A 230,023-nucleotide genomic window follows, 5' to 3' on the forward strand; every position below is an offset into this window, starting at 1 on the left:
CGGAGTGCTGCTCGGTCACGCGATCGGTGCGAAGCCGCTGGGGTTCCTGCTCTCGGGTGGGGCCGGTGGGTGGCTGCTGATGCTCGGCGCGGTGTTCGTCTGCGCCGGCCTGCTGTGGTCGGACCGGATCACCGCGCAGGTGCTGGCATGACCTGGGCGGCGCTGCTTCTCGCAACGGCGTTGCTCGTCGCGCCGGTGGGGCCTCGGGCACGGGGGCGGCGCGATGGCCGCACGGCCGGCGAGGGGTACCCGGCGGGTGACGCCGACGACCCGCTCACCGTGGCCGCCGACCTCGACCTGCTCGCCGCGTGCCTGAGATCCGGGATGGCGGTCTCGACTGCGGCGGCGGCGGTCGCGGTGACGGCTCCGGCGCAGATGTCCGCGCTGCTGCGCCGCGCCGCCGACCTGCTCGCGCTCGGCGCGGATCCGGCTCGGGCGTGGGCGAGGCCGGACGCGCCGGTGGACAGCCATGTGGACAGCTTCCTGCGGATGGCTCGCCGGTCGGCGGCTTCGGGGGCGGCGCTGGCGCACGGTGTCGAGGAACTCGCGGTGCAGCTGCGTGCCGACGCCGCCGACGCGGCGAGCGCCAAGGCCGAACGCGCGGGCGTGTTGATGGCCGGGCCGCTGGGCCTGTGTTACCTCCCGGCGTTCCTGTGCCTCGGGATCGTTCCCGTCGTCGCGGGGCTGGCCGGTGAAGTCCTGCAGTCGGGAGTGCTGTGACAGGGAGCAAAGGAGAAAAAGGTGATGACGCAACGTTTTCGAGAAATCCGGGCGCGGCTGATCGTTTTCGCGGTCGCCGACGACGGCATGTCGACCGTCGAGTACGCGATCGGCACGATCGCCGCGGCGGCGTTCGGTGCGATCCTCTACACCGTCGTGACAGGGGATTCGATCGTCAGTGCGCTGACCAACATCATCACCAGAGCGCTGAACACGAAGGCGTAGCCGATGACGCCGGAATCGCCACCGCCGAGGCGGCTTTCGCGACGCTGGCGCTGGTGTCCGTGCTGGCGGTCTGTCTGGGGGGTCTCACCGCGGTGTCGATGCAGGTGCGCTGCATCGACGCCGCGCGGGAGGCGGCGCGGCTGGCGGCGCGCGGTGACACCGCATCGGCCGCGCGGACGGCCGAACGGATCGCCCCGGCCGGCGCCCGCATCGAGATACGCCGTGACGGGACGTTCTACCTCGCCAGGGTCACCGCGCAATCGCGACTGTTGCCGACAATCGCGATCAGCGCCGACGCGGTCTCCGCCGCGGAGCCTGACGGCGGATGACCGAGGGTCGGCCACCCTGGTCGCCGCCGCGATGTGCGCGGCACTGCTGGCCGTCACCTCCGGCGGCGCGGTGCTGGGCGCCGCGGTGGTGGCCCGGCACCGCGCCCAGGCGGTGGCCGACCTGGCCGCGCTGGCGGCCGCGGCCCGGTTGCCGGAGGGGCAGGCCGCCGCATGCGGAACCGCCGGCCGGCTCGCGCTGACGATGCACACCACGCTGGCGGACTGCGCCGTCGACGGGCTCGACGTGGTGGTGCGCACCGAAGCCGAGGTGGCCCTGGGCGGGGACTGGGTCGGGCCGGCGTCGGCCTCGGCCCGGGCGGGACCCAGCGGCCCGGACGGGTAGCGTCGGGGGCCGGCGTGATCCGTCCGCACGGGTTTACGCACGCGCAAGGAGGGATACGCAAGCCGCATGACCGCCGAGGTGCTCGCCGGCCGCTACGAACTGCGAGGTCTGCTCGGACGCGGCGGGATGGCCGAGGTCCGGGACGCGTGGGATACCCGGCTGCACCGCAACGTCGCCGTGAAACTGCTCTATCCCGCCCAGTCCGGTGATGCGGCAGCGCGGGCCCGGTTCGAGGACGAGGCCCGTTCGGCGGCGAGGCTGTCGCATCCGAACATCGTCGCGATCCACGATTTCGGTGAGCACGAGGACGCCCCGTTCATCGTGATGGAGCGGCTGCCCGGTCGCACGCTCGCGGACCTGATCGAGCAGGGACCGCTTCCTGCCGTGCGGGTCCGGAGAATGCTCGACGAGGTGCTGGCGGCGCTGGCCGTCGCCCACTCCGCGGGCGTCCTGCACCGCGACATCAAACCCGCCAACATCCTGCTCAGCGCCGAGGGCAACTCGGTCAAGGTCGCCGACTTCGGCATCGCCAAGAGCGGCGGGTCCGCCCACACCGCCACCGGAACCATCGTCGGCACCATGAGTTACCTGAGCCCGCAGCGCGTCACCGGCGCCCCGGCATCGGTGTCCGACGATCTCTACGCCGTTGGCGTCATGGGTTACGAGGCGCTCCTCGGCCGCCGCGCCTTCCCGCAGGACAACCCGGCCGCGCTGGCACGAGCGATCCTCGACGTCCCGCCGCCGCCGCTGCGGGTGCTCGGCACCGACGCCGACCCGGCACTGTGCACCGTCATCGACCGCGCGATGAGCCGCGACCCTCGGCTGCGCTTCGGCAGCGCCGCGCAGATGCGTGCCGCACTGGCCGGGGACCCGGCCGCCCTCGGTGTCGAGCCGGTCACGGTCCTCACCGGGCCACCACAGCCGCCGTCGACGAGAGTGATGGCTCAGCCGTTCTCGGGGCCGTTCTCGGGGCCGTTCCCGCCGCCGGCCCGCTACCCGACTGCGCCGCCGACCGCGCCACCCACGCGGGCCCGCAAGTATCTGCTGGCCGTCGCCGCCGTGCTCGCATTCGCCGTCGCCGCGCTGGCCCTTGCGCTGGAGCCGTTCTCGTCGCCCGCACCGCTGGAGACCGTCAGCACCAGCACGCCGGTGCCGCCGCGCACCACCACCGCACCGCCGACGACACCGACGCCGCTCAGTACCGCGCCGGCAGCCGTCGTGCCCGCCGTCGAACCACCTGCGCCGCGCGAAGGCCCGAAGAAGGGGCCCCCCGACAAGAAGGGCGGCCCAGGCAACAACGGGCACGGAAACGGCAAACCGAACTGAACGCAGGTCAGGTTCGGGACTCTGTGCCCTTGGAGGAGAACAGCTTCCGCGAATTCCTGCGTGCGGGCGCGGGCTGGTCGAAGTCGGCGGCCGCGATCTCGGCCTCGGTCGGCAGCCGCAGCGACGCAAGCCCCGCATAGATTCCGTTGCCCAACGACACCCGATTCACCGTGACGTGCACCGGAACCCAGCCGCCGTCGTGCCCGGCGAGCCGCAGCACCCCGGCCGTCGCGCCGGAGACGAACTCGGCGGCCATCGTGTCGATCCTGTGCAGGTCGTCCGGATGCACCACGTCCTCGCGCAATCCGCCTGCGCGCCAGTTGAAGAACGGGGCGGGATCGTCGAGCCATTTGAGCAGCGCCCAGTGCTTCGGGTCGACCAGCGCCCGGTGAACGCCCGGCACCGCAAGGCCGTCCAGAATCCGCTGCGCCAGCAGGTCGTGCTGGATGCCGGTGCCCTCGCGGACGCTGCGCCAGTTCATCGCCCGGCAGATCAACCGCTCGCTGCCGTCCTCCTGGATCTCCGGCAGGGACCGAGCCACGAAACCGACCGTGATCGCCTCGCCGCGGTAGTCGGTCACGTCCCAGGTGTTGCAGATCGTCACGCCGGGCTCCGGGCTGATGACCATGCTGATCACCTTGGCCTCGTTCGGATTCAGGTCGCGCCGGGGTAGGTCTTCGGCGAACGCGCGGCCGTGTGTGGACTGCTTGGCCGGATCCCAGCCACCGATCTGCAGCGATTCCGGGGTGTCGGTCGCGGTGCCCGCGGCCAGATCCCACAGCAGCGGACCGACCAGGGGACGTTCGGGCGGTGTCTCGTCGGGTGTGCCGAGCCAGAGCTGGACGCCGTGAATGCGGCCGTCGGTCATCTGCACGACCTCGGTGCGGATCACCCGGTCGTTCTTCGGGGTGATGCTGCTCAGGCCCGTCGCGGCCCGTACGGTTTCGGCGATCGCCGTCTGGATCGCCATCAGGTGGGGGTTGCGCCGCAGAAACGTCCCGATCGGAACGAGGTCTTTGGTGTGGGCGCCATGGGCGACGACGACAGGCTCGGAACCGAGCGTTTCCACGAGCATCCAGTCGTGGGTCATGCGGCGATCTTACCGAGGCTCCGCCCGAGATTTGGAAATGTCGCGACACCCACGGTCAATGGGTACTTTCTGGCCAGGTTATCCGGAGCTCACCGGGGTCCGCGGCCCAACGCGTCGATGACCAACCGCAACACTCGCACCGCCCCCTGTTTGTCCAACGGGTCGTTGGCGTTGCCGCATTTCGGCGACTGCACGCACGACGGACAGCCGGTCGGGCATTCGCAGGCCTCGATCGCCGACGCGGTGGCGCCCCACCAGCGACTCATCGTGTGAAATCCCCGGGCCGCGAAGCCCGCCCCGCCCGGGTACCCGTCGTAGACGAAGATCGTGGGCAGCCCGTCGACCGGACCCACCGCGGTGGACACCCCGCCGATGTCGCCGCGGTCGCAGCTGGCCAGCAACGGCAGCAAGCCGATTGCGGCGTGTTCGGCCGCGTGCAACGACCCCGGCACCTGCACCGGATCGATTCCGTTGTGCAGCAGGGCTTCCGGGGTGATCGTGCACATCACTGCCATCGTGTCCAGTGTCCGGGTCGGCATGTCGAGTTCGACGAAGTCGATCACCTCGCCGTCGAGTCGCCGGCGCAGGTAGCCGGTGACCGTGTTGCTGACCGACACCGGCACCAGCCCGACGGTGACGGCGCCGAGGCTGCGGCGTTCCCCGTCCCCGGTGACGTCGATGTCGGTGATCTCCCGCGCGAACGTCGTGTACCCGGGGTCCTCGGCGTGCACGAACGCGATGCCGTCCTCGAAATCGAGTGAGTCGACGACATAACTCTCACCCTGATGCAGATAGACCGCGCCGGGATGGACCGCGGCCGGCGCCTGCCCCGCACCCGCGCTGCCGAGCATCCTGCCGGTCCCGACCTCCAGGATCGCGATCTGCCCGCCGGCGGCGCCGCGGATGTCCACGGCCGGATGCGGATCGATGCCGGGCGCCGGGAAGAAGCCGCTCGGGCGGCGTCGCAACAGACCGTCGTCGACCAGGTCGTCGGCCACCGATTCGGCCCCCCACATTCGCACCTCCGCCTCGGTCAGCGGTAACTCCGTTGCCGCGCACAACAACTGCGGGCCGAGTACGTACGGGTTGGCGGGGTCGATGACGACGCGCTCGATGGGCCGGTCGAGCAGCGCGGCGGGATGATGCACGAGGTAGGTGTCGAGCGGGTCGTCACGGGCGATCAGCACGATCAGCGCACCCTGGCCGCGCCGGCCCGCCCGGCCGGCCTGCTGCCAGAACGATGCGACCGTGCCCGGGAATCCGGCCAGCACAACGGCATCGAGTCCGGCGATGTCCACACCGAGTTCCAGCGCGTTGGTGGTGGCCATTCCGCGCAGCGTGCCGTCGGCCAGCGCCCGCTCCAGCTCACGCCTGTCCTCGGCCAGATAGCCGGCCCGGTACGACGCCACCAGCTCGGCCAATTCGGGTGCGGTGTCGGCCAATCGGGCCCGCGCGCCGAGCGCGGCGAGTTCGGCGCCGCGTCGCGACCGCACGAACGTCAGCGTGCGGGCACCCTCGGCGATCAGATCGGCCATCACCCGCGACGCCTCGGCGCCCGCGGAACGTCGTACCGGAGCCCCGTTCTCGCCGCGGAGATCGGGGATCAGCGCCGGCTCCCACAACGCGATCGTGCGACCGCCCTGCGGCGAACCGTCCTCGGTGACCTCGGCGACCGTCTGCCCGATCAACTCCGAGGCCGTCACCGCCGGCTCCGCGGTGGTGGCGCTGGCGAAGATCACCGTCGGCCCGGAGAAGTCGGCCGTACTGCTCGAATAGCGCGCGCACAGCCGCAACAGCCTGCGCAGCACCATCGCCACGTTCGACCCGAAAACGCCGCGGTAGTAGTGGCATTCGTCCACCACCAGATAGCGAAGGTTGCGCAGGAACACCGCCCAGCGGGCATGGTTGCGCAGCATCGACAGGTGGATCATGTCCGGGTTGGAGAAGATCCACCGGGACCGCTCCCGTGCGAAGCGGCGCACCTCGGTCGGGCTGTCCCCGTCGTAGGCGCTCGGCGCGACGTCGTCGAGACCCGGCACGGCGGCGGTCAGCGAAGCGGCGGCACGCAATTGGTCGTGTCCGAGTGCTTTCGTCGGGGACAGGTACAGAACCCGGGCGCGCCGATCCTGTTTGAGTGCGGTCAGGATCGGCAGCTGATAGGCCAGTGACTTGCCCGACGCGGTACCCGTGCTCAGCACGACGTGGCGGCCGTCGCGCGCCAACTCGGCCGCGGCCAGCTGATGCGACCACAGCGCCTCGATACCCCGATCATGGAACGCCCGCACCACATCTGGGTCCGCCCAGAGCGGGAAAGGATGGGTTCGGGCGCGGCGGGGCGGCAGGTCCGCGACATGGCGCAGCGGGTACTCGTCTGCCGCGGTGCCCTCCACCGCACATGCGAGCAGCTCGCGGCCGAAATCCGGCGCCGGATCGCTCACCTGGGACCCTCCCGGTCAAGGACCGGGGCCACCTGATCTCCGGCCCCGTGCTTCATCTACGTGAATTGTTCACTACGGGATCCCCGCGAGACTGTCGCAGTCGCCGATCTCATGGTTGACTGATCGCGGTCGCAGCTTCTGTGTTCGTGTGTCAGCACTCGCAGGAACGTCGTTGCGATCGCGGTTCCTGCGAGGGTTGTAGGTCGGGTCGAGTTCCGAGCACTCCACGAAGGTATGGCGGTCGGAACGGGCCCGGTCTGCCGAAAGACGGCGGACCGCACCCGGTTGAATACAGAGAAGGAAAGTACGAAAGATGCCACAGGGAACTGTGAAGTGGTTCAACGCGGAAAAGGGTTTCGGGTTCATCGCTCCCGAGGACGGCTCCGCTGACGTCTTTGTCCACTACACGGAAATCCAGGGAAGCGGCTTCCGCACCCTGGAAGAGAACCAGAAGGTCGAGTTCGAGGTCGGCCAGAGCCCCAAGGGCCCGCAGGCCACCGGCGTTCGCGCCGTCTGAGCGGAACCACCCAAGACCTATCGACACCCCCGCGTCGTCCCACCGGACACGCGGGGGTGTCCTTGTTCGTGCGGCCCCGATCCGCGCGGCCTGGCTTAATGTCGACAGTGTGAGCCAGTTGTCCTTCTTTTCTGCGGAGTCGGTGCCCCCGGCGATCGCCGATCTGACGGGCATTCTGGCCGGCCCCGGGCAGGCCGTGTTGCTGAGCGGGCCGCAGGGCCAGGCCGCGCGGCTGTCGGTGGTCGTCGAGCAGCGGTGGCGGGCCGACGCGCTGGCGGAGATGATCGCCGACGCCGGGTTGGAGCCCGAAATCGTCCGCACCGATGAGAACAACCCGCTGGTGCGTACCAACGCCGACGTCCGGCTGGTGCCCATCGCGGTGTCGTGGACCAGGGGAGCGGTCAAGACGGTCCCGCCGCAGTGGCTGCCCGGTCCCCGTGAACTGCGTGCCTGGACGCTGGCGGCGGGGACTCCGGAATCCGACCGTTACCTGCTCGGGTTGGACCCGCACGCGCCCGACACGCATTCCGCGCTCGCATCGGCAATGATGAGAATCGGGATCGCGCCGACTCTGATCGGCACCAGGGGATCGCATCCGGCGTTGCGGATCAGCGGCCGACGACGGCTATCGCGCCTGGTAGAGAACGTGGGGGAACCTCCGGAGGCTGCCGAGGCGTTGTCGCATTGGCCGCGGATCTAGCTGCTCTGAGAGGGTCCGCGGGGAGGGGGACGGTTTGCGTCGGCAAGCCCGGGGTGTCAAATTGTCAGTTGCCGGGGCGGGTCGCGTGAATAAATGCACCGCAGGGCAGCAGAAAGAATGGTGGAGCTAGATCGTGAATGGGTCACGTGGCTGACGGGGACCGCGGCAACGGCAAGAACGGGTCCGTGCGGCGACTCGTCATCGTCGAGTCGCCCACAAAGGCGCGCAAAATCGCCGGTTACCTGGGGTCGAACTACATCGTCGAGTCCTCCAGGGGGCACATCCGCGACCTGCCGCGCGCCGCAGCCGACGTGCCCGCGAAGTACAAATCGGAGCCGTGGGCGCGCCTCGGGGTCAACGTCGACGCCGACTTCGAGCCGCTCTACATCATCAGCCCCGACAAGAAGGCCACCGTCGCCGATCTGAAGGACAAGCTCAAGAACGTCGACGAGCTCTACCTCGCCACCGACGGTGACCGCGAGGGTGAGGCCATCGCCTGGCACCTGCTGGAGACGCTGAAGCCGCGCATCCCGGTCAAGCGGATGGTGTTCCACGAGATCACCGAGCCCGCGATCCGCGCCGCCGCCGAGGACCCCCGCGACCTGGACAACGACCTGGTCGACGCGCAGGAGACCCGCCGCATCCTCGACCGCCTCTACGGCTACGAGGTCAGCCCCGTGCTGTGGAAGAAGGTCGCGCCGAAGCTGTCGGCCGGCCGCGTGCAGTCCGTCGCGACCCGCATCATCGTCCAGCGTGAACGCGAGCGGATGGCATTCCGCTCCGCCGGGTACTGGGACGTCACCGCCGAACTCGACGCCAGCGTCTCCGATGCCCAGGCCAGCCCCCCGACGTTCGTCGCGAAGCTGAACACGGTCGACGGCCGCCGCGTGGCCACCGGCCGCGATTTCGACTCCCTCGGGGCGGTCCGCAAGCCCGACGAGGTGCTCGTGCTCGACGAGGCGGCGGCGACCGGGCTGGCCTCGGGCCTTCGTGGGGCCCAGCTGGCCGTGTCGTCGGTGGAGCAGAAGCCCTACACCCGCAGGCCCTACGCGCCGTTCATGACCTCGACGCTGCAGCAGGAGGCGGGCCGCAAGCTGCGGTTCACGTCAGAGCGCACGATGAGCATCGCGCAGCGGCTCTACGAGAACGGCTACATCACCTACATGCGTACCGACTCGACGACACTGTCGCAGTCGGCCATCGACGCGGCCCGTAACCAGGCCCGTCAGCTCTACGGCGACGAGTACGTGCATCCGACGCCGCGCCAGTACACCCGCAAGGTCAAGAACGCGCAGGAGGCCCACGAGGCCATCCGACCCGCGGGTGACGTCTTCCAGACGCCGGGCCAGCTGCACAGCCAGCTCGACACCGACGAGTTCCGGCTCTACGAGCTGATCTGGCAGCGCACCGTGGCCTCGCAGATGGCCGATGCCCGCGGCACCACGTTGAGCCTGCGGATCGCCGGCCAGGCTGCCGGTGGCGAGCAGGTGGTGTTCAACGCCTCCGGCCGCACCATCACGTTCCCGGGCTTCCTGAAGGCCTACGTGGAGAGCCTCGACGACCAGGCCGGCGGTGAGGCCGACGACGCCGAGAGCCGGTTGCCGAACCTGACCCAGGGGCAGCGGGTCGACGCCAAGGACCTGACCGCCGACGGCCACACCACCTCGCCGCCCGCGCGCTACACCGAGGCGTCGCTGATCAAGGCACTCGAGGATCTCGGCATCGGCCGGCCGTCGACGTACAGCTCGATCATCAAGACGATCCAGGACCGCGGCTACGTCCACAAGAAGGGCAGCGCGCTGGTGCCGTCCTGGGTCGCGTTCGCGGTGATCGGACTGCTCGAGCAGCATTTCGGCCGGCTGGTCGACTACGACTTCACCGCCGCGATGGAAGACGAACTCGACGCGATCGCCGCGGGTAACGAGCGACGTACCAACTGGCTCAACAACTTCTACTTCGGTGGCGAGCACGGTGTCGAGGGTTCGATCGCCCGCGAAGGCGGTCTGAAGAAGCTCGTCGGCGGCAATCTCGAAGAGATCGACGCCCGAGAAGTCAACTCCATCAAGCTCTTCGACGACTCCGAGGGTCGTGCGGTCAACGTCCGGGTCGGCCGCAACGGGCCGTACCTGGAGCGGATGATCGCCGATCCCGATAATCCGGGTGAGCTCAAGCCGCAACGCGCCAACCTCAAAGACGAGCTGACTCCCGACGAGCTGACCCTCGAACTGGCCGAAAAGCTTTTCGCCACACCGCAAGAGGGCCGCTCGCTGGGCATCGATCCGGCCACCGGACACGAGATCGTCGCCAAGGACGGCCGGTACGGCCCGTACGTGACCGAGGTGCTGCCGGAACCCGAGTCGGGGAATCCCGACGATGGCACAGCGGGGGTGGCGGCGAAGAAGGGCAAGAAGCCGACCGGGCCCAAGCCGCGCACCGGATCACTGTTGCGCACAATGGATCTGGAGACGGTGACGCTCGACGACGCGCTGAAGCTGCTGTCGCTGCCGCGGGTGGTCGGCGTGGATCCCGAGAACGGTGAGGAGATCACCGCCCAGAACGGCCGCTACGGCCCGTACCTCAAGCGCGGCACCGACTCCCGGTCGCTGGCCACCGAAGAGCAGATGTTCACCATCACGCTCGACGAGGCGCTCAAGATCTACGCGGAACCGAAACGGCGTGGCCGCCAAGGCGCCGCGACGCCGCCGCTGCGCGAACTGGGTGTCGACCCGGTCTCGGAGAAGCCGATGGTGATCAAGGACGGCCGGTTCGGTCCGTACGTCACCGACGGCGAGACGAACGCAAGCCTGCGCAAGGGTGACGACGTGCTGTCGATCACCGACGAACGCGCCTCCGAACTGCTCGCCGACCGGCGCGCCCGCGGTCCGGTGAAGAAGAAGGCCGCCGCGAAGAAGACGGTGAAAAAGGCCGCCAAGAAGGCGCCCGCCAAGAAGGCGCCCGCGAAGAAGGCCGCGAAAAAGGCCTAGGCGCAGCGCGAACAGTGCCCGCCCGCGGTCACTCCGGTGTGGTGGACGCGCGGTCGGGAATGCCGGCCCAGGGTGCGCCATTCACCGGTGACGCGTCGTCAGCGGCGCTCGGGGCCGCCTCGCTGTAGGCCTCATCCGGGGAAGCCAGCTTCACGGGGCGAGCCAGCTGTGTCGGCGCCGTGCGGCCGCGCAGTTCGACGATCTCGCCGACGTTCCAGCACAGTGCCTCGGCGTCCAGCGCGTCGGACACCGCGATCGAGGACGCCAGCACGTGCCCGGGCTCGTGCTTGGCGAGCTCGGTCAGCCGGGCCGCCTCGTTGACCGGGTCGCCGATCACCGTGTATTCGAAGCGCGCCTGCGCGCCGATGTGGCCGGCGATGGCCCGGCCCGCGGAGACGCCGATGCCGAACTCGGTCTCGCCGAGCACCCGGATCAGCTCGTCGTGCAGTTCTCGCGACGCCGCCAGCGCCGCGCCGGACGCGTCCGGATGTTCGATCGGCGCGCCGAAGATCGCCAGCGCCGCGTCGCCCTGGAATTTGTTGACGAATCCGCCGTGCCGGTTCACGGTGTCGACGACGACACGGAAGAACTCGTTGAGCAGGTTGACGACCTCGGAGGCCGGCACGGTCGCGGCCAGGTGCGTGGAACCGACCAGGTCGACGAACAGCACCGCGACGTCGCGTTCCTGGCCGCCGAGCTCGGTGCCGCGCTCCAGCGCACGGCGCGCGACGTCCTCACCGACGTACCGGCCGAACAGATCGCGCAGGCGTTGTCGTTCGGCCAGGTCGCGCACCATGTCGTTGAAGCCGGCCTGCAGCAGCCCCAGCTCGCTGGCGTCGTAGATCTGCATGTGCGCGTTGTAGTTGCCGCGCTGTACCTCGCCGAGGGCCCAGCGCAGCTGCCGCAACGGGTCGGCGATCGACATCGCCACCAGTACGGTGCTGGACAACCCGATGACCAGCGCGACGATCGCCAACAGCAGGATCGTGGTGACCAGCCGGTCGGCGGGCGCGGTCAGCACCTCGAACTTGCTGGCCACCAGCGCGAGCACGATGGCCAGCACCGGCACGCCCGTGGACAGCACCCAGGTCAGCACCTGGCGCAGGATCACCCCGGGCGCCCGGAAGTTCTCCGGTACGCCGCCGCGCAGCGCCGCCACGGCGACGGGCCGCAGCACACGCTCGGATTGCAGGTAGCCGATGATCGCGGTGGCCGTCGCGCCCAGACCCGTCGCCACGGCCACCACCGGGGCCGATTTGGAGGCCACCGGCCAGCTCGCCACGATGAACACCACCGAGCCGAGCAGCCAGTTCGTCGCGCTGATCAGCGAGCGGTAGAACGGCATCTTCAGCGCCCGCATCCGCGCGACCTCGGTCTCGGCGGGGTCCCGATCGCCCAGCAGCGTCTCCCGGCGCTGCCAGCGCATCACCGGGATCAGCATGCGCAGCGTCAGATAGGACGCGACCGTGAACGAGACGAACAGGTAGCCGAGGAAGATGGCCAGGTTGTAGGCGGGCAGGTCCTGCAGCTGGATGCGGTCCTCGGGCGGTAGCCCGAAGCGCAGGAAGCCCAGCACCAGCAGGGCGCCGATGATGTCGGCCTGCAGCATGCCCAGCGTGAACACCGGCCAGGGCGTGCGCGCGACCCAGCGGACGAACGCGCTGATGCGTCCCATCTCGATCGGTTCGGCGGCCACCCGATTACCGTATCGGGCCGGCCTGACGCAGAAGGGGCCTCTGGGGCGGACGTGTCGGTTCGCAGCACTACTGTTATCGGCGATGGCCGGAGTTTTCTCGCGCCTGGTGGGCCAGGACGCAGTCGAGAAGGAGCTGATCGCCGCGGCAAGAGCCGCGCGCGGTGATTCCTCTCACAGCGAGGCTGTGACAGGCACCATGACGCACGCGTGGCTGATCACCGGCCCGCCCGGATCGGGACGGTCGGTGGCCGCGCTGTGTTTCGCCGCCGCGCTGCAGTGCACGGCCGAGGGCACGCCGGGCTGCGGAGAATGCCGGGCCTGTACGACCGCGATGGCCGGCACCCACGCCGACGTGCGCCGCATCATCCCGGAGGGGTTGTCCATCGGCGTCGGTGAGATGCGGGCCATCGTGCAGATCGCGTCCCGGCGCCCGGGCACCGGCCGCTGGCAGGTCGTCGTGATCGAGGATGCCGACCGGCTCACCGAGGGCGCGGCGAACGCGCTGCTGAAGGTCGTGGAGGAGCCGCCCCCGTCGACGGTGTTCCTGTTGTGCGCCCCGTCGGTGGACCCGGAGGACATCGCGATCACGCTGCGCTCGCGGTGCCGCCACGTCGCGTTGGTGACGCCGCCGGCCGATGCGATCGCCCGGGTGCTGATCGACAGCGACGCGCTGGACCGGGAGACGGCCGAATGGGCGGCGTCGGTCAGCGGCGGCCACGTCGGGCGGGCCCGCAGGCTGGCCACCGACGAACAGGCCAGGGAGCGGCGCAAGCGGGCGCTCGGATTGGCCCGCGACGCCGCCACACCGGCGCGCGCGTATGCGGCCGCCGAGGAACTCGTGGCGACCGCCGAGGCGGAGGCCAAGGCCCTGACCGGAGACCGCAACGAGGCCGAGGCCGAGGAGCTGCGCACCGCGCTGGGCGCGGGTGGGACGGGCAAGGGCACCGCGGGGGCGGTACGCGGCGCCGCGGGGGCGCTCAAGGACCTGGAGAAGCGGCAGAAATCGCGGCAGACCCGGGCGTCGCGCGATGCGATGGACCGGGCGCTGATCGACCTCGCCACCTATTTCCGGGACGCGCTGCTGGTGTCCTCGGGCGCGACCGGCGTCGCGGCGAACCATCCCGACATGGCCGACAAGGTCGCCGCGCTGGCCGCTCACGCGTCCCCGGACAAGCTGCTGCGCTGCATCGAGGCGGTGCTCGAATGCCGCGAGGCGCTGGCGGTCAACGTCAAGCCCAAGTTCGCCGTCGATGCGATGGTCGCCACGGTCGGACAGGCGTTGCGCAGCTGAGTTCGGCGGGCAGGAGCGCAGCACCGGGGCTCAAGTTGGGTCGCGGGCAGGCCCTATCGTAGACTCATGCCGCTGTTCGTCAGCGCCGCCTTAGCTCAGTCGGTAGAGCGATTCACTCGTAATGAATAGGTCGGGGGTTCGATTCCCCCAGGCGGCTCCACCACTTCTCGTCCGCGTCATGACATCAGTGACCGGCGTCGCCGTCGTTCCGGACCAAGGGCGACGGTATGGCCATCGCAGCGATCCATCCACAGCGCGATCGTCAGCGACGTCGACCACAGCACCGTCCGGTCGCCTTCGGACACGATCAGCGCGCTGCGCGCGCCGACCTCCGGCGGGATGTCCGGTGGACTGCCGCGGGCGGTGACGCGCCGAAAACCGCGAACGCCTGCACACCGGCACAGCTGCCCCACGTCGAGATGGTCTGCGCGTGCCGGGCTGGATCCGGATACCGGCGTTGAGCACGCGTGTGCAGCGGTGGTGGGTCGATCCGGTAGACCCGCGACGGCGCGGTCTCGGCCCGAATTACGGCTTCCGGCTTCTCGATTCGCATCTACGGGCATCCGCCCGGCGTTGCCGAAGCGTGATGAACGCTTGATGGAATCGAAGGCGTGCGGGTGACTTCCGCGCATTAGGGTGAGACCCCGGCGTCAATTCTGCTGATGCTGCGAACTCGAGTGATACGGAGGCCATGCGCGTGGCTGTGCGAAGTGCCTTCGCTGTGTGCGTAGTGACGGCGGGCGTCATTGCCGGTCCGTTGGAGATCGACGAAATGGCTAGGTGGACACCACAACTGGCGATCGCCTCGCTGCTGCCCGCGGAGGGTGCGGTCGTGGGCGTGGCACACCCTGTGGTCGTCACCTTCGACGGGTCGGTGGTCGATCGGCACGCCGCCGAGCAGGCCGTGCGCATCACCTCAGAGCCAGCCATGACCGGCACGTTCGAATGGGTCGAACCCAATGTCGCACACTGGGTCCCGGACAGTTTCTGGCCCGCGCACAGCACGGTGAAACTCACGCTGGGTGACCTGCCCACCAGAACATTCGAGATCGGTCCTGCAGTCATCGGGGTCGCCAACATCGCTGACCACACCTTCACCGTGACGGTCGACGGGAAGGCGCCTTCTGAGCTGCCGGCGCCGCACCACAGGCCCTACTGGGGGCAGGGCGGGGTGTTCCCGGCCTCGATGGGCCGCCCGCAATACCCCACGCCCGTGGGTATCTATTCCGTTCTGGCCAAAGAGCGTGATGTGACCATGGATTCGAGCAGCGTGGGTATTCCTGTCGATGCTCCCGACGGCTACCTGCTGGACGTGGAGTACGCCGTGCGGTTCACGAAGCGAGGCCTCTTCGTGCATTCGGCTCCGTGGGCTCTCAACCAGATGGGCCACGAGAACGGTAGCCATGGCTGCATCGGACTCAGTACCGAAGACGCCGAGTGGTACTTCAACGCAGTCAACGTTGGTGACCCGATCATCGTGCGGGAGAACGGTGTCGAGGTGCCACAGACGGTGACCGGGTAGGGATCGGTCCTCAGTCGGGTCGAACTGCGATGCGCCATGGAGGCGCTGATCGCCAGGTGCTGACAACCCGAGTCCGGTCAACCATTGTGGGGAAGGTGCGATGCCCGCGAAACCTCGTGCCTGAGACGTAGTGGTGGCCCGCCCCGCGCGGGACGGGCCACCGGCGATGTCCTCAGTTCGTGGTTGTGGGACCCGGTGAGATCGGCTGACCAGGCACCGGGGCTCCGATCGGCGCGGGACCGCTCAGGTCGCCCTTGCCGCCGAGACCGCCCATGGTCGCCACCGGAAGCCCGCCCGCGGCGGCAGCGGCCGGCGGTACCACTGGTGGTGGGGCCAGCGGCGGAACAACCGGTGGCGGCGCCAGCGGCGGGATAGCCGGAGAAATCGGTGGCGGCGCCAAGGGCGGTGGGACCACCGGCGGGACAACGGGCGGCGCCATGGGCGGTGGTATCGGCCCGGGGAGCGCCATCGGGACCCCGGACATCTCAGACACCGCCGCGCACGGCGCAGCCGCCGCCGGAACCTCTCCGGCAGAGGTCTGGAAGCAGTCGGACCCGCCCGCGTGCGCGACGGCGGGACTGAACCCCATGGTGATTCCGCACAGCCCGGCGCCGACGGCAGCCACTCTGATACCCAGTCGATCAAAGACTGCCATCAACCACCAACTCTTTCTTGACAATGATGTTCTGCTCAGAAGCGGTAGAGCAGAACCTCTGCTGAACCAAGCCTGAGGCCGGCCGCTGGAGAACGACAGCGTCAATTTATCGGGACGAGTGCAGGTCCGGAATACACCGTTCCCGAATGGTGACGTTCGTTCCCAGTTGGTATCCGTCTGTGTCGAAACAGGTTGGAAAAGAGATGATTTCGATATGAACGCGTTCGGCTTCCGGAAGATGCCTGTGATCGCCCCGCGGGTTACGGAGTCGCGAAGTCGCCGACGGCAGTCGTCATATTGCCGTTCGACGCGGTAGCGAATCCAGCTGCGGCGAATGTGCAGTTCAAGATGATCGCCCGGTGCCCCGGACTGCCCATCCAGAAGGCAAGCGCGGCCTCCGCGGTCGCAGAGGACCCGGTGGCCCAGAAGACGATCTCTCCTGAGGCGGCGACCTGGTAGCCCGCATCCGCCATACGCGCCTTCGGCGACGAGCCGTCCGAGCCCACGTGGCTGAAGTTGCTGTTCGTCAGCATGTCGTTGGCGTGCCGCTGCGCCGCCGCGGCCAGACGGGCATCCTGTCGGATCGGTCCGCATGATTGGCGAAGCTGGTTGACACCGACGTACAACCCGGTAGCCACGTCGGCCTGGGCCGTGACACCGTCGGTTGCGCCGAGCGCCGTGACGACGACAGCGCTGATCGCGAAGGCGCCGGCGAACTTCGTCTTCATCACCTGTACGTCGCGGGACCGCGGAACTTCGTTACCGAATCGAGATGATGTCCTGTGCCGACCCGCGCGCACGGTCTGTGTGCACTCCGACGCTCTAGGAGCGCCTAGGCCGGCGCGACGAAGCCGACCGGTCCCGCGGCGACGCAGACCGACAGCGCGGCGGTGTTCGCGCTCACGGTGATCGCGTCCCCGGCGCCGGGCAGTCGGACGAACACCCGGTTGAGGCCGGGGTGCACCGGCACCTTCACCTCGTCGCCTTCTGACAGCGACAGCGTGATGGACCCCTCGCTGTTGCCGAGGTAGTTGATCTCCGCGGTCCAGTCCGCGGGCAGCAGCGGACCGTCCAACGGCATCCGCACCGGGAAGTCGGGCTGAACCAGATAGCCGCACCGCTCGTCGGGTCCGGGCCGGATACTGCGCACCCAGGTCACCTGCGCGTCGGTCAGCCGGCCCGCGGAGTCGAGCATGCGTAGTTCCGGCGTCGCCGAGGAGAATTCGGGCCGGTCACGCAGCAGCGCGAACATGTGGGAGGCGAGGTTCTCCGGCCACGCGACCCGCTGCAGCACCAACGGGTCGACCTCCTGGTCCAGCATCGGCGCATCCGAGTCGGTATGCGCCTGCGCGAGGGCGGCCCGCGCGTTCTGCAGGTATGGCTGCGCCGGGTTGTCCTGCCAGCTGGTCAGGAACGTCGCCGTCGAGTACAGGCTGCTGATCGCGAATAGCCCTGCGCAGCAGACTGTTACCAGGGTCCGCCGGGGGGATGCATCCAACCATCCCGAGCCGGGCCGGTTCGGGGCGCACAACCCGACGGCGGCCAGCAGCGCCAACACCAGCACCAGATCGGGCAGGTAGCGCAGGGTCTGCGCCAACTCCAGTGCGGTGAACCGTGACGAGCGCATCAGATAGATCGGCACCTGGCAGGCCACCGCATAACCCAGCGCGGCCAACCACACCGGTCCGAGCCGATACTTGCGCCGTAGCGAGACCGCCACCACCGCACCCAACGCCAGCCAGCCGAGCACCATCACGACCACGGGCGGGGTGGCCCACGGCGACGCCGGCGCCCACCGCTGCCAGTCCCACGGGCCGCCGACCAGACCCGGGACGATGCCGTGGGTGAACGAGCGGCGCAACAGATCCCACGTCATCGCCAGGTCGAAACTCCACCGCTGCTGGTCGACGACGAGCAGGTACACCCCGATCCAGGTGGCCGTCACCGCCAGCGAGGCCACCCACAGCCGCCGCCCTCGCTGCCACACCTCGCGCACCCCGGCCGTGCCGGTGACATACCCGTACAGCGCGGTGACCGTGAACGCGACGAACGGGATGATGGCCGCCTTCTCGAAGAACAACAGCCCGCCGAGGAACACCAGCGCCCCGGACCAGGCGTGCCGCATGACACCGGTGCGCACCAACAGGATCGCCTCCGCGCACACCCACGCCATCGCCGCCAGCATCGGCAGCGAGTTCAGCGCGGCGGCCCACCATGCGAAAGACGGCACCGCCAGCGGGGTGAACAGCGCAAAAGTCAACGGCACCAGCAACACCGGCCGCCACCCGAGGATCACGTACAGCGCGCGAAGCAGAGCCAGCGCCGCGACGAGCGCCAGCACCACCATGCTGACCGCCGGGCCGATCCAGTTCAGCGGCGCCGCCCGGGTGATCGCGCCCGCGACCAGGAATGCCCCGGGCATCACGTGACCGTCGTGGTCGTCGAACAGATATCCCGGCGACAGCAGCGGCTGGGTACCGGCTCGGCCGACGAGAATCAGGTCGTCCCAATAGAAGTAGCCGCCGAAGGCCAGCACCGCGCGGACCACCAGGTGCACGGCGATCAGCGCCGCGGCGACACGGGGGACGGTGAATCTCACAGAACTACCGGGGATATGCGTCTCCGGCGTGCCGGCGGGCGCGCCACGCGGACGCGACCATCTCCTGCACCGAATGCCGGTTGTGCCAGCCCAGGTCGCGCGCCGCGAGCTCACCCGCCGCGACGATGCGTGCCGGGTCGCCCGGTCGCCGCGGCATGACCTCGGGCTCGAAATCGATTCCGGTCACGTCCCGCATCGCCGTCATGATCTCGCGCACCGAGGTGCCCGCCCCGCTGCCGAGGTTGTACACCGGTTCGACGGGCAGCCCGTCGGCGAGCCGGCGCGCGGCCGCCACATGGGCCAGGGCCAGATCGCTGACGTGGATGTAGTCGCGCACGCAGGTGCCGTCCGGCGTCGGATAGTCATCGCCATTGATCCGGGGGGTCTGACCGCGCATCAGCATGTCGAACACCAGTGGGAACAGGTTGTGCGGACTGGCGTCGAACAGTTCCACGTCCCCGGATCCGACGACATTGAAGTAGCGCAGGCTGGTGTGTCGCAGCCCGGTGGCCCTTCCGGCGTCGCGCAGCAACCACTCGCCGATCAGCTTGGTCTCGCCGTACGGCGACTCCGGTGTGGTCGGCGTGGATTCGTCGACGATGTCCACGTCCGGTGTGCCGAATGTCGCGGCGCTGGAGGAGAACACGATCTGGCCGACGCCGCGGGCCTCCATCGCCTGCAGCAGGACCACCGTCGCCGACACGTTCTGCTCGTAGGTGTGCAGCGGCCGCTTCACCGATTCGCCGGCGTACTTGTAGCCGGCGATGTGGATGACGCCGTCGACGCCGAACCTCGTCAAGGTGTCGTCGACCAGCGCCCCGTCGAGCAGGGTGCCCTTGACGAATTGGGCGCCCGCGGGCACGAAACTCTCGAAACCGGTGGACAGATCGTCGATGACGACCACGTCCAGATCGGCGTCGAGCATGGCCCGGGCCACGTGCGAACCGATGTATCCGGCCCCGCCGGTCACCAGCCAGCTCATGTTGCCTCCTCAGTCATCGATCGCAGCATAGGTGGGTGCGGCCTCGCGGCGTCGTCCGGCAAGCGCGCTCAGGTGTACCCCGATACCGATCAGCGGCCCGCACAGCAGCGCCACCACGGTACGGACCTCCAGGTCCAGCGGCAGCAGCAACAGCAGCGTCGCGGCCACCGTCGCGATCACCCAACCCGCCGCGTACGCGCGGTGCAGGGCGGCGGCGACGGTCGCGGCTCCGGTCAGCGTCAGCAGCGCGATGGCCAGCGCGGCGACGGTCAGCCACGCCAGCAGGATCCCGTCGGCGCGGTACTGGGCGCCGAACGCCTCGCGCAGCAGCCACGGCCCGAACACGCCCGCGAGCACGACGCCGACTGCGCCGAGCGCACCGACGAGCGCCGCGGGCCCCAGCAGCGCCTTGAGCCGGTGCGCACGCTGGTCGACGAAGTGCGCGATCAGGTTGCCCTGCATCGCGGTCAGCGGAACCAGCAGCGGAGCCCGGGTCAGCGTCACCGCGAGGATCACCACACCACCGGTCGCACCCAGGTCCCGCGAGGTGGCCTGCAGCAGCACCGGGAAACCCATCACCAGTACGGCGCTGGCGCCCGCCGCGGCGATCGAATGCCCGGCGCCGCGCAGGAACGTCGCGGTGCCGCCCGACGTCCGGATCTGGGCCGCGGCCCGGGTCGCCGGTGAGACCAGCATCAACAGCAGCCAGCTGAATGCCCCGGCGACCGACGCCCACAGATAGCCACCCAGCCCCCAGCCGGCCGCGAACGCCGCGACCGCGACCACCACGCGCAGTGCGGCGTCGGTGACCATCAGCGCGCCGTACTCCGACCAGCGGCCCATCCCGGCCAACCCGCCGAGCAGCGTGGTGTGGATGCAGAATCCGGCCAGCCCGCCGCACAGCAGCGCGACGCTCAACACGCGCAGGTCGACGAACACGTGCGCCGACCACAGCGGCGACGTCGCTGCGAGGATCGCGGCGGCGGCAATCCCGACGCCGGCGGCCACCCGCGCCGGGTGGGTCTGGGCGGGATCGGTTCCGGGGTGGCGCACCTCACGCGTGGTCTCCTGCAACAGCCCGAACGCCGCTCCGCTGACCAGACCGAACGCGCCCCAGAACACCCCGAAGACGGAGAATCCGGCGGGCTCCAGATCCCGGGCGGCGAGGTAGAGCACCGCGTAACCGCACAGCGCGGACATCGCCGTGGCCACGGCGACCCGTACCACGCTGGCACGGTTCACCGCCCCCGCGGGGCCCGCGGTCGCGTCGGTCACGACCCGGTGTCCAGGGGCGGAACCTCCGGCGCGTACAGCCACGCCGCCCACAGCGATCGCAGTGACTCGTCGGAGTACTGCGAAGCGAGGCCGACGAAATCGTCGGTCACCGCGCTGGAGTGCCGGTACCGCGTCGTCCAATCCTTGAGCAGCGCGAAGAAGTTCGTGTCCCCGATGCGGGAGCGCAGCGTGTGCAGGGTCAGCGCGCCGCGCTTGTAGACCCGGTCGTCGAACATGTCGCGCGGGCCGGGGTCAGCCAGGACGAGGTCCTGCGGGGAATGCCTGAGCCGGTGATGATAGTGCTGCGCCCACTCCTGTGCGCTGCGCTCACCGCAGTGTTCCGACCACAACCACTCGGCGTAGCAGGCGAATCCCTCGTGCAGCCAGATGTGGCGCCACCGCTGCACGGTGACAGAGTTGCCGAACCACTGGTGGGCGAGCTCGTGGGCGATCAACCGCTCCGCGCGGCGGCTGCCGTCGCAGTGGTTGGCGCCGAAGATGGAGATCCCTTGGGCCTCAAGCGGAATCTCCAGGTCGTCGTCGGTCACCACGACGGTGTAGCCGTTGGCCAGCGGGTACGGGCCGAACAGTTTGGTGAACAGCTTCATCATCTGCGGTTGGCGGCCGAAGTCGTGGTCGAAATCGTCGCGCAGCCGGGACGGCAACACCGCGAACATCTCGACGCCGTTCTTGGCCATCCGGTGCCGGTCGTACATGCCGATCTGCAGTGTCATCAGATACGTCGACGTCGGCTCGGGTTGCTCGTAGACCCAGGTGGTCATGCCCGCCCGAGGGCGCCGGGACAGCAGCTTGCCGTTGGCCAAGGCGAAATACGGGCTCTCGGTGGTGATCTGCACCCGGAAGCTGGCCTTCGCGGCGGGGTGGTCGTCGCACGGGAACCACGACGATGCGCCGTTGGGCTGTCCGGCGACCAGCGCCCCCTCGGTGAGCTCCTCGAAACCGACCTCGCCCCACAGCGACCGGATGGGTCGTGGGGTGCCGCTGTAGCGGATCGCGATCGTCATCGCCGCGCCGGCGGGCAGCCGGTCCGACAGCGTGATGTGCAGTTTCCCTGCCGCCGCGCGGAACTGGGCGGGCCTTTTGCCGTTGACGGTCACCTTGGCCACCGCCAGCGCGGCCGACAGGTCGAGGCTGAACGTCTTGAGTTCGGCCAGCGTCACCGCGGTGATGCCGGCCGAACCGCTGAGCCGGTTGATCGCGACCTTGTACCCGAGCTCGAGCTCGTAGCGAGACACCCGGTAGCCGAAGTTGCCGGCCTCGGGCAGATACGGGTCGATGACGGGTGCGGATTTCTTCGCCGTCCGCTTTCGGGTCGTCACGCCGCCGCAGACTTCTTGGGCTTGGTGTCGGAGGACTCCCGCTTCTTGCGTCCGGGATCCCACGGCGCGATCGGGTTGCCCTGCCACCGGGTCGACGGCGGCACCACGTCGCCGCGCATCACCAGCGACGCGGGCCCGACCGTCGCCGCGGCGCCGATGCGGGCTGCGGGCAACGCGACGCAGTGCGGCCCCAGGGTGGCGCCGCTCTCCAGCACGACCGTGTCCATGCGCATGATGCGGTCGTGGAACAGGTGGGTCTGCACGACGCAGCCCCGGTTGACGGTCGCCCCGTCCTCCAGCGTCACCAGGTCGGCTTCGGGAAGCCAGTATGTCTCACACCACACGCCGCGTCCGATCTTCGCGCCCAGGCCCCGCAGCCACAGGTTCATCACCGGCGTACCCGATGCGGCGCGCGCGAACCACGGTGCGGCGACGGTTTCGACGAAGGTGTCCGCCACCTCGTTGCGCCAGACGAACGACGACCACAGCGGGTGTTCGATCGCGGTGATCCGCCCGACGACAAGCCATTTGGCGGCCACCGCGATCGCGCCCGCGATCGCGCCCGCGGCCAGCAGGACCGGTCCGGCGGCCAGGCCGGCCCAGAGCCAGCCGAACCGCGCGGCCAGTTCCTGGATCGCGAACAGCACCGTGACCCCGACGGCGAAGCTCGCCACGACGGGCACGAAGCGGAACGTCTCCACGGTGGCGCGCAACGCTTTCAGACGCGCGGACGGGTGGAAGGTGCGCAGCGCGTCGGCGGCGGTGGGCTTGCGCCGGAGCCGCACCGGCGGGCTGCCCAGCCATGACGACCCGGCCTTCGCCTTGTGCGGGGTCGCCGACAGCACCGCGACCAGCCCGTCGTCGGGAACCCGCCGGCCGGGCTGGGTGATGCCGGAGTTGCCCAGGAACGCGCGCTTGCCGATCGTGGCCCGCGCCACGTGGATCCAGCCGCCGCCGAGTTCATAGGACGCCACCATCGTGTCGTCGGCCAGGAATGCGCCGTCCTCGACCACGGTGAACTTCGGGATCAGCAGCACGGTCGAGATCTCGGTGTTCTTGCCGACTTTCGCGCCGAGCAGGCGCAGCCACCACGGGGTCAGCAGGCTCGCGTAGATCGGGAACAGGTAGGTGCGGGCGGCGTCCATCAGACGTTCGGTGGCCCACAACTGCCAGCCCTGCCTGCTGCGCACCGGGTGGTAGCCCTCGTGCAGGCCGGCGCCGAGCATCCGCACCCCGGCGACGGTGAGCGCCGCGTACACCAGCATCGCCGCCGCGGTGGCCGGCACGAGCCACAGCAGCGCGGGCACGATCGCGTCCTGCACCGACGCGGTGCCGCGCACACCCCACCCGATCACGGCCAGGCCGACGGCCAGCGCCGCCAACGGCAGCGCCCCGAGCGTCATCGACGTGATGCCGTACATCGCCACCCACAGCGGTGCGCGCGGGGGCCGGTGGTCGGGCCACGGATGTTTGGCCTTACCGGACTTCACCGCCGGTGAACCCTTCCAGTACTGGCCGTTCTTGACCTTGCCGACCACCCCGGAGCCCGGGGCCACGTCGGCGTTCTTCCCGATCACCGCGCCGGGGAACAAGGTGGTCCGGGCACCGACGGTGGCGTCGTTGCCGACGGCGATCGGGCCGACGTGGAACAGGTCTCCGTCGATCCAATGTCCGCTCAGATCGACCTCGGGTTCGATCGAACAGCGGTGCCCCAACGTCAGCATCCCGGTCACCGGCGGCGCCGAATGCAGATCCACCCCGGTGCCGACACGGTTGCCGAGGGCGCGGGCGTAGTACACCAGCCACGGTGCGCCCGAGAGGTTCTCGGCGCCGCTGGCCGCGGCCAGCCGCTCGGCCAGCCAGACCCGCAGATGCACCCACCCGCCTCGGCGGTAGGTGCCCGGCTGCAACTCACCGATCAGCACCCGGGCCCCGAACACCGCGATACTCATCCGCCCCGGCGGGGTCACGAACAGCAGGAATCCGGCCAGCACCCACCACCAGCCGATCGGCGACACCCAGTCGACCAGGGACAGTTCGGCCGCGACGTTGTTGGCGATCGCCAGCCACACCACCCACTGCATCCCGGTGAGCATGGCCAGCGGCACCGTCAGCGCGACCTGCGCGGCCTGCGTCAGCCGTGAGACCGGTTTGACGACACGGGTTTCCGTCGCGGGTGGCGGCTCGAGCTCGTCGAGGTAACCGGCCAGCGATCCCAGCCGGGGATGGTCGTACAGATCGGCGACGGTGACCTGCGGGTAGCGCTGCCGCAGCGCGGCGACCAGTTGCGCGGCCGCCAGCGAGCCCCCGCCGAGGGCATGGAAGTCGGCTTCGGGCCCGTCGACCGGGGCGGCGAGCACCTCGCGCCACAGACCGGCCAGCCAGCCGAGGGTGCCACCCAGATCGGTGTCTCCGTCGTCGCCGGCCCCGTCCGCTCCGGACACCGGCCACGGCAACGCATCCCGGTCGACCTTGCCCGACGTACGGGTCGGCAGTTCGTCGACGACGACGAGCCGGGGGACCAGCGCGGCGGGCAGTTCCGCGGCCAGCCGGGCCCGTGCCTCGCCGACGTCGAAGGTGCGCTCCAGCCCCGGCGCCACCGCGATGTAGCCCACCAGGAGCGGGGTCCCGCCGGCGGTCCGGCGCACCGCGGTGGCCCCGCCGGTGACGCCGGGCAGGCTCACCAGCGCGGCGTCCACCTCGCCGAGTTCGATACGTCGGCCACCCACCTTGACCTGATCGTCGGCGCGGCCCACGAAGTACAGGCCGTCGGTCTCCAGCCGGACCAGATCGCCGCTGCGGTACGCGCGGCTCCAGGCCAGCGTCGGGAACGGGGCGTACTTCTCGGAGTCCTTGTCCTGGTCGAGGTATCGGGCCAGCCCGACGCCGCCGATGACGAGCTCGCCGACCTGGCCGGTGCCCACGGGGCGGCCGTCCTGGTCGACGACGGCAAGATCCCAGCCGGGCAGCGGCAGCCCGATGCTGACCGTCGATTTACCGTCCAGCCGTGCCGCGCACGCCACCACGGTGGCCTCGGTCGGGCCGTAGGTGTTCCACACCTCCCGGCCGCCCGAGTCGGGCCCGGCCGCGAGGCGTTCGGCCAGTTCCGGCGGGCACGCCTCGCCACCGAAGATCAGCAGCCGCACCGACTCCAGTGCCTCGGCGGGCCACAGCGCGGCCAGCGTCGGCACCGTCGACACGACGGTGATGTCTCGGGAGACCAGCCACGGTCCCAGGTCCATGCCGCTGCGTACCAGCGACCGCGGCGCGGGCACCAGGCAGGCGCCGTGCCGCCAGGCCAGCCACATCTCCTCGCAGGAGGCGTCGAACGCGACCGAGAGCCCGGCCAGCACGCGGTCGCCCGGCCCGAGCGGATTGTTCTGCAGGAACATCTTGGCCTCGGCGTCGACGAAGGCCGCCGCGTTGCGGTGGGTGACCGCGACACCCTTCGGGGTGCCGGTGGAGCCGGACGTGAAGATGATCCACGCGTCGTCGCGGCTCAGCGGTGCCGTCGCGCGCCAGCCGCGCGAGGATCCGGGGCCGCGGACCATCCCGCGTTCGGTGATGATCGCGACGACCTCGGCCTCGGTGAACACCAGCTCGGCGCGTTCCGGTGGATCGTCGGCGTCGACCGGGACGTAGGCGGCGCCCGCGGCCAGCACCGACAGGATCGCCACGTAGAGCGCGTAGCTGCCCGACGGCATCCGGATCCCGATCCGGTCCCCGCGGCCGATACCGCGCGCCCCCAGCCACGCGACGCTGTCCTCGATGTCGGACAACAGTTCGGCGTAGGTGAGCTGCACCGTTCCGTCGTCGATGGCGGGTGCGTCGGGGAACCGCCGCGCCGTCTCGTGCAGGATGTCGATCAGCGTCCGGGGCGCCGACGCGTACGCCGACAGCAGGTACTGACTGGGGATCTCAGGGGTTCGATCCGCGGCCGTCACGGGTACAAAGCTACTAAGCGTCAGGGGCGTGCTCTTGCCGCCAGGCTCCCCTTTCGCGTGTCGTTTGTGCGACTGGCACAATGGGCGGCTTGGAGGGGAGTATTCCTTCGCCGCAGCGTCGTCATCACGTCATCCGTCATCGGTTGACCGGTGCTGTGGGCCTACCGCCTCGGCGGGCGGTGGAAGAGACCTCCGGCGTTGAACGACGACCGGAGGTTAGATGAACGTCAGTGGGCTCGAATGGGGCATCACGCTCGCCGTGACGATCGGCATCCTGCTCTTCGATGTCCTGGTGATCGGGCGGCGGCCGCACGAACCCTCGCGCCGGGAAACCGGGACGGCGTTGACGATCTACATCGCGCTGGCCGTCGCGTTCGGCTTGTGGACGTGGTTCTTCCACGGTAGCCAGTTCGGTGTCGAGTTCTTCGCGGGCTGGCTCACCGAATACAGCCTGTCGGTGGACAACCTGTTCATCTTCCTGATCATCATGGCCAGCTTCAACGTGCCGAGGATCTATCAGCAGCAGGCATTGCTGGTCGGCATCATCCTGGCGTTGATCTTCCGCGGAATCTTCATCGCGCTCGGCGCGGTCGCGATCGAGCAGTTCTCGTGGGTCTTCTACATCTTCGGCGCGTTCCTGCTCTACACCGCGATCAAGTTGGTCAAGGACACCGACCACGACGACGACGGCGACAACGCGGTGGTGCGATTCGCGCAGAAGCGGATGAAGTTCACCGACACCTGGGACGGCCTGCGGCTGTGGGTGCACGAGAACGGCCAGCGGTTGATGACGCCGATGTTCCTGGTGATCGTCGCGCTCGGCACCACCGACCTGATCTTTGCGCTCGACTCCATTCCTGCCATCTATGGGCTCACGCGCGAGCCGTACCTGGTCTTCACCGCGAACGTGTTCGCGCTGATGGGTCTGCGCCAGCTGTACTTCCTGCTCGGCGACATGCTCAAGCGGCTGGTGTACCTGTCGCAGGGGCTGGCGTTCATCCTGTTCTTCATCGGCGTGAAGCTGGTGCTGCACGCGCTGCACGAGAACGAGGTGCCGTTCATCAACGGCGGTGAGAACGTGCCGGTGCCCGAGATCCCGACGCTGCTGTCCCTCGGCGTCATCATCGTCACCCTGCTGATCACCACCGCCGCCAGCCTGTACAAGACCCGGGTGCACGATGTGCGCAAGAACGAAGGAGACTCCGGAGATTCCGGTGCTCCCGCGGATCCGCAGAACGACCACTCCCGCTGAGCGGACGTTTTGCACTCGCGCTGATCGCAACACTTCACCGCACCCCGGCCGGCTGGCTAGCTTGGCCGGGTGCGGCTCTTTCTGGCTGATCCCGATGATCCCGATGCGGTGAGTGAGCTCACCGATCCCGACCAGCGCAACGACCAGCGCATCGTCCGGGTCGCGGCGCACGACCTGCAGCACGCCCGCAAGGTCCGGGCGAGGATCCGGGCCGGCGCCGACGACGTCGCGGTGATCCTCGACGTCACCGTCGCGGTGGCGGGCGACTTCCGCTCGGCGCAGCAGGTCCTCGGCCCGGCCGAGACGGACACCGTGCACTACGCGGGCACCGTCGACGGTCTGGCGGGGCTGATCTCCGACATCGCCTCGGCCGAGGTGGCCGACGGCGTGACCCTGATCGCGGCCTCCCCGCGCCAGGACATCGGGACCGTCGGGCGCGATGTGCTCGGAGCGCTGCGCGAGCCGCCCCGGGCGTCGTGACTGTGGGCCTTGTGCACGCAATCGGCGAGCTACGCGTGCACAAGACCCACAGACGCTAGGCGCTGGCCTGCCAACGCTCGTTCACCACGCGCAGTCCGTCGGCGGTCAACCGGCCGAACAGCCGCAACCGCGCGAGCCCGCCGTCGGGATAGATGTCCAGCCGCGCCTCGGTGACCGGCCGGTCGGAATTCAGCAGCACCCGGTGCCGGGTGTCGGGTCGCAGTTCGGTGGTCTCGAGCAGGTCGAACCATTCGCCGTCACCGTCGCGGCCGCGCAGCCTTGCCGCGCCGGGTGCGTTACCGACGAAGTAGGACGTGTCGATCTCGGCGGCCGCGACGACGCCCTGCCCCGCGAGGTGCACCTGCACCCAGTCGTTGCCCGAATCGCGGCGTCTCGAGGTCTCCCAGCCCTCGCCCATGGTCCGGGCCGAGCCGGGAAGCAGCAGATTGTTCGGTGAGCTGTAGAACATGTTGGAGCACGCGGTGATCCGGCCGCCGTTCTCCAGGGCCGCCAGATCCAACGGGATCTCGGTGAAACGGGGATCCAGCAGCCCTTCGCCGTGGACCCGCAACCGCGCCACCCCGCCGTCGGGATAGATCGACAGCTTGACGTGCGTCCAGCGCCGCGGCGAGTCCACCTCGAACGGATTCCTGGTGTCGCCGTTGACATCCCGGCGGTCGACGATCCTGGTCCACTCGGTCGTGTCGGCGAGCTCCTCGGCGGACGGGTAGCCCTGGACGAACGCGGCGTCGACGGCGATCTGAGGCGGGTAGTTCCCGGTGAACCACGCCGTGTCGACGACGACGCCGCGGACGACCGCGGGAGCCGCCAGCCGCACGATCGCGAAGTCGTGCGAGTCGGCCGTCGCGCCGCGGCGCCTGCGGGTCTCCCAGCCGTCGTACACCTGGCCCTTGTGGCCGAAGGTGGCGGGCCGGTGTTCGGCGGGCCCCGGCTTGATCAGGTTCTCCTTCTCGGCGAACAGATCGTCGTTGGCCCACAGCACGGCCCCACCCGCGGAGCGGGCGGCGAGATCGGGTAGCGAGAGGAAGTGGGTCTGGGCGGGCGCGGTACTCACCCGGGCGAGCCTATTGCCGGACGGGCCGGTTGTCCGTTCCAGGTCGGCTCATCAGTTGTCGGTCACCAGTTGTCGTAACCGCCCTCGGGTCCGAGCATGCGCTCCAGCCGGGTCCGGTTGATCCGCGCGAGCTCGTTGCGCACCACCTTGCGTTCGGTCTCGAACTCGTTGTGCATGCGGTCGCGCATGGTGGCCAGCACGTCGTCGGCGCAGTAACCGTTGATGTACATGACGAAGCCGAACCCGAATCGGTCCAGATAGTCCTTCGACGCCGAGGCCAGTTCGGCCATGATCTCGGGCCGCTTGTCGGCGATCGCGCACTGTTCGGCCTGCGACTTCTCACTGCCGGGGCGGCGGCCGACATCCGGATAGGCCTGCAGGATCGAGTCGATCGACTCCTCGGAAAGTCCGAAGAGTAGCTCGTCGGCGCACCGGAACAGGTCCTCGTGGCTGGCGAACGGGCGGGCCCGGCACAGGTCGGCGGCCAGCGGCACGCTGTAGCAGCACTCGAACACCGCGTGTACCGCGCGCCGCGTGGGCAGCGCGTTGAACGCCTCCAACCCGATCCCCTGATGCAGCAGCACATCGCCATGATCGAGTCGTCACGCGGCACCCGGGTTACACCGTGTTACAGCGACGCAAAATAATGCGCGACAACGTCGGGACAACGCGTCGAGCAGGGGCCATCGCCGGGGGAGAGCTAGTGGCCCTCGGCCTTGAAGCGCTCGATCGAGCGGTTGATCTCGGCCTCGGCGTCCTCGCGGCCCACCCAGTCGGCCGCCTTGACGAACTTGCCGGGCTCGAGGTCCTTGTAGTGCACGAAGAAGTGCTTGATCGCGTCGAGCTCGAACTGGTTCACATCGCCGATGTCCTGGATGTGGTCCCAGCGCGGGTCGGCGAGCACACACAGCACCTTGTCGTCGCCGCCCTTCTCGTCCTCCATCCGGAACATGCCGACCGGGCGCGCCTCGACGATGCAGCCGGGGAACACCGGCTCGGGCAGCAGCACCAGCGCATCCAGCGGATCGCCGTCCTCGCCGAGGGTGTCCTCGATGTAGCCGTAGTCCGTCGGGTAGCCGAACGACGTGAACAGGTAGCGGTCCAGCTTGACCTTGCCGCTCTCGTGGTCCACCTCGTACTTGTTACGGGAACCCTTCTGGATCTCGATCAGGACGTCGAACTGCACGCGTGGCTCCTAGTGCGCTGGGACAGGGGGCGTCGGCTGACGACGCGGGTCAACATTAAACGAGGGATACGCTGCACTACAGGGGTGGCTCTGGCCAGTCGTTCGAGAGCAGGAGATTTATGCGGCCCACCAGGTGGCGGCGGTCGACGTATGTCGCGGTGGGGGCGGCCGTTCTACTGCTGGTGGTGCTCGTCGTGGCCGCGGCCGCACTGGTGGCGAACCGGCAGTCCGGCGAGCAGATCGCGATTCCGGCGCTTCCGGCTCCGGCCACCGCCGACCCCGGGGTGGTCCCGGTGTCCGATTCCGCCGACATGCCCACCCGCACGGGTCTGGCCGACGCGCTGCGCGCGGTCGCAGCCGACCCCAACCTCGGCACGTTCACCGGCCGCATCACCGACGCGCTGACCGGGGAGCAGCTGTGGGCCCAGGGCGCCGACGTGCCGATGCAGCCCGCGTCGACGAACAAGGTGCTCACCGCCGCGGCCGCGCTGCTGACGCTGGACCGCGACGCCCGGCTGACGACGCGGGTGGTGTCTACGTCGCCGGGGGTCGTCGTGCTGGTCGGCGGCGGTGACCAGACGCTGTCGGCGGCGCGCCGCGGGGAGCAGACCTGGTACCGCGACGCGGCGCGGATCTCGGATCTGGCCGACCAGGTGCGGCGCAGCGGGGTGGACGTGAAATCCGTCCAGGTCGACGTCAGCGCCTACTCCGGGCCGACGATGGCGCCGGGCTGGGATCCCCTCGACATCGACGGCGGCGACATCGCCCCGATGGAGGCGGTCATGCTCGACGCCGGGCGCACCCAGCCGGTCAGCGTGGAATCGCGCCGGTCACGCACCCCGGCGCTGGACGCGGGCCGCGCACTCGCCGTGGCCCTGCGCGTCGATCCCGACAAGGTGACGGTGCTGCCGCCGGGCCGTGCCACGGTCACCGGTACCGAGATCGCGTCGGTGCAGTCGGCACCGCTGATGGAGCGGCTGCGCCAGATGATGCACTCCTCGGACAACGTGATGGCCGAATCCATCGGCCGCGAGGTCGCCGAGGCGCTGGGGCGGCCCAGGAGTTTCGCCGGCGCCGCCGACGCGGTGCTGCAGAGCCTGCGCGACGCGGGCATCGACACCACCGGCGCGCGCCTGTTCGACAACAGCGGACTGTCCGTGGACGACCGGATCACCGCCGAGACGCTCGACGAGATCGTGCAGGCCGCGGCGGGGGAGGGCACGCCGAAGCTGCGGCCCCTGGTCGACCTGCTGGCCATCGCCGGCGGCAGCGGCACGATGTCGAACCGGTACCACGACACCGAACCGGGTAAGGCGGCGCTCGGATATCTGCGGGCCAAGACCGGGTCACTGACCGGAACCAACACCCTTGCCGGCATCGTCACCGACCGCAGCGGACGGGTCCTGACCTTCGCGCTGATGTCCAACAACGCCGGCCCGACGGGGCGGACGTCGCTGGACGCGTTCGCCGCCACCCTTCGATCCTGCGGATGCCGATGATGACGACCACCTCCACGCCAGGGTTCAGCGTCGGCAACGCCGTCGATTGGGACCTCGCCGCCACCGTCGGCGGCAAACTGGCCCGCCAGGAGCCGAAGACCACCGATTACACCCGCAGGCAGGCGATCGACCAGCTCGCCGAATCGGCGCGGGCGTCCGAGGTGCCGGTCCGGGAGGTGACCGGGCTGATCGAGGGCGGTGAGATTCCCGAGGCCCGAATCGTCAACCGCCCAGACTGGATCCGGGCGGCCGCGCAGTCGATGCGGGCGATGACCGGCGGCGGCGACGCCGCACGGGGCAAGGTGCCGGTGGTCGCGGGCCGGGTCGCCGGGCTGCAGACCGGGGCGGTGCTGGCGTTCGTGTCGTCCGGGATCCTCGGCCAGTACGACCCGTTCTCCGCCGGCGGCGGCGAGCTGTTGCTGGTGTACCCGAACGTGATCGCCGTCGAGCGCCAACTCCGGGTGGTGCCCAAGGACTTCCGGATGTGGGTGTGCCTGCACGAGGTCACCCACCGGGTGCAGTTCCGGGCCAATCCCTGGCTGGCAGAACACATGTCGAGCGCACTGGCGGTGCTGACCGAGGATGCCGGGGACGACCTGCCGAAGATGGTGGGCCGGCTTGCCGACTATGTGCGCGACCGCCAGGTGGTGGTGAAAAACGGTGAACCCGAGATGGGTTCGACGGGCGTGCTCGGTCTGCTGCGCGCGGTGCAGTCCGAACCGCAGCGTGCCGCACTCGACCGGCTGCTGGTGCTCGGCACCCTGTTGGAAGGCCACGCCGAGCACGTGATGGACGCCGTCGGCCCGGCGGTGGTGCCGTCGGTCGCGACGATCCGGAACCGTTTCGATCAGCGCAGGCAGCGCAAACAGCCTCCGCTGCAACGGTTGTTGCGGGCGCTGCTCGGAGTCGACGCGAAGATGAGTCAGTACACCAAGGGCAAGGCGTTCGTCGACGAGGTGGTCGGCAAGGTCGGCATGGAACGCTTCAACACGATCTGGACCGACGCCACGACCCTGCCCCAGCCGAGGGAAATCGACGAGCCGCAGCAATGGATCGACCGGGTGCTGTAGCCGAGCTGCGTGCCGCGTTGACGGCCTTCGCGCGCAGTCACCTCCCCGAGGCGCCGTGGTGTGTGGCGTTGTCGGGAGGTCCCGACTCGCTGGCGCTGACCGCCGTGGCCGCCGCGCTGCGCCCGACCAGGGCACTGATCGTCGACCACGGTCTGCAACCCGGCTCGGCCGACGTCGCAGCCGCCGCGCACGATCAGGCGCTGAAACTGGGATGTGAAGCCGCACAGGTCATCTCGGTGACCGTGGGTTCGCGGGGTGGTCCTGAGGCCGCGGCCCGCGCCGCACGGTATGACGCCCTCGACACGGCGCGCGACGGCGCGCCGGTGCTGCTCGCCCACACCCTCGACGACCAGGCGGAGACGGTGCTGCTCGGGCTGGGCCGAGGCTCGGGGCCGCGCTCGATCGCCGGCATGCGCGCCCACGACCCGCCGTGGTGCCGGCCGCTGCTCGGCGTGCGCCGTGCCACCACCCACCGCGCATGTGCCGAGTTGGGGCTCGCTCCGTGGCAGGACCCGCACAACGCGAACCCGCGCTACACCCGGGTCCGGTTGCGCACCGAGGTGCTGCCGCTGCTCGAAGACGTCCTCGGCGGCGGGGTCGCCGAGGCGCTGGCCCGCACGGCGACCGCGCTCCGGGAGGACACCGACGCGCTCGACGCGCTCGCGGCGCACGCCGTCCCCGCCCCCGGCGCGGATTTCGACGTTGCCGCGGCGGCCGTGCTGCCCGACGCGCTGCGGCGCCGCGCGATCCGGGCCTGGCTGCTCGCCGGCGGTGCGCAGGACCTGACCGACAAGCAGATTCGCGCGGTCGACGCGCTGATCACCGACTGGCGCGGGCAGGGTGGCGTCGCGGTCGCGGGCGGGCTGGCCCGCGAACGACTCTTCGCCGGCCGTGCCGCGGGGGCGCTGACGCTGTACCGCGAACCGGTCGCGCCGAGGCAACGCTAGGCTGTCGGTGTGCCTGCGCATACCGCCGACCTGTATTCCGGGGACATCAAGTCGGTTCTGCTGTCGGAAGACCAGATCAAGGCCAAGACCGCGGAACTGGCGGCGCAGATCGCCGACGACTACCGCGACCGCGAATCCGGTCAGGACCTACTGCTGATCACCGTGCTCAAGGGTGCGGTCATGTTCGTCACCGACCTGGCGCGGGCGATCCCGTTGCCCACCCAACTCGAGTTCATGGCCGTCAGCTCCTACGGCTCGTCGACCTCGTCGTCCGGGGTGGTGCGCATCCTCAAGGACCTCGACCGCGACATCAGCGGACGCGATGTGCTGATCGTCGAGGACATCATCGACTCGGGGCTGACCCTGTCGTGGTTGCTGCGCAACCTGGCCACCCGCGGACCGCGCTCGCTGAAGGTGTGCACGCTGCTGCGCAAACCCGAGGCCGTCCGCGCGGACCTCGACGTCGAATACATCGGCTTCGACATCCCGAACGAATTCGTGGTCGGCTACGGGCTCGACTACGCCGAGCGCTACCGCGACCTGCCCTACATCGGCACGCTCGAACCAAAGGTGTACGCGCAGTAGAAACCGGCGCATGATGCAGGCATGGCCGAAACCGCCCTGCGCATCTGCCCGTTCTGCGAAGCAACCTGCGGTCTGACCCTGACCATCGACGACGGACGTGTCGTCGGTGCCCGCGGGGACCGCGACGACGTGTTCTCGGCGGGCTTCATCTGTCCGAAGGGCGCGAGCTTCGCCGAACTCGACAACGACCCCGACCGGCTGAGTGCGCCGCTGGTCCGGCGTGACGGTGTGCTGGGGCAAGCATCCTGGGACGAGGCGTTCGCCGCGATGGCCCAGGGTTTGTCGGCCGCGATAGGTGAGCACGGCGGGCCCGCCGTCGGGGTCTACCTCGGCAACCCGAACGCGCACACCGTCGCGGGTGCGCTGTACCCGCCGCTGATCATCCGTGGCCTCGGCACCCGGCAGGTGTTCTCGGCCAGCACGTTGGACCAGATGCCCAAACACGTATCGCTGGGCCTGATGTTCGGCAGTCCCGCCGCGTTCACGGTGCCCGACCTGGACCGCACCGACTATCTGGTGGTCATCGGCGCCAACCCGATGGTGTCCAACGGCAGCCTCGCCACCGCCGCGGACTTCCCCGGGAAGCTGCGCAGGCTGCGGGAGCGCGGTGGGCGGCTGGTCGTCGTCGACCCGGCCCGCACCCGCACCGCGCAACTGGCCGACCGCCATCTCGCGCCGCGGCCCGGTACCGACGCGGCGCTGCTGCTGGCCGTCGTGCACGTGCTGTTCGACGAGGGCCTCGTCGACCTCGGCGCGGTGGGCGAGTTCGTCACCGGGGTCGACGACGTGCGTGGGCTGGCCGCGGACTTCGGGCCCGACGCCGTCGCGGCGTTCTGCGGACTCGACGCCGACGAGATCCGGACTCTGGCAAGGGAATTGGCCGCAGCTCCGACCGCCGCGGTCTACGGCCGGATCGGCACGTCGACGGTCGAGTTCGGCACGCTGGGCAGTTGGTTGGTCGACGTCGTCAACGTGCTGACCGGAAACCTGGACCGGCCGGGCGGGGCGATGTTCCCGCTGTCGCCGGTCGCGCCCGCGCCGCGCGGGCACCGCCCCGGCCGCGGATTCAGCACCGGGCGCTGGCGCAGCCGGGTCTCCGGGCGTCCCGAGGTGCTGTCCGAACTGCCGACCGCGGTGATGGCGGAGGAGATCGAGACGCCGGGGGAGGGCCAGATCCGCGCGATGATCACCGTCGCGGGCAATCCCGTCCTGTCCGCGCCGGACGGCGACCGGCTGGACCGCGCGCTGGACCAGGTCGAGTTCATGGTGAGCGTCGACCCGTATCTGAACGAGACCACCCGGCACGCCGACGTGATCCTGCCGCCTCCGCCGCCGTCGCGCGCCCCACATTTCGATGTCGCGCTCAACGCGCTGGCCGTGCGCAACAACGCCCGTTACTCACCGCCGGCGCTGCCGCTCGACGGCCGCCCCGACGAGGCCGAGATCCTGTCGCGGATCGCGTTGGTGCTGTACGGGCTCGGCCACGACGCCGACCCCGCGCTGGTGGACGAACAGGTCATCGCGACCACGCTGGCCAAGGAGACCGCCGACGCGTCGTCCCCCGTGGCGGGTCGGCCCGTCGACGAGTTGACCGCGATGCTGCCTGCCGGCCCCGGTTACGAGCGGCGCCTCGACATGATGCTGCGCCTCGGCGCCTACGGTGACGCGTTCGGTTCCCGGCCTGACGGGCTGACGTTGCGCAGGCTCAAGGACGCGCCGCACGGGATCGATCTCGGACCGCTGCAGCCCAGGCTGCCCGACCTGCTGCGCACGCCGTCGGGTCTTGTCGAACTTGCTCCGCCGCAACTGATCTCGGATGCCGGGCGGCTGCGCGACGCGCTGCACCGGCACACCGACGGTTTCGTGCTGATCGGGCGCAGGCACCTGCGGTCGAACAACAGCTGGATGCACAACCTGCCTGCGCTGGCCGGCGGCACCAACCGGTGCACGCTGCGAATCCACCCCGACGACGCCGCCGACCTCGGACTGACCGACTCCGCGGTGGTCAAGGGCCCCGGTGGGGAGCTCGTGGTGCCGGTCGAGGTGACCGAGGACATCCGCCGTGGCGTGCTGTCCCTACCGCACGGCTGGGGACACGACCGGCCCGGCACCGGCCAGAGGCTGGCCGCGAGCCGGCCCGGCGTCAACGCCAATCAGCTCAACGACGGATCCATGCTGGACCCGCTGTCGGGCACGGCGGTGCTCAACGGGATCCCGGTGGTGGTGGCGCCGGCCGGGTAGGCCGCAGCCCTCAGGTCAGCTCCCACACCACGGTCACCGAGAACCCGACCGTCTGCTGGCCCGGCTCCATCGGTACCGCGGCCTCCATCGCGCGCGGTGCCTGGATCGGTACCGGCGGGCTGGAGCCGCCCTGCTCGGAGATCGAGATGACCTTGCCCAGGCTCAGTCCGGACAGCTCGGCGTACTGCGCGGCCCGGTCCTTGGCGTCCTCGAAGGCCCGCGCCCTGGCGTCGCGGACGAGTTCGGAGTCGTCCTCGATCGAGTACGCGATCGAGTTGATCCGGGTCGCGTTGCCGCCGGTGGAGACGATCAACCCGATCGTGTCGGAGGCTTTGGCCAGATCGCGGATCGTGACGTTGACGGTGTTGGTGGCCCGGTAGGCCGAGATCGCGGTGCCGTCCGACCCGTACTGCGGTTGCAGGTCGGCGGCGGTGGTGGCGATGTCCGAGCGGTCGATGCCGAGGTCGACCAGACCGTCGATCACCGACTGCTGACGCTCGTTGGTCTGGTTCATCGCCGCGGTGGCGTCCGGGCCGAGGAACTCCATCGACGCGTTCACGGTCAGGGTGTCCGGGGTGCCCTGCACCTGCCCGGCCCCGACGACGGTGACCTGGCGGGCGTCGGCGCCGGATGCGGACAGGCCCTTCTGCGCATCGCACGCGGACACTCCGGCCGCCGCCAAACCCGCGGCGGCAAGCGCGATGAGGGTGTTCCTGACGGTCTTCGCACACGCTGAGATCGGCATGCCTGGCACAGTAGCGTCCGGTCAGCGGGCCGAGTCCAGGAAGTCGACAAGCACGCGCGACACCTGTGCGGGCCGCTCCTCGGTCAGCCAGTGCCCGGCGCCGTCGAGCATCACCTCGCGGTAGTCACCGGTCACGATCTCGCGGGCGCGGTCGGTCGGTGTGTAGGCCAGCGTCGGGTCGGCGCTGCCACCGACGAACAGGGCGGGCACGTCGATCGTGGCCGTCGGTGGGGCGGCGGTCAGCTCCCAGTTCAGGTCGAAACACCGGTACCAGTTCAGCGGGCCGGTGAAGCCGGTGCGGGTGAACTCGTCGACGTAGACGGCGAAGTCGGCGGGGGCGAGCCAGTCCGGCAGCGCGCCCGGGTCGGGGATGCGGTCGAGGAAGCCGCCGCCGTCGGGGTCCCCGGTCAGCGCGGCGCCGCCGCCGGCGCCCATCGAGAACAGCCGCCGGAACGTCGCCGCGGGGTCGCGCGCGAGTTCCGCGTCGGCCGGACCTCGCTCCTGGAAGTACAGGATGTAGACGAATCGGTTCGCGAAGATCCGGCGGAACGCCTGCGTCGTCGGCACCTGCGGGCGGGGCACCGGTGGCAGGCTCAGCCCGCCGACCGCCCAGAACCGTTCCGCCGCGAACAGCGGCGCACCCCAGGCGACGACGGACCCGAAGTCATGCCCGATCAGTGCGGCTCTGTCGGCGCCGACGTCATCGATCAGCCCGACGATGTCGGCGCTGAGCTCGCGCACGTTGTAGGCGTCGACATCCTCGGGACGGTCGGAGCCGCCGTAGCCGCGCTGGTCGGGGGCCAGGACGTGATAGCCGGCCTCGGCGAGCGCGGCGACCTGATGGCGCCAGGAAAATGCCAGCTCAGGGAAGCCGTGGCACAACACAACCAGCGGGGCGCCGGGGTCGCCGGCCTCCATCACCCGCAGCGTGACACCGTTCGTGTGGACCATCCGCGACCGCATGGCACCTACTTTCCCTGAGAGCCAGGTCACGGTCAGTCGTAACCGGGAACTGCCGAACGTTGGTCTAGCGGTAGCCTTGAGGTTTCCAGCTGCGCGTATTGGAAGGATTTGGCCGGCGCACCGCAATGCCGGCTGCACATATTTGATGAACCGGAATCACAACATGGACCGACGCCCCGGCATGGACCGGACTTCCTTATGAACAGAAAAAATGTGATCCGCACCCTCACGGTGATCGCCGTGGTGCTGCTGCTGGGTTGGTCATTCTTCTATTTCAGCGACGACACGCGCGGCTACAAGCCCGTCGACACGTCGGTCGCGATGGCGCAGATCACCGCCGACAACGTCGACAGCGCGCAGATCGACGACCGCGAACAGCAGTTGCGTCTCGAGCTGAAGAACGGCAACGGCGACACCGAGGACAGCAAGCAGGTCATCACCAAGTACCCGACCGGGTACGGGGTGACGTTGTTCGAGGCGCTGCAGGACAAGAACGTCAAGACCAACACCGTGGTCAACCAGAGCAGCATCTTCGGCACGCTGCTGATCTACATGCTGCCGCTGCTGCTGCTCGTCGCGCTGTTCGTGATGTTCTCCCGGATGCAGTCCGGCGGCCGGATGGGCTTCGGCTTCGGCAAGTCCAAGGCCAAGATGCTGTCCAAGGACATGCCCAAGACCACCTTCGCCGATGTCGCGGGCGTCGACGAGGCGGTCGAGGAGCTCTACGAGATCAAGGACTTCCTGCAGAACCCGAGCCGCTACCAGGCTCTCGGCGCCAAGATCCCCAAGGGTGTGCTGCTCTACGGCCCGCCCGGCACGGGCAAGACCCTGCTGGCGCGCGCGGTGGCCGGTGAGGCCGGTGTCCCGTTCTTCACGATCTCCGGTTCGGACTTCGTCGAGATGTTCGTCGGCGTCGGCGCCTCGCGCGTGCGTGACCTGTTCGAGCAGGCCAAGCAGAACAGCCCGTGCATCATCTTCGTCGACGAGATCGACGCCGTCGGACGCCAGCGTGGCGCCGGTCTGGGCGGCGGTCACGACGAACGCGAACAGACACTGAACCAGCTGCTGGTCGAGATGGACGGCTTCGGCGACCGTCAGGGCGTCATCCTGATCGCGGCGACCAACCGGCCCGACATCCTCGACCCGGCCCTGCTGCGGCCCGGCCGCTTCGACCGCCAGATCCCGGTGTCGAGCCCGGATCTGGCCGGCCGGCGTGCGGTGCTCAAGGTGCATTCGGCGGGTAAGCCGATCGCCGAGGACGCCGACCTGGAAGGTCTGGCCAAGCGCACCGTCGGCATGTCCGGCGCCGACCTGGCCAACGTGATCAACGAGGCGGCCCTGCTGACCGCCCGCGAGAACGGCACCATCATCACCGGTGCCGCGCTCGAAGAGGCCGTCGACCGGGTCGTCGGCGGTCCGCGCCGCAAGAGCCGCATCATCAGCGAGCACGAGAAGAAGATCACCGCCTACCACGAGGGCGGGCACACCCTGGCCGCGTGGGCGATGCCCGACATCGAACCGATCTACAAGGTGACGATCCTGGCGCGCGGCCGCACCGGCGGTCATGCGATGGCGGTGCCCGAGGACGACAAGGGTCTGATGACCCGCTCCGAGATGATCGCCCGCCTGGTGTTCGCGATGGGTGGGCGCGCGGCCGAGGAGCTGGTGTTCCGCGAGCCGACCACCGGCGCGTCGTCCGACATCGACCAGGCCACCAAGATCGCCCGCGCGATGGTCACCGAGTACGGCATGAGCTCCAAGCTCGGCGCCGTCAGGTACGGCACCGAACACGGCGACCCGTTCCTGGGCCGCACGATGGGCAACCAGGCCGACTACAGCCACGAGGTCGCGCGCGACATCGACGACGAGATCCGCAAGTTGATCGAGGCCGCCCACACCGAGGCGTGGGAGATCCTCACCGAGTACCGCGACGTGCTCGACACGCTGGCGCTGCAGCTGCTGGAGAAGGAGACCCTGCACCGGGTCGAGCTCGAAGCCATCTTCGCCGACGTGAAGAAGCGCCCGCGACTGACCATGTTCGACGACTTCGGCGGCCGGGTGCCGTCGGACAAGCCGCCGATCAAGACGCCGGGCGAGTTGGCGATGGAGCGCGGCGAGCCATGGCCCAAACCGGTTCCGGAACCCGCGTTCAAGATCGCGATCGCGCAGGCGTCGAAGGCCGCCGCCGAAGCCGCCCACAAGAACGGCGGCAACGGGTCCAACGGCGCCCCGGCCGGCGGCCCCACCCAGCCCGACTACGGCGCCCCGGCAGGCTGGCATGCGCCCGGCTGGCCGCCGCCCGCCGGCACGCCGCATCAGCCGCAGGGGCACTGGTATCCGGGCCCGCAGCAACAGCAGGGCTGGCAGGGGCAGCCCCCGACGCCGGCCTATCCCGGCTATCCGCCGTATCAGCCCTACCCGCCGCCGCCCGGGCAGCAGGCCCACGGTGGCGCACCCGCGTACAACCCGGCCGAAGAGCCCAGCCACGACGGTGGCCGGGACAACGGGCGTACCGGCCCGCCGGACCAGGATCGCTGACACCCCCGAACGGAGATCTCGATGACGCGGTCGAACAACCACACGGCCACGCTCACCACCCGCGATTTCGATCAGGCGCGTGCGGAGGCCGCGGTGCGGGAACTACTCATCGCTGTCGGTGAGGATCCGGACCGGGAAGGGCTGCTGGACACCCCTGCGCGGGTGGCGCGGTCCTACCGTGAGATCTTCGCGGGGCTCTACACCGACCCCGACGACGTGCTCACCACGATGTTCGACGAGCAGCATGACGAACTCGTGCTGGTCAAGGACATCCCGATGTATTCGACGTGCGAGCACCACCTGGTGTCGTTCCACGGGGTGGCCCACGTCGGTTACATCCCGGGGGTGGACGGCCGGGTCACCGGGTTGTCGAAGCTGGCGCGGGTGGTCGACCTGTACGCCAAGCGGCCCCAGGTGCAGGAGCGGCTGACCGCGCAGATCGCCGACGCGCTGATGCGCAAGCTCAGTCCGCGCGGCGCCATCGTCGTGATCGAGGCCGAGCATCTGTGCATGGCGATGCGCGGCATCCGTAAGCCCGGTGCGGTGACGACGACGTCCGCGGTGCGCGGACAGTTCAAGACCGACAAGGCATCCCGTGCCGAGGCCCTGGACCTGATCCTGCGGAAGTGACGTCCGTGCGGGGCGAGCGGAGCGACGGGGGATGTACAGCGTGCAGGTGATGGGGGTTGTCAACGTCACCGACGATTCGTTCTCCGACGGTGGTCTTTTCCTGGACCGCGACCGGGCCGTCGCCCACGGTGTCGAGCTCGTCGCCCAGGGCGCGGCCATCGTCGACGTCGGCGGTGAGTCGACCCGGCCCGGCGCGACCCGTGTCGACCCGCAGGTCGAGATCTCCAGGGTGCTGCCCGTCGTCAAAGAGCTTTCCCAGCAGGGGATCACCGTCAGTATCGACACGATGCACGCCTCGGTCGCGCGGGCCGCGCTGGAGAACGGCGCCGCGATCGTCAACGACGTCTCCGGCGGCCGCGCCGACCCCGACATGGTGCGCGTCGTCGCCGAGGCCGGCGCTCCGTGGATCCTGATGCACTGGCGCTCGGTGGACGCCGACCGACCACACAGCGTCCCGCCGTACCGCGACGTGGTCGCAGAGGTGCGCGACGAGTTGCTCGCCGGGGTGGACGCGGCGGTCGCGGCAGGGGTGAGCCCGGACAAGCTGATCATCGATCCCGGACTGGGATTCGCCAAGACCGCACAACACAACTGGGCGCTGCTCAACGCGCTGCCGGACCTCGTCGCAACCGGGATCCCGGTGCTCGTCGGCGCATCCCGCAAGCGTTTCCTCGGCACCCTGCTGGCCGGCGCCGACGGCGAGCCGCGCCCGCCTGCCGGGCGGGAGACCGCCACCGCGGTGATCTCCGCGCTGGCGGGATGGCACGGCGTCTGGGGGGTGCGGGTGCATGACGTGCGGGCGTCGGTGGATGCCCTCGCGGTGGCGACGGCATGGCGGGCGGGAGCACATGACTGATCGGATCGAGTTGCGTGGCTTGAGGGTTCGCGGCAACCACGGTGTGTTCGACCACGAGCGCCGCGACGGTCAGGATTTCGTCGTCGACATCACGGTGTGGATCGACCTGGCCGCCGCGGCGGCCAGCGACGACCTCGCCGACACGCTGGACTACGGCGTGCTCGCGCAGCGGGCCGCCGACATCGTCGCCGGCCCGCCGCGGCAGTTGATCGAGACCGTCGCCGGTGAGATCGCCGACGACGTGATGCGCGACGAACGCGCCCACGCCGTCGAGGTGGTGGTGCACAAACCTTCGGCGCCGATTCCGTTGCAGTTCAACGATGTCGCGGTCACCGCGCGCCGGTCACGCCGCGGTGGGCGGGGCCGATGACGGTGATCGTGCTGTCCATCGGGTCCAATGTGGGCGACCGGTTGGCGCATCTGCAGTCCGTGCTCGACGGCCTCGGCAGCACGGTCACGGCGGTGTCGCCGGTGTACGAGACCGACGCCTGGGGCGGTGTCGAGCAGGGCCCGTTCCTCAACGCCGTCGTGCTCGCCGACGACCCGGAACTCGATCCCTGTGGTTGGCTGCGGCGGGCCCACGAGCTCGAAGACGCCGCGGGCCGCACCCGGGAACAGCACTGGGGCCCACGGACCCTCGACGTCGACCTGGTGGCGTGCCGCGACGGTGAGGCCGATGTGGTGCTGGCCGACCCGGACCTGACGCTGCCGCATCCGTACGCGCACGTCCGCGCGTTCGTGCTGATCCCATGGCTCGCCGTGGATCCGGCCGCGCAGCTGACCGTCGACGGTCGGAGGGCCGCGGCGACCGAACTGCTCGCCGGCGTCGACCCGGGCGAACGCGCCGGGGTCCGCCAAACCCACCTGTCGCTGCGGATCGGGACGCCCGGCTGATGGGCGTGACCCGCAAGCGTGACCTCGCCGGGGCCGTCGCGGCCACGGCGGTCGCGGGCTATCTGCTCATGTTCGTGCTCTACCGGGTGTTCCCGCCGATCACCTTGTGGACGGGCATGTCACTGCTGGGTGTCGCAGTGGCGCTGGCAGGTTGGGCGTTCTTCGTGCGGTCCAGGATTCGCGACGGTCAGATCGGCCTGGGCGTGGGCCGGCTGCATCCCGTGGCGGTGGCCCGCTCGGTCGTCATCGCGAAGGCCGCGGCGTGGATGGGCAGCGTCGTGCTCGGGTGGTGGCTTGCGGTGGTGATCTATCTGCTGCCGCGGCGCGGAAGTCTGCGGGTGGCCGCCGAGGACACCCCGGGCGCGGTGGTGGCCGCGCTGTGCGCGTTGGCCCTGGTGATCGCCGCGATGTGGCTGCAGCATTGCTGCACCTCCCCGGACGACCAGTCGCAGAACGCCGACCCCGCGCCCGGCTGAGGTGATTGTGCGCGACCCGGGCAGAATCGCCGTCAAGGTCGACACGCGAGATGACCTGTGCCAGGTACAGTCGCCCCATGACCGATCCGACCCGCGGCGGCCGCCTCAGACGTGGCACCCGAAGGCCGGGTTGGATCCTGATGACGGTGTTGCTGGTGCTCGCCATCGTCGCGAGTTCGGCTCTGGTTTTCACCAACCGCGTCGAGTTGCTCAAGCTCGCAGTGATTCTCGCGCTGTGGGCCGCGGTGGTCGCCGCGTTCGTGTCCGTGATCTATCGCAGGCAGAGTGACAGCGACCAGGCCAAGGTGCGCGATCTGAAGCTGGTCTACGACCTGCAACTGGAGCGGGAGATCTCGGCTCGGCGGGAGTACGAACTCACCGTCGAATCGCATCTGCGCCGCGAGCTGGCGGCCGAGCTCAGCGCACAGTCCGCTGACGAGGTGGCCTCACTGCGCGCGGAGCTCGCCGCGCTGCGCGCCAACCTGGAGTATCTGTTCGACGCAGACCTGTCGCACCGCCCGGCGATCGAGACCGAGCGCACCGCGGGCCGGGTCAGCAGCAGCCGCATCGACACCGAGGACGACTTCGTCACCGTCGCGCCGGAGCCGGAAGCCCCGGAGACCGACGAGAGCCCGATCATCGACGTGCCCGCCGAACCGCATCCGCCGGAGCACGAGTGGGCCGCGTTCGTCGCCGAACACGGAGGGGCGCACCGCAGGGCGGGCGAGCAGGAGGCGGCCGGACGGCGTCGCCGCGCCGAGGACGCCGCGCCCCCGCAGTGGGCGCCACCGCCTCCGCAGCAGGCACCCCAGCAGCCGGCACCGGAACCACCACCGCCGCCGGCCCCGCAAGCTGCGCCGGTCGCGCCGGAACCTCAGTTCCCGTGGCTTCCGCCGCCACCCCAACAGCCCGCGCCGCAGCCACCGCAGCGTCCCGAGCCCGCTCCGGCGGGCGGGTGGCAGCCCGTGCCCGCCGAGGGCCAGTACATCCCGGCCGGGCACCCGGGAAGTAACTGGGTGTCTCCCAACGGGACCGAGGACGAGTACGTCGGGCGGCGCCGTGCCCCCGAACAGCCCGCCCCCGAGCAGCCGCAGGAGACACCCCGCGGCAAGCATTACGCGCCGGGCGAGCAGTCGGCGCCGGAACCGCAGCCCGCACCGCAGCCCCGGGACGAGGAAGCACCCGAACCCGAGGACGAGGGCGGCGGTGCGCACACCGGCGGGCAGTCCGTCGCCGAACTGCTGGCCCGGCTGCAGGCGACCCCGTCCGGCGGCAGCCGGCGAAGGCGCCGGGAGGACTGAGCTAGGCTCGGGGCGACCGTCCGGTACCCGCAGCGCGGGACCGGAACGACGTGGACGAGAACAGCGAGGTCGACTGCGATGGTGCAGCCCTCCGGCGGCGGTGCAACCCCGCACGACGGACTCCGGCCGGCCCGGCTGACGGTCGGCGTGATCTCCGCGGGCCGGGTCGGTACCGCACTGGGTGTGGCGCTCGAACGCGCCGAACACGTCGTCGTCGGATGCAGCGCCGTGTCGAACGCCTCCCGCACCCGCGCGCAGCGCTGGCTTCCCGACACCCCGGTGCTCGCCGTCGACGAGGTGGCGCGCCGCTGCGAACTCCTGCTGCTCGCCGTGCCCGACGCCGAACTGCCCGGCCTGGTCAGCGGTCTGGCCTCAACCGGCGCGGTGCGGCCCAACACCATCGTGATGCACACCTCCGGCGCCAACGGCATCGGTGTGCTCGCGCCGCTGGCCGAGATCGGTTGCATCACCCTGGCCGTCCATCCCGCGATGACGTTCGCCGGCACCGACGAGGACGTCGACCGGCTGCGCGAGACCTGCTTCGGTATCACCGCCGGGGACGAAATCGGCTACGCCATCGCGCAATCGCTGGTGCTCGAGATCGGTGGCGAACCGTTCCGGGTCCGCGAGGATGCCCGCACGCTCTACCATGCGGCTCTCGCACACTCCAGCAATCACGTCGTCACCGTGCTGCTCGACGCGGTCGAGGCGCTGCGCGCGGCGTTGTGGGGCCAGGAACTTCTCGGCCAGGAGACCGTCGGCGACGAACCGGGCGGCATCGCCGAGCGGATCATCGCCCCGCTGGCACGCGCGGCGCTGGACAACGCGCTGCAGCGCGGGCAGACGGCGCTCACCGGGCCGGTCGCGCGCGGCGACGCCGAGGCGGTGGCGGGCCATCTGCAGGCCCTGGCCGAAGTGAATCCCGATGTGGCGCAGGCTTACCGGGCCAACTCGTGGCGCACCGCGCAACGTGCGCACGCTCCGCGGGCCGTGTTCGACGTGTTGACAGAATCAGGACAGTGATGAACCCACGTAACGCACCGAAGTTCGCCGCAGGACAGCTCAACGTCTACCACCGTCCCGGTGACGTGTCCGCCGTGACCCGGGCGGTGCGCGGCACCGGGCGACGGGTCATCCTGGTTCCGACGATGGGTGCGCTGCACGACGGTCATCTGGCACTGGTGCGTGCCGCCAAGCGGGCACCGGGTGCGGTCGTCGTCGTCTCGATCTTCGTGAACCCGTTGCAGTTCGGGGCGGGGGAGGACCTCGACGCGTATCCGCGAACCCTGGACGACGACCTCGCGCTGCTGCGTGCCGAAGGGGTCGAGATCGCGTTCACCCCGACAGCCGACGATATGTACCCCGACGGGATGCGCACCACGGTGCACCCCGGTGCTATCGGCGCGGAACTCGAAGGCGCGGTTCGGCCAACGCATTTCGCCGGAATGCTGACCGTGGTACTCAAGCTGTTCAACATCGTGCGCCCAGACCGTGCCTACTTCGGTGAGAAGGACTATCAGCAACTGGCTTTGATCCGGCAGATGGTCACCGACCTCAACCTCGACATCCAGATCCAGGGTGTGCCGACGGTGCGCGAGAACGACGGACTGGCGATGTCCTCGCGCAACCGCTATCTGGACGCCGACGAACGCGAGCAGGCCGGCGCGCTGTCGGCGGCACTGCTGGCCGGCATGTACGCCGCGTCGGCGGGGGCGGCCGCGGCGCTGGACGCGGCCCGCGCGGTGCTCGACGAGGTGCCCGCCCTGACACTGGACTATCTGGAGGTACGCGATCCGATGCTGGGTCCCGCGCCGGTGGAGGGGCCTGGGCGCATCCTCGTGGCCGCGCGGCTCGGACGGACCCGGTTGATCGACAACATCGCCATCGACATCGGCGCCAGCGCCGGCATCGACGGCCATCCCCGCTCCGCGAACGGGCAGAGCCACGAATTGCCTTGGAGGAACTGATGTCACGGGTCATGGTGACGTCCACGACGGACGCAGGGGTGATGTCGTGCTGCTGGCGATAGACGTCCGCAACACCCACACCGTCGTCGGTTTGGTGTCCGGTTCCGGTCAGCACGCCAAGGTCGTGCACCACTGGCGTATCCGCACCGAATCCGAGGTCACCGCAGACGAACTCGCGCTGACGATCGACGGGCTGATCGGTGACGACGCCGAGCGCCTCACTGGCGCCGCGGGACTGTCGACGGTGCCGTCGGTGATGCACGAGGTCAGGGTGATGCTCGAGCAGTACTGGCCGTCGGTGCCGCACGTGCTGATCGAGCCCGGGGTGCGCACCGGGATACCGCTGCTGGTCGACAACCCGAAAGAGGTCGGCGCGGACCGCATCGTGAACTGTCTTGCGGCGTACCATAAGTACGGCACCGCGGCCATCGTCGTCGACTTCGGTTCGTCGATCTGCGTGGACGTGGTGTCGGCCAAGGGTGAGTTTCTCGGCGGTGCGATCGCCCCGGGCGTGCAGGTGTCCTCCGACGCCGCCGCGGCCCGCTCGGCGGCGCTGCGGCGCGTCGAGCTGACCCGGCCGCGGTCGGTCATCGGCAAGAACACCGTCGAGTGCATGCAGGCCGGTGCGGTGTTCGGATTCGCCGGTCTGGTCGACGGTCTGGTCACCCGGATCCGGGAGGACGTCGACGGTTTCGGCGGTGACGACGTCAACGTGGTCGCCACCGGGCACGGGGCGCCGCTGGTGCTCGACGACCTGAGCACCGTGCAGCACTACGACCGCCACCTGACCCTCGACGGGCTGCGCCTGGTCTACGAACGCAACCGCGACAACCAGCGCAAGCTCAAACAGGCCCGCTGACTCAGAAGTACGTGCGGATCAGGTCGACCACCCGGCCCCGGTCGTCGAGTTCGGGGATCAGCCGCCATTTGTCGAACACGGTGCACGGGTGCGAGATCCCGAACCGCAGCCAGTCGCCGACGTGAGCTGAGTCGGGGCCGTCGAGCTGAAGGAACGCGTGCTGGTCGTTGAGTTTGGTCACCGAGGACCCGGCCGGCTCCAGCGGCGTCGGCATCCCCTGGTCGAAGGACACGTCACGCCGGCCCATCGCCACGATCGCCAGCTCGGGTTCCGGACGCGACGTGACCTGCGCGTGGATCTCCAGCGCCGGACGCAGCCCGGCTCCGCCGTGCCGGGTCAACGGCGAGGTGCGCGCGTACAGCCCGTGGTCGTGGGTCAGGTAGCAGCCGCTGCGCAGCACCGTGCGCACCGTCAGTGCGGCAGGCCAGCCGGTCAACACGTCGGCGACGTCGTCGAAGTAGGTGCTGCCGCCCGCGGTGACGACGACCTCGTCGGTCTCGAACAGCGCGGCGAGGCGCAGCACGGCCGCCCGCACGTCGCGCAGGTGCGCCGCGACCGCGGCCATCGACTCCGGAGCCAGCGACTGCGCGATCGCGGCCTCGTAGCCGGCCACCCCGACCAGCTCCAGCCGGGGCGACGCGACCACGGCGCGGGCCACGTCGTCGACCTCGTCGGCCGTCCGGCAGCCGGACCGCCCGCCGGGCAACCCGATCTCGACGCACACCGGCACGGGCCGCCGGGCACCGGCCAGCGCCGCGGTCATCAGCTCGACACCGCGCACCGAGTCGGCCCAGCACACGAAACGCATCGTCGGGTCGCGGTCCAGCTCGGCCGCCACCCAGCGCAACCCCGCGGCGTCGACCAGCTCGTTGGCCAGCACCAGGCTGCGGACCCCGAATGCGCGGAACACCGCCGCCTGGCTCACCGTCGCCACCGTGATCGCGCAGGCGCCGGCGTCCAGCTGGCGCGCCGCCAGTTGCGGTGCCATGTGCGTCTTGCCGTGCGGGGCCAGCTCGACACCGCGGGCGCGGCACCATTGCGCCATCGTCGCGAGGTTGTGGGCCACCGCATCGGCGCGCAGCACGCACACCGGGCCGGGGGCGCCGCCCTCGGGAGCGTCGGGGTCGAACACGGGCGCCTCGGCGGCGATCTGTGCCGGCGTCCGCCCCCACCACCGGGGCGGCACCCCTTTGAACCGCCAGTCCAGCGGACGCTCGGACTCCCGGCGCACCGCGGCGCGGTAGACGGCGTCGTCGATCGGCGCGATTCCGGGACCGGTCATCTGTTCATTTAAGCTGGCACGTCGTGACGTCCCCAGATTCTCCTGACGACATCCCTGAGCAGTTCCGCATCCGTCAGGCCAAGCGCGAGAGGCTGCTCGCCGAGGGGCGCGACCCGTACCCGGTGCACGTCGACCGCACCCACACCCTCGCCGAACTGCGCGCGGCGTACCCCGATCTGGAAGCCGACACCAAGACCGGTCAGTTCGTCGGCGTCGCCGGCCGGGTGATCTTCGCCCGCAACTCTGGCAAGTTGTGCTTCGCCACCCTGCAGGACGGCGACGGGACCCAGCTTCAGGTGATGATCAGCTTCGCCGAGGTGGGCCAGGATTCCCTCGACGCCTGGAAGGCCGACGTCGACCTCGGCGACATCGTCTTCGTGCACGGCGAGGTCATCAGCTCCCGCCGCGGCGAGCTGTCCGTGCTCGCCGACTCGTGGCAGATCGCGTCGAAGTCGCTGCGGCCGCTGCCCGTTGCGCACAAGGAATTGAACGAGGAGACCCGGGTCAGGCAGCGCTACGTCGACCTGATCGTGCGCCCGGAGGCTCGGGCCATCGCACGGCAGCGCGTCGCGGTGGTGCGCGCGGTGCGCAATGCGCTGGAACGGCGTGGATTCCTCGAAGTCGAGACGCCGATGTTGCAGACGCTGGCCGGCGGCGCGGCGGCCCGTCCGTTCGTCACCCATTCCAATGCCCTCGACACCGATCTGTACCTGCGCATCGCGCCGGAACTTTTCCTCAAGCGGTGTGTGGTCGGCGGATTCGACCGCGTCTTCGAGTTGAATCGCAACTTCCGAAACGAAGGCGCCGATTCCACGCATTCGCCGGAATTCGCGATGCTGGAGACTTATCAGGCGTGGGGCACCTACGATGATTCGGCGATCGTCACTCGCGAACTAATTCAAGAGGTTGCCGACGAAGCGATCGGCACCCGGCAGGTCACTTTGGCCGATGGCAGCGAGTACGACCTCGACGGGGAATGGCAGAGCATTCAAATGTATCCGTCATTGTCCGAGGCTTTGGGTGAAGAGATCACCCCACAGACCTCCGCCGAACGGCTTTGGCAGATCGCCGACCGGCTCGGTGTCGAGATTCCGCGGGACCGCGGCTACGGGCACGGGAAATTGGTCGAGGAACTCTGGGAGCACACCGTCGGCGACAAACTGTGGGCCCCGACGTTCGTCCGGGACTTCCCGGTCGAGACCACACCGCTGACGCGCCCGCATCGCAGCATCGACGGCGTCACCGAGAAATGGGATCTCTACGTGCGCAACTTCGAATTGGCCACCGGCTACTCGGAGTTGATCGACCCGATCATCCAGCGCCAGAGATTCGAGGCGCAGGCACGTGCGGCAGCCGCCGGAGACGACGAGGCAATGGCGCTGGACGAGGATTTCCTGGCCGCATTGGAGTACGGGATGCCGCCCACGACGGGAACCGGAATGGGTATCGATCGGCTGCTGATGGCGCTGACCGGACTGAACATTAGAGAGACTGTTTTATTTCCGATTGTTCGCCGACACGCAAACTGATCTGCGCCCAATCGGGCGTTGTTGAATGGCCCGCCTGAATATGGCACATTGGTGCCGTAGTTGAGCGGCATTCCGCTCTTCTGGTACTTGGGAAGGGCAGTGAGAAATGGCGAAGAAAGTGACCGTCACCTTGGTCGACGATTTCGACGGTGAGGGTGCCGCTGACGAGACCGTTGAATTTGGTCTCGACGGCGTGAGCTACGAGATCGACCTCTCTGCCAAGAACGCCGCAAAGCTTCGTAATGATTTGAAGCAGTGGGTCGAGGCGGGCCGCCGGGTCGGTGGCCGCCGCCGCGGTCGCGCCGCGGCCACCGGTCGGGGGCGTGCCGCCATCGACCGCGAGCAGAGCGCCGCGATCCGGGAATGGGCCCGCCGCAACGGTCACAACGTGTCGACCCGCGGCCGGATCCCCGCCGACGTGATCGACGCGTTCCACGCCGCCACCTAGCGATTCGCGGCGGTTCCGGGCCCGGCCCGGGCCGCCGGGCTCGTTCGCTGGCGGCGAACCTTTTTCGTGCCCGGGCGGGAAACGTTTTCGGCATCTGCGGCGTTGCTCTAGCAGCGTCGGGCAGATGTCATCCGTCTTGCCATCTGTAGCTCTTCTGTCACCCCTTTAGGGACCGCCAGGCGGGGCACCCGAAGCTGTCGCCCATTAGAGTGGACGACGTAGGTGTACGGCACTGGGTATGACCGCGGTTGTTGCGGCCGTCGAGACTGCCGGTGCGGGCACTTACCAATGCGATGGAGAGCAGGTAACCACGGATGTTCGAAAGATTCACCGACCGTGCGCGTCGGGTTGTCGTCCTGGCCCAAGAAGAGGCCCGGATGCTCAATCACAACTACATCGGCACCGAGCACATCCTGCTGGGACTCATTCACGAGGGTGAGGGCGTAGCCGCCAAGTCGCTCGAGTCGCTCGGCATCTCCCTGGAGGGAGTCCGCAGCCAGGTCGAGGAGATCATCGGCCAGGGCCAGCAGGCGCCGTCCGGGCACATTCCCTTCACCCCGCGGGCCAAGAAGGTGCTCGAGCTGAGCCTGCGCGAGGCGCTGCAGCTCGGCCACAACTACATCGGCACCGAGCACATCCTGCTCGGCCTCATCCGCGAGGGTGAGGGTGTCGCCGCCCAGGTTCTCGTGAAGCTCGGCGCCGAACTGACCCGGGTGCGCCAGCAGGTCATCCAGCTGCTGAGCGGCTACCAGGGCAAGGAGACCGCGGAAGCGGGCACCGGAGGCCGCGGCGGTGAGGCGGGCAACCCGTCTACGTCGCTGGTCCTCGACCAGTTCGGCCGCAACCTGACCGCCGCGGCGATGGAGGGCAAGCTCGACCCCGTCATCGGCCGCGAGAAGGAAATCGAGCGGGTCATGCAGGTGCTGAGCCGCCGCACCAAGAACAACCCGGTGCTGATCGGTGAGCCCGGCGTCGGTAAGACCGCCGTCGTCGAGGGCCTCGCGCAGGCGATCGTGCACGGTGACGTCCCCGAGACGCTGAAGGACAAGCAGCTCTACACCCTCGACCTCGGTTCGCTGGTCGCGGGCAGCCGCTACCGCGGTGATTTCGAGGAGCGCCTCAAGAAGGTGCTCAAGGAGATCAACACCCGCGGCGACATCATCCTGTTCATCGACGAGCTGCACACGCTCGTCGGTGCGGGAGCCGCCGAGGGCGCGATCGACGCGGCCAGCATCCTGAAGCCGAAGCTGGCCCGCGGTGAGCTGCAGACCATCGGTGCGACCACCCTCGACGAGTACCGCAAGTACATCGAGAAGGACGCCGCGCTCGAGCGCCGGTTCCAGCCGGTCCAGGTCGGCGAGCCGACGGTCGCGCACACCATCGAGATCCTCAAGGGTCTGCGCGACCGGTACGAGGCGCACCACCGCGTCTCGATCACCGACGGCGCCATCGCGGCCGCGGCGACGCTGGCCGACCGCTACATCAACGACCGGTTCCTGCCGGACAAGGCGATCGACCTGATCGACGAGGCCGGCGCCCGGATGCGCATCCGCCGGATGACGGCTCCGCCGGACCTGCGCGAGTTCGACGAGAAGATCGCCGACGCGCGCCGGGAGAAGGAGTCCGCGATCGACGCGCAGGACTTCGAGAAGGCTGCGAGCCTGCGCGACAAGGAGAAGCAACTCGTCGCGCAGCGTGCCGAGCGTGAGAAGCAGTGGCGCTCAGGTGATCTCGATGTCGTGGCGGAAGTCGACGACGAGCAGATCGCCGAGGTGCTCGGCAACTGGACCGGTATCCCGGTGTTCAAGCTGACCGAGGAGGAGACCACCCGTCTCCTGCGCATGGAAGAGGAACTGCACAAGCGGATCATCGGGCAAGAAGATGCCGTCCGTGCTGTTTCGAAGGCGATCCGTCGTACCCGTGCGGGCCTGAAGGATCCGAAGCGCCCGTCCGGTTCGTTCATCTTCGCCGGCCCGTCCGGCGTCGGTAAGACCGAGCTGTCCAAGGCGCTGGCCAACTTCCTGTTCGGCGACGACGACGCGCTCATCCAGATCGACATGGGCGAGTTCCACGACCGCTTCACCGCATCGCGGCTGTTCGGTGCCCCTCCGGGGTACGTCGGCTACGAAGAGGGTGGCCAGCTCACCGAGAAGGTGCGCCGCAAGCCGTTCTCGGTGGTGCTGTTCGACGAGATCGAGAAGGCCCATCAGGAGATCTACAACAGCCTCCTGCAGGTCCTCGAAGACGGCCGCCTGACCGACGGTCAGGGCCGCACGGTGGACTTCAAGAACACCGTGCTGATCTTCACCTCGAACCTCGGCACGAGCGACATTTCCAAGGCGGTCGGGCTGGGCTTCACCCAGGGCGGCGGGGAGAACAACTACGAGCGGATGAAGCAGAAGGTTCACGACGAACTGAAGAAGCACTTCCGTCCGGAGTTCCTCAACCGCATCGACGACATCATCGTCTTCCACCAGCTGACCCAGGACGAGATCATCCAGATGGTCGACCTGATGGTCGGCAGGGTCGCCAACCAGCTCAAGGCCAAGGACATGGCCATCGAGCTGACGCCGAAGGCGAAGGCGCTGCTGGCCAAGCGCGGCTTCGATCCGGTGCTGGGTGCGCGGCCGCTGCGCCGCACCATCCAGCGCGAGATCGAGGACCAGCTGTCGGAGAAGATCCTCTTCGAGGAACTCGGACCCGGCCAGCTCGTCACCGTCGACGTCGAGAACTGGGACGGCGAGGGTCAGGGCGAGGACGCGCGGTTCACCTTCGCCGGCTCCCGCAAGCCCGCCGAGGGCGCCGAGCCGGACCTGGCCCAAGCCGGTGCGGGTGGCGCCGCGGCCGTGACGGAATAACCGAATACGAGACCAACGGGCGGCCGCCCTTCTCCAATTTGCGAACCGGGGGAGGGTGGCCGCTTCATTTGGCTTACGATGCAGTGGTAATCGACGGGCGTCGGAAGCTGGTGGAAATCCAGACGGTCGCGCCACTGTGAAAGTCAGACCCGGGTCCGTCGGCCGTTCGTAGGGACGCGAAATCCCGGGAAAGGAACCACCATGACGTCACCTGACGTGAGCAAGACCCGCGCCATAGATTTCTCCGCGACCAAAGCCGTGCTCTGGCTCTCCCTCACCGCGTTCTTCGCTCTGGTGGTGCTGTACTTCATCGGTATGGACCAGGGTGCGACGTCGGTATTCGGCAACAGCACCTACATCCACGAATTCGTGCACGACGCACGCCATCTCCTCGGCTTCCCCTGCCACTGAGTAAAGCGGCACAAGGGATAAATGAACATGGAGAAACACATCATCGGGCGCGGCCTTCTGGCCGGCGCCGCCGCAGGCGTGCTGGCGTTCGTGTTCGCCCGCATCTTCGTCGAGCCCCAGATCGAACTCGCGATCGGCTACGAGGACGGCATCGCAGCCGCGCATGAGGCGATGGAGGAAGCCGCCGGGGTCGCCGGGCACAGCCACGGCGACGGCGGTGGGTTCACCCGCGCCGTGCAGATGAACATCGGCATGGGCCTGGGGGTGCTGCTGTTCAGCCTCGCGATCAGCGCGCTGTTCGCGGTCGTGTTCGCGGTCGCCTACGGCCGGGTCGGCGACATCTCGGCCCGGCTGCTGTCGCTGTACATCGCGGGCGGCATGCTGCTGAGCCTCTACATCGTCCCGTCGCTGAAGTACCCGGCCAGCCCGCCGGCGCTGAGCCTGGACGAGACGATCCGCCAGCGCACACTGCTCTATCTGGCGGTCGTGGTGCTCTCCGCGGCTCTGCTGATCGCCGCGGTGTATCTGGGCAGGCAGTGGGCCGCCAAGATCGGCAACTGGAACGCGACCCTGGCCGCGGCGGGCGCTTACGTCGTCGCGATCGCGGTCGTGATGCTGATCCTGCCGACGATCAGCGAGACCCCGGCCCCGCTGGTCGACGACAACGGCGTGATCATCTACGAGGGCTTCCCGGCCGATCTGCTCTACGAGTTCCGGCTCTACGCGCTCGGCACCCAGGTGGTCATCTACGCGACGATCGGCCTGGTCTTCGGTGCGCTGATCTCGCGGCTGCTCGGTGAGCGGAAGCATTCCATCCCCGCGTGAGTGAGGTCGTCCGGCTGACCCTCGTGTCACACGCCATGACCGATGCGATGGCGGCCGGACGATTCCCCACCGACGAACCGGTCAACGCGCTCGGCAGGCGCCAGCTCGACGGTGTCGAGCTGGAGTCTGTCGAGCGCGCGGTGTGCGGGCCCGAGTCACGGGCGCAGCAGACGGCCGCGATGCTGGGCCTGCAGCCCGAGATCGAGCCGGCGATCGCCGATCTGGACTGCGGCCGGTGGCGCGGCAGCCTACTGGGCGCGGTGGCCCCGGAGGAGATGACGATCTGGCTGACGGATCCGGCCGGCGCGCCGCACGGCGGCGAGTCCGTCGTGAACCTGGTCGGTCGCGTCGGGCGCTGGATGGATTCGCTGTCGGCGCACCGGATGCGCGTCATCGCGGTGACCCATCCCGCGGTGGTGCGGGCGGCTGTCGTCGTCGCGCTGGACGCGCCGCCGAAGTCGTTCTGGCGCATCGACGTCGCCCCGGTCAGCCGTACGGTGCTGCACTGCCGCGGGCAGGCCTGGAACCTGCGCTCGAACTAATTCGGGATCAGGTCGAACGTCTGCCGCGCGATCGACATCAGCCACGCCGCGGCGGTTTGGCTGCGGTACTCCGGCCAGTTCGACTGCAGGCTGACCACCCACGGTTGGCCCGACTTGTCGACGGCGTACCAGCTGAAGGTCAGGTCGCCGGGCAGGTTGCCGGCCTTGGCGCCGATGTAGGGCCATTCGGTGCGGTCCAGGTCGATGCCGGGTAGGAACGACAGGATGTCCTTGACCGGTGCGGCCTCGCCGACGGCGCCTTTCTGCAGTGCGGCGTGCAGCCTGCAGATGTCGGCGGCGCTGCCGTACCACTCGGCGCCGATGCCGGACGCGGGCTCGTGCGTGCGCTTCGGATCGGGTTCGTAGGGGCGCGAATTCGTCTGCTGCAGCAGCTGGACCCGGCCTTCGGGGGTGGCCTGCTTCCACTGCTCGCGCAGGTCCGGCGTGCCCCAGCCGACCGAGAACAACTGGTGCATGGTCGGGAACGGGGTCATGCTCGCCGGATCGTGATGGCCGGCCTCGACCAGCGCGCGTTCGATGGCGCCCGGGCCGAGCCGCTCGATCAGCAGATCGGTGGCCATGTTGTCGCTGGCCGAGATCATCTGCTGGGCTGCGTCGCGCACCGTCACCGTCGAGCCCGGCGGCAGCTCGTCGAATCCGGACGAGCCGACGGCCTTGGCCTCCTCGGTGATCGTGAGCGGGTCGGTCCATGTGACCGTGCCCGCCTTGACGGCGTCGGCGACGGCGAGCAGCACGTAGAGCTTGAAGATCGACGCCAGCGGCAGCGACAGGTCGGTGTTCGAGCCGGCGACCTTCTCGCACCGGCCGTCGACGACCTTGGCCACCTGGTAGGAGTACCGCGCGCCGGTGCTGGTCAGCTCTTCGTCGATGTCGGACCAGGTGTCGATCTGCGGGGGTACCAGGTCGACGGTGAACCGGTCGACCATGCCGGCCTCGTCGGTGCGCAGCTTGATGGTCTGTGCGACGCCGTAGGACGTCCGCACGTCGAGGGTGGCCCAGCCGGCCCCGACGTCGACGTTGGTGACAGTGAACGGCCGGTCCCACCAGATCCGGTCCATCGTGACGCCGACGTGCTCGACGAGTTCGGGGACGGCCATCGTGCGAATACCGACCTCGCCGATCGGCCAGTCGCTGTTGAGCATGTCCATGGTCTGCTTCGCCCGCAGACCCTGCGGTGTGTTGATCTGGATCGGCACGCCGTAAGCGGCGTCAGCAGGTGCTGGACGTGTGGCAGTACACCCGCAGGCCAGGGCCACGGCAGAGACCAGTGCGACCAGTGTGGTCACCCGGCGCCGGGCCCGGACCGCCTCACCCGTTGCTGTCAGTCCCCGCAACGTCGAGTACGACCTCGAACTCCAGCAGCGACGCACCGGTGGCGACGGGATTACGGCGCTCTCCGGCGTGCGCCTCGTGGGCCGGGCCGTTGGCCCAGGCCTGGAAGGCCTCCTCGGACTCCCACTGGGTGACGACGTAGTAGCGGGTCTCGCCCTTGACCGGGCGGAGCAGCTGGAAGCCGAGGAAACCGGGCTGGTTGTCGACCGCGTGGGCGCGGTGCGCGAACCGCTTCTCCAGCTCCGGACCTGCGTCGGGCGGAACCTCGATGGCGTTGATCTTCACCACTGACATGCCGTTAGGTTACCGTGCCGATTCATGCCCACCGACCTGCTGACCCCACGCGGCGGTGGGGGCCGCCCGCTGGTTCTGGTGCACGGGCTGATGGGCCGGGGGACCACCTGGTCGCGTCAGTTGCCGTGGCTGAGCCGGCACGGGCGGGTGTACACCTACGACGCGCCGTGGCACCGCGGGCGCGAGGTCACCGACCCGCATCCGATCGGCACCGAGCGTTTCGTCGACGACCTCGGTGACGCCGTCGAGGCGCTGGGGGAGCCGGCGATCATGGTCGGCCATTCGATGGGTGCGCTGCACTCGTGGTGCCTCGCCGCGGCCCGGCCGGAATTGGTGGACGCCGTCGTCGTCGAGGACATGGCCCCGGACTTCCGGGGCCGAACCACCGGCCCGTGGGAGCCGTGGGTGCACGCGCTACCGGTGGAGTTCGGTACCGCCGAACAGGTGTACGCCGAGTTCGGTCCGGTGGCGGGCCAGTACTTCCTGGAGGCGTTCGACCAGACCCCGACCGGGTGGCGGCTGCATGGCCACCCGCAGAAGTGGATCGAGATCGCCGCCGAGTGGGGGATGCGGGACTACTGGGCGCAGTGGGATGCGGTGGCGGTGCCGACCCTGCTCATCGAGGCAGGCGACTCGGTGACCCCGCCCGGCCAGATGCGCACGATGGCCGAACGCGCGCGCCGGGCCACGTATCTGCACGTGCCCGGCGCGGGTCATCTCGTCCACGACGACGCCCCGGGGAAATACCGGGAGGCCGTCGAGGCGTTTCTAACGACGTTCACTCGAGATACCTGACACCGGCCAGTTGGGGTGTTCCTCGAAGCGGGTGCGGATGGCGTCCACGTCGTGTCGCACCCGGTCGGTATCGCGGTCCTCGAACAACCGGCCGCCCATCGGTGCCGCCCAGCGGAACTGGTCGAGGTGGATGCGCAGTGTGCCGTCGGTGTGTGCGGCCCAGGTCAGCAACGCCGCGACGGCGAACGGCGCCAGCAGGATCAGAAAGGCCAATAGCGTGCTCATGGCAGTAATGCTGCGCTCGGGCAACATCCCGCCAACAGTGGCAGCAGCGACAACTCTCGATAAGATGCTGCCATGACGTTGAAGACGGTCTCGGTGCTCGCGCTCGACGGTCTTGCGGTGTTCGAGTTCGGTGTCGTATGCGAGGTGTTCGGCATCGACCGGTCCAGCGACGGCGTACCGAACTTCGACTTCAAGGTGTGCGGCCCGGAACCCGGGAAGCCGCTGCGCACCTCGGTCGGGGCCACCTTGACCCCCGAGCACGGCCTCGACGACCTCGTCGGCGTGGATCTGGTCGCGATCCCGGCGATCGCCAGCCAGAACGGCAGTTACCTGCCTGAGGCGCTGGACGCGGTCCGCAGGGCCGCCGAGACGGGGTCGATCATCCTGACGGTGTGCTCGGGTGCGTTCGTCGCGGGGGCCGCCGGCCTGCTCGACGGTCGTCCGTGCACCACGCACTGGATGCACGCCGACGCGCTGGCCGAGATGTATCCGACCGCGAAGGTCGACCGCAACGTGCTCTACGTCGACGACGGCAATCTGATCACCAGTGCGGGCACCGCTGCGGGCATCGACGCGTGCCTTCATCTGGTGCGCCGGGAACTCGGCAGCGAGGTGACCAACAAGATCGCCCGCCGCATGGTCGTGCCGCCACAGCGCGACGGCGGCCAGCGTCAGTACATCGACCAGCCGATACCGGTGAAGTGTTCGGAGCGCTTCGCGCCGCACCTCGACTGGATTCTGGCCAACCTCGACAAGCCGCACACCGTCACCACGCTGGCGCGTCGCGCGCACATGTCGGGACGGACGTTCGCCCGCCGCTTCGTCGAGGAGACCGGCCGCACCCCGATGCAGTGGGTCACCGACCAGCGGGTGCTCTACGCGCGGCGCATGCTCGAGGAGACGACCCTCGACGTCGACGCCATCGCCGAGCGGTCCGGATTCGGGACCGCGACCCTGCTGCGCCACCACTTCCGCCGCATCATCGGCGTCACGCCGTCGGACTACCGGAAGCGCTTCAACACGAGCGCTCCGCGGGTCGCCGAGATCGCCTGATCACCCTCGCGCCTCATCGCCCTCGCCGGCCAGCGCGAAGCGACCGTCGGCGGTCTGCTCCACCAGCCCGTCCACCAACAGTGAGTGCAACGCCCGGTCCCGCTGGGCGGTGTCGGTGGTCCACGCTACGTCCAGCTCCGCGCGGGTGACCGGAGAAGCGTTGCCGCGCAACACGTCCAGTAGTCTGCCGCGGACCTGACGGTCTGTTCCGGCGTAGCGCTGCACGCGTTTGGCCGGGCCGGTACCCGCCGGGAAGCCCTTCGCCCGCCAGGCGCAGTGCTGCAGCGGGCACAGCCCGCAACGCGGCGCGCGGGCGGTGCACACCGTCGCGCCGAACTCCATCACCGCGACCGAGAACTGCGGTGCGGTGTCGTCGTCGGGCAGTAGTGCCTCGACGTCGGCCAGATCGCGGGCCGACGGCGATCCGGCGTCGGGCAGGCCGTGCACGACGCGGGCGACCACCCGGCGCACGTTGGTGTCGACCACCGGAACGCGTTGGCGGTAGGCGAAACACGCGACCGCACGCGCGGTGTACGTGCCCACTCCCGGCAGTGTCAGCAATGTCTCGACGTCGGCGGGGACGACGTCGTCGTGCTCGGTGGCGATCACGGTCGCGCATTCGTGCAGACGCTTGGCCCGTCGCGGATAACCGAGCTTGCCCCACGCCCGCAGCACGTCCGCGGCGCCGGCGGCCGCGGTCGCCGACGGGGTGGGCCAGCGGGCGACCCAGTCCAGCCAGATCGGCTCGACGCGGGCGACGGGTGTCTGCTGCAACATGAATTCGCTGACGAGGATCTGCCACGCCGACACCCCGGGGCGGCGCCACGGTAGGTCTCGTTGTGCACGGCCGTACCAGCCGATCAACTCGTTCGGCTCAATCATCGCCGCGCGCTCAGGCACAATGGCGGCCATGCCGAATACGAACCCGTTGTCCGCCTGGAAAGCACTCAGAGAGGGTAACGAGCGCTTCGTTGCCGGCAAACCCCTGCACCCGAGCCAGAACGCCGAGTATCGGGCCAGCCTGGCGGCCGCACAGAAGCCGACGGCCGTGGTGTTCGGCTGCGGCGACAGCCGCGTGGCCGCCGAGTTGCTGTTCGACCAGGGCCTCGGTGACATGTTCGTGGTCCGCACCGCCGGTCACGTGATCGACTCCGCGGTGCTCGGTTCGATCGAATACGCCGTATCCGTGCTCAAGGTGCCGCTGGTCGTGGTGCTCGGGCACGACAGCTGCGGCGCGGTCAAGGCGGCGCTGTCGGCCCTCGACGATGGTGAGGTGCCGGGCGGATACGTCCGCGACGTCGTCGAGCGCGTGATGCCGTCGATCCTGGTCGGCCGCCGTGAAGGCATGTCCCGGGTCGACGAGTTCGAGGCCCGCCACGTCATCGAGACCGGAAAGCAGCTGCTGAGCCGGTCCACCGCGATCGCCGAGGCGGTGACCGACGGCACGCTCGCGATCGTCGGCGTGACCTACCACCTGCGGGACGGAAAGATCGACCTGCGCGACCATATCGGTGACATCGGCGAAAGCTAGACGACACGCCGGGCAACCTCGAACAGGGCGGCGTGACCTGCCCTTACCGTGAGGACGTGCTGGATCTGGAACCGCATGGGCCGCTGCCCAGGCAAATCTATTGGCGACGCCGCGCGCTCGCGCTCGGAATCGCCGCGCTGGTCATCGGCATCGTTGCTGCTGTGATCACCGTCGTGGTGGTCAACACCAGGAGCACCGAGCAGCCCACCGCCGCGGAGTCCCAGTCGGAGTCGGCGGAGGCCGCCCCTCCTCCGCCGCTGCCCGGTGAGAACCCGGACGTCAAGTCCCCGATCCAGCCCCCGGCGCAGAACGCGCCGCCGCCCACCGCGACACCGACGGCCGCGGTGGTGCCGCCGCCGATCCTCAAGGAGGGCGACGACTGCCCCGACTCGACGCTGGCGGTCAAGGGCATCACCAACCAGCCGCAGTTCATCGTCGGTGACCAGCCGAAGTTCACCATGGTGGTCACCAACATCGGGCTGGTCGCATGCCAGCGCGATGTCGGCGCGGCGGTGCTGGCCGCCTACGTGTACTCCCTCGACAACCAGCGGCTGTGGTCCAATCTCGACTGCGCACCGTCGAACGAGACGCTGATCAAGACGTTCCAGCCCGGTGAGCAGGTCACCACCGAGGTGACCTGGACCGGGATGGGTTCGGCCCCGAACTGTCCGCTGCCGCGGCAGCCGATCGGGCCCGGCACCTACAACCTGGTCGTCCAGCTGGGCAACCTGAGATCGGCGCCGGTGCCGTTCATCCTCGCCGAGGCGGTCCATGCACCGCCGCCGGTCGACGGTGCCGGGCCTCCGCCGCCGGGACCGGCCCCGGCGCCGGTCGGCTAGGGCTAGGCGAGCCGGTCGGCGATTGTCGACTCGGCGAGCTGGGACAGGCCCTCCCTGATGTGGCGGGCCCACATCGAGCCGATCCCGTCGACCGATTGCAGATCGCTGGCACTGGCCGCGAGCAGACCCTGCAACGAGCCGAAGTTGCGGACCAGCAGGTCGACGTGGGCGAACTGCAGCCGCGGGATCCCCGACATCGCGCGGTAGCCGCGTGAGCTCATCGCGGAGTCCTGCGCCTCTGCTGTCGACGGGTAACCGAAAACCCTTGCCAGCGTGGTGAAGTCGAGTAGTTCGTTGTCCGAGAGGCTGTCCAGTTCCTCGAGGGTGGCCTGCACCTGCGCCGGCGTGGGCGGGTCGGGGTTGGCGTGGTAGTCGCGCACGATCAGCTCACGCTCGGTCTCGTTGTCGCCGACGAGCTCGTCGAGCTGCAGCTTGAGCTGCCTGCCGTCGGTGCCGAGCTCGACGACGTCGGAGTCGATCTCCAGGCTGATCCGCCGCACCATCTCCAGGCGCTGCACCACCGTCATCACGTCGCGCAGCGTCACGAAGTCCTCGATCTCGGCCGCCGACAGCTGCCTGCTGACCTCGTCGAGGCGCGTCTTGTAGCGCTCGAGGGTGTCGATGGTCTGGTTGGCGCGCGAGAGGATGGTCGCCGATTCGGGGACCACGTGCCGCTCGCCGGCGACGTACACCGTCACGATGCTCATCGAATGGCTGACCGAGATCACCGGATAGCCGGTCTGGATCGCGGTGCGCTCCGCCGAGCGGTGCCGGGTGCCGGACTCCTCGGTCGGGATCGACGGGTCGGGCACCAACTGGACGTTGGCGCGCAGGATGCGGCTGCCGTCGCTGGAGAGCACCACCGCGCCGTCCATCTTCGACAACTCCCGCAGCCGGGTCGGCGCATAGCGGACGTCCAGCGAGAACCCGCCGTCGCAGATGGCCTCGACGCTGTCGTCGTAGCCGATGACGATCAGCGCGCCGGTGCGCCCGCGCAGAATCCGCTCCAGACCGTCGCGTAGCGGGGTGCCCGGTGCGAGCCGGGCGATGGTCTCGCGCAGCGTGGGACGGTTCATCGGCACGACGGTGCGTGCGGACCGCGCTGCCGACGACTTCACGGCCATCTGAACCCCACGCTCCCCACGCTCACCGCGCCGGTCAGGTGCCGGCTCTGTCCTGGTTGGCGCCATTCTGGCTGATACGGCGCAGCACCTGCAATGCCGAGCCGATGTTGTCGGCCTGGCACACCTGGAGTCCGGGCGGTGCGGCGCTGACTCCCGACGGCACCACCGCGACGGTGAACCCCAGCCGGGCGGCTTCGGTGAGCCGTTTGTCCATCCCGGTGACACGACGCAGGTCGCCGGCCAGGCCCACCTCGCCGATCGCGATCGCGGTCGTCGGCAGCGCGAGGTCGGTGAACGCGGATGCGATCGCGAGTGCGACGGCGAGGTCGGACGACGAATCGGTCAAGCGCATGCCGCCGACGGTGGACAGGTAGATGTCGTTCATGCCGACCGGCAGCCGGGCGCGCTTCTCCAGCACCGCGGTGATCATCGCCGCGCGCGACGAGTCGATGCCGCTGACCGCGCGGCGCGGGCTGCCGCTGGCCGGCGCCCCGATCAGCGCCTGGACTTCGCCGATCATCGGGCGCTTGCCGTCGAGGGTGACGGTCACCGCGGTTCCCGACACCGGCTTCGGCCGCTGGTCGAGAAACAGTCCGGATGGGTCCGACACGCACTCGATCCCGTTGTCGTGCAACAGGAAACAGCCCACCTCATCGGCGGCGCCGAAGCGGTTCTTGATGCCGCGGACCATCCGTAGCGCCGACGCGCGGTCCCCCTCGAAGTGCAGCACCACGTCGACGAGGTGCTCGAGTGAGCGTGGACCCGCGATCGCGCCGTCCTTGGTCACATGGCCGACCAGCAGCATCGCCACCCCGGTCGTCTTCGCCGTCATCGTCAGCGCGGTGGTGACCGCACGCACCTGGGTGACGCCGCCGGTGACGCCGTCGGCCTCGGTGGTCGACATGGTCTGCACCGAGTCGACGACCACGAGGCTGGGCTTCACCGCGTCGATGTGGCCGAGCGCGGTCTGCAGATCGGATTCGGCGGCGAGGAAGACCTCGTCGTGGCTGCAGCCGGTGCGTTCGGCGCGTAACCGGATCTGGCCTGCCGACTCCTCCCCGGACAGGTACAGCGCACGGCGGCCCGTCGAGGCCCAGCGGTGTGCGACCTCAAGGAGCAGCGTGGATTTTCCGACGCCGGGATCGCCGGCCAGCAACGTCACCGAACCCGGGACCAGACCGCCTCCGAGGACACGGTCCAGTTCGGTTACGCCGGTGGCGTAATGCCGGGTGGTGCCGGGATCGATCGAACTGATCGGCACCGCCGGAGAGGTCGGGGCGATGGCGCGCCGTATGGCCGTCCCGCCGACGGCGGCCAGCGCGACTTCGTCGACGGTGCCCCAGGTGCCGCATTCGGAGCAGCGACCCACCCATTTCGGGGTGACGTGGTGGCACTCAGAACAGCGATATTGCGAACGTACTTTCGAATTTGTCCGGGCCACGGGCTGACCGTAGCCGCACCCTCCGACAAATCTGGACAACCCCGGCGCTCACGGGGCCGTGTCGCCGAGCGCTCGGTGGCGCTAGTGGCCTCCGCCGGAATGGCCGCCGCCGTTGCCGGTCTGCACGGCTTCGCGACGCGGTGCCTCGCCAGCCGAGATCGGCACGTTGACCGAGGTCTTGCCGGCCTTCTCGAACTCGAAGGTGAATTCGTAGGTCAGGCCGTTGGTGATCGCCTTGCTCAGCTCGATGGTGGCCTCGGCGGCGTCGGCGGGCTCGATTGCCGACAGCGCGGTCTGCCCGTCGGGCGAACCGACCACCAGCAGGCCGTTGACCGGGAGCTCGCGTCCGCCGGTCAGCGTCACGTTGCCGATGTCGGAGGTGACCGACACCAGCTTGTCGGCGACGTCGGGCGAGGTGTTCGCGGCCACGAAGACCAGCTGGGCCTCGTTGCCGGGCTCGATGTAGGCGGTGGTCTGTGTCGCGCTGATGTGGATGTTGCGCAGCACGATCGGGCCCGCATGGGCCGACGTGCCGTTGATCGCCGGTTCCTGCGTCGCGGTCTGGGAGACCTGACCCGCGCTGCATCCGCTCAGCACGAGGGCCGCGGCCAGCCCGCAGGTGGCCGCGGCGGCGACGACAGTTGAGCGCCGTTTGAAGGGGTTCACTGGGGCCTCCTGCTCGGCCGACGAAACGACGTGGCGTGCCGGGCACACGTGTCCCGGCGGTTCGACTATGCAGAGTAGTAGGTCGCGAAAAGGCGCGGTAGCCGAGGTCGGGATGACGCCGAAAGACCCCCGCGCGAAGCACGGATTCTTTGGCCTGTCAACCCCTAGTGTTCGCCGACTGTGCCCCTGACCTGCATTGTTGTTCCGCGCCCGGAAGCCGCCCGTGTTAACATTGACGGGTGAAAGGGGCTCGAAACTGATGATTTTTAAGGTCGGAGACACCGTTGTCTATCCACACCACGGTGCTGCGTTGATCGAAGCGATCGAAACCCGGACCATCAAAGGCGAGCAGAAGGAGTATCTCGTCCTCAAGGTCGCCCAGGGCGATCTCACGGTTCGAGTACCCGCGGACAATGCCGAATATGTCGGCGTGCGCGATGTCGTCGGACAGGAAGGCCTGGACAAGGTGTTCCAGGTGCTGCGCGCCCCGCATACCGAGGAGCCGACCAACTGGTCGCGCCGGTACAAGGCAAATCTGGAGAAGCTCGCCTCCGGTGATGTGAACAAGGTCGCCGAGGTCGTCCGCGACCTGTGGCGTCGTGACCAGGAGCGTGGCCTGTCCGCAGGTGAGAAGCGGATGCTGGCCAAGGCCCGGCAGATCCTCGTCGGTGAGCTGGCACTCGCCGAGAACACCGATGACGCCAAGGCCTCCACGATCCTGGACGAGGTTCTGGCCGCCGCTTCCTGAAGGCGGTAATGACGTTCCGCGTCGGTCTCGGGACCGACGTTCATCCCATCGAGGTCGGTCGTCCGTGCCGGCTGCTGTGTCTGTCGTTCGACGACGCAGACGGTTGCGCCGGACATTCTGACGGAGATGTCGCCGCCCATGCCCTCTGCGATGCGTTGCTGTCCGCAGCGGGCATGGGCGATATCGGCGAGGTCTTCGGCACCGACCAGCCGCAGTGGCGCGGCGTCAGCGGCGCCGAGATGCTGCGGCATGTTCACTCGCTGCTCAGCGCGCAGGGCCTGCGCGTCGGCAATGCCGCGATACAGGTGATCGGCAACCGCCCGAAGATCGGTCCGCGCCGTGCCGAGGCTCAGCGCGTGCTCTCCGAGTTGCTGGATGCGCCGGTCTCGGTGTCGGCCACCACGACCGACGGTCTCGGGCTGACCGGTCGCGGGGAGGGGCTGGCGGCGATCGCGACGGCGTTGGTGCTCACCCGAGATGACCGATGAGCGCTTGCGCGAAGAGCCGACAAGCACCGATGAGCGCTTGCGCGAAGAGCCGACGAGCACCGATGAGCGCTTGCGCGAAGAGCCGACAAGCACCGATGAGGGTTTAACGCGAACTGGCCGGTAAGCTGGCCCGTCGTGACCGAACGCCCCGCAGCTGTCATGCGGCTCTATGACACTTTGTCTGGCGGTGTGCGCGATTTCGCGCCACTGCGGCCCGGCCATGTCTCCATCTACCTCTGTGGCGCCACGGTGCAGGGCCTGCCGCACATCGGGCATGTCCGCAGCGGTGTCGCGTTCGACGTACTGCGGCGCTGGCTGACCGCCAAGGGCCTGGACGTGGCGTTCATCCGCAACGTCACCGATATCGACGACAAGATCCTCAACAAGGCCGCCGACGCCGGCCGGCCGTGGTGGGAGTGGGCCGCGACCTACGAGCGGGCGTTCACGGCCGCCTACGACGCGCTGGGAGTGCTGCCCCCGTCAGCCGAGCCACGCGCCACCGGACACATCACGCAGATGGTCGAGCTGATCGAGCGGCTCATCGAACGCGGTCATGCCTACACCGGAAACGGTGACGTCTACTTCGACGTCTCGACCCTGCCCGACTACGGCAAGCTCTCGGGGCACCGCATCGACGACGTCCATCAGGGTGAGGGCGTCGCGACCGGCAAGCGCGACCAGCGCGACTTCACGCTGTGGAAGGGCGCGAAACCGGGTGAGCCGTCCTGGCCGACCCCGTGGGGCCGGGGCCGTCCCGGCTGGCACACCGAATGCGTCGCGATGTGCGAGTGCTATCTCGGGTCGGAGTTCGACATCCACGCCGGCGGTATGGATCTGGTGTTCCCGCACCACGAGAACGAGATCGCCCAGGCCGAAGCCGCCGGTGACGGCTTCGCCCGATTCTGGCTGCACAACGGCTGGGTCACCATGGGTGGTGAGAAGATGAGCAAGTCGCTGGGCAATGTGCTGGCGATTCCCGCTGTGCTGCAACGGGTCCGGGCCGCCGAGCTGCGCTACTACCTGGGCAGCGCGCATTACCGTTCTATGCTGGAGTTCTCCGAGAACGCGCTGCAGGACGCGGCGAAGGCCTACAGCGGTATCGAGGATTTCCTGCACCGGGTGCGGGTGCGGGTCGGTGCGGTGGTCCCGGGGGAGTGGACGCCGAAGTTCGGCGCGGCGCTCGACGACGACCTCGCCGTGCCGGCTGCGCTGGCCGAGGTGCACGCCGCGCGGGCCGAGGGGAACCGGGCGCTCGACTCCGGGGACCACGAGAGCGCGCTGAGCCATGCGATGTCGATCCGCGCGATGATGGGCATTCTCGGTGCGGACCCGCTCGACGAGCGCTGGGAGAACCGCGACGAGACGTCGGCGGCGCTGGCCGCGGTGGATGTGCTGGTGCATGCCGAGGTGCGGCGCCGGGAGCAAGCCCGGGCCAACAGGGACTGGGCGGAGGCCGACGCCATCCGCGACCGCCTCAAGGAGGCGGGTATCGAAGTGACCGACACCGCCGACGGTCCGCAGTGGTCACTGGTGGACGGAGCGGACAAGTAATGGCAGGAAACTCGCAGCGGCGCGGAGCGGTCCGCAAGGCAGGCACCAAGAAGGGGCCCACCGTCGGATCCGGGGGCGTCCGCCGCCGGGGCCTCGAGGGGCGCGGCGCGACCCCGCCCGCCCACGAACGTCCGCACCACCCCGCGGGCAAGCGGGCGGCCAAGGCGGCGCGTCAGGCGCAGGGCCGGCACAAGAAGACCGACGACACCGAGATCGTGCTCGGCCGTAACCCGGTGGTCGAATGCCTGCGCGCGGGTGTGCCGGCGACGGCGCTGTACGTCGCGCTGGGCGCCGAGTCCGACGAGCGACTGACCGAGGCGGTGCAGATCGCCGCGGACACCGGGATCTCCATCCTGGAGGTGCCACGGCACGACCTGGACCGGATCGCGGCCAATGGTCTGCACCAGGGCATCGCGCTGCAGGTCCCGCCCTACGTGTACGCCCATCCCGAGGACCTGCTGCGGGATGCGACCTCCGACGCGGCTCCCGCACTGCTGGTAGCGCTCGACAACATCTCCGACCCGCGCAATCTCGGCGCGATCGTGCGGTCGGTCTCCGCGTTCGGCGGCCACGGTGTGGTGCTGCCGCAACGCAGGTCGGCATCGGTCACCGCGGTCGCGTGGCGCACCAGTGCGGGTGCGGCGGCCAGGACTCCCGTCGCGCGCGCCACCAACCTGAACCGCACGCTCAAGCAGTACGCCGACGCCGGGCTGCTGGTGGTCGGCCTCGACGCGGGCGGCGACACCACGATCGACGAGATCGACGGCACCGCACCGATGGTGGTCGTGGTCGGATCCGAGGGCAAGGGACTGTCGCGGCTGGTGCGGGAGAACTGCGACCAGATCGTGTCGATCCCGATGGCGGGCCCGACGGAGTCGTTGAACGCCTCCGTCGCCGCGGGTGTGGTGCTCGCCGAGATCGCGCGCCAGCGCAGGACGGGCTAGAGCCCGACCAACTGGATCCAGGCCCACAGGCCGAGTACAGCGGCGATCAGCGCCGCCGGGGTGGTGATCAGCCCCACCCGGCTGAACTCGGCGAACCCCGCCTTCAGGTCCCGCCGAACCACGCTGCGCCACAACAGGTTCGCCAGTGATCCCACGTAGGTGAGATTGGGTCCGATGTTGACCCCGATCAGCACCGCCAGCACTGCCGCCGGGCCCGCAGTGGTCACCAGCGGCAACAGCACCAGCACGGCGGGCAGGTTGTTCACCAGGTTGGACAGCGCGGCGGCGACCGCGGCGATGCCGAGCAGTGCCGCCAGCCCGGTCCCGTCGGGGATGATCCGATGCATCGCCGGCTCCAGGCCGTTGCGCATCACCGCGTCGACCACCACGCCCAGGCACAGGACGAACGCCAGGAACGGGACGTCGAGCGCCGCAGCTATTTTCGGGACGGTGGTGCGCCGGGTTGCCAGTGCCCGCACCCCGAGGACCACCGCGCCCGCCAGTGCCGCCCAGGCCGGCGAATGGCCCAGCAGCGATGTCACGGCGAACCCGGCCAGGGTGAGACCGACGACCGCCAGAGCGAACATCGGGATCTCCACCGGTTCCGGGGCGGTCGGCGGCCGCGGGTCCACCGCCAGGTCCTTGGCGAAAATCCAACGCAACAGCAGGAACTCGACGGCGATCGCGGCGATCCACGGCAGCGTCATCGCGGCGGTGAAATGCAGGAAGGACAGTCCGGCCGCGCTGAACGCCAGCAGGTTGGTCAGGTTCGACACCGGCAGCAGCAGCGACGCGCTGTTGGCCATGTGCGCCGTCGCGTAGGCGTGCGGACGGGCCGGAACCGACAACACGCGCGCGGTCGCCAGCACCACCGGGGTCAGCAGCACGACGGTGGCGTCCAGGCTCAGGATCGCGGTCACGGCCGCAGATATCGCGAACACCGAAGCGAGCAGCCGGTTCTGGCCGCCCGAGTTGATCCGCGCCATCACGGTACCCGCCGCGTGGAACAGCCCGATGTCGTCGCACAGCCGTGCCAGCACCAGCACCGCGGCGAGGAATCCGACCACCGGCGCGAGGCCGGCGACCTGCTCGACGGCGTCGTCCCAGGAGATCGCACCCGCCGCGATGAGCAGACCCGCGGCGGGCACCGCGACCACCGCTTCGGGCCACCGGTGCGGGCGTAGCAGCGCGAACCCGAGCACCGCGGCCAGCGCGGCGACCGAGAGGATCAGCTCCACGGGTCCGCCGGTTGCCACAGCGTCGGCAGGTGCAGGCCGACACCGTCCTCGCCGGCGAGCCGGCCCAGGATCCGCATCGACACGTCGAGGTCGTCGGCGGCGAACGGCAATGCCCGCAGCGGCTTGTGCAACGGCCGGAAGAAGTCGTCCCAGTGGATCAGCACCACCCGGGCGGCGCCGACGGTGCGCACGGTCTCGGTCCAGTAGTCGACGAGATAGCGCTCCGGCTGCAGACCGAGCAGAGCCACACCGAGATACACGACGTCGGCCCGCGCGTCCGCCAGCGCGCCGGGGACGAAGCCGGCGCTGCCGACGACCAGAAGCGTCCGTCCGGTGGGCCGGTGGCGCACCAACGTCGACCACGCCTCCCCGCAGCGGTACGCGGATGCGCGTGCCGGCGGCACCACCGGTGCGGTGACGGGTCCGGGAAAACGGTCAGGTGGGCAGTGCGCGCCCTCGACCAGGGTGATGTCGAAGTTGCCCGCGGCCACGGCCCGCCCGGGCGTGACGACCTCGACCAGGTCCAGGCCGTGTCCGCGGCCGATGTGCGCGGTCGACTGCCCGCCGATGAGCCGGGCCCCGGTGCGCCGGGCCACCTCGGCGGAGTCCAGCGCGTGGTCGTAGTGGGTGTGCACCGGGGTCACCGCGTCCAGGCGCCGCACGTTCAGACGCCCGAGAGCGGCGTCGATGCGCGCCCGGGACGACGCGAGTGGTCGTGCCGCGACGCTGAGAAGGCCGGGCCGGGAGAAGAATCCGTCGGTCATCACCGCCGAGTCGCCGTCGTCGACGAGCAGGGTGGTGACCCCCGCCCATGACACGGTCAGCGGCGCGGACGGCCCCGCCGGAGGCAGATCGAAATACCGTGCGTAGGCCCCGAGATCAGGCCGCCCGGGCTTGAGGCGCATCCCGCCACCTTAAGCAGTGCGCGCCGCCCGCACGCTGCGCCGCCCGGCGACCGCGGCGCCCAGGCAGGCCGCTGCCACCGTGCCCGCGAACCACGGGAACACCGACGCGATGTCCCACCGCGTCGCGGCCCAGCCGGCGACCAGTGTCGGCACCGCCATCGACGAGTACGCCAGCAGGTAGAACGCCGACATCGTCTCGCCGCGCTTGCCCGCGGGCACGACATCGGACAGGTGCCGCAGCGACCCGCCGAAACCCAGCCCGAACGTCGCGCCGAGCAGCGCGGCGGCGACGAACACCAGCTGCCACTGATGGGTCAGCAGCACCGGGATGGTCACCAGCAACGCGACGGCCATGCCGGCGTCACCGATGATCGCCGCGTACCTCGCGGGCACCCGGGTGGCGGCCAGCTGGGCCAGCGCCGCGGCGAAGGCCGTGGTGCCGACCACCGCGCCGCCGAAGACGAGGTTGTCGATGTGGGTCTGGCGGGCGGCCAGCGACGGGTACAGCGACAGCAGCACGCCGAGCACGGACCAGGACGCCATCGCCCCGAGTGCTGAGAACCAGAAGTCGGCACGGATCTCGGCGGGCACGGCGGGCCGGGCGATCCTGATCGGGCCGCGGGTGCGCTCGGTGTGCGGTTCGCGCAGCGCGAGGACGCCGACGCCGACGATCAGGCAGATGACCGCGACCACCGCGTACGGCGTGCGCAGCGGGTGCGGTGCGTACTGGGCCAGCAGCGCCGAGCCGAGGATGGCGACGGTCATCCCGATGTTGAACGCGACGCCGCTGAGTTGGCCGGCGCGCACGCCGTGGTCGGGTCGCAGGTCCAGCAGGGCGGCCGCCCCGGCGACGACGATCGATCCGACCGCGGCGCCGTGGATGGTGCGTGCGAGCAGCAGCAGCGCCATGCTGTCGGCGATCAGGAACACCCCGAGCCCGACCAGCAGCGCGATCAGCGCCCCGACCAGGACCGGCTTACGGCCGACGACGTCGGAGATCTTCCCCGACACCAGCACCGCGCCGAGGGCGGCGATCGCGTAGACCGCGAACACGATCGTGGTGGCCAGCGGCGACAGGTGCCAGTTCGACTCGTAGATGCCGTACAGCGGGGCGGGCAGCCCGGAGACCCCGAGGGCGACACCGCTGAGGACCAGCAGCAGCGGGTAGGCCCACCGCTGTGTCTCTCCGATCGAGCGCTCGAGCGCGACCATGCGGTGTCACCTCCCGTCGGGCTTTTGACAGTCGTTTCGAAGTCGTCGAACCCGATCGACCGTACGCTGGGTTCGACGTAGATCAAACCGGATAGGACGAGGGTTATTCCCATGGCCGACGACGTGCAGGTGGCAGGGCTTGAGCAGCAGGGTGTCGCCCCGGTGCAGCAGGTGCTCGCCGCGTTGCACGACCCGGTCCGTCTGGAGATCGTGCGCCGGCTCTACAACGCCGGGGCGGCGGTGCAGTGCGGCGCGCTCTACGACGGCATCAACAAATCGACGGCCACGCATCACTTCAAGACGCTGCGAGAGGCGGGCTTGACCGAGCGGTTGGTCATCGACGGGCTCACCCATCAGCGGCTGCGCCGCGCCGAGGTCGACGCGGCGATGCCGGGCCTGCTCGACAGCGTGGTGCGCACCGCCAATGCGGAGGCCGGCGTCAGCTGAACGGGGTCAGCGTGACACCCGCGTCGACCAGTCTTGCGCGCACCGCGGTCGCGATCTGCACCGCGCCGGGTGAATCCCCGTGCACGCACACGGAACTGACCGTGATCGGGATCGTGGAGCCGTCGACGGCGTCCACTCGGCCCTTGGTGACCATCGAGATCACCCGGTCGGCGATCTCGTCGACATCGTGGAGCACTGAATTGCGTTCGCGCCGCGACACCAGCTGGCCGTCGGGCCGGTAGGCGCGGTCGGCGAACGCCTCCGGCACCGTGCGTAGGCCGAGTTCGTCTGCGGCGCCGAAGAATACCGAGCCGGCCAGGCCGAGAACCGGTAGCGTCGGGTCGACGGCATGTACCGCTGCCGCCACGGCGTGCGCCTGGTGACGGTTGGTGACGATCGAGTTGTACAGCGCCCCATGGGGTTTGACGTAAGAGACGGTGGTCCCGGCCGCGCGTGCCAGCGCCTGGAGCGCGCCGATCTGGTACATCACGTCGGCGGTCAGATCCTCGCTGCTGACGTCGATGAAGCGTCTGCCGAAGCCGGCCAGGTCACGGTAGCTGACCTGCGCGCCGACGCGGACGCCGCGCTGCGCGGCGGCACGGCACACCGCCGCCAGGTTCGCCGGGTCGCCGGCGTGGAATCCGCACGCGACGTTGGCTGAGGTGACGATGTCGAGCATTGCGTCGTCGTCGCCGAGCGTCCACACGCCGAACCCCTCGCCGAGGTCGGCGTTGAGGTCGACGGACGTCATGGCCCCAACCCTAATGCGGTGAGCGGCGGCGGCAGGCCCACCGGTGCGACCATGGTCAGATGTCGCGCTCCGATGTGTTCGTCACCGCCGCCGAGCTGGCCCGGATGCTCTCCGACGGCGCGCCCGTCGCGATCCTGGACGTGCGCTGGGAGTTGACCGCGCCCGACGGCCGCGAGGTCTACGAGCGCGGCCACGTGCCCGGGGCGGTGTACGTCTCACTGGACGACGAGCTGACCGATCACAGCGTGCCAGGTCGCGGCAGGCATCCGCTGCCGACGGGCGCGGCGGTGCAGGAGGCCGCCCGCCGGTGGGGACTGCGTGACGGCGTGCCCACCGTCGTGTACGACGACTGGAACCGTGCCGGCTCAGCCCGGGCCTGGTGGGTGCTGACCGCGGCCGGTATCGAGGACGTCCGGATTCTCGACGGCGGACTCGGCGCGTGGACCGCCGACGGAGGCGCGCTGGAATCCGGTCCGGTGACTCCGCCGCCCGGCGACGCCACGGTGCGGTTTCCGGACCTGTACGACGGCGCCCTGCCGACTGTGACCGCCGATGAGCTCGCCGGGTTCGCCGGGGTGGTGCTCGACGCGCGCGCCCCGGAACGGTTCCGCGGGGAGACCGAGCCGGTCGATCCGGTGGCCGGCCACATCCCGGGCGCGGCCAACGCACCGAGCACATCGCTGCTCGCCCCGGACGGCACGGTCCTGCCCGGCTCCGAACTGACCGGCGTGCTCGACCGGATCGGGACCGGCGATGTCGCGGTGTATTGCGGTTCGGGAGTGACGGCCGCGGTGACCGTCGCCGCGCTGCGGGCGTGCGACGTCGAGGCCCGGTTGTTCCCGGGATCGTGGTCACAGTGGTCGGCGGATCCGGCGAGGCCGGTCGCCACCGGAGAATGACGGGTCAGCTGCGGAACAACGCGGCGGCGCGCTGGGCCAGCGCCCGGTTGCCGCCTGCCCGTTTGGCCTGATACATCGCGGAGTCCGCGGCTCCGATCAGGGTCTCGATCGCCGTCGCGGCGTCGGGAATCGCGTGCGACTCGACGATCGCCGCACCCGCGCTGGCGGTGACCGGATGGGGCAGGGCGTCGATCGCCCGGCACAGCGCCGCGGGGAGCTCGACGGCCTCTTCGGCGGGCAGGACGTCGATGACGAGGAACTCCTCACCGCCCGTGCGCCCGATGATCGCGGATCCCGGACTCGCCTTGCGCAGCGCCCACCCGACGGCGGTGAGCGCCTGGTCACCGGCGAGGTGGCCGTAGGTGTCGTTGAGGTGCTTGAAGTGGTCCAGGTCGACCATCACGACGACCAGATCCCGGCCGGTGCGGGGCTCCCTCAGAATCGAGCGCGCCCGCTCGTAGAACGCGCGCCGGTTCAGCAGGCCGGTCAGCGCGTCGTGATCGGAGCGCACGACGTCGGCACCCATCGTGCGCACCACCGTCTGGATCGCGAGCGGGACCGCGAAGTTCAACTCGATGACCAGCCAGAAGCCGGCGATCGCGCTGACCTCGTCCTGGTGCATCTCGAAGAGCCGCAGCGTGCAGTAGGCGCCTACGACTGCGGCGACGGCGAGGTTGAACAGCACCGCGCGGGTGTTGTGGAAGAACGCGAGGTAGCCGCCGGTCACGGCCAGGCCGGTGCAGCCCATCAACGCGATCACCGGTTCGGTTTGCATCGCCGATCCGATCGCGATCAACGTCGCCCCGAGGATGCCCATCAGCAATGATTGCCGCCGGGTGGGCCAGCGGCGCAGCCACAGCGTGGCGTAGCCGATGCCGACGACCAGCGCGGCGGCGCTTATGACATAGGTCAGGACGGTGTGGAGCTCACGGGAACCCAGCACACCGAATGCCATCAGTACCAGAGCTGCGGAGATGACGGCGACGAGTCGTCGGGTGGCGGGGGCGAGTCCACGCGCGTGCAGGTAACCGCTGAGCCAATCGAACTGGTCGGGCTGGTTCCACCACCGCTGGACCGCCTGGCGCTTCTCGCGCCCACTCGAAGCCTTGGAACTCGTCACGCGACCCTTCCCCCCGGGACTTAACCCTACTGGACCTGGGGCGGCACGAAACCGCTGATTGTGATGGCAGTCGTTTTCAATAAATCCAGTGACACTGAACTCTCGATGTGCACATGGTAATGAAAACGGTTATCGTTGCGCGGTGATCAGATCGTCCCGCAAGTCCCTTACGTTCGCCGGAATCGCCGCGTCGCTGTCACTAATGGCCGCGGCCTGTGGGGGTACGGAGAACTCCGGCGGCGATGGTCTGACGCCGGCGCAGGGTGACTGCCCCGTCGCGCCGCTCGACGTCGTGGTCAGCGTCGACCAGTGGGGGGACATCGTGTCGCAGCTGGCCGGGGCGTGCGCGGAGGTCACCACCGTGCTGGCCGGTTCGTCGGTCGATCCACACGATTTCGAACCCGCACCGTCGGACGCGGTCGCCTTCGAGGGCGCGCAGCTGGTCGTGGTCAACGGTGGCCACTACGACGAGTGGGCGACCAAGCTGGCCGAGACCTCCGCGCCGGACGCCGCGGTCGTCGACGCCGTCGACCTGGCCGGCGCCCACTCCGACGACCACGGCCATGAGGGCCATGAGGGCCATGAGGGCGATCACGAGGGACGCGATCATTCGATCAACCCCCACGTCTGGTACCGCCCGGACGTGGTGACCGCGGTCGCCGACGCGGTCACGGCGAAATTGTCCGAGCTCTCCGGGGACGCGGCAGGCTACTTCAGCGAGCGGCGCGCCGAGTTCGCCGGCTCCATGCAGCCGTACGACGACGCCGTCGCCACGATCAGGACGGGTGCGGCGGGCAAGCGCTACGCGGCCGTCGAGGGTGTCTTCGACGACATGGCCGCCGCGCTGGGGCTGGCCAATCGGACCCCGCCGGGCTATCAGGCCGCCGCGGACAACGAGGGCGAGCCGTCGCCCGCCGACCTCGACGCGTTCCTGACCCTGCTGTCGGATCGCGGTGTCGACGTGCTGATCTACAACGTCCAGACCGAGGGTTCGGTCCCCGAACAGATCCGGGCGGCGGCTGATCAGGCCGGCATCCCGGTCGTCGAGGTCACCGAAACGTTGCCGCCGGGGGCCGAGTCGTTCCAGGATTGGCAGGTGGGACAACTCGACGCGCTGGCCGAGGCACTCGGTGTCGGCGCCTGACGATGCCGCGGCGCTGACGTTCGACGACGTCAGTGCCGAACGCGGGGGGCGGATCATCTGGTCGGAGTCGACGTTCCGCATCGAGCCGGGCAGTTTCGTCGCCGTCATCGGGCCCAACGGCTCCGGTAAGACCACACTGCTGCAGGTGATCCTCGGCCTGCTCCCGCCCGCATCCGGAACGGTCCGCGTGTTCGGCCGCGGTCCGGGTGTGGTCAACGACGAGATCGGCTACGTGCCACAGAATTACGACGCCAATGCCAATGAGGCGATCCGCGCGCGCGACGCGGTGCTGCTCGGGCTGACCGGGACCCGCTGGGGCTGGCGGCGCACGAGCGCCGCCGACCGCGCCCGGGTGGATGAGGCGCTGGGCTGGGTCGACGCGCTCGGTATCGCCGAGCGCCGGCTCTCAGATCTGTCCGGCGGGCAGCGGCAGCGCATCGCGCTGGCCGCCGCGCTGGTGGCCAGGCCGCGCCTGCTGATCCTCGACGAGCCGCTGGCCTCGCTGGACGTGCGCAACCAGCACGAGATCGTCGGGGTGCTGGGCCGGCTGAAGAGGGAACTCGGCGTCACGGTGCTCGTGGTCGCCCACGACCTGAACCCGCTGCTGGGCGTGCTGGACAGCGCGATCTACCTGCTCGACGGGCATGCCCACCACGCCGCGCTGGACAAGGTCGTCGACTCGGCGCTGCTGACGCACATGTACGGCACCACGATCCAGGTGGCGCACACCCTGCAGGGTGAGCTGTACATGCGGAGCGGGGGATGACCGAGACGCTCGTCGCGATGGGCTACCAGCAGAACTGGCTGCACATCCTGGGCTCGTCGTTCATGCGCAACGCCTGGCTCGGCGGCACGATCGTCGCGCTGGCGGCGGGCCTGATGGGGTATTTCATCGTGGTGCGGCACACGTCGTTCGCCGCGCACGCGCTGGCCCATATCGGACTGCCGGGCGCCACCGGCGCGGTGCTGCTCGGCGTACCCGCCGCGGTCGGTCTCGGCGTGTTCTGTGTCGGCGGCGCGCTGGTGATCGGCGCACTGGGTAAACGCGCAGCCGATCGCGAGGTCGCCACCGGCACCGTGCTCGCCTTCGCGACCGGGCTCGGCCTGTTCTTCAATTCGCTGGCGACCAAGAACTCCTCGACGCTGACCAACGTGCTGTTCGGCAATCTGCTGGCGATCAGCTCGCAGCAGCTGCTGTCGTTCCTCGCGCTGCTGCTGCTGACCTCGCTCAGCGTCGCGTTCATGTTCAGGCCCTTGCTGTTCACCTCGGTCAACAGCAAAGTCGCTGAGGCCAAAGGCGTTCCGGTGCGCGGTCTGTCCATCGCGTTCATGGTGCTGCTCGGGCTGACCGTGACGATGGCGGTACAGGCCGTCGGGACGCTGCTGTTGTTCGCCTTGGTGGTGACCCCCGCGGCGACCGCGCTGCTGGTCACGGCGCGCCCGCTCCTGGCGATGGCGTTCTCCGCGGTCATCGGCCTGGTGTCGGTCTGGGTCGGGCTGATGCTGTCGGCGATGTTCAACCTGCCGCCGAGCTTCGTGATCGTGACGATCGCGTGTGCGGTGTGGCTGGCCGTCTGGGTCGGCGCCCGGGCGCCACGCCCGCGGCGCAGCCGGCGCGCCACGCCCGCGGCGCGGGCGGCCGGCACGGAACCGATGCACTAACCTCGGGGAGCATGCCCAGGAGTCCGACGCCCCGACGGCGCGCGACCCTGGCCTCCCTCGCCGCGGAGCTCAAGGTTTCCCGCACCACCGTCTCCAACGCCTACAACCGGCCCGACCAGCTGTCGCCGGAGTTGCGCGAACGGGTGCTCTCGACCGCCAAGCGGCTCGGGTATCCCGGTCCGGATCCGGTTGCCCGCTCGCTGCGTACGCGCAAGGCCGGTGCGGTCGGGTTGGTGCTCACCGAACCGCTGAACTACTCGTTCAGCGACCCGGCTGCCCTGGATTTCGTTGCCGGGCTTGCCGAGTCGTGTGAGGCGGCCGGGCAGGGCCTGTTGCTGGTGTCGGTCGGACCGAACCGCAGCGTCGCGGAGGGCTCGGCCGCGGTGCTGGCCGCGGGAGTCGACGGATTCGTCGTGTACTCGGCCTCCGATGACGACCCGTATCTTCCCGCCGTTCTGGAGCGTCACCTTCCGGTCGTCGTGGTCGATCAGCCGATGGACGTCCAAGGTGCCTCCCGGGTCGGCATCGACGACCGCGCCGCGATGCGCCGGCTGGCCGAGCACGTCATCGAACTCGGCCACCGGGAGATCGGGCTGTTGACGATGCGTTTGGGCCGCGACTGGCCCCACGGCCCGCGCCCCGCGCTGGCCGACCCCGAGCGGGTGCGGACCCCGCATTTCCATGTGCAGAGCGAGCGCATCCGCGGGGTGTACGACGCGATGGAGGCGGCGGGCCTGGACCCGGCATCGTTGACCGTGGTGGAGAGTTACGACCATCTGCCCACCTCCGGCGGCGCGGGAGCGGAGGTGGCACTCGAGCACAACCCGAGGATCACCGCATTGATGTGCACCGCCGACGTCTTGGCGTTGTCGGCGATGGATCACCTTCGGGCACGCGGCATCTACGTACCCGGGCAGATCACCGTCACCGGATTCGACGGGGTGCCCGAGGCGCGGCAGCGCGGGCTGACCACCGTCGTGCAGCCGGGCGTCGAAAAAGGCCGTCGCGCAGGTGAACTGCTGCACAACCCGCCCCGCGACGGTCTGCCGGTCATCGAGATCCTCGACACCGAGGTGGTGCGCGGCCGGACCTCGGGTCCGCCGGGCTAGCCGCGCGCGTCGGCGAGGAAACGCACCGCGGTCGCGACGTCGGCCGGGGAGTCGACGCGGTAGCGGGCCGCGGTCTCGCCCGGCCCCACCTTCACTCCCACATCCGAATCGCGAAGCCGGACAAAGGCTTTCTCATCGGTCACATCGTCGCCGAAGAACACCACGGCCGTCGCGTCGAACTCACCGCGCAGGATGTCGAGCGCCTCGCCCTTGTCCGTCGACACCACCGCGAACTCGAGGACGGCCTTGCCGGTGGTGATGTGCGCATACCACGCCGACGACGCATCCCATGCGGCGGCCAGGGCCGCTTCACCGTCGGACGGTGACGCGTTGCGCACATGCAGCGCCACGCTGGCCGGCTTGGTCTCGACGGCGACGCCCGGCTTGTCGGCGGCGATCGCGCGCAGCGCATCGGTGATGACCGCCAGCAGGTCGCGGTCGATGTCGCGGGAGAACCCGGATTCGAATTCGGCGCCGTGGCTGCCGACCAGGTGAACCGCCGACGGCGCCGAGGACAGTTCCCGCAGCGTCGCCAGGGCCCGCCCGGAGATCAGCGCGGACTCCGTGGCCGGCAGGGTGGCCAGGTCGACGAGGGCCTCGGCGGCGGCAGGCAGCGGGCGGGCGTCTTCGGGATTGTTGACGATCGGCGCCAGCGTGCCGTCGAAATCGGATGCGACGAGCAGGCGGGCGGTGCGCGCCGCCACGGCGAGCGCGGATTCGAGCTCGGGCGGAAGGGCGCTCACGGCCTAGATCTTAGGCTGTTCGCCGTCCCCGATGAGCAGTCGCACCGCCAGGTCGAGGCGCTTGGCGACATCGGTGGCCGACGCCCGGCGGGTGAGCCAGGCCAGCAGGTTGGACAGCCACACATCGGAGATCACCCGCGCGATGTGGTACTGGTCCTCGGTCGGTTCGCCCTCACTCATCGCGCGGGCGAACATCGAGTCCATCAGCTTGCCGACATGGTCGACCTCCCCGGCGGCCGACGCATCGGCGAACACGAACGCGCGGGTCATCGCCTCGGTCAGCAGCGGGTTGCGCTGCATCGCCCGGTTCAGCTTGCTGACCATGATGTTGAGCCGCTCGTACGGGGTGTTCCCGGCGGCCAGCGACGCGCGGTCGGTCTTGGCGTCGATGCGTTCGAATTCCCGGCCGAGCGCCGAGACCAGCAGATGCACCTTCGACGGGAAATACCGGTACAGCGTGCCGACCGCGACATCGGCGCGCTCTGCGACGGCGCGCATCTGGACGGCCTCGTAGCCGCCCTTGGACGCGATCGCGAGCGTGGCGTCAAGGATGCGCTTGCGCCGTTCGCGCTGGGCCTCGGAGCCGAGTTCGGACTCGGAGAGCACCGCGACGTTCATGACCTGGCGGGGACGGGAGTCGGACCCTGGTTTGGCGGCGTCGCGACCCGAGGCCATATCAGCCGACCCAGACATACGACGCGAGGCTCCTTTGTGATGCGTTCTCGGTGGAAACGATACGCATTCCAGTCCTGATTCCCTCATCTCCGTGCCGCATGTCACGCGACGTGTCCAGCTGTTGGGGCGGTCGACTTGACGGTCCGACGCTGGCACTATTAGAACACGTTCTAATGGGAAGCGCCGTCTTCCTACCCAAACGCTAGGAGACCCAGTGCCCGCTTCTCCCTCGGCGACCGTGACCGACGATCAGTCGGACGCCCGCGAACTGGTCCGGAGCTGGGCTGCCTCGTCCGGCTCCGTCGAGGCGGCGCGCGATGTCGAGCACGGACGGGCCGACGCGTGGCGGGGTCCGTACGGCAGCCTGGCGGAACTAGGGATCTTCGGCGTCGCCCTCCCCGAGGACCTCGGTGGCGCCGACGGCACGGTGGCCGATCTGGCCGCGATGGTCGACGAGGCCGCCGCCGCGATGGTTCCCGGCCCGGTGGCCACCACGGCGCTGGCGACGCTGGTGCTCTCAGCTGCGCATGCCGAGCTGCTGGACGCGCTGGCGACGGGTCAGCGCACCGCGGGGGTCGCGCTTGCCGCCGACCTGACCTACGCCGACGGGCGGGTCTCCGGGTCGGCGCCGTATGTGTTGGGCGCCGACGCGTCCGGGGTGCTGCTGCTGCCCGCGGGGCCGCGCTGGCTGCTGGTGGACGCCTCCGCCGACGGGGTGACCGTCGAGGCGCTCAAGGCCACCGACTTCTCCCGCCCGCTGGCCCGGGTGACCCTGGAGAGCGCGCAGGCCGAGGCGCTGGCCGTCCCGGCGCAGCGCGTCGTCGACCTGACCGCGACGCTGCTGGCCGCCGAGGCCGCGGGTCTGGCGCGGTGGTTGCTGACGACGGCGACCGAGTACGCGAAGGTGCGGGAGCAGTTCGGCAAGCCCATCGGCAGTTTCCAGGCCATCAAGCACATGTGCGCCGAGATGCTGCTGAGGTCCGAGCAGGCGTCCGTGTCGGCGGCCGACGCCGCCCGCGCCGCCACGGAATCGGACCCCGACGGCGACGGCGCACAGCTGTCGATCGCGGCCGCACTTGCGGCGTCGGTGGGTATCGAGGCCGCCAAGGCGAACGCCAAGGACTGCATCCAGGTGCTCGGCGGCATCGGCATCACGTGGGAACACGACGCGCATCTGTACCTGCGCCGCGCCTATGGCATTGCGCAATTCCTCGGTGGACGGTCGCGGTGGCTGCGCCGGGTGGTGGATCTGACCCAGGGCGGGGTGCGCAGGGACCTGCACATCGACCTGGCCTCGGTGGCCGATCTGCGGCCCGAGATCGCTTCCGCGGCCGCCGAAGCCGCTGCCGCTCCGGAGGACAAGAGGCAAGCGGTGCTGGCCGAGACCGGGCTGCTGGCGCCGCACTGGCCGAAGCCGTACGGCCGCGCCGCCGGGCCGGCCGAGCAGCTGCTGATCGACCAGGAACTGGCCGCCGCGGGTGTGGTGCGGCCCGACCTGGTCATCGGCTGGTGGGCGGTGCCGACGATCCTCGAGCACGGCAGCCCCGAGCTCATCGAGCAGTTCGTGCCTGCCACGCTGCGCGGTGACCTGCTGTGGTGCCAGCTGTTCAGTGAGCCGGGCGCCGGATCGGACCTTGCTGCACTGAGGATGAAAGCCGTTCGGGCAGAAGGCGAATCCGCGACCGGTGAGAAGGTCTCCGGCTGGAAGCTCACCGGGCAGAAGGTGTGGACTTCTGCTGCGCAGAAGGCGCACTGGGGTGTGTGCCTCGCCCGCACCGACCCGGATGCGCCCAAGCACAAGGGCATCACGTACTTCCTGATCGACATGAAGAGCCCGGGCATCGTGATCCGGCCGCTGCGGGAGATCACCGGCGACGAGCTGTTCAACGAGGTGTTCTTCGACGACGTGTTCGTGCCCGACGAGTTGGTGGTCGGACAGGTCAACGACGGTTGGCGGCTCGCGCGCACCACGCTGGCCAACGAGCGCGTCGCGATGGCGCAGGGCACCGCGCTGGGCAATCCGATGGAAGAGCTGCTCCGCGTCGTCGCCGAGTCGGAAGTCGATGCGGCGCAACAGGATCAGCTGGGCCAGTTGATCGTCACCGCCCAGGTCGGATCCCTGCTGGACCAGCGCATCGCCCAGCGCGCCGTCGAAGGCCAGGATCCCGGTCCGCAGGCCAGCGCGCGCAAGCTGATCGGGGTCCGCTACCGGCAGGCGCTGGCGGAGTTCCGGATGGACCTGTCCGAGGGGGCCGGTGCGGTCGAGAACCAGCAGGTGCACGACTTCCTGAACACCCGGTGCCTGACCATCGCCGGCGGCACCGAGCAGATCCTGCTGACGATGGCGGGGGAGCGGTTGCTCGGCCTGCCCCGATGAGTTCGCGATCTGGCGGACGCGAGCGGCTGAATCAGATTCTGGCGCAGTATCAAGTGCGCGACGATCCGGGTGGCACGGTGAGGCGAGCCGAGGTCGGCGCCGAAGAACTGACGCAGACCGAGATGCAGATGCTGCTGGCCGACGCGGCGCGGATCCCGGAGATTCGGGATATCAGGGACCGGGCGAGTGCCGAAGCGGTGCGACGCTTTCCACCGCCGGATGGCCGGCAGGTCGACAACGAGACAGATGCGTTCCGGCACACCTACGGCAGCGCACTGTTGACCCGGAGTTTCGGGCCCGACTGGGCATCCCGATTCACCTCGGCGCACGAGGGTAACCCCGACAACAATCGCGCGAGCCGCGCGATGGATCTCTACAACAACGAGATCGGGCGCTCGATCGCGCTCGCCCATCCCGACGCCTCTCCCGAGGCCATCTCAGATCTCGCGGCGGACGCAGTGCTCAACGGCGAAGCCGTCGTCGTCGGCCCTGACGGGGTGAGCCTGCGCTGGAGCGCATCCGGGAACGAGGTCTAGTCGAAGGTGGTCTGCGCGCAGGCCGACGGCGTCGTCAGGTTGACCCCGCCGTAGACCACCTGGATCTGCGAGCAGACGATGAACTGCGAGCCCTTGGCGGGCAGGCCGGTCGTCCACGACGTCGGAACCGAGTCGCCGTCGGTGGTGAAGCGTTCGATCGAACCGCCGCCGAAGTACGTCACCGACACCTCGACATCGCGCATCGACTTCAGCATGCGCGAGAGCACGTTGTCGTGGTTGGCGCCCTTGAGTTCTCGGGGCATACCGGCCGGTGCGCTGTACCAGGCCTCCTGCCACACGTCCTGGGAGTCGCTGCGCAGCGTGATGGTCTGCCGTGCCCAGGTGTCGCCCGGGAATCCGGTGGGGCCGTTGGGGGTCAACAGGTTTGCCGACGTCCTGAAGAAGCACCGGTTCTGCCCCGGGTCGCAGTCGGCGTTGACGTGCATCTCGATCGAGGTGGCGGGGTCGACGGCGATGGAAGACACGCCGGTGTCGGAGGCCGCCATGGCGATCGGGGCCGTGGTGTGCGAGACGGCGGCGAGCGCCACCATCAACGTCGGAGCCAGTGCCGCTGCTAGCCGCTTCATCGTGATGAAAGTAATCCTTGCGTCACTCGTCGAAGGTGACTTCGACGGAATCGGATTTCGGATGTGCCTGGCAGGCCAGGATCAGACCCTCGTCGAGGTCCTGCTGTTCGAGGACGTCGTTGATCTCCATCTCGACGTCGCCGGACTTCTTGAGCACGGCGCACGCGCCGCAGTGCCCCTCGCGGCACGAGAACGGCGCGTCCAGGCCCTTGTTCAGCAGGACGTCGAGCAGTTTCGCCTTGCGCGGCCAGCTGACCTCGTGGGTCTCGCCGTCGAGGGTCACCACGGCCGTCGCCGGGCCCTCGTCGCCGTCGTCCTCGTCGTCGATGGTGACCGCCGCGAACGGATCCGACTCCAGTGACTTGAACACCTCGATGTGGATCTTCTCGGCGACTGCCCCTGCCGCCGCGAGCGCCTCCTCGGCGGCGGCCATGAACGGCCCCGGCCCGCAGATGAACGCCTCCCTGGACGTGAACGGCGTGAACAGCGCCGTCAGCGCGGTGACGCTGGGCAGCCCCTGCACGGTCTCCAGCCAGTGGATCGCGGTCAGGCGGTCCGGGTACTTGGCGGCGAGATCACGCAGGGTCTCGGCGAAGATCACCGAATTCTCGTCGCGGTTGGCGTAGACCAGGGTCACCTTTCCGCTGCCCTCGGACAGCGCGGACTTCAGGATCGCCAGCATCGGGGTGATTCCGCTGCCCGCGGCCAGCAGCAGGAAATCGGTGTCCAGGTTCTTCGGCACGAACGTCCCCGACGGTGCCAGGACGTGCATCTTCATCCCGGCGTGCGCGTTGTCGCACAGCCAGTTCGACGCGTACCCGTCGGCGGTGCGCTTCACGGTGACCGTCAGCGGGTCGCCGGTGTGCGGTGACGAGCACAGCGAATAGCAGCGCGCGACCGATCCGGTGCGGTCACTCGGCACCCGCAAGGTCAGGAACTGACCGGGCGAGTAGCGCAGCTTCTCCGGCGGCACGGACGCGCCGGCCGGGGTTTTGAACACCAGAGAACGCGCGTCAGACGTCTCGTCGATCACTTCGGCGATCTCCAGCTCGAGCACATGGGCGCCCAGCGGCTCGTCGGCGGCAACGTCCGTCACAGATGGACCCTTTCTCCGGTCATAACTAGAACAGGTTACAGAAATGCATGTGCGCTGGTCCAGGTGTCGCAGGACGCTGCTACTCGACACAAATCGTAACGTGTTCTAATCTCTTCTAGGTTACTTCGCACGCCTTTGGAGGCAAACCAGTGACGTCCATTGAACAGCGTGACGCACAGTCGGTTCTCGACGGTGTCACCGATCTCCTCCCTCGTATCGCCAAGCGCGCGGCCGCCGCCGAGGAACTGCGCCGCCTGCCCGACGAGACGGTGGCCGAACTCGACGAGGTCGGCTTCTTCAAACTGCTCCAGCCCGAGCAGTGGGGTGGTCTGCAGTGCGACCCGACGTTGTTCTACGAAGCCGTGCGCCGCCTCGCGAGCGCATGCGGTTCCACCGGCTGGGTCTCCGCGATCATCGGTGTGCACAACTGGCACCTCGCACTGTTCGATCAGCAGGCCCAGGAGGACGTCTGGGGCGAGGACGCGTCCGTGCGCGTGTCGTCCTCGTACGCGCCGATGGGTGCCGGCGTCGTCGTCGACGGTGGCTACCTGGTCAGCGGCACGTGGCAGTGGTCCTCAGGCTGCGACCACGCCACCTGGACGTTCGTGGGCGGGCCGGTGATCAAGGACGGCAAGCCGGTCGATTTCGGCAGCTTCCTGATCCCCCGTACCGATTACCGCATCGATGACGTCTGGAACGTCGTCGGACTGAAGGCAACCGGCAGCAACAACCTCGTGGTCAAGGACGTCTTCGTTCCGCGCCACCGGTTCCTGTCGTACAAGGCGATGAACGACGGCACCGCAGGCGGGTACCAGAACAACACCGCCCCGGTGTACAAGATGCCTTGGGGCACCATGCATCCCACCACGATCAGTTCCCCGATCATGGGGATGGCGTACGGCGCCTACGAGGCGCACGTCGAACATCAGGGCAAGCGGGTGCGCGCGGCGTTCGCCGGCGAGAAGTCCAAGGACGACCCGTTCGCGAAGATCCGGATCGCCGAGGCGGCCAGCGACATCGACGCCGGCTGGCGTCAGCTGATGGGTAACCTCGGCGAGGAGTACCAGTTGCTCAAGGCCGGCAAGGAAATCCCGTTCTCGTTGCGTGCGGCCGCCCGTCGCGACCAGGTCCGCGCCACCGCGCGTGCCATCGCGTCGATCGACCTGCTCTTCGAGGCGTCCGGCGCGACCGCACTACAGCTCGACCAGCCGGTGCAGCGGTTCTGGCGTGACGCACACGCCGGCCGGGTCCACGCGGCCAACGAACCCGAGCGCGCGTACCTGATCTTCGGCAACGAAGCGTTCGGTCTCCCGCCCCAGGACACGATGGTTTGATGACCTCCTTCGCCGCGGAAGCTGCTCAGCAGCAGGAGATCACGTTCGAGTCGACCTCGCGCTACGCGCAGGTCCGCGACGACATGAAGTTGCACTACCACGAAGCCGGGGTGGGCAATCCGGAGACGGTGGTGCTGCTGCACGGCGGCGGTCCCGGCGCCTCGAGCTGGTCGAACTTCGGGCGCAACATTCCGGTACTGGCCAAGCACTTTCACGTGCTGGCCGTCGACCAGCCCGGCTACGGCCACTCGGACAAGCACACCGAACATGAGCAGTACAACCGCTACAGCGCGACCGCGCTGCTGAACCTGTTCGACCACCTCGGTATCGAACGCGCTGCACTGGTGGGCAACTCGCTGGGCGGTGGCACCGCGGTGCGGTTCGCGCTGGACAACGGCAAGCGCGCGGGCAAGCTGGTGCTGATGGGCCCCGGCGGCTTGAGTGTGAACCTGTTCGCACCGGATCCGACCGAGGGCGTGAAGCTGCTCGGCAAGTTCGCCGCGGAGCCGACGCGCGAGAACATCGAGGCGTTCCTGCGGATCATGGTCTACGACCAGAGCATGATCACCCCGGAACTCGTCGAGGAGCGCTTCGAGATCGCCAGCACTCCGGAGTCGCTGGCCGCGACCAAGGCGATGGGGAAGTCGTTCGCCGGCGCCGACTTCGAGCTCGGCATGATGTGGCGTGACGTATACAAGCTGAGGCAGCGCGTACTGCTGATCTGGGGTCGCGAAGACCGGGTCAACCCGCTCGACGGAGCGTTGGTGGCACTCAAGCAGATCCCACGGGTGCAGTTGCACGTCTTCGGTCAGTGCGGCCACTGGGCGCAGCTGGAAAAATTCGACGAGTTCAACAAGCTCACCATCGATTTCCTCAAGGGTTAGAGAGGGAAGAAACCATGACGATCAAATCGCTCGGATATCTCCGCATCGAGGCCACCGATGTCGGCGCGTGGCGCGAGTACGGGTTGAAGGTGCTCGGCATGGTCGAAGGCTCCGGCACCACCGAGGGTGCGCTCTATCTGCGGATGGACGAGTTTCCGGCACGCCTGATCATCGTGCCCGGTGAGCATGACCGGCTCCTGGAGTCGGGCTGGGAGACGGCCAACGCCGCACAGCTGCAGGACATCCGGCAGCGTCTGGAGGTCCACGGCACGCCGTACAAGGAAGCCACCGCCGGCCAGTTGGCCGACCGCCGCGTCGACGAGATGATCATCTTCGACGACCCGTCGGGTAACACGCTGGAGGTCTTCCACGGCGTCGCTCTCGAGCACCGCCGGGTCGTCAGCCCGTACGGGCACAAGTTCGTCACCGAGGAGCAGGGGCTCGGTCACGTCGTGCTGACCACCCGCGACGACGCCGAGACGCTGCACTTCTACCGCGACGTGCTCGGCTTCTTCCTGCGCGATTCGATGAAGCTGCCGCCGCAGCTGGTCGGCCGGCCCGCCGACGGCGCACCGGCATGGCTGCGCTTCCTCGGGGTCAATCCTCGGCACCACAGCCTGGCGTTCATGCCCGGTGAGACGCCCAGCGGCATCGTGCATCTGATGGTCGAGGTGGAGAACTCCGACGACGTCGGCCTGTGCCTGGACCGCGCGTTGCGGCGAAAGGTGAAGATGTCGGCGACGCTGGGGCGGCACGTCAACGACAAGATGCTGTCCTTCTACATGAAGACCCCGGGCGGCTTCGACGTCGAGTTCGGTTGTGAGGGACTCGAGGTCGACGACGACGACTGGGTGGCCCGGGAGAGCACCGCGGTCTCGTTGTGGGGCCACGACTTCAGCGTGGGCTTCAAGTAGCCAGGTAAACGCGATGTCGACCCCGCCGATCGATCCGCGCACATTCCGCAGTGTGCTCGGTCAGTTCTGCACCGGGATCACCGTCATCACCACGATGAGTGAGGATGCCCCGGTGGGATTCGCCTGCCAGTCGTTCGCCGCGTTGTCCCTGGATCCGCCGTTGGTGTTGTTCTGCCCCACGAAGGCCTCGCGGTCGTGGGCAGCGATCGAGACCACCGGCCGGTTCTGCGTCAACGTCCTGCACGAGAACCAGCAGCACGTCTCGGCGCGGTTCGGTTCACGAGAGCCGGACAAGTTCGCCGGGATCGATTGGTCGCCATCGAGGTTGGGCTCGCCGATCATCGACGGCTCGCTGGCGCACATCGACTGCACGGTGCACTCGGTGCACGACGGCGGCGACCATTTCGTCGTGTTCGGAGCGGTGCACTCGCTGTCGGACGTTCCGAAGCGCAAGCCGCGGCCGCTGCTGTTCTACCAAGGGCAGTACACCGGCATCGAACCGGACAAGAACACCCCGGCGGACTGGCGCAACGACCTGGAGGCGTTCCTGACCGCGACGACCGAGGACACCTGGCTCTAGCCCGAACGCGACGCTGCACCGTCGACGAGTGAGCACACCACCGCCAGGTGGGTCGGCAGCACCTTCGCCCATACCCTCCGAGCGACCGGGTTGCCCAGTCGCACGAACGTCGCGAAGGTGACCTCGCCGCCGGCGACCCGGGTGATCAACTGACCCGACAGCCCCATCGGCGACATCGCCTGCAATCGAACGTATTCGGCATCGCGATGGGTGACCGACCAGCCGGCGATCACGTCGGGTCCGGCTGGGCGCAACCTGATCCCGAGCACCGTCCATCCGAGACGTAACCGCAGTCGTGTCACCGCGGGCGGCCCTTCGAGAATCTCCCGCGCCCATTCCGCCGGTGAGCTGGCGTGGCTGGTGCGGAGCTGGTGGGCGTCGACATGGTCGACGCGGGTGAGCGTGCTGCACGCCAACAGGTCCGCATCGGGATCGGTGCGTCGGGCGATGCGCTGTATCGAGGCCATCCGCCACCTCCAATGATTGATACAGAACAGTACTGTATCTATCGTATTCTGACCAGATGCCGCCGCCGATCCGTACGCCCCGACAGTCCTGGATCGACGCGGGTCTGGCGCTGCTGGCCGCCGACGGACCCGATGCCGTGCGCGTGGAGGTCCTCGCGCAACGCCTCGGTGTGACCCGCGGAGGGTTCTATCGGCAGTTCGCGAGCAGGACGGAGTTGATCACCGCGATGCTCGACACCTGGGAGCAGCGCAGCATCGACGAGGTCCTGGCGCGGGTCGAGGCCGAAGGCGGCGACGCGCGCAGCAAGGTCCGCCGAGCCGGGACTCTGACGTTCTCGGCCGAACTGCTCCCGGTGGATCTCGCGGTCCGCAGCTGGGCGCGACGGGATCCCGAGGTGGCCGATCGGCTGCGCCGCGTCGACAACCGCCGCATGGACTACCTGCGCGAACTGCTCTCCGCGCTGTGGGACGACACCGCCGAGGTCGAGGCCCGCGCGATGCTGGCCTTCTCACTGCTGGTCGGGAACCACCTGATCGTGGCCGACCATCCGGGCGGCAGGGACAGGGTGGTCGCCGACGCCGGCCGCCTCCTACTCGGCGGACTTACACAGCTGTAATTCATCCACACTGTGGATAACCCCTGTGGATAACTCGCTAGCGCAGGCCCAGCAACACGTCCTGTTGATCGCGGACCCGCTCGCGGATCGCGTCGACGACCGCCGCCACCTCCGGGCGGCGCAGCGCCTCGGCGCGGGCCACCAACCAGTAGCTCAACTGTGCCGAAACCTGTTGCGCCAGTATCCGAACGAGATCGCGATGGCGGTCGGCCATGAAGCAGGGCAGCAGCCCGATCCCGGCTGATGCCCGAGTGGCCTCGACGTGGACGAACACATTCGTCGAGGTCACCGATTCGCGCATGGCAGGCGCGAAGCTCGCGGCGAGGTCGAGGTCGTCGACCTGCAGCATCGAGTCGATGAAGTACACGAGCGGAAACCGCTGTAGATCGGCGACGTCGGCCGGGGCGCCGTGCTCGTCGAGGTAGTCCCGGGAGGCGTACAGGCCCAGGCGGTAGTCACACAGCCGGAGAGCCTTGGCGCGGCGCACCCGGGGCTCACCGACCACGACTTCGACGTCCAGGCCGGAGCGCTGCTGGGTGGCCCTGCGGGTGGTCGCCACGATCTCGACGGCCACCTTCGGATGCATCCGCTGCACGGCGGCCGCCGCCGGTGCGGCGATATACGCCGAGAAACCGTCGGTGGCGGAGATCCGGACAACGCCGTCGAGGGCCCGTTGTCCGGCCGGATCGGCGGCCAGGGACCGCACGGCGGTCTCGACGGTCTCGGCGGCGGTGAGGGCACCGCGGCCGAGGTCGGTCAGTTCCCAGCCGCCGGCGACACGGGCCAGCACCCGCCCGCCCATCGCCTCCTCCAGCGCCGCGATGCGCCGGCTGATCGTGGTGTGGTTGAGGCCGAGCTCCTCGGCCGCGGTGGTGTATTTGCCGGTTCGGCCGACGGCCAGCAGAACCAGCAGGTCATCTGCACTGAGACGACGAGCCGAGGATGTCACATCTGCATTTTCGCAGACACATCCTGCGGTTTTGGTTATTGCCCGAGCGGGTAGCTGCGTGAATACTCACCCGAGTTTGTGGTGGGCATCACAAGGAAGGGTGGGCGATGAGCGCGCAACAGGACGCGGGGCCCGGTTCAATCTCGACCGGACTCAAGCGGGTGGTGGTCGCATCGATGGCCGGCACGGTCGTCGAGTGGTACGAGTTCTTCCTGTACGCGACCGCGGCAACGCTCGTGTTCAAGAAGGTGTTCTTCGCCGAGGGCACCAGCGAGGCCGCCGGTTTGATCGCAGCGCTGCTGACGTACGCCGTCGGCTTCGTGGCCCGGCCGCTGGGCGGGATCGTGTTCGGGCACTTCGGCGACAAGTACGGTCGCAAGAAGCTGCTGCAGTTCGCCATCCTGTTGGTCGGTGTCGTGACGTTCCTGATGGGATGTCTGCCGACCTACAACCAGATCGGCGTGTGGGCCCCGATCCTGCTCGTGCTGTTGCGCTTCGCGCAGGGCTTCGCGGTCGGCGGCGAATGGGGCGGGGCCGTCCTTCTGGTCGCCGAGCACAGCCCGAACAAGCAGCGGGCGTTCTGGGCCAGCTGGCCGCAGGCCGCGGTCCCGGTCGGCAACATGCTCGCCACCGTCGTGCTGCTGGTCCTGACCGGGCTGCTGTCCGATGAGGCGTTTCTGTCCTGGGGCTGGCGTGTGGCGTTCTGGCTGTCGGCGGTGGTGGTGCTGATCGGCTACTACATCCGCACCAAGGTGACCGACGCCCCGATCTTCGTTGCGGCCCAAGAGGAGGTCGAGCGCGCCAAGGCGGTGTCCTACGGCGTCGCCGAGGTGCTGAAGCGTTATCCCCGAGGTGTTTTCACCGCGATGGGCCTGCGATTCGCCGAGAACATCATGTACTACCTGGTGGTCACCTTCTCGATCGTCTACCTCAAGACCCACGTGGGTGCCGACACCGGCGACATCCTCTGGTGGCTGCTCGCCGCACATGCGGTGCACTTCGTGGTGGTGCCGCAGGTGGGGCGGCTGGCCGACCGGTACGGCCGCCGCCCGGTGTACATCGCCGGGGCCGTGCTCGCGGGCGTCTGGGGCTTCTTCGCGTTCCCGATGATGAACACCGGCAGCTACCTCGCGATCATGGCCGCGGTCATCCTCGGTCTGATGATCCACGCCCTGATGTATGCGCCGCAGCCGGCGATCATGGCCGAGATGTTCCCGACCCGGATGCGGTATTCCGGTGTGTCCCTGGGGTATCAGGTCACCTCGATCGTCGCCGGATCGTTGGCCCCGGCCATCGCCACCTGGCTGCTCGACAAATTCGGCACCTGGGTGCCGATCGCGGTCTACTTGGCAGGGGCGTCGCTGATCACGTTGGTCGCGGCCTGGTTCACGCGCGAGACCAACGGGATCGACCTGCATGAGCTCGACGCCGCCGACCGCGCGCAGTTGCAGCGTGCCGGGGCGGTATGAGTGCACTGGCGGGACGCACCGCGCTGGTGACCGGCGGTGCGAGCGGGATCGGCGCGGCCTGCGCGCGGGCGCTGGCCGGGCAGGGAGTCGAGGTCACCGTCGCCGACATCGACGGGTCGGGCGCGCAAACCGTGGCGCGGGAGATCGGCGGAAAGCCGTGGACGCTCGACCTTCTCGACGTCGCCGAGCTGGAGAACCTGCAGCTGGACGCCGACATCCTGGTCAACAACGCGGGCATCCAGAGCATCGACGAGATCGCGGCGTTCCCGCCGGAGAAGTTCCGGTCGATGCTCGCGCTGATGGTGGAGGCGCCGTTCCTGCTCGTCCGTGCGGCGCTGCCCTACATGTACCGCAACGAATTCGGCCGCGTCATCAACATCTCGTCCATCCACGGCCTGCGGGCCTCGCCGTACAAGGTCGCCTACGTGACCGCCAAGCACGCGCTGGAAGGGCTGTCGAAAGTGACCGCGCTCGAGGGTGGTCCACACGGCGTCACGAGCAACTGCATCAATCCCGGATACGTCCGCACCCCGCTGGTGACCAAACAGATCGCCGATCAGGCCAGGACCCACGGCATTCCGGAGGATCAGGTGATCTCCGACATCCTGCTGAAGGAGAGCGCGGTCAAACGGCTCGTCGAGCCCGACGAGGTCGGCTCGTTGGTCACCTGGCTGGCATCGCCCGCGGCCGGGATGGTCACCGGTGCCTCGTACACGATGGACGGCGGGTGGAGCGCGCGCTGACGTGCGCGCGTCACCGCAGCGTCAGATCCCGTGCGGCACGGTACTGCTCGAGGACCTGCGGTGTCGTGTCTGCGTCGTAGCGGGTGGTATCCCCGATCGACCACTCGGGTGGGGCGTCCCGGCCGGAGAGCACCCAGGCCGCCTGACGGGCGGCGCCGAGCGCGACGTACTCCGCGGGCGCCGGCACGTCGACCGGGCTGCCGAAGAGCGCCGGGGCGATCCGTCGTACCGCCTCCGAGCGCGCACCTCCGCCGACAAGGATGATCCGGGCGGCGTCGACACCCTGTTCGCCGATCTTGTCGGTGCAGTACACCATCGAGCTGAGCAGGCCCTCCACCGCCGCTCGGGCGATGTTGGCCGGGTCGAGGTTTCGTGTCGTGACACCGTGCAGCGCGCCGGCCGCGTGAGGCAGGTTCGGTGACCGTTCCCCCTCGAAGTACGGCACCAGGACCAGGCCTTCCGCGCCTGCGGGTGCCGACAGGGCGAGCCGGTCGAACTCGTCGAAGTCGACCTTGAGCATCGCGGCGACCGCGGCGAGCACCGGAGCGCCGTTGAGCGTGCACACCAGGGGAAGTTGGCGGCCTGTCGCGTCGGCGAAGCCGGCCACGATGCCCTCCGGGTCATGCGGGGCCACCTCGCCGACCGCGCTGACCACCCCGGAGGTGCCCAGCGACACCACACAGTCGCCCCTCCCGGCCGAGAGCCCGAGGGCCGCCGCGGCGTTGTCGCCGGCGCCCGGGCCCAGTACGGCGCCGTGCGGGGTCTCGCCGGCGGTATCGCGCGGCCCGAGCACCCGGGGCAGTGCCGGATCTCTTCCGCGGAAGGCCAACTCGAGCAGATCCGGTTGGTAGCGGTCGGTCTCGGCGGAGAAGTACCCGGTTCCGCTGGCGTCACTGCGATCGGTGCAGATCGCGGTGACGTCGGTGCCGCCGCCCAGCCGCCAGGTCAGCCAGTCGTGAGGGAGACAGACCGCCGCGGTCGCATCCGCGCGGTCGGGTTCGTGGTCGGCCAACCAGCGCAGTTTGGTGGCCGTGACGGCCGCGACCGGAACGACGCCGGTGCGGTCGGCCCAGGCGCCGGGACCGCCGAGCTCGGCGGTCAGCTGATCGGCGGCCCCGCTGGACCGGGTGTCGTTCCACAGCAACACATCCCGCACCAATTCTCCCGAGGAGTCCAGGCACACCATGCCGTGCTGCTGGGCGCCGACCGACACCGCGGACACGTCGTCCAAACCCCCCGCCTGCTCGGCGGCGTGTTGCAGCGCGGCCCACCAATGGCGGGCGTCGACCTCCGTGCCCGCGGGGTGCGGTGCGGAACCCGAGCGCACGATCTGGCCGGTGTCGGCGTCACAGATCAACACCTTGCAGGACTGGGTCGATGAGTCGATTCCGGCTACGAGGGTCATAGGGTCATCTTCCTGGATCGCTGAGCACCGGTGCGAAGGCCAGTTCGGCCGCACCGATGACGAGGGTGTCTGCGCCGAGCGTGGCGGGCACGACCCGGACGAGGTCGCGGGGCGCGCCCATGCTGCGGCGGGTGAGTTCGTCGTGCAGGACCGTCGCGGCCACGGCGGGGAACACCCGCAGGAAACCGCCCAGCACGATCAGGCCCGGGTTGAGCATGTTGATCGCGTTGCCGAGCGCGATCGCCAGCGACCGTGCCTGCCGGGCGAGCACGTCACGTTCGGCGTGGGTGTGGGCGAACGGATCCGTGCCGGTGTCGCTGTCGATCTCGGACAACAGCCGCGCCAGCGGCGCCTGCCGCACCTCGGTCTCCAGGCATCCCATGCTGCCGCAGTGGCACTGCTCGCGGCCGCCGACGTAGGTGTGGCCCAGTTCGCCCGCATAGCCGGCCACACCTTCGAGGAGTTCCCCGGCGACGACGAATCCCGCGCCGATACCGCTCGGTCCGCCGTTCACATAGATCATGTGATCGGCGTTGTGGTGGTTGCCGAACAGATGCTCGGCGATCGCGCCCACGTTGGCGTCGTTGGCCGCGTATACCGGCAAACCGGTTGCGGCACTGAGCATCTGACCGATCTCGACGTCGTGCCAGTCCAGGTTCGGCGCCAGCTGCACCGACGACTCGGGGCCGTGTACCAACCCGGGGACGGCGACGCCGACGGCGGTGACCTGTTGCTCGTCGGTCAGCTTGCCCCGGATGTCGGCGATCGCCTCGGCCGCGATGGTCACGGTGTCCGCCGCGGTGGGTATCCGCTCGGTCGGCCGGCGCACGACATCGATGACGGTGCCGCCCATCGCGACCAGTCCCACCGTGACGGCGTCGACCTCGGGGGTCACGGCGATCGCCAGGACCCGGTGGGCCGGGCGCACGATCGGGCTGGGCCGTCCCACCTGAGTGGCCGACGTGGCCGGGGACTCCTCGACCAGGCCGCGCGCGCCCAACTCCTCGACCAGATCTTTCGTGGTCGACCGGGACAGCCCTGTGCTGCGTGTCAACTCCGAACGGCTCAGCGCCCGATGGCGGTGCACGAGCGTCAGCACTGTCGACAGGTTGCGTCGCCGCACACCGTCGGTCGCCCCGGCGCGCGTCGCCCGGCGGTGCTCGGTCTGGTTCACCGGCACTTGGTCCCCCTCAGTTCTCACGACCACCGTCACGCCGTGGCCTTGACAGTGTCACAGGACACATCTTATGTTCGCTGCGAGAACAAAAGCATATCTCTGAGCAGATGGCCCGCACTTTCCGGCCATGATCCCCGAGGAGCCCTCGATGACGGTCCTGGACTCCGCTGTGTCCGCAGCGGACGACCTGACACCCCGACCCTCCGACAGGTTCTCGTTCGGCCTCTGGACGGTGGGCTGGCCCGGCGTGGACCCGTTCGGCGTCGCGACCCGGCCCGCACTCGACACCGTCGAGGCGGTGGAACGGCTGGCCGAACTCGGTGCGTACGGGTTGACCTTCCACGACGACGACCTGTTCGCGTTCGGCAGCAGCGATGCGCAGCGCCGCCAGGCGATCGACCGGCTGCGGGGATCGCTGGACCGAACCGGGCTGGTGGTGCCGATGGTGACCACGAACCTGTTCACCCAGCCGGTCTTCAAGGACGGCGGGTTCACCAACAACGATCGCGGTGTGCGGCGATTCGCGCTGCGGAAGGTGTTGCGCAACCTCGACCTCGCCGCCGAGCTCGGCGCTCAGACGTTCGTGATGTGGGGCGGCCGGGAAGGCTCCGAGTACGACACCGCCAAGGATGTCCAGGCGGCCCTGGAGCGGTACCGCGAGGCACTGAACCTGTTGTGCCAGTATGTGATCGACCAGGGCATCGAGATCAGGTTCGCGATCGAACCGAAGCCGAACGAACCGCGCGGCGACATCCTGCTGCCGACTGTCGGGCATGCGCTGGCCTTCATCGAGACGCTCGAGCATCCGGAGATGGTCGGCGTCAACCCGGAAACCGGTCACGAGCAGATGGCGGGCCTGAACTTCGTGCACGGCATCGCCCAGGCGCTCTACAGCAGAAAGCTCTTCCACATCGACCTCAACGGTCAGCGCGGAATCAAGTTCGACCAGGATCTTGTCTTCGGGCACGGCGACCTGGCCAACGCGTTCGCGCTGGTGGACCTGCTGGAGAACGGCGGGCCCGACGGCGGGCCGGCCTACGACGGGCCCGCCACTTCGACTACAAGCCCAGTCGCACCGAAGATTCCGGCGGTGTCTGGGCGTCGGCGGCGGCCAACATGCGGATGTACCTGCTGTTGCGCAAGCGCGCCGCCGCGTTCCGCGCGGATCCCGAGGTCCGGGAGGTCTTGGCCGCGGCGAAGGTGGCCGAACTGCGCCAGCCCACACTCGGCGACGGTGAGACGTATGCGGACCTGCTCGCCGACCCGACGGCCTACGAACAGTTCGACACGGGCGCGTACTTCGGTGGTCGCGGGTGCAACTTCGTCGCGCTGAACCAGCTCGCCATCGAACACCTGATGGGGGCCCGGTGAGGCACACCCGCTCGGCCGCCGAAGTGCCGATCCTGCTGCGAAGTGACGTGCATCACGCTATATGTGATACCGCCAAACAAAAGTCCATGACCCACCTGAACCGTTCGGAGGAATCTTCGTGAAGCGAACCAGCACTCTGCTCGTCACCACGGTCGTCGGGGTCAGCATGGCGCTGACAGCGTGCGGCTCGAACTCGGATTCGCAGTCGGCCGACGGCGCAGGCGCCGGTGGCGGTGCCGGCAAGGTCGGCGTGATCCTGCCCGACACCAAGTCGTCGGTGCGCTGGGAGACCAAGGACCGGCCCGCACTCGAAGAGGCGTTCAAGAACGCCGGGGTGGAGTACACGATCCAGAACGCGGAGGGATCTGCCGACACGATGACGACCATCGCCGATGCGATGATCGCCGACGGTGTCACGGTGCTCGCGATCGTCAACCTCGACTCCGACAGCGGCGCGTCGATCCAACAGAAGGCCGCGTCCCAGGGCGTCAAGACCATCGACTACGACCGCCTGACCCTGGGCGGCTCCGCCGATGTCTACGTGTCGTTCGACAACACCGTCGTCGGTGAGCTGCAGGGCCAGGGCCTGGTTGACTGCCTGGGCGGCCGGCCCGCGAACGTGGTGTTCCTCAACGGCTCTCCGACCGACAACAACGCCACGCTGTTCAGCGGCGGCGCACATTCGGTGGTCGACGCGACACCGTCGATCACGATCGTCGGCGAGCAGGCGGTCCCGGACTGGGACAATGACCAGGCCGTGACGATCTTCGAGCAGCTCTACACCGCCGCAGACGGTCGTGTCGACGGCGTGTACGCGGCCAACGACGGCCTCGCGGGTTCGGTCATCTCCATCCTGGAGAAGAACAAGCGGGCCGGGCAGGTGCCGGTGACCGGTCAGGACGCGACCGTTGAAGGGCTGCAGAACATTCTGGCCGGCACCCAGTGCATGACGGTGTACAAGTCGGCCACCGAGGAGGCCGGCGCGCTCGCCGACGTCGCGATCGCGCTCGCCAACGGCGAGGAGCCGCAGACGACGGCCACCTCCCGCGACGACACCGGCAACCGCGACGTGCCGTCGGTGCTGCTGACGCCGAAATCCATCACGAAGGACAACATCAACGTGGTGTTCGACGACGGCGGTCAGAATAAGGACGAGGTGTGTGCGGGACAGTTCGCCCAGATGTGCTCCGCGGCGGGTATGTGACCGCATGGCCGTCGAGGTGGAGCCGATTCTCGAATTGCGGGGCGTCAACAAGAGTTTCGGCGTGGTCCATGTGCTCCATGACGTGGACTTCGCCGTCTACCCGGGCCAGGTGACTGCGCTGGTCGGAGACAACGGGGCGGGAAAGTCCACGTTGGTCAAGGCGATCGCGGGGATCCATCCGATCGACACCGGCAGCTACCTGTTCGAGGGCCGGCCGGTGACGGTGCGTAGCCCGAACGACGTCTCGGCGCTGGGAGTCGAGGTCGTCTACCAGGATCTGGCGCTCTGCGACAACCTCGACATCGTCGAGAACATGTTCCTGGGCCGGGAACTCAAGACCAGGGGCATCCTCGACGAGGCGCAGATGGAGACCATGGCAAGGGACGCGCTGACGTCGCTATCGGTGCGCACCGTCAAGTCGGTACGACAGCCGGTGTCGAGCCTTTCCGGTGGCCAGCGCCAGACCGTGGCGATCGCGAAGTCGGTGCTGTGGAACTCCAAGGTCGTGTTGCTCGACGAGCCGACGGCGGCGCTCGGCGTCGCGCAGACGCGGCAGGTGATCGAGTTGGTGCGCAGGCTCGCCGGGCAGGGCCTCGGCGTGGTGCTGATCTCGCACAACATGGCAGACGTGTTCGAGGTGGCCGACCGCATCTGTGCGCTGTACCTCGGCCGGGTGGCGGCGGAGGTCAAGGCGTCCGAGGTCACCCACGCACAGGTGGTCGAACTGATCACCGCAGGCCGTTCCGGCAGCCTCGGCCTCGCGCCGGCGCAGGCCGCCGAATCGATGTGAGTAGAAAGAGCGAGATGGCCTCCAAAGCGAGCACGGAGACAAAGACGGCAGGCAGTCGACCCGAAATCACGGTCGCTGACTCCGATTTCGCGGTCGACGCGGTCACCGGGCAGACGTTCGGTGACGCGGTCAGGGCCTATTTCGGGCGGGTTCGGGGCGGAGACATGGGATCGCTGCCGGCCGTCCTCGGACTGGTCGTGCTGTTCGTGGTGTTCGGGCTCGCCAACGACCGCTTCCTGTCGGCGCTGAACCTGGCGAACCTGATCACCCAGGCGGGATCGATCTGTGTGCTCGCGATGGGCCTGGTGTTCGTGCTGCTGCTCGGCGACATCGACCTGTCCGCCGGTGTCGCGGGCGGGGTGGCCGCCTGTGCGATGGCGCTGACGGTCGTGAACCTCGGCTGGCCGTGGTGGGCGGCGATGGTGATGGGTGTCGCGATCGGCGCGCTGATCGGTCTGACGATCGGTCTGCTGCGCGCGAAGCTCGGAATCCCGTCGTTCGTCGTGACTTTGGCGTTCTTCCTCGGGTTGCAAGGGGTCACGCTCAAGCTCATCGGCGAGGGCGGCTCGGTGCGCGTCGACGATCCGGTGATCCGGGGTCTGACGATCAGCAATCTGCCCGTCACGGCGGGATGGACGCTCGCGTTGGTCGTGGTCGTCGGATTCGCGGCGCTGGAGTTCTACACCTATCGCCGCAAGCAGGTGCTGCGGCTGTCGAACTCGCCGCTGGGTGTCGTGGTCGCCAGGGTGTCCGCGGTCGCGGTGGTGGTCCTCGGGGTCACCTACGTGCTCAGTGTGAACCGCAGCGTCAACCGCGCGGTCGAAATTCGCGGCATCCCCTACGTGCTGCCGTTGATCCTGGTGCTGCTGATCGTGTTGACCGTCGTGCTCAAACGCACCGCGTACGGCCGCCACATCTACGCCGTCGGCGGAAACGCCGAAGCGGCGCGCCGCGCCGGCATCTCCGTCGACCGCATCAGGGTGTCGGTGTTCGTCGTGTCGTCGTCGCTGGCGGCGCTGAGCGGCATCATCGCCGCGTCGTACGCCGGCAAGGTGTCGGCCTCCTCCGGGGCGGGCAACGTGCTGTTGTACGCCGTCGGCGCCGCGGTCATCGGCGGTACCAGCCTGTTCGGCGGGAAGGGCCGTGCGCTCGACGCGGTGATCGGCGGCGTCGTCGTCGCGACCATCGCCAACGGGCTGGGGCTGCTGAACCAGTCGTCGTACATCAACTTCCTCGTCACCGGCGGGGTGTTGCTGTTGGCCGCGAGCGTGGACGCGATCTCCCGCAGGCGCCGTTCCTCCACCGGGCTCGCCTAGGCCGCGTCGTATCCCTCGAAGGTGACCAGGTCGACACTGAACCTGCCCTCCATCAGGCTGACCTTCTGTCGTACGGGTCTGCCGGGCAGCGGCGGGGCGGTCGAACGGTACGCCGCTCCGGTCGGAGTCACGAATTCGGCGATATGCGAACCATTTTCGGTGCCGGCGGACACTGACCAACCGGGCGCTTCCTTGGCGTAGTTACATGCCTCGCACAGCCCGAGGCCGTTGGCCGCCCTCGTCAGGCCTCCGCTCCGGTCCGGGGTCGCGTGGTCGAGGTGGCGGATCGGCGCGTTGCAATACGGTATGCGGCAGGTGCGATCCCGCACCCCGATGAACCTGGCCAGAGCCTTCGGGAAGGTTCGCGCTCGCGACTCCATCGCCACCAGTTGTCCGCTGTCCGGATGGCGGTAGAGCCTGCGCAGCGCGGCCTTGGCGTCCTTGTCGGCCACCGCATCGCCGGTCAGTTTGCAGGCGAACCCGCCGGGCACCGGCCCGTAACCGTCCAACCATGCCGGTTCGGAATCATCGCCGGCCAGCGTGGTATCGGCCATCACCAGGTTCAGGTTCACCGATGCGGGAACCGCGACGCTCGCGCCGGTCACCCTCTCGTAAGCGGTGTCGGCCATCACCTGGCCCCGGGTCCGGCCGTCGAACGTCGTGTCCGCGGCGCGCTTGAGCGCCGCGTACATCCCGACCCCCTGCGCGACGGGCATCAGGACGGTCAGGTAGACCATGCAATTGGGTGCCGGACGCGTCGTCACGCAGCGGTCCTCTTCGGCCTTCGCGGAGCGCTCGACGACCGCGGCGGCGTCCAGCCTGGCGGCTATCCGCTTGGCGGCCGCTTCCACCCGCGTGTTCCCCCAACCGTCGAAACCGTCCGCCTCATCGCACAATTCGGCGTCGAGCTGGCGCCGGTGTGCGGCGCTCAGGCAGGCGGATTCGCGCACGATCAGCGTGGCGCGCCACTCCGAGAGCTCTCCGCGTTCCAGCGCGGCCAGGGTGCGCGGCATCTCGTGCACCAGCGCGTTCGCAAACCCGAGGTGCTGACCGCCGCAGTTCGGCGCATCCCGGCGAGCGAGCGCGATCTCTGTGCCCAGCCCCTTGCCGCGCCGCCGTATGGGGACCCCCGCAACGGTCTCGGCCGCCGCGCGTTTCTCCGCCCACAACGCTGAGGCGCGTGCCTGTGCCGCAGCTGCGGCAGACTTCAGCCGTTCACAGCGCTCGACGATTTCCCGCAGTTGCGACTGCGAAGCATCCGGGTCGATATCGAACTGGTGTTCGAACATGTCATCGACGCTACACCCGCCTGCCGACAAGTCGGGTCACAGCCAGCGCGGCACCCGAGATGGCCACCACCGCGGCCAGACCGAGGAAGCCGAACGGCACCGACGAGGCGGCAGCGATCGATCCGACGGCCAGCGGCCCTGCCGCGTCACCGCATTCGCGCCCCACCTCGGCGGCGCCCATGGTCTGTCCCAGCCGTTCCTCAGGGGTGGACCGGGCCAGCATCGTGAACGCCAGTGGCGTGATCAGCCCGCAGCCCAGCCCGATCACGACCGCCGCGGCGAGCAGTCCCACCAGCCCGGGTATCACCGCGAGGGCCAGGCCCAGTCCGGTCACGAGGACTCCCGTCATGAGTCCCGCCGTGAGCGCCACCCGGCCGGCATCGGCGGCACGGCCCGCCACGGGCTGCACGAGGGCGGTGGTCAACGCCAGTACAGACACCACGGCGCCGGTGACGACGGGAGACAGGTCCGCCTGGGTGCCGAGCACCGGCAGGAACCCGACGCCTGCCGACAGTGCGGCCGTCGCCGCCGCCAGCGCGAGTGTCGGCGTCACGAAGGAGGATTCGCCGAATCGCCGCAGGGTGTCCACCAACGTGGCACGTTGCCGCGCCACCGTGGGCAGGTTGGGGACGCTGACCACCGCCCAGACCACGACCGCTGCCGCCAGGGCGGCCATCACCGCGAACAACAGTCGCAGGCCGCCCAGTGTCACGATCGCACCGCCCAGCAGAGGCCCCAGCGTGTACCCGACCGACTTGTACGAGCCGTATGTCCCGAACGCGCGGCCTTGGGCTGACGCTGGGGTCAGGCGCGCCACCAGTGCCGACGCGGCGGGGGAGAACGCCGCCGCCCCGACGCCCTGGCCGAACCGGCCCGCCCACAGCAACGCCGAGTCGTCGGCCACGGCGTAGGCCAGCGAGGCGATCCCGAAAACCAGTAAGCCGCCGAGCAATACGCTGCGAGCGCCGACCCTGTCGGCCAGCGTGCCGAACACCGGCTTGAGGACCACCTCCGCGCCGTCGTAGATCGCCAGCAGCGCCCCGAGGGTCAATAGGGACGTGGCGGTTCCGCTCGTCGTGGTGCCCAGCGTGCCCGCCACGGCGTGGGCGCCGAACGCGGTGGTGAACCCCGCCGCCAGCAGCGGTGCCCGCTGCGCCGACGGACTCAGCGCAGCCACGCGCCGATCCGGCGCAGGGCCTCCTCGATGTCCGACGAAGGTCCGGCGAACGACAGCCGCACGAATGCGCCGCCGCGCACGGTGTCGAAGTCGACCCCTGGCGCGATCGCAACACCGGTGTCGGCCAGCAACTTCGAGCAGAACGACAACGAGTCGGTGGTCAGGTGAGAGACGTCGGCGTACACGTAGAACGCGCCGTCGGTCGGAGCCAACCGGTCGATACCGATCGCGCGCAGACCGTCCAGAAGCAGCGACCTGTTCATCGCGTAGCCGTCGAGTAGCGACTCCGCCTCGGCGATCGACTCGGGGGTGAACGCGGCCACCGCGGCCAGCTGCGGTAACACCGGCGGGCAGATCGTGAAATTGCCGGTCAGCCGGTCCACGGCGCGCTTGAGTTCGTCGGGCACCAGCAGCCAGCCCAGCCGCCAGCCCGTCATCGCGAAGTACTTCGAAAAGCTGTTCACGACAATCGATTCGCGCGACGTCTCCCACGCGCAGCTGGTCGCCGGCGCGCCGGGGTAGACGAGACCGTGATACACCTCGTCGCTGATCAGCCGCACTCCGGTCGCCTCGCACCAGCCGGCGATCGCGGAGAGCTCCTCGGGCGGGATCACGGTGCCGGTCGGGTTGGCCGGGCTCGCGACGATCACGCCTTTCACCGGGGGATCCAGCTCGGTGAGCATGTGCAGCGTCGGCTGGAAGCGGGTCTCGGGCCCGCACGGCAGCTCGACCACCTCGCATCCGAGCGCCGACAGGATGTTGCGGTAGCACGGGTAACCGGGGCTCGCGATCGCGACTCGGTCACCGGGGTCGAAGCAGGCCAGGAATGCCAACAGGAATCCGCCAGAGGACCCGGTCGTGATGACCACGTCCTCGGGGGACACGACCACGCCGTGCCGGTCCTGATATGTGCCCGCGATGGCCTCCCGCAGTTCGGGAAGTCCGAGCGCGACCGAATAGCCGAGATTGTCGCGCTGTATCGCCGCGATCGCCGCGTTCCGGACCGCCGTCGGAGCGCCTGCGCTGGGCTGACCCGCCGACAGGTTGACGAGATCGCCGTGGCTGCGCGCACGCTCGGCTGCGGCCAGCCACACGTCCATCACATAGAACGGTGGAATACCCGAGCGCAGAGAGGGGGTCACCCTTCCCAGGCTAGAACACCTCGGATTCGAGGTTGCGGAGCTGTTCGCGTGGGGCCCCCAGCAACTGGGCGCTGCCGTGAGCGCGCTTGAAGTACAGCTGGATGTCACTTTCCCAGGTGATCGCGATACCGCCGTGCATCTGCACCGCCTCGGCGGCCACCTTGGAGAACGCCTCACTGGCCGCCAGCCGGGCCAGCGCCGCCGACGTCGGCGAAGGATCCGCCACGGCCTCGTCGACGACGGCCTTCGCCGACTGCACCGCAACGTACAGGTCCGACATCCGGTGCTTGAGCGCCTGGAAGCTGCCGATCGGCCTGCCGAACTGCACCCGGTCCTTGGTGTACTGCACCGTCAGGTCGAGGCACTTCGACGCGGCGCCGATCTGTTCGGCGGCCAGCAGAATCGCCGCCAGATCGGCCAGTCCGGGATCCGCGCCCAGCGGTGCCGTCTCGCCCGCGTCGAGGGCGGCCAGACGACGCGTGATGTCCATCGCCACCGCGGGTGTCGCGGTGAACGACGTCCAGCGGGTCAGCGTCTCGCCGTCGGCGGCGATGACCACGTCGGCGACATCACCGTTGATCACGTAGCCGGGGTCGAACACCACGGTGCCGATCGCGCTGCCTTCGGCCAGGCCCTCGAGCAACTCGGCGTCTGGCTCCGGCACGGACAGCAGCGCCAACTCGGCCAGCGTCGTGCCCAGCAACGGCGTCGGCACCAGGGCCTTGCCCAGCTCTTCGAGCACCACCGCGGCATCGGCCAGTTCGCCGCCGGCGCCGCCGAGTTCCTCGGGGATCACCAGCGCCGCGGCGCCGACCTGCTCGCACAGCATCGTCCACAGCGCTTCGTCATACCCCCGATCCGAGGCCGCCGCGGCACGGACCGCCTCCGAGGACGCGTGCTTGTCGACCAGCGCGGCGACGGTGTCGCGCAACAGGTCCCGTTCTTCACTCACTTGGTCAATGCCTCCAGAAGTCGGCGCCGGTGCCAGGTCGGATCGCCCCATGCCGGACGAAGCGCCTGCACCCGCAACAGCAGCAGCGATAGATCGTGTTCCTGCGTGAACCCGATTGCGCCATGGGTCTGCAGCGACGACCTGGCAGCCAGCAGTGCGGCATCGGCCGCGGCGACCTTGGCCGCGCTCACGTCGCGCTCGGTGTCCGCCGAACCGTCGGCCAGTGACAGCGCTGCCCCGTACACCAGCGGCCGGGCCAATTCGACGGCGATCAGGACGTCGGCGAGCTTGTGCTTGATCGCCTGATAGGTGCCGATGATCGTGCCGAACTGGCTGCGCTGCTTGGCGTACTCGACCGATGCGTCCAGCATGGCCTGCGCCGCGCCTACGAGCAGCGCCGCGGTCGCCAACGCGCCGAACTCGAAGGCGCGCTCGACGTCGGCGGCACGGGTGTCCCCGGAGGCGCTGACCTCGAACAGTTTCCGCGCCGGATCCACCGATTCGTGCTGGGCGCCCTTGTCGGCGTCGGCGACGGTACCGTCCGCCGCGAGCAGGATCAGGCCCGCGGTGTCCGCGTCGACGGCGCGCGGGACCAGGGGCGGGGCCGCGACGGTCGCGATCAGCTCCCCGGATGCCAGCGCGGCACTGCGCTCGGCCCCGTTTTCGTGACCGCCGAGCAGAACCGGTGCCACCGCGATCGATTCGGCAACCGGACCGGGCACGTTCCACCGGCCCAGCCGCTCCAGCGCGACGACCAGGTCGACCGGATGTGCCTCGATGCCGTCGTACTCCTCCGGGACCATCAGCGCGGTGACCCCCAGGTCGGCCAGCTGCGACCACACCTTCCGGCCGGGCGCGGTGTCACCCTCACCCCATGCCCGGACGGCAGTGGGGACATCGGCGGCAGCCAGGGCAGCGTCGATGCTGGCAGCGAAATCCCGCTGCTGTTCGTCGATTTCAAAGTTCACGTTCGTCTACTTTCGGGGCAGGCCCAGAAGCCGCTCGGCGATGATGTTGCGCTGGATCTCGTTGGTGCCGGCATAGATCGGGCCGCCGAGCGCGAACAGCAGACCCTCGGTGACCGAATCCATCAGCTCCCCGTCCGCAGCCCGCAGATCCAGCGCGGTCTGGTGCAGCGCGACGTCGAGTTCAGACCAGAACACCTTGGTGATCGACGACTCGGCACCCAGTTCACCGCCGCCCGCGACCCGGGTGACGGTGCCGAACGTGTGCAGCCGGTAGGCCTGCGCCTTGATCCACGCGTCGGCGACCCGATCGGTGAACGCCGGATCCGGATTCTGCTTCCACTGCGCGACAAGGCGTTCCGCCGGCGCGAGGAAGCGGGCGGGGCTGCGCAGCGACATGCCGCGTTCATTGCTCGAGGTGCTCATCGCCGCGCGCCAGCCGTCGTGCACGCCGCCGATCACGTCGTGGTCGGGAACGAAGACGTCATCGAGGAAGATCTCGCCGAAGCCGGTGTCGCCACCGAGTTGGGCGATCGGGCGGACGGTCACGCCCTCGGCCTTCAGGTCGAACATGAAGTAGGTGAGGCCTTTGTGGCGCTGCGCCTCCGGATCGGATCGGAACAGCCCGAACGCGCGCTCGCCGAACACCGCCCGCGAACTCCAGATCTTCTGCCCGTTGAGCAGCCAGCCGCCGTCGGTCCTGGTCGCGGTCGACCGCAGCGACGCCAGATCGCTGCCGGACTCCGGCTCCGACCACGCCTGCGCCCAGATCTCCTCACCGCTGGCCATCTTCGGCAGGACCCGGTCGAGTTGTTCGTCGGTGCCGTGCGCGAACAGCGTCGGGGCCAGCATGGAGGTGCCGTTGGCGCTGGCCCGCCCGGGTGCTCCGGCGCGGAAGTACTCCTCTTCGAACACGATCCACTGCAGCAGTGATGCGTCGCGGCCGCCGTACTTCTTCGGCCAGGCGATCACCGACAGGCCGGCGTCGAACAGGATCTTGTCCCACCGCCGGTGCTGTTCGAACCCCTCTGCCGTGTCGTAGGACTTCGTCGGGAAGGAGTCCTTGTTCGCCGCGAGGAACTCGCGGACCTCGGCCTGGAATTCCAGGGTTTCGTCGTCGAAGGTCAGGTCCACGCTCAGGGCCTCTCACTGTGCTGGCGGAGGACGGGCTTGACCACCTTGCCGCCGGGGTTGCGCGGAAGCGCGTCGAGGAACTCGACGCTCCGCGGGATCTTGAAGTTCGCCAGATGTTCTCGCGTGTAATCGATCACGGTCTTCTCGTCGAGCTCGGCACCCGCGAGGGTGACCACGAACGCCTTGCCGACCTCGCCGAGGCGGTCGTCGGGAACCCCAATGACCGCCGCCTCGGCGACGCCGTCGAGACGTGCGAGGACCTGCTCGATCTCGGCGGGATAGACGTTGAATCCGCCGCAGATGTACATGTCCTTGAGTCGGTCGGTGATCTTCAGGTTGCCCGAGGAGTCCAGCTCGCCGACATCACCGGTGTGCAGCCAGCCCTCGTCGTCGATCGCGGCCGCGGTGGCCTCGGGATCGTCGAGGTAGCCGAGCATCACGTTCGGCCCGCGAAGCAGCACCTCGCCGGACTCTCCTATCCGCAGTTCGAAATCGGCGATCGGGCGACCCGAGGTGGTCGCGACGGTGACCGCGTCATCGTCGGCACGGCACATCGTGCCGAAACCCGCAGCCTCGGTCAGCCCGTAGGCGGTCAGCACGATGTCGATGTCGAGCTCGTTCTGCATGCGCTCGATCAGCACGACCGGGATGGTGGCCGCTCCGGTCACCGCGAAACGCAATGAACTCAAGTCGAACTCGGCCCGTTTGGGGTGGTCGAGCAGGGTCTGATAGATCGTCGGCGGACCCGGGAGCACCGTGATGCGGTGGTCCTGCACCGCGCGCATCGTGGCCACGGGGTCGAACGTCAGCTCGGGGAACAGCGTCGCGCCGGTCTGCAGACAGGCCAAGATGCCCGCCTTGTAGCCGAAATTGTGGAAGAACGGGTTGATGCACAGGTAGCGGTCGTCACTGGTGAGCTGTCCGCATGCGGCCCATGCCGCGGAGGCGTCGAGCGACTGCCGGTGCGCACACCGCACGCCCTTGCTGCGGCCGGTGGTGCCGGAGGTGAACAGGATGTCGGATACGTCGTCCGCGGTGACGGCTGCCGCACGCGCGTCGACGGCGGTCAGGTCCGTTCCGGCGCCGACGAAGTCGTCCCACGTCCCGTCGTCGTTGTCGATCGGGATGCGCACGATGTGCCGCAGCGCGGGCAGGGCATCCCGGTTGACGGAGGCCGCCTTGTCGGCGCCGAGGAACTCGCCGGACGCGAACAGCAGTGGCGCTGCGGTGCGGGCCAGGATGTCCTCGGCCTCGCTGGCGGTGTAGCGGGTGTTGAGCGGGACGAGCACACCGCCGGCGTGGTGGATGGCCAGGCTCGCGACGACCCAGTGCCAGGTGTTCGGCGACCAGATCGCGACCCGGTCACCGGGTTCGACGCCGAAATCGATCATCGCGGCGGCGGCCCGACGGACCTCCGCGCGCAGGTCGGCGAACGTCAGCGTGCGCGAAGGCGACACCACCGCGGGGTGGTCGGGAAGCTCACGCGCGATCCGTTCGAGAACCGCGGGAGTGGTCCTCGGGGAGGTCGTCATCGAAGCTCCTGTAGCTATCCGGGGTACCCGAGCAAGTGCTTGGTAGGTTAGCCTACAGGGGTGATAGAGGTCCAGGAGTTCAGGGCTGAGGTCCGTGATTGGCTCGCCGAAAACCTGGTCGGCGAGTACGCCGCGCTGAAGGGCCTGGGTGGCCCCGGCCGCGAGCACGAGGCGTTCGAAGAGCGGCTGGCGTGGAACCGCCACCTGGCCGCCGCGGGCCTGACGTGTCTCGGCTGGCCCGAGGAGCACGGCGGCCGCGGACTGTCGGTCGCCCACCGGGTCGCGTTCTACGAGGAGTACGCCAAGGCGAACGCGCCCGACAAGGTCAACCACCTCGGCGAGGAGCTGCTCGGGCCGACGCTCATCGCGTTCGGCACCCCCGAGCAGCAGCAGCGCTTCCTGCCCAAGATCCTCGACGTGACCGAGTTGTGGTCGCAGGGTTACTCAGAACCCGGTGCGGGTAGCGATCTGGCCAACGTGTCGACCACCGCGACCCTCGAGGGTGACCAGTGGATCATCAACGGGCAGAAGGTGTGGACGTCGCTGGCGCATTGGGCGCAGTGGTGCTTCGTGGTCGCCCGCACGGAGAAGGGGTCCAAGCGGCACGCGGGGCTGTCCTATCTCCTGGTGCCGCTGGATCAGCCCGGGGTGGAGATCCGCCCGATCATCCAGCTGACCGGCGACTCGGAGTTCAACGAGGTCTTCTTCGACAACGCGCGCACCGACGCCGACCTGGTGGTCGGCGAGCCCGGTGACGGCTGGCGGGTCGCGATGGGGACGCTGACCTTCGAGCGGGGTGTCTCCACGCTCGGGCAGCAGATTCGTTATGCCCGTGAGCATTCCAATCTTGTCGAGCTGGCCAAGCGCACCGGCGCCGCCGACGACCCGCTGATCCGCGAGCGCTTGACCCGGTCGTGGGCCGGACTCAAGGCGATGCGGTCGTATGCGCTGGCGACGATGGACGTCGAGCAGCCCGGCATGGATAACATTTCAAAACTGTTGTGGGCCAACTGGCATCGCGAACTCGGTGAGATCGCGATGGACGTCCTGGGGACCGCCGGGCTCACTCTGCCGGACGGCGAGTTCAGCGAATGGCAGCGCCTGTACCTGTTCTCTCGTTCTGACACCATCTACGGCGGGTCCAACGAGATCCAGCGCAACATCATCGCCGAGCGCGTGCTCGGCCTGCCGAGGGAGGCCCGCCCATGACGGATCTGTCGAAAGCACCTGCCGAGATCGCGGGGCACGGCCTCCTCGCAGGCAAGGTCGTCCTGGTGACGGCCGCCGCGGGAACCGGCATCGGGTCGACGACAGCGCGGCGGGCACTGCTCGAAGGCGCGGACGTCGTCGTGTCCGACTACCACGAACGCCGGCTGGGGGAGACGCGTGACGAACTCGCGGCCCTCGGCCTGGGCAAGGTCGACGCGGTGGTCTGCGATGTGACGTCCACCGAGGCCGTCGACGCGCTGATCACCGCCACGGTTGAGAAGGCCGGACGGTTGGACGTGCTGGTCAACAATGCCGGGCTCGGCGGGCAGACGCCGGTGATCGACATGACCGACGACGAATGGGACCGCGTCCTGAACGTGACGCTGACGTCGGTGATGCGGGCGACGCGCGCCGCGCTGCGCTATTTCCGCGATGCGCCGCACGGCGGTGTCATCGTGAACAACGCCAGCGTGCTCGGCTGGCGAGCACAGCACTCGCAGTCGCACTATGCCGCCGCCAAGGCCGGGGTGATGGCCCTGACGCGGTGCAGCGCAATCGAAGCCGTCGACTACGGGGTACGCGTCAACGCGGTGTCGCCGAGTATCGCGCGGCACAAGTTCCTGGAGAAGACCAGCAGCTCCGAGCTGCTGGACCGACTCGCCGAAGGCGAGGCGTTCGGCCGTGCCGCAGAGCCGTGGGAGATCGCGTCCACCATCGCGTTCCTGGCCAGTGACTACTCCAGCTACATGACCGGCGAGGTCGTGTCGGTGTCCAGCCAGCGGGCCTGACGCTACCTCGCCGCCGTCGGGCGGCTACCGGTTTCCATCGGCCGGAACCGGCGCAGGACCGTTAGCTGGCCGGGCTACTATCGGGCGGTGACCAGAGGGGCGCCGGCGGGCCGGGGTACGCCGACCACTTCGGTTGCCGCGATGCCCTGTTTGGGTTTCGCATGACCTCCCCTGATGCCGGTTCCCTGCACGGGACGGCTGTTCGTGGCGGAGCCGCCGTCATCGTCGGCCAGGTCCTACGCACACTGATCCAATTGGTCGGCCTGATCCTGTTGGCCCGGCTGCTCACTCCGGTCGACTTCGGTCTGGTAGCCATGGTCACCGCGATCATCGGGGTGACATCGGTGCTGAGCGACTTCGGGCTGTCCCTGGCCATCATGCGAGAGACCGCCCTGGAACCCAGGATCCGCGACGCGCTGTTCTACATCAACACCGCCCTGGCTGTCGTGACGGCCGGCTGTGTGTGGGCTGCGGCACCGCTGATTGCCGCGTTCTACGGCGAACCTCGACTCGAAGAGGTCACGCGGTGGCTGGCGGCGTTCGTTTGCATCTCCGGTCTGGCGCCGCAATTCCGGGCGGAGTTGGCGCGAACGCATAAGTTCACCGCGCTCGCGATCGTGGATCCCATCGCCCAGGGAGCGGCGCTGGCTGCTGCATGCGTGGCTGCGCTGCGCGGCGCTGGGTATTGGGCCGTGGTTATTCAGCAGGGCGTCGCTGCTGTGGTTCTGGTCCTCGTGCTGGTTTCGCTGTCGCGGTACGTGCCGCGATCATGGCCGAGTTTCCGCGGAGTCAAGCAACATGTGTCGCTGGGGGCGACATCTCTGGGTCTCGACGTGACGAACTACCTGGCGGTGTACGCCGCCCCCGCGGCGGTCGGGCAGGCGCTCGGAGCTGCGGCCGTGGGCCTTTACCAGCGTGCATTCCAACTCGTGGCCTTTCCCCTTGTCCAATTGGCAGGGCCTCTGACACGTGTCGTCGTGCCGATCCTCGCGCACGTCGAAGACGGACCCAAACTGGTTGCCGCGGCGAAGCGGGTGCAGCTCGCCTTGGCGTACGCGGTGCTCCCGTTTCTCGTGCTCATCATCGTGGGCGGTGCAGACCTCGTCGAGGTGATGTTCGGGGCGGATTGGCGAGCATCAGGACGGCTCGCGCAGGTTCTCGCCGTAGGCGGCGTGTTCCAGATCTTCGGATACGTGAACTACTGGCTGTTCACCCGTAAGGGCCGCCTGGGGTTGATGTGGTCACTGGAAGCCTCGGTCTGGATCCCGATCACGCTGCTGTATTTCGTATTCAACGCCGAAGGCGCTGTCTGGATCGCTGCGCTGTATGCGACAAGCCTGGTTCTGAACTGGCTGGTGTCAACCTCGATCGGCCTACCCAAACTGGGTCTTCCGGCGATGGAGTTCCTACGCCCGTCCTTGGTGCGGCTGGCCTTCCTCGTTCCCGTAGTCGGTGTAGGGGTCGGGGTGAGTGAAGTCCTTGCCCGTGATGGTTGGGGTGCGATCTGGACGCTTTTCGCGGCATCCGGATCCTCGCTGGTGGTCGTCGGCCTGCTTCTCGCGCTTCCGGCGTTCAGAACCGAACTGCGGGAATTCGTCGGCATTTTCGGCAAGTTGCGTAAGCGGGCCAACTGACGGGCGTATGTCGGCTCACCCGCCGCCATACACCTCGGCGAGTTCGTCGCGCACCCTCGGCCAGGAAAACCGGTCTCGTGCGGCGTCGTGCACCTCGATGCAGTAGTCGCGGAGCTGCGACGGGCTGGCCGCGGCCAGCCCGTCGTACTTCGACCAGAACTCCTCCGGGGACGAAAACAGTGAGCGGTCGCCGTCGACCACGTAGTCCGTGACGCCGTCGATACGGGTCAAGAAGGCGGGTAGATATGCGTTGTACGCCTCCAGTAAGGCGTTGTTGGCGGTCGCGAAGGTGAGCGGAAGCAGAAGTGCGAAGGATTCCCGCAGCACACGGCCATAGTTCTCTGCGGTGAGCCGCGGGTGGCAGACCACACCTGGCTGCTGCGCGAAGCGCTCCCGGGCGGCGTCGTCCATGCCGATCAGCTCGATCCGCACATTGCGGGTACCGCGTTGCGCCAGAATGTCTTCCAGCATGTCGAAGTCGCGGTAATTGGACCCTACGAGGACCAGCCGCCGCTGCCCGCGCGTGCGTGCCTCGAACCGTTCGAGCGGTGGTTCCGCGTCGGAGAAGGTGAATCCGTGGGGCACGAAGCTCACCTGCTTGTGGGGAAACGCCTCGGCGAAGACGCCGCGTTGCTGGCTGCTGAGCACGACGATCGCATGCGCCGCCCGTAGCGAGAACTGTTTGATCCGGTGGTGCACGCTTCGCGTCGGACCCAGCCATTGGTCGTCGGCGAGATGCACCGTGTAGACGATCCGCTTCCCGAAAAGTCGCAGAATCCACGGCGATAGGTACGCCGTGGCCTCTGGGTAGAAGTAGTGCACGGTGTCGTGGCGCAGCCCCCGCAGGATCGTCAGGAGATCCAGCAACAGAAAGTTCAGGTGGCGTGCCCTGGTCGATTCGAGGCGGCCGGCGTAGGGCAGCCGTGCGCCGCTCACATAATGACCAGGGTCGGCGACCACCGCGTCGTACCCCGAGCCGGCGTTGTGGTGCAGATAATGGAAGCCGGAGTACAGGACCCGTGGATCTGAGCCTGCTGACCCGGTCAATTCGCATCTCCGGATACTCGGCCACGGTTTCGTGCCATCAGCACGGTGGCGAAAATGAGGGCGCTGGTGGGGAACTGCTGAATGTTGGGCCACATGTGCCAGACGGCTTCCGTCATCCCCAACACGAAAAAAGCGATGAGGTAGCCGAACAACGCGATCTGTTCGTTGATGACCCGCATCGTGCCGGTGACGTAGATCGCGCCGATCCATATCGGCAGCAGGAAGGCCAGACCTGCCAAGCCGAACTTGATCAACGTGTCGATATGGATGTTGTGTCCGGTCCCCATGCCTGCCCAGAGAACTACCTCGGCCTGTTCCTGCCCATGTTGGAGAAACCAGTTATAGCCCGAACCGACCACCGGGGCGTCTCGCCACAGTTCCAGCCCTCCTGCCCAAATGAATGCGCGCTCGGTGAAGCTGCCCGGACTCCAGCGCAGAAGTGGAATCACCATCGCGGCGGCCAGCGCGGTTCCCGCGAGCGCGGTGCCTGCCAATCGGATCGAGATCACCGATCGAAGACGGCAGATGAGCCACCACAGAACAACGACGGCGACGGCGACCAGCGCTGTTCTCGACGCCGACGCCACGATGGTGGCCAGGAGAATCGAAGCGCAGACGACCCGCCATCGGTTCTGCCCAATGAGCGGGACCAACGAAAAGGCTACGGCGCAATACATTCCGAGCGCGTTGCTCTGACCGAACGGGCCGGCCAACTCCCACCCGAACACGAGGGATTTGCGCGAGACGATGTTGTACATCATGTACTCGGGGATGATCAGCCCGCCGATCAACGAGTAGGCTCCGACGCCCGAGACCAGGATCGGGATCCACTTCAGTGCAACGACCGGCGCACCGGTATGCCAGATCGCCAGTAGGACAAGGTTGGCCAACATGATCTTGATCAAGTCAGCCGGGCCTGGGCGGTCGGGCCCGATGAGATACGGCAGGTTCAGGGCCATCAGGAACACGAGTAGCCACGTGACGTCGCGATTCGGGTGTCCACGCATCAGGATGACAAACGAACTCACGGCGAGCAGCACGCCTGACAGCGCCCATCTCGCGAGGCCCGCGATCGGAGTCTCGGCTGAGATCAACGCCCTGTCGATGCTCTGATCAGGGACGTGTTTGACGAGGAGGTAGTTGATCACCTCCGGGATGATCACGAGGCCGATGGCCGCGAATATGATGGCGGCGAGTGCCCGCTCACCCGCTTTGTACTCCACTTCGGTGAAGTCCGAGAATCGGGTGGGCGCCGGTAGAAACGTTGTGGCCGAATTTATCCGGTGCGTCGGTGGGTCGGATTCGGCGCCGGCCGACCTCGGGCGAGAAGCCACGAACGTGGCTCGTCTCCCCGATGGCCGGACATCGTCTTCGTCCATGAACAGCCGATGGTCAGTTCCGCTGCGAACCGTGCCGAGCGGGCCCGTCCTGCGCTCGGGGGTCCGAGTAGGTGCCGTTCAGGTCGCCGTAGTACCCGTGGCGCTTCGGCGGCTTCTTCGGCGGGGTCATCATCAACACCGTTCCGAGCAGCGGTGCTCCACCACGCTTGACCGATCGGACCGCTTCCGCGAGCTCATCACGTGTCGTCTGCCCGTAGCGAGCCACCAGCAGAATCCCCTGCGAAGAGGCGGCGAGAATCGCGGCGTCCGGTTTGAGGAGGGAGGGAGTGTCGACGACGACATAATCGAATTCTGCGCCGAGCGCACTCAAAACCTCTGTGGTTGCCGGTGATTCGAGAAGCTCGGTGGGCCCCGGTGGGATCGCACCGGCGGTGAGTACCTTCAACCGCGGGCTGAGGGTCTTCTGAAGCGCTTCCGGCACGGACGCGTCTCCGCGTAGGACAGTGCTGAGGCCGGCCTGCCCCTCCAGGGCGAGATAGCGAGCAACCTTCGGGCGGCGCAGATCACCGTCGACCAGTGCCACACTGTTGCCGGCTTCGGCAAGGGCAAACGCAAGGTTGATCGCAGCCGTCGTCCGGCCTTCCTCTGGCATGGCGCTCGCAACGACGAGCACTCGTGGACCGGCGGTCACCTCCAGAAACCTCACGTTGACCCGCAGATCCCGAAAGGCGTCCGCGGCCGCGGAATGGTCCGACTCGAACGACAACAGCGGGTTCTCCCGCAACCGTGGATCCGACGGCACCTCGGCGAGCACGCCGACACCCGTCGCCTTCTCCGTGTCCTTCGCGCTGCGCACAGAGCGGTCGGAGCGGCCTCGGATCAATGCAAGGACACCACCGAGGATCACGCCGAGGACGGCTCCGAGAGCCGCGTTCCTGGCAGTCGGGATTGCGGAGAGACCGGGCACATCGGCACGTTGCTGGACGATCACCCGTGCATTCGGTTGCGCCCCCAGCTGTGGCGTCTCCAGTCCGGCGGCCATTATGGCGAATTCGTCGGACACCGTGTTGGCGATGTCCCGTGCTCTGGTCGCCGAGGTATCGGTGACGGTGACGTCGATCAGCACCGTGTCTGTCGGCGCAGTGGCTTCGATCTTCCGCTTGAGATCGGACGCGCTCATATCGAGGCCGAGCGTGTCCACGGTGCGCTGAGCGACGACGTCGCCGGTCAGCAGTTCCACGTAGGACAACACTCGGCGTTGAGCGAAAAGACCGCCGTCGTTGGATTGGGTGTTGTTTCCGTCGGACGTGGTCGATACGAACAACCGCGTAGACGCCTGATAGCTGGGCGCGATGGTGAGTGAATAGACGAGAGCCGCGGCCATGACGAGAATCGTTGTGACAAGGATGATCTTCCATCGGTCGCGCAAGATCTGTAACGAATCCTGAACAGTCAACTGCGACCCTTCACCGCTCGAGCTCTCTTCCCGCTTGACGCCGACGCGGCGGTAACCGGGACGTCAAGACGCATCACGCTATCCCAGGAATTAGCTCGCCGCCAAGGAGGCGGCAAAGGTGCCACCATACGATCCCGGCCTGGTCGGGGGCAAGATGAATGGGGGTAAACCTACGACGTCCGCCGGTATAGTCCGACCCCTGTTGAGGTATTGAACCGCGAACACCCGAAAGTGGAACAGTGCACCCGATCAGTTCAGAGTGGTCCTCGACCCTGCAGCGATTCCGATGGCGCGGACACTCGCCGCGATCAGGCGCCGATGCCCCTACCGGAGCACGACCGTGACCCGCGTCGGCGTCGCGCGTGTGTTGGCCGCAGTGGTTTTGCTGATCGGACCGGTCTTATTCGGGAGTGCCGCGCACGCGCAACCCGCCGCCGACGCGCCTTCACAGCCGTCGAGCGTGGTCCTCGGTTCGACTGCGCTCGGCATCGACCGCGAGGTGTTCCTCGGCCCCAACGCGAGTCAGCGGATCGCATTGCCCGTCCCGGGAGGCCTCGTACCATCCCGGCTGCGAGGCACGATCACGGCACCGTTGAACATCTCCGGCGGATACCTCGAGGTCGACGACGCGGACGGGAAGCTCCTCGGCACCGTCGACGTGCCGCCCGCCGGAGTCGCCCAGGCCGCGACGCCTTTCGACGTCGATATCGCGGGCGCCCGCGTCCGGTCGTCGTCGGTGGATCTCTCGGTGACGTTGCGCGCCGTCGACGGCCAATATCCCGGCGGATTCAACGGGCAGTACTGCGGCCCGCTTCAGCAATTGACGTTGACGAATCTCGAAGCGGTTTTCACCGGCGAGGAGCCCCCGGTGACCACAATCGCCGGCTTCTTCCCACCCGTACTTGAGCGCGTGACCATCTATGCGCCGGACGACGCCGACACCGCCGAACAGCAGGCCGTACTGCTGCTGGTGTCCACGCTCGCAAGGCTGTACATCCCTCAGCCGCTGTCCGTCACGGTGGTGAATCAACCGCGGGGGGTTTCGCCGCCACCAGCCCCTCAATTGGCGCGCGCAGTTGTCGTCGAAAGGGGCGGAACCTCGGGACTCAGCGTCGAGAACTCAGGTGGCCGCAACGCTTACCTGAAGGTTTCCGGCGACGGCGACGAGCTCTCGACCCAGGTGTCGCTGCTCGTCGACGAGTTGCAGTCGTTGGTGCAGGTGCCCACCGCGCGTGTCGACCAGGCGGTGGCCGAGGATCCGCCAGGCGGCGACACGTGGACATTCGAACAACTCAACATCAGCGGTAAGACCGAGGTGCTTCGTGCAGGAAACCTGCGGATGAGCGTCGGTCGGTCGGCGCTGGGGAACGGCCGCGTCGATGCAGTCCAGGTTCACCTGCTCGCCGACTACACCCCCGTTCCGGACGACGACTCCGCGGCAGTCGTGATCCGTGCCGGCGATGGAAGCGTCGTTCACCGTGCCCTCCTCGACACGTCGGGCCGTCTGGACGCACAGTTCGAGCTGGCAGGCAAGGCGATCGGTCAGTTCGTCGACCTCGACATCGCGATCACCTACACCCCCGACCAGCCATGTGGGCCGCTGATCGCGCCGATCACATTCCAGACTGATCCGCGATCGACGTTGACTGTCGAGCGTGGCGGCCCACCACTCGGCGGCTTTGGCGCGATGCCGTCGGAGTTCGCGCCCAGCTTCATGGTCGCGTTCGACGGGACCAGCCCGGATCAGTTGGTCTACGCGGCGCGTGTCGTGGCCGCGGTCGCGAGTCTCACGAGCACGCAACTCACTCCGAAGGTTGTTGACGTCAAGACCGCTGCGGATGGGAACTCCGGGGCGCTGATCATCGCCAAGTCGTCCGCGCTGTTGCAGACGTCGCTGCACCCACCCATCAGTGGCGACGGTGCCGAGGTGGACATCGACGACTTGCCGACCGAGGTGCGAGCAAGTATCGCCGACGGGCTCGGCTCGATCCAGGCGTTCGCCGACCGTCCCCGGGACCGCACAGTCGTCCTGGTGACGACCACAGGAGACTGGAGCCTGGTGAACCCGCTGTTCGGCTACATCGACGGGCTGGACGGGAAATGGTCGGCTTTGTTCGGCGATGTGCTTGCCGCAGGCCGAGCCGGAGATCCGACCAATCTGTCGATCTTCGCCGAACGCGCCGGAAGCGATGATGCGCCAGAGCAGCCACGATCTGAAGCGGGCCCGGTCTCGGGGAAGGTGATCGGCATCGGCGTTGCGGTGGCCGTGGTCGCGGCCGCAGGGGTGGCGATTATGTGGTCCTCCCGGCGCTCAAAGCGGAACCTGCCCGCCGGCCCGGACTGAGCGGGAGGCGCAGCGAAAGCCGCCAGACGCCTGCCAGCCTTACCTAGCAAGCGCTTGGTTGCTACTCTGGACGGGTGGACAAGGCGCTTCCCAGTCGCCGCGACGAGCTGCTGCAGCTCGCCGCGACGATGTTCGCCGAGCGCGGCCTGCGCGCGACGACCGTGCGCGATATCGCGGACTCGGCGGGAATCCTGTCCGGCAGCCTCTATCACCACTTCAAATCCAAAGAGCAGATGGTCGAGGAAGTCCTCAAGGACTTCCTCGACTGGCTGTTCACGCGGTACGACGAGATCGTCGCGTCGACGAGCGACCCGCTGGAGCGCGTCAAGGGGCTCTTCATGGTCTCGTTCGAGGCGATCGAACACCGGCACGCCCAGGTGGTGATCTACCAGGACGAAGCCAAGCGGCTCAACCCCCTGCCGCAGTTCGGATTTCTCGACGATCGCAACCGCGAGCAGCGTCGGATGTGGGTCGACGTGCTCAAGCAGGGGGTGGCCGAGGGAAGCTTCCGGCCCGACCTCGACGTCGACCTCGTCTACCGCTTCATCCGCGACACCACATGGGTTTCGGTCCGCTGGTACCAACCGGGCGGGCCTCTGTCGGCCGAAGAGGTCGGCAGGCAGTACCTCGCCATCGTTCTGGGTGGCATAACGGAAGGATCGAAATATGCCTGAGGCGTACGTCATCGATGCTGTACGCACCGCCGTCGGCAAGCGCAATGGATCGCTTGCCGGTGTGCACCCGGTCGACCTGGGCGCCACGGCCTGGCGCGGGCTGTTCGAGCGCAACGACGTCGACCCGGGCGCCGTCGACGACGTCATCGCCGGCTGCGTCGATGCGATCGGCCCGCAGGCCGGCAACATCGCCCGCCTGTCGTGGCTCGCGGCCGGATTCCCGGAAGAGGTCCCCGGCGTCACGGTCGATCGTCAGTGCGGATCCAGCCAGCAGGCCATCTCGTTCGGTGCGCAGGCGATCATGTCCGGAACCGCTGACCTGATCGTCGCCGGCGGTATGCAGAACATGAGCCAGATCCCGATCAGTTCGGCCATGACGGTCGCCGAACAGTTCGGATTCACCTCTCCGACAAATGAATCCAAGCATTGGCTGCACCGTTACGGTGACCAGGAGATCTCCCAGTTCCGCGGTTCCGAGATGATCGCCGAGAAGTGGAACCTGTCTCGCGAGGAGATGGAGCAGTTCGCGCTGACCAGCCATCAGCGCGCCCAGGCGGCCATCCGGGCCGGCTACTTCGAGAACGAGATCATCCCGGTGGACGGATTCGTCACCGATGAGGGGCCGCGCGACACCTCGCTGGAAAAGATGGCCGGCCTCAAGACCCTGGTCGAGGGCGGCCGCCTGACCGCGGCGATGGCGAGCCAGATCTCCGACGGCGCCAGCGCGGTGCTGCTCGCCTCGGAAAAAGCGGTGCAGGAGCACGGGCTCAAACCCCGTGCCCGCATCCACCACATCAGCGCCCGCGGCGCGGACCCGGTGTTCATGCTCACCGGACCGATCCCTGCGACGCACTACGCACTGGAGAAGACGGGCCTGTCGATCGAGGACATCGACACCGTCGAGATCAACGAGGCGTTCGCCCCGGTCGTGCAGGCGTGGCTGAAAGAGACGAAGGCGGATCCGGAGAAGGTCAACCCCAACGGCGGCGCGATCGCGCTGGGGCACCCACTCGGAGCGACGGGCGCCAAGTTGTTTGCCACGATGCTCAACACGCTGGAGCGCACCGGCGGCCGCTACGGCCTGCAGACGATGTGCGAAGGCGGAGGCACCGCAAACGTCACGATCATCGAGCGACTGTCCTGACGCCAAGCGGACAAGCGCATTTGATCAAAACGGAGTCGTAGACGCCCTAGGTTGGCTAATGTCCATCTGACATCGCACGTTGTCAGATGGAGGGTGTTGTGCCGGTCGAAGAACGTCGGAAGATCAGGTCGCTGAGCTGCGGCATCGCGGCGACGGCCGTCTCGATCGCCCTCGTCGTCGTGCCGGGCCACGGTGTGGCCTTCGCCGATCCCACCGGGTCCGGCTCGGCGACCGCGACGTCGGCGGCGAGCACGTCCGGCGACGACTCGGCCGAGCGCAGCGGACCGAAGAAGCCGCCGTCGCGTAAGTCCGGCGCGGACCCCGACACCACGACGCCATCGGGCGGCGGCTCCGAGCCGCCGCGCGATGACGACGACGTCGCCGCCCCCTCGGACTCGTCATCCGGTGTGGTCGTTGTCGACCCGGACGACACCGAGGCCGATCCCACCGAGGTCGACGGGGCCGATCCCACCGAGGTCGGGGCCGATTCCGCCGAGGTCGAAGCCGAGGTGGAGGCCGACGGGTCCGACGCCGGCAGCCTTGTGCCGGACAGCGTCGTGCCGGAGAACACGGACGCAACCGTCGCCGCACCGGAAACCCGGGCGACGCCGGTGGTTTCGTCGCTCGTCCCGGCAAAGCCGTATCGCGCATACGCCGACGCAGTGACCGCGGCGCCGGCCGCCGTCAGCACCGTCGCGCCGGTCGAAGTCACGACGCCGAGCCCGCCGCAGCCGCTGTCCCCGATCGCGCAACTGCTGGAGCTACCGGGGCGGCTGATCAATGCCGTATTGCAGGCGCTGGGATTCACCGCGTCCGCGAGCCACCCGCCTGTCCCCAACGGTCTCGGACCGATCAACGACCTGATCTTCGGCGCGTTCCGGGAACTGGAGCGGCTGATCGGATTGCACCGTCCGGTGGTGGTGCCCGAGGTGCCCACCCTGACCTACGACGGGCCGACCTCGTCCCTGTCGCCGACGGTCGCCCAGTTCCTCAACGCCTCCGCCGCAGCCTATGTGCTCGGCGGTACCCCGGGCGGTCTTGTCCCGTTCACGGTCAACGGATTTCAGCTGTCGAAGACCAACCTGTTCACCGGTATGGTGGCCAAGACATGGGTCACTCCCGAGGGGCAGGTGATCATCGCCTACCAGGGCACCACCGGCGGGTCGCACCTGTTGTTCAACCCGTTGATCACGATCAGCCAAATACTGGCGGACATCCAGGTGATCTTCACCCGCACGACGCCGCCGGCGTTCTACGACGCCCTGCGCTTCGCCGACCGCGTGCTCGTCGAAGCGGCTCTGCAGGGGTATACCGCGGACAACGTGTTCGTGACGGGTCACTCGCTCGGCGGCTGGGAAGCCCAGTTCGTGGCCCAGCAGCTCGGTCTGGCAGGCATCGGGTTCGAGGCGCCGGGCATCAACACCAGAACCCCTGGCAACGGCGCGGATTCACTGTTCGTCAACATCGGCACCTACGGCAGCACCGCGCCGTACATGGCCACCGATCTACCGGGACTGCAGCCGTTCATGCCGGCCTACGTGCCCGGCGGCGGTTCCAAACCACACTACGGCCCGATCGTGATGATCGGCGATCCCGCCGCGATGACACCGCTGTACAACGCGTCGGCGCTGTGGGGGAAGGGCCTGATCGGCAGCGCGATCTTCATGGTGGACTTCCTGGTCAACTTCTTCCAGTACCACCTGCCCGGAGTGCAGGCCTATCACCTGGACGTCGTTCCCGACCCGGGCATGGTGCTCTTCCTCGGCACCTCACGCGGACCGGTCCACACCGGTTACGGGGAGCTGACGATCCAGCAGCTGCTCAAGACCGCGTCCGACGACGGAATCCTGTTCCGGCCATGACCCTGATCCCTGACCGCCGAAATTGCATTCCAGCAGGCGTCCACTCGAACTCCAACTTCTGGAACGCAATTTCGGCGGGGTTGATCAATGGTCGTGCAGGATGACGCCGCGGATGTTGCGGCCCTCGCGCATGTCCTCGTAGCCCTCGTTGACCTCGGCCAGCTTGTACTCGTGGGTGACGGTCTCGTCGAGCAGCAGCTTGCCCTCGCGGTAGAGCGACAGCAGCCGGGGGATGTCCGCGCGCGGATTGGCCTCGCCGTACAAGCTGCCGAGCAACCGCTTCTGGAACAGCGTGAACATCATCATCCCGAGCGTGGGCTGATTGTCGGCCATCGTGGACAGCGCCGTCATGACGACCGCGCCGCCCTTGCGGATGATGTTGGCGGCATCCTCGAGCATCGCGCCCTCCAGCAGGCCCACCGTGAGGATCGCCGAATCGGCCATCACCCCACGGGTCAGTTCACCCACCAGGGCCGTCGCCTCGGCCATGGACGTGACGAAATGGGTCGCGCCGAGTTGGAATGCCTTCTGCCGCTTCGCCTCCACGGGCTCGATCACGACGATCTTCTCGGCGCCGGCAAGCCGCGCGCCCTGGACCGCGCCGCTGCCGATGCCGCCGAAGCCGATCACCACCACCGTGTCGCCGGGTTGCACGTCGGCGGTGTTGACCGCTGAACCCCAGCCGGTGGTGACACCGCAGCCCAGCAGACAGGCCCGCGACAGCGGGATGTCGTCGTCGATCTTCACGATCGACGCTTCGGGCACGGTCCCGTACTGGGAGAAGGTTCCGACCAGTGCCATCACGCCGACGTCCTGGCCGCGGACGTGCCTGCGGTAGGTGCCGTCGAGCTGCGTGCCCGCCATGATCATCGCGCCGAGGTCGCAGAGATTCTGGTGTCCGGTCGAGCAGAAGCGACAGCGCCCACAGGCGGGCAGGAATGACGCGACGACGTGATCGCCGGGAGCCAGACCGACGACGCCGGCGCCGACCTCGCGCACGATCCCGGCCCCTTCGTGGCCGCCGATCAGTGGCAGCGGCGCGGGCAGATCACCTGTGCGGATGTGCTCGTCGGAATGGCACAGACCGGTGGCCTCCCAGGACACCAGCACCTCGCCGTCGCCCGGCGGATCGAGATCGATCTCCTCGACCGTCCAGTCGCCCCCGTACTCCCACAGAATCGCCGCGTTGGTCTTCATGCGGCGAGTGTAGGAAGGTGCGCGCCCGCGCAAGGCGGAATCGCGCGACGGGCGCCGAGAACGTGCTCAGCAGATGAACCCGGACGCCTTCTGCAGGTGTTCGATCGCCTCGGTGACGATGGCCGGAACCAGTTCGGCGCAGGTCGGCAGGTCGTCGATGATGCCTGCCACCTGGCCCGACGCCAGTACGCCCGCATCGGTGTTGCCCTCGACCAGGCCGGCTTTGAGCAGCATCGGCGTGTTCGCCGCCATGATCACCTGTGACCAGGTCAGGTCCTTGCCGTGCCGCATCGCCATGCCGTCGGTGATCATGGATTTCCACGACATGCCGGACATCTTCTTGAACTTCTGCGCGTTGACGACGGCGGCTGCGAGCCCTCGCACCGGTGAGCCGCCCTCCAGCTTCTCGACCAGCCCGGTCCGCAGCACCCGGTGTGGCATGCCGTCCACCTTCGTCGACACCACGGTGCCGTCCAGCGCCGCCTCCAGATAGCGGTGCTTGACCGCGTCAGGGACGGTGGAGTCCTTGGTGAGCAGGAACCGGGTGCCCATCGCGACGCCGGCGGCGCCGTAGGACAGCGCGGCCGCAAGGCCCCTGCCGTCGAAGAATCCGCCCGCCGCGACCACCGGCATCCCGGTGTCGGCCACGGCGTCGAGCACCGACGGCAGCAACAGCGTGGTCGCGATCGGGCCGGTATGGCCGCCGCCCTCGCCGCCCTGCACGATCACCGCGTCAGCGCCCCAGCCGGCGACCTTTTTGGCGTGCTTGGCCAGCCCGACCGACGGAATGACCACGACGCCGGCGTCTTTGAGCTTGGCGATGAGGTCGGGCTTGGGGGCAAGTGCGAACGACGCGACCTTGACGCCTTCGCGGATCAGAAGGTCGACGCGCTCGTTCGCGTCGCCGGCGTCCGCGCGGATGTTGATGCCGAACGGCTTGTCGGTCGCGGCTTTCACCTTCGCGACGGCGGTGGTGAGTTCCGCGAGCGTCATCGTCGCCGAGGCCAGGATGCCCAGCCCGCCGGCATTGGAGGTCGCGGCGACGAGCCGCGCCCCGGCGACCCACCCCATGCCCGTCTGGACGACAGGATGTTCGATACCGACCAGCTCGGTCAGCGGCGTCTTCAGCGTGCTCATAGCACTTTGCTCTTCGCGCAAGCGCTCATCACTTGACTTCCTTGTCCCGCAGGGACTTCGGGTCGATGACCTCGCGCAGCAGCCGTTGCTCCTCGGCCGACGGCAGGCGGGTGGTCTCCGCCTCGTCGAGGCCGTGCACCTCGAACGAGGTGTTCTCGACGACCTGTTGCGCCTCGACGCCTGGGTGCAGCGAGACCGCGCGCATCTGGTGGTCGGGTCCGTTGAAATCGAAGACGCCGAGGTTGGTCACCACGCGGTAGACGTCGGTGAACCGGTAGGCCGGGTTGTCGGGATCGACTTTGTCCCAGCCGATTCCGGAGACGATGTCCACGGAATCGCCGAACACCCGCTTGGAGTGGTTGCCCACCCAGTAGCTGGTCCGGTGGTTGATCGTGTTGCCGGGTGCGCCGCGGACGCCGAACATCTGCCGGGTCGGATGCTGCAACGGACCGAATGCCGACAGGTTCTGGTTTCCATAGCGATCGATCTGGTTGGCGCCCATCACGACATGCCTGCGACCCCACGCCAGGGTTTCGAACACCCGCCCGAACGGCATCCAGCCCTCGATCGCGGCTGCCGCCCCGATGGCCGGGGTATCCGCGATCAGTCTGGCCTCCCCGTCGGAGAGCACGATGTCGGGCGAGAACGTCAACCGCGCCAACCGGGCGCCGACCGACACGATCGTCGTCATCGGACTGACCATGATCTCACCGGCGTCGCGGAAGAGTTCAGCACAGGCGACGGCGCAGATCTCGGCACGCGTTGTGGTCATCACTTCGACTCCTTCTGTGCCTCTGCGAACTTGCGCACCGCCGCTTGGTAATCGGCTTCGCTGCCCGACAGATAGGTCTTGACGAACTCGGCCCAGGTCTCGTCGGAGCCGGCCGCCTCGGCGTAGTGGCGCTGGAACTTCTCGTCGCGGCGGTAGTCGGGTTCGGCGGTGGTGAAGTGAGCGCCGTTGGGGGCTTCGACGACGGTGTCGACCATCATCCGGTTGACCAACAAAGCTTGGGGTGGAACGGATTTGACCAGTTCCTCGGTCGACACCACCTTTTCCACCGACAGCAGGCGCTTCTGCGCGGACATCAGGAACAGGTCGTCGAAGTACGGATCGATGCCAGTGTACGCGGCATTTCCCTGTGCGTCACCGAGATTCAGGTGCACCAATGCGACGTCGAGGTTCAGCGCGGGCATCGCGACGAGTTCCTCGTAGCCGTCACCAGTGGGGTAGGGAGACTTCACGGTCTTGAGTTCGTCGCCCCAGAACGCGCGCACGTCGCTGCCCAGACCGGCGCGGATCGGCAGGAACGGCAGCCGCTGGGCGGCCGCCTGCAGCCCGCAGCGCAGCATGCCCTCGTCCATCTCCCTGGCCTCGATCGCGCCCGAGGTGCGTGCTTTCGAAAACCACGGGTCGTAGAACGGTGGCGAGTCGAGCGACACGAAACCGTAGTAGGCCCGCTTGACCTTGCCTGCCGAACACAGCAGGCCGAGATCCGGTCCGCCGTAGGCGACGACGGTCAGGTCGGTGACGTCGGTGCGCAGCAGCGCGCGGATGAACGCCATCGGCTTGCGCCGTGAGCCCCAGCCGCCGATCCCGATGGTCATACCGCTTTCGATCGCGGCGACCGCCTCGTCGAGGGTCGTCCTCTTGTCTGTCACTTCTTGGATCCCTTGTCCGTGCCTGCGAATGCGTCGCGGTGCTCGTCAGAGACACCCGCGAGGTTGAGCTCGAACGTAAAGCCCTGCTCCATGCGGTATCTCGCGGTCACCGGTTGGACGTCGATGAAGTTCAGCGCTTCCTTGGCGGCGCGGATCACCCGGGTGTCCTTCGAGGCGATGTCGCGGGCGACGCGCAGTGCGGCCTCGTCGAGGTCGGCGCGCGGCACCACCTCGTGAACCGAGCCGAAGTGGTGCAGCGTCTCGGCGCTCACCGTGGCCGCGGTGAAGAACAGTCGGCGCATCATGTGCTGCGGGACCAGTCGGGAAAGGTGCGTGGCGGCGCCGAGAGCGCCGCGCTCCACCTCGGGCAGGCCGAACTTCGCGTCGTCGGACGCGACGATCACATCAGAGTTGCCGACGAGGCCGATCCCGCCGCCGACGCAGAACCCGTTGACCGCTGCGACGACCGGCACGGCGCATTCATAGACCGCCCGGAAGGCTTCGTAGCAGCCGCGATTGGCGTCGATGAGGGCGGTGAACCCGTCGGTGTTCTGCATCTCCTTGATGTCGACACCGGCGTTGAAGCCACGCCCCTCGGCGCGAAGGATCACCACATGGGTGCTCCGGTCGCGGCCGGCGGCGGTGATGGTGTCGGCGAGTTCGAACCAGCCGCGGGACGGGATGGCGTTGACCGGTGGGTAGTCGACGGTCACCGCGACGATGCCCGGTTCCACGGTCTTTGTGGTGATTGGCATGCAAACTCCTGGGTCGCTACCTAAGCAAGCACTTGCTTGGTACGCTAGCACAGTGACTGACGCCGTCGACAGGGCCGTTTCCGGCCAAAGCGCCATTGCACTCGGCCTCGCCGGACGCGTTGCCCTTGTGACGGGAGGCGTGCGCGGCGTCGGAGCCGGCATCAGCAAGGTCCTCACCGAGCAGGGCGCAACGGTGGTGACGTGTGCCCGACGCCCCGTCGAGGGTTCGCCGTACGAGTTCCGCCCGTGCGACATCCGCGACGACGACGCCGTCAAGGTGCTCATCGACGGGATCGCGGCCGACCACGGCCACCTCGACATCGTGGTCAACAACGCGGGCGGGTCTCCGTATGTGCCCGCGGCCGAAGCCTCCGCGAAGTTCAGCACCAAGATCGTCGAATTGAATCTTCTTGGCGCGCTGTCGGTTTCCGTCCACGCCAACGCCGTGATGCAGAAGCAGGCGGCGGGCGGCTCGATCGTGAACATCACCAGTGTCAGCGGCAGAAGGCCCACCCCCGGCACCGTCGCCTACGGTGCGGCGAAGGCCGGTATGGAGAGTATGACGTCGACCCTCGCCGTCGAATGGGCGCCGAAGGTCCGGGTCAACTCGGTGGTGGTGGGCATGGTGGAGACCGAACAGTCCGAACTGTTCTACGGTGACGCCGAGTCGATCGCCGCGATCTCGAAGAACGTGCCACTGGGCCGCCTCGCCCGGCCCGATGACATCGGCTGGGCCGCAGCATTTCTGGTCTCAGATGTGGCTTCTTACATCAGCGGTGCGTCGCTGGAGGTGCACGGCGGAGGAGAGCCGCCGCACTATCTGTCGACCACCACTGCCGACATCGCCAAGTAACGGCGACTTCCGAACGAAGGAGTTTTAGGGATGGGACTGCTGGACGGCCGCGTGGTCATCGTGACGGGTGCCGGTGGCGGAATCGGGCGCGCGCACGCGCTGGCGTTCGCCGCCGAGGGAGCCCGTGTCGTGGTCAACGACATCGGTGTCGGACTCGACGGTTCGCCCGCCGGCGGCGGTAGTGCCGCGCAGGCGGTGGTCGACGAGATCGTCGCCGCCGGGGGAGAGGCCGTGACCAGTGGCGCCAACGTCGCCGACTGGGCGCAGGCCGAGGGTCTCATCCAGACCGCGGTGGACTCCTTCGGCGGACTCGACGTGCTGGTGAACAACGCAGGCATCGTCCGTGACCGGATGTTCGCCAACACCAGCGAGGACGAGTTCGACGCGGTGATCGCCGTGCACCTCAAGGGGCACTTCGCGACGATGAAGCACGCCGCGGCGTACTGGCGGGCCAAGTCCAAGGCCGGCGAGACCGTCGACGCGCGGATCATCAACACCAGTTCCGGTGCCGGCCTGCAGGGCAGCGTCGGGCAGGCCAACTACAGCGCCGCCAAGGCTGGGATCGCGGCGCTGACGCTGGTGGCCGCGGCAGAGATGGGTCGCTACGGCGTCAGCGTCAACGCGATCGCGCCGTCTGCGCGCACGCGCATGACCGAGACGGTGTTCGCGGACATGATGGCCACCCAGGACCGGGAGTTCGACGCGATGGCGCCCGAGAACATCTCGCCGTTGGTGGTGTGGCTCGGCAGCGTCGAGTCCCGCGATGTCACCGGCAAGATGTTCGAGGTCGAAGGCGGCAAGATCCGGGTCGCCGAAGGATGGGCCCACGGCCCGGAGATCGACAAGGGTGCGCGGTGGGACCCGGCCGAACTGGGGCCCGTCGTCAGTGATCTGCTCGCGAAGGCGCGCACCCCGGTGCCGGTGTACGGCGCCTGATCGGCGCTACGCGCTGAAGATGCGATTGCTCGCCAGCTGGGCGAGATCGCGCAACGTGTTGACGTGACCTGAGGTCCATTCACGCGGGTGGGTGTCCCAGACGCACAGCGTGCCGATCGCATGCTCATGGGTATCGATCAACGGGATACCGAGATAGGCGACGACGGTGCCGTCGGTGACCGCGGGGTTGTCCTTCAGTACCGGGTCGATGCGGGCGTCGGTGATCACCAGCGGCTCCCCTGTGGCGACCGCGTACCGGCACACCGAACGGTCCAGCGAGGTCTGCCGCTCTTCGGGGGAATTCCCGGCGGCCCCGTGCAGCGCGACGAAAAACTGTCGATCGCGATCCACCAACGTCACGGCGGCACCGGGTGTGGCCAGTGCGGTGGCGGCCATATCCGCGATCCGGTCGTAGGCGACTTCCCGTGGCGCGTCGAGCAATCCTGTCGCATGAAGTGCCCGCAAACGCTCGGGATCGGCGACGACAGGATCGGGGGCGTTGGCGTACCCGGGGACGGCGATACCGGCACCGGTGAGGTGGGCGAGCAAATCTCCGGTGTCGCCGTGTCGACGCGTGACGTCGTCCATCAGTCGGGCTGCGACGGCTTGGGCTACATATGCATCGACCGATTGCCCCGCTTTGCCGGCCTGATCTGCCAGCGCGCTGTGGAGCCAGTCGTCGAAACCGGCGAGGGGGATCACACCGAAACCATAACGATTGGACGATGTGCGTGCGGCGGAAAGTCGATTGCGGCGACCGGCAAAGGGCCTCAGCGTCGTGGGCCGCCCGGGTAGGATCGGGGCTCGATTTCAGGTGAAGGATGCCGATGAAGTTTGCGTTCCTGACCGAGGTGTATTTCCCGCACGTCGGTGGCCAGGAGGTGTTCTTCCAAGAGTTGGCCGAGGCGATGGTGCGCCGCGGCCACCAGGTCGACGTTCATTGCATCGGACATGAGCCGGGGTTGCCGACCGACGAGATGCTCAACGGTGTCAGAGTCCATCGGCATACAAACCGGGGTCGCTATATGAAGCCGCGGATCTCCGCCCTGCGGCGGGACTGGTCGGACATCGTCAAGTTCAGTGCCGACGTCCGCCGGATGGCCATCGATGAAGAGCACGACTTCTTCTTGATGAACCAATGGCCGCTGCTGCACATCCCGGCGCTCCCCAAGGAGGTGCGCGCACGCAGCGCCATCCACTGGTGCGAGATCCGGGAGGACCGGCTGTTGCGGGTGCTGCAGGCGCAGCTACCTAAAGTGGTCGGGATGAACTTCGCCGTCAGCGAAGCGGTCGCTGCGGCGATACGCCAACAGTCGCAACGTGATTGCGGTGTGCTTCCCAGCGGGATCGTCGCTTCGCGATACCGGTCGGTGACGCGCCAGGACCGCTCGGGTGTGCTCTACGTCGGGCGGCTGGCGCCGCACAAGAACCTGCCGTTGCTCATCGACGCCTTCGAGATCGCCGCGGGCCGTGGATTCGCCGGCGATCTGGTGATCGCGGGTAACGGCCCCTCGCGGGACGAGATCGACGACTGTGCACGTAGGTCGAAGCTCTCCTCGCGCATCCACGTGCTCGGCTCGGTGGACGAGGACCAAAAGATCGATCTGTTGTCCCGCGCTGCTGTGCTCGGAATGCCCAGCCGTCGCGAGGGTTTCCCTCGGGTGATCGCCGAGGCCATGGCCAGTGGACTGCCCGTGGTGACCGCCGACTTCGCGGAGAACGGTGCCCGCGATGTGGTCCGCCAGTACGGATGCGGGGTCGTGTGTGGGACCGAGCCGGTCGATTTCGCCGAAGCGCTTCTGGCGGCGGCCGAGAACTGGGAAGGTTTCTCGCAGGCGGGGCTCAACGGTGCGCAATCACTGGATTGGGCTCATGTCGCCGAAACACTGGAAGAGCAGGCGTCCGCAGTCGCGGGACGCATTTAGCAGTCGACGGATGGGGGACAGTCCATGCGGGTGATGGTCACGGGCGGTGCCGGCTTTGTCGGCAAGCAGTTGGTTCGCGCCCTCAAGGAGCGCGCCGATGTGCTGGTCGCGGACCTGCTGCGCTACGGCACCCCAGACTGGCTGCAGGGCGAGTTGGACGGATTCTCCTTCCGGCGGATCGACATCCGGGACGCAGCTGCGACCCGTGCCCTGGTCGAGGACGTCGCCCCGGACGTCATCGTGCACCTCGCGGCGATCCATTACATCCCCGAATGTGACAGCGATCCCGCCAACGCCGTCGCCACCAACGTCACGGGAACGGTCAACCTGCTGGCCGCCTGCGCTCCCGGCACCCGTTTCGTGTTCGCGAGCAGTGGCGCCGTGTACCGGCCCGATGAGGCCGATCACCGCGAGCTGGAGTCCGCCGTGGAGCCGGTCGACATCTACGGGCACACCAAACTCCAGGGCGAGGTCTACCTTCGCATGCTCGCCGAAAGTCGCGGCCTGGCAGGGGTGATCGTGCGGCTGTTCAACGTCATCGGCCCGGGCGAGACCAACCCTCACCTGTTGCCCGCGATCGTTGCCCAGTTACGGGACAACCCGGACAGCATCGCGCTCGGCAACATCTGGCCGAAGCGTGACTACATCGACGTACTCGACGCCGCAAGTGGCTTCGCCGCGGCAGCACTCGGGTCCGCGCCAGAGCCGGGAGGGTACGAGATCGTCAACCTCGGTGGTGGGCAACAGTATTCGGTCAGCGAGATCGTCGACAGGATGCGGTCGGTGCTCGGTTTGGAGTTCGAGGTACGCCAGGACGAACGCCGTATGCGCGCGGTCGATCGCCCCTTCCTCGGCGCCGACATCACCAGGATTCGCGATATCTTCGGCTGGAGTCCCCAACACCAGCTCGACGAGACGCTCCGGCGGATGTGGGATAACCCCGACTTCTTGCCCCAGTTGGAAGGACGACTGACCTAACCGATGGATCTCCTGTTCGACGCCCGCCACATCCGGCAGAGCGGGATCGGGACGTACATCGAGCTGCTGCTCCCTGAACTGGAGCAGACATTCGCGCAGCGCGGTCGGTCGCTGGGCGTACTGGTCGGCGAACACACCGCGCCGACGCTGCGCGAAAGCACCACGGTGGTGGTCGAGCGCGGCGCATCGGCGATGTATTCGCTGGCCGAGCAACGACTCTGGGATCAGGTGCTGCGGTCGGTGAGGCCGCGTAGCTTCTGGGTTCCGCACTACCCGTTCCCGCTGACCGTACTGCGCCCCGTGCACCGGAAGATGTCGTTGTTTGTGACCGTGCACGACACGATGCACGTGGAGGACAAACAGATCAGCGGTATGAGCGCTGTGCGGAAGTACTACGCCCGTGCCATGCTCGAACTCGATGCGCGCCGGAGCCGGATGATCTTCACGCCCTCGCAGGCGACAGTCGACACGCTGAAGGAGGTCGCGCCGACAGCGCGAACCTGTGTCACCCCGATCCCGGTCGCCGAGGACTGGTTCCGCCCGGCCGACCCAGCCCTCGCTCCCGTTGCGGGACGGTACATCCTCTATGTCGGGAACGCGAAGTGGCACAAGAACCTTCCCGTGCTGATAGAAGCCTTCGGGGAGATCCGCGATGACGTCCCGCACAAACTGGTGATCGCCGGCAGCGGGGAGGCGCTGCGCGGCGGGGACCAACGGGTCACGGAGCTGGCCGCACAGATGGGCGAGCGGGTGGTGGTGATGGGCCGTCTCGATTTCGAGGTGTTGCGATCGTTGGTGTCGGGCGCCGACCTGCTCGTGATGCCGTCCCTGCACGAAGGCGCAGGTCTGCCTCCCATCGAGGCGATGGCCTCGCACACGGCGGTGCTGGCCTCGGACATCCCCTCGTTACGCGAAACCTGCGGCCCCGGTGCCGATTACTTCGATCCCAGGGATCGGCATGGACTCGCCAGGCTGCTCCGGACCTACTGCGGAGACGCGGGGGCAACCGCCGCACTCGCTGAACGCGGATGGCAGCATGTCACTGCGCGACAATCGAGCATCGACTTCAGCGCGGCCGCGCGAGCGGTCGCCGACGAGATCGGTTAGCGGACTGCGTCAATCGTCCTTGCGCGACGCGGCGAGCAGAAGTTCTATCGCCGCCGCTTTCGGAGCGAGGTCTTCCCGGAGTACGCCGAAATTCTGCTCGGGATCAGCGAGATCCGTCCCGCCGTCGACGAGTTCGTAGTAGATCAGCGGCCCCGCCCACGCCCACTGGTCGAGTTGCCCGCGTGCCTGGAAGAGCGTCGTCGCTTGATCTTCCTCGGATAGGGCGCGGTCAGAAGACCCGGTAGGTGCCCCGAACTCGGTGATCCAGATCTTTTTTCCGCCGTCGCCGTGGGCGTTCATCACGTCGTGCAGCGCGGGAAGATCGCTGAATCCGCCTAACCTCTGCTGGCTGGGGTCCAGGGGCAGGGCGGGGTAGCTGTACGGATGCGCGGCGACTCCGTCCGAGAGTTGAGCTGTGCCGTTGTCGTAGAGAAGCTCGAGGAACTCCGTCGGAGAAAGGCCGGGATCCGGCGCGTCGGGTTGGGTGGTGAGGCCGCCGATCAACACGGTCGCGTCAGGATCGACGTCACGGATCGCGTCGGCGGCCTGGCGGAACAACTCACCGTACTCGTCGGCGTCCTGCACCGGCGGCCAGAACTTGCCGGTGTTGGGTTCGTTCCATACCTCCCAGCTGTGAACCCCTCTCGGTGCGTAGCGTTGCACGACCATGCGGGTGAACTCGGCATAGTCGGACAACCGGTCCGGCCGCTGGTGGCGGCGGTTCTCCGGCGAACTTTCCGTCGAGGAGCGTGCCCAGTCCGGTGTAAAGGCAATGACGCCAAGCACATTGATACCGTGAGCCTCAGCCTGATCGACCAGCTTGTCGGTGACTGCCCAGTCGTATCGGCCGCGTTCGCTTTCGATGGCTGACCAGTCCAGGTCGATACGGACCCAATCGGCATCCATGGCTTCCATCAGGTCGAACTGCCGACCCAGGATGGTGTCGTCAACTCCTCGGTAATGGAGGACCATGCCGATCTCAGCATGCTTCTGCGGTTCCGGCGCTTGGCACGACGTGGCCGCGAAGCAGATGATGAGCACGAGTGCCAGCCGTCGCCCTATCCGTGTCATCGCAGAATCGCCCGGTGGTCGGTCGTGCGGGTGAAAGGTCGTCCCAGTACGCCCTCGGTCCGGCCCACCAGTAGCGCGAAAGCCTCTCCTGGGCCGAACTTCTCCGGTTTGCGTAGTGGCATCAGCGCTGCGGCAACGAGATTGGCGGCCTTGTACCACAGCGGATAGTGCCACAGCCGCAACACGTACCCGTGCCCGCGTCCGTAGCCGCGCTGCTTACGCCGGCGCTCGTGCGGGGGAAGGTGGGCGAACTCGGTCTGGGCCCGGATCGCGATGTCGGGGACCCAGGTGATCGCGAAGCCGTCGTGCTCGGCCATCCGCAGCAGCAGATCGGGTCCCTCGCCGGACTGCCAGGGCGTATCGGCCCCGGAGCCCAGCGTGGTGTTCCAACCGCCTGCGGCCTCGAATGCGATGCGCTCGAACAGTGTCGCGGGCTCCATCGCACCCCATACATTCCGCCGGGTCAGCGTCGAACCGGGCGGGGGGAGAGGGTTTCTCGGACCTTCGGTGTCCACGAGTTGGGCCGCGACCGCGGTCGTCGGAGCGACGCAGTGCTGCGACAGCCGCGTGAGAGTGTCTGGCTCGATACGGGTTGTGTCGTTGGGAAACCAGAGCCAGTCGACATCATCGCTCAGCGCCGCGGCCGCGGCGTTGCGCCCGTTGGAGATTCCACGGGGACTGACGACGGTCCGGATATCCAGCGAGCCGGAGAAGGACGCGACCAACTCGTCGAGCTCGGGGTTGTCGGCCTCGTCGTGGTGCGCGATCGCCACGGCAGATGGGCGCAGCGTCTGGGCGGCGAGATCGCCGAGCAGTTCGCGCAGTGGTCCCCATCGGCCGACCGTCGTGACGGCGACGCCGATCCTGACGCGATCCTGGTCCGGCGGCCCACCATCGGTCTGGCCCATGCCCGAGAGCCTAGACGACGGTTTGCCGGCGGCCGGTGGGAACCGGCGGCCACGGACGTCAGGCCGGGTCGCAGATCAGGATCGGGATCTTGCGGTCGGTGTAGGTCCGGTAATTGATGAAGTCCGGGTACATCGCGTCGAGCTTGGGCCAGTACTCGTCACGTTCGGCGTCGGTCGCGTCGCGCGCCACAAGCGTCAGCTTCTCGTTCTTGACCTGGAACGTCACGTTCGGGTTGGCCTGGATGTTCAGGTACCACATCGGGTTCGTGGCCCGGCCGCCCTGCGAGGCGACGAGAACGATGCGGTTGCCCTCCCGCAGGAACAGCAGCGGGCTGTCCCGCGGCTCACCGGACTTGCGCCCGATGGTGGTCAGGATGCCCACCGGAGGTGGCGCGCTGAACCGGTTGGAGCCGCCGCGCCACTTGTAGCCGAGCCGGCCACCGGTCGCCTTGTAGGCCCAGGTGTTGAACTTCGACATCCACTTGATGCCGGTGCCGACCGCCTTCGAGTTGAGGCTCTCGACCTGCTTGGGACTCAGTGGCTTGGGCGCTTCGACCATGGCGGGATCCTATCGGCTCAGGAACGGGCGGATCGAGGCGTTGATGTGGTGGATCTGCGCCCGTCCGGACGGATCGTCAGCCGGGATCAGGAACGTCTCGTCGATGCGTGCGCCGACGCTGCGGCCGGCCAGCGAGGGCTTGGTCGACAGCTCGAACCGCGCCCGCACGGTGTCGCCGTCCACGGTGAACTCCGGGGTCGTGACCGACTTGATCACCTTGTACTGCAGCCCGCGGTTGAGGCTGCGGCGCAGGTGCTCTCCCGAGAACCCGGTCTTGAGGCCGACCTCGACGCGGGTGCAGCCCGGTGCGAACGGCACGTCGTCGGCGCGATGGCTGGCCAGTGCGCTGATGTAGCTCTGCGCCGCGGCGATGCGGTCCTGATCCGGTATGGGCACTAGATCCGCTCGATGATGGTGCCGGTTGAAAGCGCGCCACCGGCGCACATCGTGATCAGCGCGGTGCCCTTGCCGGTGCGCTCCAGTTCGTGCAGCGCGGTGGTGATCAGCCGGGCGCCGGTGGAACCCACCGGGTGTCCGAGTGCGATCGCGCCGCCGTTGACGTTGACCTTGTCCATGTCGGCGCCGTGCACCTGCGCCCACGACAGCACGACGGAGGCGAACGCCTCGTTGATCTCGACCAGGTCGATGTCGCCGAGCTTCATCCCGGCCTTCTCCAGCACCTTCGCGGTCGACTGCACCGGCCCGTCGAGGTGGTAGTAGGTCTCGGCGCCGACGTTGGCCTGCGCGACGATGCGGGCGCGCGGCTTCAGTCCCAGCGCCTTGGCCTTGTCCTCGTCCATCCACAGCACCGCGGCCGCCCCATCGGAGATCTGCGATGAGGTGCCCGCGGTGTGGATGGCGCCCTCCATCACGGGCTTCAGCGACGCCAGGCCTTCGGCCGTGGTGTCGCGCAGACCCTGGTCGCGGGTGACCGGTGCCCACTCGTCGGTGGGGCGCTTGTTCTCGTCGAGTACCGGCGCGGAGATCGGCGAGATCTCGCGGTCGAAGCGACCCTCGGCCCACGCCTGCTTGGCCTTGGTCTGTGAGGCCAGCCCGAACGCGTCGAGATCGGCACGGGTGATGCCGCGCCGCTTGGCGATCCGCTCGGCCGCCTCGAACTGGTTCGGCATGTCGATGTCCCACGAGGAGGCGCGGATCAGGCCGCGGTCCGGCCCCGCGTTGGCGCCCAGGCCGACGCGGCTCATCGCCTCGATGCCGCACGCGATGCCGATGTCGATGGCGCCGGTGGCGATCAGGCCGTTCACCAGATGGTTGGCTTGCTGGGCGCTGCCGCACTGGCAGTCGATCGTGGTCGCGCCGACGTGCTCGGGCAGCCCGGCGGTCAGCCAGCCGACCCGGGTGATGTTGTTGGACTGCTCGCCGTACTGGGTGACGCAGCCGCCGATGATCTGCTCCACGTCGCCGGCGTCGATCCCGGCCTTCTCCACGAGCGCCTTCTGCACCGCGCCCAGGAGTTCCGTCGCGTGCAGTCCGGAGAGCCAGCCGTTGCGCTTACCGATGGGGCTGCGGGTGGCTTCGACGATGACAGGGTTACCCATTGCGTCAGGCTAGAACACGTTCCATTAGTCTGACAAGCAGCGTTGCCTGCGTGCCTTTCATCTGCGGTGGAGGCATGTTTTACTGGCACTAGAACACGTTGCATTTGAGGAGCCCATACCTATGTCAGGCACGAATTCCTGTCCCGTTTCGCCCGAGTTCGACTTCCTCGACGCGACCCTGAACCTCGAACGCCTGCCTGTCGAGGAACTGGCGGAGCTGCGTAAGTCGGAGCCTATCCACTGGGTCGACGTGCCCGGCGGTACGGGCGGGTTCGGGGACAAGGGCTACTGGCTTGTCACCAAGCACGCCGACGTCAAAGAGGTGTCCAAGCGCAACGACATCTTCGGTAGCTCGCCGGACGGCGCCATCCCGGTGTGGCCGCAGGATATGACGCGCGATGCCATTGATCTACAGAAGGCCGTGCTGCTGAACATGGACGCCCCGCAGCACACGCGGCTGCGTAAGATCATCTCCCGCGGTTTCACCCCGCGTGCGGTCGGCCGGCTGGAGGACGAACTGCGGGCCCGCGCCCGCAAGATCGCCGAGACCGCCGCGGCCGCCGGGTCCGGCGACTTCGTCGAGCAGGTCTCCTGCGAACTGCCGCTGCAGGCGATCGCCGAGCTGTTGGGCGTCCCTCAGGACGACCGCGACAAGCTGTTCCGCTGGTCCAACGAGATGACCGCCGGTGAGGATCCGGAGTACGCCGACGTCGACCCGGCGATGTCGTCGTTCGAACTGATCACCTACGCGATGAAGATGGCCGAGGAGCGGGCGAAGAACCCGACCGAGGACATCGTCACCAAGCTGATCGAGGCCGACATCGACGGCGAGAAGCTCTCCGACGACGAGTTCGGCTTCTTCGTCGTGATGCTCGCGGTGGCCGGCAACGAGACCACCCGCAACTCGATCACGCACGGCATGATCGCGTTCTCGCAGAACCCTGAGCAGTGGGAGCTGTACAAGAAGGAGCGCCCGGAGACCGCGGCCGACGAGATCGTCCGCTGGGCCACCCCGGTGTCGGCGTTCCAGCGCACCGCCCTGGAGGACACCGAACTGGGCGGCGTGAAGATCAAGAAGGGCGAGCGCGTGGTGATGTCCTACCGCTCGGCCAACTTCGACGAAGAGGTCTTCGACAACCCGCACAGCTTCGACATCACGCGTAACCCGAACCCGCACGTCGGTTTCGGTGGTACCGGTGCGCATTACTGCATCGGTGCCAACCTCGCCAAGATGACGATCAACCTGATCTTCAACGCGATCGCCGACGCGATGCCCGACCTGAAGCCGATCGGCGAGCCCGAGCGGCTGAAGTCCGGGTGGCTCAACGGCATCAAGCATTGGCAGGTCGACTACACCGGCAAGTGCCCGGTTCAGCACTGACGCGCTGACAGGCTCGAAGACTCAAGGAGGAGTCGGGTGGATTTCAGTCCAGACGAGGGGCAGCAGGCTGTCGCCGATGTGGTGACGTCGGTGCTCGAGCGTGAGAACAGCTGGGACGCCCTTGTTTCCGGCGGGGTGGCCGCGCTCGGGGTGCCGGAGCGGCTCGGCGGAGACGGGGTCGGGCTCACCGAGATCGCGACGGCGCTCACCGAGATCGGCAGGCACGGGACGATCAGCCCCGCGCTGGTCACCCTGGGTGCCACCGCCATCCTGCTTGATCTTGCTTCCGACGAGCAGCAGGACCGCTTCCTGGCCGGCGTCGCGAAGGGCTCGGTGCTGTCACTGGCGCTCAACGAGCCCGGTGACCAGCTGCCGGCCCAGCCCGCGGTCAGTTTTGCCGAGGGCAGGCTCAACGGCACCAAGATCGGTGTCGGCTATGCGGAGCAGGCGGACTGGATCCTCGTCACCGCCGACGCAGGTGTCGTGGTGGTGGCCGGCAATGCCGACGGGTTGACCGTGAGCAAAACCCCGGCGGCCAACGGCTCCGACGAGTACGTGGTGACGTTCGACGACGTCGCCGTCGCCGACACCGACGTGCTGCAGGGCGCGACGGCGGCGCGCGTCAACCAGCTCGTGCTGGCGGTGACCGGGGCTTTCGCGGCCGGGCTGGTGGCCGGCGCGCTGCGCCTGACCGCCGACTACGTCGCCAACCGTGAGCAGTTCGGACGTCCGCTGTCGACGTTCCAGACTGTGGCGGCGCAGCTGTCGGAGGTCTACATCGCTTCGCGGACAATCGATCTGGTGTCGAACTCGGTGGTGTGGAGGCTGTCCGAGGGGCTGGACGCCGACGAGGATCTGGCCATCCTCGGGTACTGGTTGACCTCGCAGGCGCCGCCGGCGATGCGACTGTGCCACCACCTGCACGGCGGCATGGGCATGGACATCACCTACCCGATGGACCGCTACTACTCGTCGATCAAGGACGTGACGAGGTTGCTCGGCGGCCCTTCGCACCGGCTGGATCTGGTGGGCGCCGGCCTGGGTGAGCGAAGCGACGGGAGATAACGTGTACATCGAACTGACGCCGGAGCAGCGTCGTCTGCAATCCGAGCTGCGCGAGTACTTTTCGACTCTGATCACGCCCGACGAAGCCGAGGCGATGGCGACCGACCGCCACAATGAGGCCTACCGCGCCGTGATCAAGCGGATGGGGTCCGACGGAAAGCTCGGCGTGGGCTGGCCGAAGGAGTACGGCGGCCTCGGCTTCGGTCCGGTCGAGCAGCAGATCTTCGTCAACGAGGCCAACCGCGCCGACGTGCCGCTCCCGCTGGTAACGCTGCAGACGGTCGGTCCGACGCTGCAGGTCTACGGCACCGAGGCGCAGAAGAAGAAGTTCCTGCCCGGGATCCTTTCGGGCGACATCCATTTCGCGATCGGTTACTCCGAGCCCGAGGCCGGTACGGACCTCGCGTCGCTGCGGACCACGGCCGTCAAACAGGGCGACGAGTACATCGTGAACGGCCAGAAGATGTGGACGACCGGCGCGCACGACGCCGACTACATCTGGCTGGCCTGCCGTACGGATCCGGAAGCCGCCAAGCACAAAGGTATTTCGATCCTGATCGTCGACACCAAAGATCCTGGCTACTCGTGGACGCCGATCATCCTGTCCGACGGCGCTCACCACACCAACGCGTCGTACTACAACGACGTCCACGTGCCCGCCGACATGCTCGTCGGCGAGGAGAACGGTGGCTGGAAACTGATCACCACCCAGCTCAACCACGAGCGGGTGGGTCTCGGACCGGCTGGTCGGGTGGCCGGCATCTACGACCAGGTGCATGCGTGGGCGTCGAAGCCGGGCTCGGACGGGGTGACGCCGATCGAGCACGAGGACGTGCAGCGGCTGCTCGGCCAGATCAAAGCGATCTGGCGGGTGAACGAGTTGCTGAACTGGCAGGTGGCCGCATCGGGTGAGACCATCGCCGTCGCTGACGCCGCGGCCACGAAAGTCTTTTCCACCGAACGCATCCAAGAGGTCGGCAGGCTCGCCGAGGAGATCGTCGGACGCCATGGCAACCCGGCCGACTCCGAAACCGCCGAGCTGCTGGACTGGCTGGACAAGATGACCAAGCGCAACCTGGTCATCACGTTCGGCGGCGGGGTGAACGAGGTGATGCGCGAGATGATCGCGGCGAGCGGGCTCAGGGTCCCGAGGGTTCCCAGGTGAGCGATCTGCAGACCGGTATCGACCAGATCAAGGCGGCGGGCAAGAGCGAACCGCGCGACGGCCGAGACCCGGTGAACCAGCCGATGATCCACCACTGGGTCGACGCCATCGGGGACAAGAATCCGATCTACGTCGACGAGGCCGCGGCCAAGAACGCCGGCCATCCCGGCATCGTCGCGCCGCCGGCGATGATCCAGGTGTGGACGATGGGTGGGCTGGGTCAGGGCCGCGCCGACGACGATCCGCTGTCGAAGATGATGAACCTCTTCGACGAGGCCGGATATGTCGGAGTGGTCGCGACCAACTGTGAGCAGACCTATCACCGGTACCTGCAGCCCGGCGAAGAGTTGACCATCCACGCGGAGATCACCGATGTGGTGGGACCCAAGCAGACGGCGCTCGGCGAGGGCTTTTTCATCAACCAGCTGATCACCTGGACGGCGGCCGGTGGTGAATCGGTCGCCGAGATGAACTGGCGCATCATGAAGTTCAAACCACGGGCCGACGACAAGCCTGCGGTTCCCGAGGATCTGGACCCGGACAAGCTGATGCGTCCGGCGTCGTCGAAGGACACCAGGTTCTTCTGGGAGGGCGTCAACGCCCACGAGTTGCGTATCCAGAAGCGGCCCGACGGCAGTCTGCAACATCCGCCGGTGCCCGCGCTGTGGAAGGCGAAGGACGAGACCACCGACTACGTCGTCGCGAGCGGCAACGGCACGGTGTTCAGCTACGTCGTCCACCACGCTCCGCAGGTGCCGGGACGCTCTCTGCCGTTTGTGATCGCTCTCGTCGAACTGGAGGAAGGCGTCCGGATGCTCGGTGAACTCCGGGGCGTCGATCCGGCGTCCGTCAAGATCGGAATGCCGGTGCGCGCAACGTATATCGATTTCCCCGACAGCGACGTCAGCCCCGCGTGGACGCTGTACGCCTGGGAGCCGGCCTGATGAGCGCCCCCGCACTGGAAGTCGGCACCGTCCTGCCGGAGCTGAAGATCTACGGCGACCCGACGTTCATCGTCTCGACGGCGATCGCCACCCGCGACTATCAGGACGTTCACCACGACCGAGACAAGGCGCAGGCCAAGGGATCGAAGGACATCTTCGTCAACATCCTCACCGACACCGGTCTGGTGCAGCGCTATCTGACCGACTGGGCGGGTCCCACGGCGCGGATCAAGTCGATCGGGCTGCGTCTCGGTGTGCCGTGGTATGCCTACGACACCATCACCTTCACCGGGGAGGTCACCGCCGTCGAGGGCGGCGTCGCCACCGTCAAGGTGGTCGGTGCCAACAGCCTCGGCAGTCACGTCATCGCCACGGCCACACTCACTTTGGGGGCAGACTCATGACCGGCCTGTCCGGCAAGGCGGCGATCGCCGGAATCGGCGCCACCGACTTCTCGAAGAACTCTGGCCGCAGCGAACTGCGGCTGGCGGCCGAGGCGGTTCTCGACGCGCTCGATGACGCAGGTCTGTCTCCGCAGGACGTCGACGGTCTGGTCACCTTCACCATGGACTCGAACCTGGAGACCGCCGTCGCGCGGTCGACCGGGATCGGGGACCTGAAGTTCTTCAGCCAGATCGGTTACGGCGGAGGCGCCGCCGCGGCGACGGTCCAGCAGGCCGCGATCGCGGTGGCCACCGGTGTGGCCGAGGTGGTCGTCGCGTACCGCGCGTTCAACGAACGCTCCGAGCATCGGTTCGGCCAGGTGATGACCGGTCTGACGGTGAACGCGGATTCGCGCGGAGTCGAGTACAGCTGGTCCTATCCGCACGGGCTCAGCACCCCCGCGGCGTCGGTGGCGATGATTGCGCGCCGGTACATGCACGAGTTCGGCGCCACCAGTGCCGATTTCGGGGTCATCTCGGTGGCCGACCGCAAGCACGCCGCCACCAACCCGAAGGCGCACTTCTACGGTAAGCCCATCACCATCGAAGACCATCAGAACTCCCGGTGGATCGCCGAACCGCTCCGGCTGCTGGACTGCTGCCAGGAGACCGACGGTGGGGTCGCGATCGTGGTGACCACGCCCGAACGTGCCAAGGATCTCAAGCACCGGCCGGTGACCATCGAGGCAGCGGCGCAGGCCGCGGGCGCCGACCAGTTCACGATGTACTCGTATTACCGCGAGGAACTCGGCCTGCCCGAGATGGGCCTCGTCGGCCGGCAGCTGTGGCGGCAGTCCGGACTCACCCCGAGCGACATCCAGACCGCGGTCCTGTACGACCACTTCACGCCGTACACGTTGATCCAGCTGGAAGAGCTCGGTTTCTGCGGCAAGGGCGAGGCCAAGGATTTCATCGCCGGCGGCGCGATCGAGGTCGGCGGCAGACTTCCCATCAACACCCACGGTGGCCAACTCGGCGAGGCATACATCCACGGGATGAACGGAATTGCCGAGGGAGTCCGCCAGCTACGGGGGACGTCGGTGAATCAGGTTCCCGACGTCGAGCACGTGCTCGTCACCGCGGGAACGGGTGTGCCGACGTCGGGCCTGATCCTGGGCTGACGCCCGATCCCAGACGCGGCCGGTTACCCTTGGCCAGATGAGCTCCCACGAGCCGAATCCCGACGACGACACCGGGCCGCTGAGCGTCAACAGGATCGGCTCGACGACGAGCCGGCCGACGTCGCACCACGAAGCGCCGTTGACGGTGAATCCGCGTCCTTCCCAGAGGAATCGGGCGCCCGTCGTTCCCATCGTGGCGGCGGCAGTGGCGGTCGTCGGTCTCGGGGCACTCGCATGGACGTTCTGGCCGACAGACGACGGCGCGGATTCGCCGGCGGCGGAAACCCCTTCGGCCGATGAAGCCGAGGCACAGCAGGCGGCGAAGCGACTGCAGGCGATGTTGCCCGAGGGCTACACCGCCGACGCCTGTGAGCCCGTCGTACCGTCGAATGGGGCGCTGGCACAAGTCCGTTGTGCCGAGAACGACGACGTCCGCGGTCCGCTGACGGCGACCTACACGCTGGTGTCGGACCGCGATGCGCTCGAGGCATATTTCGACGAGGTCGTCGCGAAGATGTCGGTGGTGAACTGCCCGGGCAACATCCAGTCGCCGGGGCCGTGGCGGCGGAACGCCGACCCCGACCGGCCGGTCGGAACTCTGGTGTGCGGATTCCAGGAGAGCAAACCGGCCGTGGCATGGACGACCGACGCGGACCTCGCCGTCAACGAGGTCCAGTCCGGTCCGCAGGGGCCCAACATGGTTCAGCTCTACACCTGGTGGTCGTCGCACTCCTGAAACGAACCGTGCCGCCTGCGGGGCAGGCGGCACGGTCGATGGTCGAGCCGGGTCAGGCCGGCGGCGCCGGGACGACGACCGTCGTGGTCGGTGCCCCCGGCGCGTGCGGTACAGCGTCTTGGGGCAGCGGAGTGCCCGAACTGCCCTCGGGCAGCGGTGTTCCCGAGCTGCCCTCGGGCAGCGGTGTTCCCGAGCTGCCCTCCGGCAGCGGTGTACCCGAGCTGCCCTCGGGCAGCGGTGTACCGGAGCTCGCGGGAACCTGTGACGGGGTCGCTTCCACCGCGGCCGGCGTCTCCGAGGCGGGTGCGGCTTGCGGGCTCTCGGCGGCCGCAGCCGGGACGTCTGAGGCGCCTCCCGACGAGGACGGTGACGCGGTCGTGATGCCCGAGCCCCCGGTCCCACCGGATGGGGCAGGCGGTGCCTGCACCCACAACAGTTCCTCCTCGGCGCCGGAACTGTAGAAGACGCTGTCGGGCGCTTCGCCCGTCACGTCGAAGTAGATCTTTCCGGAGGTCTTCTGGCCCTGCGCCAGCGTCGCCGGGTTCACACCCTGCTCGGTGGCGACTCCGAACAGCACACGGTAGGTGTCGCCGTTCTTGGCGCGCGCATTGAGGTTCGAGATGATCGGCGTGACGTCGCCGGACACCGCTTCGTCGCTGGCTGTGGCTTCCCACAGCGTGCCGGCGGGCGTGTACGGGATGGTGTCGGGGCTGGGCTTGAGATGGCTCACGGTCCAGTGCTGGACGACACCGCCGTTGACGAGTTCGCCCGGCTGACCGAGCCACTGCACCTCGGAGTCCGCCGATGCCAGGGGTGCTCCGCCGAGCGCCAATGCGGCAGCCGCGGCCGTCGTGGCGGTGGCCAATGCGGATGTGAACTTCACGTGATTTCCTCCTGTATTCGTTGAGCGAGCAGCGAGGTCATTCCCCACCGGCAAAGTAACAGTTCACGTGTATTGCCCGTCAATTCACCTGTGCGGGCAGCGGATCACCTGTGCCGTGGAAGCAGGGAAAACGCCGCGTCGAGGGCGTGGCCGCCGCTTTGTCTCGGCGGCGTCTCGCGACATGCCGGACATTCGAAAACCGGGCGGACAGGGTCTTCGGCGAATTCCGCTGAGTTTGCGTGGGTTCGTTCTGCGGCCGGTCGTCAGCCGCGGTGAATTTCGGCCGAGGCCACGTCCAAGAATTCCGTCGGCATGAACGAATCGAATTCGGAAATGCGCGTATTGCGGGCGGACACGGGCACGGGAGGATCGGAGGGAGGGAACACCTAGGCCGCCGCGTCCGTTGCGGCCTTGTCGACAGCTACCCGACACATGGCAGCGACCGGCGATTGGGAGCTGAACGCAAACTCTCGCGCATTTGCAGACGACCCGTTGCTGGGTGCTGGTGCGCGAGCTGAGCCGGCAAACTCGTTTCCGGTCGGCGGCCCGGCAGTCGGGTGCGGAAGCCAATCTCCCCCGCTTTCTGAGAATCTGCTGTGTTTTAACAGAAGCGTTAATTGCTGGCCGGGCCCACTTTCGGTACCCGCCGTGGCGGATTTACGCAGATCGACCGTGACGGGTGGGGGTGGAGTGGCGTCACCGACTGCCGGCAGCGCGTGTTTCAGGGTGCTGAGCTGGGCGGACGGCAGCAGATGCCCGGTTAGCGGCAGGTGCTTGCGAGGTGAACGTTTGCGATCCCGTCCAGCAAAAGTTCCCACATCCTCCGGCCGCTCTGGTAAGACTTACTGGGCGTTGCCTGGCTCACAGGCTGTGGCGACCCATCCGATGGACGAACTCAGGGAGCATGGACCATGGCAAGGCACGCCAAGAAGAGCGATCGCTCTTCGGCAATTCGTACCTATCTCGGCGCCGGAATCACCGCGGGCGTCACCGGTGCCGCGCTCGCGGGTGTGGGCACGCTGATGCTGACCGACGACGCGCCGACCTCCACCGAACTGCAGGTGCAACTCGTCTCGAACGAAGAAGAGCTGCTGTGGCTCAATCTGCAGTCGGGTAGCGACCACAAGGACCGCGCCACCGCGAACGCGGCCACGCCGCTGGCCCTCGCGCAGGCGAGCGCGAACCCGGTCTTCCGCCCGATCATCGGCCCCGGCGGATGGCTGATCGGCAACGGGCTCGACGCCGCCGAGGATTGCACAGGCGACGCGTGCAACGGCGGTGACGGCGGCCTGCTCGGCGGCAACGGCGGTATGGGCCGCAACGGCGGAAACGGTGGAAACGCCGGCTTCTGGTTCGGCAACGGCGGCAACGGCGGCGACGGCGCCGATGCGGTGTACGCCGAGAACGGCGACCGCACCTCGGCTGCCGGCCGCGGCGGTGACGGCGGCGCCGGCTCACTGTTCGGGCGGGGCGGCAACGGCGGCAACGGCGGCGACGACGACAACACCAACAGCTTCACCGGTGACGGCGTCAACAAGAACAACTCCACGGGCGGCCGCGGAGGTAACGGCGGCTACAGCCAGTTCGGCCAGGCCGGCGACGGCGGTAAGGGTGGCGAGTCCTGGTCGGACAACGGGTTCGCCACCGGCGGTCGCGGCGGAGACGGCGGCGACACCAGCTACGGCAAGGCCGGTAAGGGCGGCGACGGCGGCGACGGGTCCGCATGGGCCGACGGCAAGGCCGGTGCGGGCGGTGCCGGCGGCACCGGCGGCGGCTCCGACGGCAGCGGCTCCGGCGGCACCGGTGGCAACGGCGGCAACGGCTGGGGTTACGAGGACGCCGACGCCGAGGGCGGTGCGGGCGGTGCCGGTGGTACGACGTTCACCGGCGACGCCGGTGACGGCGGCAACGGCGGTGTGGCCGAGAGCCTCGACGGCAACGCGACCGGTGGCCGGGGCGGTGCCGGTGGCGACTCGACCGTCACCGGTGACGGCGGCGCCGGCGGTGACGGCGGCTACGGCTGGGGCGGTGTGCCCGACGAAGAGGGCGGCCCGGTCGGCGACGGAAACGGCAAGGGCGGCAACGGCGGCAGCGGCGGCAAGGGCGGAAGCCTGGTCGGCAGCGGCGGCAGTGGTGGCGACGGTGGCGACGGCCTGATCCAGACCGGCGGCAAGGGCACCCCGACCGCGGGCAAGGGCGGCGCCGGCGGATCGCGCGGCCTGATCGGCTCCGACGGTGAGAACGGCTCCGACGGAACCACCGACAGCAACGCAGGCGGGTCGGAGAGCGACTCCAGCGGCGATTCGGGTTCCTCGGGCAGCGGCGGGTCCTCGGACTCCGACGACTGACGGTCGACTGACACGACAGCGGGTTCACCGGCCTGGGCCGGTGAACCCGCTGTTCGTTTCGGCGACACGCAAAAGCTTTGCCGGCTCGACGCTTTCGTGGCGAACCCCCAGGCTATGATCGCCCGGTGTCGGATTCTCTCGCATCTTCGCGTCGCACTGGTCAGCTTCTGATCGCAGCATTGGTCGTCGCCGTCGTGGCGCTCGCGGTCGCGGTCTTCGCGTTGGTGCGTTCCCCGTCCTCGGACCAGGCGTGGGGGGCCGGCGGCGATCAGAGCGCCGACCCCAAGGCGCGGGTGTGCGATGCGTTCGCCGTGGTCCGCAACGCCGTTTCCCTGCAGACGAACGCCAACCTGGGCTCGGAGCCCGTCGCGGTTCAGGCGGTGGCCGCGAACGCGCGGCTGGCGACCCTCGGTGGCGGCCAGTTCCTGCTGTCCCGACTGGACGGTGACGTGCCGTCCGACCTGGCCGACGCGGTGGCAGCGTTCGCGACGAACCTGGAATACATCGGCATGGGTCAGCTCGCAGGAGCAGCCGCCGACGACCCGAACCAGGTCAGGCGGATGACCGAGGCGCAGACCACCGCGACCCGGATCAGCGAGCTCTGCAAGTAGTTCGCGGGTCCCGTCAGACCGGAACGAACTCCACGCCGGCCAGCGCGACGGAATCGTCCCGGTCGGGCGTGGTCACGACGGCGCTGTAACCGGCGGCCTCACCAGAGTTCTTCCACACGTTGACCCGCAGGGTCTCACCGGGGAACACCACGCCGGCCATCCTGGCGCCGTAGGACTTCAGCGCACTGACGTCGCCGTCGAGCAGGTTGTCCACCAGGGCCTTGCACGTCATGCCGTACGTGCACAGGCCGTGCAGGATCGGGCGCGGGAACCCGGCCGCCGCGGCGAAATCGGGATCGGAGTGCAGCGGGTTGCGGTCCCCGCACATGCGGTAGAGCAGCGCCTGCTGCGGTGCGGTCGGGATCGTCAGCTCGAAGTCCGGGGCACGCTCGGGTGCCGCACCTGACGTCGACGGACCGCGGTCGCCGCCGAAGCCACCCTCACCGCGCGCGAAGATCGACCGCTTCTGGGTCCACAACAGGGTGCCCGCAGGGTCTTTCACCTCGGTCTCCGACCAGATGACCGCGGCCTTGCCCTTGTCCCAGATCTCGGTGAACCGGGTGACCGCGACGCCGGTGCCGGCGGCCGGGATCGGGCCCGGAGCGGTCACGGCCTCGCTCGCGTGCAGCACCTTGGACAGCTCGATGTCGATGCCGGGGAACTTCACCGCGGGCGGTTCGGTCATGTGGAAGCTCTGTGCCACATTGCCGAAGGTGGGCAGCACCTGCGGGGTGTCGTCGACCAGATAGCGCAGCTCGCGCTTGTCCATCGGATCGGCGCCGGCGCCCAGCCCGAGGTGGTAGAGCTGGACGTCGCTGCTCGTCCACGAGAATTCGACCGGCGCGAGTTCGGCGCCGATGGCTTCGTCGAGATTGATGGGCACGCTTATCCCTTCGCTGCTGCAATGTCTAGGGCTGCAAGATAACCGAACGTCATCGCGGGGCCGATGGTGCCTCCGGGGCCCGGGTAGGTGTGGCCCATCACCGGCGAGCTGACGTTGCCCGCGGCGTAGAGGCCGTCGATCACCGAACCGTCGTCGCGCAGCGCCCTGCCGTTCACGTCGGTGCGGATCCCGCCCTTGGTGCCGAGGTCGCCGGGGACCATCTTGGCCGCGTAGAACGGTCCGTGCTTGATCTCGCCCAGGTTCGGGTTCGGCTTGTTGGTCGGGTCGCCGTAGTAGCGGTCGTAGGCACTCTCACCGCGCTTGAAGTCCGCGTCGACACCCGAACGGGCGAACCCGTTGAAGCGATCGACGGTGGCCTTGAACTGGTCGGCCGGCAGCCCGGTCTTGGCGGCCAGCTCGTCGAGGGTGTCCGCCTTGACGATCACGCCGGATTCCAGCCACTTGGACGGGATGCGCTGTCCCGGTTGCAGACCCGCGAAGATGTAGCGGTCCCGGTACTGCTGGTCGAAGATCAGCCAGGCCGGGATGTTCTCGCCGGGGCCCTGGCCCTGACCGTACTGTCCGCCGTACATGTGGTGGCATGCCTCCACATAGGGCATGGATTCGTTCATGAACCGGTTTCCGGCCATGTTGACGATGATCGAGCCGGGCGAATTGCGCTCCGACAGCGCGAACCACGGAGCGCCCTCCAGGGGGACCGTCGGGCCCCACCACGCGTCCTCCATCAGTTCAAGTGCGGCACCGAGCTTTTCGGCGGCCAGGATGCCGTCGCCGGTGTTGGCCACGGCGCCCACCGTCCAGTCGGTGGTGATCGGCGCGCGCTGGTACTTCACCCGCATCTGTTCGTTGTGCTCGAAGCCGCCGCTGCCCAGGATGACGGCGCGGCGAGCGCGGATCAGTTGCGGCTCGGCGGATTCCGGCGCGGTCGTCTTCCGGACATAGATGCCCCGCACCGCTCCGTTCTCGACGTAGAGGTCGGTCATCGCGGTGTTCAGTTCGACAGGAACCCCGGCCTCACGCAGCGCGATGCGCAGCGGTGCGATCAGGGCGCGGCCCATGCCGACGAGGTTCTTGCGCGTGGCGTTGGCCCACACCGACCGCACACCGACCTTCAGGCTGCGCAGCAGCCCGCGCGGATGGCGCTTGAGCTGATTGAGCCGGACATAGTCCTGCTGCATCACCACCATGTTCAGTGGCACCTTGCCGTACGGCGGCTCCAGCCCCTTCTCGTCGGGGCCGAGCTTGCGGGCGTCGAACGGCTTTGGTTCCACGGAGCGGCCGGTGGGCTTGCCGCCCGGCGTCTCCGGGTAGTAGTCCGAGTAACCCGGCACCCAGCACAGCTTCAGCGGGGAGTTCTTCAGCACGAAGGACAGCATCTCCGGACCGCGCTCGAGGTAGGTGTCGATCTTCTCGGCGGGCACCACATCGCCGATGATCGCGTGCAGATATGTGCGGGCCGCGTCGGCGGTGTCTTTCACCCCCGCGCCCTTGAGTACTTCGTTGTTCGGGATCCACACGCCACCACCTGACCGCGCAGTGGAACCACCGTAGTGCGGGGCCTTCTCGACGACTATCGTCGAGAGGCCCTGGTGGGCGGCGGTGAGGGCGGCGACCATGCCTGCGGCGCCGCTACCGACCACGACGACGTCATACTCCTGCTCCGTCATGTAGAACACGTTATAGAATTGCCCGGCCGAACGACAACAGGGCCGGTCCGACGAACGAGGGGACTTCACTTTCATGCTGCCCGCAGAGGTCCGTGAGAAGCTCGCCGCCGATCTGGCGCAGGCCGAGCGGACCCGCGTACCCATCGCCCCGCTGACCGATGCGCACCCCGATATCGACGTCGTGGACGCCTACGAGATCCAGCTGATCAACATCCGTCAGCGGGTCGCCGACGGGGCACGCGTGATCGGCCACAAAGTCGGTCTGTCGTCGGAGGCAATGCAGAAGATGATGAACGTCGACGAACCGGACTACGGCCACCTGCTGGCCGAGATGGAGGTCTTCGAAGACGTCCCGGTCCAGTCGTCGAAGTACCTGTACCCCCGCGTCGAGGTCGAGGTCGCGTTCATCCTGTCCGACGACCTGCCCGGCGAGGGGTGCACCGAGGATGACGTGCTCGCCGCGACGGCCGCCTTCGCACCCGCGATCGAACTCATCGACACCCGAATCACGAACTGGCAGATCAAGTTGTGCGACACGATCGCCGACAATGCGTCATCGGCGGGGTGGGTGCTGGGCGAGGCGCGGGTCTCGCCGAAGGACGTGGATATCCGGGCCATCGACGCGACGTTGACCAACAACGGTGAGGTCGTCGCCGAGGGTCGCAGCGATGCGGTGCTCGGCAACCCCGTCACGGCGGTCGCGTGGCTGGCCCGCAAGGTGGACAGTTTCGGCGTCCGGCTCAAGGCCGGCGACATCGTGCTCCCCGGCTCGTGCACCCGTGCGATAGATGCACCTCCGGGCAGTCGTTTCGTTGCCGACTTCGCCGGGTTAGGTTCAGTACGACTGGATTTCGAATAGGAGCCGGGAAGATGGCTGACAAGTTATCGGTAGCGATCGTGGGGTCGGGCAACATCAGCACCGACCTGCTGTACAAGCTGTTGCGGTCGGACTGGCTCGAACCGCGCTGGATGATCGGCATCGATCCGGCGAGCGAGGGTCTTGCACGCGCCCGCAAGCTCGGACTCGAGACATCCCACGAGGGTGTGGACTGGTTGCTGAACCAGGCCGAGAAACCCGACATGGTCTTCGAGGCCACCAGCGCCTACGTGCACCGCGATGCCGCACCGCGCTACGCCGAGGCCGGGATCCGTGCGATCGACCTGACGCCGGCAGCGGTCGGGCCGGGTGTGATCCCGCCGGCGAACCTGCGCGAGCACCTCGACGCACCCAACGTCAACATGGTCACCTGCGGCGGGCAGGCGACGATTCCGATGGTGTACGCAGTGAGTCGCGCGGTCGCGGACAAAGGGGGCGTGCCGTACGCCGAGATCGTCGCGTCGGTGTCGTCGGCGTCGGCCGGTCCGGGTACCCGCGCCAACATCGACGAGTTCACCAAGACCACCAGCGCCGGTGTCGAGGTGATCGGTGGGGCCCGACGGGGCAAGGCCATCATCATCCTGAACCCGGCCGATCCGCCGATGATCATGCGCGACACCATCTTCTGCGCGATCCCGGAGGACGCGGACCACGCCGCGATCACCCAGTCTGTGAAGGACGTGGTCGCCGAGGTGCAGACCTATGTGCCCGGCTACCGGTTACTCAACGAACCGCAGTTCGACGAGCCGTCGGTGGTCAACGGCGGAAACCATCTGGTCACGATCTTCGTCGAAGTGGAGGGTGCGGGAGACTATCTGCCGCCCTACGCTGGAAACCTGGACATCATGACCGCCGCCGCGGCCAAGGTGGGCGAGGAAATCGCGAAAGAGAGTCTTTCCACGACTGGAGCGCAGGCATGAGTACCGACGACATCTACTTCAACCCGATCTGGGACGTCCGGATGACGGACACGTCGCTGCGCGACGGTTCGCACCACAAGCGCCATCAGTTCACCAAAGACGAGGTCGGTTCCATCGTCGCGGCACTCGACGCCGCCGGCGTGCCGGTCATCGAGGTCACCCACGGCGACGGACTCGGCGGGTCGAGCTTCAACTACGGCTTCTCCAAGACCCCCGAGCAGGAACTGATCAAGCTGGCCGCCGAGACGGCCAAGGAATCCAAGATCGCCTTTCTGATGCTGCCCGGCGTGGGCACCAAGGAGGACATCAAGGAAGCCCAGAACAACGGTGGGTCGATCTGCCGCATCGCGACCCACTGCACCGAGGCCGACGTGTCGATCCAGCACTTCGGGCTGGCCCGCGAACTCGGGCTGGAGACGGTCGGCTTCCTGATGATGAGCCACACCATCCCGCCGGAGAAGCTGGCCCAGCAGGCCCGCATCATGGCCGACGCCGGATGCCAGTGCGTCTACGTCGTCGACTCGGCTGGTGCGTTGGTGCTGGAAGGCGTCCGCGACCGGGTCGCGGCGCTGGTCGCCGAACTGGGGTCGGATGCTCAGGTTGGCTTCCATGGCCACGAGAATCTCGGGCTCGGCGTCGCCAACAGCATCGAGGCGGTCCGGGCCGGCGCCAAGCAGATCGACGGCTCGTGCCGCCGCTTCGGCGCCGGGGCGGGTAACGCGCCGGTCGAGGCGCTGATCGGCGTGTTCGACAAGATCGGCGTGAAGACCGGCATCGACTTCTTCGACATCGCCGACGCCGCCGAGGAGGTCGTCGCCCCCGCGATGCCCGCCGAGTGCCTGTTGGACCGCAACGCGCTGATCATGGGCTACTCGGGTGTGTACTCCAGCTTCCTCAAGCACGCGATCCGGCAGTCGGAACGCTACGGCGTGCCCGCGCACCAACTGCTGCATCGCGCGGGCCAGCGCAAGCTGATCGGCGGCCAGGAGGACCAGCTGATCGACATCGCGCTGGAGATCAAGCGGGAGCAAGAAGCCGCGACCAACTAGCGGCGGACCGCGAAAACCGAAAATTTCTCCGAAGCCCGCCTGAGCTGCGGCGACACGGGATCTGACCCCTGGTTCGGAAGCACGGTGGTGTTTGACCTGCCCGCAGACGGGCTAGAGACACCAGTGCGACCGACTGATCGCAGATCAAAGGAGTGATTTTCATGAACACGTCCGTTACGACCGTTCGCCGCGGCCTATTCGGCATGTTCGCCGGAGGACTGCTTGCCTTCGGGTCGGCGGCGATCGTCGCCCCTGTGGCCAGCGCTCAGCCGGCCCCCACACCCGGACCCGCGGCCGATTGCTCCGCTGCCGGTGTGGCCGGCACGGTGAGCACCGCGGCGGCTTCCGAGGGCGCCTACCTGACGGCGAACCCGCAGACCAACGAGGCGCTGTCGGCCATCTCGGCGCAGCCGCAGGAACAGGCCCAGGCGGCCTACCAGGCGTTCTTCCAGCAGAACCCGCAGGTGGAGCAGGAGCTGAAGAACATCTTCCAGCCGGTCAGCGCTCTGAAGACGGAGTGCAATCTGGACTTGGCGCCGACACCGGTCGCTCAGGCGGTCTGGGGCAGTACCCCGGGCGCCGCTGAGGTGCCGGCGGAGGTGCCCCAGGTCGTCGAGCCCTCGATGACCCCGGAGGCGGAGTCACCGGCCGCTCCGACGGCCTGACCTCGCAGTATCCAGACGGTCCACGGGCCCGGGGCGATAAGCCCCGGGTCCGTGTCTGTGTGTCGGACAGGCCCGGCACGATGGTCTGATGGCGACGAGAGCCCAAGCCCAGACCCTCCTCGAACAGCTGGCGGGCCCGCACGCGCAGCTGCGGGACGACCAGTGGACCGCCATCGAAGCGCTGGTCGTGCAGCGGCGCAGGGCGCTGGTGGTGCAGCGCACCGGATGGGGAAAGTCGGCGGTCTACTTCATCGCGGCGAAGCTGCTTCGGGCCGCGGGCCGCGGCCCCACCGTCATCGTGTCGCCGTTGCTGGCGCTGATGCGCAACCAGGTCGACGCCGCCGCCCGCGCCGGTGTCCGCGCGGCGACCATCAACTCCAGCAACGTCACCGAATGGGACGATGTCCACCAACGCGTCAATGCCGGCGAGCTCGATGTCCTGCTGGTCAGCCCCGAGCGCCTGAACAATCCCGACTTCCGCGATGCGGTACTACCCGCACTGGCCGCCGACGCCGGGCTGGTGGTCGTCGATGAGGCGCACTGTGTCTCGGACTGGGGTCACGACTTCCGGCCCGACTACCGCCGCATCCGCACCCTGATCGCCGAACTGGGCACCGACGTCCCGGTGCTGGCCACCACCGCGACCGCCAACGATCGCGTGGTCGCCGACGTGGCGGCTCAGCTGGGGGTCGGCGGCACCGACACTTTGGTGCTGCGCGGCGGACTGGACCGGGAGTCGCTGCGGCTGTCGGTGGTACACGCGGGCGGGCCGGCGCAGCGCGCGGCGTGGCTTGCCGCCCACCTGGATTCGCTGCCCGGGTCGGGGATCGTCTACACCCTGACCGTCGCGCAGGCCAACGACATCGCCGCACTGCTGCGCGAGCAGGGCCACGCGGTGGCCGCATACACCGGTGGCACCGAGGCCGCCGAACGCGAACAACTCGAAGCCGACCTCCTGGCCAACCGGGTCAAGGCGCTGATCGCGACCTCGGCGCTGGGTATGGGATTCGACAAGCCCGATCTCGGCTTCGTCGTGCACCTCGGTGCGCCGTCGTCGCCGATCGCCTACTACCAGCAGGTCGGCCGCGCCGGACGGTCCACCGCAAGCGCGGAGGTGATCCTGCTGCCCGGACGTGAGGACGCCGATGTGTGGCGTTACTTCGCGTCGGTGGCCTTCCCGCCGGAAGCCCTGGTGCGCAGGGTGATCGACGCTCTCGAGCCTGACCGTGCGCAGTCCACGGCGGCACTCGAACCGCTGGTGGACCTCAACCGGTCCCGCCTGGAGATGGTGCTCAAGGTGCTCGACGTCGACGGCGCGGTGCGTCGGGTCAAGGGCGGCTGGATCAGCACCGGGCAGCCGTGGGAGTACGACGAGGACCGCTACCGCCGCCTCGACGAAGCGCGCAAGCGCGAGCAGCAGGCCATGCTCGACTACCAGAGCACCGACCGCTGCCGGATGTCGTTTCTGCGCAGCCAACTCGACGACCCCGAACTCGGTCCGCAGCCGTGCGGCCGGTGCGACAACTGTGCCGGCCCGCGCTACCACGCCGACGTCGACGCCGGCGCGGCCGAGGCCACCCGGCAGCGCCTGATGCGGCCGGGCGTCGAGATCGCGCCGCGCAAGCAGTGGCCCACCGGCTTGGGCAAGCTGGGCATCGACTTGTCGGGCCGTATCACCGACGGGCCCGCACCGGGCCGGGCGATCGGGCGACTGACCGACCTCGGCTGGGGTGCGCGGCTGCGGACGTTGCTTGCCGAACCGGACGCCGAGGCCTCCGACGACGTGCTGGGCGCCGCCATCGCGGTGCTGAAAGCCTGGGACTGGCAGCAGCGCCCGACTGCGGTGCTGGCACTGGACTCGGCGACCCGCCCCAAGCTGATCACCTCGCTGACGTCCCGGCTCGCCGAGGTCGGACGCCTGCAAGACCTTGGCGTACTGCAGTATTCGCCCACCCATCGGCCCACTTCCGCCGCGAACTCGGCCTACCGGGTGGCCGCCCTGCAGAACGCGTGGAGCGAACCGACCGGGGTCACCGGGGCTACGGTGCTACTGGTCGACGACCTGACCGACACCGGGTGGACGCTGACGATGGCCGCACGCGCGGTGCGTGCGGCCGGTGCGGCCGAGGTGCTGCCGTTCGCACTGGCCGCCGTCAGCTGAGGCCTCCGTCAATCGCCCAGGCGGTGCCGCGCGACCTCGGCGGCCCCGTTGCCGGTGATGAGCCAGAGCGTGGTCAACGCGGTGACCAGATCATCGATCGAGATCCTGGCGCGACCATTGAGATAGGCCAGGATGGCATCGGCGGTACCCCCGACGAGGAACGCCGGGGCGACGGCCGCGAGCGGATCGTTCTCCAGTTCGACGCCGTGCACGTTGCGGGCGTGCGATACCAAGACGGCGGTCAGGCTGCGCATGACCTTCGCTCGATGCTGTTGTAGGACAGCAGAACCCGCAACCCCGCCGAGCAGTATCCGGCCCCGTCGCGGGTCGTCGACCAAGGCCCGGACCAGCGCATCGACGACGGCCAGCGCCTGGCGGTCCAGCGGCTCGGCAGCGGTGCGCGCTGCGGCATCGACCGTCGCCGAGCGGACGTCGTCGGCGATGTCGTCGACGGCGGCGGCCGCCACCTCGTCGAGGTTGGCGAAGCTCTCGTAGAAGTACCGCTTGTTCAAACCCGCGCCGGCGCACAACCGGTCGACGGTCAGGGTGCGCCACGCATTGTCGGCGATCGCGTCGATCGCCGCGTCCAGGAGCCGGGCCCGCCGCGCACTGCGGCGCGCATCAGCGCTCTGCCCGCCGTAGGTGCGCCGTGGCGTCGCGGTCACCGGGCCACCGGCACTCGCGCGCCGCAGATCCTTGACTCCACCCCGCCATTCTGGCACGGTTCGGTACCAGAGTATCTGGCACGGTCCTGTACCAAAGAGCGGAGCTGGTGGAATGCGCAACAACCATCTCGACCGGAGTGCTCGATGACCAGTGTGCTGGCTGATCCGGTGACAGCGGCCAAGCGGCGGCTGCAGAGCACCGCGGCAGCGTTCGCGGCCCGCTATCCCAGTTCGGTCCGGGAACTGGCCCGCCCGCCGGCGGGGTCGAACCTGCGGCCGGTGATGGGCAACTACGGCTTCCCCGTGCTCGGGCACATCCTGAGCACGCTGGTCGAGCCGCTGGATTTCGCGCGCGAGCGCTATGAGAAGTTCGGCCCGGTGTCGTGGGCCGGGGGCGTCGGCTTCCGAGTCGTCCAGGCGATCGGGCCGGAGGCGCTCGAGACGGTCTGGATCAACAGGGACAAGGCATTCTCCAGTACCCGCGGGTGGGCGCCGGTCATCGGACCGTTCTTTCACCGCGGCATCATGCTTCTCGACTTCGAGGAGCATCGCGACCACCGGCGGATCATGCAGCAGGCGTTCACCCGCAGCGCGCTGGACGGGTATCTGGACCTGATGCGGCCCGGCATCGTCCGCACCGTGACGGGCTGGCCGTCCGCGCACGGGTTCCCGTTCTACACCGCGGTCAAGGAACTGCTGCTCGACCAGGCGGCGGAAGTGTTCGTCGGAGCGGTACTGGGGCCAGAAGCCGATCAGCTGGCGGCGGACTTCCACGACACCGTGTGCGGCGGGCAGGCCATGATCCGCGCCGACGTTCCCGGCGGGATCTGGGCTCGCGGGTTACGTGCCAGGGAACGCCTCGAACGCTACTTCGCCGAACAGATCCCCGCGCGACGCGCCGGTGGCGGGACCGACCTGTTCTCGATGATGTGTCACAGCCGCAGCGACGACGGCGAGCGCTTCACCGATGCCGACATCGTCAACCACATGATCTTCCTGCTGATGGCCGCACACGACACCAGTGCGATAGCGATCTCGATGCTGACATATGAACTTGGTCGAAACCTTCTGTGGCAGAGCGCATTACGTGATGAAGCGCTCGCGTCGCCCGATGATGAGCTGACGCTGGCCGATCTGGACGGCGCGTTTCCGTTGTTGGATGCCGCATTCAAAGAGATCCTGCGGATGTACGCGCCTGCCGGCACCCTGTTCCGGCAGACGATCACCGACACCGAGGTCGCCGGACACTTCGTGCCGCGTAAGACCCAGGTCGCGATCAACGTCTACGCCTCGATGCGCCTGGCGGACTGGTGGCCGGATCCCGACCGATTCGATCCCGGGCGCTTCCTGGGCGGAGCCGACGCCTCGCCGGTGCACCGGTATGCGTTCGCACCGTTCGGCGGCGGCGTGCACAAGTGCCTGGGGCAGCAGTTCGCCGATATGAACGTCAAAGTCGTTCTGCACCAACTACTTCGGCACTTCGAATGGCGTGTCCCTCCCGGTTACCGGCCGCTGCTGAGCTGGGGGACCGGGCCGACCCCGGCCGACGGTCTGCCGGTCACGTTGCGGCGGCGCGCCCATCGCTGAGCGGCGGCCAGCCTGTCGGCTTCATACCGCCCAGTTGTTCGGTCACGGCGTCGGCCGCGGCCACGACCGCACGAGCACGCTCGCTGATCTCACTGTCGGTCAACGCTTTTCCGATGTGCATGGACGTGACCATCACCTGTCGGCGGTAGTGGTCGTACACCGGCGCCGAGATCACGGCGATGTCGTGTCTGCCGCGGCCGGGATTCTCCTCGCGCAGGTACACCCGCTCACCGACATCGGAGACGAGCTCGCCCAACAGGGCCCGCAGTTCGTCGGGCAGGTCGGTCGGCATCCCGGCCATCAACGCGTACAACCGGCGTCCGCCCGGGGTCTGCCGCTCCACCAGGTACCCGTGGGCGCGGCACGAGGTCACGACGCGTCGTAGCCGCTCGGAATCGGTGCGTAGCGGGATCGTCGGCTGTCTTCTGAGCCAGTCGCGTTCGGCCTCGTCATCCCACAGCACGAACATCAACCCGACCGGCGGCGCGAACGGGTAACTCTGCCCGACCTCCACCCCGGGACGCACGCCCGCCGGGGCCACCAGGTCCAGCAGCCGAATCCGGTCGTCGACGACACCAGACAGTGCGGCGGTCGCACCGTAGCGCGCGGACAGCTGCCGGAGGTGCTCGCGGGCGGCGGGACTGACCCGCATCGACTCCTGGGCCCGATGTCCGAGCGTGATCAGCGACGGGCCGAGGCGGTAGGTCTTGTCGGCCGGATCGCGCACCAGATATCCCGCCTCGGTCAACGAGGTGACGATGCCGAGGCAGGTCGGCTTGCTGAGCCCGACCCTTCTGGCGAGGTCGCTGATGCCGAACCGCTCCGTGGGCCGGCCCGCGAGGAAGTCCAGGAGTCGGACCACGCGATGGGTGGGCGGGGACGCGCGGCCCGGCTGCACCGATGGGAGCATGCGCGGAACTATAGCGGGGACGCGTTCCAAATATGAACCGAGGCGGTCGATATATTGACTCCTGATGGAACGGGTTCTAGTTTCTCCACTGTGTTCGCACAGCCACTGGCCGACGCCATCGCCGAAGCCGAGAACCTTGTCTGCTCCGCGTCCTTCATCGAATCCGAGGCCGACCTGCTCGAGGGTCTGCAGTATCTGGCGGGCTGTATCGCTGCCTGCACCCACGTCGCCTTCGACTACGACCGCGATCATCCGTTCCTGCACAGCGGGACCGGGCCGTTCACCAAGATGGCCCTCGACAACCCCGACACCCTGTACTTCGGCACCCGCGTGCAGCCGGGCCACGAGTACGTCGTCACCGGACGTCGCGGAACCACCACCGACGTGAGCTTCCAACTGCTCGGTGGCGAGTACACCGACGAAGTCGTGCCCGACAGTGAAACCGCTTTCGACGACCGCAAACTCGACATCGCCGCGGACGGCACCTTCGAATGGCGGTTCACCCCGGCGGTGCCGTCGCAGCTGGTCATCCGCGAGGTGTACAACGACTGGTCGGCGCAGCGCGGCACTTTCGCGATCGCCCGTACCGACACCGCGGGAACCGCCCCGCCGCCGTTGACCCGCGAGCTGATCGACAAGCGCTACGCCGTCGCGGGCAAGCAGTTGGTGCAGCGCGTGAAGACCTGGCTGCAGTTCCCGGAGTGGTTCTACAACGACAGCGTGCCCAACACGATGGTCGCGCCGAGGCTGACCCCGGGCGGCCTCGCGACGCAGTACTCGTCGGTCGGCAGGTTCGAACTGGCCGAGGAACAGGCGCTGGTCATCACGCTGCCGGTCAGCGACGCGCCGTATCTCGGATTCCAGCTCGGCAGCCTCTGGTACATCTCGATGGACTACATCAATCACCAGACCTCGCTGAACGGCACGCAGGCTCAGGCGGATCCGGACGGCAAGATCCGGATCGTGGTCGCCGACCGCAGTCCCGGGGTGACGAACTGGGTGGAGACACTCGGGCACCGCAAGGGATTCCTGCAGTTCCGCTGGCAACGGGTGTCGCGTGAGATGACCCCGGCCGACGGCCCGACGGTGGACCTGGTGCAGATCGACGATGTCCCCGCGGCGCTGCCGTACTACGAGTCGAACAAGATCTCGGACGACGAATGGCGGGCGCGAATCGCGCTGCGCCAGAAACAGATCGGCGAAAGAATGGTGGGCTGACAGATGGCGGGTGCGCTTCCCCTGCTGGAGAACAAGGTCGTCGTGATCAGCGGCGTCGGACCCGCGCTGGGCACCACATTGGCGCGGCGCTGCGCCGAGTCCGGTGCGGATGTGGTGCTGGCCGCACGGACCGTGGAGCGGCTCGAGGACGTCGCCAAGCAGATCACCGACCTCGGAAGGCGCGCGCTGTCGGTGGGTACCGACATCACCGACGACGCGCAGGTGGCCAACCTCGTCGACGAGACGCTGGAGACGTACGGCCGGGTCGATGTGCTGATCAACAACGCGTTCCGCGTTCCGTCGATGAAGCCGTTCGCCAACACCACGTTCGAGCACATGAAAGATGCCATCGAGTTGACGGTGTTCGGTGCGCTGCGCATGGTGCAGGCGTTCACCCCGGCGCTGGCCGAGAGCAAGGGTTCCGTCGTGAACGTGAACTCCATGGTGGTGCGGCATTCGCAGGCCAAGTACGGCGCCTACAAGATGGCCAAGTCGGCTCTGCTGGCGATGTCGCAGACCCTGGCCACCGAGCTGGGGGATCAGGGAATCCGGGTGAACTCCGTTCTGCCCGGCTATATCTGGGGCGGCACCTTGGAGTCCTACTTCACCCATCAGGCCGGCAAGTACGGCACCACCGTCGAGGAGATCTACAAGGCCACGGCGGCGGCGTCGGATCTCAAGCGGCTGCCCACCGAGGACGAGGTCGCCTCGGCGATCCTGTTCATGGCCAGTGATCTGTCCAGCGGCATCACCGGCCAGGCCCTCGACGTCAACTGCGGGGAGTTCAAGGCGTGAGCCCGAGAACAAATGTCGGGACCGTCGAGGATCTGCACGCCTCGGCGGTGAAGGCTTGCGGTCTCGACGATTTCGGTTCCGACGACGACAACTATCGGGAAGCGCTCGGGGTGCTCCTGGAGTCCTACCAACGGGACGCGAACCTCACCGAGTTGGGCAGCAAGATGCAGCGGTTCTTCGCCAGGAACGCGCTGGTCGCGCGGCTGGTCTCGGAAGCGGCCTTCAAGCAGTACCCCGAGCACGCCGACGTGACGATCGAGCGCCCGATCTTCGTGACCGGTCTGCCGCGCACCGGCACGACCGCCGTGCACCGTCTGCTCGCCGCGGACCCTCGCCACCAGGGTCTGGAGCTGTGGCTCGCGGAATTCCCGCAGCCGCGTCCGCCACGCGAAACATGGTCGCAGAATCCGGTTTTCCAGCAGCTCGATGCCCAGTTCACGAAGGCGCACGAGGAGAACCCGGACTACACCGGCCTGCACTTCATGACCGCCGACGAGGTCGAGGAGTGCTGGCAGTTGCTGCGCCAGTCCCTGCACTCGGTGTCCTACGAGACGCTCGCTCACGTGCCGACCTACTCGCAGTGGCTGTCGCGACAGGACTGGACCAAGCCGTATCAGCGGCACCGGCGCAATCTGCAGCTGATCGGGCTCAACGACCCCGAGAAGCGTTGGGTCCTCAAGAATCCCAGCCATCTGTTCGCTCTCGACGCGCTGTTCGCGACCTATCCCGACGCGCTGGTGGTGCAGTGCCACCGGCCGGTCGAGACCATCATGGCGTCGATGTGCTCGCTGGCCCAGCACACCACCGAGGGGTGGTCGACCACGTTCACCGGTGAGGTCATCGGCGCCGACTCCATGGAGACGTGGTCACGTGGCCTGGAGTTGTTCAACGCCGAACGGCCGAAACACGATCCGGCGCAGTTCTACGATCTGGACTACTTCGAGCTGATCAAGGACCCGGTCGGCGCCGTCGAGGACATCTACCGCGCCTTCGGCATCGACTTCCCCGACACCGCCCGGGCAGCGGTCGCCGAGACCCACGAGGAGAGCAAGAAGGGTCCCCGTGCCCCGAAGCACACCTACTCACTGGCCGATTACGGGCTGACCGCCGAGCAGGTCAAGGAGCGGTTCGCCGGGCTGTGAGCGCGGCTGATCAGTCGTCGCCGTCGCCGGGGGCCGGGGCGCTGGAGTACTCCTCCAGGCACCCCTCGGCCACCGCGTGACGGATGCTGTCGGCCAGTCGGGGGCAAGCCCTTTCGCGAGCCGGGTCGCCGCCGGCGGCCCTGATCTCGGAGAAGTGCGCGCAGCGCGCGGTGGCCTCGCTGTTCCACTGCACCGAGGTGTGGGCCGGACCGAGCTTCTTCACCTGCACCGCGACGTGACAGAAGCGACAGTCGATCGAGACCAGCCCTGAGGACAGGTAGCGCTCGCGGTCGCGAAGGCTGGCTTCCCGCACCGCGGCGGCGCGCACCGGATCGGACGCGAAATCCGGTGCCTTGCGCCAGGATCCCGGCGAGCCGGGGCCCGGAGTGTGGCCGTGGTGATGCTCCTCGTCGTCGTGCCCGTGAAGCAGCAGCATCGACTTGGCGAGGCGGTCCACATCCGGCGTGTCGCTCATGTGGCCTGCTTTTCGGCTTCCCTGTTCTTCAGGTTCTGCTCGACCTCGACGTTCCATTTCTCGACGGCGGCCGTGGTGTCGACCTCCATCTCGAAACGGTCGGTCATCTCCGGCGTCACGTCGGCGACGTCGACATAGAACTGCTGGTACCACCGGCGCATCTGGTAGACCGCGCCGTCCTCTTCGACCAGCAGCGGATTGTCGATGCGCGTCTTGTGCTTCCAGATCTCGACATCCTGCAGGAAGCCCTTGCTGACGCCGTCGGTGAACGCGTCGGCGAGCTTCTCGGTGGTCTTGTCGTCCAGACCCTTGGGCTTCTCCACGATCACGCCCCACTGCAGCACGAACGAGTCCTGGGTGACCGGGTAGTGGCAGTTGATCAGGATCGACTCGGCCTTGAAGTCACCGTACTTGTTGTGCAGCCAATTGATCATGAACGACGGGCCGAAGTAGCTGGCCTCGGAGTCCAGGGAGGCCTCGCCGTATGCCGTGCCCATGTCGTTGACGTCCGGGCGGCCCACGTTGTGCAGGTACTGGCTGGCGATGTGGCCTTCGAACACGTTCTTGAAGTACGTCGGCAGGCCGAAGTGGATGTAGAAGAAGTGGGCCATGTCGGTGACGTTGTCGATGATCTCGCGGCAGTTGCTGCCCTCGATGAGCATCGTGTTCCACTTCCAGTCGGTCCATTCGCCGCTGGACCACTCCGGGATGTCAGGGATCCGCACCTCGGGCTGGGGTGGGTTGCCCTCGTGGTCGTGCCACACGAAGAGCAGGCCACCGCGCACGTCGGTGTGCCACGCGCGGGTGCGGGCCAACCGCGGGGTGCGCTTGGCGTAGGGGACCAGCTTGCACTTGCCGTCCCCGCCCCAGCGCCAATCGTGGAACGGGCAGGCGACCTCGTCGCCCTTGATCTCGCCCTGGGCCAGGTTGCCGCCCATGTGCCGGCAGTAACCGTCGAGGACGTTCACTTCGCCCTTGGAGTCGGCGAAGACCACCAGCATCGTGCCGAAGATCTCGATGCCGTGCGGCTTCCCGTCCAGGAAGTTCTTCACCGGGCCCAGGCAGTGCCAGCCCCGGGCGAACCGGTCGGGCAGGGCGCCGGTGTCGATCTCGCGAATGCCAGCCGTTTCGGTGCTCACCTCGGGCCTCCCAGTGTGTGTGGCTTCTAACTAGAACACGTTACAGTTTTTTCCCGCTGCGGCGCAATCGAACCGTCCCGACCTGCGCGGAATGTTGCGCATCCCACTCGCGTCCCGCTGTCGCCCGAACGGGTACCCGCTGGGAGACTGTTATATAGTGCACAAAGTGTTCAGTAAGTGGGAGGGGGTGCCGTGACTGCCGTGGTCGCTGCGCAGGTCTCGGCCGGGCGCGCTCGCCGGTGGGCGGCCGTCGCCGCGTCGACCTTCGCGATCGCGTGGGGCGGCAACGAGTTCACTCCGCTGCTCGTGATGTATCGGACCGAGGGCGGCTTCACGCCGGTCACGGTCGATCTGCTGCTGTTCGCCTACGTGCTGGGCATCGTGCCCGCGCTGTTGATCGGTGGACCGCTGTCGGACCGCTTCGGTCGCCGCCCGCTGATGCTGCCCGCCCCGGTGCTCGCCGGGATCGGCTCGCTGATCCTTGCCGTCGGCGCCGAATCCGCCTGGACGCTCGGCGTGGGCCGGGTGTTCAGCGGACTCGCGCTCGGCCTGGCGATGGCCGTCGGCGGCAGCTGGATCAAAGAACTGTCCAGACCACCCTGGGATGTCGGCGACGCGGGAGCGCGCCGGGCCGCGATGAGCCTGACCGCCGGGTTCGGATTCGGCGCCGCCGTCGCGGGTGTCCTCGCACAGTGGGGTCCCGCACCGACGGTGCTGCCGTACGCGATCAACGCGGTGATGGCGCTCGCGGCCGCAGCGCTGCTGATCACCGCTCCGGAGACCCGACGAGCTGACCCCCTAGACGCATCGGGGAAGCCATGGTGGTCCGATCTGGCGATCCCGAGCGCATCGCATCGCCGGTTCCTGTTCGTCGTCGTACCGGTCGCTCCCTGGGTGTTCGGTGCCGGGGCGTCGGCCTATGCGGTGCTTCCCGCACTGATGACCGAGCGCGTCGGGGCCGCGCCGATCGCGTTCTCGGCGCTGCTGTGCGCAGTGACGCTCGGTGTCGCGTTCACCGTCCAGCACCTCGGCCGCCACATCGTCGCCGACGGTCGAAGCGGAGCTCTCGTCGCTCTCGTACTGGTGGCGGCCGGTATGGCACTGGCCGTCGCGGCCGCGTCACTGTTGACCGTCTGGGCGGCATTGATCGCCGCCGCCGCGCTCGGCGCCGGGTACGGGATGGCACTGCTGGCGGGTCTGCAGGAGATTCAGCGCATCGCCACCGCTGACGACCTCGCCGGTCTGACCGCCGTGTTCTACAGCCTGAGCTATCTCGGCTTCGGCGTACCCGCCGCGATGGCCCTGCTCGCCGCGCACGTGAGCTATCCGGTGATGTTCGGGTTCGGCGCCCTCGCCGCCGGCGTCTGTCTGATCGTCGCCGTGGCCGGATCGAGACGGACCGCCGCCTTAAGCTGACCCCGTGGCCAGCCGTCGTGGACGCCCCCGCAGTGAGGCGGTACGCACCGCTGTGCTTGCTGCCGCGGCCGAACTCGCCCTCGAAGGCGGTTCCTCGGCGGCGACCGTCGAGGCGATCGCCAAACGCGCCGAGGTCAGTCGCACCACGATCTACAAGTGGTGGCCGTCGGCGGCGGCGATCGTGCTCGAAGGGTTGCTCGAGTCGGTTCGCGATTCGATCACCCGGCCGCCCGGCAGCACATCAATGGAGGCGGTCATCCACCACGTCCGCGCCCTCAACACGATCCTCGTCGACCCGACGGTCGGGCCCCTGCTGCGCAATGTGATCGCGGCGTCGGCGTCCGAACCCGCCATCCAGCAAGCACTCCGCGACCAGTGGATCGGGCCCCGACGGGGCGCCGTCGCGGTGACCGTCGCTACCGCAGTCGACCGCGGCGAACTGGCGGCGGACACCGACGTCGAACTCGTCGTCGACGCCGTGGTGTCCCCGCCGTACTACCGGCTGATGCTCGGCATGCCCGCGCTGAACGACGAGGCGATCGACCGTCTGGTCCGCACCGTCTGGAACGGGTCCCTGGCCTGATCCGTCAGGCGGGCTTGTCGGAACCGACCACCCACATCGAGAAGTACTGCGCACCACCGCCGTACGCGTGGCCCATGGCCTTGCGTGCGTCCGGCACCTGATGCTCGCCGGCCTTGTTCATGACCTGGATGGCGGATTCGGCGAAGCGGATCATGCCCGACGCGCCGATCGGATTGGAGGACAGCACACCACCGGACGGGTTGAACGGGATGCGGCCGCCGATCGCGGTCTCACCGGCCTCGGTCAGCTTCCAGCCCTCGCCCTCGGGCGCGAAGCCGAGGCTCTCCAGCCACATCGGCTCGTACCACGAGAACGGCACGTACACCTCGGCGACGTCGATCTCGTCGATCGGGCTGGTGATTCCGGCGGCCTTCCACAGTGCCGCCGCGGCGTCGCGGCTGGCCTGCGGGTTCACCTGGTCACGGCCGGCGTAGGCCAGCGGCTCGGTGCGCAGCGCGGTGCCATGGATCCACGCGACCGGATGCCCTTCGGCGACACGGGCGTCCGCGCTCGCCTCGTCGCCGATCACCAGTGCCGCGGCACCGTCCGAGGACGGGCACGTCTCGTCGTAGCGGATCGGATCCCACAGCATCGGTGAGGACATCACCTTCTCCAGGGTGATGTCGGGCTGATGCAGGTGTGCCAACGGGTTCTTGGCTCCGTTGAGGCGATCCTTGACCGCGACCATCGCACCGATGTGCGTCGGGGCGCCCGAGCGCCGGATGTAGGCACGCACGTGCGGTGCGAAGTAGCCACCCGCACCCGCGCCGACCGGCTTGGTGAACGGCACCGGAATGCTCAGCGCCCACATCGCATTCGACTCGGACTGCTTCTCCCAGGCCATCGTCAGCACCCGGCGGTACTTGCCCGACTGGACCAGGCTTGCCGCCACGATCGCCGTCGATCCGCCCACCGAGCCTGCGGTGTGCACCCGGATCAACGGCTTGCCCGTCGCGCCGGTGGCGTCGGCCATGAACAGCTCCGGCATCATGACACCCTCGAAGAAGTCCGGCGCCTTGCCGACGACCACGGCGTCGATGTCGGCCAGGGTCACCCCGGCGTCCTCGAGTGCGCGGTCGATCGCCTCGCGCACCAGGCCGTTCATCGAGACGTCCTTGCGCTTGGCGACGTACTTCGTCTGTCCGGTGCCCAGAACGGCTGCGAGCCTCTTACCCATCAGACTTCACCTTCCAAGACCGCGACCAGATTCTGTTGCAGCGCAGGCCCGCTCGTGGCGTGGGCCAGCACCCGCGAGGCATTGCCGTCGAAGATGTGCCGGGCGGCGAAACCGATGCGTTCCAGGCCGGCCGAGAACATCGGGTTCGCGGCCAGTGCACCGCCGGACGGGTTGATCTTCGTCGCGTCGCCCAGCCCGATCGCCTCCTTGAGGATCAGCTGCTGATGGCTGAACGGCGCGTAGAGCTCCGCGATCTCGATGGAGCCGGGGTCGCCGTTCGTCGCGGCGGCGGCCGACGCGGCGGTCGACGGCGACGTGGTCAGATCGCGGGCACCCAGCACCGGGGTCTCGATGCGGTGCTCGATCCCGGTGATCCAGGCGGGCCGCTCGCGCAGTTCCCGGGCCCGGGCGCCGGAGGCGAGCACGATCGCCGACGCGCCGTCGGTGATCGGCGCGATGTCGTGGCGGCGCAGCGGATCCGCGAAGAACGGTTGATCCAGGAGCTCCTGCACGCTGGTGCCGGGCTCAAGACGGTCCACCCGCGGCCCGGCGGCCTGGGCATCCAGCGCGACCTGGGCCATCTGCTCGGCTGTCCACTTGCCCGCGTCCAGACCGAAACGGGCCTGCAGGCCCGCGATGCTCACCGAATCCGGCATCAGCGGCGCGACGGTGTACGGGTCGGTCTGCAGGGCCAGCACCCGGCGCAGCACGCCTGCCGACGACTTGCCGAACCCGTAGACCAGCGCGGTCTCCACTTCGCCGGTCAGGATCTTGATGTAGGCCTCGTAGAGCGCCCACGCCGCGTCCATCTCGACGTGCGATTCGTTGATCGGCGGAACCGCACCGATCGAGTCGATCGCCGAGATGAACGAAAACGCGCGGCCGGCAAGGTAATCGGAGGAGCCCGAGCACCAGAAACCGATGTCGGTCTGCTTCAGGCCGAGTTCGGTGTACAGCTGACGGAAGCACGGCATCAGCATTTCGACACCATTGGTGGTGCCGTTGGTGCGGCGGACGTGGGGCGCGTGCGCGAACCCGACCACTGCAACTGAATTGTCGAAAGTCATGGGGTTTTCCCTTGTCTACAGGTGATGCTTGTACGTGTCGTAGTCGGCGTCGGGTTCACCTGTCGGCCGGAAGTAGTCGATGTTGTCGATGCCGAGGCCCCATTCCTCCTGGGGTTTCCACACCGCCTGGACCCGCATTCCCATCCGGACCTCGGACGGATCGATCTCGGTGACCAGGTGCAGGAACGGGATGTCGGCACCGTCGAGCAGCACGTAGGCCGCGACGTACGGCGGCTTGATGCGCTGACCGGCGAACGGGATGTTGATGATCGCGAAGGTCGTCACCGTGCCCTTGTCGGGCAGTTCGACGAAGTTGTCGAGCTCGAGCCCGGTGGCCGGGTCGGCCTCCTTCGGCGGGAAGTACACCTTGCCGTTCTCGCCGCTGCGGGCCCCCAGGAGGCGGCCCTGTTCGAGGGCGCGCAGGAACGTGCTCTCGGGAAGCGAAGCGGTGTGCTGGATCTCGATCGCCGACGGGGTCACGACCATCGTCACCGGGTCCAGGCCCTCGGGGGCGGGCGGGACGTCCTCGGGTTGGTCGCCGAGCGCGAAGTACGCGATGTCGGTGATCGCGCCGACGGGCTCGTCGACCCAGTGTGCGTGCACGCGCGCACCGGTGCTGATGGCGTCGGCGGTCCCGGCATCGACGGCGTGCAGCAGCGGGGTGTCGGCACCGTCGAGCTTGATCAGCGCGAACGCGAACGGCCGATCCAACGGCTGGCCGTCGAGCGGGTGCGATTGCCACGTCCAGGACAGCACCGTGCCGACACTGGCGACCGGTACGATCTCCGTCAATTGCTCCCAGGTGACGGGGTCGTATTCGGCCGGCGGGACATGCACCCTGCCGTCTGATCCGCGCACTCCGACGATGCGCCGCTCACGCAGTGCGGTGAAGAACGCGCCCAGGAGTGGTCCTACTGAACGGGTGTAGTCGAATGCGAGCTTCAGCGGCGCGGATAGCGGCGGCTCATGCGTATCGATCTGCACCGGGCTGCTTTGGCTGGTGGTCACGGCATCGAGTAGAACAGGTTCTAAGAATGGTTTCAAGAAGGTGTCCGTCGGCGGAAGTGGGTAGGCGATGAAACTGGGTCTTCAGTTGGGCTATTGGGGCGCGAAGCCGCCCGAGAATCACGCCGAGCTCGTCGCCGCCGCGGAGGACGCCGGCTTCGACACGGTCTTCACCGCCGAGGCGTGGGGGTCGGATGCCTACACCCCGCTCGCGTGGTGGGGCCGCGAGACCAAACGCATGCGACTGGGCACCTCGGTCGTCCAACTGTCCGCGCGCACCCCGACCGCGTGCGCGATGGCGGCGCTGACGCTCGACCACCTGTCGGGGGGACGGCACATCCTCGGCCTCGGGGTGTCCGGACCGCAGGTCGTCGAAGGCTGGTACGGCGCCAAATTCCCGAAGCCGCTGGCCCGCACACGCGAGTACATCGACATCCTTCGGCAGGTGTGGGCCCGCGAAGCTCCGGTGCACAGCGACGGGCCGCACTACCCGCTGCCACTGACCGGCGAGGGCACCACCGGGCTCGGGAAGAACCTCAAGCCGATCACGCACCCGCTGCGCGCCGACATCCCGGTGATGCTCGGCGCCGAGGGGCCCAAGAACGTCGCGCTGGCCGCCGAGATCTGTGACGGCTGGCTGCCGATCTTCTACTCGCCCCGCATCGCCGGTATGTACAACGAGTGGCTCGACGAAGGGTTCGCCCGTCCCGGCGCGCGGCGGACGCGGGAGACGTTCGAGATCTGCGCGACCGCGCAGGTGGTCGTCACCGACGACCGTCCCGCGATCATGGAGCTGATGAAGCCGCACCTGGCGCTCTACGTGGGCGGGATGGGTGCGGAGGGCACCAACTTCCACGCCGACGTGTACCGCCGGATGGGCTACGCCGAGGTCGTCGAGGACGTGACCCGGCTGTTCCGCAGTGACCGCAAAGACGAAGCCGCCAAGGCGATCCCGGACGAGCTGGTCGACGACTCCGCGATCGTCGGCGACCTGGGCTACGTACAGGAGCAGATCAAGGCGTGGGAGGCGTCCGGGGTCACGATGATGGTCGTCGGCGCGCGCTCCACCGAGCAGATTCGGGACCTCGCCGCCCTGGTCTGAACACACTCGACTAGACAGATTCTTGCCGACTGTCTAGTGAGGTTCTAGATTGGCGGTGTGACCGATGACACTGTGTCTTCGCGCTCCCAGCACACGATCGCAGGCACCGTCCTGACGATGCCCGTGCGGGTCCGCACCGCCCATCAGCACACCGCGATGTTCGTCGTCGACGCAGACGCCGCGCAGCGGATGATCGACTACAGCGGAATGCGGGTCTGCCGATTCGGCAGGGGAGGCCGGCGCGCCTTGGTCGTGCTGATGCTGATGCGCTACCTCGACACCGACCTCGGCGAGTACTACGAGTACGGCACCAATGTGATGGTGAACCCGCCCGGGTCGCAGGCCACAGGCGTGCGTGCGCTTCAGTCGGCCGGCGCGTTCGTCCACCACCTTCCCGTCGACCAACCGTTCACCCTCGAAGCCGGCCGGACGATCTGGGGCTATCCGAAGGTGATGGCGGATTTCACCGTCCGCGGAGACGGCCGACGGTTCGGGTTCGACGTCAGCATCGACGGCCAGCGGGTGGTGAGCATGGAGTTCGCACCCGGCCTGCCGATTCCCGACAGGTTCGCGGGCCGCCCCCAGGTCCACTCGACCTACTCGTATCTCGACGGCGTCGCCCGCGAGACCGAGGGTCAGATGGTGCTCTCGGGGGTGCGGTACCGCCCCGGGGGCGTTTCGCTGCGACTTGGCGAACATCCCTACGCGGCCGAGCTCGCCGCCCTAGGCTTGCCCCGGCGCGCACTCGTGTCGAGTTCGGCAGCCAACGTCGACATGACCTTCGCCGACGCCAAAATCGTAGGAGCATAATGACATCCACTGTTGAGACCGGTCTGGACGTCGACCTTGCCGATGGCAATTTCTACGCCGACGGACCCGCGGCGCGGGCGGCGTACGCATGGATGCGCGCCAATCAGCCGGTGTTCCGCGACCGCAACGGACTCGCCGCCGCGACCACGCATCAGGCGGTACTCGACGCCGAGCGCAACCCCGAGCTGTTCTCCAGCACGGGCGGGATCCGCCCGGACCAGCCCGGTATGCCGTACATGATCGACATGGACGATCCGGCCCACCTGCTGCGTCGCAAGCTGGTCAACTCCGGATTCACCCGCAAGCGGGTGATGGACAAGGTGCCGTCGATCGAAAAGCTCTGCGACACACTGATCGACGCGGTGTGTGAACGCGGCGAATGCGACTTCGTCCGCGACATCGCGGCGCCGCTGCCGATGGCGGTGATCGGCGACATGCTCGGCGTGCTGCCCGACGAACGCGACATGCTGCTGACGTGGTCGGACGATCTGGTGTGCGGGCTGTCCTCCACCGTGGACGAGCAGGTCATCCAGAAACTGATGGACACCTTCGCCGCCTACACCGCGTTCACCATGGAGGTGATCGCCGACCGGCGCGCCAACCCCCGCGACGACCTGTTCTCGATCCTGGTCAACGCCGAGGTCGAGGGCTCGCGGATGTCCGACGACGAGATCGTGTTCGAGACGCTGCTGATCCTGATCGGCGGTGACGAGACCACCCGCCACACTCTGTCCGGCGGCACCGAACAGCTTCTGCGCCATCAGGATCAGTGGCAGCAGGTGGTGGCGAATCACGAACTGCTGCCGAGTGCGATCGAAGAGATGCTGCGCTGGACGTCGCCGGTGAAGAACATGTGCCGGACCCTGACCGCCGACACCGAGTTCCACGGCACCGAGCTGAAATCCGGCGAGAAGATCATGCTGATGTTCGAATCGGCGAACTTCGACGAAGCCGTCTTCGAGAACCCGGAGTCCTTCGACATCCACCGCAGCCCGAACAACCACGTCGCGTTCGGCTTCGGCACCCACTTCTGCCTGGGTAACCAGCTGGCACGGCTTGAGCTCAAGCTGATGCTCGGCAAGCTGCTGCAACGGCTGCCGGATCTGCGTCTCGCCGACCCGGGCATGCTTCCGTTGCGGCCGGCCAACTTCGTCAGCGGCCTGGAATCGATGCCGGTGGTCTTCACGCCGACGGCGAAGGTCCTGGACTGAGGGGTTCGCCTTCGACAGTTGTGAATGTGGGCCTTGTGTACGGGTTTCGAGCGATCCGCGTACACAAGGCCCACATTTGCGTGGTGCTTGCCTACTTCAGCTTCCAGACCGGTTTGCGCTTCTCCAGGAACGCCTTCGGGCCTTCCTTGGAGTCCTCGGACAGGAACACCGGGATACCGTTGGCGGTGTCAGGCCCGAAGGCCTCCTCCTCGTGCATGCCCTCAGTCTCGCGGATGGTCTTCAGGATCGCCTGCACGGCCAGGGGGCCGTTGCCGTTGATGACCTCGGCGATCTCGAGCGCCTTCGTCAGCGCCTGCCCGTCGGGAACCACGTGCCCGATCAGGCCGAACTCCTTGGCCTCGGCAGCGCTGATGTGGCGTCCGGTCAGCAGGATGTCGCAGGCGACGGTGTAAGGGATCTGCCGGACCAGCCGGACCGCCGAACCACCCATCGGGTAGAGGCTCCACTTGGCCTCCGACACACCGAACTTGGCGCTCTCACCCGCGACGCGGATGTCGGTGCCCTGCAGGATCTCGGTGCCGCCGGCGATCGCGGCGCCCTCGACCGCGGCGATCAGTGGCTTCTTCAGCCGACGGCCCTTGAGCAGCGCCGGGATCTTCGACGGGTCGTAGCCGCTTTTGAACGAGTCGCCGGGGGACTGGCTGTCGGCCTTCTTGAGGTCCATGCCCGCACAGAACGCCCCACCCGCGCCGGTCAGGATGCAGCTGCGGATCTCGGGATCGGAGTCGACGCGATCCCAGGCCTCGACCATGATCTGCATCATTTCGGCGGACAGCGCGTTGCGTTTTTCCGGCCGGTTCATCGTGACGATCAGGGTGTGTCCCCGCTGTTCGACGAGGGCGTCGGGAGCCTTTTCCGGGTTTTGTTCGTCGCTCACGAATTGATCCGCCTTCCAGCGTCGATGCCACAGACTTGTCTGGAAATGTAACACGTTCTAGTTTAGAGCCGTGGCCCTGAACATCGCCGATCTCGCCGAGCACGCCATTGACGCTGTGCCTGACCGCGTCGCCCTCATTTCGGGCGACGAGACGCTGACCTACGCCGAGTTGGAGGAGAGAGCCAACCGGCTGGCTCACTACCTGCTCGACGAGGGTGTGAAGAAAGACGACAAGGTCGGGCTGTACTGCCGGAACCGCATCGAGATCGTCATCGGGATGCTGGGCATCATCAAGGCCGGCGCCATCCTGGTGAACATCAACTTCCGCTACGTCGAGGGCGAGCTGAAGTACCTGTTCGACAACTCCGACATGGTGGCCCTGATCCACGAGCGCCGGTACTCCGACCGGGTGGCCAACGTGCTGCCGGAGACGCCGGCGGTGAAGACCGTGATCGTCATCGAGGACGGATCCGACGACGACTTCCAGCGCTACGGCGGGGTGGAGTTCAACGCCGCGCTGGCCCAGGGATCGCCGGAGCGGGACTTCGGTCCGCGCAGCGAGGACGACATCTATCTGCTCTACACCGGCGGCACCACGGGGTTCCCCAAGGGCGTGATGTGGCGCCACGAGGACATCTACCGAGTCCTGTTCGGCGGCACCGACTTCGCCACCGGTGAGCCGATCGCCGATGAGTACGGGCTGGCCAAGCAGGCCGTGGAGAGCGGCCCGATGGTGCGCTACCCGATTCCGCCGATGATTCACGGTGCGACGCAGTCGGCCACCTGGATGGCGTTGTTCGCCGGGCAGACCACCTTGCTGGTGCCCGAGTTCGACCCCGAAGAGGTCTGGGAGACCATCGACAAGCACAAGGTCAACCTGCTGTTCTTCACCGGCGACGCGATGGCCCGCCCGCTGCTCGACGCGTTGATCGCGCATCAGGAGGAGGGCAAGCAGTACGACCTGTCGAGTCTGTTCCTGCTGGCCAGCACCGCGGCGCTGTTCTCCACCAGCATCAAGGAGAAGTTCCTCGAGCTGCTGCCCAACCGCATCATCACCGATTCCATCGGCTCGTCGGAGACCGGCTTCGGCGGCAGCAGCGTCGTCGCCAAGGGTCAGTCCCACACCGGTGGCCCCCGGGTGACCATCGACAAGAACGTCGTCGTGATCGACGACGACGGCAACGAGGTCAAGCCCGGCAGCGGCGTGCGCGGTGTGATCGCCAAGCGGGGCCACATCCCGGTCGGCTATTACAAGGACGAGAAGAAGACCGCCGAGACGTTCCGGACCATCAACGGCGTGCGCTACGCGATCCCGGGTGACTACGCCACCGTCGAGGAGGACGGCAGCGTCACGATGCTCGGCCGCGGGTCGGTGTCGATCAACAGCGGCGGCGAGAAGATCTACCCCGAAGAGGTCGAGGCCGCGCTGAAGGGGCATCCCGACGTGTTCGACGCGCTTGTCGTCGGCGTCCCGGACGAGCGGTTCGGTCAGCATGTCGCCGCCGTGGTGCAGCCGCGTGCGGGCACCCGCCCGACCCTCGCGGAACTGGACGCGCACGTGCGCTCCGAGATCGCCGGTTACAAGGTGCCGCGCAGCCTGTGGTACGTCGGCGAGGTCAAGCGTTCACCCGCGGGCAAGCCCGACTACCGCTGGGCCAAGGACACCACCGAGGAACGGCCGGCCGACGAGGTCCACGCCAAGCATGTAGGAGCGAAGTGAAAACCGAACTGTGTGACCGTTTCGGCATCGAATACCCGCTGTTCGTCTTCACCCCGTCGGAGAAGGTGGCCGCCGCGGTCAGCAAGGCCGGCGGTCTGGGCGTGCTGGGCTGCGTGCGGTTCAACGACGCCGACGACCTAGAGAACGTCCTGCAGTGGATGGACGCCAACACCGACGGTAAGCCGTACGGCGTCGACATCGTGATGCCGGCGAAGGTCCCGACCGAGGGCACCTCCGTCGACATCAACAAGCTGATCCCGGCCGAGCACCGCGAGTTCGTCGACAAGACGCTCGCCGACCTCGGTGTGCCGCCGCTGCCCGAGGACGAGGAGCGCTCCGAAGGCGTTCTGGGCTGGCTGCATTCGGTGGCGCGCAGCCACGTCGAGGTCGCGCTCAAGCATCCGATCAAGCTGATCGCCAACGCGCTGGGCTCACCGCCCAAGGATGTCATCGACCAGGTGCACGCGGCCGGAGTGCCGGTCGCCGCGCTCGCCGGCTCGCCGAAACACGCTCTGCGCCATGTCGAGAACGGCGTCGACATCGTTGTCGCCCAGGGCCACGAGGCCGGTGGGCACACCGGTGAGATCGGCTCGATGGTGCTGTGGCCCGAGATCGTCGACGCCCTCGACGGCAAGGCGCCGGTGCTGGCGGCGGGCGGGATCGGTACCGGAAGGCAGGTGGCCGCCGCGCTGGCTCTCGGCGCGCAGGGTGTCTGGATGGGGTCGGCGTTCCTGACCTCCGCCGAGTACGACCTCGGTGTCCGGTTGCCGTCGGGCCGTTCGGTGATCCAGGAAGCCATGCTGAACGCGACCTCGGCCGACACGGTGCGCCGCCGTATCTACACGGGCAAGCCTGCCCGGTTGCTCAAGAGCCGCTGGACCGACGCGTGGGACGCCGAGGGCGCCCCCGATCCGCTGCCGATGCCGCTGCAGAACATCCTCGTCAGCGAGGCGCATCAGCGCATGAGCGAATCCAGTGATCCGACCACGGTCGCGATGCCGGTGGGCCAGATCGTCGGCCGGATGAACGAGATCCGGCCCGTCGCCGACATCGTCGCCGAATTGGTCAGCGGATTCGAAGAGGCCACGAAACGTCTGGATGGCATCCGCGACAACTAGCCCCGGCGTATAACCACAGGGGTGAACGGCGCCCGGTCTCTGCTCAGCGCACTCGTCGCCCACGGTGTGGACGTGTGTTTCGCCAACCCCGGAACCTCGGAGATGCACTTCGTCGCCGGGCTGGATGCGGTGCCGCAGATGCGGGGCGTGCTCACGCTGTTCGAAGGGGTGGCCACCGGCGCAGCCGACGGCTACGCCCGGATGGCCGACCGGCCCGCCTGCGTGCTCCTGCACCTCGGGCCGGGTCTCGGTAACGGGCTGGCCAACCTGCACAACGCGCGGCGCGCACATGTGCCGATGGTCGTGGTCGTGGGCGACCACGCGACGTACCACAAGAAGTACGACGCACCACTGGAATCCGATATCGACGCGGTGGCGCGCACGGTGTCGGGCTGGGTGCGCCGCACCCTCGACACCGGCGACATCGCCGTCGACGTGGCCGCCGCGGTGGCCGCCGGCCGGGCCGGTGTGGTGTCGACGCTGATCCTGCCCGCCGATGTGTCGTGGACCGACAGTGAGCCGGCGGAGCGGAGCTTGCGGAGCGACCATGTTCCCGATCCGTTCCCGACTCCGGCCGCTGCGGCGGTGGTAGACGACGACGCGGTCCGCGACGCGGTCGCCGCGCTGGATTCCGGTGCTGCCACGGTGCTGCTCATCGGTGGCGACGCGGCCAGGGGCGCGGGTCTGTCGGCTGCCGCGCGCATCGCCGAGGCCACCGGCGCCCGCGTGCTGTGCGAGACGTTCCCGACCCGGCTGCGGCGCGGGGCGGGCGTACCGGTGATCGAACGCCTCGCGTACTTCGCCGAAGCCGCCGAGGAACAGCTCGCAGGGGCCGAGCATCTGATCCTGGCCGGCGCCGCATCGCCGGTGTCGTTCTTCGCCTATCCCGGACGTCCTAGCGACCTGGTGCCCGCCGGATGCGAAGTGCACACACTGGCAACGCATTCCGGCGCCACCGCGGCGCTTGAGGCGCTCGCCGACGAACTCGGCGGGGACACCGTGGTCCCCGTCGCGCCGTTGCGGCGGCCCGAGATGCCGACCGGCGCGCTCACCGCGTTCTCGACCGCCGCGGTGATCGGTGCGCTGCTACCGGAGGACGCGGTGATCGTCGACGAATCGAACACCGCGGGCGTCGGGGTGGCCGCCGCGACGGCGGGTGCACCCGCCCACGACGTGCTGACGCTGACCGGCGGCGCGATCGGCTACGGTATGCCCGCCGCGATCGGTGCCGCCATCGCCGCGCCCGAGCGGCCGGTGCTGTCGCTGCAGGCCGACGGTTCGGCGATGTACACGCTGTCGGCGCTGTGGACGCAGGCCCGCGAACAACTGGACGTGACCACCGTGATCCTCAACAACGGTGCTTACGACATCCTGCGGATCGAACTGCAACGCGTGGGCGCGGCCGATGACGCACCGGCTGGCCCCCAGGCACAGCGGCTCCTCGATCTCGGAAGTCCGACAATCGATTTCGTGAAAATTGCCGAGGGTATGGGGGTGCCTGCCCGGCGCGCCACCACCGCCGAGGAACTCGCGGCCGCCCTGACCGCGGCGTTCGCCGAACCGGGACCGCACTTGATCGAGGTGGTGCTGCCGTCACTGGTATCGGGCTGACGGTCCGGTTGCGGGGCTAGCGCGGGGTGATCACCGTCTCGTCGTCGATCGCGAGGGTCGCCGGGCCCAGCACGTCGAGCTGACTTTCCAGTGAGTCGGCGTTGAGCTGCAACACGTACCACGACCCGTCGCCGCCCGGGATCACGACCGTCTTCTGCGCGGCCATCTTCGTGACCCCGTCCTGGACCCAGGTGCCGCCGAGCTGGAAGGCCGGGTAGTCGCCCAGCGTCGTCATCTTTCCCTCGTTCATCGGTTCCCAGCCGGGCAGATTGCCGGCCTCGCCGGCGGCGGCATCGAGGACGGCCTGCGGGTCGACGTCGCCCACCAGCTTCGAGAGCAGTGCGACGATGCTCGGCGAGTACTCGGTCGCTTCCGGACCGGTGTAGATGATCGCGCCGTATGCCCATTCGGGCGTCTCCGCGCCGGCGTCCTCCCAGCCGTCCGGGACGGGCAGGTCGATCAGTGGAGCGCCGGGATCGCCGCGTTTCACCGGCGACTCCTCGATGCCGTTCTCCTTGATGTAGTCGGCGATCGTCGGCGCGGGTCCGTCGGGGGCCTGCTCGCGGGGCGCGATGCGCGCAGTGCCGGGCGCGGCGGTGCTCGTCGACGTCTCGGCCGTGGGGGAGGAGCCAGAGGCTTCGGACGAAGATGAGGTCTCGGGCGAGGACGTGGTCTCCGAATTGCCGCAGCCGGAGACGACGAGCGCGAGCGCCGCGGCGACCGCGGCGGAGCAGGTGACAACGCTGCGCTTCATGGCCAACCCCTGTCGGAGGACATTTCGTGCTGTCCAGCGAAGCGTAGATCAAGATCGGCGATGTGCTCGCAGAGTGGCAGAACTCAGCGGATGTCGATCTTTCGCGCCGCCATGTTGCGGTCCACCTCCTGTTGCCACAGCTCGTAGGCGTGGGTGGTGTCGACCTCCTGCTCGTAGCGGGCGGTCATGTCCGGTGTCACGGCGGCCGCGTCGACATAGAACTGCTCGTACCAGCGCCGCAGCTGGTATACCGGTCCGTCTTCCTCGGTGAGTAGCGGGTTCTCGATCGGCGACTTGTTCTTCCAGATCTCCACGTCTTGAAGGAAGCCCTCACCGAACGAACTGTTCATCGCGCCGGCCAGTTTCGCGGCGTTGTCGGCGGGCAGTCCCGGCATCTCCCGCACCGCCACACCCCACTGCAGCATGAACGAGTGATGGGTGACGGGGTAGTGGCAGTTGATCAGCGCGACCTCGACGGTGAAATCCGGGCCGAGGTCGTTGTGCAACCAGTTGATCATGTACGCGGGACCGAAGTACGTCGCCTCGGATCGCAGATACGTTCCATCCCAGAGCTTCTCGGGATTCGGTGTGTAGTCCGGGCGCGGTTTGGACTCCATGAACTGGCTCGCGGTGTGGCCATCGATGACGTTCTTGAAGTACGTCGGATACGCATGATGGATGTAGAAGAAATGCGCCATGTCGACGACGTTGTCCACGATCTCGCGGCAGTGCGCACCCTCGATCAGCACCGAACTCCACTGCCACGGCGACCAGCGGCCCTCGTCGAAACCCTCGATCGTCGGCGGGATCAGTTCCGTCGCGGGCGCCGAACCCTCCGGGTCGTGCCACACCAGCAGCTGGCCGTTGACCTCCGTCGTGGGCCAGGCCCGGGTGCGCGCCAGCCGCGGGGTGCGCTTGGCGTACGGGACCAGCGTGCATCTGCCGTCGCCACCCCAGCGCCAGTCGTGGAACGGGCACGCGATCTGGTCGCCCTTGATCTCGCCCTGGGCCAGGTTGCCGCCCATATGCCTGCAGTAGCCGTCCAACACGTGGATCTGGCCGTCGGAGTCGGCGAACACCACCAGCATGGTGCCGAACGCATCGATGCCGTGGGGGCGCCCGTCGCGGAAGGACTCCGCGAGACCCAGGCAGTGCCAGCCGCGCGCGAACCGTGTCATCTCCTGCCCGGTGTCGATGTGACGCACCGTGTCCGTACCGCTCATGGCGTGCCTCCTCTCACCATGTCCAGCACGGCCAAATGGCTGAACACCATGCTGGTGCCGATCGGGTTTCCGCCGCCCGGATACACCGTCCCGCTGGGCGCGGCCATCGTGTTGCCCGCCGCGTACAGGCCCGGGATCACGTGGTCCGCCGCGTCGAGTACACGCCCGACGGTGTCGGTGCGCAACCCACCTTTGGTGCCGAGATCGGAGACGCCGAACGCGGCGGCGTGGAACGGGCCCTTCTCGATCGCGTACAGCGGTGGGGCGCCACCGGAGAACGCTCGGTCGTATGCCTCGTCGCCGCGACCGAAGTCCTGGTCGACGCCGTCGCGGACGAAGTCGTTGAACCGGGACACCGACTCGACGAGATTGGCCGGGGGCACGCCGATCGCGGTGGCGAGTTCCTCCAGCGTGTCCGCGCTGCGCCACAGCCCCGCCGCCACGTATTTCTCGGATTCGACCATCGACACGTTGGTCGCCTTGACCGGCGGGACACCGTTGTCGCTGTCGTCGTAGATCATCCAGAACGGCAATGTGACCCGGCCGTCGGCCATCGCGTCCAGCACGGCCCGGCCGATCCGGTCGTAGGCCGCCGACTCGTTGACGAACCGACGGCCCTGATCGTCGACGAAGATCCCGCCGGTGAACCACAACGCGAACGCCGAGGTGCCGTCGGGATGGGTCAGACCGGGGGACCACCAGGCCTGATCCATCAGGTCGGTGTCCGCGCCGACGGCGATCGCGGCCTGGTGGGCCAGGCCGCGATTACCCCACGGCCCCATGGTGTCCCGGGAGCTGCCCGGTACGCCGTAGCGCGCCCGCATGTCGTCGTTGCATTCGAACCCCCCGGCCGCCAACAGGACACCGCGGGTGGTCCGGATCCTGCGGCGCTGTCCGTCGGTCTCCACGACGGCGCCGACGACCCTGCCGTCCTCGACGACCAGCTCCACCAGTGCGGTGTTCAGCCGTGCCGAGGATCCCGGATGGCGTTCGGCGGCGGCCAGGAACCGGGCGATCAGCGCACGCCCGCCCACGTAGTAGTCCTCCGGAACCGGATGGCTCAGGCGGTCGGTGTCGAGGGGCCCGCGGATCAGCTCGCGGAACTTCGGCGCAGCGGCGACCTTCCACGGTTTGGCCGCGATGTGACGCATCCCGTCCGCGCGTGACTTCGGTGCCTTACCGAAGTAGTCGGGCCACGGGAGCAGCGAGAACTTCAGCAGCTCATCGGTTTCCAGGTACTCGATCAGCGGTGCGCCGCCGCGGACATAGGCCTCCTGCAGCGCGCGTGGGGTGCGGTCACCCACCACGGCGGTGTAGTACTCGAGTGCGTCCTCGATGGTGTCGTCGGCGCCGGCCCGTTTCAGCACCGGATTGCACGGGAACCACATCCCGCCGCCGCCGGAGTACGCCGTGGTCCCGCCGAACTTCTCCGTCGCCTCCACGAGAATCACGGACAGACCCTCGCGCGCTGCGGTGTAGGCACCGGTGACCCCGCCCGCACCCGACCCCGCGACGAGGACGTCGGTGGTCTCATCCCAATGGGTTTGGTCTTCGCGCAAGCGCTCATCCGACATAACTCGCCCTTCCGTGTTGTGCGAACTCCTCGTCCAATGCCGCGCGGTCCTCAGCGGTCATCAGCCGGTAGTCCGGACGGCCGCGGCCCGCCCAGCGGTACACCCGCTCCTCGGTGTGCCAGCGCTGCGCCTGCAGATCGCGCTTGAGGATCTTGTTCGACCCGGTCGCCGGAAGCCGTGGCGACACCCGCAGCAACCGTGGAAAACCCTTGGAGCCCAGATCCTCCTGGGAGGAGACGAAGACCGCGAACGCGTCGACGTCGAACGTGTCCGGCTCGGCGACCTCGACCGCGGCCATCACCTGGTCTCCCGACCGTGGATCCGGGACCCCGTAGACCGCCGCGGCGATCACCTCGGGATGGCGGCGCAGCACCCGCTCGATCGCGAGCGCCGATGTGTTCTCACCGTCGACGCGGATCCAGTCGCCGCGCCTACCGGCGAAGTACAGGAACCCCTGGGTGTCCACGTATCCCAGATCGCCGGACCAGTACCAGCCGTTGCGCACCCGCTCCGCGTCGGCGGCGTCGTTGCGCCAGTACCCCTCGAAATCCCGGGCGCCGCGGCGGTCGACGATCTCGCCGATGGCCTCGTCCGCGTTCGTCACCTTGCCCTGCGCGTCGAGAACCGCTGCCGGGCATGGAATCAGCGTCTGCGGGTCGACGACGACCACGTCCTGGTGGGCGGGCCGGCCGAGTGCGGCGGCCGGTGCGGTGGGATCGGGGGCCGCGACCGCGCCGCCCTCGCTGGAACCGTATCCCTCGAACAGTTCGGCACCGAAGCGACGGCGGAACTCGGCCTGGTCCTCCGGCGAGGCCTCGGTGCCGAACCCACGGGTCAACGTGTTGTCCGCGTCGTCGGGCTCTTCGGGGGTCGCCATCAGGTACGCCAGCGCCTTGCCGACATAGGTGAAGAACGTGGCCCCGAAGTACCGGATGTCGGGCAGGAACCGCGACGCCGAGAACGAGGGGGTCAGACAGACGGTGGCGCCGTTGACAAGTGCCGGCGCCCACAGCGCCATGATGGCGTTGCCGTGGAACAGCGGCATGCAGCAGTAGTCCACGTCCCCGCGGTGGTGGCCGAACTTCTCCGTCGCCGCGTACGCGATCCTGGACAGCCGGCCCTGGCTGCACTTGACCGCCTTCGACGTCCCGGTGGTTCCGGACGTGAACAGCAGCAGGAACAGGGAATCGGGGCCGACTCCGGACACCGCGGCCGGTGCCGTGCGGTGCGCGGCGACAGCGTCGCGATACCCGGGGTCGTCGACGATCAGGACCCGGTCCTTGGGCAGGCCGTGGTCGATGCCATGCAACCGGTGCGCCCCGTCGGCGTCGGTGACGATCAGCTGACATTCCGCGTGCCGGATGTCGGCGGCCAGATCGGCCCCGCCGCGGGTCGGGTTCAATCCGACGACGGCCGCACCGGCGAGCGCGGCTGCGCCGAGCCAGAACACGAAGTCGGGGACGTTCTCCAGAAGAACGCCGACGTGGAACGGGCCCGGGATACGCAGCTGCCGAGCCAGGCCGGCGCGGGCCGCCGATTCGCCGACCACCTCGTCCCACGTCCAGTCGCGGTCACGGGTCCGCAGTCCGAGCCGCTCGTCGCCGAGGCGGGCGAGCAGCATCGAGGCGACGTCGGGATGCCGGTCAGGCATGGAACTTCTGGCCGAGGTACCGCCGCGCAGCGATCGCCGTCAATGATCCTTCGGTCACCAGGAGATCATCGTCGACGACGATGCGGCCGACCTCGATTTCCGGCACATTGACCTCGTGGGCCACCGCTGTCAGCGCCGCGACCGGGGAACCGGATGGACCGGGTCGGCGCAGGCGGTGGCTTCGGCCGACAGATGCCGCTTGAGCACCTTGAACGTCTCGGTGCGCGGCAGCTCGGTGCACACCCGCACGTACGCCGGCCACTGCTTGGGGCCCAGATCTGTTTGCGAGGCCAGGAATTCGGCGAATCGCGCCGGATCGAAGCCGGCGCCGTCGCGCAGTACCAGGGCGGCCATCACCTGATCTCCGACCGCGGGGTCCGGGATCGGGTAGACGGCGACCTCGCTGATCTCGGGATGACGCATCAGGATCCGCTCGATCGGCGCGGTGCCGAGATTCTCACCGTCCACCCGCATCCAGTCACCGAGGCGCCCGGCGAAGTACGCGTACCCGTTCTCGTCGCGGTAGGCCAGATCGCCGCTGTGGTAAACGCCACCACGCATCCGCTCGGCCTCGGCGTCGGGATCCTTGTAATAGCCGCGGAACTGACCGGGGCCGTCGGTGTTGACGAGCTCGCCGACCACACCCGGCGGGCACTCGGCGCCGGTGTCGACGTCGACGATCGTCACTCCGCCCAGCAGCGGGCCCAGCGCGCCGTCGGGAGTGTCGGGGGTACGGGCGATGGACACCCCGCCCTCGCTGGAGCCGAACCCGTCGACCACCCGCACGTCGAAGCGTTCGGCGAACCTGACCAGATCACGTGGCGCACCTTCGTTCCCGTACGCGATCCGCAGCGGGTTGTCGGCGTCGTCGGGGCGCTGCGGGGTGGCCAGGATGTAGGACAGCGGTTTGCCGACGTAGTTGGCGTACGTCGCATCGAAGCGCCGGACGTCCGGAAAGAACTGCGAAGCGGAGAATTTGCGGCGCAGCCCGATCGATGCACCGGCGGCCACCGCGGGTGCCCAGCCCGCCATGATCGCGTTCGAATGGAACAGCGGCATCGACAGGTAACACGTGTCCGCGGGTCCCAACCCGAAACGTTCGGCGAGCATCCGCCCGGGGAACGCGACCTTCTCGTGGGTGCACCGGACGGCTTTCGGGTCCCCGCTGGTCCCGGACGTGAAGATCAACATGAAGAGGTCGCCGGGATCGCTTGCCCGGAACTCCACCGACGCGTCTCGGCGCGCGGCGAGTTCGGCGGCGAACTCGCCGGATTCGACGTCGATCGCGTCGATGCCGGGCTGGGCGTTCTCGGTATCGGCAAGCACCAACTGGCAGTCGGCGTGGTCGATGTCGCGCCGCAGCGCGTCACCGCGCCGGGTCGGGTTCAGCCCGACGGGCACTATCCCCGACAGTGCCGCGGCGACCAGCACGGTACCGAAGAAGGGGGTGTTGCCCAACAGCACGCCGACATGGGCGGGCCGGCCTCCGTCGAGGCGGTCGCGCAGCACCGACGCCAGCGCCGCACCGTCGCGAATGTGGTTGCGCCAGCTGACGAACGACACCGAGCCGGAGTCGGGGTCGACCCAGCGCACCCCACGGTCGTCGACCTCGGCGAGGTCCGCGAGCAGCGCGGAGACGGTCGGTGCGGTGGCCGCGGTCAAGCCGGGGTGTCGGCCAGGGTGCGGCCGATGCGCAGCAGCTGCCCGGTAGCCCCGCCGAGCGCGAACTCGGTCTGCTTGGCGGCCAGGAAGTACCGGTGCACGGGGTGGTCGACGTCGATGCCCACACCGCCGTGCACGTGCACCGCGGTGTGCGCGACGCGGTGTCCCGCCTCGGCCGCCCAGAACGCCGCGCTGGCGACGTCCACGTCGGCGGGAAGATCTTCCGAGACCCGCCACGCGGCCTGCGTCAGGGTCAGCCGCAATCCCTTGATGTCGATGTAGCCGTCGGCCAACCGCGAGGACACCGCTTGGAAGCTGCCGATCGGCCGGTCGAACTGCTCGCGCTCACGCGCATAAGTCGCTGTCAGCTCCAGCGCGCGTTCCACCACGCCGAGCTGATAGGCACTGCGCGCCAAGGCGTTCCGGATCACCAGCCAGTCAAGCACCTCGGCGCCGCCGATGCGGCGGTCGGCTCCGACGGCAACCCCCTGCAGCTGTAGCCGCGCGACGCTGCCGTGGCCTGTGGTGTCCAGCGCGGACACCCCGACACCCGCGTCGGTGGCGTCGACCAGGAACACCGCGACGCCGGAATCGGTTTCGGCGGGCACGAGGAACGCATCCGCACAGGCACCGAACGCGACCTGCGTCCTGGTGCCGGTCAGCGTGAACCCGTCGCCGGAACCGGTGGCGCGCACCGGCCCGTCGCCCATCTCACCGTCGAGGGCGATCGCGATCACCTTCTCACCCTTGATCGCCGGCGCCGCCCAGTGCTGCTGCAGGGCCTCCGAGCCGAACCGGGCCAGCGCTCCGACACCGAGCACCACCGATTCCAGATACGGCACCGCCGAGAGCTGACGTCCCAGGGCGACCAGCACGGCGACCTCTTCGAGCACGCCGAATCCGCCGCCGCCCACCGACTCCGGGGCGGTGGTGGACAGGATGTCGGCGTCGATCAGCTTGCTCCAGAGCGTTCGGTCGAAACGGCCGCCGGATTCGGAACTGAGCGCGTCGAGCTCACGCTGGTGCTCCGGCGTGCACACCGACTCGGTGATCGTCCGCACGAGACCGCCGAGGTCCTCGCTGGCTTCTGTGGTCGTGAAGTCCATGAGAAGTCTTCCTTACCGGTTCACTCGGGGCAGGCCGAGCGCGACCATGCCGATGATGTCGCGCTGAATCTCGTTGGTACCGCCGCCGAAGGTCAGGATCAGGCAGGAGCGGTGCATGCGCTCGACGCGGCCGCGCAGCAGCGCGCCGGGGGAGTTCGGCCGCAGCGTGGCAGCGGTCCCGAGGACCTCCATCAACAACCGGTACGCCTCGGTGGCCAGCTCGGTGCCGAACACCTTGGCCGCCGACGCGTCCGCCGGCGACGGCGCCGCGTCCGATGCCGAGGCCAGCTCCCAGTTGATCAGCTTGAGCACCTCGGCCTTGGCGTGCACCCGGGCCAGGTTCAGCTGCACCCATTCGGAGTCGATCATCCGCTTGCCGTGCACGTCCTTGGTGTTCTGCGCCCATTCGCGGACGCCGTTGAGGGCCACGAAGATCGGCTGCGCCGACACCAGCGCGACGCGTTCGTGGTTGAGCTGGTTGGTGACGAGTTTCCAGCCACCGTTCTCCTCGCCGACCAGTGCCGACTTCGGCACCCGCACGTCCTGGTAATAGGTCGCACTGGTGTCGACCCCGGACATGGTGTGCACCGGGGTCCACGAGAAGCCCTCGGCAGTGGTGGGGACGATCAGCATCGAGATACCCCGGTGCTTCTTGGCCTCGGGATTGGTGCGCACGGCCAGCCATACGTAGTCGGCGTACGCGATCAGACTCGTCCACATCTTCTGGCCGTTGATCACGTAGTCGTCGCCGTCGTGCACCGCCGAGGTGCGCAGCGACGCGAGGTCGGTACCGGCGCCGGGCTCGGAGTAGCCGATGGAGAAGTGCAGTTCCCCCTTGGCGATGCGCGGCAGGAAGAAGTTCTTCTGCTCCTCGGTGCCGAAGTGCATGATCGTCGGCGCGACGCTGTTGATCGTCAGGAACGGGACCGGCACATTCGCGATGGCGGCCTCGTCGTTGAAGATCAGGCCGTCCATCGGGGGCCGCGCCTGGCCGCCGAACTCCTTCGGCCACGACAGCGTGAGCCAGCCGTCCTTGCCCATCTGCGCGACCGTCTCGCGGTACACGTTCCCGCGGCCCATCTCACCGTCGCTGGCGGCCAACGCCTCCGCCCGCTCGGGCGTCATCAGCTTGGTGAAGTACGCCCGCAACTCACGCCGCAACTCCTCTTGTTCAGGGGTGTAGCCGATCCGCATCGCGTGGTCCTCACTAGTCTGCAAGCCTTAGTCCCGGGTGGATCGGTGCGCGCCGAACGCGTACCTCCGGTCCACCCTCGTTGTAACACGTTCTAGTCTTGGGGTCCAGGTGCTGACACACTGGACGCCTAGCAAGATCGGACCAGCAGCCCGGACCGACAGGAGATGCTCATGCGAGTGGAAGTGGATCGTGACCGTTGCGAGGGCAACGCCGTGTGTGTCGGAATTGCCCCCGACCTGTTCGAGCTCGACGACGAGGACTACGCCGTCGTGAAGGCCGACCCGGTGCCCGCCGGTGAAGAGGCGCTGGCCGAACAGTCCATCGCCGAGTGCCCCCGCGCCGCCCTGATCCGACACGACTAGAGGTATTCGTAAGTTGACTGAAACTGATCTGTCCGGCCGCGTCGCGGTGGTCACCGGAGCGGCCGCCGGCCTGGGCCGCGCGGAAGCCGTCGGCCTCGCCAAAGCAGGCGCCACCGTCGTCGTCAACGACATCGCCGCCGCACTCGACAAGTCCGACGTGCTCGACGAGATCGCCGCGACGGGCGCCAAGGGCGTCGCGGTCGCCGGCGACATCAGCCAGCGCTCCACCGCGGACGAGCTGGTCGCGACCGCGGACGGGCTCGGCGGTCTCGGGATCGTGGTGAACAACGCCGGGATCACCCGCGACCGCATCCTGTTCAACATGTCCGACGAGGAGTGGGACGCGGTCATCGCCGTGCATCTGCGGGGCCACTTCCTGCTGACCCGCAACGCGGCGGCCTACTGGCGGGAGAAGGCCAAACAAGCTGGGGACGGCGACAAAGCGGGCACGGTGTACGGCCGGATCATCAACACCTCGTCGGAGGCCGGACTGTCGGGCCCGGTCGGCCAGCCCAACTACGGCGCCGCCAAGGCCGGGATCACGGCTCTGACACTGTCGGCCGCCCGCGCGTTGGAACGGTTCGGGGTGCGCGCCAACGCGATCGCGCCGCGAGCCCGCACCGCGATGACGGCCGGTGTGTTCGGTGACGCTCCGGAGTTGCCAGACGGTGGGGTCGACCCGCTCTCACCCGAGCACGTCGTGAACCTGGTCCGGTTCCTTGCCTCTCCGGCCGCCGAAGGCGTCAACGGACAGCTGTTCATCGTTTATGGTCCGACGGTGACGCTGATCGCGGCTCCGACGGCGGAGGCGCAATTCAGTGCCGACGGGGACGCCTGGGATCCGTCGGCGTTGTCCTCGACACTGCAGGGTTACTTTGCTGACAGGGATCCGGGGCGCAGCTTCTCGGCGGCGATGGGGCTGGGGGATCCGGCCTGATCCCGACCGGTTCACGCGGCTCCAGTGCTGCTAGAACACGTTCTAGAATGACCTGTGTCACACCGGCTGTGAGCTGCGTAAATTAAGAGTATGAACCGGATATTGTGCGCTTTGACACTGCGAACACGTTCTAGTTAGTATGATCCGGCTCACTAAGAGCAACGCTTAGACCACGGGTAGGAACACGGCCCGGACGGTACGTCCCTGGCACTTCGCCACACGGATCGTCCCCCGTTCTGTCACCCCGCTGACCCGAGAACCCTGTTTGACCTAAGAACGGAGCCGAGGTTGATCGAACAGCTTGCGGCGCCAGCGCGGGCCGTGGGCGGGTTCGTGGAAATGTCCTTGGACACGTTCGTCAAGACGTTCCGCCGCCCGTTCCAATTCAGGGAGTTTCTCGAGCAGACCTGGATGATCGCGCGTGTTTCGCTGGTGCCGACGTTGTTGGTCGCGATCCCGTTCACCGTGCTGGTCGCGTTCACGCTGAACATCCTGCTGCGCGAGATCGGTGCCGCCGATCTGTCCGGGGCGGGTACCGCGTTCGGCACCATCACCCAGCTGGGTCCGGTGGTGACGGTGCTCGTCGTGGCCGGCGCGGGTGCGACCGCGATCTGCGCAGATCTCGGGGCGCGCACCATCCGCGAGGAGATCGACGCGATGCGGGTGCTCGGTATCGACCCGATCCAGCGCCTCGTGGTGCCCCGCGTGCTGGCGTCGACGTTCGTCGCGCTGCTGCTCAACGGCCTGGTCTGCATGATCGGCCTCGCAGGCGGTTACGTGTTCTCGGTGTTCCTGCAGGGCGTCAACCCCGGGGCTTTCATCAACGGGCTGACGGTGCTGACAGGGCTCGGTGAGCTGGTCCTCGCCGAGATCAAGGCGCTGCTGTTCGGTGTGGTGGCCGGGCTCGTCGGCTGCTACCGCGGCCTGACGGTCCAGGGCGGGCCCAAGGGCGTCGGCAACGCCGTCAACGAGACGGTGGTCTACGCGTTCATCTGCCTGTTCGTGATCAACGTGATCATGACGGCGATCGGCGTGAGAGTGCTGGTGCGCTAGGAATGAGTTACGACGCGACCGTCCGGCTCCGCCGTATGCTGCGGGTGTTCCCCCGCCTCGTCGACAGCGTCGGCGAGCAGGCACTGTTCTTCGGCGAGACGTTCCGGTACGTCCCCAACGCGGCGACCCGGTACCGCAAGGAGACGATCCGGCTCATCGCCGAAATGTCCATGGGTACCGGCGCGCTGGTGATGATCGGCGGCACCGTCGGTGTCGCGGCGTTCATGACGCTGGCCTCCGGCGGCGTGATCGCCGTGCAGGGCTATTCATCGCTCGGCAACATCGGCATCGAGGCGCTCACCGGATTCCTGTCGGCGTTCTTGAACGTGCGCATCGTCGCGCCGGTGATCGCCGGTATCGCGCTCGCCGCGACCATCGGCGCGGGTGCGACCGCGCAGTTGGGCGCGATGCGGGTCGCCGAGGAGATCGATGCCGTGGAATCGATGGCAGTACACGCGGTTTCGTATCTGGTGTCGACCCGGCTGATCGCCGGGCTGATCGCGATCGTGCCGCTGTACGCGCTGTCGGTGCTCGCGGCGTTCTTCGCCGCCCGCTTCACCACGGTGTACATCAACGGCCAGTCGGGCGGCCTGTACGACCATTACTTCAACACGTTCCTGATCCCGAGCGACCTGTTGTGGTCGTTCCTGCAGGCGATCGTGATGGCGATCGCGGTGATGCTGGTGCACACGTACTACGGCTACAACGCCTCGGGTGGACCCGTCGGCGTCGGCATCGCCGTCGGACAGGCCGTGCGCACCTCCCTGATCGTCGTGGTCACGATCGTGCTGTTCATCTCGCTCGCCGTTTACGGCGCGTCGGGCAACTTCAACCTCTCCGGATAAGGACGCAACACGATGGCCGACGGTGACGCCAAGCGCAGCCATGTGAGGATCGCTGCGGCGATCCTCGCTGCGCTGGTTCTTGCCGCGGTGGTGTTCACCTACCTGTCCTACACCGCCGCGTTCACCCCCACCGACAAGGTCACCGTGCTGTCCCCGCGGGCCGGCTTGGTGATGGATGCCGATGCCAAGGTGAAGTACCGCGGGATCCAGGTCGGCAAGGTCGAGTCGATCGAATACGCGGGCAACGGGGCCAAGTTGACGCTGGCGATCAACCGTGACGATATGCGCTACATCCCCGAGAACGCTCCCGTGCGTATCGGTGGCACCACGATCTTCGGCGCGAAGTCGGTGGAGTTCCTGCCGCCCGAGCGCCCCAGCGGCGAGAGGCTGCGCCCGGGCGCGGAGGTCACCTCCGACTTCGTGCAGCTCGAGGTCAACACGCTGTTCCAGAGCCTGACCGACCTGCTGGACAAGATCGATCCGATCAACCTCAACGCGACCCTGTCCGCGATCGGGGAGGGCATGCGCGGGCACGGCGACGACGTCGGGGCGCTGCTGTCCGGTCTGAATTACTACGTGAGCCAACTCAATCCGAAGCTACCGGCGCTGCAGGAGGACCTGCGCCGCACCGCGGTGGTCGCCGACATCTACGCCGACGCCGGACCGGACCTGGTGCGCGTGCTCGAGAACGCGCCGGCGATCAGCAAGACGATCGTCGACGAGCGGGACAACCTGAACGCCGCGCTGCTCGCGGCAACGGGTCTGGCCAACAACGGCACCGCGACGCTGGAGCCCGGCGCCGACGACTACATCGCCGCGGTGCAGCGGCTGCGCGCACCGTTGAAGGTGGCCGGTGAGTACTCCCCGGTGATCGGCTGCACGCTGAAGGGCACCGCGAACGCGATCGACCGGTTCGCCCCGATCATCGGCGGTATCCGTCCGGGCCTGTTCGTGTCGTCGAACTTCCTTCCGGGTTCGCCGGCGTACACGTACCCGGAGAGCCTGCCGATCGTCAACGCCTCCGGCGGCCCGAACTGCCGTGGCCTTCCTGACGTCCCGAGCAAGCAGTACGGCGGCTCCTGGTATCACACGCCGTTCCTCGTCACCGACAACGCCTATGTGCCGTACCAGCCGAACACCGAGCTCCAGTTCGACGCACCGTCGACACTGCAGTTCCTGTTCAACGGCGCGTTCGCGGAAAGGGACGACTTCTGATGAGCATCTTGCGCTGCGATGAGCGCTTGCGCGAAGAGCCGTTGCTGAAGAAGCGAGGCTTCTGATGAATCGCGACAGAAGAACCCTGATCAGCGTCAGCGTGTTCACCGTGGTGATGCTGGTGGTCGCCGCCGCGTTGATCGTCGTGTTCGGCGAGTTCCGGTTCGCGTCGGAGGACAAGTACCACGCCAAGTTCGAGAACGCGTCCCGCCTGAAGGCCGGCCAGGACGTCCGGATCGCCGGCGTGCCGGTCGGAACCGTCGAGGGGCTCAAACTCAATCCGGACAACTCCGTCGACGTCGAGTTCACCGTCAACGACCGCTACCAGCTGTACACCTCGACCAGAGCCGTGGTGCGCTACGAGAACCTGGTCGGTGACCGGTACCTCGAGATCACCTCGGGCCCGGGCGATCTCGTGAAGCTGCCCAGCGGCGGCACCATCACCAACACCCAGCCCGCGCTGGACCTCGACGCCCTGCTCGGCGGGCTCAAGCCGGTGTTGAAGGGTCTCGACGGCGGGAAGGTCAACGAGATCAGCAACGCGGTGATCGAGCTGCTGCAGGGGGAGGGCGGCGCACTGTCGGCGATGCTGGCCAACACCAGCGCCTTCACCCAGAACCTCGCGGCCCGCGACCAGCTGATCGGCGACGTGATCACCAACCTCAACACCGTGCTGAGCACCGTCGACGAGAAGGGCGCCCAGTTCAACGCCAGCGTCGACCAGTTGCAGAAGCTGATCACCGGGCTCGCCGAGGGCCGTGACCCGATCGCCGGCGCGATCGGCCCGCTGGCCTCCGCCGAGAACGACCTGACCGAGATGCTGGAGACCTCACGCAGGCCGGTACAGGGCGTCATCGAGAACGTGCGGCCGTTCGCCCAGCGGATGGACGAGCGCAAGGCCGACGTGAACAAGGTCATCGAACCGCTCGCCGAGAACTACCTGCGGCTCAACGCGCTTGGCGCGTACGGCTCGTTCTTCAACATCTTCTACTGCTCGACACGGTTGAAGATCAACGGCCCGGCGGGAAGCGACATCCTGGTCCCGTTCGGCGGACCGCCGGATCCGAGCAAGGGGAGGTGTTCTGAAGATGGCTAGAACCGACGACTCGAACCCGTTGCGCACCGGCATCTTCGGCATCGTCCTGGTCGCCTGCCTGGTGCTGGTGTCGTTCGGATACTCGAGCCTGCCGTTCTTCCCGCAGGGCAAGCCGTACGAGGCGTACTTCGCCGATGCCGGTGGCATCATCCCGGGCAACGAGGTCAACGTGTCCGGCATCGTCGTCGGCAAGGTCACCGACGTCGCGCTCGCCGGTGACGCGGCGAAGATCACCTTTACCGTCAACCGCGACGTCAAGGTCGGCGACCAGTCTCTGGTCGCGATCAAGACCGACACCGTGCTCGGCGAGAAATCGCTGGCAGTCACGCCGAAGGGCGGAGGGGACTCCACCGTCATCCCGCTGGGCCGCACCACCACGCCCTACACGTTGAACACCGCGCTGCAGGATCTCGGACAGAACGTCAGCGAGCTGGACAAGCCGAAGTTCGAGCAGGCGTTGCAGACGATCACCGATTCGCTGAAAGAGGCGACCCCGCAGCTGCGCTCGGCGCTCGACGGCGTCACGAGCCTGTCCCGCAGCCTCAACGCGCGCGACGAGGCGCTCGCTCAACTGCTCGGGCACGCCAAGAACGTGTCGGACACGCTGGCGGAGCGCTCCGGTCAGGTCAACCAGCTGATCACCGACGGCAACCTGCTGTTCGCGGCCCTCGACGAGCGCCGCCAGGCATTGAGCAACCTGATCGCGGGCATCGACGACGTGTCGAAGCAGATCTCGGGGTTCGTCGCCGACAACAGGCGCGAGTTCAAGCCGGCCCTGGAGAAGCTGAACCTGGTGCTGGACAACCTGCTCGAACGTCGTGAGCACCTCAGCGAGGCGCTCAAGCGGCTGCCTGCCTACGCGACCGCGCTCGGCGAGGTCGTCGGATCGGGTCCTGGTTTCCAGATCAACCTGTACGGCCTGCCGCCCGCCCCGATCGCCGAAGTGCTGCTGGACACCTACTTCCAGCCGGGCAAGCTGCCTGACAGCCTGTCGGACATGCTCCGTGGTTACATCTCGGAGCGGATGATCATCAGGCCGAAGTCACCATGACGCAGGAGAATTCGCTGAAGCGGAACCGATGGGTTCGTGCCGCGCTTGCCGCCGTGCTGGTTGTCACGCTGGCGGTCGGCGCGTACCTGGTGTGGCCCAACCGTGCCGGGCACAAGGTCGTCGCCTACTTCACCTCCGCGGTGGGGCTGTACCCGGGCGACGACGTCCGGGTGGTCGGCGTGCCGGTCGGCACCATCGACAAGATCGAACCCCGGGCCGGTGACGTCAAGATCACGATGACCATCGACGGCGACGTGAAGGTGCCCGCCGAGGCCAAGGCGCTGGTGATCTCGCCGAACCTGGTGTCCGCCAGGTTCATTCAGCTGACGCCGGCGTTCACCGGCGGCGCGGCGATGGCCGACGGCGCGGAGATCGGACTGGACCGCACCGCGGTGCCGGTGGAGTGGGACGAGGTCAAGGAACAACTGACGGCGCTGAGCGCCCAGCTCGGACCGCACCAGGGTTCGGTGCAGGGCCCGCTGACCGAGGTCGTCAACCAGGCCGCCGACACCTTCGACGGCAACGGCGACAGCTTCCGCAACGCTCTGCGCGAGTTGTCGCAAACCGCCGGGCGCCTTGGTGATTCGCGCGCGGACCTGTTCGGCACCATCCGCAACCTTCAAGTGCTCGTCGACGCGCTGTCGAACAGCAACGAGCAGATCGTGCAGTTCTCCAACCATGTCGCCTCGGTGTCCCAGGTGCTGGCCGACGCGTCCAACGATCTCGACGTCACCCTCGGGACCCTGAACCAGGCGCTGTCGGACGTGCGCGGTTTCCTCGGGGACAGCAACGAGGCGCTGATCGGACAGGTCAACCGGCTGACCGAGTTCACGAACCTGCTGACCGAGCACAGTGACGACATCGAGCAGATCCTGCACATCACGCCCAACGGCCTGAGCAACTTCTACAACATCTACAACCCCGCCCAGGGCACGGTCGGCGGGCTGCTGACGCTGCCGAACTTCGCGAACCCGGTGCAGTTCATCTGCGGCGGCACCTTCGACGCGGCCGCCACCCCCGACAACTACAAGAGGGCCGAGATCTGCCGTCAGCGGATGGGTCCCGTGTTCAAGCGCATCACGATGAACTATCCGCCGATCATGTTCCACCCGATCAACAGCATCACCGCCTACAAGGGGCAGATCATCTACGACACCCCTGAGACCGAGGCCAAGGCCAGAACGCCAGTGCCGTACCTGCAGTGGCAGAACGCCCCCGGCGTCACGCCCCCGAAGGTCGCACCGGATGCCGACCTGACCTCGCTGCTGGTCCCGACGCAGGGTCCGGAGACGTCCGCGTCGCACGCCGGCGGTCCCGAGCCCGATCCGGCACCCGTGGCGCCCGGACCGGCGGAGGCGGGCCGATGATCCGCCGCGCCCTGGGACTGTCGTCGGTCGCTCTGCTGCTGACCGGATGCCAGTTCGGTGGTCTGAACTCGCTGAACATGCCCGGCACCGCCGGGCATGGCAGCGGCGGGTACAAGGTCAGCATCCAGTTGCCCGATGTCGCGACGCTGCCGCAGAACTCACCGGTGATGGTCGACGACGTCACGGTCGGAAGTGTGTCCGGAGTGGACGCCGTGCAGCGCCCCGACGGCACGTTCTTCGCCGAGCTGCAGCTGTCGCTGGACGGCAACGTCAAGCTGCCCGCCAACGTGATCGCGCGGGTGGCGCAGACCTCGCTGCTGGGTTCGCAGCACATCGAGCTCGCCGAACCCCTCGACGGCGGCAGCGGCGAACTGGCCGAAGGCGCACAGATCCCGATCGAGAACGTCGACAACTATCCGACCACCGAACAGGTGCTGTCGTCGCTCGGCGTCGTGGTCAACAAGGGCAATCTGGGTGCGCTGCAGGACATCACCGATGAGACCTACAACGCGGTCGCGGGCCGGACGGGCACGTTCGAAGGCCTGATCCCGCGGTTGGCGGAGCTGACCGCGTCACTGGACCGCCAGACCAACGACATCATCGCCGCGGCCGACGGACTGAATCGCTTCGCCGGGATCCTCGCGGGCAGCAAGGACAGCCTGGGCCGCACGCTCGACACCTTGCCTGAGGCGCTGAAGGTGCTCAACGACAACCGCGCCCAACTCGTCGATGCGTTCGGCGCGCTGCGCAGCTTCGCCGAGGTGGCGTCGCGGGTGCTGCGGGAGACCAAGGACGATTTCGCCGCGGACTTCAAGGATCTGTTCCCGGTGCTCAAGGCGCTCAACGACAACGCCGACTTCTTCATCAAGGACCTTGAGTTCCTGCCGACTTTCCCGTTCCACTACAAGTACCTGCGCAACGCCGTGCGCGGTGACTACCTGAACGTGTACACCACGTTCGACCTGACCTTGCGACGCGTGGGTGAGTCGGTCTTCACCACCTCGCTGGGTCTGGACCCGAACATGAAGCGCATCAGCGAGGTCGTCAATCCTCCTGACTTCCTCACCGGTGCGATGGCCAACCTCTCCGGGCAGGCGGCCGATCCGTTCAAGATCCCGCCGGGCACCGCGACGCAACACGAGGGGGCGCCGTAATGCTGACCCGTCTGACCCGCATCCAGCTGATGATCTTCGCGATCGTCACGGTGCTCAGCGTCGGCGCGGTGTCGCTGTTCTACCTGCGCGTGCCGTCGGCCGTCGGGATCGGCGCCTACGACGTGACCGCCAACTTCGAGGCGGGCGGCGGCCTGTACCAGAACGCCAACGTGACCTACCGCGGCGTGACGATCGGTCACGTCACGTCGGTGGGCCTGTCGGACACCGGCGTCGTCGCGCACATGCAGTTGAACAGCGGTACACCGGTTCCGGAGAACGTCACCGCGACGGTCAAGAGCGTGTCGGCGATCGGCGAGCAGTACGTCGACCTGGTGCCGCCCGAGGACGCGTCCGAGACGATGCTGCGCAACGGATCCGACATCACCGTGGACCGCACCGCGATCGGCCAGGACGTCGCCGGCCTGCTGCAGGAGGCCGAGAACCTGGTCCAGAGCGTCACCGACAGCCGGTTGCAGGACCTGCTCGGCGAGACGTTCAAGGCGTTCAACGGCTCCGGCCCGGAACTGGCCCGTCTGATCCAGTCGTCGAGGTTGCTCGTCGACGAGGCCAACGCGAACTACGACGAGGTCTCGCAGCTGATCGACCAGGCCGGTCCGTTCCTGCAGGCCCAGATCCGCAGCGGCGACGACATCCGTTCGCTCGCCGAGGGGTTGGGCAGGCTGACCACCGAGGTGGCCAACGCCGATCCGCAGTTGCGCACCACGCTGCAGACGGTGCCCGGCACCGCCGAGGTCGCCAATGAGACGTTCGACGGCATCCGGCCGTCATTCCCGATGTTGGCGGCGAACCTGGCCAACTTCGGCCGGATCGGGGTGATCTACAACAAGTCCCTCGAGCACGCCCTGGTGGTGTTCCCCGCGCTGCTGGCCGCACTGAACACCGTGGCGGGCGGCGTGCCGACCGATGAGGGCGGCAAGCTGGACTTCAAGATCCACCTGCAGGATCCGCCGCCATGCGCGACCGGCTTCGTCCCGGCGACCCAGATCCGCTCCCCGGCCGACACCACGCTGCGTGAACTGCCCACCGACCTGTACTGCAAGGTGCCGCAGAACGACCCGAGCGTCGTGCGCGGGGCGCGCAACTACCCGTGCCAGGAGTTCCCGGGCAAGCGGGCGCCGACCGTCCAACTCTGCCGCGATCCCCGCGGGTATGTGCCGCTGGGCAACAACCCGTGGCGCGGTCCGCCGGTCCCGCCCGGTACGCCGATCGAGGATGGCCGGAACATCCTGCCGCCCAACAAGTTCCCGATGATCCCGCCGCAGGTCGATCCGGATCCGGGTCCGCCCGCGGTGCAGCTGCCGCCGGGGGTGGCGCCAGGGCCCGGTCCTGCGCCGCACGCACCGTTCCCGCTGCCGGTCCCGCCCGCCGACGGTCCGCCGCCACCTCCGTGGCCGTACTTCTCGCCGCCGGATCAGGTGGTGCCGCCGTACGGCCGGCCCCCGCTGGCGCCGCCCGCGCCCGCGCCCGCACCGCCTGTGCCCGCGCCCGCGCCACCCGCCGGAGGTGCGCCGCTGCCGGCGGAGGCCCCCTTGGCCAGTTCGACATCGGTGGCGACCTACGATCGGAACGGCAAGTTCGTCGACCCGGCAGGTGGAGTCGGCGTGTACGCGCCCGGTTCCGACAAGCTGGCGCCTGCGGAGAACTGGGTCGATCTGATGTTGGCGCCGAAGCAGGTGTAGGTAGTGCAAGAGTCTGTTCAGCCCCCCAAGCGGGAGCGTCGCCGCGCGTCGCGTGCCGCGGGTCCGGCCAAGCTCGAGGCGACCCCGGTACCGACCGGGGTCAGCATCGAGGTGCCCCAGCCGGTGCGCCGGGTCTCGCCGGTGGGCCCTCCGCCGCGGCGGCAGCCGAACCGGCGCCTGGTGGCGATCGCGTCGATCGCGGTCACGTTCGTCGCGGTCGTCGCCCTCGTCGCGGCGGTGATGGTGATGCTGGATCAGCAGCGCAGCATCGAGGCCAAGCAGGACCGTGAGCGCCGCTTCGTCGACACCGCGGCGCAGTCGGTGGTCAACATGTTCAGCTACACCCAGAACACCATCGACGAGAGCGTGAACCGGTTCGTCGACGGCACCAGCGGCCCGCTGCGCGCGATGATGACGCAGGACGGCAATGTCGAGAACCTCAAGCTGCTGTTCCGCGACACCAATGCCTCCTCGGAAGCGGTGGTCAACGGCGCCGCTCTGGAGAAGATCGACGAGATCGCGGACAACGCGGCCGTTCTGGTGTCGGTGCGGGTGACCGTCACCGACCTCGACGGCAACAACGCACCGTCGGAGCCCTACCGCATGCGGGTGATCGTCCACGAGGACGACAACGGTCACATGACGGCATACGACCTCAAATACCCCGACGGGGGCAACTGATGACCGGGTGGCGCGGCAGGCTGATCGGGTCCCTCGCGGTGGTACTGGCCGCAGGGTTCGTCGCGCTGTCCGCGGTCGGCGGCTGGCTGTATTGGACCCGGGTGCAACTCGACGGTGAGGAGCAGGCGCGGGCGGAACTGCCGACGCTGGCCTCCGAACAGATCCCGCGGGTGTTCGGATTCGACTACCAGACGGTGGAACGCAATTTCGCCGAGGTGTACCCGATGCTGACCCCGGAGTACCGGCAGGAGTTCGAGGACCGGGTCACCAACGAGATCATCCCGCAGGCCAGGGACCGTCAGCTGATCAGCCAGGCGCATACCGTCGGCACCGGTGTCCTTGACGCGCACCGTACTTCGGCGTCGGTGATGGTGTATATGAACCGCACGGTGACCGACAAGTCCAAGGAGTCGGTCTACGACGGCAGCAGACTGCGTGTCGACTACAAGAAGGTCGACGGCAAATGGCTGATCGCCTACATCACCCCCATCTAGACCCTCTACCCGAATCACCCGGTCTGAGTTCACCCACCGCCGCTGCGGCGGTGTGACGAGGAGGCATCATTCGTATCGCGGTCACCGGTGGCATCGGCTACCTCGGCGCGCACACGGTGCGCGCCCTGCTGGAGGCTCAGCACAGCATCCGGCTGCTGGTCCTGCCCCAGGAGCAGCATGCGCCGGTGATCACCCGGCTGCGCGCGTTGGGCGACGTCTCGATCGTCGTCGGGGACATCCGCTCGGAGGCGACGGTCACCGAGTTGCTCGCCGGGATGGACGCGGTGGTGCATGCGGCAGGTGTGGTCGGCACCGACGAGCGTCGCGCGCAGTTGATGTGGGACATCAACGCGTACGCCACCGAGCAGATCCTCTCCCGCGCAGCGGAACTCGGCCTCGATCCGGTCGTGTCGGTGAGCAGCTACAGCGCGCTGTTCCCGCCGTCCGACGGCGTCATCTCCGCCGATACCCCCACCTCCGACGGGCGCAGCAGCTACGCCAAGACCAAGGGCTACGCCGACCGCGCCGCGCGCAAGCTGCAGGACGCCGGGGCGCCCGTGGTGGTGACCTACCCGTCCAGCGTGGTCGGGCGCGCGTTCTGGACCGCGGCAGGCGTCACCGAACGCGGCTGGGCGCCCATCGTGCGGGCGCGGATCGCGCCGCGGGTCCGCGCGGGCATGCAGATGATCGACGTGCGTGATGTCGCCGACGTGCACACCCGCCTGATGCGGCCGGGGCGCGGTCCGCGCCGTTATGTCTGCGGCGGGGTGATGCTGACGTTCGACCAGATGATCGATGCGCTGGAGGCCGGGCTGGGGCAGCCCGTGCGGCGGGTTCCGTTGCCGCCGAAGGCGCTTCTGGCGCTCGGGCGGATCTCCGACGTCGTCGGCCGCTATGTGCCGCTCGGTGACGGGCTCAGCTACGAGGCGGCGTTGCTGCTGACCTCGGCCACGCCGACCGACGATCGGGCCACCACCGAGGATCTCGGCCTGACGTGGCGGCCGCCGCGGCAGGCCATCATCGAGTCGTTCGCGGCGGCGCGAGTCAGCGACCCAGGAATCGTCTGAGGTAGCCGCCGATCCGGCGCACGGGCACCGGGCGCGGCCACTCGTCGGCACGGAACAGCGCGTCCGTCCCGCCATCGACGAAAATCACGCTGCCGCACACGAAGTCGGCGGCATCGGAGAGCAGGAAACACATCCACGCGGCAAGCAGATCGGGGTCGCCGTATCCGCCGACGGGAACCGGGAACCGTTCGACGAACTTTGCCTGACTCTTGTTGTCGAGTTGTTCTTGCAGCAGCGGCGTCATCACCGCGCCGGGCGCGAGGACGTTGAGCCGGATCCCCGCGCCCGCCCACTCCGGAAGTACGGCGTGGCGGCGTGCCCAGCGGGTCACCGCGATCTTCGACGCCGCGTACATCATCGCCGGTTTGCCCGGGCCGTACAGGCGCACGGCCCGCAGTGCCCGGTCGACGTCGCCGGCCAGCAGCGCGCGCACCGCGCGGCCCGGCACGGCCGGGGTGGTGGTGGTCGAATTGCTGCCGATCACCACGACTTTCGCGTTCGTCGCCGCCGCGAGCGCGTCCCGCCAGCGGTTCAGCAAGTCGACCACGCCGAGGTAGTTGACGGTGGCGATCATCCGCAGCCGGCCGGCGTCCTTGCTCGGGCCGAGGCCTGCGGCAAGCACCGCGCCGTCGAGACGGCCGTCGCACAGCGTGAGCACCTGCTCGGCGGCATGGCTGCGCCCGCTCGCGGTGGACAGGTCGGCGACGACGTCGGCGTCCTTGATGTCCACCGTGATCACGGTGTGCCCGTCGGCGCGAAGCCGTTTCACCGCCGCCGCGCCCATTCCGGACGCGGAGCCGGTGATCGCATAGGTGCCCATCGGTATGCCTTTCGCCGAAGTCCCGGTGGTGTGCAACTCCGTCGGAATGCTATCCCCGGCCCGGGGTCACTCCGCGTCCAGCGGTTCTTTCGACGCCAGCGCGTCCAGGAACGCACGCGCCCACCGGTCCACATCGTGGACCAGGACCTGGCGGCGCATCGCCCGCATGCGGCGCCTGCCCTCTTCAGGAGCCTGGGTCAGCGCGGCCTCGATCGCGTCCTTGACCCCTTCGAGGTGGTGCGGATTGGTCAGGTAGGCCTGACGCAACTCCGCTGCGGCGCCGGTGAACTCACTGAGCACCAACGCGCCCCCGAGATCGCTGCGGCAGGCGACGTACTCCTTGGCGACCAGGTTCATCCCGTCGCGCAACGGCGTCACCAGCATCACGTCGGCGGCGACGAAGAACGCGACCAGATCCTCCCGGGGGACCGGCCGGTGCAGGTAGTGCAGCACGGGGTGGCCGACCTCGCCGAATTCGCCGTTGACGTGGCCGACCTGGCGTTCGATGTCCTCGCGCATCGCGATGTAGCTCTCGACGCGCTCGCGGCTCGGGGTCGCCAGCTGCACCAGCACCGTGTCCGACGGGTCGATGCGGCCCTCTTCCAGCAGCTCCGAGAACGCGCGCAGGCGCACGTCGATGCCCTTGGTGTAGTCGAGCCGGTCCACCCCGAGCAGGATCTTGCGCGGATTACCCAGTTCCGCGCGGATCTCCTTGGCGCGCTGGCGGACCGTGCGGGTGCGGGCCTGCTGGTCGAGCTCGGCGGAGTCGATGGAGATCGGGAACGCACCCACCTTGACCGTCCGGAAACCGAACTGGACCTCGCCGAACCGCGACCGCACCCCGACGTTGCCGCGCGAGGTCTGCGCGCCGAGCAGCCTGCGGGACAGGATCAGGAAGTTCTGCGCGCCGCCGGGCAGATGGAAGCCGACGAGATCGGCGCCGAGAAGGCCCTCGATGATCTCGGTGCGCCACGGCATCTGCAGGAAGAGCTCGACCGGCGGGAACGGGATGTGCAGAAAGAAGCCGATGGTCAGATCGGGGCGCAGCATCCGCAGCATCTTGGGCACCAACTGCAGCTGATAGTCCTGGACCCAGACCGTGGCCCCCTCGGCCGCGGTACGCGCGGCGGCCTCGGCGAAGCGACGGTTCACGTCGACGTAGGACTCCCACCACTCGCGGTGGTAGATAGGCTTGACGATGACGTCGTGGTAGAGCGGCCACAGGGTGGCGTTCGAGAAGCCCTCGTAGTACTCCTCGACGTCGTCGGCCGACAGCCGGACGGGGACGAGCGTCATACCGTCCTGCTCGATGGGCTCGGTGGCCGCATCAGGGTCGTCGGCGTCCTCGGGCACTCCCGGCCAGCCGATCCACGCGCCGTGGCGGCGTCGCAGCAGGGGCTCCAGCGCGGTCACCAGACCGCCGGGGCTGCGCTTCCACTCGGTGCTGCCGTCGGGCAGCCGAACCTGATCGATCGGCAGCCGGTTGGCGACGACCACGAAGTCAGCCGTCGCCGTAGGCGGCAAAGACTGCCCCGTGCCGGAGCGGACCTCGGGACCGCTCTCGGCTGTCATTACGCGTCGGCGAGCTTGGCCGGTCCGATGCCCAGCATCGCCAGGAAGACGCGGCACTCGTCGGCGTCGGTGGCGTACGCGGCGACCACACGGCGGGCCTGACGCTCGGTGCTGTCGGCGATGGGCTCCACGTCGCCGATCTCGGCGGGGTCTGGTTTCGCAGGCATGAACCAACCTTAGCCAACCACTGCAAACGGCCGCGAGGCCCGAACCGGCCCCTACGTGCCGGGACGTGACAGTTCGGCCGTAATGTGTCACGTGTGGCGGATCAGGATCAGGTGACATACGAGACCCTCGACGAGGGAAGGATCGCGCGGATATGGCTGAACCGGCCCGACGCGCAGAACGCGCAGTCGCGGACCCTGCTGGTTCAGCTGGACGAGGCGTTCGGGCGGGCCGAAGCCGACGACGATGTGCGTGTGGTGATCCTCGCCGCGCGTGGCAAGAACTTCTCGGCCGGACACGACCTGGGCTCCGAAGAGGCGATCGCCGAGCGCACCCCCGGACCGGGTCAGCACCCGACGTTCAGTTTCAACGGTGCCACTCGCGAGGCCATCTCCGAGCGCACCTACCTGCAGGAGTGGCATTACTTCTTCAACAACACCAGCCGCTGGCGGGATCTGCGCAAGATCACCATCGCCCAGGTCCAGGGCAACGCGATCTCCGCGGCACTGATGCTGATCTGGGCCTGCGATCTGATCGTCGCCTCCGACGACGCGCGCTTCAGCGACGTCGTCGCGGTGCGGATGGGTATGCCCGGGGTGGAGTACTACGCGCACCCGTGGGAGTTCGGTGCGCGCAAGGCCAAGGAGCTGCTGCTCACCGGCGACGCGATCGACGCCGACGAGGCATACCGGCTCGGCATGGTGTCGAAGGTGTTCCCGCGTGCCGAACTGGAGGACAGGACCGTGGAGTTCGCGCGGCGCATCGCCGAGCGGCCCACCATGGCCGCGCTGCTGGTCAAGGACTCGGTGAACGCCGCAAGCGACGCGATGGGCTTCGCCGAGGCGTTGCGGCACGCGTTCCACATCCACGAACTCGGCCACGCGCACTGGGCGGCGCACAACGAGAACCGCTACCCGGTCGGCCTGCCGCCCAACGTGCCGGATTGGCGCACACTCGGTGCCCCGAAGTTGGCCCGCCGCGACGAGCCGTGACGTATAACTGGAACCCGTTCTAGTTATACGACCTAGATATCGGAGGGACCCCCGTGCTGCTTTCGTTGGCGGATCGGACCGTGCTGGTGACCGGCGGCGGTAGTGGAATCGGCAAGGGGGTCGCGGCGGCCGTCGTGGCCTCCGGCGGCAACGTGGTGCTGGCCGGGCGCAACACCGACAAACTCGCCGCGGCCGCCGACGAGCTCACCGCGTCGGCCGGCGACGGCGCCGGTCAGGTGATCTACGAGTCCGCGGACGTGACCGACGAGGATTCCGCGGCGCGGCTGGTCGCGGCGGCCACCGCCTGGCGGGGCAGGCTCGACGGGGTGGTGCACAGCGCCGGCGGCTCCGAGACGATCGGGCCGCTGACCCAGATCGACTCCGCCGCCTGGCGTAACACCGTCGATTTGAACGTCAACGGAACCATGTACGTGCTCAAGCACGCCGCGCGCGAGCTGGTCCGCGGCGGGGGTGGATCGTTCATCGGAATCTCGTCGATCGCCTCCAGCAACACCCACCGGTGGTTCGGCGCGTACGGGCCGAGCAAGGCCGCCCTCGACCACCTGATGTTGGTCGCGGCCGACGAGCTGGGTCCGTCCTCGGTGCGGGTCAACGGGATCCGGCCCGGCCTGACCAAGACCGACATGGTCGCCCCGATCATCGACACGCCCGCGCTCAGCGAGGACTACCGGGAGTGCACGCCGCTGCCGCGCGTCGGTGAAGTGCAGGATGTCGCGAACCTCGCGGTGTTCCTGCTCAGCGATGCGGCCGGCTTCATCACCGGCCAGGTCATCAACGTCGACGGCGGGCACGGGCTGCGTCGCGGACCCGACCTGTCCGCGATGCTGGAGCCGTTGTTCGGCGCCGACGGTCTGCGCGGCGTCGTCGCCGAGTAGCTCCTGCCGCCGAAATTGCGTCTACGCAGCCGAAGTTCGAGTGCGGGCCTGCTGGAATGCAATTTCGGCGGGGTCAGCGCCCGGGCTTGGGACCGCCGGCCTCCCACGCGGCCAGCGCGCCGAGTGCAGACCAGTCCAGATCGCGGCCGCCGCCGGCCAACAGGGTCAGGAAGCGGTCGCGGAGCAGGCTCGCGACCGGCAACGGCACCTCGAGCTCTTCCCCGGCGGCCAGCACCAGCCGGACGTCCTTGAGTCCGAGGTGCGCCGCGAACCCGGCGGGCTCGAACTCCTCACGGGCCAGCAGACCGCCGTAGGTCCGATACGCCGGGGCGGCGAACAGTGTCGATGTAAGCAGCTCCAGGTAGGCCTGTTTATCGACACCGGCCTTGCCGACCAGCGCCATCGCCTCGCCGAGTGACTCGATGACCGATGCGATCAGGAAATTGCCGGACAGCTTCACCAGATTGGCGATGTTCGGGTCCTGCCCGACCTCGAAGGTGCGCTGACCGATCGCGTCGAACACCTGGTGCAGGTCGGCGACCGTGGCCGGGTCACCCGCCGCGACGACGAACAGCTTGGCCGCCGCGGCGGCTTCGGGCCTGCCGAACACGGGTGCGGACACGAAGCGCTGCCCGGCCTGTGCGTGCTCCGTGGCCAGGCGCTCCGCCAGTGCGACGCTGATGGTGCTCGCCGAGACGTGGACCGCGTTCGGCCGCAGGGATGCGAGGATGCCGGCGTCGCCGAACGTCACCGCATCGACGGCGTGGTCGTCGGCGAGCATCGTGATCACGACGTCGGCATCGCAGGCGGCCGCGACGGTGGCAGCCGGGATGGCTCCGTGTTCGGCGAGCGCCGACACCTTGTCCGGGGATCTGTTGTAGGCAAGCACCTGGTGGCCGGCCGACGCAAGGTTGGCGGCCATGCCCGAGCCCATGTTGCCGAGGCCGATGAATCCGATTCTCATGGCCTCGAGGATGCCCTTAGCCGGTCGCCTCGGCAGCTCGTTTTACGGCGTTGACGATGCCCTGGTACCCGGTGCAACGACAGAAGTTGCCGGAAAGGCCCTCTCGGATCTCCTCGTCGGTCGGGGACGGGTTGTCCCGAAGCAGCGCGGTGATACTGGTGACGAACCCCGGTGTGCAGAAGCCACACTGCAGGCCGTGGCACTCCTTCATCGCGGCCTGCACCGGGGACAGCTCACCGTTCTCGCCGGCGATGCCTTCGACGGTGGTGATCTCCTGGCCGTCCACCTGCACGGCGAACACCAGGCACGCGCGCACCGCCTGGCCGTCGAGCAGTACCGTGCACGCACCGCATGCGCCGTGCTCGCAACCCAGGTGGGTGCCGGTGAGCCCGCATTTCTCCCGCAGGTAGTCGGCCAGTGTCAGCCGGGGTTCGACGGTCGCCGAATGCCTGCGACCGTTGACCGTGACCTCGACCGGGATCTCATGCATGGACAGCCTCCGTCGTCTCAAGAGCGGCCGTGATCGCCTCGGTCCACGCGCGGGCGACCATCGTCGCGCAGACCTTGGCGCGGTAGGCGGACGTGCCCTGCAGGTCGGCCGGGATGTCTTCGAGGGTCGAGACGGCCAGCCGGCCGACCTCTTCCGCGGTGATGTCGGTGACATGCCTGCCGAGCACCGCCGACTCGGCGGGGATGCCGCGTTCGGGCGTGGAACCCATGCCGAGCAGCCCGATCCCGCAGCGCGACACCCGGTCCTGGTCGTCGAGCTGCACGGCGAGCGTGGCCCCGGCGATCGCGAAATCGCCGTGTCTGCGCGCGAACTCGTGCACGGAGAAGCCGCAGCGGCCCGACCACACCGGGAACGCGACGGCGGTGAGGATCTCGTCGGCGGCCAGCGCCGTCTCCCACAGGCCGGTGAAGAACCGGGCGGCCGGGATGCGGCGCGTCCCGCGCGTCGACGTCGCCTCGATCTCGGCGTCGAGCGCCAGCGCGGCGGCGGCGTACTCGGCCGCGGGGTCGGCGTGCGCGATCGCGCCACCGAGGGTGCCCCGGGTGCGGATCTGGAAGTGCCCGATGTGCGGTGTGGCCAGCGTCAGCAGCGGGACCGATTCCGCGACTTCGTCGTCCATCCCGACCAGCGCGTGCGGAGTGCCCGCGCCGATCCACACCGCGTCGTCGCGCAGCTCGATGTTGCGCAGCTCCTCGACGCGGGAGATGTCGATCAGGTTCTCGAAATGGGTCAGGCGCATCGCGAGCATCGGGACCAGACTCTGGCCTCCGGCAAGGATTTTCGCGTCCTCGCCGAGTTCACCGAGCAGCGATGCCGCTTCGGCGGTGCTGTCGGGCCGGTGGTAGGCGAACGGGGCGGCTTTCATGACGACAGCAGCCGGGCCAGCGCGGCCTGCAGGTCGTCGGCGAGCACCGCGGCGGGTGCTTGGCGCTTGCGCCTGCCGATCAGGAAACCGATTGCGCCCGCGGCCGCGGCCGCGGCGATCACCGGGGCGAATCGCTTCGCCATCGGCACCGCGACGACCTTGAGCAGATCGACCGAGTCGCCGGCGGGTTGCGCTGCGGCGGTGGCGTTCTCGGCGGTCGGGGCGGTTGTGCTGGCGGCCGGGGTAGCGGTGGTGGTGCCGGCGCCGAGTTCGGCCTCCAGGCTGCGGGCGAATTGGGCGATAAGATTTCCCGCCACGTCGGCCAGCACGCCGCGGCCGAACTGGGCGGCCTTCCCGGAGATCGCCAGGTCGGTGGTGATGCCGACGTGGGTCGCGTCGCCCTCGTCCTTGAGTTGGGCGGTGACCGTCGCGGCCGCTGTGCCGCTGCCCCTGGTCTCCTTGCCTTCGGCGCGCAGCACGATCCGCTGTCCCGCGACGTCCTTCTCCTTGTAGGTCGCGGTGCCTTTGTAGGACACGGTGATCGGGCCGACCTTGACCTTGACCGCACCGTGGAAGGTGTCCCCGTCGGCGGAGAGCAGGGTGGCACCGGGCAGGCACGGCGCGACTCGCTCACCGTCGGTGAACATCTCCCAAACCTTCGCGGACGGCACCGCGACGCGGAATTCGTTGTTCAGTTCCACCGTCAGTGGTCCTTTCTGGACGCGTGCTCGATGAGCTCGACAATCGTGGCCGGGGTGGCGGGCAGTTGGGTGACGGTCACGCCGAGCGGCGCGAGCGCATCGTTGATCGCGTTGATGACCGCGGGTGGCGAACCGATCGCGCCGCCTTCGCCGGCGCCCTTGTAACCACCCACGCCGGGGCCGGGGATCTCGACATGGCCGAACTCGATCGGCGGAACCTCGGTGGCCGTCGGCAGTAGATAGTCGACGAACGTCGACGCGACCGGGTTGCCCGCCTCGTCGTAGGCGAGCTTCTCCAGCAGCGCCCCGCCGATGCCCTGCACGGTGCCGCCGGCCACCTGGCCCTCGACGATGTTCGGGTTGATCATCGGGCCGACGTCCTCGCTGACGATGTAACGGGTCAGCGACACCTGCCCGGTCTCGATGTCGACCTCGCAGGTGCAGACGTGAGTGGCGTTGGCCCAGTGGATCATCGCCTGAGAGTTGAACCGTGCGGTGGCCTCCAGCGTGGGGGAGACGCCGCCGAGTTGTGCCGGGTCGTAATACGAGCGGTAGGCGATGTCGGCGAAGCTGACACTCTTGTCGGGGTCGCTGCGCACCGACGCCTTCGAGTTCGAGAGCTCGACGTCGGTGTCCTCGACCCCGAGCATCTGCGCGGCGATGGCGAGGATCTGCCGGCGCAGGATCGAACCCGCCTCGTTGACCGCACCCGCGGTCATCGGCGCGCTGCGACTGCCCTGGGTCCCGGCGCCGTAGGGCGTGACCGCCGTATCACCCTGGATGGTGGCGACGTCGTCGATGTTGGCGCCCAACGCATCCGCGGTCAGCTGCACGACCGTTGTCTCGATGCTGTTGCCCGCCGAGCCGCCGTTGACATACACGTTGATCTTGCCGGTGGACTCCATCCGGATGGTCGCACCTTCGGTCGCGAGGTTGCCGGTCGCGGCGCCGGTGGGCTCGATGTAGGCCGAGAAACCGAGCCCGATGTACCGACCCTCGGCCAGCGCGTCGGCCTGCTCCTTGCGGAAGCCCTCGTGGTCGAGGATCTTCACGGCCTGCTCGAAAGTGTCTGCGGGCGCGCAGTTGTCGTACGGCATCCCGTTCGGGTTGAAGAACGGCATCTCGTCGCCGCGCAGGATGTTGATGCGGCGCAGTTCGACGGGGTCCATCCCGATCTTGCGTGCCGCGCAGTCGAGGAGGATCTCCCGGGTGAGGGTTTCGTACTGCCACGGCCCGCGGTACGCGTGCAGGCCGGGGGTGTTGGAGAACACCGTCTTGTAGTTGAAGCTCGCCTTCGGCACCCGGTACGGGCCGGGGAAGAACATGCCGATCGCCGCGGTGGTCAGCACCGGGTACGGAGTCGGATACGACCCGACGTCCTGGAGGAAGTCGATGTCGGCGGCCAGGATCTTGCCGTCCTCGTCGAACGCCATCCGGACCTTGCCGTCGACGTGGCGGGACTGCCCTGCCGACATCAGGTTCTCGCGGCGGTCCTCGATCCACTTCAATGCCGAAGGCACTTTCCGTGCGGCCAGCAGGATGCACATGTCCTCGCGCATCGGCACCACCTTCTGGCCGAACGCACCGCCGGTGTCGCGCATGATCACCCGAACCCCCTGGGCCGGGATGCCGAGCAGCCGCGCGGCGAACGCACGAAGTTCGTGCGGGGTCTGCGTGGACGCCCAGATGGTGAGTTCGTCTGTCGTCGACGTCCACTCGACCACCAGGCCGCGGGTCTCCATCGGAACCGGCACGTACATCTGCTGATAGATGTGCTCCTCGACCACGTGCGGCGCGGACGCGAACAGTTCCTCGTCCGGCGGCATGCCGCCCATCCCGCCGGCGACGTTGTCGGGGTAGGCCTCGTGCACCACCGGAACGCCGGCTTCGGCGCCGCCGACGGCTCTGCGGAAATCGGCCACGGCGGGCAGCGGTTCGTAGTCGACGTCGACCAGATCGACGGCGTCTTCGGCGATGTAGCGGCTGTCGGCGATGACGAGCGCGACCGGGTCGCCGACGAACTTGACCTCACCCTCGGCCAGCGGCGGGCGCGGGGTGTCCGGCACGTCCTTGCCTGCCACCGCGTGCCATGCCTCGCGCACGTCGGGGTTGAGATCGGCCGCGGTGAACACCGCCTGCACGCCGGGCAGCGCCAGTGCGGCCGACACGTCGATCCCGCGGATGGTGGCACGCGCGAACGGGCTGCGCACGAAGCACGCGTGCAGCATGCCCGGGCGGATGATGTCGTCGACGAAACGACCGTGACCAGTGAGAAGGCGGCTGTCTTCCACCCGGGGAACACGCTGGCCGGCGTAGCGCGGGGTGACGGAGTCGACTGCGGTGTCTGTCACGTGGATCACTCTCCTGGGACTGTAGAGAGTGACGTTATCGCATCGGAGAGCGACATTTCCACCACTCGTGTCTCACGGTTGGTGGCAACTCGGTTCAGACGCTTTCGGTCTCGTGGTGGATGCGTCCGTCCGTCTCCGTCAGAGGGCGTCCGCGACCGCCCCAGCGGCGCGCGATGATCTCCGCCGCGATGGACACCGCGGTCTCCTCGGGGGTTCTGGCGCCGAGGTCGAGTCCGATCGGGCTGGCCAGCCGGCTCAGCTCGGCCTCGGTCAGGCCGGCCTCGCGCAGGCGTGTCATCCGGTCGTCGTGCGTGCGTCGCGACCCCATCACGCCGATGTAGCCAGGCTGATTCGCCCCCGCCAGGCGCAACGCCACCTCGAGGACCGGTACGTCGAACTTGGGATCGTGGGTCAGCACGCAGATCGCGGTGCGACCGTCGATCTTCTCTTGTTCGGCCTGCGCGGCGAGGTACCGATGCGGCCAGTCGACGACCACCTCCTCGGCGGCGGGGAAGCGTGCGGGAGTGGCGAACACCGGCCTGGCGTCGCACACGGTGACCCGGTAGCCGAGGAAGGCGCCCTGTTGCGCCAGCGCGGCGGCGAAGTCGATGGCACCGAACACCAGCATCCGCGGCCGCGGCGCGAAGCTGGACACGAACACCTCCATGCCGGCGTCCTGACGCTGGCCGTCCGGCCCGTAGGTCAGCACGGCGGTCCGCCCCGCCAGTAACAGGCCGCGGGCGTCGTCGGCGACCGCGTCGTCGGCGCGCGCCGAGCCCAGCGAGCCGTCGCGGTCGTCCTTCCTGACGATCAGCCGACGGCCCACCCGCTGCGGGTCGGGATGCGCGATGACCGTCGCGACGGCCACGGCGCGGTGGGCCGCGATGTCGTCGGCGACGGCTTGCAGTTGCGGAAACGTATTGCGCGAGACGGGCTCTGTGAAGATATCGATGATGCCACCGCAGGTCAGCCCGACCGAGAACGCGTCGTCGTCACTGACGCCGTAACGCTGCAGCTCCGGGTGCCCGCCCGTGATGACGTCGGTTGCGGTCTCGTAGACGGCACCCTCGACGCAGCCGCCGGACACCGATCCGGCGACGGTGCCCTCGGGGGACACCACCATCGCCGCTCCCGGCGGGCGCGGCGCCGACTTCATGGTCCGCACGACGGTCGAGAGTCCGGCGGTGCCGTCTGCCTGCCATACCGCCAGCAACTCGTCGAGGATGTCGCGCACGTGCGCAGTGTATGCCTACGCTGAACCCATGAGCGTTTTCTCGCTGCGCTACTTGATCATTGGGGTGTTGGCCACCGTCGCCGCGGTGGGCACCTCCGCGACGGGCTCGGCGGCGCCGGTCCCGCCGGTGTCGGAGGCCGCGCGCGCAGCCGGTTTCGTCGACGTGCGCAGTGTGGTACCGGACGCGGTGATCGACCTGCGCTACGCGACGACGAACAACTTCGTCGGGATCCAGCTCTATCCGGCCGGGGCGCGTTGCCTGGTCCACCAATCGCTGGTGCCGGGACTGGTGACCGCCGCGAATCGGCTGCGTGCCGGCGGGGAACGGTTGGTGTTCTGGGACTGCTACCGGCCCCACCGGGTGCAGGTGCGGATGTTCGAGGCGGTGCCCAACCCGGCCTGGGTGGCCCGGCCGGGTCGGTATGCCCGAAGTCACGTCGCGGGCCGCTCGGTGGATGTGACGCTCGCCGACGCGCGTGGGCTGGTCGACATGGGTACCGGTTTCGACGACTTCACCGCCCGCAGCCACGCCTACGCGACCGACGGGGTCAGCGCCGCCGCGCAGGCCAACCGGGCGCGGCTGCGGGAGGCGATGACCGCGGGCGGATTCACCGCCTACGACGGTGAATGGTGGCATTTCGACGGGCCCGGAGCCGGAATCGATCACCCGATCGTCGATGTCCCGGTCGTCTAGGTGCTTCGATGGTGCTATGCGCAGACTCCTGGCTGTAGCCGTCGCCGGGGTGTTCGGCGTGGTCGTCGCGCTGTCGGCGGGTTGTGCCGGCGCCGCCGAGCCCAGCTCGCTGACCGACGACCCCGGCTACCACGTCCGAGGTGATGCCGTCTACTATCTGAATCCTTTTCCCGGCAAGGCATTCCGGGTCGAAGATGCGGACTCGGCGACGTTCGAGGCCTTCGACCGGACCTACGGTAAAGATCGCGAGCGCGTGTTCATCAACGGGCATCTGTTGCAGGGTGCGCGGGCGGACTCGTTCCGGCCGCTCGAACGTCCCGGCCTGTCCCGAGACCGGGATCGGGTGTACCAGCGCGACCAGCCGATCAGCACCGACCCGGACCACTTCGAGATGCTGCCCGGGGAGCTGGCACGCGACAGGGTCAACGTGTATTGGAGCGACGGCACCGTATTGTCCGAGGACCCAACCAATTTCGTGATCATCTCGGATACGGACCAGTACCTGTACGCGAAGGACAGCCGAGAGGTCTTCGTCAACGACAACGTGATCGCCGGCGCTGCGCCGGCCACGTTCCGCGTCCTCGACGGCGCCTATACCCGCGACGACGACCGGATCTTCTACTTCGACGCGCAGATCACCGACGCCGATCCGGCGAGCTTCTACACGGTGAAGGGACCGTACGCCGTCGACGGCGCCCGGGTCTACTGGATGGGCAGGACCATCGAGGGTGCGGATCCGGACAGCTTCGAGGTTCTCAACGCGAACTTCGAATGCTCCGCCGACGCCACCAGGGCCTTCTACCGAGACATGGTCATCGCCGACGCCGACCCGGCGACGTTCCCGGATCGGCCCGTCACCGGATGCTCGACGACATCGATCTCGTTCGCGGACTGAGAGTTCCGGCCGTCAGATCTTGGTCAGGTCGGTCTTCATCAGCATGATGTTGTACTCCGACCACAGGGACAGGTTCCAGTACAGATCCGAACCGGTGCCCAGGGTGGACGGTGACCACGGGTGCGCCATCGGGGCGTAGATCCCGCCGGGCTGCTGGTTCATCAGCACGATCGCATCCGACCAGCCACCCTCCGGGGTGTCCGACGTGCGCATCACGATCCGGTTGGCCTGATCGCCGTAGAGCACGATGTACTTCTGCAGATACTCGTTGTACTGCACCGACATCTCGCTCACGGTGTAGCCCGGCTTCAGGAAGCCGAACAGGCCGCCGGACTTGCCGATGATGGCCGACGCCGAGGACGGGCTACCGGCGACCCATCGCGCCGGGCTGGAGCCGAACCATCCCGAGGACGCCTTCTTGTAGTACTCGTACTTGGAGACGTCGAGGATGTCGTCCTGCTTGACGCGGGCGAGGTAGGCCGCGCCCTGGCGACCGTTCGGCGTGCCGTAGACGTAGACATAGCCGTCGTCGCCCTTGACGTACGCGGACTGCTGGAAGTTGCGGTTACCACTCAGGAACGAGTTGTAGCGCACGCTTTCCGGTGCGACGGTGAAGTTCTCACCGTTGTCGGTCGAGTACGCCGTCGCCGAGTAGTTGGTGGTCCACCGTCCCGACGAGCCCCACCTGGTGACGGACATGAAGTTGACGTACTGGATGGTGCCGAACGGGGTTTCCTCGGTGACCTCCGTCGGCACGGAGACACCCGCGGTCGGGATCAGTGTCACCGACCCCGGCGCCCACCAGGGCCGGTTGATGATCGGCCGGGCCTGGGTCGGCGATTCGAGCGGAGCGCCGCCGAACATGTTGCCGTTGAACCACTCTCCGTCCGGAATGGTCATACCGTCGGACAGGTCGGTATCGCCGCTGCGGAACAGTGTGTTGTAGAGATGGCGGCCGGACATGCCGGCGGCACCGAATGTGTCGCCGACGGCGATCAGGATCTGGTTCTCGTTCCACGGTGTCGACGGATCGTCGACCATGCCGTTGTCCCACATCGTGCCGACGTCGGTGCCGTACACGCCGAACCGGCCGAGGGTGTTGGCCAGCAGCGAGTCACCGGGATAGACCCTGGCTCCGGTCACCCAGCTGATGAACCGTGTCGATTCACTGACCTGAGGGTTGAGCCACGGTGAGTACGACGGGGTCGGAGCGGCGGCCGCGTTGGCCGCTTCGGACACCGCGAGGCTGGTCGAGGGGGACGACGCGTCGCGCGGAGAGTTCGTCGTCCGCGCGGCGAACAGAGTGTCGAGCTCGCGGCGGGCGAACGCCATCAGCGCCCACAGGAACGGCGGCTGTGGGGCGTCGCCCGGCTGTGCCGCGGCTTTCTGCTTGGCCCAGTCCAGCATGCTGTTGACGACGTTGACGACCGCGGTGATCAGGTTGGGCTTTTTCGCCACCGCCTGGTCCTGGCCGGCGACCGTCACGGTTGCGGCGGCCACGGTGACGGTCGCGGCCTCCTGCTGCGACGCCTGCACGTCCTCGGTGTCCGCGGCGGCGTCGTCATCTGAGCCGTCGCCTGCGGTTGTCGTGGCCGTCGGCGCGGCGGTGTCGACGGTCCCGTTGTGCCCGCCGCTCGTGTCGTCTACCGGCGTCGGTGCGTCGGGTTCGGCAGCCGGCGCGGCCGTCGTGCCCGTCGCCCGCGGGCGGGTGTCGGTCGGCTTGGCCGACGAGCGCGGCGCGGGATCGTCGGCGACAACGGGCTCCGGGTCGGCCTCGGGATCAGTCTCGGTGTCGGGATCGTCGGCCGGTTCGGCACCCTCGTCTTCGGGGTCGGCACCGTCGTCCTCGGGGTCGGCGTCATCGGCAGCGCCGGCGGCATCCTCGGCGGCGGCATCATCATCGGCGTCCTCCGCGGCGGGGGAGTCCGCGTCGTCCGTCGCGCTACCGGTGTCGCTGTCCTTGCCGTCGGTGCTGTCCTTGCCGTCGGAGGTGTCTTTCTGGGCGGTCGCCGAGGCGGCGGGTTTGGCCGACGGCGATGTCCCTTCGTCGGCCCACGCGACGCCTTGTCCTGCAAATATCGCTGATCCGACGCCCAGCGCGACGGCCAAGGCGCCGACTCGACCGACGTACGTTGCCGCAGCCATGGGTTTCCCTTCAATACAGCCTTGATTGCCCCCGTCGTCCCACACCATTCAATCGCATCCGTGCGAGCGCGGCGAGCAAAAGGTTGAATCGGCGCGGAATTCGTTTCGTTACTGTGATCATAAGCAATCTGGCCCCGAAGCCGCTTCCGCCGTCTTTTCAGCAAACATTCAGCCGCTGTGCCGGTACGTGCTCTGGCAGGGGTTCCCGGCGTGCTGTCCGGCCCGGGCAATGAAGCTGCGGGATCAAGCGGCCGCCGGTGCCGCTTTGCCCCGGGTTCGACGTGTCGATGCCGTCCCGGGGAGCATGCACGGTGTCTGGCAACCGGCTGTAGGTCTGTCTCGCCGGTCGCCGGCGATCCCGATAACGTCGTCACCCGACACGGCCGGATGACGGAGAGGCGGATGGCGTGCTCGCGGTCCTGCAGGCCTTCACGGTCATCATCGTCGTCATCCTCGTCGGCGTGATCGCGGGCTGGCGCGGAGTGCTCGGCGAGAACGCCAGGATGGTCCTCAACCGCACGGCATTCCATATCGGGGTGCCTGCGCTGCTGTTACTCAGCCTGGCCGACGCGCACCCCGAGCAGGTGTTCTCGCTGACGCTGCTCGTCTCCGCGATCGCCGCGGTCACCGTGTACGCGGCGTACTTCGTCGTCGCCAAGCTGACCCGCCGGCCGACGGGGGAGGCGACCATCGGGGCGATGCTGGCGTCGTACGTCAACGCGGGCAATCTCGGAATCCCGATCAGCGCCTACGTGCTGGGCAGCACCACCGAAGTATCGGCTTTGATCTTGTTCCAGGTGCTGGTGCTGGTACCCGTGAGTGTCGGGCTGCTGGACTCCGAGGCGGGGCAACATCTTTCAATTGCTCGCCGCCTGTTCGCACTGGTCACCAACCCGATCATCGCGGCCAGCGCGGTCGGCCTGGTGCTCGCAAGCACCGATATCGGGATTCCGCAGGTGCTGCGTGACCCGATGGAACTGCTGGCCGCGCTCGCGGTCCCGACGGTGCTGCTGGCCTTCGGGATCTCGCTGACCGCCCGCGGCGCACAGACCGAACGGACGGACCGGCGCCAGCTCGGCGCGGCGGTGGCGTGCAAACTCCTGGTGATGCCTGCGCTGGCGTACTCGCTGGCTCGGTTCGGCTTCGGTGCCGACCAGCACCAGTTGATGGTGGTGACGGTGCTGGCCGCACTGCCGTCGGCGCAGAACATCAACACCTACGCCGCGCTGTATCAGCGCGGCGACAACCTGGCACGGGACGCCACGCTGGTCAGCACGTTGCTCTCGGTGCCGGTGATGCTCGGCGTCGTGCTGCTCACCGGGTGAGGTTCAGTCGGTCTGTTCGTCCTCGGCGGGGGCGTCCACCAGCAGGGACATGCCGTGGTGTGCGGTCAGTTCGACGCTGAAGCTGTGCAGGTCGTCGACGGTGGCGAGGTGGCGGCCGGAGAACATGTCGGACACCTCGCTGCCCGGCGGCAGCTTCTCCGAACGTACGGTGCCGGTGACGTCTTCGTTCGCGAAGTTCAGCACGGTCAGCTGGTACTGGTTGGCCGTGTCGAGTTGGTGGACGAGCACGAGCATCCCGCGCTGCGACACCTCCGGGATGTCGATCTGGCGGCTGGTGGCGATGCCGTAGTGCGAGCGGACCTTCAGGATCGCCTGCAGCTGGCGCAGAAAGCTGGTGTCGTCGGCGAGCTGATCCGGGATGGACCCGTAAAGGCTTCTGCCCCTGGGCATTCCCGCCGGCGACTGGGTCGCGTCGGGATTGACGCCCATCAGATCGTGCGCCGCGCGGTGGATCCAGCGGGTGTCTCCGCCGCGCAGCAACTCGGGGATCTGTGCGGGCGGCAGCGTCAGCATGCCGCACACATCCCATCCCGAAAGCGCGAAGACCCCGGGCTGCAGCGCGTTGAACATCGCCAGCAGCAGGTGCGCCCGCCGGATTCGGTCGATCTGCTCAGGCTCGGTGATGTCGTCGAGGGCGGTGATCCCCAGCGTCGCGGCGATGATCGTCGCGGACGTGCATGCGATTCCGTTCGTGGTGAAGACCAGGTTGTACGGCGCGTTGTCACCGGAGAGCCGCTCCCGAAGATCGGTGCGCACGATCTCGCCGAGGACCTCGCCGGTGACCTCCTCGCCCTTGTAGGTGAACAGGTCCTCGCGATGGCCGTTGGACCAGTGCACCAGCTCGTAGGTGAGTTCATCGTGGTTCTGCAACGCGTGGACCAGCGACGCCGGATCGATACCGAGCTCGAGGGTGGTGCGCATCGTCAGCCGGAGGAACTCGGTGTCCGCGACGGCCAGCGCGTGCTGCACGGCGGGGCGGGTGATGAAGTCGTACGACAGATCCGCCCCGGCCTCGCCGATCTGGCGGATGTCGTCGATGGTCAGGTTGAGCTCCTGGAACGTGAAGCCGCCGACCTTGCGGACCATGCTCGCGATCAGATGGTTCGCCGCCTCGGAGAGCGGATGGCCCTCCGACCATGCGGCGCTCTCCTCGGCCGCGGTCTTCTCGGCGCCGAGGAAACCGTTGGCGTCCAGGCGCAGGCCGCCGGTGCCGAGATCGGTCAGCGAGTGCAGCGCGTCGCCGATGACCAGGCGCATCCCGGCGAACGACGGGTCGAGCCAGTTGATCGACGGCTGGCCGTCCTTGAAGTAGTGCAGATACACCCAGCGCCGCTCGACGCCGTCGATGCCGACGACCGGACGGGTGACGCTCCAGTTGGTCTCCTTGATGCCCTCGGCGTAGAAGATGACGCGCTGCAGCTTGCCGATGATGTAGCCGGCCTTGTCGAGCCAGTCCTCGGTGTCGGAGTCGATGTTGACCGAGTCGGCGCCCGCCGGGACATCGGGCAGGTGCTCCCAGTCGCGGGGGTCGATCTCGACCATGTGATAGATGCCGGGGTAGTCGGCGTACTTCATCTCGGCGAGCCGGAAGTCGGCGCCTTTCCCGGTGTGGCCGGGCACGATGTCGTCGATGATGGTGCCGCCGTACCAGTTGGCGGTTCCGCACATCTGGCGGAACTCCTCCTCGGTGCCGAAGGCAGGGTCGATCTGCGTGCTGATCCGGTCGAAGTGCCCGTCCACGCTCGGGGTCAGCTCCCAGCCGGAGATGCCGCCGGCCCGCTTGACCGGTCCGGTGTGGATCGCCTCGATGCCGATCTCGGCGAACGCCTTCCACATCTCAGGGTCGGCCATCGCCTTGAGGAAGGACTCGTTGGAGCGCGTGATCAACGACAGCGGGTAGGCGGTGAACCACACCGACGCCGTCTCCACAGCGCCGCGCGGACTCGGCGTCGCGTACGGGTTCTGCCACATCGAGCCCTGTCCGGAGAACTGCTGGCTGATCTCGTTGGCGTCGGCCAGCATCGACTGGCTGATCAGCCACGATACGTAGGCAGGGTTGTCGCCGGTCGGTGTCCCGTCCCTGGCCACCGACCGGCGGGTGAACGGCGTGCGCACGCGCGGCCGGAACCGCAGCGACCGCGGTCGCGCGGGGTGGAGATGTTCGTCGTAGGTGATCTCGGGGGCCTCGTTGCCCTGGTCTTCAAGTTCCGACTCCGCGGCTTCAGACAACAGTTCCGCCTTCGCAAGGTTGGTTTTCGTGTTCGGCCCGGTACCGAGTATTGCCGCGATCGGGGACGGTTGAAACTGGAGCGACGTGGTTCGTTGGAACTGATGGGGTGAAACCGGGACTGCAGCACTCCACACGGATACCGGCCGACGGTACCCGAGCGACGCCGGCGATGACAGAGGTCCGGGGACCCGGGCCGGAGCCCCACCCTGGCAAAGGATCGGACATGCCCGTCGGCACGTCGGAGCTGCCCGGCGGCCGAACCGGCAACTCAGGCGTGCGGCGCGGTCCCACCGCGGGTGCGCTCACACTTATCCATGGAATCTGTTTGCACAGTTCCGCCGCGGATCGCGCGAACATCCCGCCCAGCACCAGTGGCAACGAAATCGCCTGCGTGGATGTGAAGTCGAAGCCGATCCTCACCCGCGCCTGCGGCGGGCACTCAGCAGTGCCTACAGCGATCGGGCAGGGCGGCGATCGGGCAGGGCTCAGAAGGACCGGCCGTCGGCGTACCGCTGCCGGCGGTAGTGACGGCCTCTGCCACGGTTGCGGCTCTTGTAGGTCGGCAGCTGCGAATCGCAGTTCGGACAGATGAGGCGCAGGTTCTCGCGACGATTGTTCGACGGGTTGCCGTCGATGTGGTCGACCACGAAAGCGAGAGGGAGGTCCATCCACCTGTCGGCGCCGCCGCAGATCGCGCAGCGGCCGGACTGGGCTGAGAACAGATGTCGGCGGATATAGTGACCGCTCCGAGTGTCGACCCATGCCTCACCCGATTGCAGCCACTGCTGTGTGCTCGCGTTCCGTCGGGCAATGGCTTGACATCGGTTGCTGCAGTAGAGTTTCTGACTTCGCCTGACGAGTGATACACCGCACCCGCGACACTGCCTCATGCTGAGACGCTAACGCCGGGCTCTGACAAAGGGCCCCGTCGGATTGTGGAGCCTCCTATCGGGATTGAACCGATGACCTTCCGTTTACAAGACGGGAGCTCTACCACTGAGCTAAGGAGGCGTGTCCGGTGAAGACGTGGCCGATCCTATCGTCTCGGCGTGCGTGCCGATAATGCCCCTCGCTCGGATGCCTGACCGCCACCGCGAGTGCACAGAGATCACGTTTCCGGGTGGTACGGCGATCCGAGTGCACCGTCGATGCACTCGCGATGGTGTCAGGTCTTGTCTCGGCTGCGGAGCCGATCTGAAGACTCGTCGGCAGGAAGTGTTCTGCACCAACGCATGTCAGTCCTGAGGTGTCACTCCTCGGCTTCGATGATCCGCTGCGACGGCACCGGCCGCGACATCGGCCGGCTGCGAGGCCGGCGTCCCGGCAGCGGGATGCGGTCGGCGATGTTGCTCAGTGGGTTCACCACCTGGCTGAGCACGATCACCGCTTCGCGCAGCGCCTCGATCGTCGGCTCCAACGCCTCCAGCCCCGGCGCCAGGCGGTTCAGCGTGTCGGCGACCGCGGCCAGCTGCTCCAGGGGGCCGTTGCGGGCGGTGAGCGTGTCGACGACACCGCCCTCGGCGAACAGCCGGTCTGCGATGCCGTCCTCGGCCAGCAGTCGGTCGACCAGCCCCTCCTCGGACAGCAACTGGTCGACCAGCCCGCCGGGCTCGATGGCCCGCATCAGGCCGCTCTGTTCCTGCGTCATCCGGTCCAGCGCGCCGCCGGGGGCAGTCAACCGGTCGACCACGCCACCGGGCTGCAGCAGCCGGTCGATCGGTCCGCCCGCCGCGAGCGCGCGGCCCAGCGGTTGGTCCTCGTCCATCAGCTTGGCAAGCCGATTGGCGCGCTCCACCGCATCTCCGACGCCGAGCATCGACGCGAAGGACGTCGGGGTCTGGCGGGTGTCGTCGCTGGTCTCCCCGAGCGCACGGCTCGCCAGGTCGATACCGCTTTTTGCCACCCCGATTCCGGCATCGGCGACCGCCAGACCTGCGCGCATGGGCGCGAACGCGAGGTCGGTCAGCGCTTTGGCGAAGTTCATCCGTTCAGTCTATGGACGCCACAAACGTAAACTCACAGGAAGCGCACAGGTAGCAGGCAGCGTATTTCCAACTGCGCGGAGAAACATGAGGCGGCATGGCCATGCCCGTACCAGAGAACGTGCCCGAGGCTCGAGTACTAGTGGTCGACGACGAGGCCAACATCGTCGAGCTGCTCTCCGTGAGTCTGAAGTTCCAAGGATTCGAGGTCCACACCGCGTCCAACGGCCCCGCCGCCTTGGACAAGGCGCGTGAGGTCCGTCCCGACGCGATCATCCTCGACGTGATGATGCCCGGGATGGACGGGTTCGGGCTGCTCCGCAGGCTGCGGGCCGACGGTATCGAAGCCCCCGCCCTGTTCCTGACCGCGCGCGATTCGCTGCAGGACAAGATCGCCGGTCTGACGCTCGGCGGCGACGACTACGTCACGAAACCGTTCAGCCTCGAAGAGGTGGTCGCCCGCCTGCGGGTGGTGCTGCGCCGCGCCGGTGCGGGCATCCAGGAGGCCCGCACGTCGCGGTTGACCTTCGCCGACATCGAGCTCGACGAGGACACCCACGAGGTCTGGAAGGCCGGCGAACCGGTGTCGCTGTCGCCGACCGAGTTCACCCTGCTGCGCTACTTCATCATCAACGCAGGCACGGTCCTGTCGAAGCCGAAGATCCTCGACCACGTGTGGCGTTACGACTTCGGCGGTGACGTCAACGTCGTCGAGTCCTACGTCTCCTACCTGCGCCGTAAGATCGACACCGGCGAGAAGCGACTGCTGCATACGCTGCGCGGTGTCGGTTATGTCCTTCGAGAACCGCGCTGAGCTGGACAATGGCTATGTGGCGGGAGACGTTCGGCATCTGAGGCGCGGCGTCCCGCTGCGGGTCGGCCTCGTCGCGGCGACGCTCCTGCTGGTGGCGTGCGGCCTACTGGCGTCCGGGATCGCGGTCACCACGATCATGCAGCACAGCCTGATGAACCGCGTCGACGACACCTTGCTCGACGCGTCCCGAGGCTGGGCGCAGGTTCCGCGGCGGCTGTCCACAGCCTCGGCCGACGATCCGAACCCGGCCCGGCCGCCGTCGGACTTCTATGTCCGCGGCATCGATCCCGACGGGCATATCTGGATGGTGATCAACGATCGTGAGGCCGAGCCGGTGCTGCCCGCCGACAACGATGTGGGCCCCGAACCGGTGACGGTCGGTTCGGTCGATCACTCCGACGTGCAGTGGCGGGCGATGACGGTCCGCGGGCTGCGCGGCGAACTGACCACCGTCGCGATCGACCTGTCCGACGTGAAGTCCACGATGCGTTCGCTGGTGTACACCCAGGTCGGGATCGGCGCCGCGGTGCTACTGGTGCTCGGCATCGCCGGTTACGCGGTGGTGCACCGCAGCCTGCGCCCCTTGTCGGAGGTGGAGCAGACCGCGGCCGCGATCGCGTCCGGTCAGCTCGACCGCCGCGTCCCCGAACGCGACCCGCGCACCGAGGTGGGCCGGTTGTCGTTGGCACTCAACGGAATGCTGGCCCAGATCCAGCGTGCGATGGCGTTGTCGGAGTCCTCGGCGGAGAAGGCGCGCAGTTCCGAGGACCGGATGCGGCGTTTCATCACCGACGCGAGCCACGAACTGCGCACTCCGCTGACGACGATCCGCGGCTTCGCCGAGCTCTACCGCCAGGGTGCGGCGCGCGATATCGAGATGCTGATGGGCCGCATCGAGAGTGAGTCGCGCCGGATGGGTCTGCTTGTCGAGGACCTGTTGCTGCTGGCGCGCCTGGATGCCCAGCGTCCGCTGGAACGTCGCCGTGTCGATCTGCTGGCCCTCGCCAGCGACGCCGTGCACGACGCCCGGTCGATCGCGCCGAAGCGCGCCATCCGGATGGAGGTCTTCGACGGCCCCGGGACGCCTGAGGTGCTCGGCGACGAGCCCCGGCTCCGGCAGGTGCTGTCGAACCTGGTCGCCAACGCCCTGCAGCACACCCCCGAGACCGCCGGGGTCACCATCCGGGTCGGCACCAGCGACGCGACCGCGGTGGTCGAGGTGTGCGACGAGGGTCCCGGCATGACCCCCGAGGACGCGCAGCGGGTGTTCGAGCGGTTCTACCGCGCCGACTCGTCCCGGGCCCGGGCCCGGGCCAGCGGCGGCACCGGCCTCGGCCTGTCGATCGTCGACTCGCTGGTGTACGCGCACGGCGGGCGGGTCAGTGTGACGACGGCGCCGGGGCAGGGGTGCCGGTTCACTGTGATGCTCCCGCGGATCACCGACGAGCGCTCGCGCGAGGAGCAGTCGGGTACCGACGAGCGCTCGCGCGAGGAGGAGCCAGTCGGGTACCGACGAGCGCTCGCGCGAGGAGCAGTCGGGTACCGACGAGCGCTCGCGCGAGGAGCGGTCGGGTACCGACGAGCGCTCGCGCGAGGAGCAGACCGGTACCGACGATCAGCAGACGGAGCCGATCAACTCAGTTGCGCCAGTGCGTCCTTGATCTTGGACTGCGCCTCGTCGAGCGATTCGGGCGACGGGTTCTGGTCGACGTTGGCGAACCCGAAGTCGGACAGGTTCCGGGCCGGGAACACGTGCACGTGCAGGTGCGGCACCTCCAGCCCGGCGATGATCACCCCGGCGCGCTCGGTGTCGAACGCCTTGCACACCGCCTTGCCGATCAGCTGCGACACCTCCATCACCCGGGCGAACACCGCGGGCTCGACATCCTGCCAGTTGTCGATCTCCGCGCGCGGCACGACGAGCGTGTGGCCCTGCGTCATCGGCGCGATCGTCAGGAACGACACGATGTCGTCGTCCTCGTAGACGAATCGGCCGGGGATCTCGCGGTTGATGATCTTGGTGAAGATGGTCGCCATGCGCTCACGCTAACCGGTGCCGCATCAGCCGTCGATGTGCCACGGAGGGTCGGCGAACGACGGATCACCGGGCGGTCGGGACGGCCCCATCACCTCGCACCGCTTGACCGGGATCAGGTGCGAGCTCAGGCCGGACGGTACGTACTGGGCGACGGTCACGCATCGCTCCCAGTTGCCGTCGGCCTGTACGGCCCCGTCGCACTTGCCCAGCACCGGCCCGCCGTACACGCAGCCGGCGACGGCCGTCGGCGCCGTGGTCAGCAACACCGCGGGCAGCAGCGCAGCCGCGAACCCCGCGGTGATACAGCGTTTCGTCGTCGGCCTCATGGTCGTCTCCCGTCGCTGGCGTTGCTGGCCCCGACGCTACCGGCGTGGTGCGGATCCGGCGCGTAAAACGCACGCAAGCGTCACCTTTCGCGCCGGATTCGCTCTAGCCTGGCCGCATGCTGGGATTGATGCAGGATCGGCCGCTGATGATCTCGTCGCTGATCGACCACGCGGCGACCTTCCACGGCGACACCGAACTGGTGTCGCGCCTGCCTGAGGGCAACATCCGGCGCACCACCTGGCGCGAGGTCGGCGAGCGGTCCAAGCAGGTCGCCAACGCACTGGCCGAACTCGGCGTCGAGCGCGGCGACCGGGTCGCGACGCTGGCATGGAACAGCGACCGCCACCTCGCGCTGTACTTCGGTGTCTCGGGGTCGGGGGCGGTGATGCACACCGTCAATCCGCGGCTGTTCCCGGAGCAGATCACCTACATCATCAACCACGCCGAGGACCGGGTGTTGTTCTTCGACATCACCTTCGCGTCGATGGTCAGCGCGCTGGCACCCGCGCTGGAGACCGTCGAGCACTTCGTCGTGATGACCGACCGCGCACACATGCCCGACGTTGCCGGGGTGCCCGCCGACCGGCTGCTGTGCTGGGAGGAGTTCATCGGCCGTCAGTCCACCCACTACGACTGGCCCGAGTTCGACGAGCGCAGCGCGTCCTCGCTGTGCTACACCTCGGGGACCACAGGCAACCCGAAAGGTGTTCTGTACTCCCATCGTTCGACGATGCTGCACACCCTGATGACCGCCGCGCGCGACGCCATCGACATCCACAGCGGGTCGGTGATCCTGCTCGTGGTGCCGATGTTCCACGCCAACGCGTGGGGTACGCCGTACACCGCCGCGATGGTCGGCGCCAAACTGGTGATGCCGGGGCCGCACCTCGACGGGGAATCGGTCTACCAGTTGATGAAATCCGAAGGGGTGAACCAGTCTCAGGGCGTGCCGACGGTGTGGATGATGCTGTTCGCCTACCTCGACGAGCATCCCGAGATCGACCCGCACGAGCTCGGGCTGCACTACGCCGGAACCGGGGGTGCGGCGCTGCCACTGTCGATGATCGAACGGTTCGAGCGGGACTTCGGCGCGGAGACGTTCCAGGGCTGGGGGATGACCGAGACCAGCCCGCTGTGCGTCGTCGGGCGGCCGCTGCCCAAACACGCCGGGCTGAGTCTCGACGAACAGCATCGGCTCAGGCTCAAACAGGGCCGCGGTGTGTGGGGTGTCGACTTCAAGATCGTCGACGACAACGGAAACGAACTCCCATGGGACGGGAAGGCTTTCGGCGAGGTGTGGGTACGCGGGCCGTGGATCGCCAGCGGGTACTTCAGGGGCGAGGGCGGCGACAAGCTCGACGGCGACGGGTTCTTCCCGACCGGCGACGTCGCGACCATCGACCCGGACGGCTACCTGCAACTGGTGGACCGCACCAAGGACGTCATCAAATCGGGCGGGGAGTGGGTCAGTTCGATCGACCTGGAGAACGCCGCGATGGGCCATCCCGCCGTCGCGGAGGCGGCGGTGATCGGTGTGCCGCACCCGAAGTGGCAGGAGCGGCCGCTGCTGATCGCGGTGCTGCGCAACGGGCACCACGCCACGCGTGACGATCTGCTGGAGTACCTGTCCGGCCAGGTCGCGAAGTGGTGGCTGCCCGACGACGTGGTGTTCGTCGACGAGCTGCCGCACACCGCGACCGGCAAGGTGCTCAAAGTCAAACTGCGCGAACAGTTCCGCGAGCGCAGTGGCTCACAGGCCGAATGAGTAGCCGCCGTTGACGCAGATTGTCTGGCCGGTGATCCACGACCCCTGATCGCCGGCCAGTAGCAACGCCAGTTCGGTGACGTCCTCGGGAACCCCGGGGCGGCGGACCGCGTAGTTGCGCAGGATCTCCTTGGCCTGAGGGGAATCGGCGTGCTCGGCCCACAACGGCTCCGTCATCGGCGTGCGCATCGTTCCGAGCGAGATGTTGTTGGCGGTGATGTTGTGGCGGCCGTTCTCCAGCGCCAGCGACCGGGTGAGGCCGGCGGCGCCCGCCTTGGCGGCACCGTAAACCGCACCGCCGGGGTCACCGGTACGGCCGGCATCCGAGACGATCGTCAGGATGCGCCCCCACGAGTTGGCGATCATCGACGGCAGCACCGCGCGGGTGCAGTGCAGCACGCCGTACAGATTGACCCGCAGGAACGGTTCCCAGTCACCCGGGTCGGTGTCGGCGAACTTGGCGCGGCCGCCGAATCCGTCGGCGCCGGCATTGCCCGCGTTGTTGACGAGCACGTCCACCGGTCCGGTGTCGGCGAGTGCGGAGACCACCGACCCGTAGTCGCACACGTCGAACGGTGTGGATACCGCGCTGCCGCCTGCCGCCCGGATCTCGTCGGCGACCTCGTCGCTGCGCTCCCGGTGTAGATCGTTGACCAGTACCTCGGCTCCGGACCGGCCGAAGGCCAGTGCCAGTCCGCGGCCGACGCCCTGTCCGGCGCCGGTGATGAGCACCCGCCGAGAGGTCATGGCGCCGGCTCGAATTCGAGGTGCAGTGCCGACAGGCCGCGCAGCAGGAACGTCGGGTCGTAGGCGAACCGGCGGTCGTCGGCCGAGCCGTGGGCCGATTCGTCGAACCGGATGTCGCGCAGCCGGTCCAGCAGTCGTCGCACCGTGATCTGCCCCTCGACCCGCGCCAGCGGAGCGCCCGCGCAGGTGTGGATGCCGCGGCCGAACGCGATGTGCTCGCGGACGTTCTTGCGCTCCGGGCGGAACGTGTGCGGATCCTCGAACTTGCGCGGGTCCCGGTTGGCGGCGCCGAGACAGAGCATCACGATGCTGCCGGCCTTCAGGTGCACCCCGCCGAGCGTCGTGGACCTGCGCACCAAGCGGAAGTCCACCTTGGTGGGGGAGTTCATCCGCAGCGACTCTTCGATGAAGTTCGGGATGCGGTCCGGGTTCTTCCGCAGCACCTCCTGGAACCCGGGCTGTTCGGCCAGTGTCTTGGCCGCCGCGCTGAGCAGTTTGGTCACCGTCTCCTGGCCCGCCGCGAACAGGAACGTGGCGGGCTTGACCACCTCGATGAGCTCGGGTGTCGAACCGTCGGGGTACACCGCGGTCGCCATCCCCGACAGCACGTCCTCGCGTGGCTCGCGGCGGCGTTCGGTGAGATAGCCGAGGAACTTGTCGTCCAGGTACTGCAGCGGGTCCGATCCGACGGGTGCGCCGTCGAGCGCGCCGACCCGGGTGCCGTCCGGCTGCTCAGCGCCCAGCGCGGCGAGGAACTCCGCGCGGTCCTCCTGCGGCACGCCGAGCAGGTCGATGATCGCCGAGGTGGCAAAGGGTTTGGCGTACTCGGCCAGGAACTCGCAGCGTCCGTTACCGATGATCCGGTCGATCTGGCTGTCGACCAGCTGCCACATGTAGTCCTCGTTCTCCTTCAGCCGGCGAGGCGTCAGGAGCTTGTTCAGTAGTGAGCGGGCCCGTTCGTGGGCGGGCGGATCCATCACGACCATGTGCTCGTGGATCGGGAACAGGTGGCGATGCGCCTCGATCTGGTCGGAGATGTCGTCGCCCTCGGGCGTGAACGGCAGAGGCGGGAACGGTCCGCCGATGGCGTTGACCGCCGAGAACGACCCGTGATCCTTGAACGCCGCCAGTACCTCGTCGTAGCCGGTCACCGCCCACACGCCGTGGTGCGGCTCCTGGTGGACCGGCCCCAACGCGCGCAGGCGGTCCCAGTACGCGTAGGGATCCTGGCTGAGCGCGAAATCGGAGAAGAAGTCCATCGAAGCGAGGTCGGTCATCGAGGCGATCCTTTCGCTTGCCTGATCGATCGATCAGACTGCTAGAATGCGCCATGCTTACCACGGCGTTCGAGGCACGGTCAAGCATCGACGGCTCGGACGGCGGCTGAAATGGCCGCCGCACCGAAAACCCGGGGCGGTGACGTGAATGCCCGTCAGCGCCTGATCGAAGCGACCGCGAAGATCATGCGGGACGAGGGGTATGCCGCGGCGACGTCCCGCCGTGTCGCCGCTGAGGCCGGTGTGAAACAGGCGTTGGTCTACTACTACTTCCCGACGATGGACGACCTGTTCGTCGAGGTGTTGCGGGCCGGTGCGGAAACTTCTCTGGAACATATGCGTGCCGCGTTGGCCGACGACGATCCCCTCCGTGCGCTGTGGCTGATCAACAGTGATGCCAGCCGAACGGGGCTCAACACCGAGTTCATGGCGCTGGCCAACCACCGCAAGGTGATTCGCGTCGAACTGCGCGCCTACGCCGAACGCGTCCGCGATATCGAGACCGCCGCGGTCACAGTGGCTTTGCGCGCCAACGGAATCGACCTCGACGAGCATCCTCCGGTAGTCATTTCGATGTTGATCGCGCAGATCGCCCGCAGTCTGTGCAACGAGAGCGCGGTCGGGGTCACGCTCGGGCACGACGAGATGCGTGCCTATGTCGACCGCCATCTCAAGTCCCTCGGATCCGCGTCAGGAGGTTGACAGTCCAGGCGATCGGTGTCAATCTCCTGATCGATCGACAAGTAGTCGATGGATGTCTGAAATCGAGGTGGCACATGGGCGGTCGGGTCGAGGGCAAAGTCGCGTTCATCACGGGCGCGGCGCGGGGACAGGGGCGCAGCCACGCGGTTCGCCTCGCCGAAGAAGGCGCCGACATCATCGCGATCGACGTGTGCGGGCCGGTCAGTACCCACACCGACATCCCGCCGGCCACGCCGGACGACCTGGCGCAAACCGTCGACCTGGTCAAGGGCACCGGCCGCCGGATCGTCGCGGCTGAAGTCGACGTGCGCGACTACGCCGCGGTCAAGAACGCGGTCGACTCCGGGGTCGAGCAGTTGGGCCGCCTCGATATCGTGGTCGCCAACGCGGGCATCGGCAATGGTGGTCAGACGCTGGACCACACCAGCGAAGAAGACTGGACCGACATGATCGACGTCAACCTCTCCGGAGTCTGGAAGTCGGTCAAAGCCGCTGTCCCGCACCTGCTCTCCGGTGGGCGCGGCGGGTCGATCGTTATCACCAGTTCGGTCGGCGGGCTCAAGCCGTACCCCCACACCGGCCACTACATCGCCGCCAAACACGGTGTCATCGGGCTGATGCGGACCTTCGCCGTCGAGCTCGGTCAGCACTCGATCCGGGTCAACGCCGTCTGCCCGACCAACGTGAACACGCCGCTGTTCATGAACGAGGGCACGATGAAACTGTTCCGCCCCGACCTGGAGAATCCGGGTCCGGACGACCTGGCCGTGGCTGCGCAGTTCATGCACGTGCTGCCGGTCGGTTGGGTGGAGCCCGTCGACATCAGCAACGCCGTGCTGTTCCTGGCCTCCGACGAGGCCCGGTACATCACCGGCCTACCGGTCACCGTCGACGCCGGCAGCATGCTCAAGTAGCGCCGGACATGCAGCTCGTCTTCGCGTTGCCGCACATGCTGCGGCTACCGGCGATGTCGCAACCGTGGGAGGCGTCGGTCACCGGCGCGGACCAGACCCGGATGGCCAAGTGCGCGGATGCCTGGGGTTACGACATGATCGCGGTCCCAGAGCATTTCGTGATCCCCACCGAGCATCTGGAGTTGTCCGGACCGCACTATCTGCAGTCCACGACCGCGCAGGCGTACCTGGCCGGGGCGACGGAGCGGATCCGGCTGAACTCGTGTATCACCGTGCTGCCACTGCAGCATCCGATCGTGCTGGCCAAAGCGCTGGCGACGGCGGACTGGATGAGCAGCGGCCGGATGATGGTCACCTTCGGGGTCGGTTGGCTGCAGGGCGAATTCGATGCCCTCGGTGTGCCGTTCCACGAACGCGGCCGCATCGCCGACGAGTACCTGGCGGCGATCGTGGAGCTGTGGACCAGCGAACGCCCCAGCTTCGAGGGCAGGTACGTATCGTTCTCCGAGGTCGCCTTCGAGCCCAAACCCGCGCAGAAACCCCACCTTCCGATCTGGATCGGTGGGGACGCCGACGCGGCGCTGCGCCGGGCCGCGAAGTACGCGTCCGGGTGGTGGTCGTTCCTGACGCCGCCAGAACAGATCGCCGAACGGTTGGAGTTCATCAAGTCCCAGTCCGACTACGACGGGCGGCCGTTCGACGTCGTACACGGATTGGGCACCAACCGGGTGGGTGAAGGCCATGTCGCGCAGAAGGATCCGCACGCGCGTCCGGGCATGAGCGCGGCCGAGATCGTCGACAAGCTGAGCTGGCTGGGGGAGCAGGGTGTCACGGTCAGTGCGGTCCCGATCCCGAAGGTCCGAGGCGTCGACGAGTATCTCGACTACGCGCAGTGGGTGATCGAGGAGATCAAACCGCAGTTGCCGTGATCAGCGCACCTGGGCGGCGATCTCCTCGACGGTCCACGGCGGCTCGTCGTGGTGGCCCCGGTAGGCCACGATCGCCGGGCTCTGGCGGTCGAACCGGCCGATGAAGCCGCCTGCGGCGATGAAGATCTGCCCGGTGATGTCCTTGGCCAGATCGCTGGCGAGGTACGCGTAGGTCGGCGCCGCGTACTCCGGCGGGGCGGCGTCGAGCGCGCCTTGAAAGCTGACGTCGTCGAGCAACCCCCGGCGGTTCAGCTCGGCGATGTGCGCCTGGTACTCCGGGCCGCTCGACAGCCGGGTCTTCGCGCCCGGGCACACCACGTTGGCGCGCACGCCGTGCTCCTTGAGCTCGGCGGCGATGGCCAGGGTCAAGCTGTTCACCGCTCCCTTGCCCGACGGATAGCCGGTGCCGCCGTAATCACCGAGGAACGCAAAGGAGCTGGTGTTCACGATCGCGCCGCCACCCTGTGCCACCATAACCGGCGCCGCGGCCCGGCAGGTCTGGAACACCGTGCCCAGGTGTGCGTCCATCAGGTCCTGGAACTGTTGCGGCGTCACGTTCAGGATCGAGGAGCCGGACGGTTCGGCGGTACCCGCACAGTTGATCAGGATGTCGATTCGGCCGTACTCGCGGATGCAGGTTTCGATCAGCGCGTCCGCGACCGCGGGGTCGGCCGGTGAGCCGGGATGGGCGATCGCGCCCGGAATGCGTTGTGCGGCCTCGGTCGCCGCGGACCCGTCACGGCCGTTGACCACTACGGAGGCGCCGAGGGACGCCAGTAATTCGGCGACCGCGAGGCCGACGCCGCGGGTACCGCCGACGACCACCGCGG

The 230,023-nt window shown here is 68.3% G+C and carries 213 protein-coding genes, 2 tRNA genes and 2 pseudogenes (1 of these 217 running past the window's edge); 124 read left to right on the forward strand and 93 right to left on the reverse strand.

The features are described from left to right. The 6 genes from NTM_RS09800 to NTM_RS09820 form a co-directional block, all read left to right on the forward strand. Nucleotides 1-151, forward strand: partial view of a type II secretion system F family protein gene (locus NTM_RS09800; protein ID WP_104862617.1) — the 3' end only. The gene continues 632 nt to the left of window position 1, outside the view; 151 of the gene's 783 nt are visible here — the last part of the coding sequence; its start codon lies beyond the left edge, outside the window; it ends in the stop codon at nt 149-151. Beyond that, nucleotides 148-720, forward strand: coding sequence for a type II secretion system F family protein (locus NTM_RS09805; RefSeq protein WP_163766184.1), 573 nt, complete (start codon nt 148-150; stop codon nt 718-720). Before NTM_RS09800 ends, NTM_RS09805 begins: the two co-directional genes overlap by 4 nt. Nucleotides 721-744: 24 nt before the next feature. Next, nucleotides 745-945, forward strand: coding sequence for a DUF4244 domain-containing protein (locus tag NTM_RS09810; protein WP_104862615.1), 201 nt, complete (start codon nt 745-747; stop codon nt 943-945). A 14-nt stretch (nt 946-959) separates the two neighbouring features. Beyond that, nucleotides 960-1,274, forward strand: a complete 315-nt coding sequence (locus NTM_RS28805) for a TadE family type IV pilus minor pilin (protein ID WP_272955245.1) — start codon at nt 960-962, stop codon at nt 1,272-1,274. A gap of 31 nt (nt 1,275-1,305) precedes the next feature. After that, nucleotides 1,306-1,617: an Rv3654c family TadE-like protein gene (locus tag NTM_RS28810; protein ID WP_232079672.1), complete on the forward strand. Its 312-nt coding sequence runs from the start codon at nt 1,306-1,308 to the stop codon at nt 1,615-1,617. 66 nt (nt 1,618-1,683) lie between these two features. Next, the gene (locus tag NTM_RS09820) at nt 1,684-2,943 is read left to right on the forward strand and encodes a serine/threonine-protein kinase (protein WP_104862613.1); all 1,260 of its coding nucleotides are present in this window, start codon (nt 1,684-1,686) and stop codon (nt 2,941-2,943) included. Between the two features lie 7 nt (nt 2,944-2,950). Here NTM_RS09820 and NTM_RS09825 read toward each other — a convergent pair whose 3' ends face one another. Both NTM_RS09825 and NTM_RS09830 read right to left on the reverse strand, forming a co-directional pair. Beyond that, the gene (locus NTM_RS09825; RefSeq protein ID WP_163766186.1) at nt 2,951-4,033 is read right to left on the reverse strand and encodes a PAS domain-containing protein; all 1,083 of its coding nucleotides are present in this window, start codon (nt 4,031-4,033) and stop codon (nt 2,951-2,953) included. A gap of 89 nt (nt 4,034-4,122) precedes the next feature. After that, the gene (locus NTM_RS09830) at nt 4,123-6,471 is read right to left on the reverse strand and encodes a DNA 3'-5' helicase SftH (protein WP_163766187.1); all 2,349 of its coding nucleotides are present in this window, start codon (nt 6,469-6,471) and stop codon (nt 4,123-4,125) included. 313 nt (nt 6,472-6,784) lie between these two features. Here NTM_RS09830 and NTM_RS09835 point away from each other — a divergent pair, with 313 nt between their 5' ends. The 3 genes from NTM_RS09835 to topA all read left to right on the forward strand — a co-directional run bounded on the left by NTM_RS09835 (nt 6,785) and on the right by topA (nt 10,672). Further along, on the forward strand, nt 6,785-6,988 hold the full coding sequence (locus tag NTM_RS09835) for a cold-shock protein (RefSeq protein WP_006243848.1): 204 nt from the start codon (nt 6,785-6,787) through the stop codon (nt 6,986-6,988). Nucleotides 6,989-7,097: 109 nt separating this feature from the next. Then, entirely contained in the window at nt 7,098-7,688 is a 591-nt protein-coding gene (locus NTM_RS09840) for a hypothetical protein (protein WP_104862610.1), read from the forward strand. 146 nt (nt 7,689-7,834) lie between these two features. Further along, nucleotides 7,835-10,672: a type I DNA topoisomerase gene (topA, locus tag NTM_RS09845; RefSeq protein WP_163766188.1), complete on the forward strand. Its 2,838-nt coding sequence runs from the start codon at nt 7,835-7,837 to the stop codon at nt 10,670-10,672. A gap of 28 nt (nt 10,673-10,700) precedes the next feature. Here topA and NTM_RS09850 read toward each other — a convergent pair whose 3' ends face one another. Next, nucleotides 10,701-12,368: an adenylate/guanylate cyclase domain-containing protein gene (locus NTM_RS09850; RefSeq protein WP_232079673.1), complete on the reverse strand. Its 1,668-nt coding sequence runs from the start codon at nt 12,366-12,368 to the stop codon at nt 10,701-10,703. A gap of 82 nt (nt 12,369-12,450) precedes the next feature. On the opposite strand from NTM_RS09850, the gene NTM_RS09855 reads away from it, so the two are divergent. The 3 genes from NTM_RS09855 (at nt 12,451) to NTM_RS09865 (ending at nt 15,181) form a co-directional block, all read left to right on the forward strand. Beyond that, entirely contained in the window at nt 12,451-13,659 is a 1,209-nt protein-coding gene (locus NTM_RS09855) for a DNA polymerase III subunit delta' (protein ID WP_104862609.1), read from the forward strand. A gap of 84 nt (nt 13,660-13,743) precedes the next feature. Continuing rightward, a tRNA-Thr gene (locus tag NTM_RS09860) sits at nt 13,744-13,819 on the forward strand. A gap of 531 nt (nt 13,820-14,350) precedes the next feature. After that, nucleotides 14,351-15,181 (forward strand): L,D-transpeptidase, encoded by an 831-nt coding sequence (locus NTM_RS09865; RefSeq protein ID WP_163766189.1) that lies wholly within the window; start codon nt 14,351-14,353, stop codon nt 15,179-15,181. Between the two features lie 915 nt (nt 15,182-16,096). Here the strand turns inward: NTM_RS09865 and NTM_RS09870 are convergent. From NTM_RS09870 to NTM_RS09895, 6 genes are all read right to left on the reverse strand, one after another. Next, on the reverse strand, nt 16,097-16,564 hold the full coding sequence (locus NTM_RS09870) for a CAP domain-containing protein (protein ID WP_104862605.1): 468 nt from the start codon (nt 16,562-16,564) through the stop codon (nt 16,097-16,099). 104 nt (nt 16,565-16,668) lie between these two features. Next, nucleotides 16,669-18,435 carry a hypothetical protein gene (locus NTM_RS09875; protein ID WP_163766190.1) on the reverse strand — a complete coding sequence of 589 codons (1,767 nt, stop codon included), beginning with the start codon at nt 18,433-18,435 and terminating at the stop codon, nt 16,669-16,671. Between the two features lie 4 nt (nt 18,436-18,439). Continuing rightward, the gene (gene galE / locus NTM_RS09880) at nt 18,440-19,417 is read right to left on the reverse strand and encodes a UDP-glucose 4-epimerase GalE (protein WP_163766191.1); all 978 of its coding nucleotides are present in this window, start codon (nt 19,415-19,417) and stop codon (nt 18,440-18,442) included. Between the two features lie 9 nt (nt 19,418-19,426). Continuing rightward, nucleotides 19,427-20,749 carry a hypothetical protein gene (locus NTM_RS09885; RefSeq protein ID WP_435405125.1) on the reverse strand — a complete coding sequence of 441 codons (1,323 nt, stop codon included), beginning with the start codon at nt 20,747-20,749 and terminating at the stop codon, nt 19,427-19,429. Then, the gene (locus NTM_RS09890) at nt 20,689-22,032 is read right to left on the reverse strand and encodes a M1 family metallopeptidase (protein ID WP_163766193.1); all 1,344 of its coding nucleotides are present in this window, start codon (nt 22,030-22,032) and stop codon (nt 20,689-20,691) included. The genes NTM_RS09885 and NTM_RS09890 overlap by 61 nt, the downstream gene beginning before the upstream one ends. Beyond that, nucleotides 22,029-25,976: a Pls/PosA family non-ribosomal peptide synthetase gene (locus tag NTM_RS09895; RefSeq protein WP_163766194.1), complete on the reverse strand. Its 3,948-nt coding sequence runs from the start codon at nt 25,974-25,976 to the stop codon at nt 22,029-22,031. The genes NTM_RS09890 and NTM_RS09895 overlap by 4 nt, the downstream gene beginning before the upstream one ends. A gap of 220 nt (nt 25,977-26,196) precedes the next feature. Here NTM_RS09895 and NTM_RS09900 point away from each other — a divergent pair, with 220 nt between their 5' ends. Then, nucleotides 26,197-27,228: a TerC family protein gene (locus tag NTM_RS09900; protein WP_104862599.1), complete on the forward strand. Its 1,032-nt coding sequence runs from the start codon at nt 26,197-26,199 to the stop codon at nt 27,226-27,228. Between the two features lie 69 nt (nt 27,229-27,297). Continuing rightward, complete coding sequence (locus NTM_RS09905; protein ID WP_104862598.1) at nt 27,298-27,708, forward strand: hypothetical protein; 411 nt, start codon at nt 27,298-27,300, stop codon at nt 27,706-27,708. Between the two features lie 55 nt (nt 27,709-27,763). Here NTM_RS09905 and alc read toward each other — a convergent pair whose 3' ends face one another. From alc to NTM_RS09920, 3 genes are all read right to left on the reverse strand, one after another. Beyond that, nucleotides 27,764-28,783, reverse strand: a complete 1,020-nt coding sequence (gene alc, locus NTM_RS09910; RefSeq protein WP_163766195.1) for an allantoicase — start codon at nt 28,781-28,783, stop codon at nt 27,764-27,766. Nucleotides 28,784-28,845: 62 nt separating this feature from the next. Further along, nucleotides 28,846-29,367, reverse strand: coding sequence for a 2-oxo-4-hydroxy-4-carboxy-5-ureidoimidazoline decarboxylase (locus NTM_RS09915; protein WP_104862596.1), 522 nt, complete (start codon nt 29,365-29,367; stop codon nt 28,846-28,848). 116 nt (nt 29,368-29,483) lie between these two features. Next, nucleotides 29,484-29,969: an inorganic diphosphatase gene (locus NTM_RS09920; RefSeq protein ID WP_104862595.1), complete on the reverse strand. Its 486-nt coding sequence runs from the start codon at nt 29,967-29,969 to the stop codon at nt 29,484-29,486. Nucleotides 29,970-30,088: 119 nt separating this feature from the next. On the opposite strand from NTM_RS09920, the gene dacB reads away from it, so the two are divergent. Genes dacB through NTM_RS09945 form a run of 5 tightly spaced genes read left to right on the forward strand, consistent with a single transcriptional unit; the run spans nt 30,089 to nt 36,311 of the window. Then, complete coding sequence (dacB, locus tag NTM_RS09925; protein WP_163766196.1) at nt 30,089-31,468, forward strand: D-alanyl-D-alanine carboxypeptidase/D-alanyl-D-alanine endopeptidase; 1,380 nt, start codon at nt 30,089-30,091, stop codon at nt 31,466-31,468. Next, nucleotides 31,468-32,538, forward strand: coding sequence for an Rv3626c family coenzyme F420 biosynthesis-associated protein (locus NTM_RS09930; RefSeq protein WP_435405083.1), 1,071 nt, complete (start codon nt 31,468-31,470; stop codon nt 32,536-32,538). Before dacB ends, NTM_RS09930 begins: the two co-directional genes overlap by 1 nt. Continuing rightward, nucleotides 32,517-33,485, forward strand: a complete 969-nt coding sequence (tilS, locus tag NTM_RS09935; RefSeq protein WP_163766198.1) for a tRNA lysidine(34) synthetase TilS — start codon at nt 32,517-32,519, stop codon at nt 33,483-33,485. Before NTM_RS09930 ends, tilS begins: the two co-directional genes overlap by 22 nt. A gap of 9 nt (nt 33,486-33,494) precedes the next feature. Continuing rightward, on the forward strand, nt 33,495-34,070 hold the full coding sequence (hpt, locus tag NTM_RS09940) for a hypoxanthine phosphoribosyltransferase (RefSeq protein WP_104862592.1): 576 nt from the start codon (nt 33,495-33,497) through the stop codon (nt 34,068-34,070). Between the two features lie 21 nt (nt 34,071-34,091). After that, nucleotides 34,092-36,311: a molybdopterin-dependent oxidoreductase gene (locus NTM_RS09945; RefSeq protein WP_163766199.1), complete on the forward strand. Its 2,220-nt coding sequence runs from the start codon at nt 34,092-34,094 to the stop codon at nt 36,309-36,311. 10 nt (nt 36,312-36,321) lie between these two features. Here the strand turns inward: NTM_RS09945 and NTM_RS09950 are convergent, their stop codons facing one another. Both NTM_RS09950 and NTM_RS09955 read right to left on the reverse strand, forming a co-directional pair. After that, a complete protein-coding gene (locus tag NTM_RS09950; protein WP_163766200.1) occupies nt 36,322-37,056 on the reverse strand; it encodes an SIMPL domain-containing protein in 735 nt (244 codons plus the stop codon). A 21-nt stretch (nt 37,057-37,077) separates the two neighbouring features. After that, on the reverse strand, nt 37,078-38,019 hold the full coding sequence (locus NTM_RS09955; RefSeq protein ID WP_104862589.1) for an alpha/beta fold hydrolase: 942 nt from the start codon (nt 38,017-38,019) through the stop codon (nt 37,078-37,080). A gap of 198 nt (nt 38,020-38,217) precedes the next feature. On the opposite strand from NTM_RS09955, the gene ftsH reads away from it, so the two are divergent. The 10 genes from ftsH to NTM_RS10005 all read left to right on the forward strand — a co-directional run bounded on the left by ftsH (nt 38,218) and on the right by NTM_RS10005 (nt 47,540). Then, nucleotides 38,218-40,557 (forward strand): ATP-dependent zinc metalloprotease FtsH, encoded by a 2,340-nt coding sequence (gene ftsH / locus NTM_RS09960; protein ID WP_104862588.1) that lies wholly within the window; start codon nt 38,218-38,220, stop codon nt 40,555-40,557. A 21-nt stretch (nt 40,558-40,578) separates the two neighbouring features. After that, nucleotides 40,579-41,187, forward strand: a complete 609-nt coding sequence (gene folE, locus NTM_RS09965) for a GTP cyclohydrolase I FolE (protein WP_104862587.1) — start codon at nt 40,579-40,581, stop codon at nt 41,185-41,187. A 49-nt stretch (nt 41,188-41,236) separates the two neighbouring features. Next, the gene (gene folP / locus NTM_RS09970; RefSeq protein ID WP_232079675.1) at nt 41,237-42,043 is read left to right on the forward strand and encodes a dihydropteroate synthase; all 807 of its coding nucleotides are present in this window, start codon (nt 41,237-41,239) and stop codon (nt 42,041-42,043) included. Continuing rightward, the gene (folB, locus tag NTM_RS09975; RefSeq protein WP_163766202.1) at nt 42,036-42,413 is read left to right on the forward strand and encodes a dihydroneopterin aldolase; all 378 of its coding nucleotides are present in this window, start codon (nt 42,036-42,038) and stop codon (nt 42,411-42,413) included. The genes folP and folB overlap by 8 nt, the downstream gene beginning before the upstream one ends. Then, nucleotides 42,410-42,937 carry a 2-amino-4-hydroxy-6-hydroxymethyldihydropteridine diphosphokinase gene (gene folK, locus NTM_RS09980; protein ID WP_163766203.1) on the forward strand — a complete coding sequence of 176 codons (528 nt, stop codon included), beginning with the start codon at nt 42,410-42,412 and terminating at the stop codon, nt 42,935-42,937. The genes folB and folK overlap by 4 nt, the downstream gene beginning before the upstream one ends. Next, a complete protein-coding gene (locus tag NTM_RS09985) occupies nt 42,937-43,413 on the forward strand; it encodes a DUF3180 domain-containing protein (protein ID WP_104862583.1) in 477 nt (158 codons plus the stop codon). The genes folK and NTM_RS09985 overlap by 1 nt, the downstream gene beginning before the upstream one ends. Nucleotides 43,414-43,490: 77 nt before the next feature. Next, nucleotides 43,491-44,714 carry a DUF6779 domain-containing protein gene (locus NTM_RS09990; RefSeq protein ID WP_179963913.1) on the forward strand — a complete coding sequence of 408 codons (1,224 nt, stop codon included), beginning with the start codon at nt 43,491-43,493 and terminating at the stop codon, nt 44,712-44,714. A 78-nt stretch (nt 44,715-44,792) separates the two neighbouring features. Beyond that, complete coding sequence (locus NTM_RS09995) at nt 44,793-45,737, forward strand: Rossmann-like and DUF2520 domain-containing protein (RefSeq protein WP_104862581.1); 945 nt, start codon at nt 44,793-44,795, stop codon at nt 45,735-45,737. Next, entirely contained in the window at nt 45,737-46,681 is a 945-nt protein-coding gene (gene panC, locus NTM_RS10000; RefSeq protein WP_163769437.1) for a pantoate--beta-alanine ligase, read from the forward strand. The genes NTM_RS09995 and panC overlap by 1 nt, the downstream gene beginning before the upstream one ends. 46 nt (nt 46,682-46,727) lie before the next feature. Further along, a complete protein-coding gene (locus NTM_RS10005; RefSeq protein ID WP_083142021.1) occupies nt 46,728-47,540 on the forward strand; it encodes a type III pantothenate kinase in 813 nt (270 codons plus the stop codon). A gap of 1 nt (nt 47,541) precedes the next feature. On the opposite strand, the gene NTM_RS10010 is transcribed toward NTM_RS10005, so the two are convergent. Beyond that, complete coding sequence (locus NTM_RS10010) at nt 47,542-48,822, reverse strand: amino acid deaminase (RefSeq protein ID WP_104862579.1); 1,281 nt, start codon at nt 48,820-48,822, stop codon at nt 47,542-47,544. Between the two features lie 23 nt (nt 48,823-48,845). Between NTM_RS10010 and lysS the strand changes: the two genes are divergently transcribed. The 6 genes from lysS (at nt 48,846) to NTM_RS10040 (ending at nt 55,435) form a co-directional block, all read left to right on the forward strand. After that, the gene (gene lysS / locus NTM_RS10015) at nt 48,846-50,351 is read left to right on the forward strand and encodes a lysine--tRNA ligase (RefSeq protein ID WP_104862578.1); all 1,506 of its coding nucleotides are present in this window, start codon (nt 48,846-48,848) and stop codon (nt 50,349-50,351) included. 106 nt (nt 50,352-50,457) lie between these two features. Next, complete coding sequence (gene lsr2 / locus NTM_RS10020; protein WP_083142018.1) at nt 50,458-50,799, forward strand: histone-like nucleoid-structuring protein Lsr2; 342 nt, start codon at nt 50,458-50,460, stop codon at nt 50,797-50,799. Between the two features lie 314 nt (nt 50,800-51,113). Next, complete coding sequence (gene clpC1, locus NTM_RS10025) at nt 51,114-53,657, forward strand: ATP-dependent protease ATP-binding subunit ClpC (protein ID WP_104862577.1); 2,544 nt, start codon at nt 51,114-51,116, stop codon at nt 53,655-53,657. 201 nt (nt 53,658-53,858) lie between these two features. Then, nucleotides 53,859-54,068 carry a CbtB domain-containing protein gene (locus NTM_RS10030; RefSeq protein ID WP_083142016.1) on the forward strand — a complete coding sequence of 70 codons (210 nt, stop codon included), beginning with the start codon at nt 53,859-53,861 and terminating at the stop codon, nt 54,066-54,068. Nucleotides 54,069-54,095: 27 nt separating this feature from the next. Further along, a complete protein-coding gene (locus tag NTM_RS10035; protein ID WP_163766205.1) occupies nt 54,096-54,893 on the forward strand; it encodes a CbtA family protein in 798 nt (265 codons plus the stop codon). Further along, on the forward strand, nt 54,890-55,435 hold the full coding sequence (locus tag NTM_RS10040; RefSeq protein WP_163766206.1) for a histidine phosphatase family protein: 546 nt from the start codon (nt 54,890-54,892) through the stop codon (nt 55,433-55,435). Before NTM_RS10035 ends, NTM_RS10040 begins: the two co-directional genes overlap by 4 nt. Here NTM_RS10040 and NTM_RS10045 read toward each other — a convergent pair. Next, a complete protein-coding gene (locus tag NTM_RS10045; RefSeq protein WP_163766207.1) occupies nt 55,432-56,790 on the reverse strand; it encodes a serine hydrolase in 1,359 nt (452 codons plus the stop codon). The two genes, NTM_RS10040 and NTM_RS10045, sit on opposite strands and share 4 nt — an antisense overlap. Beyond that, entirely contained in the window at nt 56,765-57,082 is a 318-nt protein-coding gene (mhuD, locus tag NTM_RS10050) for a mycobilin-forming heme oxygenase MhuD (RefSeq protein ID WP_163766208.1), read from the reverse strand. The genes NTM_RS10045 and mhuD overlap by 26 nt, the downstream gene beginning before the upstream one ends. A 24-nt stretch (nt 57,083-57,106) precedes the next feature. Here mhuD and NTM_RS10055 point away from each other — a divergent pair, with 24 nt between their 5' ends. Continuing rightward, entirely contained in the window at nt 57,107-57,877 is a 771-nt protein-coding gene (locus NTM_RS10055) for an alpha/beta fold hydrolase (RefSeq protein ID WP_163766209.1), read from the forward strand. On the opposite strand, the gene NTM_RS10060 is transcribed toward NTM_RS10055, so the two are convergent. After that, nucleotides 57,851-58,102 (reverse strand): hypothetical protein, encoded by a 252-nt coding sequence (locus NTM_RS10060; protein ID WP_104862573.1) that lies wholly within the window; start codon nt 58,100-58,102, stop codon nt 57,851-57,853. The genes NTM_RS10055 and NTM_RS10060 overlap by 27 nt on opposite strands. A gap of 72 nt (nt 58,103-58,174) precedes the next feature. On the opposite strand from NTM_RS10060, the gene NTM_RS10065 reads away from it, so the two are divergent. Further along, on the forward strand, nt 58,175-59,155 hold the full coding sequence (locus tag NTM_RS10065) for a GlxA family transcriptional regulator (protein WP_163766210.1): 981 nt from the start codon (nt 58,175-58,177) through the stop codon (nt 59,153-59,155). Here the strand turns inward: NTM_RS10065 and NTM_RS10070 are convergent, their stop codons facing one another. Then, entirely contained in the window at nt 59,156-60,037 is an 882-nt protein-coding gene (locus tag NTM_RS10070) for an iron-sulfur binding domain-containing protein (protein ID WP_163769438.1), read from the reverse strand. It lies immediately after the preceding gene. A gap of 28 nt (nt 60,038-60,065) precedes the next feature. Here NTM_RS10070 and NTM_RS10075 point away from each other — a divergent pair, with 28 nt between their 5' ends. Together NTM_RS10075 and NTM_RS10080 are read left to right on the forward strand one after the other, a co-directional pair. After that, nucleotides 60,066-60,686, forward strand: a complete 621-nt coding sequence (locus NTM_RS10075; RefSeq protein WP_104862843.1) for a carbonic anhydrase — start codon at nt 60,066-60,068, stop codon at nt 60,684-60,686. Nucleotides 60,687-60,742: 56 nt separating this feature from the next. Then, on the forward strand, nt 60,743-61,525 hold the full coding sequence (locus NTM_RS10080; RefSeq protein WP_179963914.1) for a hypothetical protein: 783 nt from the start codon (nt 60,743-60,745) through the stop codon (nt 61,523-61,525). Nucleotides 61,526-61,527: 2 nt separating this feature from the next. On the opposite strand, the gene disA is transcribed toward NTM_RS10080, so the two are convergent. The 3 genes from disA to NTM_RS10095 form a co-directional block, all read right to left on the reverse strand. Continuing rightward, nucleotides 61,528-62,649, reverse strand: coding sequence for a DNA integrity scanning diadenylate cyclase DisA (gene disA, locus NTM_RS10085; RefSeq protein ID WP_104862571.1), 1,122 nt, complete (start codon nt 62,647-62,649; stop codon nt 61,528-61,530). A gap of 34 nt (nt 62,650-62,683) precedes the next feature. Next, the gene (gene radA / locus NTM_RS10090; protein ID WP_163766211.1) at nt 62,684-64,090 is read right to left on the reverse strand and encodes a DNA repair protein RadA; all 1,407 of its coding nucleotides are present in this window, start codon (nt 64,088-64,090) and stop codon (nt 62,684-62,686) included. Between the two features lie 81 nt (nt 64,091-64,171). Next, on the reverse strand, nt 64,172-64,756 hold the full coding sequence (locus tag NTM_RS10095; protein WP_163766212.1) for a copper chaperone PCu(A)C domain-containing protein: 585 nt from the start codon (nt 64,754-64,756) through the stop codon (nt 64,172-64,174). A gap of 259 nt (nt 64,757-65,015) precedes the next feature. On the opposite strand from NTM_RS10095, the gene carD reads away from it, so the two are divergent. The 4 genes from carD to rlmB all read left to right on the forward strand — a co-directional run bounded on the left by carD (nt 65,016) and on the right by rlmB (nt 68,487). Beyond that, a complete protein-coding gene (gene carD / locus NTM_RS10100) occupies nt 65,016-65,504 on the forward strand; it encodes an RNA polymerase-binding transcription factor CarD (RefSeq protein ID WP_011892341.1) in 489 nt (162 codons plus the stop codon). Between the two features lie 8 nt (nt 65,505-65,512). Continuing rightward, a complete protein-coding gene (gene ispF, locus NTM_RS10105; protein WP_163766213.1) occupies nt 65,513-65,992 on the forward strand; it encodes a 2-C-methyl-D-erythritol 2,4-cyclodiphosphate synthase in 480 nt (159 codons plus the stop codon). Nucleotides 65,993-66,151: 159 nt separating this feature from the next. Beyond that, entirely contained in the window at nt 66,152-67,543 is a 1,392-nt protein-coding gene (gene cysS, locus NTM_RS10110) for a cysteine--tRNA ligase (protein WP_163769439.1), read from the forward strand. Continuing rightward, nucleotides 67,543-68,487, forward strand: a complete 945-nt coding sequence (rlmB, locus tag NTM_RS10115; RefSeq protein WP_104862566.1) for a 23S rRNA (guanosine(2251)-2'-O)-methyltransferase RlmB — start codon at nt 67,543-67,545, stop codon at nt 68,485-68,487. The genes cysS and rlmB overlap by 1 nt, the downstream gene beginning before the upstream one ends. Here the strand turns inward: rlmB and NTM_RS10120 are convergent. Genes NTM_RS10120 through NTM_RS10130 form a run of 3 tightly spaced genes read right to left on the reverse strand, consistent with a single transcriptional unit; the run spans nt 68,484 to nt 71,842 of the window. Next, nucleotides 68,484-69,725, reverse strand: coding sequence for an SLC13 family permease (locus tag NTM_RS10120; protein WP_163766214.1), 1,242 nt, complete (start codon nt 69,723-69,725; stop codon nt 68,484-68,486). The genes rlmB and NTM_RS10120 overlap by 4 nt on opposite strands. Then, the gene (locus NTM_RS10125; protein ID WP_104862565.1) at nt 69,716-70,630 is read right to left on the reverse strand and encodes an MBL fold metallo-hydrolase; all 915 of its coding nucleotides are present in this window, start codon (nt 70,628-70,630) and stop codon (nt 69,716-69,718) included. The genes NTM_RS10120 and NTM_RS10125 overlap by 10 nt, the downstream gene beginning before the upstream one ends. Nucleotides 70,631-70,639: 9 nt before the next feature. Further along, nucleotides 70,640-71,842, reverse strand: coding sequence for an MFS transporter (locus NTM_RS10130; protein WP_104862564.1), 1,203 nt, complete (start codon nt 71,840-71,842; stop codon nt 70,640-70,642). 111 nt (nt 71,843-71,953) lie between these two features. On the opposite strand from NTM_RS10130, the gene NTM_RS10135 reads away from it, so the two are divergent. Continuing rightward, on the forward strand, nt 71,954-72,289 hold the full coding sequence (locus NTM_RS10135) for an ArsR/SmtB family transcription factor (protein ID WP_163766215.1): 336 nt from the start codon (nt 71,954-71,956) through the stop codon (nt 72,287-72,289). Here NTM_RS10135 and NTM_RS10140 read toward each other — a convergent pair. Next, on the reverse strand, nt 72,282-73,040 hold the full coding sequence (locus NTM_RS10140) for a LamB/YcsF family protein (protein ID WP_163766216.1): 759 nt from the start codon (nt 73,038-73,040) through the stop codon (nt 72,282-72,284). The two genes, NTM_RS10135 and NTM_RS10140, sit on opposite strands and share 8 nt — an antisense overlap. Before the next feature lie 59 nt (nt 73,041-73,099). Here NTM_RS10140 and NTM_RS10145 point away from each other — a divergent pair, with 59 nt between their 5' ends. Further along, entirely contained in the window at nt 73,100-73,939 is an 840-nt protein-coding gene (locus NTM_RS10145; protein ID WP_163766217.1) for a sulfurtransferase, read from the forward strand. Nucleotides 73,940-73,943: 4 nt separating this feature from the next. On the opposite strand, the gene NTM_RS10150 is transcribed toward NTM_RS10145, so the two are convergent. Beyond that, the gene (locus NTM_RS10150) at nt 73,944-75,059 is read right to left on the reverse strand and encodes a GGDEF domain-containing protein (protein ID WP_104862560.1); all 1,116 of its coding nucleotides are present in this window, start codon (nt 75,057-75,059) and stop codon (nt 73,944-73,946) included. Nucleotides 75,060-75,261: 202 nt separating this feature from the next. Between NTM_RS10150 and NTM_RS10155 the strand changes: the two genes are divergently transcribed. From NTM_RS10155 to NTM_RS10170, 4 genes are read left to right on the forward strand one after another with little or no spacing between them, the layout of a single operon-like run. Continuing rightward, nucleotides 75,262-76,203, forward strand: a complete 942-nt coding sequence (locus NTM_RS10155; RefSeq protein ID WP_163769440.1) for a metal ABC transporter solute-binding protein, Zn/Mn family — start codon at nt 75,262-75,264, stop codon at nt 76,201-76,203. After that, nucleotides 76,190-76,969 carry a metal ABC transporter ATP-binding protein gene (locus tag NTM_RS10160; protein WP_104862559.1) on the forward strand — a complete coding sequence of 260 codons (780 nt, stop codon included), beginning with the start codon at nt 76,190-76,192 and terminating at the stop codon, nt 76,967-76,969. The genes NTM_RS10155 and NTM_RS10160 overlap by 14 nt, the downstream gene beginning before the upstream one ends. Next, on the forward strand, nt 76,966-77,865 hold the full coding sequence (locus NTM_RS10165) for a metal ABC transporter permease (protein ID WP_104862558.1): 900 nt from the start codon (nt 76,966-76,968) through the stop codon (nt 77,863-77,865). The genes NTM_RS10160 and NTM_RS10165 overlap by 4 nt, the downstream gene beginning before the upstream one ends. Nucleotides 77,866-77,876: 11 nt before the next feature. Continuing rightward, nucleotides 77,877-78,974: an Rv3575c family transcriptional regulator gene (locus NTM_RS10170; protein WP_104862557.1), complete on the forward strand. Its 1,098-nt coding sequence runs from the start codon at nt 77,877-77,879 to the stop codon at nt 78,972-78,974. Here the strand turns inward: NTM_RS10170 and otsB are convergent. Beyond that, nucleotides 78,971-79,717 (reverse strand): trehalose-phosphatase, encoded by a 747-nt coding sequence (gene otsB / locus NTM_RS10175; RefSeq protein WP_163766218.1) that lies wholly within the window; start codon nt 79,715-79,717, stop codon nt 78,971-78,973. The two genes, NTM_RS10170 and otsB, sit on opposite strands and share 4 nt — an antisense overlap. A gap of 3 nt (nt 79,718-79,720) precedes the next feature. Then, nucleotides 79,721-80,410: a cholesterol catabolism transcriptional regulator KstR gene (gene kstR / locus NTM_RS10180; RefSeq protein WP_083141992.1), complete on the reverse strand. Its 690-nt coding sequence runs from the start codon at nt 80,408-80,410 to the stop codon at nt 79,721-79,723. A gap of 196 nt (nt 80,411-80,606) precedes the next feature. Here kstR and NTM_RS10185 point away from each other — a divergent pair, with 196 nt between their 5' ends. Beyond that, nucleotides 80,607-82,769 carry an acyl-CoA dehydrogenase family protein gene (locus NTM_RS10185; protein ID WP_104862555.1) on the forward strand — a complete coding sequence of 721 codons (2,163 nt, stop codon included), beginning with the start codon at nt 80,607-80,609 and terminating at the stop codon, nt 82,767-82,769. Beyond that, complete coding sequence (locus NTM_RS10190; RefSeq protein WP_163766219.1) at nt 82,766-83,305, forward strand: DUF6973 domain-containing protein; 540 nt, start codon at nt 82,766-82,768, stop codon at nt 83,303-83,305. Before NTM_RS10185 ends, NTM_RS10190 begins: the two co-directional genes overlap by 4 nt. Here the strand turns inward: NTM_RS10190 and NTM_RS10195 are convergent. Continuing rightward, nucleotides 83,302-83,892 (reverse strand): hypothetical protein, encoded by a 591-nt coding sequence (locus tag NTM_RS10195; RefSeq protein ID WP_104862553.1) that lies wholly within the window; start codon nt 83,890-83,892, stop codon nt 83,302-83,304. The two genes, NTM_RS10190 and NTM_RS10195, sit on opposite strands and share 4 nt — an antisense overlap. 22 nt (nt 83,893-83,914) lie before the next feature. Then, nucleotides 83,915-84,988, reverse strand: a complete 1,074-nt coding sequence (locus NTM_RS10200) for a ferredoxin--NADP reductase (RefSeq protein ID WP_104862552.1) — start codon at nt 84,986-84,988, stop codon at nt 83,915-83,917. A gap of 149 nt (nt 84,989-85,137) precedes the next feature. Between NTM_RS10200 and hsaA the strand changes: the two genes are divergently transcribed. The 4 genes from hsaA to hsaB are packed head-to-tail and all read left to right on the forward strand — an operon-like array spanning nt 85,138 to nt 88,700. Further along, nucleotides 85,138-86,322 carry a 3-hydroxy-9,10-secoandrosta-1,3,5(10)-triene-9,17-dione monooxygenase oxygenase subunit gene (hsaA, locus tag NTM_RS10205; protein WP_104862551.1) on the forward strand — a complete coding sequence of 395 codons (1,185 nt, stop codon included), beginning with the start codon at nt 85,138-85,140 and terminating at the stop codon, nt 86,320-86,322. Beyond that, the gene (gene hsaD, locus NTM_RS10210; protein WP_104862550.1) at nt 86,322-87,206 is read left to right on the forward strand and encodes a 4,5:9,10-diseco-3-hydroxy-5,9,17-trioxoandrosta-1(10),2-diene-4-oate hydrolase; all 885 of its coding nucleotides are present in this window, start codon (nt 86,322-86,324) and stop codon (nt 87,204-87,206) included. The genes hsaA and hsaD overlap by 1 nt, the downstream gene beginning before the upstream one ends. A gap of 14 nt (nt 87,207-87,220) precedes the next feature. Further along, complete coding sequence (hsaC, locus tag NTM_RS10215) at nt 87,221-88,120, forward strand: iron-dependent extradiol dioxygenase HsaC (protein ID WP_083141985.1); 900 nt, start codon at nt 87,221-87,223, stop codon at nt 88,118-88,120. A gap of 13 nt (nt 88,121-88,133) precedes the next feature. Further along, nucleotides 88,134-88,700 (forward strand): 3-hydroxy-9,10-secoandrosta-1,3,5(10)-triene-9,17-dione monooxygenase reductase subunit, encoded by a 567-nt coding sequence (gene hsaB / locus NTM_RS10220; protein ID WP_104862548.1) that lies wholly within the window; start codon nt 88,134-88,136, stop codon nt 88,698-88,700. Here hsaB and NTM_RS10225 read toward each other — a convergent pair. Further along, entirely contained in the window at nt 88,697-89,167 is a 471-nt protein-coding gene (locus NTM_RS10225; protein WP_163766220.1) for a hypothetical protein, read from the reverse strand. The two genes, hsaB and NTM_RS10225, sit on opposite strands and share 4 nt — an antisense overlap. 56 nt (nt 89,168-89,223) lie before the next feature. Between NTM_RS10225 and NTM_RS10230 the strand changes: the two genes are divergently transcribed. Next, on the forward strand, nt 89,224-89,784 hold the full coding sequence (locus tag NTM_RS10230; RefSeq protein WP_163766221.1) for a TetR/AcrR family transcriptional regulator: 561 nt from the start codon (nt 89,224-89,226) through the stop codon (nt 89,782-89,784). A 37-nt stretch (nt 89,785-89,821) separates the two neighbouring features. Here NTM_RS10230 and NTM_RS10235 read toward each other — a convergent pair whose 3' ends face one another. Continuing rightward, nucleotides 89,822-90,733, reverse strand: coding sequence for a LysR family transcriptional regulator (locus NTM_RS10235; protein WP_179963915.1), 912 nt, complete (start codon nt 90,731-90,733; stop codon nt 89,822-89,824). A 107-nt stretch (nt 90,734-90,840) separates the two neighbouring features. On the opposite strand from NTM_RS10235, the gene NTM_RS10240 reads away from it, so the two are divergent. Continuing rightward, nucleotides 90,841-92,202: an MFS transporter gene (locus NTM_RS10240; protein ID WP_163766222.1), complete on the forward strand. Its 1,362-nt coding sequence runs from the start codon at nt 90,841-90,843 to the stop codon at nt 92,200-92,202. Beyond that, nucleotides 92,199-92,945: a 3-hydroxybutyrate dehydrogenase gene (locus tag NTM_RS10245; RefSeq protein WP_163766223.1), complete on the forward strand. Its 747-nt coding sequence runs from the start codon at nt 92,199-92,201 to the stop codon at nt 92,943-92,945. Before NTM_RS10240 ends, NTM_RS10245 begins: the two co-directional genes overlap by 4 nt. Nucleotides 92,946-92,955: 10 nt before the next feature. Here NTM_RS10245 and NTM_RS10250 read toward each other — a convergent pair whose 3' ends face one another. Together NTM_RS10250 and NTM_RS10255 are read right to left on the reverse strand one after the other, a co-directional pair. Then, the gene (locus NTM_RS10250) at nt 92,956-94,350 is read right to left on the reverse strand and encodes a xylulokinase (RefSeq protein ID WP_163766224.1); all 1,395 of its coding nucleotides are present in this window, start codon (nt 94,348-94,350) and stop codon (nt 92,956-92,958) included. Nucleotides 94,351-94,354: 4 nt separating this feature from the next. Beyond that, complete coding sequence (locus NTM_RS10255) at nt 94,355-95,524, reverse strand: ROK family protein (protein WP_232079677.1); 1,170 nt, start codon at nt 95,522-95,524, stop codon at nt 94,355-94,357. Between the two features lie 151 nt (nt 95,525-95,675). Between NTM_RS10255 and xylA the strand changes: the two are divergent. The 4 genes and pseudogenes from xylA (at nt 95,676) to NTM_RS10275 (ending at nt 100,208) form a co-directional block, all read left to right on the forward strand. Continuing rightward, nucleotides 95,676-96,898, forward strand: a pseudogene (xylA, locus tag NTM_RS10260) (xylose isomerase). A gap of 118 nt (nt 96,899-97,016) precedes the next feature. Next, complete coding sequence (locus NTM_RS10265; protein WP_104862541.1) at nt 97,017-98,102, forward strand: sugar ABC transporter substrate-binding protein; 1,086 nt, start codon at nt 97,017-97,019, stop codon at nt 98,100-98,102. 4 nt (nt 98,103-98,106) lie between these two features. Then, entirely contained in the window at nt 98,107-98,892 is a 786-nt protein-coding gene (locus NTM_RS10270; protein WP_104862540.1) for an ATP-binding cassette domain-containing protein, read from the forward strand. 14 nt (nt 98,893-98,906) lie between these two features. Beyond that, nucleotides 98,907-100,208: a sugar ABC transporter permease gene (locus NTM_RS10275; protein WP_163766225.1), complete on the forward strand. Its 1,302-nt coding sequence runs from the start codon at nt 98,907-98,909 to the stop codon at nt 100,206-100,208. Here NTM_RS10275 and NTM_RS10280 read toward each other — a convergent pair. Genes NTM_RS10280 through fadD3 form a run of 7 tightly spaced genes read right to left on the reverse strand, consistent with a single transcriptional unit; the run spans nt 100,205 to nt 108,399 of the window. After that, nucleotides 100,205-101,497, reverse strand: coding sequence for an HNH endonuclease (locus NTM_RS10280; protein WP_163766226.1), 1,293 nt, complete (start codon nt 101,495-101,497; stop codon nt 100,205-100,207). The two genes, NTM_RS10275 and NTM_RS10280, sit on opposite strands and share 4 nt — an antisense overlap. A gap of 10 nt (nt 101,498-101,507) precedes the next feature. Continuing rightward, the gene (locus tag NTM_RS10285; RefSeq protein WP_104862537.1) at nt 101,508-102,674 is read right to left on the reverse strand and encodes an MFS transporter; all 1,167 of its coding nucleotides are present in this window, start codon (nt 102,672-102,674) and stop codon (nt 101,508-101,510) included. Further along, nucleotides 102,662-103,816, reverse strand: a complete 1,155-nt coding sequence (locus NTM_RS10290) for a pyridoxal phosphate-dependent aminotransferase (protein ID WP_104862536.1) — start codon at nt 103,814-103,816, stop codon at nt 102,662-102,664. The genes NTM_RS10285 and NTM_RS10290 overlap by 13 nt, the downstream gene beginning before the upstream one ends. Nucleotides 103,817-103,826: 10 nt before the next feature. Beyond that, nucleotides 103,827-104,768 carry an acyl-CoA dehydrogenase IpdE2 gene (gene ipdE2, locus NTM_RS10295; protein ID WP_104862535.1) on the reverse strand — a complete coding sequence of 314 codons (942 nt, stop codon included), beginning with the start codon at nt 104,766-104,768 and terminating at the stop codon, nt 103,827-103,829. Beyond that, nucleotides 104,765-105,736 (reverse strand): acyl-CoA dehydrogenase family protein, encoded by a 972-nt coding sequence (locus NTM_RS10300; RefSeq protein ID WP_163766227.1) that lies wholly within the window; start codon nt 105,734-105,736, stop codon nt 104,765-104,767. The genes ipdE2 and NTM_RS10300 overlap by 4 nt, the downstream gene beginning before the upstream one ends. 6 nt (nt 105,737-105,742) lie before the next feature. After that, nucleotides 105,743-106,867: an acyl-CoA dehydrogenase family protein gene (locus NTM_RS10305; RefSeq protein WP_163766228.1), complete on the reverse strand. Its 1,125-nt coding sequence runs from the start codon at nt 106,865-106,867 to the stop codon at nt 105,743-105,745. Between the two features lie 2 nt (nt 106,868-106,869). After that, nucleotides 106,870-108,399, reverse strand: coding sequence for a 3-((3aS,4S,7aS)-7a-methyl-1,5-dioxo-octahydro-1H-inden-4-yl)propanoate--CoA ligase FadD3 (gene fadD3, locus NTM_RS10310; RefSeq protein WP_104862532.1), 1,530 nt, complete (start codon nt 108,397-108,399; stop codon nt 106,870-106,872). Between the two features lie 60 nt (nt 108,400-108,459). On the opposite strand from fadD3, the gene ipdE1 reads away from it, so the two are divergent. From ipdE1 to NTM_RS10325, 3 genes are all read left to right on the forward strand, one after another. After that, nucleotides 108,460-109,608 carry an acyl-CoA dehydrogenase IpdE1 gene (gene ipdE1, locus NTM_RS10315; RefSeq protein WP_163766229.1) on the forward strand — a complete coding sequence of 383 codons (1,149 nt, stop codon included), beginning with the start codon at nt 108,460-108,462 and terminating at the stop codon, nt 109,606-109,608. After that, complete coding sequence (gene ipdF, locus NTM_RS10320) at nt 109,605-110,396, forward strand: (5R,7aS)-5-hydroxy-7a-methyl-1-oxo-2,3,5,6,7,7a-hexahydro-1H-indene-carboxyl-CoA reductase (RefSeq protein WP_163766230.1); 792 nt, start codon at nt 109,605-109,607, stop codon at nt 110,394-110,396. Before ipdE1 ends, ipdF begins: the two co-directional genes overlap by 4 nt. Nucleotides 110,397-110,557: 161 nt before the next feature. Then, nucleotides 110,558-112,030, forward strand: coding sequence for an oligosaccharide flippase family protein (locus NTM_RS10325; RefSeq protein WP_163766231.1), 1,473 nt, complete (start codon nt 110,558-110,560; stop codon nt 112,028-112,030). A gap of 15 nt (nt 112,031-112,045) precedes the next feature. On the opposite strand, the gene NTM_RS10330 is transcribed toward NTM_RS10325, so the two are convergent. The 3 genes from NTM_RS10330 to NTM_RS10340 are packed head-to-tail and all read right to left on the reverse strand — an operon-like array spanning nt 112,046 to nt 115,873. Then, the gene (locus tag NTM_RS10330; RefSeq protein WP_163766232.1) at nt 112,046-113,077 is read right to left on the reverse strand and encodes a glycosyltransferase family 4 protein; all 1,032 of its coding nucleotides are present in this window, start codon (nt 113,075-113,077) and stop codon (nt 112,046-112,048) included. After that, nucleotides 113,074-114,456, reverse strand: coding sequence for an O-antigen ligase family protein (locus NTM_RS10335; protein ID WP_232079679.1), 1,383 nt, complete (start codon nt 114,454-114,456; stop codon nt 113,074-113,076). Before NTM_RS10335 ends, NTM_RS10330 begins: the two co-directional genes overlap by 4 nt. A 13-nt stretch (nt 114,457-114,469) precedes the next feature. After that, a complete protein-coding gene (locus NTM_RS10340) occupies nt 114,470-115,873 on the reverse strand; it encodes a tyrosine-protein kinase domain-containing protein (protein ID WP_232079680.1) in 1,404 nt (467 codons plus the stop codon). A gap of 460 nt (nt 115,874-116,333) precedes the next feature. Between NTM_RS10340 and NTM_RS10345 the strand changes: the two genes are divergently transcribed. From NTM_RS10345 to NTM_RS10360, 4 genes are all read left to right on the forward strand, one after another. Further along, a complete protein-coding gene (locus NTM_RS10345; RefSeq protein ID WP_163766233.1) occupies nt 116,334-118,217 on the forward strand; it encodes a carbohydrate-binding protein in 1,884 nt (627 codons plus the stop codon). 74 nt (nt 118,218-118,291) lie between these two features. After that, nucleotides 118,292-118,891, forward strand: coding sequence for a TetR family transcriptional regulator KstR2 (gene kstR2, locus NTM_RS10350; RefSeq protein ID WP_163766234.1), 600 nt, complete (start codon nt 118,292-118,294; stop codon nt 118,889-118,891). Beyond that, complete coding sequence (gene fadA6 / locus NTM_RS10355; protein ID WP_163766235.1) at nt 118,884-120,035, forward strand: steroid 3-ketoacyl-CoA thiolase FadA6; 1,152 nt, start codon at nt 118,884-118,886, stop codon at nt 120,033-120,035. The genes kstR2 and fadA6 overlap by 8 nt, the downstream gene beginning before the upstream one ends. Nucleotides 120,036-120,121: 86 nt before the next feature. Further along, nucleotides 120,122-121,897, forward strand: coding sequence for an alpha/beta hydrolase family protein (locus tag NTM_RS10360; protein ID WP_163766236.1), 1,776 nt, complete (start codon nt 120,122-120,124; stop codon nt 121,895-121,897). Nucleotides 121,898-121,981: 84 nt separating this feature from the next. On the opposite strand, the gene NTM_RS10365 is transcribed toward NTM_RS10360, so the two are convergent. From NTM_RS10365 to echA20, 5 genes are all read right to left on the reverse strand, one after another. After that, complete coding sequence (locus NTM_RS10365) at nt 121,982-123,094, reverse strand: NDMA-dependent alcohol dehydrogenase (RefSeq protein WP_163766237.1); 1,113 nt, start codon at nt 123,092-123,094, stop codon at nt 121,982-121,984. A gap of 66 nt (nt 123,095-123,160) precedes the next feature. Beyond that, a complete protein-coding gene (locus NTM_RS10370) occupies nt 123,161-124,231 on the reverse strand; it encodes a nitronate monooxygenase (protein ID WP_163766238.1) in 1,071 nt (356 codons plus the stop codon). A gap of 28 nt (nt 124,232-124,259) precedes the next feature. After that, nucleotides 124,260-125,006 (reverse strand): cholesterol ring-cleaving hydrolase subunit IpdB, encoded by a 747-nt coding sequence (gene ipdB / locus NTM_RS10375; RefSeq protein ID WP_163766239.1) that lies wholly within the window; start codon nt 125,004-125,006, stop codon nt 124,260-124,262. Then, nucleotides 125,003-125,890, reverse strand: coding sequence for a cholesterol ring-cleaving hydrolase subunit IpdA (gene ipdA, locus NTM_RS10380; protein WP_163766240.1), 888 nt, complete (start codon nt 125,888-125,890; stop codon nt 125,003-125,005). Before ipdA ends, ipdB begins: the two co-directional genes overlap by 4 nt. Then, nucleotides 125,887-126,645, reverse strand: coding sequence for a (7aS)-7a-methyl-1,5-dioxo-2,3,5,6,7,7a-hexahydro-1H-indene-carboxyl-CoA hydrolase (echA20, locus tag NTM_RS10385; RefSeq protein ID WP_163766241.1), 759 nt, complete (start codon nt 126,643-126,645; stop codon nt 125,887-125,889). The genes ipdA and echA20 overlap by 4 nt, the downstream gene beginning before the upstream one ends. Before the next feature lie 52 nt (nt 126,646-126,697). Between echA20 and NTM_RS10390 the strand changes: the two genes are divergently transcribed. Continuing rightward, nucleotides 126,698-127,498, forward strand: coding sequence for an SDR family oxidoreductase (locus NTM_RS10390; RefSeq protein ID WP_232079681.1), 801 nt, complete (start codon nt 126,698-126,700; stop codon nt 127,496-127,498). 30 nt (nt 127,499-127,528) lie between these two features. Further along, entirely contained in the window at nt 127,529-128,434 is a 906-nt protein-coding gene (locus tag NTM_RS10395) for an SDR family oxidoreductase (RefSeq protein ID WP_163766242.1), read from the forward strand. A gap of 6 nt (nt 128,435-128,440) precedes the next feature. Here the strand turns inward: NTM_RS10395 and NTM_RS10400 are convergent, their stop codons facing one another. Beyond that, a complete protein-coding gene (locus tag NTM_RS10400; protein WP_163766243.1) occupies nt 128,441-129,136 on the reverse strand; it encodes a GAF domain-containing protein in 696 nt (231 codons plus the stop codon). Between the two features lie 125 nt (nt 129,137-129,261). Between NTM_RS10400 and NTM_RS10405 the strand changes: the two genes are divergently transcribed. The 3 genes from NTM_RS10405 to NTM_RS10415 are packed head-to-tail and all read left to right on the forward strand — an operon-like array spanning nt 129,262 to nt 132,444. Next, nucleotides 129,262-130,359 (forward strand): glycosyltransferase family 4 protein, encoded by a 1,098-nt coding sequence (locus NTM_RS10405; RefSeq protein WP_163766244.1) that lies wholly within the window; start codon nt 129,262-129,264, stop codon nt 130,357-130,359. A 24-nt stretch (nt 130,360-130,383) separates the two neighbouring features. After that, nucleotides 130,384-131,337, forward strand: a complete 954-nt coding sequence (locus tag NTM_RS10410; protein ID WP_163766245.1) for an NAD-dependent epimerase/dehydratase family protein — start codon at nt 130,384-130,386, stop codon at nt 131,335-131,337. Between the two features lie 3 nt (nt 131,338-131,340). Next, nucleotides 131,341-132,444, forward strand: coding sequence for a glycosyltransferase family 4 protein (locus NTM_RS10415; protein ID WP_163766246.1), 1,104 nt, complete (start codon nt 131,341-131,343; stop codon nt 132,442-132,444). 9 nt (nt 132,445-132,453) lie between these two features. Here NTM_RS10415 and NTM_RS10420 read toward each other — a convergent pair whose 3' ends face one another. Genes NTM_RS10420 through NTM_RS10440 form a run of 5 tightly spaced genes read right to left on the reverse strand, consistent with a single transcriptional unit; the run spans nt 132,454 to nt 136,541 of the window. Continuing rightward, a complete protein-coding gene (locus NTM_RS10420; RefSeq protein WP_232079683.1) occupies nt 132,454-133,485 on the reverse strand; it encodes a cellulase family glycosylhydrolase in 1,032 nt (343 codons plus the stop codon). A gap of 26 nt (nt 133,486-133,511) precedes the next feature. Continuing rightward, complete coding sequence (locus NTM_RS10425; protein WP_163766248.1) at nt 133,512-134,423, reverse strand: glycosyltransferase family 2 protein; 912 nt, start codon at nt 134,421-134,423, stop codon at nt 133,512-133,514. 58 nt (nt 134,424-134,481) lie between these two features. Further along, complete coding sequence (locus NTM_RS10430; RefSeq protein WP_104862512.1) at nt 134,482-134,982, reverse strand: nitroreductase family deazaflavin-dependent oxidoreductase; 501 nt, start codon at nt 134,980-134,982, stop codon at nt 134,482-134,484. A gap of 9 nt (nt 134,983-134,991) precedes the next feature. After that, nucleotides 134,992-135,378 carry a DUF8021 domain-containing protein gene (locus NTM_RS10435; protein ID WP_104862511.1) on the reverse strand — a complete coding sequence of 129 codons (387 nt, stop codon included), beginning with the start codon at nt 135,376-135,378 and terminating at the stop codon, nt 134,992-134,994. Next, nucleotides 135,378-136,541, reverse strand: a complete 1,164-nt coding sequence (locus NTM_RS10440; protein ID WP_104862510.1) for a steroid 3-ketoacyl-CoA thiolase — start codon at nt 136,539-136,541, stop codon at nt 135,378-135,380. Before NTM_RS10440 ends, NTM_RS10435 begins: the two co-directional genes overlap by 1 nt. Nucleotides 136,542-136,662: 121 nt before the next feature. Between NTM_RS10440 and NTM_RS10445 the strand changes: the two genes are divergently transcribed. From NTM_RS10445 to NTM_RS10475, 7 genes are read left to right on the forward strand one after another with little or no spacing between them, the layout of a single operon-like run. Beyond that, complete coding sequence (locus tag NTM_RS10445) at nt 136,663-137,922, forward strand: cytochrome P450 (protein WP_163766249.1); 1,260 nt, start codon at nt 136,663-136,665, stop codon at nt 137,920-137,922. Nucleotides 137,923-137,958: 36 nt separating this feature from the next. Continuing rightward, complete coding sequence (locus tag NTM_RS10450) at nt 137,959-138,987, forward strand: acyl-CoA dehydrogenase family protein (RefSeq protein ID WP_163766250.1); 1,029 nt, start codon at nt 137,959-137,961, stop codon at nt 138,985-138,987. A 1-nt stretch (nt 138,988) separates the two neighbouring features. Next, nucleotides 138,989-140,152: an acyl-CoA dehydrogenase FadE29 gene (gene fadE29 / locus NTM_RS10455; protein ID WP_163766251.1), complete on the forward strand. Its 1,164-nt coding sequence runs from the start codon at nt 138,989-138,991 to the stop codon at nt 140,150-140,152. Beyond that, nucleotides 140,149-141,096 (forward strand): bifunctional MaoC family dehydratase N-terminal/OB-fold nucleic acid binding domain-containing protein, encoded by a 948-nt coding sequence (locus NTM_RS10460; RefSeq protein WP_163766252.1) that lies wholly within the window; start codon nt 140,149-140,151, stop codon nt 141,094-141,096. Before fadE29 ends, NTM_RS10460 begins: the two co-directional genes overlap by 4 nt. After that, nucleotides 141,096-141,500 carry a MaoC family dehydratase gene (locus tag NTM_RS10465; protein WP_163766253.1) on the forward strand — a complete coding sequence of 135 codons (405 nt, stop codon included), beginning with the start codon at nt 141,096-141,098 and terminating at the stop codon, nt 141,498-141,500. Before NTM_RS10460 ends, NTM_RS10465 begins: the two co-directional genes overlap by 1 nt. Then, a complete protein-coding gene (gene ltp2, locus NTM_RS10470) occupies nt 141,497-142,660 on the forward strand; it encodes a 17-hydroxy-3-oxo-4-pregnene-20-carboxyl-CoA lyase (protein WP_163766254.1) in 1,164 nt (387 codons plus the stop codon). Before NTM_RS10465 ends, ltp2 begins: the two co-directional genes overlap by 4 nt. 37 nt (nt 142,661-142,697) lie before the next feature. Then, nucleotides 142,698-143,396 (forward strand): hypothetical protein, encoded by a 699-nt coding sequence (locus NTM_RS10475; RefSeq protein ID WP_163766255.1) that lies wholly within the window; start codon nt 142,698-142,700, stop codon nt 143,394-143,396. Nucleotides 143,397-143,448: 52 nt separating this feature from the next. On the opposite strand, the gene NTM_RS10480 is transcribed toward NTM_RS10475, so the two are convergent. Continuing rightward, nucleotides 143,449-144,279 carry an MPT63 family protein gene (locus NTM_RS10480; RefSeq protein ID WP_163766256.1) on the reverse strand — a complete coding sequence of 277 codons (831 nt, stop codon included), beginning with the start codon at nt 144,277-144,279 and terminating at the stop codon, nt 143,449-143,451. 911 nt (nt 144,280-145,190) lie between these two features. On the opposite strand from NTM_RS10480, the gene NTM_RS10485 reads away from it, so the two are divergent. Both NTM_RS10485 and NTM_RS10490 read left to right on the forward strand, forming a co-directional pair. Continuing rightward, complete coding sequence (locus tag NTM_RS10485; protein ID WP_163766257.1) at nt 145,191-146,627, forward strand: hypothetical protein; 1,437 nt, start codon at nt 145,191-145,193, stop codon at nt 146,625-146,627. A 125-nt stretch (nt 146,628-146,752) separates the two neighbouring features. Further along, the gene (locus NTM_RS10490) at nt 146,753-147,238 is read left to right on the forward strand and encodes a hypothetical protein (RefSeq protein WP_163766258.1); all 486 of its coding nucleotides are present in this window, start codon (nt 146,753-146,755) and stop codon (nt 147,236-147,238) included. A 13-nt stretch (nt 147,239-147,251) separates the two neighbouring features. Here NTM_RS10490 and NTM_RS10495 read toward each other — a convergent pair whose 3' ends face one another. Next, on the reverse strand, nt 147,252-148,121 hold the full coding sequence (locus NTM_RS10495) for an enoyl-CoA hydratase ChsH3 (RefSeq protein WP_163766259.1): 870 nt from the start codon (nt 148,119-148,121) through the stop codon (nt 147,252-147,254). Between the two features lie 2 nt (nt 148,122-148,123). After that, nucleotides 148,124-149,809: a 3-oxosteroid 1-dehydrogenase gene (gene kstD / locus NTM_RS10500; protein WP_163766260.1), complete on the reverse strand. Its 1,686-nt coding sequence runs from the start codon at nt 149,807-149,809 to the stop codon at nt 148,124-148,126. Nucleotides 149,810-149,882: 73 nt separating this feature from the next. On the opposite strand from kstD, the gene NTM_RS10505 reads away from it, so the two are divergent. The 5 genes from NTM_RS10505 to NTM_RS10525 all read left to right on the forward strand — a co-directional run bounded on the left by NTM_RS10505 (nt 149,883) and on the right by NTM_RS10525 (nt 155,481). After that, entirely contained in the window at nt 149,883-150,668 is a 786-nt protein-coding gene (locus NTM_RS10505) for a 2-keto-4-pentenoate hydratase (RefSeq protein WP_163766261.1), read from the forward strand. Between the two features lie 11 nt (nt 150,669-150,679). After that, nucleotides 150,680-151,606, forward strand: a complete 927-nt coding sequence (locus tag NTM_RS10510; protein ID WP_104862499.1) for an acetaldehyde dehydrogenase (acetylating) — start codon at nt 150,680-150,682, stop codon at nt 151,604-151,606. Beyond that, on the forward strand, nt 151,603-152,655 hold the full coding sequence (gene dmpG, locus NTM_RS10515) for a 4-hydroxy-2-oxovalerate aldolase (protein ID WP_104862498.1): 1,053 nt from the start codon (nt 151,603-151,605) through the stop codon (nt 152,653-152,655). The genes NTM_RS10510 and dmpG overlap by 4 nt, the downstream gene beginning before the upstream one ends. A gap of 161 nt (nt 152,656-152,816) precedes the next feature. Beyond that, nucleotides 152,817-153,320: a hemophore-related protein gene (locus NTM_RS10520; protein WP_163766262.1), complete on the forward strand. Its 504-nt coding sequence runs from the start codon at nt 152,817-152,819 to the stop codon at nt 153,318-153,320. Nucleotides 153,321-153,408: 88 nt separating this feature from the next. Next, nucleotides 153,409-155,481 carry a RecQ family ATP-dependent DNA helicase gene (locus NTM_RS10525; RefSeq protein ID WP_163766263.1) on the forward strand — a complete coding sequence of 691 codons (2,073 nt, stop codon included), beginning with the start codon at nt 153,409-153,411 and terminating at the stop codon, nt 155,479-155,481. 8 nt (nt 155,482-155,489) lie between these two features. Here NTM_RS10525 and NTM_RS10530 read toward each other — a convergent pair whose 3' ends face one another. Beyond that, entirely contained in the window at nt 155,490-156,146 is a 657-nt protein-coding gene (locus NTM_RS10530) for a TetR/AcrR family transcriptional regulator (protein WP_163766264.1), read from the reverse strand. Nucleotides 156,147-156,290: 144 nt separating this feature from the next. Here NTM_RS10530 and NTM_RS10535 point away from each other — a divergent pair, with 144 nt between their 5' ends. Further along, nucleotides 156,291-157,733 carry a cytochrome P450 gene (locus tag NTM_RS10535; protein ID WP_163766265.1) on the forward strand — a complete coding sequence of 481 codons (1,443 nt, stop codon included), beginning with the start codon at nt 156,291-156,293 and terminating at the stop codon, nt 157,731-157,733. Here the strand turns inward: NTM_RS10535 and NTM_RS10540 are convergent. After that, nucleotides 157,705-158,643, reverse strand: a complete 939-nt coding sequence (locus NTM_RS10540; protein WP_163766266.1) for an IclR family transcriptional regulator — start codon at nt 158,641-158,643, stop codon at nt 157,705-157,707. The genes NTM_RS10535 and NTM_RS10540 overlap by 29 nt on opposite strands. A gap of 90 nt (nt 158,644-158,733) precedes the next feature. Here NTM_RS10540 and NTM_RS10545 point away from each other — a divergent pair, with 90 nt between their 5' ends. The 3 genes from NTM_RS10545 to NTM_RS10555 are packed head-to-tail and all read left to right on the forward strand — an operon-like array spanning nt 158,734 to nt 161,798. Beyond that, complete coding sequence (locus tag NTM_RS10545) at nt 158,734-159,861, forward strand: hypothetical protein (protein WP_163766267.1); 1,128 nt, start codon at nt 158,734-158,736, stop codon at nt 159,859-159,861. A gap of 3 nt (nt 159,862-159,864) precedes the next feature. Continuing rightward, nucleotides 159,865-160,656, forward strand: a complete 792-nt coding sequence (locus NTM_RS10550) for an SDR family oxidoreductase (RefSeq protein ID WP_163766268.1) — start codon at nt 159,865-159,867, stop codon at nt 160,654-160,656. Continuing rightward, entirely contained in the window at nt 160,653-161,798 is a 1,146-nt protein-coding gene (locus tag NTM_RS10555; RefSeq protein ID WP_163766269.1) for a sulfotransferase family protein, read from the forward strand. The genes NTM_RS10550 and NTM_RS10555 overlap by 4 nt, the downstream gene beginning before the upstream one ends. A gap of 10 nt (nt 161,799-161,808) precedes the next feature. Here the strand turns inward: NTM_RS10555 and NTM_RS10560 are convergent, their stop codons facing one another. After that, nucleotides 161,809-162,273 carry a hypothetical protein gene (locus NTM_RS10560; RefSeq protein WP_104862490.1) on the reverse strand — a complete coding sequence of 155 codons (465 nt, stop codon included), beginning with the start codon at nt 162,271-162,273 and terminating at the stop codon, nt 161,809-161,811. Further along, nucleotides 162,270-163,412 (reverse strand): 3-ketosteroid-9-alpha-monooxygenase, oxygenase component, encoded by a 1,143-nt coding sequence (locus tag NTM_RS10565; protein ID WP_104862489.1) that lies wholly within the window; start codon nt 163,410-163,412, stop codon nt 162,270-162,272. Before NTM_RS10565 ends, NTM_RS10560 begins: the two co-directional genes overlap by 4 nt. Before the next feature lie 192 nt (nt 163,413-163,604). Here NTM_RS10565 and NTM_RS10570 point away from each other — a divergent pair, with 192 nt between their 5' ends. Both NTM_RS10570 and NTM_RS10575 read left to right on the forward strand, forming a co-directional pair. Continuing rightward, nucleotides 163,605-164,828 carry an MFS transporter gene (locus tag NTM_RS10570; protein WP_232079684.1) on the forward strand — a complete coding sequence of 408 codons (1,224 nt, stop codon included), beginning with the start codon at nt 163,605-163,607 and terminating at the stop codon, nt 164,826-164,828. Between the two features lie 4 nt (nt 164,829-164,832). Then, complete coding sequence (locus NTM_RS10575; protein WP_163766270.1) at nt 164,833-165,411, forward strand: TetR/AcrR family transcriptional regulator; 579 nt, start codon at nt 164,833-164,835, stop codon at nt 165,409-165,411. A gap of 4 nt (nt 165,412-165,415) precedes the next feature. Here NTM_RS10575 and NTM_RS10580 read toward each other — a convergent pair whose 3' ends face one another. From NTM_RS10580 to NTM_RS10590, 3 genes are read right to left on the reverse strand one after another with little or no spacing between them, the layout of a single operon-like run. After that, on the reverse strand, nt 165,416-166,588 hold the full coding sequence (locus tag NTM_RS10580; RefSeq protein WP_083141907.1) for a thiolase family protein: 1,173 nt from the start codon (nt 166,586-166,588) through the stop codon (nt 165,416-165,418). After that, nucleotides 166,588-167,655: a thiolase family protein gene (locus NTM_RS10585; protein ID WP_083141906.1), complete on the reverse strand. Its 1,068-nt coding sequence runs from the start codon at nt 167,653-167,655 to the stop codon at nt 166,588-166,590. The genes NTM_RS10580 and NTM_RS10585 overlap by 1 nt, the downstream gene beginning before the upstream one ends. 15 nt (nt 167,656-167,670) lie before the next feature. Beyond that, the gene (locus tag NTM_RS10590; RefSeq protein ID WP_179963917.1) at nt 167,671-168,663 is read right to left on the reverse strand and encodes a Zn-ribbon domain-containing OB-fold protein; all 993 of its coding nucleotides are present in this window, start codon (nt 168,661-168,663) and stop codon (nt 167,671-167,673) included. A gap of 67 nt (nt 168,664-168,730) precedes the next feature. On the opposite strand from NTM_RS10590, the gene NTM_RS10595 reads away from it, so the two are divergent. The 3 genes from NTM_RS10595 (at nt 168,731) to NTM_RS10605 (ending at nt 171,783) form a co-directional block, all read left to right on the forward strand. Beyond that, nucleotides 168,731-169,762 (forward strand): LLM class F420-dependent oxidoreductase, encoded by a 1,032-nt coding sequence (locus NTM_RS10595; protein WP_104862486.1) that lies wholly within the window; start codon nt 168,731-168,733, stop codon nt 169,760-169,762. Nucleotides 169,763-169,879: 117 nt separating this feature from the next. Further along, entirely contained in the window at nt 169,880-170,572 is a 693-nt protein-coding gene (locus tag NTM_RS10600; protein ID WP_163769446.1) for an acetoacetate decarboxylase family protein, read from the forward strand. Next, nucleotides 170,572-171,783 carry a cytochrome P450 gene (locus NTM_RS10605; RefSeq protein WP_083141904.1) on the forward strand — a complete coding sequence of 404 codons (1,212 nt, stop codon included), beginning with the start codon at nt 170,572-170,574 and terminating at the stop codon, nt 171,781-171,783. Before NTM_RS10600 ends, NTM_RS10605 begins: the two co-directional genes overlap by 1 nt. A 91-nt stretch (nt 171,784-171,874) precedes the next feature. Here the strand turns inward: NTM_RS10605 and NTM_RS10610 are convergent, their stop codons facing one another. After that, nucleotides 171,875-172,681 (reverse strand): crotonase/enoyl-CoA hydratase family protein, encoded by an 807-nt coding sequence (locus NTM_RS10610; RefSeq protein WP_083141903.1) that lies wholly within the window; start codon nt 172,679-172,681, stop codon nt 171,875-171,877. Between the two features lie 70 nt (nt 172,682-172,751). Here NTM_RS10610 and NTM_RS10615 point away from each other — a divergent pair, with 70 nt between their 5' ends. The 3 genes from NTM_RS10615 to NTM_RS10625 are packed head-to-tail and all read left to right on the forward strand — an operon-like array spanning nt 172,752 to nt 177,130. Then, complete coding sequence (locus NTM_RS10615; RefSeq protein ID WP_163766271.1) at nt 172,752-174,401, forward strand: medium/long-chain-fatty-acid--CoA/3-oxocholest-4-en-26-oate--CoA ligase; 1,650 nt, start codon at nt 172,752-172,754, stop codon at nt 174,399-174,401. After that, nucleotides 174,398-175,519 (forward strand): NAD(P)H-dependent flavin oxidoreductase, encoded by a 1,122-nt coding sequence (locus NTM_RS10620; protein ID WP_083141901.1) that lies wholly within the window; start codon nt 174,398-174,400, stop codon nt 175,517-175,519. Before NTM_RS10615 ends, NTM_RS10620 begins: the two co-directional genes overlap by 4 nt. 21 nt (nt 175,520-175,540) lie before the next feature. Beyond that, nucleotides 175,541-177,130 (forward strand): acetolactate synthase large subunit, encoded by a 1,590-nt coding sequence (locus tag NTM_RS10625; protein ID WP_163766272.1) that lies wholly within the window; start codon nt 175,541-175,543, stop codon nt 177,128-177,130. Between the two features lie 16 nt (nt 177,131-177,146). On the opposite strand, the gene lpqN is transcribed toward NTM_RS10625, so the two are convergent. From lpqN to NTM_RS10660, 7 genes are all read right to left on the reverse strand, one after another. Next, nucleotides 177,147-177,884 carry an envelope biogenesis lipoprotein LpqN gene (gene lpqN / locus NTM_RS10630; protein ID WP_163766273.1) on the reverse strand — a complete coding sequence of 246 codons (738 nt, stop codon included), beginning with the start codon at nt 177,882-177,884 and terminating at the stop codon, nt 177,147-177,149. 83 nt (nt 177,885-177,967) lie between these two features. Next, a complete protein-coding gene (locus NTM_RS10635; protein WP_163766274.1) occupies nt 177,968-179,107 on the reverse strand; it encodes a 3-ketosteroid-9-alpha-monooxygenase, oxygenase component in 1,140 nt (379 codons plus the stop codon). Beyond that, nucleotides 179,104-180,681, reverse strand: a complete 1,578-nt coding sequence (locus NTM_RS10640) for an FAD-binding protein (protein ID WP_163766275.1) — start codon at nt 180,679-180,681, stop codon at nt 179,104-179,106. The genes NTM_RS10635 and NTM_RS10640 overlap by 4 nt, the downstream gene beginning before the upstream one ends. Then, a complete protein-coding gene (gene casI / locus NTM_RS10645; RefSeq protein ID WP_163766276.1) occupies nt 180,671-182,332 on the reverse strand; it encodes a steroid-22-oyl-CoA synthetase in 1,662 nt (553 codons plus the stop codon). Before casI ends, NTM_RS10640 begins: the two co-directional genes overlap by 11 nt. Nucleotides 182,333-182,461: 129 nt before the next feature. Next, nucleotides 182,462-183,994, reverse strand: a complete 1,533-nt coding sequence (fadD17, locus tag NTM_RS10650) for a long-chain-fatty-acid--CoA ligase FadD17 (RefSeq protein WP_104862479.1) — start codon at nt 183,992-183,994, stop codon at nt 182,462-182,464. Continuing rightward, on the reverse strand, nt 183,991-185,100 hold the full coding sequence (locus NTM_RS10655; RefSeq protein ID WP_104862478.1) for an acyl-CoA dehydrogenase family protein: 1,110 nt from the start codon (nt 185,098-185,100) through the stop codon (nt 183,991-183,993). Before NTM_RS10655 ends, fadD17 begins: the two co-directional genes overlap by 4 nt. Nucleotides 185,101-185,112: 12 nt before the next feature. Further along, the gene (locus NTM_RS10660) at nt 185,113-186,294 is read right to left on the reverse strand and encodes an acyl-CoA dehydrogenase family protein (protein WP_104862477.1); all 1,182 of its coding nucleotides are present in this window, start codon (nt 186,292-186,294) and stop codon (nt 185,113-185,115) included. A gap of 171 nt (nt 186,295-186,465) precedes the next feature. Between NTM_RS10660 and NTM_RS10665 the strand changes: the two genes are divergently transcribed. From NTM_RS10665 to NTM_RS10725, 13 genes are all read left to right on the forward strand, one after another. Further along, the gene (locus tag NTM_RS10665; RefSeq protein WP_104862828.1) at nt 186,466-186,657 is read left to right on the forward strand and encodes a ferredoxin; all 192 of its coding nucleotides are present in this window, start codon (nt 186,466-186,468) and stop codon (nt 186,655-186,657) included. A gap of 13 nt (nt 186,658-186,670) precedes the next feature. After that, nucleotides 186,671-187,594, forward strand: a complete 924-nt coding sequence (locus NTM_RS10670) for a 3-oxoacyl-ACP reductase (protein ID WP_163766277.1) — start codon at nt 186,671-186,673, stop codon at nt 187,592-187,594. A gap of 288 nt (nt 187,595-187,882) precedes the next feature. Beyond that, nucleotides 187,883-188,647 (forward strand): MlaE family ABC transporter permease, encoded by a 765-nt coding sequence (locus NTM_RS10675; protein ID WP_104862475.1) that lies wholly within the window; start codon nt 187,883-187,885, stop codon nt 188,645-188,647. Nucleotides 188,648-188,649: 2 nt separating this feature from the next. Further along, nucleotides 188,650-189,492 carry an MlaE family ABC transporter permease gene (locus tag NTM_RS10680; RefSeq protein WP_104862474.1) on the forward strand — a complete coding sequence of 281 codons (843 nt, stop codon included), beginning with the start codon at nt 188,650-188,652 and terminating at the stop codon, nt 189,490-189,492. A 12-nt stretch (nt 189,493-189,504) separates the two neighbouring features. Continuing rightward, nucleotides 189,505-190,707: an MCE family protein gene (locus NTM_RS10685; protein WP_104862473.1), complete on the forward strand. Its 1,203-nt coding sequence runs from the start codon at nt 189,505-189,507 to the stop codon at nt 190,705-190,707. A gap of 64 nt (nt 190,708-190,771) precedes the next feature. Further along, nucleotides 190,772-191,803: an MCE family protein gene (locus tag NTM_RS10690; RefSeq protein WP_104862472.1), complete on the forward strand. Its 1,032-nt coding sequence runs from the start codon at nt 190,772-190,774 to the stop codon at nt 191,801-191,803. Beyond that, nucleotides 191,796-192,854, forward strand: a complete 1,059-nt coding sequence (locus NTM_RS10695) for an MCE family protein (RefSeq protein WP_104862471.1) — start codon at nt 191,796-191,798, stop codon at nt 192,852-192,854. Before NTM_RS10690 ends, NTM_RS10695 begins: the two co-directional genes overlap by 8 nt. After that, nucleotides 192,851-194,221 (forward strand): MCE family protein, encoded by a 1,371-nt coding sequence (locus tag NTM_RS10700; protein ID WP_163766278.1) that lies wholly within the window; start codon nt 192,851-192,853, stop codon nt 194,219-194,221. The genes NTM_RS10695 and NTM_RS10700 overlap by 4 nt, the downstream gene beginning before the upstream one ends. Continuing rightward, nucleotides 194,218-195,375 carry an MCE family protein gene (locus tag NTM_RS10705; RefSeq protein ID WP_163766279.1) on the forward strand — a complete coding sequence of 386 codons (1,158 nt, stop codon included), beginning with the start codon at nt 194,218-194,220 and terminating at the stop codon, nt 195,373-195,375. Before NTM_RS10700 ends, NTM_RS10705 begins: the two co-directional genes overlap by 4 nt. Then, complete coding sequence (locus NTM_RS10710) at nt 195,375-197,075, forward strand: MCE family protein (protein WP_163766280.1); 1,701 nt, start codon at nt 195,375-195,377, stop codon at nt 197,073-197,075. The genes NTM_RS10705 and NTM_RS10710 overlap by 1 nt, the downstream gene beginning before the upstream one ends. A gap of 3 nt (nt 197,076-197,078) precedes the next feature. Then, nucleotides 197,079-197,756, forward strand: coding sequence for an Rv1363c family protein (locus tag NTM_RS10715; RefSeq protein ID WP_163766281.1), 678 nt, complete (start codon nt 197,079-197,081; stop codon nt 197,754-197,756). Beyond that, the gene (locus NTM_RS10720; protein WP_104862466.1) at nt 197,756-198,250 is read left to right on the forward strand and encodes a nuclear transport factor 2 family protein; all 495 of its coding nucleotides are present in this window, start codon (nt 197,756-197,758) and stop codon (nt 198,248-198,250) included. The genes NTM_RS10715 and NTM_RS10720 overlap by 1 nt, the downstream gene beginning before the upstream one ends. Before the next feature lie 68 nt (nt 198,251-198,318). Next, complete coding sequence (locus NTM_RS10725; protein ID WP_163769447.1) at nt 198,319-199,317, forward strand: NAD-dependent epimerase/dehydratase family protein; 999 nt, start codon at nt 198,319-198,321, stop codon at nt 199,315-199,317. On the opposite strand, the gene NTM_RS10730 is transcribed toward NTM_RS10725, so the two are convergent. From NTM_RS10730 to NTM_RS28535, 3 genes are all read right to left on the reverse strand, one after another. Continuing rightward, nucleotides 199,295-200,137 carry an SDR family oxidoreductase gene (locus tag NTM_RS10730; RefSeq protein ID WP_163766282.1) on the reverse strand — a complete coding sequence of 281 codons (843 nt, stop codon included), beginning with the start codon at nt 200,135-200,137 and terminating at the stop codon, nt 199,295-199,297. The genes NTM_RS10725 and NTM_RS10730 overlap by 23 nt on opposite strands. A 66-nt stretch (nt 200,138-200,203) precedes the next feature. Then, entirely contained in the window at nt 200,204-201,709 is a 1,506-nt protein-coding gene (locus tag NTM_RS10735; RefSeq protein ID WP_104862463.1) for an alpha,alpha-trehalose-phosphate synthase (UDP-forming), read from the reverse strand. After that, complete coding sequence (locus NTM_RS28535; protein ID WP_104862462.1) at nt 201,709-201,876, reverse strand: hypothetical protein; 168 nt, start codon at nt 201,874-201,876, stop codon at nt 201,709-201,711. The genes NTM_RS10735 and NTM_RS28535 overlap by 1 nt, the downstream gene beginning before the upstream one ends. Nucleotides 201,877-201,969: 93 nt before the next feature. On the opposite strand from NTM_RS28535, the gene NTM_RS10740 reads away from it, so the two are divergent. Together NTM_RS10740 and NTM_RS10745 are read left to right on the forward strand one after the other, a co-directional pair. Beyond that, nucleotides 201,970-202,866 (forward strand): enoyl-CoA hydratase, encoded by an 897-nt coding sequence (locus NTM_RS10740; protein ID WP_435405084.1) that lies wholly within the window; start codon nt 201,970-201,972, stop codon nt 202,864-202,866. Between the two features lie 53 nt (nt 202,867-202,919). After that, the gene (locus NTM_RS10745) at nt 202,920-203,762 is read left to right on the forward strand and encodes an SDR family oxidoreductase (protein WP_104862460.1); all 843 of its coding nucleotides are present in this window, start codon (nt 202,920-202,922) and stop codon (nt 203,760-203,762) included. A 73-nt stretch (nt 203,763-203,835) separates the two neighbouring features. Here NTM_RS10745 and NTM_RS10750 read toward each other — a convergent pair whose 3' ends face one another. The 6 genes from NTM_RS10750 to NTM_RS10775 form a co-directional block, all read right to left on the reverse strand. After that, complete coding sequence (locus NTM_RS10750) at nt 203,836-204,726, reverse strand: NAD(P)-dependent oxidoreductase (protein ID WP_163766283.1); 891 nt, start codon at nt 204,724-204,726, stop codon at nt 203,836-203,838. 16 nt (nt 204,727-204,742) lie between these two features. Next, nucleotides 204,743-205,216, reverse strand: a complete 474-nt coding sequence (locus NTM_RS10755) for a (2Fe-2S)-binding protein (RefSeq protein WP_104862458.1) — start codon at nt 205,214-205,216, stop codon at nt 204,743-204,745. Beyond that, nucleotides 205,209-206,102: an FAD binding domain-containing protein gene (locus NTM_RS10760; protein ID WP_163766284.1), complete on the reverse strand. Its 894-nt coding sequence runs from the start codon at nt 206,100-206,102 to the stop codon at nt 205,209-205,211. The genes NTM_RS10755 and NTM_RS10760 overlap by 8 nt, the downstream gene beginning before the upstream one ends. Continuing rightward, nucleotides 206,099-206,803, reverse strand: a complete 705-nt coding sequence (locus NTM_RS10765; protein WP_163766285.1) for an SRPBCC family protein — start codon at nt 206,801-206,803, stop codon at nt 206,099-206,101. The genes NTM_RS10760 and NTM_RS10765 overlap by 4 nt, the downstream gene beginning before the upstream one ends. A gap of 2 nt (nt 206,804-206,805) precedes the next feature. Continuing rightward, nucleotides 206,806-209,154: a xanthine dehydrogenase family protein molybdopterin-binding subunit gene (locus NTM_RS10770; protein ID WP_163766286.1), complete on the reverse strand. Its 2,349-nt coding sequence runs from the start codon at nt 209,152-209,154 to the stop codon at nt 206,806-206,808. A 94-nt stretch (nt 209,155-209,248) separates the two neighbouring features. Continuing rightward, nucleotides 209,249-210,388 carry an XdhC family protein gene (locus tag NTM_RS10775; RefSeq protein ID WP_104862455.1) on the reverse strand — a complete coding sequence of 380 codons (1,140 nt, stop codon included), beginning with the start codon at nt 210,386-210,388 and terminating at the stop codon, nt 209,249-209,251. A 28-nt stretch (nt 210,389-210,416) separates the two neighbouring features. On the opposite strand from NTM_RS10775, the gene NTM_RS10780 reads away from it, so the two are divergent. Both NTM_RS10780 and NTM_RS10785 read left to right on the forward strand, forming a co-directional pair. Then, a complete protein-coding gene (locus tag NTM_RS10780; protein WP_163766287.1) occupies nt 210,417-211,082 on the forward strand; it encodes a M15 family metallopeptidase in 666 nt (221 codons plus the stop codon). Between the two features lie 16 nt (nt 211,083-211,098). Continuing rightward, nucleotides 211,099-211,977, forward strand: a complete 879-nt coding sequence (locus NTM_RS10785) for a DKNYY domain-containing protein (protein ID WP_163766288.1) — start codon at nt 211,099-211,101, stop codon at nt 211,975-211,977. A 12-nt stretch (nt 211,978-211,989) separates the two neighbouring features. On the opposite strand, the gene NTM_RS10790 is transcribed toward NTM_RS10785, so the two are convergent. Further along, nucleotides 211,990-214,122, reverse strand: coding sequence for a glycoside hydrolase family 183 protein (locus NTM_RS10790; protein WP_163766289.1), 2,133 nt, complete (start codon nt 214,120-214,122; stop codon nt 211,990-211,992). A 407-nt stretch (nt 214,123-214,529) separates the two neighbouring features. Here NTM_RS10790 and NTM_RS10795 point away from each other — a divergent pair, with 407 nt between their 5' ends. Continuing rightward, nucleotides 214,530-215,447 carry an AEC family transporter gene (locus NTM_RS10795; protein WP_104862451.1) on the forward strand — a complete coding sequence of 306 codons (918 nt, stop codon included), beginning with the start codon at nt 214,530-214,532 and terminating at the stop codon, nt 215,445-215,447. Nucleotides 215,448-215,450: 3 nt separating this feature from the next. Here NTM_RS10795 and treS read toward each other — a convergent pair whose 3' ends face one another. From treS to NTM_RS10815, 4 genes are all read right to left on the reverse strand, one after another. Continuing rightward, nucleotides 215,451-217,697 (reverse strand): maltose alpha-D-glucosyltransferase, encoded by a 2,247-nt coding sequence (treS, locus tag NTM_RS10800; RefSeq protein ID WP_163766290.1) that lies wholly within the window; start codon nt 217,695-217,697, stop codon nt 215,451-215,453. 486 nt (nt 217,698-218,183) lie between these two features. Next, complete coding sequence (locus NTM_RS10805) at nt 218,184-218,588, reverse strand: HNH endonuclease (RefSeq protein ID WP_104862449.1); 405 nt, start codon at nt 218,586-218,588, stop codon at nt 218,184-218,186. Between the two features lie 46 nt (nt 218,589-218,634). Then, nucleotides 218,635-218,709 (reverse strand) — tRNA-Thr (locus tag NTM_RS10810). Nucleotides 218,710-218,947: 238 nt separating this feature from the next. Next, nucleotides 218,948-219,682: a hypothetical protein gene (locus NTM_RS10815; protein WP_104862448.1), complete on the reverse strand. Its 735-nt coding sequence runs from the start codon at nt 219,680-219,682 to the stop codon at nt 218,948-218,950. 95 nt (nt 219,683-219,777) lie between these two features. Between NTM_RS10815 and NTM_RS10820 the strand changes: the two genes are divergently transcribed. Further along, a complete protein-coding gene (locus NTM_RS10820) occupies nt 219,778-220,494 on the forward strand; it encodes a response regulator transcription factor (RefSeq protein WP_083141867.1) in 717 nt (238 codons plus the stop codon). Beyond that, nucleotides 220,472-221,998, forward strand: a pseudogene (locus NTM_RS10825) (sensor histidine kinase); the annotation flags it as partial. The gene NTM_RS10820 and the pseudogene NTM_RS10825, both read left to right, overlap by 23 nt. A gap of 128 nt (nt 221,999-222,126) precedes the next feature. Here NTM_RS10825 and NTM_RS10830 read toward each other — a convergent pair. Both NTM_RS10830 and NTM_RS10835 read right to left on the reverse strand, forming a co-directional pair. Next, the gene (locus NTM_RS10830) at nt 222,127-222,531 is read right to left on the reverse strand and encodes an HIT family protein (RefSeq protein WP_163766291.1); all 405 of its coding nucleotides are present in this window, start codon (nt 222,529-222,531) and stop codon (nt 222,127-222,129) included. 24 nt (nt 222,532-222,555) lie between these two features. Further along, nucleotides 222,556-222,858, reverse strand: a complete 303-nt coding sequence (locus NTM_RS10835; RefSeq protein WP_104862446.1) for a CDGP domain-containing protein — start codon at nt 222,856-222,858, stop codon at nt 222,556-222,558. A 116-nt stretch (nt 222,859-222,974) separates the two neighbouring features. Between NTM_RS10835 and NTM_RS10840 the strand changes: the two genes are divergently transcribed. Further along, entirely contained in the window at nt 222,975-224,624 is a 1,650-nt protein-coding gene (locus NTM_RS10840; protein ID WP_163766292.1) for a long-chain-fatty-acid--CoA ligase, read from the forward strand. Here NTM_RS10840 and NTM_RS10845 read toward each other — a convergent pair. Both NTM_RS10845 and NTM_RS10850 read right to left on the reverse strand, forming a co-directional pair. Next, nucleotides 224,610-225,371, reverse strand: a complete 762-nt coding sequence (locus NTM_RS10845; protein WP_163766293.1) for an SDR family NAD(P)-dependent oxidoreductase — start codon at nt 225,369-225,371, stop codon at nt 224,610-224,612. The genes NTM_RS10840 and NTM_RS10845 overlap by 15 nt on opposite strands. Further along, nucleotides 225,368-226,648 carry a cytochrome P450 gene (locus NTM_RS10850; RefSeq protein ID WP_163766294.1) on the reverse strand — a complete coding sequence of 427 codons (1,281 nt, stop codon included), beginning with the start codon at nt 226,646-226,648 and terminating at the stop codon, nt 225,368-225,370. The genes NTM_RS10845 and NTM_RS10850 overlap by 4 nt, the downstream gene beginning before the upstream one ends. 111 nt (nt 226,649-226,759) lie before the next feature. Here NTM_RS10850 and NTM_RS10855 point away from each other — a divergent pair, with 111 nt between their 5' ends. The 3 genes from NTM_RS10855 to NTM_RS10865 all read left to right on the forward strand — a co-directional run bounded on the left by NTM_RS10855 (nt 226,760) and on the right by NTM_RS10865 (nt 229,193). After that, a complete protein-coding gene (locus tag NTM_RS10855; RefSeq protein ID WP_163766295.1) occupies nt 226,760-227,350 on the forward strand; it encodes a TetR/AcrR family transcriptional regulator in 591 nt (196 codons plus the stop codon). A gap of 74 nt (nt 227,351-227,424) precedes the next feature. Then, complete coding sequence (locus NTM_RS10860) at nt 227,425-228,264, forward strand: mycofactocin-coupled SDR family oxidoreductase (protein ID WP_163766296.1); 840 nt, start codon at nt 227,425-227,427, stop codon at nt 228,262-228,264. 8 nt (nt 228,265-228,272) lie between these two features. After that, entirely contained in the window at nt 228,273-229,193 is a 921-nt protein-coding gene (locus NTM_RS10865) for a TIGR03619 family F420-dependent LLM class oxidoreductase (RefSeq protein WP_163766297.1), read from the forward strand. Here NTM_RS10865 and NTM_RS10870 read toward each other — a convergent pair whose 3' ends face one another. Then, nucleotides 229,194-230,018 carry an SDR family NAD(P)-dependent oxidoreductase gene (locus NTM_RS10870; protein WP_104862826.1) on the reverse strand — a complete coding sequence of 275 codons (825 nt, stop codon included), beginning with the start codon at nt 230,016-230,018 and terminating at the stop codon, nt 229,194-229,196. Nucleotides 230,019-230,023: the final 5 nt, after the last annotated feature.

The sequence above is a fragment of the Mycolicibacterium parafortuitum genome (assembly GCF_010725485.1).
In the GTDB taxonomy this organism is placed as follows: domain Bacteria; phylum Actinomycetota; class Actinomycetes; order Mycobacteriales; family Mycobacteriaceae; genus Mycobacterium.

Excerpts from the sequence above, each read along its gene's own strand:
- disA (WP_104862571.1), bottom strand. The coding sequence starts at position 62,649 with ATGGCCGTGAAGTCGTCGGCAGCGCGGTCCGCACGCACCGTCGTGCCG.
- NTM_RS10190 (WP_163766219.1), top strand. The coding sequence starts at position 82,766 with ATGAGTTCGCGATCTGGCGGACGCGAGCGGCTGAATCAGATTCTGGCG.
- lpqN (WP_163766273.1), bottom strand. The coding sequence starts at position 177,884 with ATGAAGCGCAGCGTTGTCACCTGCTCCGCCGCGGTCGCCGCGGCGCTC.
- hsaD (WP_104862550.1), top strand. The coding sequence starts at position 86,322 with ATGACCTCCTTCGCCGCGGAAGCTGCTCAGCAGCAGGAGATCACGTTC.
- NTM_RS10780 (WP_163766287.1), top strand. The coding sequence starts at position 210,417 with ATGAGCGTTTTCTCGCTGCGCTACTTGATCATTGGGGTGTTGGCCACC.
- NTM_RS10165 (WP_104862558.1), top strand. The coding sequence starts at position 76,966 with ATGACCGAGACGCTCGTCGCGATGGGCTACCAGCAGAACTGGCTGCAC.
- ipdF (WP_163766230.1), top strand. The coding sequence starts at position 109,605 with ATGACGGATCTGTCGAAAGCACCTGCCGAGATCGCGGGGCACGGCCTC.
- ftsH (WP_104862588.1), top strand. The coding sequence starts at position 38,218 with ATGAACAGAAAAAATGTGATCCGCACCCTCACGGTGATCGCCGTGGTG.
- NTM_RS10445 (WP_163766249.1), top strand. The coding sequence starts at position 136,663 with ATGTCAGGCACGAATTCCTGTCCCGTTTCGCCCGAGTTCGACTTCCTC.
- cysS (WP_163769439.1), top strand. The coding sequence starts at position 66,152 with ATGCGGCTCTATGACACTTTGTCTGGCGGTGTGCGCGATTTCGCGCCA.
- NTM_RS28810 (WP_232079672.1), top strand. The coding sequence starts at position 1,306 with ATGTGCGCGGCACTGCTGGCCGTCACCTCCGGCGGCGCGGTGCTGGGC.
- NTM_RS10690 (WP_104862472.1), top strand. The coding sequence starts at position 190,772 with ATGAATCGCGACAGAAGAACCCTGATCAGCGTCAGCGTGTTCACCGTG.
- NTM_RS10840 (WP_163766292.1), top strand. The coding sequence starts at position 222,975 with ATGCTGGGATTGATGCAGGATCGGCCGCTGATGATCTCGTCGCTGATC.
- dacB (WP_163766196.1), top strand. The coding sequence starts at position 30,089 with ATGCGGCCCACCAGGTGGCGGCGGTCGACGTATGTCGCGGTGGGGGCG.
- NTM_RS10735 (WP_104862463.1), bottom strand. The coding sequence starts at position 201,709 with ATGACAGCCGAGAGCGGTCCCGAGGTCCGCTCCGGCACGGGGCAGTCT.
- NTM_RS09870 (WP_104862605.1), bottom strand. The coding sequence starts at position 16,564 with ATGAAGACGAAGTTCGCCGGCGCCTTCGCGATCAGCGCTGTCGTCGTC.
- lsr2 (WP_083142018.1), top strand. The coding sequence starts at position 50,458 with ATGGCGAAGAAAGTGACCGTCACCTTGGTCGACGATTTCGACGGTGAG.
- NTM_RS10580 (WP_083141907.1), bottom strand. The coding sequence starts at position 166,588 with ATGGGTAAGAGGCTCGCAGCCGTTCTGGGCACCGGACAGACGAAGTAC.
- NTM_RS10135 (WP_163766215.1), top strand. The coding sequence starts at position 71,954 with ATGGCCGACGACGTGCAGGTGGCAGGGCTTGAGCAGCAGGGTGTCGCC.
- NTM_RS10525 (WP_163766263.1), top strand. The coding sequence starts at position 153,409 with ATGGCGACGAGAGCCCAAGCCCAGACCCTCCTCGAACAGCTGGCGGGC.
- NTM_RS10595 (WP_104862486.1), top strand. The coding sequence starts at position 168,731 with ATGAAACTGGGTCTTCAGTTGGGCTATTGGGGCGCGAAGCCGCCCGAG.
- NTM_RS10790 (WP_163766289.1), bottom strand. The coding sequence starts at position 214,122 with ATGGCTGCGGCAACGTACGTCGGTCGAGTCGGCGCCTTGGCCGTCGCG.
- NTM_RS10240 (WP_163766222.1), top strand. The coding sequence starts at position 90,841 with ATGAGCGCGCAACAGGACGCGGGGCCCGGTTCAATCTCGACCGGACTC.
- NTM_RS10415 (WP_163766246.1), top strand. The coding sequence starts at position 131,341 with ATGGATCTCCTGTTCGACGCCCGCCACATCCGGCAGAGCGGGATCGGG.
- NTM_RS09825 (WP_163766186.1), bottom strand. The coding sequence starts at position 4,033 with ATGACCCACGACTGGATGCTCGTGGAAACGCTCGGTTCCGAGCCTGTC.
- NTM_RS10600 (WP_163769446.1), top strand. The coding sequence starts at position 169,880 with ATGCCCGTGCGGGTCCGCACCGCCCATCAGCACACCGCGATGTTCGTC.
- NTM_RS10035 (WP_163766205.1), top strand. The coding sequence starts at position 54,096 with ATGGAGAAACACATCATCGGGCGCGGCCTTCTGGCCGGCGCCGCCGCA.
- galE (WP_163766191.1), bottom strand. The coding sequence starts at position 19,417 with ATGAGCTGGCTGGTGACCGGCGGGGCCGGATACATCGGTTCGCACGTG.
- NTM_RS10655 (WP_104862478.1), bottom strand. The coding sequence starts at position 185,100 with ATGGACTTCACGACCACAGAAGCCAGCGAGGACCTCGGCGGTCTCGTG.
- NTM_RS10335 (WP_232079679.1), bottom strand. The coding sequence starts at position 114,456 with ATGGACGAAGACGATGTCCGGCCATCGGGGAGACGAGCCACGTTCGTG.
- NTM_RS10425 (WP_163766248.1), bottom strand. The coding sequence starts at position 134,423 with ATGGGCCAGACCGATGGTGGGCCGCCGGACCAGGATCGCGTCAGGATC.
- NTM_RS10145 (WP_163766217.1), top strand. The coding sequence starts at position 73,100 with ATGTCGCGCTCCGATGTGTTCGTCACCGCCGCCGAGCTGGCCCGGATG.
- NTM_RS10030 (WP_083142016.1), top strand. The coding sequence starts at position 53,859 with ATGACGTCACCTGACGTGAGCAAGACCCGCGCCATAGATTTCTCCGCG.
- NTM_RS10665 (WP_104862828.1), top strand. The coding sequence starts at position 186,466 with ATGCGAGTGGAAGTGGATCGTGACCGTTGCGAGGGCAACGCCGTGTGT.
- NTM_RS10070 (WP_163769438.1), bottom strand. The coding sequence starts at position 60,037 with ATGATTGAGCCGAACGAGTTGATCGGCTGGTACGGCCGTGCACAACGA.
- ispF (WP_163766213.1), top strand. The coding sequence starts at position 65,513 with ATGACGTTCCGCGTCGGTCTCGGGACCGACGTTCATCCCATCGAGGTC.
- NTM_RS10055 (WP_163766209.1), top strand. The coding sequence starts at position 57,107 with ATGCCCACCGACCTGCTGACCCCACGCGGCGGTGGGGGCCGCCCGCTG.
- NTM_RS10475 (WP_163766255.1), top strand. The coding sequence starts at position 142,698 with ATGAGCTCCCACGAGCCGAATCCCGACGACGACACCGGGCCGCTGAGC.
- NTM_RS10560 (WP_104862490.1), bottom strand. The coding sequence starts at position 162,273 with ATGAGCGACACGCCGGATGTGGACCGCCTCGCCAAGTCGATGCTGCTG.
- NTM_RS10685 (WP_104862473.1), top strand. The coding sequence starts at position 189,505 with ATGGCCGACGGTGACGCCAAGCGCAGCCATGTGAGGATCGCTGCGGCG.
- clpC1 (WP_104862577.1), top strand. The coding sequence starts at position 51,114 with ATGTTCGAAAGATTCACCGACCGTGCGCGTCGGGTTGTCGTCCTGGCC.
- NTM_RS10325 (WP_163766231.1), top strand. The coding sequence starts at position 110,558 with ATGACCTCCCCTGATGCCGGTTCCCTGCACGGGACGGCTGTTCGTGGC.
- NTM_RS10155 (WP_163769440.1), top strand. The coding sequence starts at position 75,262 with ATGGCCGCGGCCTGTGGGGGTACGGAGAACTCCGGCGGCGATGGTCTG.
- NTM_RS10535 (WP_163766265.1), top strand. The coding sequence starts at position 156,291 with ATGACCAGTGTGCTGGCTGATCCGGTGACAGCGGCCAAGCGGCGGCTG.
- NTM_RS09955 (WP_104862589.1), bottom strand. The coding sequence starts at position 38,019 with ATGCGGTCGCGGATGGTCCACACGAACGGTGTCACGCTGCGGGTGATG.
- NTM_RS10275 (WP_163766225.1), top strand. The coding sequence starts at position 98,907 with ATGGCCTCCAAAGCGAGCACGGAGACAAAGACGGCAGGCAGTCGACCC.
- fadD3 (WP_104862532.1), bottom strand. The coding sequence starts at position 108,399 with ATGACGACCTCCCCGAGGACCACTCCCGCGGTTCTCGAACGGATCGCG.
- NTM_RS10785 (WP_163766288.1), top strand. The coding sequence starts at position 211,099 with ATGCGCAGACTCCTGGCTGTAGCCGTCGCCGGGGTGTTCGGCGTGGTC.
- NTM_RS10760 (WP_163766284.1), bottom strand. The coding sequence starts at position 206,102 with ATGAAAGCCGCCCCGTTCGCCTACCACCGGCCCGACAGCACCGCCGAA.
- NTM_RS10720 (WP_104862466.1), top strand. The coding sequence starts at position 197,756 with ATGACCGGGTGGCGCGGCAGGCTGATCGGGTCCCTCGCGGTGGTACTG.
- NTM_RS10550 (WP_163766268.1), top strand. The coding sequence starts at position 159,865 with ATGGCGGGTGCGCTTCCCCTGCTGGAGAACAAGGTCGTCGTGATCAGC.
- NTM_RS09820 (WP_104862613.1), top strand. The coding sequence starts at position 1,684 with ATGACCGCCGAGGTGCTCGCCGGCCGCTACGAACTGCGAGGTCTGCTC.
- NTM_RS10710 (WP_163766280.1), top strand. The coding sequence starts at position 195,375 with ATGCTGACCCGTCTGACCCGCATCCAGCTGATGATCTTCGCGATCGTC.
- NTM_RS10830 (WP_163766291.1), bottom strand. The coding sequence starts at position 222,531 with ATGGCGACCATCTTCACCAAGATCATCAACCGCGAGATCCCCGGCCGA.
- NTM_RS10850 (WP_163766294.1), bottom strand. The coding sequence starts at position 226,648 with ATGACCGACCTCGCTTCGATGGACTTCTTCTCCGATTTCGCGCTCAGC.
- NTM_RS10130 (WP_104862564.1), bottom strand. The coding sequence starts at position 71,842 with ATGGTCGCGCTCGAGCGCTCGATCGGAGAGACACAGCGGTGGGCCTAC.
- fadA6 (WP_163766235.1), top strand. The coding sequence starts at position 118,884 with ATGCCTGAGGCGTACGTCATCGATGCTGTACGCACCGCCGTCGGCAAG.
- NTM_RS09855 (WP_104862609.1), top strand. The coding sequence starts at position 12,451 with ATGGCCGGAGTTTTCTCGCGCCTGGTGGGCCAGGACGCAGTCGAGAAG.
- NTM_RS10440 (WP_104862510.1), bottom strand. The coding sequence starts at position 136,541 with ATGGGTAACCCTGTCATCGTCGAAGCCACCCGCAGCCCCATCGGTAAG.
- NTM_RS10660 (WP_104862477.1), bottom strand. The coding sequence starts at position 186,294 with ATGCGGATCGGCTACACCCCTGAACAAGAGGAGTTGCGGCGTGAGTTG.
- NTM_RS10705 (WP_163766279.1), top strand. The coding sequence starts at position 194,218 with ATGATCCGCCGCGCCCTGGGACTGTCGTCGGTCGCTCTGCTGCTGACC.
- NTM_RS10505 (WP_163766261.1), top strand. The coding sequence starts at position 149,883 with ATGCTGCCCGCAGAGGTCCGTGAGAAGCTCGCCGCCGATCTGGCGCAG.
- hsaC (WP_083141985.1), top strand. The coding sequence starts at position 87,221 with ATGACGATCAAATCGCTCGGATATCTCCGCATCGAGGCCACCGATGTC.
- NTM_RS10125 (WP_104862565.1), bottom strand. The coding sequence starts at position 70,630 with ATGCGCCTCAAGCCCGGGCGGCCTGATCTCGGGGCCTACGCACGGTAT.
- NTM_RS10060 (WP_104862573.1), bottom strand. The coding sequence starts at position 58,102 with ATGAGCACGCTATTGGCCTTTCTGATCCTGCTGGCGCCGTTCGCCGTC.
- NTM_RS10700 (WP_163766278.1), top strand. The coding sequence starts at position 192,851 with ATGACGCAGGAGAATTCGCTGAAGCGGAACCGATGGGTTCGTGCCGCG.
- kstR (WP_083141992.1), bottom strand. The coding sequence starts at position 80,410 with ATGTCTGGGTCGGCTGATATGGCCTCGGGTCGCGACGCCGCCAAACCA.
- NTM_RS10065 (WP_163766210.1), top strand. The coding sequence starts at position 58,175 with ATGACGTTGAAGACGGTCTCGGTGCTCGCGCTCGACGGTCTTGCGGTG.
- NTM_RS10640 (WP_163766275.1), bottom strand. The coding sequence starts at position 180,681 with ATGTCGGATGAGCGCTTGCGCGAAGACCAAACCCATTGGGATGAGACC.
- NTM_RS10585 (WP_083141906.1), bottom strand. The coding sequence starts at position 167,655 with ATGACTTTCGACAATTCAGTTGCAGTGGTCGGGTTCGCGCACGCGCCC.
- NTM_RS10805 (WP_104862449.1), bottom strand. The coding sequence starts at position 218,588 with ATGAGGCAGTGTCGCGGGTGCGGTGTATCACTCGTCAGGCGAAGTCAG.
- NTM_RS09835 (WP_006243848.1), top strand. The coding sequence starts at position 6,785 with ATGCCACAGGGAACTGTGAAGTGGTTCAACGCGGAAAAGGGTTTCGGG.
- kstD (WP_163766260.1), bottom strand. The coding sequence starts at position 149,809 with ATGACGGAGCAGGAGTATGACGTCGTCGTGGTCGGTAGCGGCGCCGCA.
- NTM_RS09900 (WP_104862599.1), top strand. The coding sequence starts at position 26,197 with ATGAACGTCAGTGGGCTCGAATGGGGCATCACGCTCGCCGTGACGATC.
- NTM_RS09985 (WP_104862583.1), top strand. The coding sequence starts at position 42,937 with ATGGGCGTGACCCGCAAGCGTGACCTCGCCGGGGCCGTCGCGGCCACG.
- NTM_RS10730 (WP_163766282.1), bottom strand. The coding sequence starts at position 200,137 with ATGGGCACCTATGCGATCACCGGCTCCGCGTCCGGAATGGGCGCGGCG.
- ltp2 (WP_163766254.1), top strand. The coding sequence starts at position 141,497 with ATGACCGGCCTGTCCGGCAAGGCGGCGATCGCCGGAATCGGCGCCACC.
- NTM_RS10465 (WP_163766253.1), top strand. The coding sequence starts at position 141,096 with ATGAGCGCCCCCGCACTGGAAGTCGGCACCGTCCTGCCGGAGCTGAAG.
- NTM_RS10195 (WP_104862553.1), bottom strand. The coding sequence starts at position 83,892 with ATGAAGCGGCTAGCAGCGGCACTGGCTCCGACGTTGATGGTGGCGCTC.
- NTM_RS10230 (WP_163766221.1), top strand. The coding sequence starts at position 89,224 with ATGCCGCCGCCGATCCGTACGCCCCGACAGTCCTGGATCGACGCGGGT.
- NTM_RS10010 (WP_104862579.1), bottom strand. The coding sequence starts at position 48,822 with ATGACCGGTCCCGGAATCGCGCCGATCGACGACGCCGTCTACCGCGCC.
- NTM_RS10395 (WP_163766242.1), top strand. The coding sequence starts at position 127,529 with ATGGGACTGCTGGACGGCCGCGTGGTCATCGTGACGGGTGCCGGTGGC.
- NTM_RS09805 (WP_163766184.1), top strand. The coding sequence starts at position 148 with ATGACCTGGGCGGCGCTGCTTCTCGCAACGGCGTTGCTCGTCGCGCCG.
- NTM_RS10680 (WP_104862474.1), top strand. The coding sequence starts at position 188,650 with ATGAGTTACGACGCGACCGTCCGGCTCCGCCGTATGCTGCGGGTGTTC.
- NTM_RS10520 (WP_163766262.1), top strand. The coding sequence starts at position 152,817 with ATGAACACGTCCGTTACGACCGTTCGCCGCGGCCTATTCGGCATGTTC.
- NTM_RS10755 (WP_104862458.1), bottom strand. The coding sequence starts at position 205,216 with ATGCATGAGATCCCGGTCGAGGTCACGGTCAACGGTCGCAGGCATTCG.
- NTM_RS09865 (WP_163766189.1), top strand. The coding sequence starts at position 14,351 with ATGCGCGTGGCTGTGCGAAGTGCCTTCGCTGTGTGCGTAGTGACGGCG.
- NTM_RS10280 (WP_163766226.1), bottom strand. The coding sequence starts at position 101,497 with ATGTTCGAACACCAGTTCGATATCGACCCGGATGCTTCGCAGTCGCAA.
- NTM_RS10485 (WP_163766257.1), top strand. The coding sequence starts at position 145,191 with ATGGCAAGGCACGCCAAGAAGAGCGATCGCTCTTCGGCAATTCGTACC.
- NTM_RS09950 (WP_163766200.1), bottom strand. The coding sequence starts at position 37,056 with ATGCCGATCTCAGCGTGTGCGAAGACCGTCAGGAACACCCTCATCGCG.
- NTM_RS10510 (WP_104862499.1), top strand. The coding sequence starts at position 150,680 with ATGGCTGACAAGTTATCGGTAGCGATCGTGGGGTCGGGCAACATCAGC.
- NTM_RS10865 (WP_163766297.1), top strand. The coding sequence starts at position 228,273 with ATGCAGCTCGTCTTCGCGTTGCCGCACATGCTGCGGCTACCGGCGATG.
- echA20 (WP_163766241.1), bottom strand. The coding sequence starts at position 126,645 with ATGCCAATCACCACAAAGACCGTGGAACCGGGCATCGTCGCGGTGACC.
- casI (WP_163766276.1), bottom strand. The coding sequence starts at position 182,332 with ATGCCTGACCGGCATCCCGACGTCGCCTCGATGCTGCTCGCCCGCCTC.
- NTM_RS10250 (WP_163766224.1), bottom strand. The coding sequence starts at position 94,350 with ATGACCCTCGTAGCCGGAATCGACTCATCGACCCAGTCCTGCAAGGTG.
- mhuD (WP_163766208.1), bottom strand. The coding sequence starts at position 57,082 with ATGTCAGTGGTGAAGATCAACGCCATCGAGGTTCCGCCCGACGCAGGT.
- carD (WP_011892341.1), top strand. The coding sequence starts at position 65,016 with ATGATTTTTAAGGTCGGAGACACCGTTGTCTATCCACACCACGGTGCT.
- NTM_RS10225 (WP_163766220.1), bottom strand. The coding sequence starts at position 89,167 with ATGGCCTCGATACAGCGCATCGCCCGACGCACCGATCCCGATGCGGAC.
- NTM_RS10140 (WP_163766216.1), bottom strand. The coding sequence starts at position 73,040 with ATGACGTCCGTCGACCTCAACGCCGACCTCGGCGAGGGGTTCGGCGTG.
- NTM_RS10835 (WP_104862446.1), bottom strand. The coding sequence starts at position 222,858 with ATGAGGCCGACGACGAAACGCTGTATCACCGCGGGGTTCGCGGCTGCG.
- NTM_RS10075 (WP_104862843.1), top strand. The coding sequence starts at position 60,066 with ATGCCGAATACGAACCCGTTGTCCGCCTGGAAAGCACTCAGAGAGGGT.
- NTM_RS10430 (WP_104862512.1), bottom strand. The coding sequence starts at position 134,982 with ATGGTCGAAGCGCCCAAGCCACTGAGTCCCAAGCAGGTCGAGAGCCTC.
- folK (WP_163766203.1), top strand. The coding sequence starts at position 42,410 with ATGACGGTGATCGTGCTGTCCATCGGGTCCAATGTGGGCGACCGGTTG.
- NTM_RS10750 (WP_163766283.1), bottom strand. The coding sequence starts at position 204,726 with ATGAGAATCGGATTCATCGGCCTCGGCAACATGGGCTCGGGCATGGCC.
- NTM_RS10405 (WP_163766244.1), top strand. The coding sequence starts at position 129,262 with ATGAAGTTTGCGTTCCTGACCGAGGTGTATTTCCCGCACGTCGGTGGC.
- folP (WP_232079675.1), top strand. The coding sequence starts at position 41,237 with ATGGGGGTTGTCAACGTCACCGACGATTCGTTCTCCGACGGTGGTCTT.
- NTM_RS10360 (WP_163766236.1), top strand. The coding sequence starts at position 120,122 with ATGGAGGGTGTTGTGCCGGTCGAAGAACGTCGGAAGATCAGGTCGCTG.
- NTM_RS10410 (WP_163766245.1), top strand. The coding sequence starts at position 130,384 with ATGCGGGTGATGGTCACGGGCGGTGCCGGCTTTGTCGGCAAGCAGTTG.
- rlmB (WP_104862566.1), top strand. The coding sequence starts at position 67,543 with ATGGCAGGAAACTCGCAGCGGCGCGGAGCGGTCCGCAAGGCAGGCACC.
- NTM_RS10605 (WP_083141904.1), top strand. The coding sequence starts at position 170,572 with ATGACATCCACTGTTGAGACCGGTCTGGACGTCGACCTTGCCGATGGC.
- NTM_RS10860 (WP_163766296.1), top strand. The coding sequence starts at position 227,425 with ATGGGCGGTCGGGTCGAGGGCAAAGTCGCGTTCATCACGGGCGCGGCG.
- NTM_RS09930 (WP_435405083.1), top strand. The coding sequence starts at position 31,468 with ATGACGACCACCTCCACGCCAGGGTTCAGCGTCGGCAACGCCGTCGAT.
- tilS (WP_163766198.1), top strand. The coding sequence starts at position 32,517 with ATGGATCGACCGGGTGCTGTAGCCGAGCTGCGTGCCGCGTTGACGGCC.
- NTM_RS10635 (WP_163766274.1), bottom strand. The coding sequence starts at position 179,107 with ATGAGCGGTACGGACACGGTGCGTCACATCGACACCGGGCAGGAGATG.
- NTM_RS10855 (WP_163766295.1), top strand. The coding sequence starts at position 226,760 with ATGGCCGCCGCACCGAAAACCCGGGGCGGTGACGTGAATGCCCGTCAG.
- NTM_RS10820 (WP_083141867.1), top strand. The coding sequence starts at position 219,778 with ATGGCCATGCCCGTACCAGAGAACGTGCCCGAGGCTCGAGTACTAGTG.
- NTM_RS09990 (WP_179963913.1), top strand. The coding sequence starts at position 43,491 with ATGACCGATCCGACCCGCGGCGGCCGCCTCAGACGTGGCACCCGAAGG.
- NTM_RS10845 (WP_163766293.1), bottom strand. The coding sequence starts at position 225,371 with ATGACCTCTCGGCGGGTGCTCATCACCGGCGCCGGACAGGGCGTCGGC.
- NTM_RS10695 (WP_104862471.1), top strand. The coding sequence starts at position 191,796 with ATGGCTAGAACCGACGACTCGAACCCGTTGCGCACCGGCATCTTCGGC.
- NTM_RS28535 (WP_104862462.1), bottom strand. The coding sequence starts at position 201,876 with ATGCCTGCGAAACCAGACCCCGCCGAGATCGGCGACGTGGAGCCCATC.
- NTM_RS10540 (WP_163766266.1), bottom strand. The coding sequence starts at position 158,643 with ATGCTCCCATCGGTGCAGCCGGGCCGCGCGTCCCCGCCCACCCATCGC.
- NTM_RS09810 (WP_104862615.1), top strand. The coding sequence starts at position 745 with ATGACGCAACGTTTTCGAGAAATCCGGGCGCGGCTGATCGTTTTCGCG.
- NTM_RS09945 (WP_163766199.1), top strand. The coding sequence starts at position 34,092 with ATGGCCGAAACCGCCCTGCGCATCTGCCCGTTCTGCGAAGCAACCTGC.
- folB (WP_163766202.1), top strand. The coding sequence starts at position 42,036 with ATGACTGATCGGATCGAGTTGCGTGGCTTGAGGGTTCGCGGCAACCAC.
- NTM_RS10370 (WP_163766238.1), bottom strand. The coding sequence starts at position 124,231 with ATGAGCACGCTGAAGACGCCGCTGACCGAGCTGGTCGGTATCGAACAT.
- NTM_RS09995 (WP_104862581.1), top strand. The coding sequence starts at position 44,793 with ATGGTGCAGCCCTCCGGCGGCGGTGCAACCCCGCACGACGGACTCCGG.
- hsaB (WP_104862548.1), top strand. The coding sequence starts at position 88,134 with ATGTCGACCCCGCCGATCGATCCGCGCACATTCCGCAGTGTGCTCGGT.
- folE (WP_104862587.1), top strand. The coding sequence starts at position 40,579 with ATGACGCGGTCGAACAACCACACGGCCACGCTCACCACCCGCGATTTC.
- NTM_RS10245 (WP_163766223.1), top strand. The coding sequence starts at position 92,199 with ATGAGTGCACTGGCGGGACGCACCGCGCTGGTGACCGGCGGTGCGAGC.
- NTM_RS10270 (WP_104862540.1), top strand. The coding sequence starts at position 98,107 with ATGGCCGTCGAGGTGGAGCCGATTCTCGAATTGCGGGGCGTCAACAAG.
- dmpG (WP_104862498.1), top strand. The coding sequence starts at position 151,603 with ATGAGTACCGACGACATCTACTTCAACCCGATCTGGGACGTCCGGATG.
- panC (WP_163769437.1), top strand. The coding sequence starts at position 45,737 with ATGAACCCACGTAACGCACCGAAGTTCGCCGCAGGACAGCTCAACGTC.
- NTM_RS10815 (WP_104862448.1), bottom strand. The coding sequence starts at position 219,682 with ATGAACTTCGCCAAAGCGCTGACCGACCTCGCGTTCGCGCCCATGCGC.
- NTM_RS10170 (WP_104862557.1), top strand. The coding sequence starts at position 77,877 with ATGCCCAGGAGTCCGACGCCCCGACGGCGCGCGACCCTGGCCTCCCTC.
- NTM_RS10365 (WP_163766237.1), bottom strand. The coding sequence starts at position 123,094 with ATGAAGACCAACGCGGCGATTCTGTGGGAGTACGGGGGCGACTGGACG.